Raw genomic sequence first — 230,686 nt, forward strand, 5'->3', positions numbered from 1 at the left:
CCAGTTCAAAAGCCATATCCCTGCGCCACAGACAGTGAATCTCACGAAAAAACTCTGCATTAAAGTAATCTGCACGCGCATAAGCCAGCCCTTCGTCCCTGAGTACGGTAGCTTGAGTTGCATAATCCCCGGCAATAGGCAGAAGCCTGACATCTTTTTCAGCAATCCCCTGTTCTTTTGCCTTTTTTATCAATGCTTTTGCCAGATGATACCCGGCCCAGCGGTTATCCGGAACCAGCCCCCCGATCCAATTTTTAAATTTTTCACGGGGAGTACCCAGTTCTTCGGCCTGCTTACCATAAAAATTCAACAGGAGGTTGAATACCTTAACCCCTTTTTCGTCAGCTTTGGCAATAATTTTCCGAGCCGCAAGCTTTTCATTAACCACAATCAGGTAATCTGGAAGGTCTTTACGGGCGAGAACCTCATCAGCCTCTTTAACCATCACCAAATGATTGCGCTCGGCGTAAATAATTTCGAGATCAATACCAAGATCTTCTGCTGCGGCCTGCATGAAAGAGCTCACTTCCAGCCAAAAGCCTCCTGTAGGACTAGTAGGATCAGAGTTACCGGGATTGATAAAGACGACGTCCATTCTATCTGTAGATTCTGTCCCATCCGCGCAATAGGCTACCGCTGGTAAATTAACAAAAGAACCGCAAACCGTAATAAAAAGAAATAAAGTAAAAAAATAACGCACACGCACCACCTGCCGTTTACATTAGAAAAAATCGTCAAAATTTTTTGATGACGAGATGCGCTTATTATATACTAAAGAATGAGAATAAAGAATGATAAGTACAAAAAGAAATCAAACCGCGTGTAAAACTACAGATAAAGCCTTGAAACCAAATTCAACCTCAGCTCCCTCAAACAAGCTTTCTTCCTCAATAGACCATGCCGTAACCAGAGCGCACATCTGCGTTCCTCCGGCGGATTCCCCTGAAACTTCAGCCAGCACTTCGGTCTGCTTAATAGATGTTACTATGGCCGGAACCCGGTTACGTGCACTCATGTAATTGCCCTTCCGGGGACGCACAGCCACCAAAGGAGCTTTTACTGTGGCCGAAACGGAAACCCCCGGCTCAAGCCCTAGTTTATAGAGACTTTCAAGGGTAATAACCGAACTGATAATAAAACCTTCGGCTGTTTTGAATTCCACGTCAGCCAAAACCCCATCCCTGTTAATTGACCGGATATGTCCGATAAAAGTATTTCGTGCACTGGATTTAAGCGCATTTTCCTCAAGAGCCATACGCCGGACAATATTCTTCACATCTCCAGATGACCATTTCTGATAGACCGCCGAAAGATCTGTGGAAGCTTGGCCTAAAACCCTACGCACGACGCCAAGGGGAACCCCGTTGCGCAACATTTCCACGGCCCTTGAACGGCGCAGGACAGAGGGAGCCCCTTTTTTACGGTCCAGTCCGCACTCTTCGGCCCGTTCGTAAAAGATTCTACGCACATATCCTGGGTCAAGATGAAAAAGCGTGCCTTCAAGACCAACCCCCATGGGACCGTCAATCAATCCTTTAAGCTCCCGGCAGACAGATTGCGGTAAAGGAACTTCCCGCTGCTGTCCTTCGCGCCCCAGCAGGATAACTGCCTTTGTGAGATCGATATGCCTGCGTTCATCAAGCCCGAGGACCTCTCCCAGTTTGGCCCCGGCATGTCTAAGCACCAAAAAAAGACAGAAGACCCTTGAGCGTGAGCGGACGTAATCAGCACGCACAGCCCTCCCTTTCCAACTACGAAAACCCAACTCAAGCAGAGTCATCTCCCGTGCATCAAGATGGAGTACATTATCAGGAACATCAAAGACTTCCGAAGGTGCGAGCTTTGTTTCGCCCCCCTTAGAACCATGACTTATATTATCTTTACTCATCACTTAAAAAACCCTTCGAACAGTCACGTTTTTAAAAAAATACGTGACCGGTTTGAAAATTTATCCACTCCCTGCATAAGCATAAGACTCTGATAAAGCCAATTCAGGAATACCTCAATTTGAAAATGGAGAATCAAACATGAAACGGATAAACGTACTCGTCCTGCCCGCACTGCTCAGTCTGCTGCTGGCTCTGCCCCTTTCTGCAAGCGCCGCCGACCTTATGGTCGCACAGGCGGCTAATTTCATGCCCGCCATGAAAGAAATCATCCCCGCATTTAAAAAAGCCAGCGGGCTTGAAGTTGAGGCAACATACACCTCAACCGGTAAATTATACGCTCAGATAGTCAACGGCGCTCCCTTTGATGTATTTCTTGCTGCGGATGAACGCCGTCCCAAAAAATTATTTAATGACGGTCTTGCAGAAACACCTTTTGTCTACGCTAAAGGTAAAGTCGTTCTCTGGTCCAAAGACAAGAATAAAATCGAAAAAAGCTGGCAAAAAAGCATCATGGACGGCAAGTTCAAAAAGATCGCCATTGCCAATACTGAAACCGCCCCTTACGGCACAGCAGCCATGCTGGCGCTGCAGCAGGCAAAACTCTGGGATTTCGTCAAACCGGAACTTGTTTATGCCCAGTCAATAGCTCAAACCTTCCAGTTTGCCTCCACAGGTGCAGCTGATGCCGGATTCTGTGCATATTCATCCATGTTTACCGCTACTGGTAAAAAAGGCAGTTTCGTAGTTGTCAAGGAAGCTCCTGCGGTAATTCAGGCTGCCTGTATCCTTAAATCTTCGGAACATAAAGAAAACGCAATGAAATTTGTAAAATTCCTATCCGGACCTGAAGCTACCGCCATCAAGAAAAAATACGGATACGACTAATGGATTTCTACCCGCTTTATATCTCGGCAAAACTGGCTGTAGCGACCACCCTGTTCATTCCGGTGGTCGCTGCACCCATTGCCTATATTCTTGCCTTCCTTAATTTCAGGGGCAAGAGCATGGTTGATGCTGTTGTTTCTCTCCCCATGGTGCTTCCTCCCACGGTTCTTGGGTTCGGGCTGCTTATAGTCATGGGACCTCAAGGACCGCTGGGAGGGCTATGGAGGGACATGACAGGGGAACGCATGGTTTTCAGTTTTTCCGGCATACTACTGGCATCACTGATTTACAACCTTCCTTTTGCAGTACAACCCATGCGTGCGGCTTTCGAGAAACTGGATATCCGACTGCTGGAAAACGCGGCTGTGCTGGGTCTTTCCTCCTCAGCCACTTTTTTCCGGGTGGTTCTGCCCAACAGTCTACCCGGACTGGCGGCCTCTGCCATGCTGGTTTTTGCTCACAGTCTTGGCGAATTCGGAGTTATCCTCATGGTCGGCGGTTCAATTCCCGGTTCCACCAAAGTCGCCTCCATAGCCATTTATGAAGCAGTGGAAGCTATGCGGTACAGCGACGCCCTGTACATGTCTCTGGCAATTATTCCGGTCAGCTTTCTGGCCCTCTTAGCCATCAACCGCCTAAATAAAATCAGCCGGAGGAGAGCATGACCCTCAAAATAAATATCCGCAAACAGTTGCCCAACTTCGCGCTGGATGTGGCCCTGCATTGTGACCCCGGCACCCTGACAGCAATAGTAGGCCCGTCCGGGGCCGGAAAAAGCACGCTCGTGCGCATCATTGCGGGATTGGAAAAACCAGACTCCGGAGCCATATCCCTTGATGGTAAAATCTGGGTGGATACTGCGACAAAGAACTTCGCAACACCGCAAAAACGAGGTTTGGGCCTTGTTTTTCAGGAATACACCCTCTTCCCGCATTTGAACGTACGTAAAAATGTCGCCTTTGCCGCAGTGGACAAGGAATGTGTTCCGGGACTGCTGAAAAAATTCGGCATATCCCACATTGCGGAAAGCAGACCGTCCAGCATTTCCGGCGGGGAGCGTCAACGTGCGGCATTCTGCCAGGCCCTTGCCCGCGAACCCGTACTGCTCCTGCTTGATGAGCCATTCTCAGCACTTGATATTGCCACCCGCGAAGGGTTGCGCAAAGAACTGCGTGAACTGAAAAGGGAATTGAATATCCCCATTATTCACGTAACCCATGATTTGGAGGAAGCCTACTATCTGGCAGACTCGATCTTTGTGCTGGAAAACGGTCATGAATCACCGCAGTGGCTGGAAAGGCAACGCAAACGATTCTGTCATGAACCCAAAGCATACCCTCACCTTGAACTCGTAGGAAACATGTAATGAAAAAAATACTCACCCTGATCTTGCTGGCCATGCTCTGTATTCCGGTCGCAGCAGAGGCCAAAATTGTCATTGCCTCCGGGGCCGGATACCGTTCGCTGGTTGATAAAATGACCACAGCATATAAAGCCCAAACCGGAAATGAAGTGGAACTGGTCTACGGCAACATGGCCCGAGTTACTGCTCAGGCCAAAAACAGCGGTTCCGTTGACCTTGTCCTCGGTGACAAATCCTTTCTGGACAAAGCCGGACTGGACAGTTGCGCAACTCAGAAGGTTGGCCGTGGACGGCTGGTTATAGCCTACCCCAAAGGCAAAAGCTTCACCGGAATCAAAGACCTCCTTTCTGCGGACGTATCCCGCATTGCCCTACCGGATACCAAACGGGCTATTTACGGCAAAGCGGCCATGCAATTCCTGCATAACAAAAAGATTTTTGATAAGGTTGAATCCAAACTGCTTATGGTCGCTACTGTTCCGCAGTCCGCCTCATATGTGGTTGCAGGAGAAGTGGATTATGCGTTCATCAACCTTACCCATGCCCGTAAAATTAAAAACTCAATCGGCGGCTTTGAAATCGTGGACGAGTCGGCATACTCGCCTATAACCATCGTTGTAGAACAGATGAACAGTTCCAGCCATGCTGATGAATGCAAACAATTTATGGAATTTATCAAATCAGACACAGCCCGTAAGATTGTTGCAGCACATGGCATGCAGGACTGATCATGGACATTGCGGCAATCCTATCCGACAGCTCAACACTCACCCCGCTGGCCTTGTCCGCCAAGGTCATGGCAGTAGCGGGAGTGTTGCAGCTTACCGCTGGAGTACCGCTGGCTTTCTGGCTTTCCCGCTCCAAGGGAATGTTCCATAATTTCGTGGATACTGCTGTAACTCTGCCGCTGGTTTTTCCGCCGGTAGCCACCGGATTTGTACTTCTTTTCCTGCTCGGCAGACGCGGCCCGGCGGCAGACCTCTTCGGGGACAGCATAATCTTCTGTTTTCCAGGTCTGGTGGTAGCCGCCTTCATTGCCGGACTGCCGCTGCTGGTCAAGCCGGTTCAAGCGGCCCTCAAATCCGCCGAAGCCGCTAAACTGCATGAGGTGGCTGCCGTTCTTGGTAAATCTGAAACAACAATTTTCCTCAAAGTCCTGCTACCATGCGCGCGACGCGCTATTATAGCGGGGACACTACTTGCTCTGGCCCGATCCATCGGTGAAGTTGGCATGACACTCATGCTGGGTGGAAATGTCATCGGCCGCACCAACACCCTTTCCCTTGAAATCTACAACGCCGTTTTTAACGGCGAATTCGAGCGGGCAGCGGTCCTCTCATCCATCATCGGCATCGCATCAATAACCATGTTTACCGCCCTGAAAAAATTCTCGGACGCAGAATAGAAGGAATAACAATGAACACATCCGTATTAAAAGAAGTACAGTCACGGGCTTATGAGGCTTGGAAAGCCGCAGGCATTCTTGATGAAAACATTGAAGTCAAAGCCCGTACCCTGACTACAGAGGAAGCCATCGGCAATCCTGAGGGTGACGATTTTCCCTTACTGAGGGGCAAAGAAAAACTCATGGAAGCACAATTCCGTGGATGCAAAGGACAGGCTTTCACTGACCGTTACGGCAATTTCAGCAATACCTTGCGCGAAATAGCGGAAATGGACCTCAGTAATAATTTCCGGAGAGCGATTTTCGTTTCCGCACTGAATGCAGTTCAATGCAGCCTCGGCAAGGCTGAACGGACCATTCACTGTAAAGACGAAGGGCCGGCCCTGTGCGCACCTCAGCTTGGGGATTATATTGAAGAAAAATACGGCAAGCCCAAACTGGGACTTATCGGTTATCAACCGGCCATGATCAAAGCCCTTTCCACACGCTTTGAAATGCGCATTGTTGACCTTGACCCTGACAATATCGGCAGCGAAAAATGCGGTATTACCGTGGAAGGACCGGACAGCACATCCGAAGTGCTTGATGATGTCAACCTGCTGGTTGTCACCGGCTCAACCATAGTTAACGATACGCTGGGCAATTTTCTGCGCGAGGATAAACCGACCATCTTTTTCGGCACCACTGTCTCCGCCGCCGCAGAAATGATGGGCTGGCAACGATTCTGCTGCCAAAGTTCATAGCCCCGAAGAAGGAACTCTGCCGGAGTCAGGCCCACCTCTGATTATACTCAGGCTCCGGCAGGTTCCGATTTGTACACATAGCTTGTAATCCTTAAAAACAATGTTCTACCGCTCACACCCCGCCCCATTCCGCACCGTCAGCTTCTGACACATTATTATGTGACAGCTGTTTCAAAATGACACACAGTCCATGCAATCAGCTTTTTATGCGTACTTACACACATTAAATTCAAAATTATAGCAGACAAACAAAACTCTGTAAAAATATATTAAAAAATATTGATCCAGTCTTAAAAATCATCATTTCTTCAAATACTTGATTTTATTGATTATGTCATTTTGGACCTAATTTTGCTGTAGATTTGTGTCAACTGATAGCTTGTTCTGTCGCAACCGTATACATAAAGGGCTGCTGGAGCTTGTCCAAAACAGAACTATTTCAAATTACCAATATTTTGGTGTTCCTTGACTTATTGTTCCCACTTGGACATATAAAACACAAACTCATCAGTTGCTCTCATATTGTTTCTCAACTAACCCAGTATCTAAAATTATGTCTTTTTTGATATACCAGAAAAGCTTTAAGGACACTGAATCATTAAAAACCTATTTCACCCCGGAGCCTTAACTCATGATGAAAACTGTTCCTGTTCAGGACTCCATCGGCAATGTCCTCTGTCACGACATGACCCGTATCGTTCCCGGCGAGTACAAAGGGCCAGCCTTTAAAAAAGGGCACATTATTACCCCGGAAGATATTCCGGTACTCTTGGAAATCGGCAAGGAACACGTTTACATCCTGACCCTTGAAGAGGGCCAGCTGCATGAAAACGACGCCGCAAGACGGATTGCCAGGGCTGCTGCAGGTCCGGGAATAACCCTGACCGACATCTCCGAAGGCCGCATCAACATGGTTGCCTCGCCGGGCTTGCTCTGCATCAATGTGGAAGCCCTGAACCGCATCAACTGTATTGATGAGGTTGTGCTGGCTACCCTGCATAACGGCATTCAGATCACTGAAGAGCGTGAAGTCGCAGGAACCAGAGTTGTGCCGCTGGTAATAGATGAAAGCAAAATCGAGCAGGTTGAAGAAATCTGCCGGGAATGCGGTCCCATCGTCAGCGTAAAGCCCTTCCGCAATCTAAAAGTGGGCCTGATCACCACCGGAAGCGAAGTTTATCACGGACGGATTAAGGATAAATTCGGTCCGGTTATCCGTAAAAAATTTTCCAGACTCAACTCGGAAGTCATCGGCCAGACTTTTGTCAGCGATGACCCCGATATGACCAGCACCGCGATTCTGAAAGCAATCGATGACGGAGCACAAATGGTGGTGCTCACCGGAGGCATGAGCGTCGACCCTGACGACCAGACCCCGGCTTCCATCCGGGCCACAGGTGCCGAAATTGTCACCTACGGCTCTCCGACCTTTCCCGGCGTAATGTTCATGCTCGGTTACCTGAACGGTGTCCCCATCGTGGGTCTTCCGGGATGTGTGATGTACTACCGGGCCAGTATTTTTGACCTTATAGTTCCGCGGATTGTGGCCGGTGAACGCCCCACCCGCAAGGAAATCGCCGAATTGGGCCACGGTGGTTTCTGCGCCGGTTGCGACACTTGCCGCTACCCGCTGTGTTCTTTCGGTAAATAGAGGATAGTTCGACGTCCTTTCCGGACGCCTGCTAATAAACAGCAGTAATTCAAGGAGGTTCTCCCCATGCTCAAACGGACTTTAAAAGTTAACGGTATTGAGAAGTTCATCATCTGCGAAAATGATGATACCCTCGCCAGTGTTCTGCGTGAAAAACTCGGTCTGCTCAGTGTTAAGATCGGTTGCGGAACCGCACAATGCGGTAGCTGCTCCGTCATCATCGACGGCAAGCTCAAACGTACCTGCAAGCTTTCCATGAAGCGCGTTGAAGATTTCACAGAAATCATTACCACCGAAGGTATCGGTACTCCCAATAACCTGCACCCCATTCAGCTCGCATGGATTGCCCACGGCGGCGCACAGTGCGGATTCTGTACCCCTGGTTTTGTTGTTTCCACCTACGCCCTGCTCCTTGCCAATCCTAAACCGAGCCGCGAAGACATCCGCGATTGGTTTCAGAAGAATCGCAACGCCTGCCGCTGCACCGGTTACAAACCGCTGGTTGACGCAGTTCAGGACGCAGCCGCAGTTATGCGTGGCGACATGAGTGAAGAAGATCTGATCTTTAAGATGCCCGAAGACCAGCGCATCTGGGGTACCAAATACCCCCGTCCCACCGCAGTTGCCAAAGTTACCGGTACTCTCGAATACGGTGCAGACCTCGGCCTGAAAATGCCCGAAGGTTCTCTCAAATGCGCACTGGTACAGGCAGAAGTATCACACGCCAACGTTATTTCCATTGACACTTCCGAAGCCGAAGCAATGGAAGGCGTTGAAAAAGTCGTTACCTACAAAGACATCAAAGGTAAAAACCGCATCACCGGTCTGATTACCTTCCCCACCAACAAAGGTGACGGCTGGGACCGCCCCATCCTCGCTGATGAAAAGATCTTCCAGTACGGTGACGCTATTGCCATTGTCTGCGCTACTACCGAAAAAATCGCGAAAGCCGCAGCAGCCAAGGTTAAAGTTGAGCTGGAACAGCTGCCCGAATACATGGACGCTCCTTCCGCCATGGCAGAAGATGCCATTGAAATCCATCCCGGCACCCCCAACGTATACTTTGAACAGAAGATCGTTAAAGGCGAAGAAACCGCTCCGATCATGGAAAAGGCAGACGTTGTTCTCGAAGGTTCCTACTATGTACAGCGCCAGCCGCATATGCCCATCGAGCCGGATGTAGGTTTCGCTTTCATCGATGATGACGGCAAGCTCAACATCCACTCCAAATCCATCGGCCTGCACCTGCACGCTGCAATGATCGCTCCCGGTCTCGGCATTGAGCTGGAAAACCTGATCATGGTTCAGAACTACACCGGTGGTACCTTCGGTTACAAATTCTCTCCCACCATGGAAGCACTGGTCGGCGCAGCCTGCCTAGCAACCGGAAAACCTGTATTCCTGAACTACACATGGGAACAGCAGCAGCAGTACACCGGTAAACGTTCTCCCTTCTTTACCGACATCCGCCTTGCAGCAACCAAAGACGGCGAACTGCTTGGTATGGAAACCGACTGGATCTGCGACCACGGTCCCTACTCCGAATTCGGTGACCTGCTGACCCTGCGCGGTGCCCAGTTCATCGGTGCCGGTTACAAACTGCCCAATATTCGCGGCCTCGGTAAAACCGTCTGCACCAACCACGCTTGGGGTTCTGCTTTCCGCGGATACGGTGCTCCTGAAACAGAATTCGGCTTTGAAGTCATCATGGACGAACTGGCTGAAAAAATCGGTATGGACCCCTTTGATCTGCGCGAAAAGAACGTCTACCGCGAAAGCCTTGGCGACACTACCCCCACCGGTTGTAAGCCTGAAGTATACTGCATGGAAGAACTTTTCGCTACCGGTCGTCCCAAGTACGAAGAGATGAAAAAATGGGCTGCAGAAGACGCTGCTGAAGGTTTCAAACGCGGCGTAGGTATTGCTGTAGGTATCTACGGTTCAGGCCTTGACGGACCGGACACCGCAGAAGCCGAAATTGATCTGAACAAAGACGGTTCCGTAACCATGTATGCATGCTGGCATGATCATGGTCAGGGTGCTGACATGGGTGTTCTTGGTACTGCCCACGAAGCCCTGCGTCCCCTTGGTCTCTCTCCCGACCAAATCCATCTGGTCATGAACGATACCCGCACCTGCCCCAACGGCGGTCCCGCCGGCGGTAGCCGCTCACAGGTTGTTGTCGGTAACGCCATCATCGCAACCTGCCGCAACCTGCTTGACGCCATGCGCAAAGCAGACAACTCCTACATGACCTACGATGAAATGATCGCAGCAGGTAAAGATGTACATTACAGCGGCAAATGGACCGCACCTGCTACCGATTGTGATGAAAACGGTCAGGGTTCCCCCTTCGCATGTTACATGTACGGTCTGTTCATGGCCGGTGTAGAAGTTGAAATCGCCACCGGTAAAGTAAATGTTGAAAAAATGAAACTTATCGGCGACATCGGTAAGATCAACAACAAACTCGTTGTTGACGGCCAGATGTACGGCGGTCTGGCTCAGGGTGTCGGTCTGGCCCTCACCGAGGACTACGAAGACATCAAGAAGCACTCCACCATGGTCGGTGCAGGCTTCCCCTACATCAAGCAGATCCCCGACGATATGGAACTGGTCTATGTTGAGACCGAACGTCCCGAAGGCGCACACGGCGCATCCGGTGTTGGTGAGCTTCCGCTGACCACCCCGCACTCCGCCATTATCAACGCTATCTACAATGCCTGCGGCGCACGCGTAACCCATCTCCCGGCTCGTCCCGAGAAGGTTCTCGCTGCCATGAAAGGCTAATTGATAAAAATATATCCGAAGTCAGGTGCGTGCACCTGGCTTCGGATTTCTTTTGCCTCCGGCGGCCCTCCGGAGGTGAATAAGACTTTAATCAGGAATAAGACATGTTGCATGGACAAACTGTCTTGATTTGTTTTACTTAAATTACAAATTTTAATAGCTGCCCCATCTGAATTTCCAAGAGCGCTAAGCAAAACTAAAACATCTTTGGACGCCGGAGGCATCAAAATATGGATCAAAAAAATCTTCGTGATTGGGAAGCGCGGTGTACTCAGGAAGAGCCGCCAAAGTGTAAAGCCCGCTGTCCGCTTCATGTGGATGGGCGGGAATTTTGCCGTCTGCTGGCAGCAGGTCAGATTGATAAAGCTTGGGCAATACTATGCAAAACCATGCCGTTTCCTGCAATAACTGCCCGCATCTGCGACGGAGACTGTCAAAACGACTGTCTGCGCGCCCAGAAGGGTGGCGGGATAGAGCTTGCTGCCCTGGAGCGGTTTGCCGCTGAAAACGCCAAACGCTCTCCTATTATTCGGGCTTTGCCGCCACGCGGTAAAACCATAGCTGTTTTTGGAGCCCACCTTTCCGGACTTACCGCAGCATGGGACCTCGGCAAAAAAGGATTCGCGGTAAAACTTTTCTGTAAAAGTAAATTTGAAGGATATTCAGAGCTTCCTGCAGAACGCATCAACGAAAAAATTTTTGAAAAAGAACTGGACCAGCTTGGGAAAATGAACGTTTCCTTTGTTGAAGAAAGTCCTCTTGACGCGGAGACAGTGCTTGCAGCACTTGATAATTTTGATGCTGTTTTTGCTGATCCATGGGTCTGCGATTCTGATGCGCTGGGATTGAAACAGCTGGACAAAGCCACGCTGGAATCGGAAAAAGAATTTCTATTTGCAGCCTCTAAAACCAATGCTAAATCCACAGTCCAAATCATTGCTCTTGGACGTAAAGGGGCGCTTTCCATTGAACGCAAACTCCAGAACGCATCACTCACAGCCGGACGGGACCGCGACGCCCCGTTTGAGACAAGACTGTTCACCAACATAAGCAAAGTAGAAGAACTCAGTCCGGTGACCGTTCCTGCCGAAGGTTACTCCGAGGAACTGGCCCGAGAAGAGGCTTCCCGCTGTCTGCTCTGCGAATGTATGGAATGCGTGAATAATTGTGCATTTCTAAAAGAATTCAAAAGCTATCCCAAGGCATACGCAAGGCAGATTTACAATAACGCCTCCATCGTCATGGGCACCCGCATGGCCAACACCATGATCAATTCCTGTATGCTTTGCGGGCTGTGCGAAAAATTATGCCCTGAAGATTTTCCCATGCAGGATCTCTGTCTCGAAGCCCGGCAGGGTTTGGTGGAGAAGGGGCACATGCCTCCTTCGGCCCATGAATTCGCATTCAGGGATATGGACTTTGCTGACTCCTCATCCTGTGCGTTGGTCAAACACCAACCGGGCACAGAGAAAAGCAAACAGGCATTTTTCCCCGGCTGCCAATTGAGCGCATCCGATCCCGGAGCAATTGAACGGACATACGCCCATCTCTGTTCCGAACTTGATGGCGGAACCGGGCTTATGCTGCGCTGTTGTGGAGCCCCGGCTGACTGGGCAGGCCGAAAAGAAATGTTCGAACAAAAAATGATGTCCTTACGAAATGACTGGGAATTACTTGGCCGACCGCAAATCATTGCCGCATGCCCGTCATGTATAGAAAGCCTGCACAAAGGATTGCCGGAAGCGGATGTCGTTTCCCTGTGGACAATTTTAAACACCTCAGTGAAACAGCTTGATCAGCATCCTGAGACTAAGCTGCTTTCCTTGCAGGATCCGTGTTCCGCTCGCAACAATCAGGAATTGATGAGCGACGTGCGCATGCTCCTCAACGGTCTGGATGTAACTTTTGACGAGCCTGAACTTTCCGGGACTCTCACTGAATGCTGTGGATTCGGCGGCCTGCTGGCAAATGCCAACGAACCTCTTTCCCGCAAGGCTGCTGAACGAAGAGCCGGAAATCTTGATCATGACGGCGTTACCTACTGCGCCATGTGCCGGGATATGCTCGCCAAAGCCGGGAAACGCTGTCGACATATTCTTGATATCATCTTCCCGGATGATAACGATGACCCGGCCGGACGCATTGCACCGGGCTATTCCGCCAGACGGGAAAACAGGGTTCGCTTAAAAGAATCACTGCTCCGGAAAGTATGGGACGAACAGCCGGAACCGCGCAACGACTATGAATCCGTAGCCGTAGAATTCACTGAAGAAGCTCTATCCATGATGGAAGAACGGCGTATCCTTTTATCTGATGTGCAGAAAACCCTGCACGCAAAGCGGGATTCAACACAAGTTCTGGTAAACTCTGAGACCGGGCACAATTTGGTACAGTTCCGCCCGGTAACAGTCACTTACTGGGTGGAATATGAAATGGACGGCGGAACTTATCTGGTCCACCGGGTCTGGTCCCACCGCATGAGGGTGCTGGGATAATGTTTTTGGAAAACGCAACACTTGGAGAGATATCATGAGCGGTTCCCTGAAAGTTCTGGATGAGGATTTTTCTTCGTGGCTCTGCGCAAGCTGCGGTAAAGCCCTGAAACCCTCTCCGGTTGAACTGGAGTATCTTGACAGCAGGTTCAATGTGGAGCTCCCAACCTGCCCGGATTGCGGTTTTGTTCTCATTCCCGAAGAACTGGCACTGGGCAAAATGGCTGAAGTGGAACGGATGCTGGAGGATAAATAATGACCGGAACCCCGCTCTGGGAAAAGCCCATACTGCGCGATGCAGCAGGAGAAACACTGCGTCCCGGAGGTTTCACCCTAACGGACCGGGCTGTATCCCTGACCGGACTGAGCGCAGAAGCACGGGTTCTGGACGTAGGCTGCGGACTGGGGGCAACTGTCTCCTACCTTCGTACCCGGCACGGTTTTAAAGCCTGCGGCATGGATTATTCGCCTCGCCAGCTTTCAGAAGCCCCGGCGGGGCTGCCGCTCACCCGTGCTGACGGGGCTTGCCTGCCCTTCGCAGACTCCAGCTTTGAGGCCGTATTTTGTGAATGTGTACTTTCGCTCATACCTGATCAGGAGCGGACCATTTCAGAGTTCAAACGGGTGCTTACCAAAAACGGCAAACTGATTATCAGCGACTTATACCGGCGTGGTAGCGGACAGATTCAATGCCTCGACAATTCCTGCGCCAGTTCTCCACTCTATCTAGGAAGAATTGAACAACTTTTAAAACAGTACGGCATGCATATAACTGCAATTGAAGATTATTCCCGGCTGCTGGTGGAACTGGCTGCCAAACTGGTATTTGCAGGTGAAAAGAATCCTGCAGCCGGGCAGAGTTGCTGTGAACGACCGGGCTATATGCTAATGATTGCTGAATTTTGATGCGCTTTGCGCTTCTATAAAAAGAACCTGCCTCCGGCGGCCAAAGAACCCTTTTGGAAAAGGGTTCTCTGGACTCTCCTAAAACTTTCATTAGGGCTTTGCCGCAGGTGTTCATGCATAAGCTGAAACAGATACATCAAAACATTCCCCATAAACGGACAGACATAATTTTTAACTCAATATTTTTAAGCAACCACATGGCGAAGCCCTATTAAAAGTTTTTGGGATTCTTAAACCCTTTTTACACAAATCCGCAGGAAAACGGATTTGACCGGTGCCTAAAAGAAAAAGGCGCAATAAAAAGGATTTAAGGCCCCCGGCTGGGCCGCCGGAGGCACACATGACAGAGACAGACCTTAGAATAATGCAATTAAACGGCGCGGGTTATTGCTGCGCCCAGATCATAATCATTCTTTGCCTTGACAACCTGCAACAGGAAAACCCAGCTCTTGTGCGTGCAGCACAGGGATTGTGCATGGGCATGGGTGACTGTGCCGGAACCTGCGGAATTTTAAGCGGCGGCCTTTGCGCACTGGGCCTTTACGCAGGTAAAGGTACCGACACTGAATCCGCAGCAGACAACTATCCTTTATTAGTGGAAGACTTCCGGGAATGGTTCAAAGAAAGAACCGTTTCTGAATTCGGCGGCATAAGCTGCAGCGATATTCTGGATGATGAATGTGGTTCTCCAAGAGCCGACCGCTGTGGGGTTTTGCTTGTTGAGGCGTACACGCAACTGTTAAATATTTTAATGGAAAACGGCTTTGATCCGGCAGAGGGAAGGGACGGAGCAGATGGATATTAGCTTTGATGTTGTTGAGACCGAATCCCTTTGCCCAGTCTGTCTGCAAAAAATACCGGCCCGCAGGGTCACTGAAAACGGAGAAAGCCGCATTGTAAAAGAATGCCCTGAACATGGTAGGTTCAGCACTCCCTTCTGGCGCGGTGAACCTGCTCTTTCCGGTTGGTCAAGACCCAAAATACCTTCTACTCCCCCGGTAATGGATACTGCCGGGAGCAAAGGTTGCCCCTTTGATTGCGGACTTTGCCCGGAACACAACCAGCACACCTGCACCACACTGGTAGAGATAACCTGGCGCTGTGATTTGAACTGTAAGGTCTGCTTTGCCTCGGCAGGGAAGAAAGTCCCGGCGGACCCCAGCATTCCTGAGCTGGAAAAACTACTTGAGAAAATCCGCAACACCGCCGGACCGTGCAATCTGCAGATTTCAGGAGGAGAACCTGCGATTCGCGATGACCTACCGCGCATTGCCGAATTGGCTAAGGCGATAGGTTTTCCTTTCGTACAGGTCAATACCAACGGGGTACGTGTGGCCCGCGAACACGGCCTTGCCAAACGCTGGGCAGCGGGAGGAGTGGATTCCGCATTCCTCCAATTTGACGGCACCCGTGACGATATTTACAGGACCATTCGCGGTCGAAAACTTCTTGAAGAAAAAATCAAAGCAATTGAAAACCTCACTGCGGCAGGGATCGGGGTAGTGCTGGTGCCTACAGTTGTTCCCGGTGTGAACGATGACGACATCGGGGAAATTTTAAAACTGGCTGTTTCATACGCTCCCGGAGTACGCGGGGTACATTTTCAGCCGGTCAGTTACTTTGGGCGCTACCCCTCCCCGCCTTCAGATGACATGCGCATCACCCTTCCGGAAATCATGACTGCACTGGAGGAACAAAGTGAGCAACTGGTTCACCGGGAAGACTTCATGCCTCCTGGGTGTGAGCATTCATTGTGCTCGTTTCATGCTAATTACCTGATCATGGAAGACGGCAGCCTGAAAAAACTTTCTGCTAAAACAGAAAGCTGCTGCACGCCAAAACCTGCTTCCGAAGGAGCAGACAAATCCAAATCTTTTGTCCGCCGTCAATGGGCCGCCCCAAAGGGAAAATGTGCTTGTGACAAACCTATGGACGACCTTGACCGTTTCCTGCACCGGGCCAAGACCCACATACTAGCCCTTTCGGGCATGGCTTTTCAGGACGCATGGACCCTTGACCTTGACCGCTTAAAAGGCTGTTGTATCCATGTAGCTGCCCCTGACGGCAGGCTGATTCCTTTTTGTGCCTATAATTTAACAGCCATGGACGGCTCCACCTTATACAGGAGGATGATTGATGACTGACCGCCCACTGGGTAAATGGCTCAATTTGCGTATGGGCCGTGCTCCCGATCTGCATCCTGTCTCTGTGCGCGAACTTCAGAAATGGCAGTTTGAGCGCTTGCGGCAGACATTATTTCAAGCTGTCAGAAACTGTCCATTCTACCATGAAAGGCTGGCCGGAGTACAAACCGGAGCAGTGCACAGCCCCACGGACCTTGAACACATTCCCTTCACTACTGCTGAAGACCTGCGCAACGGTCCCGAAAACTTCCTCTGCGTTTCACAGGATGAAATTGCACGGGCCGTAACCCTTGCCAGCTCCGGATCAAGCGGTCCGCCCAAACGCCTTTTCTTCACCGCTGGAGACCTTGAAAGAACCATTGAATTTTTCCACTACGGGATGGCCCCTATGTTAAGAGAAGGGGAAACAATTCTGGCTATCCTGCCCGACTCACGCCCCGGCGGAGTAGGCTCTCTTTTCGCGGAATCCATTTCACGGTTAGGGGGAGAAACCGTACTTCCGGTCAATCCTTCCTATATCAGCACCCTGCTTAATCTACTGCTCGACACCCATGCCCGCTGCATTCTAGGTCCGGCCATCCAGATTCACGCTTTGGCCCGGATGCTGGAGAGCAAAGGAATCGTCATCAACCACGTGCGCTCGGTGCTGCTCTGCTGGGACGTGCTGCCCCATGCCTGCATGCAGACAATTTCACGGGTTTTCGGCTGCGAAGTATTTACCCACTGGGGCATGACAGAAACCTGTCTCGGAGGCGGTGTGGACTGCCGGTCCGGATCGGGTATGCACCTGCGAGAACCGGATTTTTATATAGAAATAATCAATCCGGCCACAGGCAGACAAGTCCCTGACGGGCACAAAGGCGAAATAGTGATCAGCACCCTTTCACGCCGGGCCATGCCCCTGATCCGATATCGCACCGGGGATGTAGGCTGCATCATGCACGGCGAATGCTCCTGCGGCCTGCCCCTGCGCAGGCTGGGTGCGGTTGAAGGAAGACTCGGCGACGGAGTTCTTTTACCCGGAGGCAGCCGTCTTGATCTGGGCGAACTGAATAATTCCATTCTTTCCCATAAAGACGTTTTAGACTTTACGGTGGAGTACATCCCTGAAGAACTGGCCCTGTTTTTCAAACTGGACGTACTGCCCGGAGCCAAACCCGGACCGGAAGTCAAAAAACATCTGCAGGACTATCCGAAAATCAGACAAGCCTGCGACAATCATAATTTGAAATTATCAGTCAGACTTGCTAATCAGGACGGAACCATTCATTCCGGTTTCGGAAAACGTTCCATAACAATCAAATCACGGCAGGCCGGTATTATATGAAAAAACTTATTTCCAATCTCTGTTCACAGCTTGAGTCCGGCAACGACCTCATTCTGGCCTCAATCATAAAAAGCTCCGGTTCAACCCCCCGTTCTTCCGGCAGCAAAATGATCATCAAACGCGACGGCTCCATTGACGGAACCATCGGCGGCGGACTGGTTGAAGCTCTGGTCCAGAAAGAAGCAGCCCAAATATTCGATGAACCCGCAAACACTGTAGTATTCCGTGAATTCGACCTTTCCAATGAACTGGCCGCCAATGCGGATATGATCTGCGGCGGACACGTGGAAGTAATGCTTGAACACCTGCCTGCCGATGAACGGACCAGCGCAGCTTTTAATGCTGTCAATGAAGCGTTGCGCACTGGTAAGCACGCTGTTCTGTTCACTGTTTCCGAAGAAGGTTTCATTAGAGAAAGACAGGCCGTGCGTCCCTGTTGCCAGTTGCCTGCACTTCAGTTTGCAGAAGAAAAAGAAGCAACCGCACTTCTCGAAACTGCACTTAAATCAGGTTCTCCGGTAATAAAGAAAATTGATGAAATCCTGCTGACGACTGAAGCCTTTATCCCCCAGCCGGACTTATACATTTTCGGAGCCGGACATGTTTCCCGGCCCACAGCAGCTCTGGCTTCATCAGTTAATTTCCGCACCGTAATTATTGATGACCGAGCCGACTTCGCCAACGAGACAAGATTCCCGCAGGCTGCTGAAATCCATGTGCTGCCGGATTTCAGCGATTGCTTTGCAGGGCTGGAATTGAACGATAATTCATACATTATCATTGTCACCAGGGGACACCTGCACGACAAGACAGTGCTGGGACAGGCTCTTGCCACCCCGGCCCGTTACGTGGGCATGATAGGCAGTTCCAAAAAGCGGAACGCCATATATGATGCCCTGCGCGAAGAGGGAGTCGCGCAGCAGGAAATTGACCGTTGTCATTGTCCCATAGGGCTTTCCATAGGAGCCCAGACGCCTGAAGAAATAGCCGTATCAATTGTAGGAGAGCTGATTCAGAAACGCTCGGGGGGTTGAACATGAAAATTTATGGACTGATTTTGGCGGCTGGATTTTCGTCGCGCATGGGAAAACTGAAAGCCCTGCTGCCGCTGAACGGCTGTACCGTGCTTTCCCGCTGCATCCGTTCACTGGTCAATGGGGGGGCTGCTGATATATATGTGGTCACCGGACATAAGGCTGATAAGGTAGGTGCGGAAGCAAAGGTCCTCGGCATGCACGAAATTTTCAATCCTGATTATGAACAGGGAATGTTCTCCTCTGTTAAAAAAGGGGTTCAAGAACTGCCTGATGACGCAGAAGCTTTCCTCATCCTACCGGTGGATATTCCTCTGGTCCGTTCTTCAACCATTCGGGCTTTGACCTTTGATTATTCCTCTGCGCCTACTGACATTATCTACCCCTGTTTTCGCGGGGAAAGGGGACACCCGCCGCTGATCAACACAAAATTGATCCCTGAAATCATCGCTCATGACGGCAAAGGAGGTCTGCGAACAGTCCTTGAACGGCATGACAGTAACGCACGGGATTTGAACATGCCGGACATTGGCATCCTGCACGATCTGGACACGCCTGAAGATTACGAAAAGGCCCGACAGATTTCCCGCCGACGGGTGCCGCTGCCTGAAGAGTGCGAAGCCCTATGGGAACTTGCCGACACTCCGCTGCAGACCCGAGAACATTGTAAAACAGTGGCTGAAGCAGCATGTCTGATGGCCGAAGCCCTGAACAAGGCCCGGAACCATAATAAACCGCTGGACCTGAACATAGTAAAATGCGCTGCCCTGATGCATGACGTAGCCAAGCTCAAGCGCAACCATGAAGCTGCAGGCGCGGCTATTCTCGCAGGTTACGGATTTTCCGGCATTGCCGACATTGTAGCCGCCCACCGGGATACGGATATTAAACCGGACTCACCGCTCACCGAACGGGAAATTGTTTTTCTGGCGGATAAACTTTTTCAAGGAACAAATCCGGTATCTCTCGACCAGCGCTATGGAAAAACACTGGAACGCTGGAAAGACGATCCAGAAGCCGTAACCGCCATCACCGGCAGACTGGAAAGAGCCAAAGACCTGCTCCTGCGCTATGAACAGGAAGCGGGGATCAACGTCCCGGAACGGTTGGCTCCGCTGGCGGCAAAGGCTATTCTATGATCGTCTTCATCCGTCATGGGGAAATAAAGGACGCCAAAGGACGCGCAGTGGGTCAGATTGACCTGCCTCTTTCCCGAAACGGACTTGAACAGGCCGCGCAACTTGCTGAATCTTTGGACTCCTTCCAACCCCGGCGTATCTATTGCAGTCCCCTGTCCAGAACGATGCAAACTGCATCATTGATTGAACAACAATGTGGGACAGGTTTAATCAGTGCTCCGGAGATTAAAGAAATCAACCTCGGAGAATGGGACGGGCTTGATTTCACCGAGATTAAAAGACTGTACCCGCAGGATTACAAAAGGCGTGGCGAGGATATTGCCGGCTTCCGCTCCCCCGGAGGAGAAAATTTCACAGACCTCAAAGAACGGGTCGGTTCTTTTCTCGAACAACTTAATTATGGTGAGGGGCCGATAATAGCCGTTACTCATGCCGGAGTGATCAGGACAGTGCTGCATATAATACTGGGTTTTCCACTGATAAATATTTTCAGGATTAAACCGGACTATTGCCATGCCACTGTCATTGATAAAAAAGGAGATAAATATTTCCTCAAAGCGTATAACCTACCGCCGAATCAGGGGCTAGGCTCACACCTGACACAATTGATGCCAGATTATGATTGATACCCTTGCCCTTGACTTATTCTCCATACGGACAGACAATAAAAATGTAATAATTATACAAATATAGGCATAATTAAAGCAAGGGAGCTATATGCAGGTAACCAAATTCGCCATTCCGGAAGTAATTTTCGGTAACGGAAGTATCACATATCTGGCATCATGCGCCCAAAGGCTAGGCGCAAAACGTGTCCTGCTGGTCAGTGACAAAGGGCTGGAGTCATCCGGGTGGGTAAAAATTATTATCAACCTTCTTAACGCCGCGAATCTTGATTGCATATATTTCGATGGTCTCACCTCCAATCCGCGGGCAGACCAGATCCAGCAGGGAGCTAAGCTTTACCGGGACAACAAAGCTGATGTCATCATCGGACTCGGCGGAGGAAGTCCCATTGACGCTTCCAAAGGCATCGCCACTATCGTCAGCAACGGCGGGGAAATCCATGACTACGAGGGAGCCAACCGCATCAGCCGCCCGCTGCCGCCAATGATCCTGATTCCCACCACTGCCGGAAGCGGTTCGGATGTCTCCCAGTACGCCATTATTACCGATAAACAACGCAAGATAAAAATGGCCATCATCAGCCGCTCTCTGGTACCCAATATTTCTATCATCGACCCGGACCTGCTGATTACCAAACCTCGAGGACTGATTCTCGCCTCGGCTGTGGATGCATTGGCCCATGCCATTGAGTCATACGTCTCCCGTCTGGCTTCGCCCTTCACAGAATCTCAGGCTTTGACAGCAATCAGGCTAATTGCAGGCAACATTAAGACCGCAGCAAATTCCAAAGATCCTGAAGCCTTGAAAAATCTCTCTATTGCCAGCACTGCAGCGGGCATGTCCTTTAGTAACGCAGGTCTGGGAGTAGGCCACTCACTGGCGCATTCCCTCGGAGGGAGATACGATGTAACCCACGGATTGACCCTGCCCATCCTGCTGCCTGCGGTTGTCAGATTCAATAAATATTGCTCGGAAAGAAAAATGGAAACCATTGCCCGGACTATCAACAACAGCTGTCCGGCTCCGGTGAAACAGAAAAAACGGGACCTGAGTGAAATCCTGCAGGCAATGTTCGAAGAACTGGAAATCCCCATGCGTCTCCGGGACATTGTACCGGACAACGACCAGATGGAAGCAATCTGCCGCCTCGCGACCAGAGATGCCTGCACAGTAACCAATCCGCGAAATGCAGACTGCGATGATCTGCTCAAAATCTGCGGGGAGTCATGGTAATGGGAAACAGAGCAACACTGCACGATCTGATCGGTATTGAGCACCACAAACTGAACTTCTTTCAGGAACTCCAGCAAAATATCAAGGAGCTGACTGAAATCAACCGCGAATCAGAAGACCAGCGCTGTGAAATCGCGGCTATTCTCGACGGCATCACAGATGTAATGATGGTCCTCTCAGAGGATCTTGAAATCATTTCCGTAAACCGGGTTTTTGAACAGCTTTTTCCCGGCATCAATCCCATCGGCAAAAAATGTTATGCCCTGTTCCGGGAAACCAAACATGCCTGCACTGAATGTCCGGCCTTTAAGTCCCTTTCAACCAATACGGTCTGCAAAGATACGGCTATTTTCCATATTGACGGCAAAAACATGCAATTCGACATGGTCGCTTCGCCGTTAAAGACCCCCGGAACCGAAGAAGACCGCATCCTGATCTTCAAAAGGGATGTGACCATGGAAAAGGAATATCAGGCCAAATTCTACCAGGCCGAGAAAATGGCAACAATCGGGGTGCTGGCTGCCGGGGTTGCGCACGAGATAAACAATCCCATGGCCGCAGTGGCCGGATTTGCCGAAGGGATTCAGCGCAGGCTGACCCGGCTCGATGACAAAATTCCCGATGAACTGGCCGAAGACCTTTACGATTACACCAATACCATTCTTAAAGAATGCCTGCGTTGTCAGGACATTGTAAAGACCCTGCTCTCATTCAGCCGCCCGGTTGCTTCGGAATTTATACCCGTGGATATAAATCAGGTAGCTGAGGATACCCTGCGCCTGCTGGACCACCAATTCCGCCGCTACCAGAATGTTGAGCTGGAGGTAAAGCTGACTTCCCCCATGCAACCGGTTCTCGGCAACGAGGCCCAGCTCAAACAGGTCATCCTTAACCTGCTGACCAACGCTGTGGACGCCATTGAACACAACGGTAAAATCAGCATTGAAACCTTTATTGAAAACAACCACATAGGAGTGAGAGTCAGCGACTCCGGGTGCGGTATTCCCGAAGAAAACAAGGGAATGCTCTTTGAACCGTTCTTCACCACCAAGCAGATCGGTAAAGGGATTGGCATCGGTCTTTCGACCTGTTTTAACATTGTAAGAGAACACAGCGGTGAAATCATAGTGGACAGTGAAGTGGGCAAAGGGTCCACATTTACAGTACTTTTCCCCCTGCAGCGAGATTAGGAAATGTCAGAATCATACAAAGTGCTTGTGGTGGATGATGAAGAATCCATCCTGAAACTGCTCAGCAAAGAACTTGCCAGCCCTGAACGCATTGTGCAGACCGCTAACTGCGCCAAGACTGCAAGGGAAATGGTCCGCAAGGAACGTTACGAAGTTATTATCTCCGACATCCGCTTACCGGACGGGGACGGCCTTGAGCTGCTCACCGAATTTAAAGACATGGAACCGGATGTAGAAGTCATCCTGATCACCGGGCACGGAAATATCGATAACGCCGTGGAAGCCATCCGCATCGGGGCCTATGATTACATAACCAAACCTTTCCGCCTCGACCGGGTGGAACTTGTGGTGGACCGCGCATGGCAACGAGTCTGCCTGACCCGTGAGAACCGCAGTTACCGCCATTCCCATCAGAGCGACACGTCCAGTTCACAGCTCATCGGCAGTTCTACGCCAATCAAACAGATCAAGCATTTGATCAATAAAGTTGCCCCCACCAATGTACCGGTGCTGATCACCGGGGAATCCGGGGCTGGTAAAGACGTGGTAGCCCACTCCATCCACTGCGCCAGCCTACGTGCAGGCAAACCTATGATTGTAAAGAACTGCGCCACCCTGCAAAAGGAACTTTCGCGCAGCGAACTTTTCGGACACACCAAAGGCTCCTTTACCGGGGCCACTGAAAACTGCGACGGCTTGATGACCTTCGCCCATACCGGCACCCTCTTCCTTGATGAAATCGGGGAACTGCCCATGGAAGTGCAGGCCTCACTGCTGCGTGTTCTGGAATCGCATACCTTCCGCCGGGTTGGGGAAAAGGATGAACGCACCGTGGATATCCGTTTCCTTTTCGCCACCAACCGTAACCTTGCCAAGGAAGTGGAGGAAGGCAGATTTCACGAAGCACTTTTCCACCGCATCAACGTTTTCAACATCAGCCTTCCGGAACTTAAAGACCGCCGCGAAGATGTCCCGTTGCTCATAGACTTTTTCATCAACAAGCTCGGCTTCCAGATGGGACAGGGCGAATACACCATCAGTGAAAGAGCCATGCAGTGCATGCTTTCCTACCACTGGCCGGGTAACGTCCGCGAACTACGCAACGTACTGGAACGCAGCATCATTCTGGCTGACAACAACACCATCACCTGCTCCTGCCTGCCCAAGGAAATCGCCGACCAGCCGGAACGCGAAGGCGAAGCCGGAATCCTTTCCTTGGAACGCATGGAGCGCGAGCACATAATCAAGGCCCTCGACTTCTTCAACGGCAATCGCCAGAAAGCGGCACAGGCTCTGGGCATCGGCCGCAAGACCCTTTACCGCAAAATTGATAAGTATAATTTGTAGAGATAATTAAACCAGAACACTGAAAGCCGCCCTGTGGGAACATGGGGCGGCTTTTTTAATCCAAATTCCATACTAATCCAGTGCCAAACCAGCCCCAGCTATGCTATGACTGGACTTCCTCCCCGGTTTAGGCAGGATATGCTTTACATAAACTCCCAAAGGAGGATTCAATGCGTAAAATATGTTTATTATTAATAGCAATTTCATTGTTTATAAGTTCAGCCGCTTATGCTGACCCCCTACAATCCGGCACGCGATTCCCGACGATTAAACTTGAGGGTAAATTATCTGCTGCCCAACAGGAATATCTGGGTCTGACCGGCACCGGGCCATGGGATCTTCTGGAGATAGATGCCGACTATATTATTATAGAGGTATACAGCATGTACTGCCCGCACTGCCAGAAAGAGGCACCGGCGGTAAACTCATTCTGCAACATGCTCAACAAAGCCAAAGAATGTGCTGAAATAAAATTCATCGGTATCGGTGCCGGAAACTCAGAGTTTGAGGTTGACTTTTACAGGAAGAAATATTCGGTGGAATTCCCGTTGTTCACGGATTCTGATCTGGATCTGCATTCTAAATTCGGCGAACCCGGCACTCCGCACTTTTTCATGCTCCAAAGAGACGGCAAAGGATTCAAGGTGATTCTCTCCCATGCAGGTCCCTTTGACTCTGCTGAAAAATTCATGAAAGCAATCAAAGACAAGCTTTAGGAAAATAGAGATGAAAAAAACGATTCTCTGCACAGCAGCTCTTCTACTGCTGACCTGCGCTAATGTTCAGGCAAAGGTGGCCAAGGAACAGATATACGAATCAAAACAAATGAAACCGGTCAACAGCGTGCTTAAAGTAAAAGTAGGAGATAAAGCGCCTGATTTTACACTGCCGTCAATTTCCGGCAAAAAAGTCTCCCTCTCTGAATACCGGGGCAAAAAAAACGTTATCATTTCATTTGTACCGGCAGCATTCACCCCCATCTGCTCCGACCAATGGCCGGGCTACAATATTGCCCGTGAACTTTTTGAAAAGTATGATGCGATAATCCTCGGAATTACTACAGATAACATTCCCTCTCTGCATGCATGGACCAGCCAGATGGGTGATGGAGGAGTCTGGTTTCCTGTTCTTTCCGACTTCTACCCTCATGGAGCCACAGCTGCAGCATTCGGAATTCTGAGACCGGAAGGAATCAGTGAGCGGGCAATTCTCGTCATCGATAAAGATGGGGTGCTCCGTTATATTGATATACACAATATTAATAAAAGGCCGGATCTCGGACAAATTATCAGGGCGTTAAAACAAACTGAAAATTGTAATTTCACGCTACAACAAAAAACTGGCTTGCTGACAAATTAAGGATTGGCTGTTTGTCTTGAAGTTGCCTGATTTAATTAAAACAAAAACGACGCGTATGTAGACAGGCGTGAGCTTCAGTATTTTTGCGCATAGAGGCCTCAAATGGTGCTTTATCAGTAGTCTAGCCGTTCCGGATTGCCGGAACGGCTTTTTTTATTTACAATCAATGTAAAAAATAAATTTATTACTATAACACACTACGTACAAAGATACAAAGAAAAGATTTTGATTACACAATCAATATAAAAAAGATCAAAAATATCTGTAAAATTATTCATCCCGGCCTTTTTTTCATGTATATATATGCTCACTGAAACACATGATCCTTCTGACACACTGGAGTGTAGAGCTGGTTCATATTGACACACCCATACTTCAGCCCCTGTCATGTAACACTTTTGTCAATATTGTTACATTTTTCACATTAAAAAAAAGGAGAATAACACAGATCAAGAATTAGAAAAGAATCACTACAGCAAAAGCCCAAAACGTTTAAGTCGCTGTATTTAATAACTTTTCACTTTGGCACATCTCTTGCCTTATAGAAAGCGTTAATAAGTACAAGACTAGGCCCAACCTTCTAAAAACCTATTAAGCTAAAGGATGGTCTCAAATGGCAGTACGTGAACAAGTAAACGGTTTTTTTATCCCCAGTGTAACCCTTATCGGTATTGGCGCACACAAAGAAATCCCCGCACGCATTAAGGCTCTCGGCGGTAAGAAACCCCTGCTCGTAACAGACAAGGGTATCACCGGCGTTGGCATCACCCAGCAGATTGTGGACATTCTGAAAGCAGAAGGTATGGACTGCGTAGTCTATGACGAAACCATTCCCAACCCCACAGACAAAAACGTTGCTGATGGCGTAAAAGCTTATCAGGACAACGGCTGCGACTCCCTGATCACTCTCGGCGGTGGTAGCTCTCATGACTGCGGTAAAGGCGTCGGCCTCGTTGTTTCCAATGGCGGAAGCATTCATGACTTCGAAGGCGTGGACAAATCCACTAAACCCATGCCCCCTTATGTAGCAGTTAACACCACCGCAGGTACTGCTTCTGAAATGACCCGTTTCTGCATCATCACCGATACCTCCCGTAAGGTTAAAATGGCTATCGTTGACTGGCGTGTAACCCCCGGTATCGCACTTGATGATCCCCTGCTCATGATGGGCATGCCGCCGTCCCTGACTGCAGCAACCGGTATGGACGCTCTGACTCACTCCGTTGAAGCATGGGTTTCCACCATTGCTACCCCCATCACTGATGCTTGTGCTGAAAAATCCATCCGCCTGATCAACAAGTACCTGCGCCGCGCAGTTGCTAACGGTCAGGACATCGAAGCTCGCGAAGGCATGTGCTACGCCCAGTATCTCGGCGGTATGGCTTTCAACAACGCTTCCCTGGGTCATGTACACGCTATGGCTCACCAGCTCGGCGGTTTCTATGACCTGCCTCACGGCGAGTGTAACGCCATCCTGCTGCCTTACGTTGAACAGCACAACCTGATCGCCAACGTAGAACGTTTCGCTGAAATGGCTGAATGGCTCGGCGTGAACACCGAAGGTCTGGCTCCGCGCGTTGCTGCTGATGCAGCTCTTGATGCTATCCGCCAGCTCTCCTCTGATGTTGGTATCCCCGCAGGCCTGAAAGCCCTCGGCGAAAGATACGGCAAGAAGGTCGATGAAAAAGACATCCCGACCATGACTGCCAACGCTCAGAAAGACGCATGTGGTCTCACCAACCCCAGAGTCATGACTGACGATGCAGTTGCCGCAATCTACAAGGCTGCCATGTAAATAATAAGTTCCATCCGGCCTGAGGATCTGCAAACCGCAGGCCGGATGTACAAGATACTTTTGTCACGGGCATACGGATCATTTTGCATAACAGAGGTCATGGATTGGCAAAGGTCTGATCCGTTTTGCCTGCAGAGATTCGGTTATAGGCGCGCAGGTGGAGCTGCAAACTAGATAAACCGAATGGACAATGTATTTACGGAGGGGGGAAACATACTCCCCCCTCAGAAATTTACCCCACGCAGGCCCGTTTGCAGTTAACGCCCACAATTTACAGCATACGGACCAATGCATAAAATTGTTTCAATCAAATACGGCCTTCACAGGCTGTTCACCCCGGCACCTTGGAAACATATGCAAACGGGCCTGCACTCCTCCTCTCTTCTAAAATTCTGATATCTCTCCTTTTTTGCTTTCTGTATATATTCATGCCGTTCATGGCTGGCTATTGTGCTTGATAGATAATATCTTTATTACTTCTTTCAAAAATTATCTCTTACAAGGAAAGCACAATGTTCATCCTCGAAAAACCATATGTATCTGCCCTGCTCAAAAAAACTCTTGCCGAACTCGGCAGACCGGTACTTGATAATAAAATCGCCAATGAAGCCTTGCAGAACGAAAATATTATCCTCAGCAAGGAAAAAGAATTCGTTGCCGCCTACAACGATGACCGCGCCCAGCCGGTCTACTCCAACTCGGAAAACGCAATTGACTGGATAGACAATAACCTGAACAGCGGCGACCTGCCCCACAAAATCAGACTTTTCAAAGACAAAGGTGCTTTCAGGGATCTGGTCCGGGACATGTATCCTGATTTTTTCTACCGCACTGTCGACTTCGAAGATTTAGATCATGTTAACGCAGACGAACTGCCCATTCCCTGCGTCATCAAACCTTGTGTCGGTTTTTTCAGTCTTGGCGTGCATATGGTTGAATCTGTTGAAGGCTGGCAGATAGCTGTTGAAGCTATCAAAAATGAAGTGGAACAGATAAAGACTATGTACCCTGCCAAGGTGCTGGAACTGGACAAATTCATTATCGAAGAATGTATTGAAGGTGAAGAATTTGCTGTTGATGCATACTATGACAGAGACGGCAATCCGGTAATCATCAACATATTAGGACACCTTTTCGCTTCGAGCGATGACGTCAGCGACCGCTGCTACATCACTTCCACAAATATCATCAACGAACATCATGATGAATTCCTGAAACTGCTGCGGAAAATAGGCAACCGGGCAGATCTGAAAAACTTCCCCATTCATATCGAAGTACGCACGGATGGGTACGGCAACCTTGGTGTCATTGAGGTCAACCCCATGCGTTTCGCGGGCTGGTGTGTAACAGATCTTGCCCACTACGCTTACGGTATCAACCCCTATAAATATTTTATGGAAGGTTTGAATCCGGATTGGGCTAAGATTTCCGGCTGTTGCGAAGGCAAAATTTTCGCCATGGTTATTGGAGATATTGATTCCACTGTGGACCGTTCCGAAATCACATCAGTGGATTACGAAGGTTTTAGAGCAAACTTTTCCACCCCTCTTGAATTACGAAAAATTGATTATAAAGAGCACCCTGTTTTTGCATTTATCTTTGCCGAGGTGGATGCGGATAATCTCGATGAATTAAAGAAGATGCTGCATGCTGATTTTACGGAATATCTGAATTTCCAGTAGGCCTTTGACAACTTACGCCATTTACGGCAGATTTCGGTATTATATCAACCCTTCAAGGAGATACCATGAGTTCAACAATCGAAGATTTGACTATACATTATGAAGAAGACGGACAGGTTATCGTCAAAGAACTGGACAAAGAGGTACTGACCAAAGGCGCATGGACCACCATCATGTTCCGCTACAAGCAGCTGGACCGCAAAAGCGGCGAATACGGCAAGGACATGTACACCATCCGCCGTTTCCGCAAAATGAAAGGCGAATACCGCCCGCAATCCAAATTCAATATTTCCAGCCCTGATCAGGCGCGCAAGATCATTGATGCCCTTGAAGGCTGGATTAAAGATCTGGAAGATTAAAATCTTTTGAAAACAGCCGGCCTCAGGGCAACAAAAAACTCCGCCCGGATATCCAGGCGGAGTTTTTGATTTATATAAATTCAATAATTAATTTACAGTATAAGCTCCACCTGCTTCGACCTTCTGCACAGTGGAATTGGTAATGGTAAACCAGAGGAACTCACTGAATCTGGTTCCGAGTTCATTCTTCTCACTGTAGGTACAGCCGACCAGCCAGCCGGAATCGGTGTAGTAACAATCCGTGGCTGAATCCATTTCCAATGTTTCAGGATACATGGAATTCTGCTTCAAATATTTCTTAACTTCAGGATAAAACTTCTTGTCGGCAGAAAGCATGGGCTTGGGCCCGAACTTCTCTAATTCTTTCATAAATGCTTCATATTTGTCCCGGTACCGATCATATTTACTTTTATAAAGTTTCTCCCCGGGATTCAGCTGCATCAGTTCTTCATAGATATCCATATTGGCCTTGAAATCACGCACCGGAAGAGCCTGTGCCTGAGCGTACAGCTTGCGCTCCAGCCTTTTGCGTAATTTTTTGTCATACCCTTTCAATTCCTTGCGGTACTTACTGTTCTCAGGATCAAGACCGGCAAGCTCCCCGTAATATTTGGCCAGATCAGCATAATTCCATTTGGAAGTCCGCTCAATACGGTCCAACAGATCCTTTTCCGTGGCCAGATGAATCATGGCCCGTAACTCATTGTTCATGAGTCCCTTGTTCTGCTCGGCAACAGTCAGGGCGGTTTCTGCATTCCCGGTTTCTATAAGACGCTTCATGGACTCAATAACCTTGGCCCTTTGCGCATCCTGCTTTTCCTTGACGATGCGTTCCTGCTCGACCCTGTGCTGTTCGACCACACGGGCCTTTTCCTCGGCAATGGACTGCTGCAAAATTAAAATTCCATACCCTGCGGCAACAAGCAGGATTCCTCCGGCTAAGCATCCAAGTAAAATTTTTCGCGACTGAATGAATTCTTTAATGGTTTCAATATTCATGGCAGCAAAGATACGGGCAGGGCTGCTAACCGTCAACCAAACTTAGCGCTTTATCCCTTTTTTTCATAACCACTCTAAACATATCTTTAGAAACTCCGATATGATCCATATGGAAGGAATACGGTTATGCAAATAAACGCATCAGCATTAAAAAGTAATTACGGAGCTCCGGCTTTACTGGAAAAAGGTTCTCCGCTTTTGGGCGGGAGCCGGACTTCCGGCGTTAGAGCGACGCGCCTGAACACTCCGGCCTCGCCCGTAAATACAGCTGACCAATTTGCGGAACTGATCGCTCAAAAAACCGTATCTCCCGACCAAACAGGCAAAACTCAGAAGGGTTCCGAGGGAGAATCCAATAATCCCAAGGACCCTTCTGATCTGGCCGGAGCACTCGCCGGAGCAGCCGACTTCATTGAAAGCAAATTCGGCCATGAAGCAGCCACAGCATTCAAAGGCATTGTCATTGCAAACTCAGGTGATCAGATCACCGAGGACTCCCTGAGCAACGGGCTGCTGAAATCCATCCAGTTCATAGACCGCAACTTCGGATTTACAGCCGGGGATCAGGTCATGGACCACTTCAATTCCAACCTGAACAACGCCATCAACGATTACTTTGAAAACGGGCTGCAGGAACATTTCTTTGCTGTCAGCCCCGGCGGAGAAGTCGGAAACGGAGCACAACTGACCCTGCAGAACACCTTTGCACAGGTCAGTCAACAATTCGGAGAAGAGACCGCCGAGAACATCAAAAGCCTGATCGAAGAAGTTCTTGAAGACGAAGGCAAGAGCCTTGACTCCCTAAAAAAAGGTTTAAAAAAAGGCCTGACTGAAGCGGAAAAAAACAATCCCGGCATCACAGACTTCGCCGGTCCCCTCGCTGCCGGTGAAATCATGGATAAGCTACAATCCGGAAGCTATGTAGCAGCACCGCCGACCGGTTCAGTGCTCAACCTTTCCGTATAGGCTATGCAGCCCTGACCATAGTTTCTTCTAAATACAACACACCATACTTCCGGACAAAACCTGTTTCATCCTCCCTAATTTACTGTTCAAGATTATTTTTTTTTGTTATCAGCAAGGAATCCAGTTCAATAAGCACTAAATGGAGGAGATGGAAATGAGCTTTTTCTGGTTTTTCTTCGGTCTTGCAATGACTATCACTGCTATTGCTTTCATCAAAGCAGGCAGCAAAGAAGACTAGTCATTCGTTAACGGGGGGTGCCCGTTTTTTTCCAACGCCTGTCCGGAAGCCTGTCAGACAGTTCCGGCTACAAGGCGCAAGAAAAAGACAGGAACAAAGCGTATACAGCATACGTGGGTTTCTGTCTTTTTTGCTTCTCTGCAAGTGATAAAATAACCCTGCCTACAATTCACTTTACTCCACAGAAAGTGACGTATCAGCAGTATTGCTCCGCTCTGCACTGACTTTTTTTACCCTTCTTTTTCAGAAGTCTTTCAGGTAATGTTGCGTATACCCACCCCAATAGAACATCACGGAAGACCAGTGAACAGACAGGACATACTGAATCAGATAAGCAAAGACATTAATGCGTGGAGCATTGTTCCCAGTGTCATTAAAGATGATACAGGTAAACCTGAATTTGAAATGCTGTTGGCAAATGCTGAAATGCGGGACCCCGGCACAGCATCCCTTCATTTCAGGGAGACCCGTTGCGGAGGGTTTGAATACGCTTCACGGGCTTTTCTGCACGCCCACCTGCAACCGGGAGACCTGTTCATTGATGTCGGTGCCCATTTCGGCCTTTACACACTGACCGCTGCCAAAAAATTTCCGGGCCAAATAAACGTGCTCGCCATTGAACCGCATCCGGCTAACCTGAAAAGGCTCCATCTCTGGTGTGAGTTCAATGAGTGCCTTGAAAACGTCAGAATCGCCGCATGCGCTGCATCCTCCAAAAGCGGAAAGAGCGAGTTGATCCAGAATTCCTCCATGGGGCACAGTCTTGTCCCTCAACCGGGCAACCGCAATCAGGGCAAGACACTTACGGTGCGACTGGAGACCGTGGACAATATCGTAATTCAAGCCGGATTCATGGATTCAGGAGAAAGAATTTTTCTTAAAATTGATACTGAAGGCCATGAACTGGCTACCCTTTCAGGCGCACTCGAACTGCTGAAATCCAGCCGGGTGGCTGCCATTATCTGGGAAAAAGGACATTTCCATAATTCCCGGCAGGGCATTCAGGAATTTACCGCCATCATGAGGTTGCTGCGAGATTTGGGTTACGATTCCTACCGCTTCCCCCACGAAGACATGGGCGGACCGCTGATTCCATATTCTCCCAGCCATGAGCTATGCAACATTATCAGCATAGACAGGTCCTTCTCTCCACTTCAGGTATACGAACAACCTTGGTCAGCCCATGCGGTGATGTCCTCAAGTATGCGGCCACCGGTTTCGGAAAATTTCATGATCGGGTTCACAAAAGAGCTGATCAAAGAAAAGAAAACCGACTGCGGACGCTGGTCCAGCTGGAATATGCTCGGCAACGAACCGGATCTGCGGGCTGGAATGGCAGGACAACTGGTCCCCGAAAATAGCAATGTGCTGGATGTGGGAGCCGGAATGATGCTCCTGCGTGATTACATCCCGGCAAGTTGTACCTATACCCCGCTCGACATTGTGGCCCGCAACAGAAATACAATCATTGCAGACCTTAACCAGCAACAATACCCGCAAAGCAAGTATGATGTGGTCTGCGCACTCTTTCTGCTTGAATTCATCCACGAACCGCAGCTCCTCTTTGACTGGGCCTGTAAACACGCAGACAGGCTCATCTTTACCTACCATCCGTTGCAGCCGGGAGCGGACAGGAACAAACGCAGGGCTGCGGGATTCTTTAATGACTACAATGTGGGTGAACTGAAATCCATGGCCCTGCAGGCGGGCTGGAAAACTGTTTCTTTCACTGATATCACTTTCGGGCAGGTCTGCTTTGAATGTCTAAAATAAGGATTGAACATGAAAATTTATTCCTGGAACGTTAACGGATTCCGCGCTGTAATAAAAAAGAATTTTAACGAATGGTTTGCACAGAGCAATGCCGATGTGGTCATGGTTCAGGAAACCAAAGCCCATCCAGACCAGATTCCCGAAGAAAACCGTGATTTTGACGGCTATGAATCCTTCTGGAACTGGTCCAAAGTCAAAAAAGGATACTCCGGCACAGCCTGCTTCACCCGTCAGCCTGTGCTGTCTCATTCATATGGACTTGCCGACGGAAAATTTCAGGGAGAAGGACGGGTTGTGCTCATGGAGTACGAACATTTTTACCTGTTCAACATCTACTATCCTAACGGACAGATGAGCGAAGAGCGCCTTGAGTATAAAATGGGATTCTACGACAGCTTCCTTGAATATGCTGAAGAACTGCGCAAAAAAAAGCCCATTGTGGTCGGCGGCGACTTCAATACCGCACACAAGGAAATAGATCTCAAAAACCCCAAGGCCAACTCCGAAAGGTCCGGCTTTCTGCCGGTTGAACGGGCATGGATCGATAAATTCATAGAACACGGCTACGTGGATACCTTCCGCATGTTTGATGACAGTCCGGGCAAGTATTCGTGGTGGAGCTACCGCTTCAATGCCCGCAAAAACAACGCCGGGTGGCGCATTGACTATTTCTTTGTTTCCGAAGAACTGAAGAAAAATGTAAAAGATGCGTGGATAGAATCCGACATTATGGGCTCGGACCACTGCCCCATCGGGATCGAACTGGATTTTTCCTGAAAATCCATTCCGGCAACTGTGCCCCGCTCCGCCCATGAAGAGAGAAACGGCAGTCCTGTAACAGGATTGCCGTTTTTTTTGCAAGATATTTACATACCACCAGCATGCACACGATTTGATAGATTCCTTAAAAAAGTTATGGTATTATTAAAAACAATACTAAGTAATCATTAATTAAGACGATATTATAATCAGTACAAAAATGCACGCCAGTCATAACAATACGAGGGAGGACACATGTTCAAAAACATGCGCATAGGCACTAAAATCGCTCTCAGCATCAGTGTGCTGATGATTATCATTTTTATCACCTTTACCGGGATAACTGTGAGTAAAACCCGAGAATCATCCATTATGCAGGCTAAAGGACTGGCCGGCGAGATGGCCGGGAGATACGTCAACGAGGTGAAAGGGATTATTGAAAAAGCCCTTGATGCCTCTTGGGTGGGAGCGGCCACAATTCTCAGCATGACCGAGTACAAGGAGACTATCCACCGGGATATGGTTGATGAATTCATCAAAAAGATTACCGAAGTGGATCCCATGTTCTTCGGAACCCAGATTGTTATTGAAGCAAATGAGCTTGACGGCCGTGACGCAGAGTTCATGGGCAATGATAAATACGGCCCCAAAGGGGAATACGGACAGTACGGCTGGTATGAAGGCGGTGCCTGGAAAATTACTGAAATGCACAGGAACGACCCCAACAATACCCGCTCATGGTACATGATACCGCGCGACACCCAAAAAGCGGTTCTGACCGAGCCCTATACCACCACGATAGTTCCCGATGTAATGGCTACAGTCAGTGTGCCTATTCTCAAAAACGGGAAATTCATCGGTGTTGTCGGAATCGACTTTGTCCTCGGGGCCTTTGAAAAAATGATCGCGGACATCCATCCCATGGAAACTGGTTACGCATTTATTACTTCCAATAAAGGATACTGCGTTGCCCACCCCAATAAAGATCTTGTAACCCAAAATATAGGGGAAGCCTTCCCTGAAAAAGACCGTTCGGCGATTATGGATGCCATTGAGAACGGCAAGCCCTACCACGCAACAATCACCTCCCCCAAAAACGGCAAAGAATACTTTTATGTATTTGAACCGATTATGATTTCCGGCACATCCACGCCATGGTCCTTCGGACTGGCCATCCCGACTGACAAAATCTACGCTGAAGCCAACAGTTTCCTGAAACTAATCCTGACAATTTCCGTGCTGGCTATCATACTGGTTGTCTGTGCTGTACTGTTTATTGCCCGCAGCATATCCAAACCAATCGGCCTGCTGGTTAGCGATGCGCAGGAAATTGCTCAAGGTAATTTTGATAACAAACTCGATTCCAACCTTTTCGGCGGAGAACTGAAGACTTTGCATGAGGCCCTGAACTCCATGGTGGAAAGTCTGGTCAAATTCATCTCCACTGCTGAAGAGAAATCCAAGGAAGCCGAGAAGCAGACCGAGGCCGCCAATACGGCCCTCGAAGAAGCAAGGCAGGCCAAAGAAGAAGCCGAACGGGCCAAAGCAGAAGGCATGCTGCAGGCTGCAAGGCAACTGGAAGGCATTGTGGAGCAGGTCACTTCCGCTTCCGAGGAGCTTTCCTCCCAGATTGAGGAATCCGCTCGCGGATCTGAAATCCAGCGTGAACGCACTTCCGAATCTGCAACAGCCATGGAAGAAATGAATGCCTCGGTTCTTGAAGTGGCGCAGAATGCATCTCAGGCTGCGGAAAGCGCCATGGACGCCAAAAGAAACGCTGAAAACGGCGGTAGAATCGTTGCAGATGTAGTATCTTCCATCGACTCAGTAAGCAAAGCCTCCTCTAAAATGGTCAGCGGCCTGAACGAACTGGGTACACAGGCGGAAGGCATTTCACAAGTCATCACAGTAATCACCGATATTGCCGACCAGACCAACCTGCTGGCACTTAACGCCGCCATTGAAGCGGCCCGCGCAGGTGAAGCTGGACGCGGCTTTGCTGTTGTAGCAGATGAAGTACGCAAGCTGGCTGAAAAAACCATGCAGGCCACTCATGAAGTTGAACAGGCTGTTCATGCTATTCAAGCAGAGACCAAAAGAAATATTGACGAGATGAACAATGCTGCCAACATGGTTGCCAAGAGCACCGAATATGCCGGCCAAGCCGGTGAAAGCCTTGAAACCATTGTTGAAAACGTGGACTCCACTGCAGATCAGGTCCGGGCAATTGCCACAGCCAGTGAGGAGCAGTCCGCTGCCAGTGAACAGATCAACCGCGGAACCGAAGAGGTTAACCGCATAGCCATGGAAACTGCCGAAGCTATGCAGCAGTCCATGACCGCTGTTGCCGACCTTGCAAGACTCTCCGGTGAACTTCAGAATCTCATTGAGGAACTCAAGGCGTTTAGCAACTGATTGCAGTAAAATTAAAAACTTGCTGGTAAAATCAAAACCAGCATACAAAGCAATAAGAAAAGGCTGGAACAACGTGTGGAGATAACTGCGCGGGTTTCAGCCTTTTTTTCTTGCCACTGTAGGAAGAACTCTCTGCAATGTCAGAGCTGCCGGAAAATCATTCTGCCATCTTTTTTTTGGAAATGAATACTTTTTACTTGAAAACGATTCTCATATTCATTATGACTGTTTTCAGGCAAACAAATCAAAACAGGAGATTTACCATGACCCAGACAGCCAGTATTTCTTCGTTAAACAAAAAACAATTTCTGAGAAAAGCATTCAAAGGTTTCAGCGGATCAAGCGAAAGAAAAGAAATCGAAGCCGAGAATCCGCCTTTCCCTGCCCCTGAAAAGGCTTGCCGGAACTCTCGACCTGAACTGGACTGCTGATTTCAGACACCACAATTTTTTAAAGAACAAACTCAAGCGGAGTATAAAATGTCAGATGTAGTCAGAGAAGCAGCCCGCATGCGGCGACAATACGGGTGGAAGACTTATCTTATAAAATTCAAGGATTACTACTCATACACCTTTGACCCCAGCCTTTTCCCGGAATTTGAATTGCTTGGTGAAGTTGGCGCCGACGGAGCGATCATCCCCTCCTCCAAGGCGAAATAAACACCCGCCATTATCCCGAAGGTTGGCCATGCTTAGCCAACTAGACTTCACCCTCCCGGTTTCACTACTATCCCCGTAGGCGAAGCCGGGAGTCTCTTTTATGGAAATGCCACTATTCTTCTAAACATTGGCGGGAGACATCATCTCCCAGCCGGTCCAAAACCTCCTGCAACGCATCAGGAATATCCCCGTTACCGCTTAAAAATGCCTGCACCTCTTCTTCATTGAGTCCGGCAGACTCGGCAATGGCCTTTATTTTTTCCGAAATTTCAGTCTGGTTCATATTATTCATCTACCCTTCCCATGCTGCATTTGCAAAAAAAGATTTCCCGGTAAACCTGGAACTGGACATCACGTAAAGATGGCTCTATGAAATCAATTCGTCTGTTCCGCGTGAGAAATTACCCGCTGCGACAGGCGAAATAACTTTTCCGGAGCTAACATGCTGGACAATCTGAGCATAGTACTTTTCGGTACAAAATACCCTGAAAACGTCGGGTCATCGGCTCGCGCCATGACTAATATGGGCTGCAACAACCTGACACTTGTGCGCCCCGCATCATGGAACATGGACAAGGCCATGCCGCTGGCTACAGTCAAAGCCCGCGATATCGTGCAAAAAGCCGCTATTTCCGAAGACCTCTCCGAAGCCCTGAAAGGGCAGACAAGGGTCTACGGGACCACCGCCCGCACTGGAGGGTGGCGCAAGGGAGTGATGACTCCTTCCACAGCAGCTCCGCACATCGTGGAGCAACTCCGGGCCGGGGAAAAAGTGGCTGTGGTTTTCGGTCCTGAAGACCGGGGCCTGACCAACGACGAGACACAACTTTGCTCCAGATTGATCAACATCCCCACCAGCCATGAAAACAGCTCACTGAATCTCTCTCAAGCGGTACTTATCATCTTGTATGAATGCTTTAAAAACGCGCTGGACAAACCTTTTACCCCTGCAGGTCCTCCTGAAGAGCGCTCCACCTCATTTGAAGAACAGGAAATTCTGGCCTCAAACCTTCAGGAAACCCTGCTCGCAATAGACTTCCTTAAAGCGGACAATCCCGATTACTGGATGATGCCGGTCCGGAGATTCATGTCCAGAATCGACATCAAACGCAACGAATTCAACCTGCTGATGGGAATCTGCCGCCAGATCAAATGGATAGCCGGTCAGGCTGGCAAAAAATAACAAGATCATAACCGCAGCCCCTTCTCAATTCCATGAAAGCACGCTACAGTAAAGACTAATTCAAGACCTGCGGAGCCTGTATATGACTGAAAACAATACCATTCAAGATCTAAGCGGAGTTTTCTCGCGCCAAAGAGTCGCCAAGGTCGGAACCGGAACCACCACCCGCCGCGTAGCCCAGATCGGCTACTATTTTGTAGAACAGATGGCTGAAGACCTTTTTCAAGTCCGTCCCCTGAACAGCAATTTTGTTCCTACCGGGGACCCGGAAGGTATCACCCGCGATGAACTTCTGGAGTCATACACCCCTGAGCCGGAGATGTATCACCAGCAGGTCCTGCCCAATATGAAGGAACTGCAGAAAACCCTCGCCCGCGCAGACCGCCTTCGTCAGCAGGGGAATTCCTTCAGTGCCGAGATGGAATACAACAACTCCCTTAAAATCGATGAAATGAACGTACGCGGCAACTTCGGCGTAGGGCTCTGCCTCATGCAGCGGGGTGAAACCGAGCGGGCCAATGATATTTTTGCCCGCCTTGTTTCCATGGATGCACCCTTTGCTCCTGAGCACAAACACATGTTCAATGATTTCGGCATCAGCCTGCGCAAATCAAAAATGATTCCGCAGGCGGTTGAATACTACTCCAAAGCTATTGCCCTCAGCCCCGAAGACGAACACCTGCGCTACAACCTTGCTCGGGCTTATTTTGAAGATAAACAATACGATAAAGCACGTGAACATCTTGCCAAGTGTTTGGAAATAAACCCTGATTTCGCTGAAGCTAAAAAATTTGTCGCTTATCTGGATAAAAATAAGCTGGGCTGATCAGAAAAAAAGCATTATAGAGTTCCAATGAACTCCATCAAAGGCTTCATTGTAGCAGGAACGCACAGCGGCTGCGGTAAGACCTCGGTTACACTGGGACTTATGGCTGCGCTCTCCAGTCGCGGCATAAGGGTTCAGCCTTTCAAGACTGGTCCGGATTTCATTGATCCGGGGCATCACACCCGCGCTGCGGGTAGGGCATGCCACAACCTTGACGGCTGGATGCTCTCCGGCAAGACCCTGCGTGACATTTTTTCCCGCTATGCCCAAGATGCCGACGCATGCATCGTGGAAGGAGTCATGGGTCTTTATGACGGCTATTCCGCCCTTGATGAGACAGGCTCCACAGCCCATCTTTCCAAAGAGCTGAACCTGCCTGTAATTCTGGTTGTTGATGCCGGGTCCATGGCCCGTTCAGCTGCCGCTTTGGTACAGGGATTTTGTAATTTCGATCCCGAGACCCCTGTAGCCGGAGTTATTTTCAACCGAGTTGGCAGCAGCAACCATGCCCTGATTCTGGAAGAAGCAATTTCATTGACTGATGTTCCGCTTCTCGGTTGCCTGCCCCGGCGGCAGGAAATAGCCACTCCCTCACGCCATCTGGGGCTTGTAACCCCGGAGCACCTTGAAGATCTCGACTCAAAATATAAAAACCTTGCCGACTGGGTAGAAGAAAACCTTGATCTGGAACAAATCATTGAGGCTCTGCCGGATATCCCGGTACAGCCCCGTTTTGACGAAGTTCCAATGATTCCACGCACAAGAATCGGAGTGGCTCAAGACGACGCTTTCTCCTTTTACTACGAAGAAAATCTGCGTCTGCTGCGCGAAGCCGGAGCGGAGCTGGTCCCCTTTTCACCAATTGAAGACAAAGATCTGCCTGAAAATATTTCCGGTCTCTACTTCGGCGGCGGATACCCAGAACTGGCGGCCTTTGATCTGGCTCAGAATACTAAGCTCCGCCGGGCGATAGCTGACTTCTCCGCAGCCGGGCATCCGGTATACGCTGAGTGTGGAGGTTTTATGTACCTCATGGAATCAATCAGCAAAGATGACCGGGTTTTCCCCATGTGCGGAATTTTTCCCGTACGCTGCTCCATGCAATCCCGCTTTCAGTCCCTCGGATACCGTGAAGTGGAACTTTCCCAATCAACAATCCTCGGCCCGGAAGGGACAATCATCCGGGGACATGAATTCCACTACTCCGCCCTGGAAGAAATGGAAAAGATTCAGCAAAAATCATATCGGGTAACCTGCAAAAACAATATCTCCGCCAGTGAAGGTTTCATAGCCAATGAGAATACACTGGGCAGCTACATCCATCTGCACTTTGCCAGCAATCCGCAAGTTGCTAAAAATTTTGTGAATGCCTGTGCAGAATCTTCCCGTACGGAAGAAATTTAAACTGACTGCCGACTGCTTTTGAAGGTTACCCATGCAGAAGTATATTATGCATATAGATATGGACGCTTTTTTCGCGTCCGTTGAGCAGCTGGATAATCCGGAACTACGCGGCAAGCCTGTCGGAGTAGGCTCCCTTCATGAACGTTCCGTGCTGAGTGCGGCCTCTTACGAAGCCCGTAAATTCGGTGTCCGTTCAGCCATGCCAGTGAGGCAGGCACTGAAGCTCTGTCCTGAATTGCAGGTGGTTTCCGGCAGCAGACACAGATACAAAGAAATTTCACACAAGGTTATGGAAGTGCTGGGCAATTACACCCCGGTGGTTGAACAGGCTTCAATTGATGAAGCATACATCGACATAACCGGAACGGAAAAACTTTTCGGCCCCCCGCTGCAGATTGCCAGATCCATCAAATCCGACATCCGAAAAGCTACCGGGCTTACCGCATCGGTGGGCATTGCTCCGGTAAAATTTCTAGCCAAAATTGCCTCGGACCTGAACAAGCCGGATGGAATATCCATCATCAAGGCCAATCAAGTGCAGGACTTCCTGAAAAAACTTCCTGTGGAAAAGATACCCGGCGTCGGCAAGAAAGCCCTGCCCCGCTTACGCTCCTTCGGCATCACCTATGCTGCTGATTTGCGGCGCTATCCACCTGAATTCTGGAAAGAAAGATTCGGCGAACGTGGGCTGGTCCTCTACGACAAGGGTGCGGGAATTGATCCCACGCCTGTTACAGGACGGGCACCCATGAAATCATCCAGCGCGGAAAATACTTTCGGCGCAGATGTTTCAGATATTCATACCCTGAAAACACTGCTGCTAAAGCAGTCTGAACGCATAGCCGCAGACATAAGAAGCCATGAAGTCAAAGGCAGGACAGTCACCCTGAAAATCAAATTTCCTGACTTCCGCCAGATAACCCGCAGCCGGACCCTTGATTCACGAACTTCTCATGCCGGAACAATTTATAAGACCGTATGTGCGCTGCTTGATGCAGAGCGCCCTCTGGGACCGGTCCGCCTGATAGGTGTCGGCATTTCCAATTTCGAAGGGCGCAACAGGCAGCTTTCCCTGCTTGAAGACCCTGAAAAACCCAACAAAAATAAAAAATTGGACCAATTGGACAAAGCTGTGGATCAGGTCCGTTCAAAGTTCGGTAAAAACATCCTGACCCGGGGAAGGCTGCTGGAAGATGAGTAAGCGACTCCGTGAAGGCTATACCACCGGCTCCTCCGCCACAGCTGCTGCTATGGCCGCCATCAGGATTTTACTGGGCGGAGAACCACCGGAGCAGATCGAAATACCTCTTCCGGTCAAAGGGACTTTGAAGATTCCTGTAGCGCATGTGGAAAAGATCGGTCCAGGCAGAGCATGCGGCGCGGTCATCAAAGACGGCGGTGACGACCCGGACGCCACCCACGGCCATGAAATCCAAGCGCTTGTAGAAATCAGTGCAGCAGATTCTCTGCGGATTGAAATCTCAGGCGGCAAGGGTGTAGGCCGGGTAACCCTGCCGGGCCTGCCCGTCCCTGTAGGTGAAGCGGCAATCAATCCTGTTCCCCGCAAACAGATAATCTCAGGAGCTCTTGCAGAAATAAGCAGAACCGCACCGGAATTCTGCGGGTTGATCAAAATCACCATTGAAGTTCCGCAGGGTGAAATAATAGCCAAAGAAACCATGAACTCCCGGCTGGGTATCCTTGGCGGTATTTCCATACTGGGCACGCAGGGAATCGTGCGTCCTTTCAGCCATGCTTCGTGGAAGGCTTCAATAGCCCAAGCCTTGAATGTAGCCCGCGCAAGCGGGATAGAAAAAATAACATTCACCACCGGACGACGCAGCGAGCGTTTTTTTCAGGAACAATTTCCCGATACCGTTCAGATCAGCCTGATACAGGTTGCTGACTTTTTTAAATTTTCCATGCAGCAGGCCGGCATGAAAAAAATACGCAAAGTACGCTGGTCCATTTTCATCGGCAAACTGGTAAAACACGCCATGGGTTTTCCATATACACACGCCAAGGATTGGGCCATTGATTTTGACCTGCTGGCAGACTGGTCTGCGGAGTTGGGTATGGCTGAAGAAACGGCAAAAAAAATCCGGGCCGCGATAACGGCCCGGCATGTATATGAAATGGTCCCCGAAGAATTTCATCAGGCTTTTATCCGCATGCTGGTCCGTAAAGCATGCGCCAATGCCTGCGCATTCAGCGGGAACTCGGAGGTAGCTGTAGAATACTTCCTCTTTGATTTTGACGGTAATATGATCTACAACCCCGGCAATCAGAAAAAATCCTCTTCATCGTGATCCTCGAGAGTGTAGAGAACATAAATTCCTACGGCCCCGGCCAGCAGGGCTACCACATAAAACGGTGTACAACGATTATCCGTACCGGCAGTGTAATTGTTTACCTCGTACTCAATATGCACAGTACCCATAATGTCATTTACATCGGACATGGTTTTTCCTGCCAACATGGGAGCGGAGAGGGAAAAGCCATAGAAAGCAGTAAGCAATGAACCTATCAAAAGAGCAATTGCTATCAGCTTTTTCATATTTCATCACCTCCGCTAAAAGCATGGATGGAGCCAATTTCATAATAGCAGATTCTTATTTTTTTGGTAACTAATATTAAAAAAAAACACAGATTAAAAATCTTCCTTTAATATCCAGTCAATACATTGTATGAAACAGGACATGATACATCCCCTGCATATAACCGGACTGCATCCTGGCACACTGGAACCTTCGCGCGAGGCTGCTAAACATATTGCCAAAGCGGATGTTTTAAGCGGCGGGAAACGATTGCTGAAATCTTTTTCCAATTTCAAAGGTAAAATAATCCCCTTTACTTCTCCAATGGAGAAATATGCCAGTACTCTTGAAAAAGAGCTGGCGGAAGGCAGAAAAGTAGTTTTGCTGGCAGATGGAGACCCTCTCCTGTTCGGCATCGCCGCATCCCTGACTCCCCTGCTGGGGAAAAAAAATGTAGTTGTCATCCCGGCAGTTTCAAGCATTCAGGTAGGTGCAGCGCGGCTGGGCCGCAGCTGGGTGGATTTTAAAATGGTCTCTCTTCACGGAAGAAATGACTATACGCCCCTTTTCGGGGCCATGCAGCGCAAAATGGACTGTGCCGTCTACACGGACGCAACAAACACCCCGCAAGTCATCGCCAGACAACTGGTAAACAAGGGTGTGGACAACTATTCCATGGCAATACTCTCCCAACTGGAAACCCCGGAAGAAGTTGTTGCCCAAGGCAGGCCGGAATCTTTTCTCAATTTCACCTGTCCCGATCTGAATATCGTCATCCTGACTGCAGACAACAAAGAATGCAGTACCCCGCTATTCGGACGCAGCGATGACGAATTTATCAGGGAAAAGGGACTCATCACCAAACTACCGGTACGTTCAGCAGGAATCGCACTGCTCGACCTCAGAGGGCAACAGGTGGTCTGGGATCTCGGCGCGGGCTGCGGTTCGGTTGCCATCGAGGGCTCGTTCATCAGTCCCGATTCTCATTTCTACGCTGTGGAAAAAAAGCCGCAACGGGTCGAAATGATCAAAGAGAACATCCGCAATCTGAGGGCATGGTCCGTTGAACCGCTCTGCGGTGAAATGCCTCAGGCTCTGGCTAAACTTCCCGACCCGGAACGCATCTTCATGGGAGGAGGCATCGGGCGTGATGACAGCGTTATCCGGGAGGCCGCAAAACGGCTTAAACCGGGAGGCAGGATAGTAGTGCACGCCATACTCATGGGTAGCATTCAGCGCACCCGTGATCTATTTGACGAACTGAACTGGAGCTGGCAATCCATGCAGATTCAGGCCGCAACTTCAGATCAACTGGCCGGGGACATCCGCTACAAGGCTCACAACCCGGTAACCATACTCTGGGCAGACAAGCCCGAAGGACATTAAATGGGCAAAGTATATTTCATCGGCGCCGGACCGGGCGACCCGGAACTGATCACCGTCAAAGGCCAGCGCATAATCCGTGAGGCCGGGCTGGTGCTCTATGCCGGATCACTGGTTCCTGAAGCCGTAATCGCCGAAGCGCGTAAAGATGCCCGCATAGAAAACTCAGCTTCCATGTCCCTTGAAGAAACAGACCGCATCATGCAGGAGCATGCAGCCAAAGGAGAAATTGTGGCCCGCGTGCATACCGGTGATCCGGCACTTTACGGGGCGGTACAGGAGCAGGCCCGCTTACTGAGAGCAGCCGGGATTGAATATGAAGTGATCCCCGGCGTAACCTCGGCCTGTGCGGCAGCGGCAGCTTCAGGGGCTTCCTTCACCGTACCCGGAGGAACCCAGACCCTGATCCTGACCCGCATGGCCGGCCGGACCCCGGTGCCGGAATCAGAATCCCTGCAAAAGCTGGCCGCCCACAACTCAGCCATGGCTATATATCTTTCGGCAGGCAATCCCATGGGCATTCAGGAACAACTCCTTGCCGGAGGCATGGAGCCTTCCACCCCGGTCATCCTCGGCTACCGTATCGGCTGGCCGGAAGAAAAATCCGTGCCGACCACCCTTGAGAATCTGGCGGAAACCGCAGAACAGAACAATTTTACACGACAGACCATTTTCCTGATCCTGCCCGGTAGGGACAAAGACAGTGAATCCCTGCTTTACGATGCCGGGTTCAGCCACATGTTCAGAGAAAATAATTAAATTCAGGAGAAATTCACCATGGAGACTCTTCAGGTCAGGACCGATAGCCGGGAAGAAATGATAGACATTACCGGATCAGTCAGTCAGATGATCAAGGACAACGGCTGGCAGTCCGGAGCACTGCTGATCTACTGCCCACACACTACCGGTGCAATCACCGTAAATGAAGGGGCTGATCCTGACGTGGTTCGCGACATCACCGTGAACATGCGTAAGCTGGTCCCCCTCCGGGGTGACTACCGGCACATGGAAGGCAACTCCGATGCCCATATCAAGACCAGCATGTTCGGTCCGGACCAGATGCTTATCGTTGAAGACGGCGAGATAATGCTCGGTACATGGCAACGAATTTTTTTCTGTGAATTTGACGGTCCCAGAAGTAGAAAGCTCTGGATTCAATTTATGACCTGCTAAGAATCACTTTAAATCCATATGGAGGTTACACATGATCACCTGTTATCTCGTTTACACCATTGATCCATACAAGGTAAAAGAATTTGAAACCTATGGAAAGATGTGGATTCCTCTGGTCAATAAATTCGGTGGAACCCATCACGGCTATTTCCTGCCCCATGAAGGAGCCAACAACAAGGGAGTAGCCCTTTTCAGCTTTCCCAGCCTTGCAGAATATGAAGAATACCGGGAAAAAATTAAAACTGATCCCGAATGCCAAGAGGCCTTTGACTATGCCCACAGGACCCGCTGCATTATCAGCTTTGAACGGAGCTTCATGAAACCCGTATTCTCGTAGGTGGTAAATTCAATTGCTATTTTTTACATCATACGCAACATTTGATTCGAACCGGACAAACTAAAATTCACCGACAACATTTAGTGCAGGTTTTCCATGGCATCTGAAAAAAAGTCACCCGAAAGCAGGCTTAAATTCAAAAATAGTTTCACACGGAGACTTTTTTATTTTGCAGCCCTGGCAGGTATCGCCGTCCTGCTGCTCGTTCTTTCCGTTATTTACACGCAAAATCTATCCAGAGAACTCACCGATAAAAGCACTCAGCTTTCAGAAAAACTGGCTGCGGAAAAACAAAAATTCCTGCGCGAAACGGTTGAATTGAATGATGCCCACAACAAGATAGTAGCCACTACGATCCACTTTGACCGTGTGGATAAGATAATAAAAGACGAAGACCTGCTAATAACGGATACCTACCGTTCGCAATTAAAAACAACCGCCTCCATTTCACTTTTAGGTATTATCCTGTCCGCATTGGTCGTCATCTTTATTGATCGGAAGACATCAAAAGTTATCTCCGGCTACGAGAGCCGTATCAATGAACTGGAAGGTCTTTCCACCACGGACAAACTTACCGGATTAGCAAACAGGCTCAAACTTGACGAGGTTTTCAACTACGAAATCAACAAGGCACTGCGCCACGGCAATTCTTTTTCCATTCTGCTGCTTGATCTGGACAGGTTTAAAAGTATTAATGACAACTTTGGAAATGAAATTGGAGACATGGTTCTTCAGGAGACCGCACAGCTGTTGAAAAACAACCTTCGAAAGACAGATACCATAGGCCGGTGGAGCGGAGAGGAATTCCTTATAATTGCACCTGAAATTGAAAACGAAAATGCAATGATGCTGGCCGAGAAGATACGCAAACTAATTGCCGGTCACTACTTTACACAGGTAGGGACTGTGACCTGTTCGATAGGAATCGGCTCTTTTAGCGATGAAGACAGCCGGGAAAGTATGACTGAACGGGCTGACCGGGCATTACACGCTGCAAAAGACAGAGGACGGAACAGAGCTGTATACGGTGATGCCAAAGCTCCTGCAGATCTTGCGCAATAATCAAGGCAGAACAAGACGGAAAACGCCTTAGATATTACTCATGCTCCTGTGAAAGATTCACATACGTCAGATGTGTTGCGATCTCCTTTTCACGGAAAGCCCTGATCAGCCTCATGGAAACATCGCTTTTAAGATTCCATGCCTCCGCAGGAGAATCCGCCCAGGCGGCGATCCAACATACAACTCTCTCTTTATCCATACTGCGTATCCAGAATTGCGGAACTTCCTGTTCATTATGGTGTTCGCTTTGAGCTGCCACTTCCATGGCTATTTCCCTGACCATATCTATATCTGTTTCATATGATACCGAAAACTCGATGTATGCCCATTGCAGGCTGTCATTAAGGGTCAGATTGACAAACTCTTTATTCAACATGCGGCTGTTGGGGATGACATACCTCTTCCAGTCCCATGTCTTGATCTTTGTATGGGTGATGGAAATATCCTCGACAGTGCCGTACTGCCCGTCAACCACAAGGGTATCTCCAACCCGCAACTGCTTGGAAAAAGAAATCACAATGCCTGAGATCATGTTTTCCACCACTGGGCGGGCGGCTATACCGACCACGGCTGTAGACACTGCCACGATGATGGAAATCATGGTACTGGGGAGCCTGCCCATAAAAGGCAGGATCATTGCCAGAGCCCAGACCAGCACAATGAAAAGAATAAGTGTACGGCGGATGACAGTAAAGCGGGTCTTGACGCCCTTGACCATCTCACGCCGTTCCTGACGCTCTTCCTTGGCGGTAAGGACATCAGTAGGAATAGCCGCAGTGGTCTCAGGATCCTTCTTGATCAACTTTTCAATGCGATCAACCCGGCTTTTCCTGAAACTGGTTACGCGGTAACTTATCCAGATATAGATGATTGTGGCTAGTGCGGTAATGGTGGCGACATAGATATAGGGATCAATTTCAGAAAACATGCCCCATTCCATAACCATTATATCAGGTGCCGTAAACATACCGATTATGGTTTACCCTATCACACTTAAAAAATTATACATCGGCTAGTCATATATCTTTTGTCCCCCTCCGAAACAGGGCAGGAACAAATTTCCGGACTGACCCGCCTCTTGGCACCGTTTAGAACCATACGCAGGCAAAAACGCGATCCATGTCCGCCACTGACAGACATGCAATTAAATATCTCATCCCCGGCGCGGTTTAAGGCTTCGTCTACAGTCAGCCCCTGCCGCTGCAGCCGCAGAGCCTTCTTCCTGAGCAATTCTTCCAGCAACGCAGTATTCATATGCCACCCCCGAGAGACTCTCGAACCATGTTCATAAATGCCGGATTTCCGGCACATCCACTCTTCTGCAAGTTCTGTTGCAATTTCCAATCCTTCATTGCCGTCCGGCAATAAAGCAGCTACAATAAAAAGCAAAACAAGCGGTAATAATTGCGGAAGTCGCTTACAGTATACCATAACATATCAGACCAAGCGACATATTTTCCTTTTTTAATTATTGGTCCGTAAACATGAACTACTCCTAACCCGACATGAGCATGCGCATAAAACTATTTCTTCTGTTGCTGACATTCAGCCTAATTCCCCTGCTGGTGGTTTCAGTCATCAGCCGTCAGGGAATTCAGGATCTGGGACAGGTCCAATCCCGCAACCTGCGTGCGGATATGATAAAAATACTGACAGACGAGATGCACCAGTCAGCAAAGGATTCAGCCAAGCTGGTACAACAGCAGGCTGTTTCGCTGGAATTCGCCCTTAAAGCCATCGGAGCTGAAGCCGAGGATGTACTCAATGATCCGGCAGAGGGTTCTTCCGAAGCCTATTTTGATGAAGATTTCAACACCAAAGGCAGACAACCCGCAGATTTCGGTCCTTCTCCGCAGTATTTCGTGCTTAATGAAAAAGGGCAGCAAAAACCATCTTCAATCAGTCTGGAAGAACCGGTTTTCTTTTGCCCCAAAGGGAAAGAATACCTGAAAAAAAATCCCGATCTGGCCCGGCTGTCACTGCTCAAACCTGATTTCAAATCCTTTTTCAATGAAGCCGGAACCGCGCTGCATCGCATATACATAACCCTTAATTCCGGGTTGCACATGGCCTACCCTGGACACGGAAACTATCCGGCCAACTATGATCCCCGCAAAAGATCATGGTTTACCGAAGCGATCAGGAAAGGTTCCATAGTTTGGGATAAGTTCGTTGACGCCAGCACCGGGCAACAGGTCTATACAATATCCAAACCCATCCGTGACCGGGCGGGAAATACTCTCGGTGTAGTTGCCATTGACATTCAGCTGATTGAATTGCTTCGCAAGGAGGACCTCTCATCACAATGGTCCAGTGCCATACAGGCCTTTGTGGTCGGCCCGGTCAATACCGACGACGGAGTGGCGTTGAGTATCTGGGCTGAGGCAGGGCACAAGGAAACGAACATTTCATGGAGGACCGACCTGCCTAACTCCGCCCGCTATTTGCAGTCTGCAGATAAAGAATCCATGGACAAAATGATTGATTCCATCAGCAGAGGTAAATCCGGGGTAATGCGGATGCCTTACAACGGGGTCAATTCCGTATGGTCATTTGCACCCTTTCGCGGTGACGGCAGCTATGTGCTGATAACCCCGGAAAGGGTCATCACCCGCGTGCCGGACAGGGCAGCGCAACAGGCTCTAAGCTTAAGCACAAATCTCTACATTGCAGTCGGTACGGCCTCTTTTTTCACTCTGATTACTGTTGCGCTGGTGGCTTTTTTCGGCAGCCGCAAGATCATCAAGCCATTGCTGGTTATGACTGATGCCGCCGAAAAGATCTCCGAGGGAGACTTGTCCATACATGTTGATGTAAAAACCGGGGATGAACGCGAAACCCTTGCCAACGCATTCAATCATATGATTCCCAAGCTGCAGGACCATCTGCGGCTCAGCAAATCCCTTGAACTGGCACAGGAAGTCCATACCAGCCTGCTGCCCATGGAATCCCCTCATATCAACGGACTGGATATATCCGGAATCAGTATTTCCTGCGACGAAACCGGAGGCGACTACTTTGATTATTACACCCCGCCCCAGACCGGGGGAACCGGAATACTGCTCGGCGATGTAACCGGGCACGGGGTTTCAGCCGCTCTGCTCATGACCACCGGACGTGCACACCTGAAACATGCCTCAGGGCACGTGGAGCCACTATACATACGTATCGAAGAGGTTAATAAACTGCTCTGCTCCGATATCGGAGAGACCGGACGATTCATGACCCTGTTCTGCATTGAAATATCCCCGGACAACTCCACAGCCACCTACGTCCGTGCCGGACATGACCCGGCCACAATCTACGCTCCGTCAAGTGGAGAAAAACGGGACCTCATGGGCTCCCCCATGCTGGCGCTGGGAATTTTTGATGAAAGCCAGTACGAAGAATTCAATATTGAATTGCATGAAGGTGAGATCATTTTCATCGGCACAGACGGAATATGGGAAGCCCGCAACACCGAGGATGAAATGTTCGGCCGAGAACGTCTGGATCAGCTCATTTTTGCCAACGCCCACAGGTCCGCCGCTGAGATACAGCAGGAGATAATTGCCGCTGTCTATAAATTTCAGAACGGTATGGAGCAGGAGGACGACATCACACTGGTCATCATCAAAGTTAACGAATTCAATAAATAAATGATGCGCTTCGCACTTATTGATTAAAAGATTTTGCTTCCGGCGGCTAAAACCTTTTAATAATGGTTTTAGAATCCCAAACTTTTTTAGTAAGGCTTCGCCGCTTCGTTTTAAAAATTGCAGACCCAACAAAGGATACAAATGGAAAACAGCCATCGTTTTTTCAAAAATATCGAGTGCCGCTATTTTCCCTGCCATGAGACAAGCAATGAAGCAGACTTCAACTGCCTGTTCTGCTTCTGCCCCCTCTACCTGATGGAGAACTGCGGAGGGCGCTACAAAAAGACTGCAAAAGGCGTGAAAGACTGCACGGACTGCAAAATCCCGCATCGGCCCGAAGGTTACGATTATATTATAAAAAAACTTAAAGAAGCCAACGAGCGCTAAGCCCGGAGTAGAACATGTCAGAAAATTTCAGCTTCTCTCTTTCTCAGGAAGAAAAAGACTACCTCAAAAATCTGGTCCGCAAGAGCATTCTCTGCAGGCTTAACAGGCAGGAGGAACCCACTCCCGACCCTGTAACCGAGCATATGCGCGAAGAATACGGAGCTTTTGTAACCCTGACTAAAAACGGACACCTGCGTGGTTGTATCGGCAACGTTCAGGGCAGCGGCCCTCTCTACAAAACCATCTGGAAAATGGCCCGTGCCGCAGCCTTTGATGATCCACGCTTCCCACCGCTCAAGGAAGCTGAATTCGAAGATATCGAAATAGAAATTTCCATCCTCAGTCCCATTGACGTCTGCAAGGACGTTGAACAAATTGTCATCGGACGGCATGGCTTGATTATGCAACGCGGCATGCAGTCCGGCTTGCTGCTTCCTCAGGTCGCAGTTGATTGGAAATGGGACCGCAAGCAATTCCTCGCCCAGACCTGCAACAAAGCGGGTATGGAGCCTGATGCATGGAAAGACCCGGCAACCAATATTTTCTGGTTCGAAGCTGAAGTATTTTAAGGGCCTTCCCCAGACCCCGTCCCTTTCAAAACCTTTTATTACGCTTCGCGGAGTTGCTTAACAATTAATACCGCTAATGGTGTAATCAGCCACAACCCACAACAATTAAAAGTTTTGAAGAGTCCAGAGAAACTTTGCTCAAGAAGTTTATTTGGCCCTCGGAGAGCCGCCGGAGGCACACACATGATTGATGCTTTATCCCCTTGGGGTCTTACAACCCTCGAACGTCATAACGACAAGAATATTCCCGGCAGCCCGGAACGGGCTGTTTCACGTTCGGTGATTGAAGATACTGAGAACAGACTCTGGCTCATGGAACGCATCGCCGGTTCACAGATAGAAACACGGACCAATATTGCCGAGAACCTGCTGACATTGCAGGAGTCGGGCATGGACTGGCTGCTGCCTTACCAGAAGGACACGGACGGCAATTTCATTTCTGATGTGATGGGCTTCCCGTGGCAGCTATCGCCATTTTACGAATCCGACGAACTTCCTAGACCGGAATTTGTATTTGATGCTGAGCGGGGAACTGAGCTGGCAATATTTATTGCCCAATTGCGTGAGCACAGCAAAGGCAAAGAGATGCAAGGGCAGGATCAATCCTTTGCACTGATAAATTATGCTCAAGAACTTGCCGAGACCATTAAGGAGCGTGAACCGCAGGTCTATGAACGGCTGGAACCGATCTGCGCTCGACTTTTCCCCAAGATGGGAAAATTCCCGCAACTGCCCAAAGCGTTCTGCCATGGGGATTTCCATCCATTAAATGTACTCTGGAAAGGCAAGAAAATCGGCGCAATAATAGACTGGGAATTTTCCGGAATGCGCCCGGAAATCTATGATGTAGCCAACATGATAGGCTGCGTGGCCTTTGAAAACCCCGGAGCTCTGGGCGAAGGACTTATCCCGGCCTTCATGGACGGTCTCTACGACAACACCGACATAAGCGACGACAGCTACGAATCACTGCCCGCCTACATCCCCTCATTACGTTTTGCGTGGCTCTCCGAATGGCTGCGTAAGAAGGATCATGAGATGCTGGAGATGGAATTGGAATTTATGGAACTGCTGCTGGCGGTGATGGGTTAAAAACTGCAGACTCTGACAAGCTGCACAAAAAGACTAAATAACATTTTCATAAAAGTTCAAAGAGCCCTTTTTTTAAAAAGGGTTCTTATTTCTCCCAGTTAGACACGATCTTTTTTGCTTATGCCTTAAGAAAATAGACTCAGAGCAGGCCCGCCAGAGACGTCCTAAAATCCCTTCTCCAAAGGCGGATTGACCAGACTCAGCCCGTCCCGCTCAGCAAGTTCTACGTCAGCTTCGGCAAGCTTCACAAAACGGCCCTCAACAGACAGCCGCCCTTTTGCCAGCCATTGGGTAGCTTGGGGCAGAACACGATGCTCCTGCTTGAGAATACGCTCACGCAATTCATCTTTATCTTCGCCGGGATAAGCAGGAACTGCAGCCTGAATGATAACTGCCCCATGATCCATTTTCTCATCCACAAAATGAACGGTACATCCGGCTAAACGTACACCGTACTTAGCGGCATCTCCCTGCCCGTCCACGCCGGGAAAACTGGGCAGGAGAGCGGGATGTATGTTGATTATCCTGCCGGGGAATGCATTCAGAAATACGGGAGTAATAATACGCATGAATCCGGCCATAACCACAGCCTCGACTCCGGCATCCTTGAGTATACGCACCATCTCAGTATCAAATTCTTCGCGGGAACCGAAATCCTTGTGGTTCAAAACCGCAGTGGTGATGCCGTAAGCTGCAGCACGTTTCAAACCGTAAGCATCTGCTTTATTGGAAAGAACAACTTTGATGGCTACATCAAGGATGTTGTCTTCCATTTTTTCAATAATGGATTGTAAATTTGATCCGCCGCCAGAAATAAGAACAGCAATAGGAAGACTCAAGATTCCCTCCGGGGGCCGGAGAACCTTTTTTTGGGAAAAAAAGGTTCTCTGGACTCTCCAAAAAACTTTTTAATAAGCTGTCACTACGTTAGCAAAGAACGTCATAATATTCGGTTATAACTCTAAACTTCTCGGCGAAGCCCTAATAAAAAGTTTTGGGATTCTTAAACCCTTTTCCCAAAAGGGTTTGAGGCTCCCGGCAGGGCCGCCGGAGGCATACAAAAAAGGAGGGCCGCGTAGGTCCTCCTTTCAAGTCGCTATTCAGAAACTTCCTGCACCAGAATGTCGACCAGTGCGGGGATGGTGTAATCATCGGGCTGAATATCCGGCTCATAACCGAACCCTTCAAGGGTCTTGGCGGTAATGGGCCCGATACAGGCGATTTTCACACTGTCTTTATATTTGTGAAAAACTTCCGGCTCAATCAGGTTGAAGAAATTTTCAACAGTGCTGGAGCTGGTGAAAGTCAGATAATCGATCTTTCCAGCTTCGAGGGCCTCGGCAATGGGACCGGGATCGTTCTCGGAAAGTCCGGTCTCATAGACAGGCAGGATCTTGACCTCGGCTCCGGCCTTACGCAACTCTTCGGGCAGCACTTCGCGGGCAACCTTGGCACGCGGAATAAGCACATTCTTACCCTTGATGCCTTTTTCAAGCAGCCCGGCAACCACGCCTTCTGCTACGTATTTCTCAGGTACGAAATCAGGACGGATGCCTCTTTCTATCAGCGCGTCAGCAGTTGCGGGGCCGATGGCAGCGATTTCGAGTCCAGCAAAGGCTCGGGCATCGAGACCGGCTTCGTCCATCTGATTGAAGAAATGTTTTACACCGTTTACAGAAGTGAAGATCAGCCAATCCCAGTTGAAAAGCCCTTTGATATCGGCCTGCACGTCAGTATAATCGGCTACCGGCTCGATGTTGATGGTCGGGAATTCGAACACACAGGCACCGAGCTTGCCGAGGGTGGAAACAAGGCCGCTGGACTGTTCACGGGCACGGGTAACTACAACACCCTTGCCGAGCAGAGGTTTTTTCTCAAACCAAGCCAGCTTGTCATGCAGGGAGCAGACGCCGCCTACAACGATGATGGAGGGAGCCTTGAACTTGCGCTCTTTTGCTTCCTCGGCAACGTTTTCAAGGGTGGAGACAAAAGACTGCTGGTTGCAGCGGGTTCCCCAGCGCACGAGGGCTACCGGTGTTTCAGGATCGCGACCATTCTTGATCAGGTTTTCCGCGATCATGGGCAGGTTTTTAACGCCCATGTAAAAAACGAGAGTGCTAGTGGATTTAGCGTAAACTTCCCAGTTATGACCGGTCTTTTCCTTGGTAGGATCTTCGTGTCCGGTGATAAAACATACGGAAGTGGTAAAATCGCGATGGGTTACCGGGATACCTGCGTAAGCAGGAGCGGCAACGCCTGCGGTGATGCCGGGGATAACTTCAAAGTCGATTCCGGCTTCAACCAGTTCTTCGGCTTCTTCGCCGCCGCGACCGAAAACGTAAGGATCGCCGCCTTTGAGACGGGCAATGACTTTTCCTTCCTGCGCTTTCTCAATGATGAGTTCATTGATCTTATCCTGCGGCAGGGTATGGTCGCCGCCTTTTTTACCTACGTAAAGGATTTCGCAATCAGCTTTGCAGTAGTTCAGAAATTCGATGTTTGCCAGATAGTCGTAGATGAGCACATCTGCGGTTTCCAGCACTTCTTTAGCTTTAACAGTCAGCAGACCGGGATCACCGGGCCCCGCACCAATCAGATAAACCAAACCCATATATCCACCCTCTCTAGTTAAAAGCATTTTTGATGCGTTTCACGCTTTTGACAAATTGATTTCGCCTCCGGCGGCCAGAGAAACTTTTTGAAAAAAGTTTCTCTGGACTCTTCAAAAACTCTTAATAGGCTGTCGCTACGTTAGCTAGACACGTTCATATTATCCATGTCGAATAACAAAACTATTCGGCGAAGCCCTAATAAAAAGTTTTGGGATTCTTAAACCCTTTTACAAAAGGGTTTAAGGCCCCCGGCAGGACTCGTAGCCGTTAACGAGAAGCATCTGCTTCGAGTTTTACGGATACGTGATAACAGAGGTGTCGCCGAAGGCCTCCCCTGAATAATCTATTCCATTACACTGACTAATCTGTCTTTCAGCTCGGTCAGCTTTGCTTTCTTGTCGTTGATCTCTTCCAGCTTGGCTTTTTCCTTTTCAACAACTTCTGCGGGAGCGTTGCTGACAAAACCTTTGTTGGAGAGTTTCTTTTCTATCACTACGAGATCTTTGTCCAGCTTGGCGAATTCCTTATCCAGACGGGCAAGCTCGGACTCGAAGTCGACTGCGCCTGCCAGCGGTACGAAAAGCTCATTACCCTGAACAACTGCCGTGCCGGATGCGCTGGGGCCCTTTGCATCGGGACCTGCGGTTACGCTCTCCAGGCGGGCAAGGGCCTTGATAAGATCGGCGTTGTCGTTGATCAGTGCTGTTGTTTCATCGTTGGCAGTGCGCACGATGAGTTCCAACTTCTTGGAGGGAGCAATGAGCAACTCGGTACGGATGTTACGCACAGCGGAAACGATGCCCTGAAAAAGCTCCATCTGCTCGACGGCTGCTGCATTGCGGCAGTTGTCGCGCTTTTCGGGGAAGGCTTCGGTGGCAATATCGTTGTTTTCAATGCCGGGCAGCACGGACCAGACTTCCTGGGTAACGAAAGGCATTACCGGATGCAGCAGGACCATGGTTTCTGAGAGAACGGTCCAGAGCACCTTCAATGTTGCACCCTTACGGGACTCGTCATCACTGTAAAGATCCGGCTTGATCATTTCAAGATACCAGTCACAGAACTCGTTCCAGATGAACTTGTACATGGTCTGGGCCACTTCGTTGAAGCGGTAGGCTTCCACAGCTTCACTCATGGTGTCCTTCACCTCTTCGAGGCGATGCAGAATCCACTCGTTAGCGAGGCCGGATGCATCTTCGAGAGCTGCTTCAGGCTTCTTGCCGTCGAGGTTCATCAGCGCGAAACGTGCGGAGTTCCAGATTTTGTTGACAAAGTGGCGGTAGCCTTCAATACGCTGCTCGGAAAGCTTGATATCGCGGCCCATGGCGGCAAAAGAAGTCAGGGTAAAACGCAGGGCGTCAGTACCGTACTTGTCGGACATTTCCAGCGGATCAATGACGTTTCCGGTGGATTTGGACATTTTCTTGCCGTGCTCATCACGCACAAGGGCATGGATGTAAACATGGTGAAAAGGAATCTGATTCTGAAAATGAATGCCCATCATCATCATGCGTGCGACCCAGAAAAAGAGAATGTCGAATCCGGTAATCAGCACGGATGTGGGATAATACTTGGCCAGTTCCGGGGTCTCGTCAGGCCATCCCAGTGTGGAGAAAGGCCAGAGAGCGGAAGAGAACCAGGTATCAAGTACGTCTTCTTCCTGAGTGAGTTTGGAAGAACCGCACTTGGTGCATTTGGTGGGGTCTTCATTGGCAACAATAAGCTCACCGCACTCTTCACAGGTCCATGCCGGAATGCGGTGTCCCCACCAGATCTGACGGGAGATACACCAGTCACGGATGTTGTCCAGCCACTCGTAATAGACCTTTTCCCAGTTGGAAGGGAAAATCTGAGTCTCGGAAGGGACAGCGGCGCGGGCCTTTTCAGCCAGCGGCTTCATTGCCACGAACCACTGTTCGGAAACATGAGGTTCAATGATGGACTTGCAGCGGTAGCATTCACCCACGGAATGCTCGTGGTCGTCGATGGCAATAAGGCAGCCTTCGGCCTTGAGGTCCTCAACGATTACCTTACGCAGGTCATCTTTGAACATGCCCTGATATTTTTCAGGTGCGTTCTCATTGATGTTGCCGTCTTCATCGAACACGGAAATAACTTCAAGGTTGTGCTTACGGCCCAGTTCCCAGTCGTTCATGTCATGAGCGGGGGTAACTTTCAGAGCACCGGTACCGAATTCCATGTCAACGTAGGAATCACCTATGATGGGCAGTTCGCGGCCCACGATGGGCAGGATAGCGGTCTTGCCGATGAGGTGCTTGAAGCGGTCATCTTCGGGGTTCACGCAGATGGCGGTATCGCCGAGCATGGTTTCGGGACGGGTGGTGGCGATGATAAGTTCGCCGGAACCGTCGGAAAGTTTATACTTGATGTTGTAGAAATGCCCCGGCTTGGGGGAATGTTCTACCTCGTCATCAGCAAGAGCAGTGTGACAGCGGTTACACCAGTTGATGATGTAATTGCCTTTGTAGATAAGACCTTCTTCGTAGAGCTGGACAAAAACCTTGCGTACGGCCTTGGCGCGCTGCTCGTCAAAGGTGAAGCATTCGCGGTCCCAGTCAACGGATGCACCCATACGGCGGATCTGCTTGAGGATGTGGCCGCCTTTTTCTTCTTTCCATTCCCAGACGCGCTCGATGAATTTTTCACGTCCGAGATCGTCACGGGTCTTGCCTTCGGTCTTGAGCTGACGCTCAACAACGTTCTGGGTGGCGATACCTGCATGGTCAGTTCCGGGAACCCAGAGAACGTTTTTGCCCTGCTGGCGCTGGTAACGGCAGAGAATGTCCTGCAGGGTAATGTTCAGGGCATGACCCATGTGCAGCACACCGGTGACGTTTGGCGGCGGAATCACGATGGAGTAAGGATCGCCGTCTGCTTCGGGATCGGGGGTGAAAGTTTTGTTTTCTTCCCAGTGGTCAAGCCACTTTTTTTCTACATCCCAAGGTTCATAACCTTTGGGGAGGTTTGATTCCGCCATGTAAGGACTCCTGTTCAAATATAAATTCTTAAACAAAAAAATACGTAGCGGGTCGCCTTTTTCCGGCTTCCCGTTGCGTAGAGAATTGCTAAGTTGGTTTCATTATAATATTTTTTAAAAAAGATGTGCTTTGCCTGCCCTGATTTTACGTGTATTTACAGGATCAGCGGTCAAAACAAAACACTCGCCTCGTCAACTTGCGCTACACACACTTATAAAGAGACACGAACATGTCAAGTATCTATATATTATGGGACGACTCCCATATCTGGGGGCTGCTGGTCAAAAGGGCCCTTGAAGCATGGAATATCGACCACGAATTGGTGCGTGGGCATCAAATAGCGCAAGGCATGCTTTCAGGCAAGCCTCCGGCGGCACTTATCGTTCCCGGAGGCTGGGCCAAAGGCAAGGCAATGAAGCTGGGCGGACCGGGAATTCTTGAAATCCAGAAATATGTTGGAGAAGGCGGCAAATATCTCGGTTTCTGCGGTGGAGCCGGACTGGGGCTTTCCGGCGCAGGAGGACTCAACCTAAGCTGCTGGCATCGCAAGGGATTTGAAAACAGACTGCATCATTTCTTAAGTGGGCATATAAAAGTTCAACTTGATCAATCTAGCCCGCTGGTTCCTGAAAGCCTTGGGAAAAATGCCCTGATTCCGGTCTGGTGGCCGGGCCAGTTCTCACCAAACAAATGTGATTCCACCTCTGTGCTGGGCCGCTACCGTGAACCGGGTAATGACTTCTGGGTGGCCGACCTGTGTGTTTCTTCTCTGCCTGAGGGAACTCTTAATGACTGGCGCAACATGTACGGAATCTCACTGTTTCCTGAATTCCTGCATGACCGCCCGGCAGTTATCAGCGGTCAAAGCGGAAAAGGGACCTTCATACTCAGTTATCCGCATCTGGAAACCCCGGCATCAGCACAGGCCAATCTATGGTTGTCACACCTCCTTGACCGCATGCTGAAACAGGATACGCAAAACCGCCCGACCCTTCCGGCTTGGGAACTGGCCGACACCCCACTGGAATGGGAAGACCCTGATCTTATTTCCGTACGCAGGTCTCTTGAAAAAATAATCGCCACAGGACAGGGACACTTCCTTCTTTTCTGGCGCAACCCATGGCTGCTGGGCTGGAGACGGGGAATTCCCGGAGCCGCTTTAAACAGCCTCTATGCACTTATCTGCAAAGTAACGGCCCACAAACCAAATGCAGCTTCTATTGAAGCATGGAACGCATGCAAAGATGAATTCATGAAATACATGACTGTATTTGAGGAAGGAGTTACCGGGTATCTGCTTGCTGAGCGTTTTGCCATGACTATGCGCACTCTTGATCCGGACACAATATTCCCTAAAGCATTGCAGGAACAGCGAAACGGTCTTTTCGGACCGCCTCCCGGAGCCGGAGGAATTTACGCAAAATTGCTTTATATACTGGAAGAGCTTGTCTGGGTAATGCATAAAGTTGATTAACAAAACAAACGAGTTACTATTTGCAAGCTTTGTTTGAACAAATTTAAAAGATACTATAAGGTAAAAAGCAACCCAAAAGTCTAGACTTTCTGTAAACACAACCTGCAACTCAAGACATCTTCGGGCAGTGTGATCAATGACGGAACAAGACAATTCATCACAGAAGACAAAGCTCCGGAACATGGAGAAAAGGACTGCTCCTGAAGATCGTAACGCCACGCTTGAATTCAAACTGACCCATGATAAAATGGCCGCTTTCATATCCGCCTACACCCCGGCGGAAGGAAACGGTTCCACCCTCTCTCTTGAACTTATGAAGGCAGAACTGGAGCGGTCCGGTATCAGGGGAGAGCTTGACCATGACGGTGCCATGTTCGCCCTGAAAAGATCCGCGGAAGGCAAAAGCATTATCAATGTTGCTCTTGTAAGGGCTCTTTACCCTCAAAATGCTGTAGACGGCCAGATCATCACCGACGCAGACCTGAACTTTCCTGTTCTGCCGGGCATGGAATTCGGGAGGCTCAGCGAAGCTGTTCCGGCATCACCCGGCAAAAATCTGTATGGGGAAGAAATCCCGGCTGAAGATACCCATACCCCAACACCGCTGGACCTTGCTCCCGACAGCAACTGCTCTCTTGACGCGGAAACCGGAAAACTGACTGCTAAAACCTACGGGCTGGTAAGAATCACCGACCATCAGGTCTCAATAGAACCGCTAATAATAATTTCCTCAGACATGATGTCGGTAAAAACCAGACTCTACCCATACGACTGCTTCAGCATGCGCTACGATCTGGGTGCTATGGAAAAGGTTCTGGAAGGGATGGGCATCACACGGCCTTTACAACATGTAGTAGGCCAGACAGCTATAAAAAAAGCCCGTGAAACCGGAGAAGTGCAGGAAGCTGTCATTGTAACCGGAACGGAACCGATACCAGGGCAGGACGGATATTTCGAGTATGCACGCGAAGATAAAGCAGCCACCTCAATCGGGACAACCGGCGAAGATGACCGTGTAGACTTCAAGGACCGCGGAGTTCACCCTATGGTCGGCCCCGGGGATGTCATCGGAAAAATTCATCCTCCGGTGGAAGGCAAATCAGGTGAAGACGTATACGGCAGGCTTACCCCTCCTCCCGGAGGTAATCCCCTTGAAATTAAAACCGGAGCTCATGTGGCTCCCATGCCGGACGGCATAACCTACAAGGCCACATCCACCGGAATAGTCCATTTTCAGGACAACACTCTTGCGGTCAAGGATGTTCTGGAGACAAAGGGCGACGTTGACTACTCCACCGGCAATATCAAACTTGAAAAAGGCTCGGTTCATGTCAACGGTTCCATCAGGGAAGGTTTCACAGTGGAAGCCCCCGCACACGTTGTAGTTGCCGATTCAATTGAAGGCTCCAAGGTTACAGCCGGGGGAGATGTGGAAGTTAAAGGCGGACTGGTCATGGCCGGAAAGGGGGTCGTAAAAGCCGCCGGAATCATAACCGCCCAATTCGCCTCCAATGCCCATATTGAATGCGGCGATGAAATCATTATAAAACATGAAATAAGCAACTGCCTCATCCGCTGCAAAGGCCCGGTCAGTGCTCTTGGCGGCAAGGGAATCATTCAAGGCGGGGTCGTAACTTCTGAAGTAAGTATAGAAGCCAACGAAATCGGATCAGAAATTGGGGTTAAGACCGTAGTGGGAATCACGGCAAAACAAAAGCCGAATACTAAGCTGAGCCAAGAAAGGGATGCCCTGAGAGCAAGACTGCTGAAAATAAATTCCGCTATCGGACAGGGGGATGATGAATCGATCATAAAAGGCACTCCGCCTGCCAAACTGGAGCAGATGAAACAAATTCTCATGCTCCGCGGCCGCATCAAAATCAAACTCAAGGAAATCCGCAAACAGCTTTCAAAAGAGCTTAACGACTATTACAAATCCCTTGAGCGACTCTCCATCCGGGTCCACCGCAAAATCCATCCCGGTGTGGAAATTAAGATCGGTGGGAAAACAGTACAGATAAGCAAACCCACAGCGCGCATGAAATTCCGCTTTGATGCAGATGAACGTACCATCATTGCGACCAAATTATAATCAACCCTTTGTGGAAACCAGCCGCCCGTTATCATCCGCAGGGTCATCAAAATCGAAATCAAAACTGTCTTCAAAAGTATCCACAAGTTCCCGCTTCACCTCCAGCTCAAGTTCGGTACGCGGGGAGGGTTCAGGCAACCACGGTCCGGGTAAAGATGTTTCCGGGATCAGATAAGAACTGACCGTGTTTTCAATTACCTTATCATTAACGTCCTGCCAGCGGGTAAAAAGGCCGTCATCCTCATCTTCCAGCAGCTCACGTACTTTCGCCGGATCAGCCAGCAAAGCATCATAAAACGCATCGGAGTCAAACCAGAGCAGCTTATCCTCCTCCGCTTCCTTGAGGCCCATCCATTCCAGATCAGTCTCATTATCACTGACAGGATCACGCCAAAGGTCTGCAAAGCCCTCACGAAAAAGATCTGCAGCAGGCAGAATGGCTTTTCGGAGGTCATTATATCCGTCAGTAACCAGCCCGACGTTTTTCTCCATTTCAGTAACCGCATCCACCACCCGCAGGGGAAGGCTCTCACCGAAATTACCATCCAACTCCACCGTAACCCGGCCATGATCAAGAGCAAATTCACCGGGTGCGCGAACCTCTCTATAGCCGTTAATAGTCATCTGCGCGTCCGCACCGGGATGGGCGGTAGCATTCAATCCCAGCACTTCAAGCCCGGAACCGGGTTCCAGCTCCAGCCGTTCCCCGATCTTGGGATTGACCGCAGTGATACTTACAGCCTTGCCGTCAATGAGATAATAATCATCACCGGTGTAGACAGGAGAAACCAGTCTGGCATCGACAACCTCGGCATTGATCTTATCCGAAGTTGAAGCGGCGGAATTGGCAATGCGGGTCAGCACAGTATCCCAGTCATCACCTGCTTCCACATAGAAATCAATAGATCCGGACTCCGCCCCGATATTGTAGTCAATGGAATAATCTCCGGCGGCAATGGAGGTTGTAGCATTGGCATCAAAGGACTTACTCAAAAATTGGGACGGGCCTCCGGCGAAAGCACCGGAAAGGTTGTAGAGCCCCTCTTCTGCCGGACCGATGGGCTTCCCGGTTGCGTATAGCTTCAGGTTGGAGATGAGATGGCCGCTGCTGTCAGAAAATGAAAGCTTATTGGCTGATTCAAGATCCTGCGTGCTGTCACCGCGATTTTCTTCCGTGACCACGTAGGCCGTGTTTACGGAAAATGCTAGGGCCGAGCCTATGCCCAGCAAGTCATCAGGATTGGAACCCACCGCATTCTGTTTGAAAATGCGGGCCTGCACAGGAAATGAGCTGTCGTTGACCGCATCTCGCACGGCTTCCAGCAATTCGTCATTGGTCATACCTTCGCTGACATCAACCTCAAGATGTCTGGAGGAAGATCCCAGTGTCATGTCGAATTTGTAAGTTCCGGCATCAAGAGAAGTCTCAGCTTCACCGCTGAAACCGCGCGAATAGTAACGGTAATAACGTTGAAAATTATCCTTGTTGGTCAGGGAGGCGGAAATTTTATTATCAAGAAAAGGATCGTTGACGACCAACCGGGAACTGCTCAGGCCGAAGCCCTGATCCGGCCAGCGGAAGGAGGCAAGGGTTTCGCTTAAGGATTTGACCTTGGACTGCACCTCCATGGCCGCAGAAGGTGCTGTGAGTTCATATTTATTCTTTAAGGCGGCGCGGCTGAACCGTTCTTCCCAATAAGATCCGGGAAAAACTCTTTGCAGGGAATCAGGCTTCTCCGTCGATTCCGCTACCTTGAGGTTGGTTCCGTCCAATGTCAGTTCCGCCACAACCTGATTCTCCATAGTAAACTCCGGCCATACACAACCCTTGTGCAGGAGCCGTGGCCGGAGCCGCAGTTCTGTCCTTCATCTGTAATAATGATCGGACAGTTTCGGGTTCGGCTTTACCCCGCCCGATATTCACAAGACAGCCGACCATATTGCGGACCATCTGCTTCAGGAAACCAGAACCACAGACCTCCAGAATCATTTCCTGCCCGATCTGACCGGGATAACGTCTGAATTCATGGATTGTGCGCACAGTAGAGCTCACCGGAGTACCGGTATTCTGGAAGGAGGCAAAATCATGTTCACCCAAAAAAAATTGCATGCCGCGATCAAGAGCGGAAAGATCAAGAGGACCGCATTTCCAGACATAATGCCTGCGCCAAGGCAGAAAAAAACTGTTATCCAGCCACAGGGTGTACGTATAGGTCTTGCGGACAGCATTAAAACGGGAATGAAAATCAGACGGGACAAGTTCGGCGTTGAGTACTGTCACATCGTCCGGAAGCAGAGAATTAAGTGCTCTTTGCCATGGGACAGCAGCCCTGTCCTCCTCCACATCAAAATGGACCACCTGCCCGAAAGCATGTACTCCGCTATCCGTACGCCCGGAGCCGTGAACCCGCACCGGAGTCCCGGTAATTCTGATTATGGCCTGTTCTAAGACACCCTGCACTGTGCGCAGCTCAGGCTGCAGCTGCCAGCCGCAAAAATCAGTGCCGTCATAGGCAAGGACAAGTTTGATTCTTTGCATTATAAGAATTAGGTGATGGCCGACGGAAAAAGACTTTTCTTATTGTTCCAGAGGAGTCTGAAGCTTGGTGAGTTCTTCGGAAAGCTTGGCTGCTTTCTTAGGCGTCACGAAACCGAGGATGGCACCGGCGTTGCGGCCGCGCATTCCTGACAAAATCTTGACGGCGAGGTCGGTGTCAAGAGATTCAATGACCTGTGCGGCCTGCTTGGCTTTCATGGCGGTGTAAACACCCACAAGATGCTTGATCTTCTTATCTTTGAGCACATCAGCATCGGCGAGCATCTTCTTTAACCGTTTTTCAAGATCATTCAGATCGGCCAGCTTCTTATCCAGATTCTGCTCAAGGGTACGCAGAGAGCGTTCTTTACGGGCCAGCTCATCTTCCTTGGCCTTAAGAGCTTTCCAGTCCGCTTCAGGCATGGTGGAGGGTTTGGATGCTTTGGGGGCTGGTTTGGCTTTGTCCTTGGCTTCGGCCTCAGCGGCAACAGCATCAGGCGGAGTGACAGCATTGCGGACAACATTGCTGCTTTTCACCACGGCCTCCACAACCTCTTTCACTTCATCATGATGCTCAGTAAGATCAAAGCCCAATGAACCGATCAGGGAAAGCTTGAAAAGAGCCAGAAAAATCAGGCAAAAAAGTATCTTAGAAATTTTCAGGTTTGAAGCGAATAGTTGCCATTTCGTCGAACTCTTTTTGTTCTTTGAGACTTTCTTCTTCATGATATTTCTTCGCCTGATTCTCTTTTAGCTTTTCGAGCAGTTTACGGTCTTTTGACTTATTTACAGCTTCTGCACGACATTTTTGCAAATTAAGGGCCAACTGCTTCAAACGGTTTTGGGCAGCTTGCAAATCCTCTTTTAGAGCGACATCATACTGCTGCCATAACCACATATCGTTAGCTGATAGATTTTCGTATCTTTTCTTCCGGTGGGCAACGATCAATTCTTCCACGGCCCAGAGCTTTTTCTTCGCCTCCTGATGCAGACGCAGGGCTTCAGCTAGAGCAAGTCTGGCCTGCTCTTCCGCTTGTTCCCTGAACTCCAGAACCTTTTCAAGCTTGAATACAAAAGGCTTGGGCATATTTTGAAATGATTACAGTAAAAAACTATTTCTTTTCTTCGGGTTTTCCGGCCAGTCCGCAATAACCTTTTTCAGCGTCAGCAAAACGCCACATCATACACATTGTCCCCTGGCAGAATTTCATTTTGTCATCACTGGTCATCAGATAAGGACAATATTTGAATTTGGCCTCGCTTTCAGAATGGAGCATGAATACCTCGCTGCTAATTGGATACAACTTTCTCGTAAATCAGACACTGCTTGCCCATGGCCTGCTTTACATATTCTTTAACCAGAACACCGATGCGTTCCTCACGGGTAAATTTATCGGCATATTTGCCGTTTTCATATACCTCGGGGAATTTGTCGGACAGGACAGGATGTTCTGCAGCAATGTGTTCGACCTGTTTTGAGTACTCGGTAATATAGTGGTCAATATCCTGATCGGACAGCGCTTCGATTTCACGGACCTTCTTGGCAAACGCATCGGGTGAGGGCAGGTCGCTGGATTCCATCAGGGCAGAAAAAGCACGCCCGAAACGCTGGCTGCCTTCAAAAATATGTTTCGGGCGGACCACATTCAGCCCGGCCCATCCGGCCCGCAGCCACTTGAACAGGTAGCTCACGGTCTGTCCGGGTTTATTTTTGTCCTGAATGTAAAGGTTCACAGACATGGAATCATACATAAAAGTATCCATCCAGCCCATGCCACCGGAAGTCAGGCCGGGGATGCCACTGTAAAAATAATTCCACTGGTTGTCGTCCACCACCAACCCTTTCATGCCCACGCTGGATTTATCCATCTGCTTGGATACGGAAAGAAAAACATCACGGCCCTCAAACTTGAGCAACACCAGCAGTCGGTTCAAGTCATACCGATAATAACCGCCGCCGAAGGAATCCGGGGTATTGACTTCAAACTCCTCACCACGCCAGACTCTGGGGGTGTCACAGTCATCAAGATATTTCCACGGCTGGACCTTTTCAGCATAAAACGGACTGTCTGCATGCCAGCCGCTAACCCTGATTACAGAGGGATAAATAGCATAGTTAGGAATATCAGGATTATAAGTATACTCAAGAATCCTTTTCAAACCGGCATCAACCTGCATACGCATGGCCGCACCATTGGCGGATTCTCGCTTGGGCAGATTTATAATTTCGTTTGTTGCCGGGGAATCATCCACATACTTGATCAAGCCTTTGATTTTTGAAGCATCAAGCGTGGCCTCCTTACCGGCCAAAAAAGCAAATAAGTAGTCTAGCCCAGCACTTACCTGCTTGGGGAGTGTTATTTTCTTGTCTTTCTGCTTTTCACCAAAAGTAGCGCACTCACCCTCCCCTGCCATAAGCGTTAGGGAAAGCATGGAAACCATAATCAGGGCAATTGCACAGAATAACGTCCGAAAAGAATTCGAACTCATAAACATTTTCATATATTCGGTTCACCTTCCCGCCTGAGAGCGGCGGGTTTTATCCTTTTTTGTACTTAATATTTATGCACTATTCCGCGTCTTGGCAAGCCCGATATAATAGCACTAACCAAAACGACTGCAGCGTTAGGCGTGTAATTCACCTATTATTCACAGCAAGCAAAATAAATACCTATCATGAGTTCATTCATCATTCAGGAAGACTACGTATAACGAATTCAGTTACGCATAAGCAAATCAAAGTCGAACTGTCCACTGACCGTCAAAATTAAGAATGACCGGGATGAACATGTCACCCCGGTCATTATATACGGTTTATTTTTTGTTATGAATTCTTCAAATCATCAATCAAATTATTAAGCATATTGGAAAGCTCCGCAAGATTCGCCATCGCTTCTGCCGATTGTTCCATGGCATTAAAGTTTTCATCTGCAATACGGTTGATTTCTGAAGTGGACATATTGATTTCCTCTGAAGCAGCACTCTGCTCTTCTGCCGCAGTAGCAATAGAACGGACCTGCTCAGCAACCAGCTCAATAATTTCAAGGATAGATGTCAGAGCTTCCCCGGCATCATTGACGAGAGAGGTGGTTGAGTCAACCATCTCCGTAGTATCGTTCATGGTATTGATTGAATTCCTTGAAGACTGCTGAATGGAACTTATTGCTTCACCGACCTCAGAAGTTGCGCTCACTGTCTTCTCCGCCAGTTTGCGAACCTCGTCTGCAACCACAGCAAAACCGCGCCCTGCTTCTCCTGCACGAGCCGCTTCAATTGCCGCGTTAAGGGCCAGCAGATTGGTCTGATCTGCGATATCGGTAATTACGCTAATAACGCTGCTGATAGACTCAGCCTTTTCTCCCAGCTGTCCCATTTCACTACCGAGCTTTTCAGATTCACTCTTAAGATTACCGACAGCAATCACAACCTTATCCACGATCTCGGAACCGCGTTCAGCTTCGAGTCTGGCCCGCTCAGCTTCTTCCGAACTTTTTGAGGCATTGGAGGCTACTTCAAGTACTGTGGCATTCATTTCCTCCATGGCCGTGGCATTTTCGGCTGCCCTTTCCCGCTGCATTTCCGAGCCGCGCCTTGATTCTTCAACATTGGCGGAGAGCTGGGTGGAAGAAGATGAAATACGTTCCACTATCTCTTCCAGCTGTCCGGCCGCCTGCATCATTCCTTCACGCTTTGCGGACTCAGCTCTACGGGTTGCCTCTTCAGCCTTGCCGAGTGCCTCTTCAGCCTGCTCTGTTTTTTCTTCAGCTTCACGAGTCTTGTCTTCCGCCAATGAGATAGTCTTAACCAACTCGCTGGTCATAGAGCGCAAGTTATCGAGAAGTTCTCGCAACTCTGCCCGGTAAGAGGCTTCTTCCGGCTCAGCCTCATAATGCCCTGCAGCAATCTGTCTTGCGAATTCACCCATTGCATAAATAGGCCGGACAAGACTTGAATTAACCATAATTGTTCCGAGAGCACCGAAGACCAGAGCCGCAACCGCACCAATGCCCAGCATAGTCACATTTGCTTCCTTTGAAGCGGCATATATCTCAGCGTGTGGAATGAAGGCGATCAGTGTCCAGCCTGTTTCCTTGGAACGATAAATTTCAGCAGAAAATTTCTCGCCGGCAAATTCAGTCGAATCGATCCATGTTTCCTTGGAATAATAAGCTTCACTAAGAGCGGCATTGTCCAGTTCATCAATTTTCTTAAAATTATTTGCAGGGGTTTTGGGATCGGCCAGGACAGTTCCGTCTCCCTGCACAAGAACAACAAAACCAGTCTCACCTATCTTGAGTTCATTAATTATCTCTGTAAGGTCCCCCAAAGAAATATCCACAGCTGAGACACCTATAAAGTTTCCACTCATATCCTTGATTTTGGTCACCATACCAATGTTGGGAAACCCCTCAGTAGTGATATACGCGGAAAGAATAGTAGATTCTTTATCTGAATTTTTACCTTCTTTATACCAAGGACGCTTACGAGGATCATACGTATTATTTATGGTCTCCGAACCGTCCTGAGTATAGCCGCCGTCTTCAAAACCAAGATACACATAAGCAAAGGACGGATTTGTCTTCATCAGGTCATTAGCAAGGCGATTTACAGCTATTTCAGATGAGTCTGTGGCGTGCATGGCAGGCTTACTGGGACCAGCAAGCTCGAAATATTTTGTCCACTTGCCCATTGCTTTTTTTGTTTCATCCAAACCAGCTATGAACCTACTTACATTTTTAGCTTTGTTCAGTATCTCGCCGATATAATTATTAACCAGCCTCAATTCTTGTCTGGCTGTTTTGCGGTATGAATCCTCCGCTGTTGAATCGAACTGCATGGAAACAGTCAACATGACTACGCCCACAGATATGATCATTGGAAAGACTATGGCCAGTATCATTCTTGTCCTGATCTTCACGAAAGAACTCCCTGCAAAAGTCAATAAAATTTAAGCCTAAAACACCACCTAATAGATAATACACATATTTAATATTTTATGTCCACGATTTCCTTTTCTATGTAGGTCATTTCCATTTAAGTATTAGGCAAAGAAAAAGGCACCCGAAGGTGCCTTTAATGAAAACAAATACATCAAATCCCATTTACTCAATTGTGATACACTCCACCGGGCAGGAATCAATTGCCTCTTCCACACAATCAAGATCGACTGCATCTTCTTTGATCACTTCCGCCTTTTCCCCTTCCGAATCAAGGGCAAAAACTTCAGGGCAAAGTTCTACACAAGTTTCACAGCCAATACACTCGTCCTGATCAATTACTACTTTTCCAGCCATAATCTGCCTCCAGGAATTTGGAAATAACTACTGCCTTTATTTTGCATACAACTCAATCACAAAGAGTATATTCTAGGCAAGCTTTTCCTATCAAAATATACTACGGCACAACCTTCTTGAGATGGTTTTCAGTCATACATGAGCAATATACCCTGATCAGGAGATGCACACTTTTTTGGGAAGACATTCTCAACTCAAAGAAAAGTCCCCTGAAATAAAATTTCAAGGGACCATGATGACAGTTTATGTTCTCTATTTATTCGCCCAGATAGGCCTTTTGAATATCCGGATTGTCCAGAAGCTTTTTAGCATCATCTTCCATGACCACATTCCCGGTTTCAAGAACATATCCACGATGGGCCATACTCAATGCTACTTTGGCGTTCTGCTCAACCAAAATAATCGTCGTGCCAAGCCTATTGATCTCATTGATAATATCAAATATCTGCTTAACGATAAGCGGCGCAAGTCCAAGTGAAGGCTCATCCAAAAGCAGTACTTTCGGGCGACTCATAAGCGCACGGCCTATAGCCAGCATCTGCTGCTCCCCACCGGAAAGAGTTCCTCCGGCCTGCCTGCGTCTTTCTCGCAGGATTGGGAACATGGAAAATACCCGCTCCATATCATCACCGATTTCATTATCATTGCGAAAAAAAGCTCCCATATCGAGATTTTCCTCAATGGTTAACCGGGGAAAAATACGACGCCCTTCCGGAACCTGACACAATCCCATCGATGGCAGATTATCGGATGCAACTTTATTGATACACTGCCCCTTGTAATAAATTTCTCCGGCAGTTGCCTTTACGATATTGCAGATGGTCATCAGGGTTGTTGATTTACCGGCACCGTTAGCGCCGATAATCGAAACAATTTCCCCTTCCATCGCTTTGATGCTTATCCCTTTAAGGGCCTTAATGCTGCCATATCCGGCATGGACATCACGAAGTTCTAAAATAGGTTCTGTCATGGCTTAATCCTTATCCGCCTTCATTCTACGTTTAGGAGGCAGCAATCCCTGCGGCCTGAAAAGCATCATCAGGGTCATGACGCCACCGAAAACCAGCATGCGGTAAAGCTCGAAATCCCTGAAAATCTCAGGCAGGGCGATCAGGGCCAAGGCGCCGAGAATCACTCCGGGGATAGACCCCATACCACCGAGAACAACCATGGAAAGAACCATTGCCGATTCAAGAAAGGTAAAAGATTCCGGGCTGACAAAACGCATACGCGCAGCGTAGAAGGCTCCGGCCAGTCCTCCGAAACAGGCACCGGAGCAATAAGCCAGCAGCTTCATATAAAAAGTCGGAATTCCCATAACCTCTGCAGCGGTCTCATCCTCGCGAATGGCTTCCCAGGCCCGCCCTATGCGGGAGTGATTCAAACGATAAACCGCAATAATAGTGAAGACGACCAGCGCAAGGATAACGTAGTAGGTCAGGGAAAGTTTCTTGAGCCAAATGTGTTCAAGCGTGAATCCATTAGAAAAGTCAGGCCAGTAAATTCCCGGAGCCTTGATTCCGGTAATCCCGTTGGGACCGTTGGTCAGGCTCATCCAGTTATTTAAAACCATGCGCACGATCTCTGCAAAACCGAGGGTGACAATGGCGAGGTAATCGCCACGCATACGCATGGAACAGTAACCGATAAGACAAGCGCCCAGTCCGGCAACAGCCGCACTCAAAGGCAGACAAATCCAGAAGGCCAGTTTGTAGGTGATGGAAAGCAAGGCATAAGTGTATGCACCCAACCCGTAAAAAGCGATATAGCCAAGGTCGAGCATTCCTGCGAGGCCGACAACAATATTTAAACCGAGCCCAAGGCAGATATAAATCATGCAGTTGATGGCCACGTCCTGTGCATAACGCCCGAAAAGATGCGGATAAGCCACTGCGAATGCAAGCAGAACAAAGGCCCAGACCGCAAAAGGCAGGGTCGAAGTCGCTTTTTTAACTCCCCCCACTGCAGCGCCGGCAGGCTTAGTGAGAAAATTAAAAGCCCCTATGCTGTTTAACTGATAAATAACCAGAACAAATGAACAGCCGACAGCAATCTTCCACCATACCGAAAATGTTGTCGCCACTTCCAATCCTTCAGGCTTTACTCCGAGCAGAGGCCAGAGCAGGACGAACAGCCAGATCATCCCAACGCCTAAAGAAGTCCAGTGTTTTTTAAACTCTGGTATCGTCAACGTTCTCTCCCATGATTCCTGAAGGTCTGAAATAAAGCACTCCGATAAGGATTAGGAATGCGAACACATCCTTGTATTCACCTGAAATATAACCTGCAGCGAAAATTTCGACCATGCCGATTATGAAGCCGCCGATCATTGCTCCGGTGATGTTCCCGATTCCGCCCAGAACAGCAGCAGCAAAAGCCTTGATCCCCGGCACAAACCCCATGTCATAACGCACAGAGCCGTAATAGAGACCGACCATGATCCCGGCTGCGGCTGCAAGCCCGGCACCAATTGCAAAGGTCAGGCTGATGATACGGTTGGAATTGATGCCTACAAGCGCGGACATGATCTTGTCCTGTGCAGTGGAACGCATGGCCTTGCCTATACGGGTCTTGAAGACCAGAAAATTGAGAGCCACCAGCAAAAACGCGGTTAAACTTACGATAAACAGCTGCATGTAGGAAAGCATGACTGTTCCGAACTCGAATCCGCCCTGTGTCAATTCGGTGGGATAAGCTCGGTCATACACACCCTGCGTAAGCATCAGTCCATTCTGAAGAAAAATGGACATGCCCAGCGCGGAAAGGAGCACCGAAAGCCGTGAAGAGCTACGCAAAGGCTTGTAGGCAACCTTTTCGACCGCCATGGCCAGCATGGCGCAGTATGCCATCGCGAGAAGAAGCGAACCGGACAGGCAGACCCAGGCCGGAGCACCCTGCGAAAGCAGATAGCTCATAAAAATTACACCGACATAACCGCCAGCAGCAAAAAACTCACCATGGGCGAAGTTAATAAGCTGAATGATGCCGTACACCATAGTATACCCCAACGCGATCAATGCATAGACACTGCCGAGGGTTATACCGTTGATGAGTTGCTGAAAAAAATATTCCATGGAGATCCAGGGGCTGTACGTAATGGCCCCCGCCCGCAAGGGGCAGGGGCCGACATTTGATAAACTTCTAGTAAAGCTTGCCGGTAACGGGATTCCAGTAGTTGATGAACTTACCGTTATCAACCTTACGGATAATGTAGTTGGAGCCGGAATCTCCATTAGGCTTGAACTTGATGTGCTTGGTTGCGCCATCGTAATCAAGCTTCATGAGTTCGGCTTTGACTTTCTCAGGATCTGTGGATCCTGCATCCTTGAGGGCCTTGAAATAAGCCATGGCAGAGTCGTATGCATAACCGGAGTATGCACCTGGCTCACCGTACTTGGGCTGATACTGTGCGTAAAATTCCTTATATGCGGGGGCATTGTCATCAATAAAACCGAAAGTAAGATAAACACCATTAGCTGCGTCTTTAGCAATTTCAATCAGCTGCGGATGATAAACTGCATCCTGAGCCAGACGGGCAGCCTTGATTCCCATGCGCTTGGCCTGAATCAGCATCAATGCGCCGGTGGCAGAGTTCTGCATGGACATGTAGTAAACATCAGGGTTGCTGTTCTTGACCTTGGTCAGGATAGCAGAAAAGTCTTTGTCGCCCTGATTGACGTGCTCGTGGCCGAGAACCTTGATGCCGGCAGCCTTACACATCTTTTCAACACCGTCAGCAAGACCCTGGGAATATGCGGTCTTATCATCTACAATGTATACGGACTTGGCTCCGAGCTGCTCCTGCATGAATTTCAGAGCTATGGAACCCTGATCATCATCACGACCGCACATGCGGAACATGTAAGGCAGGCCACGGGAGGTTACTTTTTCGTTTGTGGAGGCCGGGGTAATCATGATGATTGATTCTTCATCAAGTACTTCGGAAGCAGGAAGAGTTGCACTGGAGCAGTAAGAGCCTACCACCGCGTTAGCTTCTTCGTTAATGAGCTTGTTTGCGGTAGCAACAGCCTGACGGGGTTCACATGCGGTATCCTGCGGCAGGACCACGATTTCATCAAAGCCGGGGATTCCTCCGTTTGCCTTAACAACTTCTACCGCGGTAAGAACACCATTCTTGATGTCATTACCGTCAGCAGCATATGGACCTGTCAGCGGTCCCATAGTTCCGACTTTGAGTGTTTTTGCGAACACCATGCCTGCACTCAGCATAAGAATTGCTGAGACAAGCAGAGCTGTCATGATAGAACGTTTCATAGAACGAGCCTCCCTAAAGTGAATAAGGTTAGTTACCCAGATATGCCTCAATTACAGCAGGATTTTTCTGAATTTCTTCAGGGTTACCCTTTGCAATCATTACTCCGTGATCAAGAACAACCAAGCGCTGGCAGATACCCATGACAACTTTCATGTCATGCTCCACCATAAGCACATTGATACCCCTTTCAGAGATTTTGCGGATCGTATCCATCAACTCCCCGCTCTCAGCCGGATTCAGACCTGCGGCTGGCTCGTCAAGCAGAATTGTGCTCGGTTCGGAAGCCAAAGCCCTTGCTATTTCAAGCCGCCGCTGATGACCGTAAGGAAGACTGGACGCAACCTCGTCAGCATATTCGTCTAGCTCTGCGAACCGAAGCTCCTCCATTGCCTTTTTCTTGATACGCGCCTCCTCCTTTTTCTGGGCCGGAGTGCGAAAAATAGCGCCGAAGACTCCGCATGATGAGCGGGAGTGTTGAGCAACCATTACATTTTCAAGTGCGGTCATATTCTGAAAGAGACGAATATTCTGAAAAGTTCTGGCAATACCTTTATGGAGCACCTGATACGGCTTTAAGCCGGTAAGGTTTTCACCGTCGTATTCAACGTGACCACCGGATGCTGAATAGACTCCGGTTATCACGTTAAAGACTGTGGTTTTGCCAGCGCCGTTAGGTCCGATAAGTCCCACAATCTCTCCCGGCATGAGAGAGAAGTTAACCTCTGCCAGAGCCTGCAGTCCACCGAAGCGGACGCTCACATCGTGTAAATGAAGTTCTGCCATATTGGACATACCTATACACATTATTCTTCTTGAGATCAAGACAGAAGACGTTTTTTATTTCTTACTATCCTAATCTAAAGAATTATTATTCGTAGCAGCAACGCTTTACCGCGAACTAACTACTAAACCTGATTGCATGATCAACTTTTCTGCACAAACAACAGCAATACAGCTGACAGTTTGATCATAGAACAGTAGAAACGATGTTTTACTATATTCTGCTTTCTAGTCATTTTATCTAACATTAGTATCTATAGTTGTTGATTCACATTTGATCATACAGACAATAGCACGTAATAAAAGTCTTTTTTTACTTACAAAATTGTCCATATATCTAGCAGCATTTTTCATATTTGGCTAATTTCTAATATTAGAACTGACCATTCTTTTTTAAGCGCAGTTATTTCTCACTATTTGCAAATATAATGAATTAAATTCTTAGTTTAATTATTTTTGCATTATAAACGATTTTTTACAAAAGCAACTCACTTCTCACTTATGTAAATTTTAAGTAAAAAATTTTATTCTCCATTATGTCGCCCAAAAAAAAGAGACCCTGTCCGCAATGCGGACAGGGTCTCACTAACTTCAATAAAATGAAGCGGGATGGCTAGATCGGCCTACCAGCTATCATCACCGAAAGGATCGGAACCGAAGCCGAAGTCTTCAGCAGGTGCACCACCGGTTTCGGGAGCACCAGCGGAATCACCAGCAGGAGCTGCACCTTCAGCTACAGCACCGGCAGCTACGGTTACAACACCGTGCTTTTTAACGTCTTCGATCATTTTGAGGAGTTCATCAACTTTACCGATGTACTCTTCAACTTTTTCCTGAGAAGTAACGAGGACTTTATCGCCTTCGTCCTTACCAGCAGCTTCAAAAGCTTCACACTTGCCTTTGTATTCAGCCATGGCTTTTTCGGTTTCACCGAGTTTGCCTTCAGCAGCAGCAAGTTTGGTTTCCAGATCCTGAACTTTAGCAGCCTGCTCAGAGATAGTGGAACGGTATTCAGCGAGCTTTCCGAAGATAGCATCAACCTGAGTCATAACGTCGCCGGGAAGTGCGCCAACGGAAACGTTGTCGCCAAGGCCGGTAACCTGACCGGTTTTCATTTTAGCCAGTTCAGGATGCTGTTCGTAGATCCATGCTTTTGCAAGAGCTGCTGCAAAAGGTTCGAATTCAGCATCGATGTCTTTCTGGGTCATGTATCCCAGAAGTTCCTGTACAGAGTTGTTGCTTTCGCCACCCTTGATGTAGGACACAAAAGTGCTCATGGGGAAAGTTTTGCGTGCTTCAGACATGGTTTAGTTCCTCCTTGCTCTATTACAGAGTAAAAGTCTTTTCTTCACGGACCGGCATGGGCAGACGGCCAATGTATCTTGCATAAGTTAAAGCTGCAGTCCTGTAGACCAGGTGTCCAAGTTTGGACCACGGCAGATAGACAAACATCATGAATACGGCGATCAGGTGCACGTAGTACATGGGGTATGCGAGAACTGCTACACCGAGGAGACGCAGAAGTTCACACATGACGCCGGTTACGGCGATAGTCCAGATCAGGCCGAGCAGATACCAGTCATAGTAGCTGGAACCATGTACGCTCTGGTCCTGATTCAGACGACGCTTAGTGAGCATCACCAGTGAATAAACCAGCAGTACAGCGCCAACGTTGGCCAGAATCTTGATCGGGTGCCACAGCGGCATGGGAGTATGGCCTATATGACCGAGGAAAGGAATAATCTTTCCACCCCAGTGGGTTACAGCAACCACACCGGTTACGACCATCAGGCAGACGAATGCGAGCATGATGAAACGGTGACCGTTGAACTTCTGTTCGTCAGCTTCATCGGTTTCACCGCATTCTTTCCATTTGGAGTGAGTCAGCAGTTCGTTTTTACAAACGTCAATGAAGCACTCCAGCATGCTGGGCTTTTCAGATTTGTCACCTACAGCAAAGACCTTCGGTTGATCTTTGAATGATTCGATCAGGTTCTTTACTCCTTTATAGAAGGTCCAAACCATAAAACCGAAGGCAATCATGAAGATCGGGTCAATAGTAAAGTCGCCGGGAAACAGGTATCCATAGACGATTTCACCATCTTTAAGAGGGAAGAAGGAACCGCGGACTCCCGCCATGATAAACCAAATGATCATGTAGATCGCTGCCGGAATAGCCATAAGCTTGGGCAGGTGCTTGGGGGAAGCCATCCATTTACCGATAATGGAAGGGGTTACCATCTTCTGATAGGCCATGTTACGAAGCCCTGCGAGCAGATCTGCAGGACGTGCGCCACGGGGACACAGGTCAGAACAGGTACCGCAGTTGTGACACAGCCAGATATCGATGTCGTTAACGAGTTTATCTTTAAGGCCCCACTGAGCCCAGACCATTTCCTTACGAGGGTAAGGATTATCGGCAGGCGACAGGGGACAGGCTACAGAGCAGGTTGCGCACTGGTAGCACTTCTTCAGGCTTTCGCCACCGACTTCCTGCAGTTCCTTGATGAACTCCAGATCCGGTTTAATGCGAATATCTTTTTCCATATCGCGTCTACCTCCTAGTAGCCCTTGAACGGGTTAGGACCGATCTTGATCATCTCATTAACAAAGTTATCGATCATGTCGGGAACTTTGTCGTATTCATCGATGGCAAGTTCAGCCTGTACAACACGCTCGGGTTCAACGCCAAGTCTTTTCAGAGAATCAGCGACGTTTTCCATACGGCGGTTACAAAGCTCAGAGCCCTTCACAAAGTGGCACTGGTAGTCTTCGCCGTACTTACAACCAAGCAACAGAACTCCATCAATACCCTTGGACATTGCATCTGCAATCCAGATGGTGTTTACAGAGCCGAGACAGCGGACGGGAACGACACGAACATAGGGGGACCAGCCTTTACCGCGCATAGCTGCCATATCGAGTGCCGGGTAGGCATCGTTTTCACAAGCAAGTACGATAAAACGGGGACCGCCGACTTCCATATCATCAGGTACGTTAACCTGCTTGATCATGGAACCGATCATGTCAATATTGTAGTTGTCGAATCCGATTACGCGCTCAGGGCAGGCACCCATACAGGTACCGCAACGGCGGCAACGGGACGGATTCGGCATTGGTGTTCCTTTTTCATCATCATCGAGTGCGCCGAAGGGACATTCCTCGGTACAACGTTTACACTGGGTACAACGCATGAAGTTGAAAACAGGATAGGTGGTGTCACCGGAGCGGGGATGTACAGCTACGCCGTGGTTGGAGGAGTTAATACACTGGATCGCTTTCAGGACAGCACCTGCTGCATCCTCACGGGCAAGTCCCATGGACATGGGCTGACGCACACAACCTGCGGCGTAAATACCGGTACGGCGTGTTTCGTAAGGGAAGCAGATGTAGTTGGAGTCTGCATATCCGTCGAACTGCTTAAGATCGGGGAATGCGGGACCCTGTCTGTATACGAGGTTGATGGTCGGATCGTGCGCGGTGGTGGGAACCATACCGGTGGGAACAACGACCAGCTCAGCTTCGATTTCAATATTTTCGCCCAGCAGGGTATTGCTGGCGCAAACGACCATACCGGCACCCTCTTCCTTGATGGAAGTAACGGTACCCTTGGTCAGCATTACGCCGGGGTTATCCTGTGCTGCACGATAGTAACGCTCGTTAACACCGGGCACCATCATGTGATTGTAGATGATGTAGGCTATAGCGTCTTCATTCTTTTCACGTACGTAGTTGGCCTGCTTGAGAGCTACAAGACTGTTAAGCTCAGAGCTGTAGGGAAGATGCTTGTAAGATTCCATGTCTTCATAGACAAATTTATCTTCCTCTTCTCCCTCAGCAGCTTCTGCTGCTGCAGCATCGTCAGCTGCAATCTGCTCTTCAGAGCGATTCGCGTAAGCATCTTCTTCAGCGGCAAACTTTTCTTCACTGAGGCGAGTATCAAGTACGAAAGCAACAGACTTAGCAGTCATTTTGCCTTGCTTGACCAGAGCTTCAAATTCAGCAGCAGTTACAACCTTGGAAGAACCGTAGCCCATAGGCTCTACGTATTTTGTATCCTGGGGAACCCAACCGGTGGCCAGAACACAAGCACCGACAGCCATCTCTTCAACGTTGCCGCCGACCTGCACTTTAGCAGTGTATTTGCCGGGTGCACCTTCGAGAGCCTTAAGCTGTGCGGAGGTCAGCACTTTGATTCTGGAGTTGGACTGAACTTCAGCTATCAGAGAATCAATTCCGGTTTCATGTGCTTCGGTATAAGGATAGGAAAGGGGGAATGTTTTGTACATTCCGGCAGCCTTACCACCAAGGTTGGCTTCCTTTTCTACCAGAATTACGTCGTGGTTGGTCTTGGCAGCATAAAGAGCTGCGGTGAGACCGGTGAAACCACCACCCATGACCATGACAACCTTGTTGGCGTCGAAAGCCTGAGATTCCTGCTCTTTGGTTTTGAGCAGCTTGGTAACACCCATTTTGACGTATTCGTTTGCCATTATTTTGAGGAGCTCAGGAACTTCGCCGTTCGGATCGGGCATGGTACCGTCGGGATTCCTGAAAACCTTGATGCACTGTTCACGCAGGTTGACTCGTTCGACAGCGACATTGTCAAAGTCGAAAATATCCCAGTCAACACGAGGGCTAGTGCCGCAGATACATACTGCGTCAACGTTGCCAGCGTCGATATCATCCTGAATGAGCTTTCTTCCTTCCTCGCTGTTAAGACGCGGGTGCACCTTTACGACCGGACATTCGTTCGCGTAAACGCGACCGACGAGTTCAGCCATATCTTCAGCGTTCAGGTAAGGAGATACGCTCGCTTGGTCGAAATAAACTCCGATTTTTTCGGGCATGTCGACTTACCTCCCTATCACCGTTTGGATCGCTTTGAGAGCGGCAGCAGTACCGGACTGGGCTGTCTTCATGACATCCAGAGGCTGCTTTGCACACCCGGCAGCGAAAATGCCTTGTTCCTCACCGCCGACAATAAAGCCCTGATCATCAACCTGTACGCCGGAAGGAACCGGAGTACCTGCCAGGCTGGGCTGCATACCGGTAGCCAGAACTAAAAGATCATGCTCGTTCTGAGACTTGATACCGGTTTCTGCATCCTCAACTGTGACAAGAACGTTGCCGGAACCGGATTCTTCAATAACTTCTGCAACTTTACCTTTAACGGCGTTGATTTTGTCATCGGAAAGAATACGTTTTGCAAACTTGTCGTAACGTCCCGGGGTACGCAGGTCGATGTAATAAATGGTGACCTTTGCATCGGGATACTGTTCGCGAACATATGCAGCCTGCTTCAGAGAAGCCATGCAGCAGATGTAGGAACAAAAGTTGAGGTGGTTTTCATCGCGGGAACCCGCACACTGTACGAATGCGATATTTTTAGGCTGCGCGCCGTCGGAGGGGCGCACAATCTTACCACAGGTAGGTCCGCTGGGAGCTGCAAGTCTTTCCATAGCCATGTTGGAAATACAGTTCTTAACGGTACCTGCACCGAGGTTGGAAAGTTTGGTAACATCATAAGGCTTCCAGCCGGTAGCGTAAACGATGGAACCTACATTAAGTGTGATGACCTTTTCCTCTTCTTTAAGGTCGATAACATCGACACCTGCGAGGAGTTTGAGGTCTTCATCAGTGCAATTTTCTTTTTCAAGAACGTACCTAGCGGGGAATGCAAAAGGTACATCCATGTAAAGAGCTTTGCGGTCACAGAGCTTGAACTCAAATTCGTCAGTAATGTCATTGGAGAGTTTCTCGATGACATCTGAGAGTTCTACACTGCCAGGACCCACATATCTGGGTTTGATGCGAACCTTGACTTCGTAGTTGCCTTTGGAACCGCTAATGGATTCCACTTCAGCCAAGGTAAAGAACTTAACGTTCTTATTGTTTTTGATTCTCTGAAACTGAATCTCCAGTCCGCAGGAAGGAGGACACAGCTTCGGAAAATATTTATTCAGCTGCATCACCCGGCCACCCAGATACGGCGCCTTCTCCACGATGAAGACTTCATGGCCTACTTCAGCGGCTTCGAGTGCAGCAGTGATACCACTGAACCCGCCGCCTACGACAAGTATGCTATTTGACATTCTCTATCCTCCTGAACTCTTTGAGGCCCTTAGCCATAAAATGGCCCAAACCCGGACACCGACCTTAGGTCGCAATACGGATTCAGACCATTTCAGTGCAAGCCGTAAAAGAACGGCTGCGGGCCGTAAGGCCCGCAGCCGCGAATATCATTCCCGGCTTAGAGGGGGATGATCTGGTGGTATGCTTTTTTGAAAATGGTAGTTTCACCTTTTTCAACATCGTACTTGGAGTTAACGAAGCATTTCCACTTGGAATCATCGAGACCCATGAAGTCACCACGGTAGTAGAAACCGGGGTAACGGGACTCTTCACGGAATTCAATGTGCTGCATGTGCAGGCGTACAGTCCACAGTCTGTGGAACTGTTCCCAACAACGCATGAGTTCGTGGAGGTCACGAGCAGCCAGTTTCTTGGAGTCTTCTTCGAGCATTTCGAGAAGATGGAAACCGGTGTGCAGCAGGGATTTGGAGGTAACGTACATGGTACCAACACCACCACCGTATTCATCAGTTGCCTTAACAAGGCGCATCATGAAGTTTTTGGGAGTGATGTAGTTGGGGTTAACTACGGGGTCGGTAGAGATGCCTTTACCGGCTTCGTAGGTGTACCAAGGCTGGTAGATTTCTTTAGCGAGATCAGCAGCTTTTTCGTTCAGAGTGGGTTTGAAGTCCTTGTGGTCAACAACCCAGCGTACCATCTGCTTACCAACGATACGACCTTCAGCGTGAGAACCGGAAGAGAACTTGTGACCGGAAGCACCAACACCATCAGCGCAGGTGAACAGACCGTTAACGGTGGTCATACGGTTGTAGACTTTACCGTTGTCAGCTTTAACTTTGTAATCTTCGGGAACCCAGTCTTCATCAGGACCGGAAGTCCAGATACCGCAGCAACCGGAGTGGGAGCCGAGGAGGTAAGGTTCGGTGGGCATGATTTCGGAACCGGAGTTTTCAGGTTCGATGTTCTGACAAGCCCAGAGGTTAGCCTGACCAACACACATATCAAGAAAGTCTTCCCAAGCTTCAGACTCGAGGTGTTTCTGTTCTGCGGGGGTCAGTTCTGCGAAAGTGTTCTGCAGTGCGGTAGCGGTGTCCATGTAGATGGGGCCGCGGCCTTCACGCATTTCACGGAGCATCATGTGGTTACGCAGACAGGTCGGGATTACGTGACCTTTAGCGTAGCCGCGATCTTCGTAAGGCTTGAGCATAGCGCGGTTGGTTTCGCAGTAGTCTTCGCCTTTGTAGTTGGTTGCTTTAGCTTTGAAGAGCAGGAACCATGCACCAACCGGACCGTAACCGTCTTTAAAACGAGCGGGTACGAAGCGGTTTTCCATCATGGTCATTTCAGCGCCAACCTGAGCACACATGGTGTAGGTGGAACCTGCGTTCCATACGGGGTACCATGCACGACCCATACCTTCACCAGTGGAGCGAGGACGGTAAACGTTTACTGCACCACCACATGCAACAACAGCAGCGTTGCATTTGAAAACGTATACTTTGTTTTCACGAGTGGAGAAACCTACAGCACCAGCGATGCGGTTAGGCTCATTAGCGTCGAGGAGCATTTTAACGATGAAAACGCGTTCCATGTAGTTATCTTCGCCGAGAGCCATTTTGGCTGCTTCAGCAACGATGCACTTGTAGGACTCACCGTTGATCATCATCTGCCAGCGACCGGAACGAACGCAAGCGTCGCCGTTACGCAGGGAGAGACCAGCTGCTTTAGCAGCTGCACCGTCGAGGTTCTTACCGTCTTTTTTGATCCAGCAGGGAAGGCCCCACTCTTCAAAAAGGTGAACGGAGTCATCAACGTGACGGCCGAGGTCAAAAATAAGGTCTTCGCGAACGAGGCCCATGAGGTCAGTACGAACCATGCGTACGTAGTCATCAGCGTCGTTTTCGCCAAGGTAGGTGTTGATAGCGGAAAGACCCTGTGCAACAGCACCGGAACGTTCCATAGCAGCTTTATCGAGGAGCATGATGGAGATGTCGCCACCGGCTTTTTCGATCCAGCGCATTGCTTCATAAGCAACACCGCAGTTACCCATACCACCACCGACGAGAAGAATATCAACGTCTTTTTCTATAAGCTCAGGTTCTGCGAGAGCAACACCTTTAGAAGCTTCTTTACTAGGGAGAAGAGGCATGTTTCCTCCTTAATTAGGTTTTAAGATTACGTGAATTAATACACCTAAGACATAAAGCTTAGCAGTGATTAATCCAGATCCTTCCAAGCTGTGGTCTTGTCAGCTTCAGCAACGTCAAACTTCTGTCCGAGAACTTCTTTGGGCTTAGCCAGTTCGGTTTCAGTGAAGAGAAGTTCGGTGTCAAGATCACCAGCTTCGGGTTTACCTTCATAAGGCTTGATAGAACCTTCAGGGGTAGTGCGGATGGGGAACTTGAAGCGTTTTACGTTACCGTTACGGAATTTAACGGTCCACATGATGTCTTCAGCAGAACGCATGGGGATGGAAGTACCACCCATGGGTGCGAAGTCACCATAGGGACGAGCTTCGATAGCGCCCTGGGGACAAATTTTAACGCAGGAGTAGCACTCCCAGCATCCTTCGGGTTCCTGGTTGTAAGCCCGCATTTCTTCGGGATCCAGGATCATAAGATCGTTAGGGCAGATGTACATGCAGGCGGTCTTTTCTCCACCTTTACAGCCATCACACTTTTCCGGATTGACAAAGGTCGGCATACCTAGTCCTCCTAAAAGGGTTTAATGTTATCAATCACCGACATCCTATAACCATTTATAAATCTTGCCTAATGTTCAAGGCTCGTGAAAATAGTAACTATCAAGCCCCTCATTAGGTGTCAAGACGAAAGTGAAATTTAGAACAAGCTATTTTCAAATCCGTTGCATAAATGGCTCTGAAACACTGCCGCCAATGACACCGAACACTTAAAATGAGGTTCGAAATTTTGCGGCAAAACAATAATGTGTTCCATCATGGGTTGGTATTTAGTTCAATCTAGCCTTTAATTGCAAGCCTTTTTTTCAGATTGTGGGATTTTCTTCACAACTGATCTAACAAACCGATTTTACAAGGCAAGAACATAGACTTTCACCTGATTTTTTCTAGACAAACTTCATATCATATCTACATATAATATGACATTATCTGATCATACCTTATCTTTTTCAACTAAATGCTAAGATCTACCTCAAAAATCTAAAACCATAGGCTACTACATATCAGTATACGCCAACAAACAGACCTCTTATTATTCAGAAGCCTAACATAAGATACTGAAATAACAGTATAATATTAAGATTTATTCCAACAACTTCTCCTGTCAGCAGGATCTTCAAGTGAAAATTTTCACTTCTTTTCAATTTTGCCCTTGACATTTCTTTCACAAACCATTCATAACGCCTTTTAAGCTTTATGGAGAAATTGACTTTTTGGACTATCCTGAAAGAACACTCCATGATATTGGTTTTTACGAATTTTCGTTCCGCAGACCCGCTTCACCTTAGAAGTGCAGCCTCCACAGAATACCCGGAGGCCGAAGATTTTTATCCGGAGGTCTTGCGGAAGGGCCAAGGTGTTGAAAAAATAATTACTACAAGGAGACGTAAACATGTCTAAGCTCGTAGCCCCTCACGGCGGTAAAGGTCTTGTATGCTGCCTGCTCGAAGGAGCAGAACTCGCTGCTGAACAGAAAAAAGCAGAAGGTCTGAAACAGATCGAAATTTCCGCCCGCGCAAAGGGTGACCTCATCATGATGGGATGTGGTGGTTTCTCTCCCCTGAACGGCTTCATGGGTAAAGAAGACTGGAAAGGCGTTTGTGAAAAATTCCTGATGACCGACGGCACCTTCTGGCCCGTACCGGTTACCCTCGACACCGATAACGAAGACGTTAAAGTCGGTGACGAAATCGCTCTCGTAAACAACGGTGAAGTATATGCTACCATGCAGATCACCGAAAAATACGAAATGACCGAAGAAGACAAAAAATGGGAATGCTACCAGGTCTTCAAAGGTGAAGGCGAAGAATCTGCTGACGATATCTTCTGGAAAACTGCTCTTGAAGATCACCCCGGCGTACAGATGGTTATGGCTCAGAAAAAATACAACCTCGCCGGCCCCGTTAAAGTTCTCTCCGAAGGTGAATACCCCGAACAGTACAAAGGCGTTTACCTGCGTCCCGCAGAAACCCGTGCAATGTTCGACGAAAAAGGCTGGTCCACTGTTTCCGCTCTCCAGCTCCGTAACCCCATGCACCGCTCCCACGAGTTCCTGGCAAAAATTTCCATCGAAGTCTGTGACGGTTGTCTGATCCACTCCCTGATCGGTAACCTCAAGCCCGGTGACATTCCTGCTGAAGTTCGTGTTAAAGCTATCGACACTCTCGTTGAGCACTACTTCGTTAAAGAAAACGTTATCCAGGCTGGTTACCCCCTCGATATGCGTTACGCAGGTCCCCGTGAAGGCCTCCTCCACGCTACCTTCCGTCAGAACTACGGTGTTAACCGCATGCTGATCGGTCGTGACCACGCTGGTGTTGGTGATTTCTACGGTCTGTTCGAAGCTCAGGAAATCTTCGACAAAATTCCTTACGCAACCGAAGCTTGCCCCGAACCCGGCAAAGCACTTCTTTGCGAACCCATGAAGATTGACTGGACCTTCTACTGCTACAAATGTGACGGCATGGCTTCCCTGAGAACCTGCCCCCACAACAAAGAAGAGCGCGTAATCCTTTCCGGTACCAAACTGCGTAAAGCTCTCTCCGAAGGCGCTGAAATCGTAGATCACTTCGGTCGTGACGAAGTTCTCGTACAGCTCCGTGAATACTACGAAGGCCTCACCGAAAAGGTTGAAGTCAAAATGCAGGGCGCAGCTTCCGGCGACGCAATGTAATTTAAGTAGTATCACTACTTGGTTATTCAGGGGGGAGGCGGTTTTCGCCTCTCCCTTTTTTGTTGTTTCCGGGGTCTTTTTCCAAAAAGATTTTTGGATGCTTAAAACAAAATATTTTAATCAAAAACGCAAAAGAGCATCACATAAAAGTATTTAAAATAACGGGCATTTTTCAAGCAATGCCACAGGGCTTGCTCATTAAACCAAATCGCGCTATTAAGGTGGACTTCCCTATATCACATTTCAGGAAATAAAATAATGCCCGAATATAAAAAATTTGATCGTTCCGGCGGTGCTGCACCGCGTAGACAGTCTCTTTTAGATGAAATCAAAGAGCTGGACGTAAGACTTCTTTCACTCGTATCCCGCAGAAATTACCTTATGGGTAAAGCTGCTTCCAAGCGTAAGCAAAAAGGTCTACCGCTTGGTGATCCGGATATGGAAAGGCGCATCTTCGAAACATGGACAGCAGAAGCCGGTAATAAAAAATTCGATGTAAAAACCGCTCGTCGAGTTTTTGAGCAACTCAATAACCTTGCTTATGCGGCTGTTGCGAAACCTGAGCATCGTAAGCTTTCCACATATATCCTTTCCCCGCCCCATAAGCCGGTCGACGTCACCTTTGACGGTCCCGGTTCTCTGCTGCAATCCAAGCTTTGGATCGCACTCAGCGCTGCTGCCGGAGCGGAATCTAAAATGGCTCCCCTTTGCGTCAACGACGAAATCACAGAACTGATCAAGGCTCTTAATCAGGCCGGCGCACACATTTCGTGGGACGGTGAAATGGTCGAATCCCGTTCAGGGGACGGCATTGAATTTGAGGAAAAACTCATTTTTGCCGGAGACAATGCGATGACCATGTTTCTGTCCATCGCCTTCGGTCTCAAGACTGTCGGTAAATTCAAAATTGCCGGCGGACCTATCTTGAAACAATTTGATTCCAGACCTCTGGCTGAAATTCTTTCTCCTCTTGGAGCAAGGCTGAACACATTGGACCTGCAAAGCCATGGACTGCCTGCTCGCCTTGAATGCGGTGGCCGGATGGCCTCTTCCATCGAGATCTCCGAGGATATTCCTGCTGAATTTGTGGCCGCGCTTGCTTTGGCTGCGTGGACCTATCCACAGGGATTGACCTTTAAGTTCAACGAAGAATGGCATGGACTCGACCTGCTGCAGGAAGTTGTTGCTGTGCTTAATAAATGCGGAGTAAAAGCCAAACTCACTGAAACAGAATGCGTTGTTCCGGCAACAAAGGATATTTCTGTCCCTGAAGAGCCGGCTATCGCATTAGAGCCGGAACTCTGCTCCGCCCTGCTGGCCATCCCCGCTTTCAGCGGCGGTCAGGTCACAATCAACGGCTTCTGGCCTAAATCTGCTGTTGCCGAAGACGCACTTCAAACTCTCAAAGCCGGCGGCCTTGAAATAAATATTTCCAAAGGAAGCATTACTGCGACTAAGGGTGAAACCGCAGATGCTCCTTCCTTTGATTTCGGAAAAGCTGCCGACCTCTTCCCCATCGGTCTGGCCCTTGCGGTCAACTCTCGCTCCGAATGTACTGTCAGCAATATCTCTGATGCGGTGATGTTCGAACAGGGTATTGAACTCCTCGAACGCCTTGGTATCAAATACGAACGCGGTGATGAAGAGTTGACAGTTCTCCCCGGACGACTCAAATGGGACGAAGCATGGTCTGCCCCAACTCCCTTCTTCGGTATTGCACTCGGTCTTCTGGCCTGGATGCGCCCCGGTATTTCCATCGAAAACCCCGGCGACCTGACAGATCTCTGGCCTCGTTACTGGACCCTCTACAACAGCCTGCCGGAAATCAACGGACTTAAAGACCCTGAGGTAAAGAAAAAAGATGAATCAAAAACCCGAAGAAGAATTAAAATCAATTAGCATCCCTGAGATCGAAGTTGAAATCGAGAACTTCAAGAAGGAATTGGAAACCTGCCGGCAGCTCACCAAAAAGCTGCTGGCAAGTGAAAACCCTTCTGAAGGAATCTATTTTGCCAAAGAAATCTTCGAATCCCAGCAGAATAAACTTCGTCTGGAAGCAGAGATTGACATTCGTCAACGAAAAATCAACCGAATGCGCCTCGGAATGGAAGGATAACAGCCCCCGCCTTCATAATAGCTTTTGCGGGCACTTTATGATGTACGCGGGGAGCGCCGTACAACAGGACACTTAGTTTCAAATCAGCTTACACAGCGTAATCACATCGGAGGTATCATGGGTTTAAATATTACTGAAAAGATCATATCCGCTCATCTTTTAAATGGAGAGATGGAACCGGGTACTGAAGTCGGGCTTCGCATAGATCAAACTCTTACTCAGGATGCCACCGGTACGATGGCTTATCTGCAATTTGAAGCCATGGGAATTGACAAAGTTCAAACCGAACTTTCCGTTAGTTACGTGGATCACAACACTCTGCAAATGGGCTTCCGCAACCCTGACGACCATCAGTATCTGCGCACAGTCGCAGCTAAGCACGGTGTTGTTTTTTCCCCTGCTGGAACCGGTATCTGTCACCAGCTGCATCTGGAAAACTTTGCCAAACCGGGCAAAACCCTGATCGGTTCTGACAGCCACACTCCCACTGCAGGCGGTCTCGGCATGCTGGCAATGGGTGCGGGCGGACTTTCTGTTGCTTTGGCCATGGCCGGGCAGCCTTACTCTATCCCCATGCCTCAGGTGGTCAAGGTTGAATTAACCGGTAAACTTACCGGTTGGGCTTCCGCCAAGGACATCATCCTTAAGCTGCTTGAACTCAAGACAGTCAAAGGCGGAGTGGGCAAAGTTTTTGAATTTGCCGGTGAAGGAGTTAAGTCTCTGACAGTTCCCGAACGCGCGGTTATCACTAACATGGGTGCCGAACTGGGCGCGACCACATCCATCTTTCCCAGCGATGAGAACACCAAGGCTTTCCTTAAAGTTATGGGTCGCGAGGAAGACTGGTCCGAACTCATTGCCGATGCAGATGCAACTTACGCCGAAGTGGTTGAGATTAATCTTTCCGAACTGGAACCGCTTGTGGCTCAGCCGCATATGCCGGACCGGGTAGTGACTGTAAAATCCCTTGCCGGCCTTAAAGTCAACCAGTCCGCAATAGGCTCCTGTACCAACTCTTCCTATTCCGACCTGAAAACAACCGCACTGATTCTTCAGGATCAGCAGTTGCCTGAAGGCGTGGACCTTATGATCTCCCCCGGCTCCAAACAGGTTCTCAAGATGCTCGCTTCCGACGGACTGATCGCGAACTTCCTTGATTCCGGAGCAAGACTTCTGGAATGTACCTGCGGTCCCTGCATCGGCATGGGCGGCTCTCCGACTTCCGCCGGGGTAAGCGTGCGAACCTTCAACCGTAACTTTGAAGGCCGCAGCGGAACTCAGGATGCGCAGGTATACCTTGCGAGCCCTCAGACTGCCGCCAAACTGGCTCTTGCCGGTGAATTCACAGATCCTGCCACATGGGGCACCCCACCGGAAAAAATTGAATTCCCGGAGAACGTTCCATCCATCCGCCATCTTTTCATCTTTCCTCCGGAAAACGGTGCTGAAGTTGAAATCGTGCGCGGACCTAATATTGTTCCCCTTGAAACTTTCTCCGCCCTGCCGGATGAAATTTCATCTGAAGTCAGACTCAAAGTCGGAGACGACATCACCACCGACCACATCCTTCCTGCAGGTGCACAAATCACCGCTCTGCGTTCCAACATCCCGGCCATCAGTGAGTATATCTTCAGCCGGGTAGATGAAGGATTCGTGGGACGTATGAAAGCCTCAGAAAACGGAATTATCCTCGGCGGAGAAAACTATGGACAAGGATCCAGCCGCGAACATGCTGCTCTCGGCCCCCGCCATCTGGGTGTTGTTGCCGTAATTACCAAGTCACTTGCCCGCATTCACAGGGCAAATCTTATCAATTTTGGCATTCTCCCCCTTGTACTCTCTGAAAAGAGTGATTACGACAAACTGTCTGAGGGAAGTAAATTGACCATCGATACCACCAGCATCACTGCCGGCGGAGAAACCGTTGCCAAGGCGGACGGCGCTGATATCAAGGTTAAAAACGACCTCTCAGAAAAAGAATTAGAAATTATCAAAGCCGGCGGCCTGCTGAATTACGTCGGTAAACAATTGTAAATGAGTTTGGCAGGGCATCCGCTTCAGCGGATGCCCTGCCGAAATAATAGAAAAACACTTGAACGCAGCAACTGCTGCAAACGGAGACTGAAGAAGCCATGATGGACATTCTGCGCCAAAATGCCCAGAGCTGGGGCATCAAAATCGCGTTCGGTATCATTATCGCAGTTTTTATTTTTGCCTTCGGCGCCGGCGGATTCAACGGCAACACCGATCCGGTAATCGCTTATGTTAACGACCAGCCGATTCCCACTCAAGAATTCATGCAGGCATACCGTGATAACGCTGAAGCTTTACGAGCCCAGAATCCAGATCTTGATTCCGATCAGCTCCAGTCACCTGAATTCAAAAAATATGTACTTGAGCAGATGGTCAGCCAGAAGCTTCTTGAAGCAGAAGCCCAAAAACTCGGTCTCTCTGTTTCTAACAACGAACTTTCATACAGCATCAGCCTGATTCCCGCATTCAGCGATAAAGACGGCAAGTTTGATATGAATCTCTATCAGTCTTTTCTGAAAAGCAGGTCCATGTCTGCTGCCACTTTTGAAGACAATATGCGCAATAGTGCCCTGATCAGCAAACTTCAGGAATATGTGACCATGCCGGTCAAACCCACTGAAGCTGACGCACGCAATCTTTTTGACACCGCATCTGAAAAAGTACAAATCGACTACTACAATATTCCCAGCATTGATTTTGCCAAAGATATAAAGATCAGTGACAAGGAAATTGAAGATTTCTACAAAGCAAACCCGGATAAATTTACAATCCCAGCCCGCTCCGTAGTAAAATACATTGCTTTCACTCCTGAGGAACTTTCCATAAACGAGAGCGTTACTCCCGAAGAAATCAAAGCATATTACGAAGCTCATAAAGACTCTTTCCAGCAGGAAGACCAGATCAAAGCCAGACACATCCTGATTGCAGTTGATGAACACGGCTCAGATAAAGATGTCGCCGCAGCTGAAAAGAAAATCAAGAAAATCCTCGCCAAAGCCAAATCCGGTCAGGATTTCGGCAAACTGGCTGAAAAATACTCTGAAGGCCCCAGCAACTCCAAAGGAGGGGAACTGGGCTGGTTCGGACGCGGTGCCATGGTTAAGCCTTTTGAAGAAGCCGCTTTTGCACTCAAAAAAGGTGATGTGAGCAACCCGGTCCGCACCCGTTTCGGATGGCACCTCATCAAGGTGGAAGACATCCGCAAGGCAGGCCAGAAAGAGCTTGATCAGGTAAAAGACGAAATTACTACCATTATTGCTCAGGAAAAAGCAGCTGATTCTATCACTGATAAACTTGACCACGCTATTGACCTGCTGGCCTCCGGCATGAAGCTGGACAAAGTTTCCGAGGAATTGGAGATTGCTTTCAAGAAAAGCGAAAAGGCGACTGTGCAGAATCTCTCCAGAGCTTTCGGTATGACTGAAAGTGCAGCGCAGACCATCATCGGCCTGCCTAAAGGCAGCTCCACAGATATGCCGATTGCCATTGACGGTGGTTATATCCTTGTTGAAAAAGAAGAAGATATTCCTCCGACTCTGAGTCCTCTCAAGGACCAGAAACAGGACATCGAAAGCTTCCTTATCCAGCAGCGGGCTATACAGTTTGCTAAAGTTAAGGCCATGTCCGTTCTGGGACAGCTGACTAACGAGAAATCTGCCGCCGAGGAACTGAAAGCGATCAAAAAGGATCTTAAAACATCCGAACCTTTCGGACGTGACGGCTTTGTTCCCGGACTGGGAATGAATCCTAAACTTGCTCAGGCTGCGTTTGCCGCCCAGAAAGATCAGTGGCTCTCTGAACCTTTTGAACTCCCCGGCGGATTCATCGTGGCCCGCCTTGACGAACGTATTCCGCCCAAAGAAGAAACCTGGAAAACACAAAAAGATGCGTTCATGAACGCAATCTTCCAGCAGCGTGCGAATGAAGTGTTCAGCGCATTCTTGACTGACCTGCGATCCAAGGCCCAGGTGGAGTACGTCCGCAAAGACCTCCTGAACTAGCCGACTCTCAATAAATTATATCAAAGGGTCTGCTCTTAAAGGAGCAGGCCCTTTTTTTATCCTCATCCAGATAACTTTTGTTTTAAACGCCTATTTTATCTTGCAGAGTTTTTACCTACAGAGTAACAGAATAACATTCCTGTCCATGCCATAGAAGGCAGGAAATACAAGAGGAGAAATACAATGCTTACTACTCCCAAAGGATATAAATTCGCAGCTCTTGAAGCTGGCTTCAAATATAAAGGCCGTAATGATCTGGCCTTGATCATAAGTGACGTCCCGGCAATTGCAGCTGCAGTTTTTACCAAAAACAAATTTCAGGCTGCCCCGGTTACTGTGGGCAAAGAAATTCTGGCTGAATCACAGGTTGTACGCGGAGCAATCATTAATGCCGGGCTAGCCAACGCCTGTACCGGCGCCGAAGGAATAGACGATTGCCGTGAAAGTCTGGTGCTTGCAGGCAAATACCTTGGGATAAGTGACCGGGATCTGCTTCCTGCCTCAACCGGAGTTATCGGTCCGCGCTTCAACATGGACAAATGGCGCGAAGCTGCACCTAAACTAAAAAAAGCACTTACCGATAATGACCCTGTCAGGGCGGCTAAAGCCATCATGACCACAGACAAATTCCCCAAACTGGCCTGGGGAGAAATAGAATGCGACGGCAAACCAGTGCGCATGCTCGGTATGTGCAAAGGAGCAGGAATGATCTCCCCGGACATGGCTACCATGCTCGGCTTTATAACCTGCGATGCTGAAGTTGACCCCCTGTGGTGGAAGGACGCTCTGCGCAGATGTATCGACAGGAGCTTTAACTGCATTACTGTAGACGGAGACACAAGCACCAATGACACAGTCATGGCGTTTGCCAACGGTGCTGCGGAAGTAAAAGCCGATACCGATGCTAAAAGATCGGCCATCGAAGCCTTGCTTCTGGACATCTGCCAACAGCTTTCCTACATGATTGTGCAGGATGCCGAAGGCGGTACCAAAGTTATGCATATCAGCGTGACTGGGGCCGCATCCGATGCTGACGCGGAATTGATTGTCCGTGCTGTGGGTAATTCGCCGCTGGTCAAGACCGCGCTTTTTGGTGAAGATCCCAACTGGGGCCGTATTGTTGCTGCCGCAGGCCGGAGCGGTGCCGAGTTCAATCCTGAAATGCTGACTTTGAGCTTTGGTAAAATTGTGGTCTTTGAAAACGGCAAACCGGTAGAGGGAGATATGGACGCTTTACTTGAACCGATCATGCGCAAGCAGGATATAAAAGTGAACATATCCCTGGCAGACGGAGATGGGTCGTCCATGCTTCAGGCTTCCGACCTGACCCGTGAATATATCAATATCAATGCGGACTACAGGTCTTAAAACTTATACGCTCACTAAATAATCAGATATTTATATGATGAAAAACATGAAAAACCGGGACAAGATGACCAGACTTGCCGACTTCTTATTTGAAGTCGGCATGCTGCGTAAAACTCCGCGTACGGGCTACCAGTTTCTCGGAACCGGTTCAGAATCCGTGGCGGACCACTCCTACCGGGTAGCGGTACTGGGTTACGTGCTGGCAGATATGGCCGGAGCGGATATGGCACGCACAGTATTCATGTGCCTGTTCCATGACCTGCACGAAGCCCGGACAGGTGACTTCAACTACGTAAACCGTATCTACAACCGTAGCTACCGGGATCGATCCCTGCGCCACACTCTGGCAGGGACCGGACTCGAAGATAAGATTTTCCCTCACTGGGAAGAGCTTGAAGAATGTGAAACCATTGAATCAAAACTGGCACAGGATGCTGACCAGCTCGACTTCATTCTTAACCTTAAAGAAGAGCTGGACATGGGCAACCGTTACGCAGGCCAATGGCTTGAATCAGCCTTAAAAAGGCTGCGCACGGAAGAAGGACAGCAACTTGCAGATAAAATCGCCGAAACTGACCATAAAGACTGGTGGTATCTCGGCCCTCCCCCAAGTTGGTGGGAGAATAAAAACGGTCTTGATGATGAAGACTGATCATACTTCATGGTAAGATTACCTGGAAAGCTGAAAATACACCTTTCACTGCCTTTTCGCCCTTTTATTTAGCAGATCATTATGCTAAGGGGACGGTTTAGGCTGAACGTCAATCAACATTAATCAAACTTTATATCCACATAATCATGTCCCAAGCTGAAACTGAAAAGAAAATACTCCTGCCCTTCCACCTTCTGGGCAAGTGCAGCATGAACATCCTTGCAGAAGCCGGAGCCATGTTCATTTTCCTGTTGGACGGACTGCTGCATATTTTCAGTTCACTGGGAATCCTAAAAAAAACGGTCAAGGAACTATATTTCATCGGTGTTAAGTCACTTACCGTAATATTCCTGATAGGCCTTTTTACCGGAATGGTTGTCGGCCTCCAAACCCAATATGCCCTTGCCAAATTCGGTTCTGACGGTTTTCTCGGTGCAGCGGTAGCTCTTTCGCTGGTCCGTGAACTCGGGCCGGTGCTTACAGCCATCATGCTCACCGGGCGGGCCGGATCATCCATGACAGCTGAAATCGGGGTAATGCGTATTTCGGAGCAAATTGATGCCCTTGAGCTCATGGATATCAATCCAGTCAACTATCTGGTCAGCCCCAAGATAGTCGCTTCACTGATTTCTTTCCCGATACTTACAGCGCTGTTCGACCTGATCGGTATAGCAGGCGGTTACCTTACCGGGGTAGCCCTGCTTGGCGGGAACTCCGGAGTGTATTTCCATCGGGTTTACACTTCCCTTTCATGGGAAGACATTTCAGCCGGTTTCAGTAAGTCCCTTGTCTTTGCCGTGCTAGTCTGCACCGTATGCTGCTTTCAGGGATACTTCACCCACCACCGCAAGGACGGCAAAGGTCCGGAAGGCGTAAGTCAGGCAACAACAACTGCAGTAGTAATGTCCTGCGTGCTGGTTCTTGTGGCCGACTACGTAATGACTTCCTTACTTTTTTAGAGGGACGAGATGAATTCCAAAGCACCGGACATTAAAATTGAAAACCTGACAATCGGTTACGATGGCTCCCCTGTTGTTTCCGACATTAACGCGGTCCTGCCCGGCGGTGGGATTTCCGTTATTCTCGGTCGCTCCGGTTGCGGAAAGTCTACCCTGCTCAAGAATATTCTCAAACTGAACACCCCGATGGGCGGTGCTGTTTATCTGGGAAGACACAATATTTACGAACTCAAGCGCAAAGCCTTTCGATGCCTGAAACAACGTATCGGCGTCCTATTTCAGGACGGTGCTCTGCTCGGTGCTTTGAACCTATTCGACAACGTTGCCCTGCCCCTGCGCGAACACACCAGGCTCAAGCAGCCGGAGATCTACGAGGTAGTTAAAGCCAAGCTCAGTCTTGTCGGACTGGAAAAATTCATGGACTACTACCCCAATGAACTTTCAGGAGGCATGCGCAAAAGGGCCGGACTGGCCCGGGCTATGGTCATGGACCCGGATATCCTTTTCTGCGATGAACCTACTTCCGGACTCGACCCCATCAACTCAGCCGAGCTTGACGGACTGCTGATGGAACTGAAGGACAGATTTGACATGACTATCGTAGTAGTCAGCCATGATCTGGCCAGCATGAAAACCATTGCCGACTACGTGGTCGTTCTTGGTGAAGGGAAAACTCTCTTCAAGGGGCTGAAAGAAGAGCTTCTGACAACTGAAGACAGCTATTTGCGTCAATTTCTGGATCGTGAAGGTGAAAAACGGGAAACCCCTCGCCTTACAATGGCCCCGCTTGATCCTACAGTTATGAAAATGAATTGCGCCAAATACATTGGCGATATGAACAGCAATTAAAGGCATATGGACTTCGGCATGAAAAAATATCCCAAAGAAACAGCGGTCGGCATTTTTGTTTTTCTCGGTCTGCTCTGTATTGTCTACATGAGCGTAAAGCTTGGTGATGTACATATGTTTGCCGACGATCATTACCATGTTCAAGCCAGCTTCAATGATATTACGGGATTACGGGTCAACTCTCCGGTAGAGATGATGGGAGTTCCCATCGGATACGTAAATAATATTGATCTGGACCTTGAAAAGCAAAAGGCTGTATTGACTTTAAGCATTGAAAAACGCATTGAACTTACCGACGATGCCATTGCCTCGGTCAAGACCAGCGGACTTATCGGGGATAAATATATTAAAATTACCCCCGGTGGCGTCGGCGACCCGATTGAGCCGGGCGGAACCATAATTGAAACCGAATCAGCAATTGATATTGAAGACTTGATCAGTAAGTATGTTTTTGGCAAAGTCTAACAATCAACCCAATAAATAATCGATTCAAAAAATATGAAAAGAACAATATCCATAATTACCACAATCTTGCTCCTGTGCAGTTTTGCCGGAGTCTGTGCTGCAGCAGAAAACTCCCCTATGGTCCGCCTCAGAGCCGGTATTCAGGGAGTCATCGAAATTCTCAACGATCCTCAGTATAAAGGCAATCCTGAGTTTAACGATGAGAAAAAAGCTAAAATCCGTGAAACTATAAAGGATTTTTTTAATTTTGAAGAGCTTTCCAAACGCTCTGTAGGCCGACCATGGCTGGAATTCACCCCTGAAGAACGGGAAAGATTCATCGCTCTTTTTACCGACCTGCTGGAGCAGACCTACCTCGCTCGCATTGAGGAATATTCCGGAGAAAAAGTCGCATTTGACAACGAGACAATAATTAAGGGAAAATACGCCCAAGTAGATACCCGCTTGCTGACCGGCAAACAGGATATTCCTGTTTATTACCGTATGCGACTCACAGATGGAGAATGGGATGTTTACGATGTAAAGATTGAGGGCGTCAGTCTGGTCAAGAACTACCGCACCCAGTTTGCCGGTATTCTTGACACCACAAATGACAAAACTTTTGCCGCAAGCAAAAAAGAGCTTTTTGAACGTTTGGAAAAGAAATGCGCGGACCTGAAAAACAACCCTAAAGCTGCTTTAGAAAGCGGCAGTAACTAACGGAATAAAACATGACAAGGAACTACTCCACAACCGTCCTTGCCTTTCTGGTTTTTGCAGTTCTCCTGCTGACCTTTCCTTCAAAGGTAAGATCGGAAGAAAACACAAAACCGGCAATGGTCGCTCAGGTAGGCTCCGCTGTGATCGGTGCTGTCAATAATAATCCCGAGAGTTTTGCTGACGACGAATTCAGCGATGATATGTGGGGAGATTCCGAAGACCACAAAGCAGCCTATGCTTCTGATCCGTGGCAGGGTTACAACCGTGCGATGTTTAAGTTCAATGATTACCTGTACTTTAACATAATGAAACCCGTTACTCAGGGCTACATGTGGCTGGTTCCCCTCAGACCGAGGACATGGACCAACAACTTTTTCCAGAACATGCTCTACCCGGTGCGACTCACCAGTTGCCTGCTGCAGGGTAAATTCTATACAGCCGGGGCTGAGACTTCCAAATTCGTGGCTAACTCCATTTTTGGGATGGGCGGCCTCGGAAACGTTGTTGGTGATGCCCAGTCCACCATGCCCCTTTATATGGGTGAAGAAGACATGGGCCAGACTTTCGGTGTCTGGGGAATACCCAACGGCCCATACTTTGTGCTGCCTTTCCTCGGCCCATCTACGATACGCGATGCTGCAGGTGTAGGTATCGATACCTTCGTGCTCAACCCATTCTGGTGGTTCGGCATTCCCTGGTACTACTCCGTTTCCGCCGGAACATACAACCAGATCAACAAACTTTCTTTCCACATCGGAGAATATGAATCCCTTAAAGAAGGCTCCATTGATCCATACCTCGCCCTCAGAGACGCTTATCTGAGTTACCGCGCAAAGCAGGTTCGGGACTCCAAAATAAGCCCTGAAGGACCTGAGCCCCAAATGACCACCGACCCTGATGCGGTGCCGCAGAAGTAAATATCGTGAAGAAAATCGCTGTTATCTCTGATACACACCTCCGTGAGCCGAATAACCGGCTTACGGAGGTTTTTAATACCTACCTCGCCGAGGCAGATCTGCTCCTGCATTGCGGTGATATGACCACCTTTTCCATGTGGCAATTTTTCTGCCAGCACCACAATTTCCATGCTGCATTAGGAAATTGTGACGAATGGGTTCTTTCCGATTATCTGAGACCTCAGGACTCGATAAATTTTCACGGCTTGCGTATCGGCTTTGCCCACGGCTGGGGATCACGTTCGCAGGTTTCCCGCAATGTTGCCGATTCCTTCGGGCCGGACTTTGATCTGGTCTGCTACGGACACACTCACATTCAGGACTGGTCAATTGTCAACGGAGTACAGATGCTTAATCCCGGCAGCCTGACTTCACCGCGTGATGAACGCCCGCCCTGCGTGGCTATCGTGGAAATTGACGATGAGCAGAACATGGAGTGTTCGTTCGTGCCTGTGGATTAATTTCCCCCTGCAGGCTTGAACTCTTTTTTCAGCCTCATACCTATCATTACTACAACGAAAAGGCCGTAATATCCTGCAGGATATTACGGCCTTTTCGTAAAAAATAATACCGAATAAGTTAAGAATAAGGATCGGCAACTAACTTATATTCGCCATCCTTCTCTTCAAGAATTCCTTTACCCAACATATCGTCAAGCAAGCCCGAAAGCTTATCACTTTCGCCGGGAGCGAGAACCTTACCGCCTTCTGCTTTCAGATAAGAAGGTGGGAGATATTCGGCTTTTCCGCGCTTGAAAAGTGCAATGAGAAATCTATCTGTCAATGTTTTCGTTCCAGCCATCGGTGAATCCTCCTTTCAGTAACAACTAATTGAGCATGAAATTCCGCACCCCGGTAAAAAATATCTGGGCAGCAATCGACGCGACAAAAAGCCCGGTCAAACGGCTCATTATGTTCAGGCCACGCCTTCCCAAAAGACGTTTCAGGCTTGAGGATATGAATAACAGAATTCCTACTGTTAATACAGCGGCAACAAGGGCGGCACAGGCCAGGGCCATATCCTTATAGCCTTGAACAGAGGAGCCCATAACCAGCAATGCGCCGATAGTTCCCGGACCGACAACAATCGGTATGGCCAACGGGACGACAGCAATATCATCATCTTCATTACCGGCATCAAACTTCTTCCCTCCGCCGTTGACCATATTCAGGGCCGAGAGGAAAAGTACCGCACCGGCTCCGATTCTGAAAGCATCCAGGGTAATACCGAATAGATCGAAGATATACCTGCCGTACAGATAAAGGATCACAGAGCTGATTATCACCGCCACAGTGACCTTAACAGCCGTTTTTTTACGCTCTATGGGCGTCATGTCCTGAGTCAGTGAAATAAACGCTGAAATAGCGAAAAAAGGGGTCAGGACAAAAAACAGTTTCAAATAGGTTTGAAAGAATAATGCGAGCATGACTTCCACTCACTTTTAAAATTTTATTAATTTGGGTAAGGCGTTAATGCCGTGTATTTAAAATTGAAGCAGCTCTCTACACCTCATCGATTATTCAATCAATACAAAAGTTCTCCTTTTTCTAAATTAACAATACAGTCTCAATTCGAACAAGCAATTAATCTTTTTTTATTTTTCGCTTTTGTTCTCTTTTTGAATCATGTTATAAAATTATAATATTTTTTTTATTCGGCACATAACAATGACATGTACTTTTAGGAGAAACTGATGTTTAAGAACATGAAACTGGCAATGAAGCTGGGGCTGAGTTTCGCTCTTATGATTTTCCTGAGTGCCGCCATGGCCTATGTCGGATACAACGGCATGAGTGTAATCGAGAACCGGGTGGATAAAGCCGATGACGTAAACCGGATGGTCCGAACTATCCTTGAGACACGCATGAGTGAAAAAAACTACATGCTGCGGGCAGAAAGTGACTACCTAAAAAAACACGCTGAGCTGATCAATACTCTCAAGGCACAGATAACTGCCACGGATGCCAAATTCTCACAAAAAATCAACCATGATCAGATGGCCGGACTCAGCGCCGCTATAGACAAATACAACATGGCCTTTGCCGACTATATTGATCTGGTCAAAAAAAGAGATAAAACCATGGAGCTGATGCGTACAGATGCGCGCTCAGCTCTTGCAGAGCTGGAAAAAGTCCGCTCTGAACAAAAAAAGCAGCTGGAATCCATATTAAACAATACCAATACAAATATAATGAACGGAATCAGCAGGGCGGAATTCCAGTCATTAGGCACAGTTTACAAGAACGGCCAGAAAAACATTGAAGACAAATTGACCAAAGCGGATGATGCCAACCGGGCCATCAAATGGTTCATCAGCATTCGCATGAACGAAAAAGAATACATAATCTCATCTGATCCCAAATATATGGAAATGGTCAAAACAGACATCAGCCGTATTGATGAACTCGTTCAAGACCTGAAACAAAGATTCAGCAACCCGGCCAATGTCAATCAGGTTGAAGGTGTTCGTAAAAGTATTGCCAACTACTACGAAAATTTTCAAAACTATACCGGACTCATGGCCCGGCAGGTGGAAGCAGAAAAAACCATGGTCGAATCTGCACGGGGTGCTGACGCTCAGTGTCGTGCCGCCCGAGCAGACCAGAAAGGTAAAATGCTAACCCAGATTGAAACTTCCACCACCCTGCTTTTCGGCGGTGCAATCATAGCCCTCGTAATAGGTCTGCTGACTGCTTTCATACTGACCAAGGCGATTACCGGACCTATCCAGCTGGGTGTTCGCTTTGCCCAGCGTATGGCTCAGGGCGATTTTACCCGCACACTGGATATTGATCAAAAAGACGAAGTTGGTGTCCTCGCTGCTGCCTTGAACAACATGGTAAACCGTCTTTCCGTAGTTGTTGCCGAAGTAGGCAGCGCAACAGAGAACGTTGCCTCAGGCAGTGAAGAACTTTCTGCCACAGCAGAATCCCTCTCTCAGTCATCCACAGAGCAGGCCGCCAATGTAGAAGAAGTTTCTTCCTCAATTGAACAAATGACCGCCAACATCCGGCAGAATGCGGAAAATGCCCAGCAGACCGAGAGTATTGCGGTCCAGTCTGCACAACAAGCCGAAGAAAGCGGAAAAGCTGTAACTCAGGCTGTGGATGCCATGAAGAATATTGCGGAAAAGATTTCCATCATTGAGGAAATTGCCCGCCAGACCAACTTGCTGGCCCTAAACGCCGCCATCGAAGCTGCAAGGGCTGGGGAACACGGCAAAGGTTTTGCTGTTGTTGCCGCAGAAGTCAGAAAGCTTGCCGAACGCAGCGGTGAAGCGGCCCGTGAAATCGGGGACCTTTCGTCCGGAACTGTTGATGTGGCTGAAAAAGCCGGCGAAATGCTGGTTCAGCTTGTCCCTGACATCAAACGTACCGCAGAACTGGTTCAGGAAATTACCGCCGGCAGCAGTGAACAGCTGACCGGGGCTGAGCAGATCAATAAAGCGGTACAGCAACTTGATCAGGTTACCCAGCAGAACGCATCTGCTTCCGAGGAGATGGCTTCCACATCTGAAGAGTTGTCCAGTCAGGCCGAAGAACTGCAACAGACCATGGGATTCTTCCGGGTCAATCAGTCCGGTCATGGACACTCACCCCGTGCTCTTCCTGCCACACCGCCAGCTCCCAGACAGGAGCATCCGTCTCCGCAAGCTGCCCCCGAATCCTCGTCCGGTCTTGCTCTGGATATGGGTAGTGATTTCTCAGATGGTGATTTTGAAAAGTTTTAACCGAAGTTTTTACAGTCCACAGCAGTCTTGAAAGCCAATACGGCGATGACTAAAAACAAAAGCCTCCCGATACATCTTGTACCGGGAGGCTTTATTTATTGCAGAAAACTGTCAGTTTTACTTACCACAGCACTTCTTATACTTCTTGCCGCTTCCGCAGGGACAGGGGTCGTTTCGGCCCACTTTAGGTTCATTGCGGCGCTTGGGCTTTTTCTTGGTTTCGGTATTTTCGGAATCTGAATACTCAAGATCGGATTTGCTTTCCTTGTGCTGAAATTCATCCTCACGGACCTCGGTTTCAATGCGCAGGTGGCAGAGGGCACGGATAGTATTTTCCTTGATGCGGCCCAGCATATCACGGAAAAGCTCGAAACCTTCACGCTTGTATTCGTGCTTGGGGTCTTTTTGACCGTAACCGCGCAACCCAATACCTTCACGCAGGTGGTCCATATTGAGCAGATGCTCTTTCCAGTTGCGGTCAAGTGCTTCCAGCAGGAAGTAACGCTGAATCTCATGGTAATGTTCACCGGCACTTTCCTCAAGCACACCTAGAGTATCAGAAACCCATTTTTCAGCCTGTTCGCGGGTAGGCAGCTTTTCCTTGAATTCCTCGTTACGGCTTAAACCGCAGAGTTCATCAAGACGGACGCGAACCATTTCCTCGGTTTCTTCATCAAGGGGTTTGCCCTTGGCTTCTTCAACCGGGTAAAAAGCATCTTCAAAAAGCTCTTCAACAAACTCGGCTGTCATCTCAGACATGTCTTCGGAATTCATGACTTCACGGCGCAGGGTGTAGATAACCTCGCGCTGCTGGTTCATGACGTTGTCATATTCCAGAAGCTGTTTACGAATTTCAAAGTTATGCCCTTCAACCTTTTTCTGGGAATTCTCAATGGCCTTGGTAACCATGCCGTTTTCAATGGGCTCCCCTTCTTCCATACCCAGCTTGTCCATGATTCCGGCTATGCGGTCAGAACCGAACAGACGCATGAGGTCATCATCAAGGGCAAGGTAGAAACGGGTGGAACCGGGGTCTCCCTGACGACCGGAACGACCACGCAACTGGTTATCGATACGGCGTGATTCATGACGCTCGGTGCCGATAATATGCAGACCGCCAATCTCAAGAACGCCTTCCCCAAGCTTGATGTCGGTACCACGACCGGCCATGTTGGTAGCGATGGTTACGTGACCCTTATGCCCGGCTTCGGCAACGATTTCAGCTTCCTGTTCATGATGCTTTGCGTTGAGCACGTTATGGGGAATCTTGCGTTTCTTAAGCAGGCTTGAAACCAGTTCCGATTTTTCAATGGAAACAGTACCTACCAGTACGGGCTGGCCCTTCTTGTACTTGGCGGCGATATCATCAGCAATGGCGTTGTATTTCTCACGCTGAGTCTTGTAGATGGAGTCAGGGTAATCTTTACGGATCATTGCAGTGTTGGTGGGGATGACGATTACTTCCAGATCATAAATCTGTGCGAATTCAACAGACTCGGTGTCCGCAGTACCGGTCATACCGGCAAGTTTGTTGTACATGCGGAAATAGTTCTGAAAAGTAATGGAGGCCAGAGTCTGGTTCTCCGATTCAACTTTAACGCCCTCTTTAGCTTCAAGAGCCTGATGCAGGCCGTCCGAAAAGCGTCTGCCGGGCATGAGGCGTCCGGTAAATTCGTCAACAATAACCACCTGCCCGTCTTTGACAATGTAGTCTACATCACGGGAGAACAAATGATGGGCCTTGATGCCCTGCATGATGTGGTGCTGAAAAGAAATATGCTGGGAGTCGTAAAGGTTATCGATACCCAGAATCTGTTCACATTTCATAACCCCGTCATCAGTCATGGTGATGGACCGGCCCTTTTCGTCAACCTCGAAATCTTCATCCCGCTTCAGCAGGGGAATCATGGAATCGACCCGGCCATACATGGAAGTGGCATCATCGGAAGCACCGGAAATAATCAGCGGGGTACGGGCTTCATCAATGAGGATGGAGTCAACTTCATCGACAATACAGAAGTTCAGTTCGCGCTGGACCAACTGCTCCTTGTAAAACTTCATGTTGTCGCGCAGGTAGTCAAAACCGAACTCGTTGTTGGTACCGTAGGTGATATCGCAACCGTAAGCCTGCTGGCGTTCTTCATCAGTCAGCCCGTGAACGATAACACCTACGGACAGACCGAGAAAGTTATAGAGTTTACCCATCCACTCAGCATCACGTTTAGCAAGATAATCGTTTACGGTGATCAGGTGTACGCCTTTACCGGATATCGCGTTAAGGACCGCCGGAAGGGTTGCCACAAGAGTTTTACCTTCACCGGTCTTCATTTCAGCAATACGACCGCTATGCAAAACCATTCCGCCGACCATCTGCACATCGTAGTGACGCATTTCAAGGGACCGTTTACCGGCCTCGCGCACGAGGGCGAAAACTTCGATCAGAAGATCATCAAGAGAAGTTCCTGCGGCTACCTGCTCTTTATATTCAGCAATCTTTTGCGGAAACTGCTCATCTGTAAGCTTCTCCATTTCCGGTTCAAGGGCTGCTATCTGATCAATCTGCGGCTTCAGCTTTTTAATAAATCTATCATTTCGTGAACCGAACAGCTTGGAAAAAATCAAATTAAACATCTAAATTCCTTTCTCCTGCGCGGAATTTCCCGCGAATTATCATCAATAAAAATAAACGGATGTTATCTAATAAGGCTTTATTTCAAAATATCAAGCCAATGGGAGGCAAAATAATCATCTTTTACAAGAGTGACAAGTTGAATCACGCAGGCAGAGCAACCGCTCACAATCTGTCCGCCCGGTTTCATACCCTTTGTAAGATGCTCGAGACTATGCAGGCCAACCTCTTTTGAAAGCTCCGGTGCTCCCAACTGCATAATCCCGCCAAATCCGCAACAGAGGTCATTCTGAACCTGACGCAGCCGCTCTCCGGCTATCAAGGCAAGCAATTTAAGGTCTGTATCATTCCGGGGAGCATGGCAGGGCTGATGGTAAGCAACCTGCACAGGGGCATTATCTAGAATCTTTGGTTCAGCATCCAACAACAGGGAGGAGAGAGGCGTCAGAGCCTCATTCCATTTGGCAAGCAACTCCTCGTCACCGGCAAAATCATCAAGAGTGTATTCTTTCAACCCTTTTAAACAGGTAGCGCAAAAAGTGACCAGCAAGGGGTATCCTGAATCTTTCCAAACCTTAATATTTTTTGCTCTGGCTTCAATTTGCCTGCCCAGCAATCCGGCGCTGCCGTGTGAAGAACCGCAACAGCCGAACTCCCCGCCTTCTGCCCTAATCAGCCCCATTCCATCCATGATCCGTTCAGCTTTTGCAGTCCAGTCGGTACGGGCAAAACGGCCCACGCAACCTTTGAAAAGCATGACCCTACGCTTTTCAAATTTGGCTTGCAGACTAAGCTCCACCCATGGTTCAGGACTTTTGGCAAAAAGAGCCTGCATGCGTTTACGGGCCGACCCGAAAGGTTCCGGTAAAACCTCAGGGGAAAGTTTGGAAGCCGCTGCAGCCATAGGCCAGAGCAGACCGGGACTAATCAGCCACAAATCCCAGCAAGTCTGGATAAAACCCTTTGACTTGGCCCGTAAATCAGAAACCATATCCGGACCGGACATGCTTTGAGGGCAATTTTTAGCGCAACGCCCGCAGGAAAGGCAGAGCGAAGCCAACGATTTGAAATCCTTCTCACTCAATCCCTCACCCGGATCTTCACCAGAACGGAGGGATTCAAGAAAAAATTTTGCCCTCGGGGTCAGCTCTTCCCGCCCTGTCACCTTGAATAAAGGGCAAACTTCCAGACATTTTCCGCACTGCACACAACTTTTCGGAGCAGCCATCAGACCACCTTCCCGGGATTCATAATATTCAGGGGATCAAAGGTTCTTTTTATACCGGCCATGAGTCTCTGCTGGGTTTTATTAAGCTGCATGCCTATATATTTGGCCTTGGTTAAACCTATGCCATGCTCTCCGGAAAGTGTGCCGCCCAGTTCAAGAGTCAGGCTGAAAATCTGCTGCTTGGCCTTGAGTGCATTCTGCTGCATACCGGGTTCTGATTTATCATACATGGTGCTGACATGAATATTACCGTCTCCCAGATGACCGAAACAAAGCACAACAACCCCAAGCTGCTCTCCAATTGCGTGGTAACCTTTGATGGCCTCGGCCACTCGTCCGCGCGGCACAGCCACATCTTCTCCCTGTTTGTCGGGACCCAGATTGAATGCCGCAGGGCTGATAACCCTGCGCAACTCCCAGAGCCGTTCCTGATCTTCACCGCTGCCCTTTTCCACAAAGGTAACCGCAACAGTCCGCAACGCTTCCTCAATACGCCCAAGGTCGGTATTGACGGACTCCGCCGAGCCGTCGATTTTAAGCAGCAGCAGACCACCTGTCCCGTCAGGCCAAGGCACTTCGAAATGCATTTCCAGAGCTTTAATTGTATTGTGATCCATCAGCTCCATTGCCGTAGGCAGAATTCCGCAGCCGAACACAGCCTCAGCTCCGCTTAAACATCCGGAAAGATCCGTAAACCCCACCAGCACAGAAGCCGAAGTTTCCGGCAACGGCAACAGCTTCAGTGTCGCTTCGGTTATTAACCCCAATGTTCCGGCAGATCCGACCATAAGCCGGGTCAGGTCCAGTCCGACAACATTTTTCTGGGTTCTCCCCCCGGTGCGGATGATTTCTCCTCCGGGAAGTACTACTTCCAGCCCCAATACATAATCGCGGGTCACCCCGTATTTCACGGCCCGCATACCACCGGCACAAGTAGCGATATTGCCGCCGATGGTGGAAATTTTCATGCTCGCCGGGTCGGGCGGATAAAACAGCCCCTGTCCTTCCACAGCCTTCTGCAGGTCAGAAGTAATCACTCCGGGCTGGGTCACTGCGACGAAATCTCGCCCGTCAATATCAAAAATGCTGTCCATCTCAAGCATGGAAACCACAACCCCGTGACGTACCGGAACACAGTTGCCAACCTTATTTGTAGCCCGTGCACGGGGATAAACGGGGACGCGCTCACTCTGCGCCCACTTCAACAACTCTGCAACCTGTGCTGTCTCCTGCGGACGCACCAGAGCCAACGGCTTTGCATGCTTCTGGCTGGCGTCCACGCCGCAGGCCAGCAAGGTGCCGGCGTCAAAGCTCGATTCCCTGCCGGGGAAAAGATTTCTCAGGAATTTCTTATGGGCGCGGGATAATTGTTCTGGATAATTTTGCATATGTACGGCTTCTGGAGGCCTCGCAGGACGTTAAAGGCATTTGGTGCGCTATCGCGCTTTGATGAATTAAATGATTTCCCCGCCGGGGGCCAAAGAAACTTTTTGGAAAAAATTTCTCTGGACTCTTCAAAAACTTTTAGTAGGGCTTCGTCGTCTTTATACCTAAAGAGAACTTAGATAGTTTACACGCGAAGCATAACTAAAACGTATTTGAATGAGAGGGGGTGAGGCATAAACCTATGCCTTTTCCCAAACCTTTTCAACGCAATCAAGTAAAGCCCGAACCACGGGATCATTTTCCTTTTTGCGCGGAAATCCAAAATAAAGACCGACTTCGATATGCCCGCCGGGCCAGATATAAAATTCACCTTTTTCAACACCTTCAGCGGCCTCATCCCCGCGCATGACGGTAATACCGTTGCCGGATTTAACCAACGCGTTATGGGTATCCTCGCTGTCTGCGATCATGGCCTTGGAGACTTTGAGATCACGGGCGGAAAAGGTTTCTTCGAGCTTGACGTTGAAAGAGCACTCCTCGGGGGTCCAGATCCAATCCAGTCTGGCAAGATCCTCCCAGTTGGCACTCGCCATGCGCTCCTCCCATGAGGCCGGACCGACCACATGCAGGATGGTCTTTTCAAGCAGAATACCGTCGACATCTTCAGGAGGGGAATTAGAATAAAAAAAACCGCCGTCAAGCTTCCGTGCAGCAATATCACTGCGGATTGTCCACGTAGGCATCTGCACCAGATGCAGGGAAAGAGCCGGAAATTTTTCTTTTATCAGCTTAATTAGCTGCGGGGTGCGCAGATAGACAGGCGAAGTCTGCAAGCCCACACGGGCCACCCCGGAGAGTTCTCCCTTCATGGTTCGGGCCTCGTACTCAAACTTTTCCACGGAATCAAGGATGTCACGGGCTTTTTCAAGTAACTGCTTGCCTTCAGGAGTCGGCTGCATACCCTTGGGAGTACGCAAAAACAAACGCACATCAAATTCTTCCTCAAGTGATTTGATATGCAGGCTTATGGTGGACTGGCTGGCATGCAGATGTTTGGCTGCACGGGTAATATTGCCTTCCTCGGCTACCACCACGAATGTCTTTATCTGGTATAATTCCATTATTTTAAACCGTTGGCAGGTGACGGACCTATATTTTGCGGGGTATCAGAAATATTAAAGGCACCCTTCGATTATTCCCATTGGATTAAAAGCATGAAAACAGGCAATAAGAGCTCATCGGCTACGTGATTTTTTTAATCCTAATCACGCATACAGGAGGACCTCCATGAGCAGCATCAGCGCATTCGTCACAGAGATTTTCACCCCTGAAGACAGCGAAACTGGTCACGAAAGAAGAATCGACCCCGTAACCGGAACGGTTAAAACAATTTTCTGGGTCGGTGCAGCAATGGTTTTCACCATGCTTGTTTCCGGTCTCCAGTAAACAAGCCTTGATTCATTAAGGTTACTATACCCTTATCATGCTTTCTCCACCCACCGGCAAGGGGTGGATGAGAAATTTACGGCTCGCCGCAGGCTAATAATCAGCCAGCTGGCGGGCCGTATCTCTTTCAATATCCCTGCGCTTGAGTTCTTCCTTGCGGTTATGGACATTGCGGCCTTTGGCAAGGGCAATCTCAAGCTTGATCTTACCTCTTGAGAAGTACAATCTGACCGGAACAACGGTCAACCCTTTCTGCTCCACCCTTGTCTGCAGCTTTTCAATTTCACCGGCATGCAGCAGCAGCTTACGCGGACGGTCCGGCTCATGCTGGGTATAACCCGCATGGTCATAGGGAGCAATGTGGATCCCAACCAGCCATGCCTCGCCTTCTTTAAAATTAATGTAGCCGTCCATGAAACTGACCAACCCCTGACGCAGGGATTTGACCTCGGTTCCCTTGAGCACCAATCCGGCTTCAAAGGTTTCCACGAATTCGTAATTACGGCGGGCCTGTTTATTGAGCGCAATGGAGGAAGGGCTCTTCTTCTTTTTCTTTTTAGCCATGATTCTGGATTAACCTGCGATATCTTCGTTATCCAGAAGAGACGCAAAAAAGGTCAATTCTTCCGGATATTTCTTATAAATACTTTCCGTAACAAGACGGTTGATTCTAGAGACGGTGCGGCAACCGAGCACATCCTTCAACAATTGTTTACATTCCTGCATATTCAGCTGCCTGATAATACGCTTTATCCCGGGGATAGCCTGCGGAGTAAGGCTCAGGCTGTCAATCTGCATTCCCATGAGAATTGGCACGCAATAGGGATCGGACGCAACCTCCCCGCAGAGACTGACCCCGATACCGGCCCTGTGTCCGGCATCGACCACGTATTTGATGGACCGCACAACCGCAGGATGCAACGGCTGGTAAAGATAGGACACATGCGGGTTGGTACGGTCAATACCGAGACTGTACTGGATCAGGTCATTGGTTCCGATGCTGAAAAAATCTACTTCCTGAGCCAGAATTTCGGCAATCATGACTGCAGCGGGCAGCTCGATCATAACCCCGATGGGCATATCTTCATCAAAAGGGATACCCTCTTCACGCAGCTCCTGTTGTGCGCGGGCAAGAGCGCTCTTGGCCTGCAAAACCTCTTTCAGTCCGCAGATCATGGGAAACATCATGGAAACATTGCCGTGAACACTGGCCCGGAGCATGGCCCGGAGCTGGGTCTTGAACAGCTCTTGATGCTTGAGACAAAATCGCATGGCCCGCAGACCGAGAGCCGGGTTGGCTTCGTCGAGGGCTCCGAACTGGGACATAAACTTATCCGAACCGAGATCAAGGGTCCGTAAGGTAACCTTGCGCGGAGACATGATAGCAGCCAGTTCTGAATATTTTTCAGCCAGTTCATCCTCGGTAGGCAGATCGGTACGGCTCAGGTAGGCATACTCGGTTCTGAAAAGACCTATGGCCTCGCCCCCGTTATCAATAACCGCCGCGACCTCTTCGAAAAGCTCAATGTTGGCATGGACTTCCACGCGGTAGCCATCCTCGGTCTCAGCCGGAAGCTGACAGCCGCGGATGATGGTCCGCTGATAGTCATCGAATTGGGTTTCAAGGGTATAGTAATGCTCCAGTTCTTCATCAGAAGGATCAACCAGCACTTTACCGGCCAACCCGTCGATGATGACCAGATCGCCGTCCACAACTGAATTCTCCAGCTCTGCCGCCCCTACGAGAGCGGGGATATTCAACGTCCGGGCCAGAATACCTGTATGGGAAGTCTTACCGCCGAGGGTGGTTACAAAAGCCATGAGCTTGTTCACTTCCAGCTCAATGGTATCCGCAGGGGTAAGGTCATGGGCCATAAGCACCACGCGCCCTTCTACCGGGCGTAAATTGGCTTCCCCGCCGATAAGCTTGGCCTGCACCCGCAGAGCAACCTGACGCACGTCCTGCATGCGCTCACGAATATAGATATCCTCAAGAGCGCCAAAGGCCTTTTCAAGATCATTGACAGCTTTATCAAGCGCCCATTCGGCATTTATTTTCAGTTCATCAATGTATTTCAGGGCCGAGGACTGCAGCTTGGGGTCTTTGAGCATCATCAGGTGGGAATCGATGATCAGCTGGTGCTCTTTCAGCTCCGCAGGAACTTTTGTCCGCACAGCAGAAAGCTCTTCCACAGCATCGGTGAATCCCTTTTTCATTCGCTCTTTCTCTCCATCCACCATGTGCATGGGTACAGTCTGCCGCGGCAGCCGTGAAGAAATACTGCGATTAAGAAAAAAGGCCTTGCCTATGGCTATACCAGTTGAGACGGAAATTCCGTTGACGACCGCTCTGGCCACTTATTTTTCCTCGCCGAATCTGTTTTTAAAATGTTCTTCCAGACAATCAAGGGCTGCAACGGCATCTGGTCCGTCAGCCCGCAGCTCAAGGACGCTGCCCTGCGCTGCCGCCAGCGTAAGCACATCAAGAATGCTCTTGGCGTCGACTTCCTGCGATTCGCAGACAACCATAATGTCCGCTGTAAAATTCTGGGCTTCCTGTGCGAGTTTTGCGGCCGGGCGGGCATGCAGACCAAGCTGGTTGGATACAACCACTGTCCGGACCACAGCCTCCCCGCCAACCGGGGGTTCTTCGCGCAGCACACTCTCTTCAGTCATTTGTTATTAATCCTTATATCTTATTTCTTCAAAAGAAAAAATCACAGCATGTATATTGTCAACACTCCGATGACCACAACAAAAACAGCCACAATCTCACGGGCAATTTTTCCAGTAGCCACCATCCATCCGAGCACTCCGAGCGCACCTGTTCCGCAGTACCACTCAAGACCGTTCAACGGACGGGGCCAGAGCTGGAACCAGATCAACAACACAAGGAAAGCATTGGCAAACTTAAGCCGTTCTCCCCAGTTGATCAGATCCCACCTTTTCAATTCATCCAAAAATCCAAGTCCCTTATTAATCCCTGACCAGAATGTGAATCCTTTAAAAATTTGCAACACGCTGAACAATACTACACCGAGTAGCATAGCCTGCGTATGATGACCAGCCAGCAATAGATTCACGGTAGCCAGCGCCCAAAAGATCAGCCCGCTTCCCGCAAAGACGGAATCGCCGATGGCCGAAAGGGTATAGCTGGTGGTATTCTTCAATTTATCCAGCAACTGCACCGGAAAACGGCCGTCCCTTATCTGTACTTCCACAGACAGGAAAACTGCCACCAGCAACGGAGCCCAGAAAGGATGCGAATTGTAATGCTTCACATAACGCTTGCGGGCCTTCACAAGCTCCGCATGATCCGAATAAATGGCTTCCAGACCGGGCTGCATGGCAAATGAAAAACCGATATTCTGCAAGCCGCGGGTATTGAACCCCGCCCCTACAAAATACGAACGCAGAAAGCATCTGACAAATGCCAGACCTAATTTCTTTTTTTCTGCTGACTTTTCCATTATATTCGATGCGCTCCGCGCATTTATTTAAATGATTTCGCCGCCGGAGGCCTAAGCTCTTTTTCTTTCGGTTACCTTTTCATAGACTGCTTTGGCTGTCCAGCCTTCCACCTTTTCCGCGATACGTCTGGCTATAATTTTAGGTTTATCACCGGATTCCATTTCCACATCAATCATTTCAAAGATCTCTTCTTCGGAAGCCGGGCCTTCATTTACCGGGGGACCGATGACCACAGTTATCTCGCCGCGCAGTTCTTCAGAAATATCTGACCATTCCTCAAGATTACCGTTGATAAATTCTTCGTAATCCTTGGTCAATTCACGGCAAATAGAAAATTCACGGTTTCCGAGTGATTCATAGGCCAGATGCATGGTTTCCCGCAACCGGGATTTACGCTCGAAAAATACGATTGTCGCCCCTGTTTCCCCGTGAACTTCAAACAGCCTGCGCATCTGCCCTTCTTTACGCGGCAGAAAGCCGAGAAAGGTAAACGGATACGGCGGCAGTCCGCAGCCCGAAAGAGCCGTAACCGGAGCACTGGGACCGGGAACAGGTACCACACGCACACCATGTTCGCGGCAGGCCCTGACCACCCGGTAACCGGGATCACTCATAAGCGGAGTTCCGGCATCGGAAACGAGTGCCGCGTCATTACCTTCATCAAAATGGGCCAGAACTTTCCTGATCCGCTTTTCCTCATTGTGCTCATGCAGGCTGACCATGCTCTTTCCGCTGATGTCCAATGCCTGCAGAAGCTTGCCTGTACGGCGGGTATCCTCCGCAAAAATGAGGTCGGCAGAGGCCAGAACATGTTTAGCACGTTCAGTAATATCACCAAGGTTGCCAAGCGGTGTTGCCACCACCCATAAAGTCGAGGTCGAATGCATTTTCTATGTGTTCCGCCCTAAAGCCGGTTCCGTCATCATTCACAATAACCAGATCAAATCGACAAGGACTCTCCCAGAGATCAAATGCCGAAAGGTAGCGGGTCGCGGCCTTGACCAGCTTCTTGCGCTTGGCCGGAGTCACCGCCTCTATGCCGGACTGCGTACTGCATCCGGTTCTGGTCTTTACTTCTACAAAAACTAATTCATTGCCCTTTTCGCAAATAATATCCAGTTCCCACTGCTTCCAACGCCAATTGCGCTGCCGCAAAGTGTAACCTCGATTTTCCAGAAAACGGGCCGCGTAATCTTCCCCAGCCATGCCAAAATCTAAATGCCGGGCAGACACATGCGCTCCTGCTTGGCTTTTTTCTTTTCAGGCAGGACACCCTTGAAAGTCATGCGATGAACCATGCAGGGACCATGCTCTTTCAGAGCTTCCAGGTGGATCTTGGTTCCATATCCCTTATGGATTTCAAAACCATAATCCGGATAACGCCCGGACAACTGCACCATGAGCTTATCCCTGAAAGTCTTGGCCAGAATGGAGGCGGCAGAAATAGCCGGGATCTTTAAATCACCTTTGACCACAGCTTCCTGCCTGCATCCGGGTATACCATCCAGATACTGCACAGGAATTGTCTTGTTGCCGTCTACCATAAGAAACTGGGGTCTTACCTTCAAATGAAGCACAGAACGGCCCATAGCCCGAAAAGTAGCCTGCAGAATATTGATCTGATCCACAACCTGCGCCCTGCTGATACCCAAAGACCAACAGACTGCCTGCTCTTTAATCTCCACCGCCAGCCTGTCCCGCGCAGCTTCATCAAGCTTTTTCGAGTCAGTCAGGCCCGGAAGGTCATATTCTTCGGGCAGAATCACCGCCCCGGCAACAACAGGACCGGCCAAACAGCCACGCCCTGCTTCATCAATACCGGCAGTAATAAGATTCTCAGTTCCCATTCCGGGCAATAAATTCTCAGACATGTATAGCCTCCGGCGGCTGGGGAAGGGAAACTTTTGCAAAAGTTTCCCTTCCCCAGACCCCATCCTTTCAAAACCTTTTTGCCTGCTTCGCATATAGCGCGAAAAGGCTATCTTCGGCTTACAACTTGGCGGAGCCTTAATAAAGTTTTTTGGGATTCTTAACCCCTTTTTTCAAAAAGGGTTTAAGGCCCCCGGCAGGGTCGCCGAAGGCATCAAAAAGTAAAAAACCGCCATACCCGAACTGGTTCAGTCCGGGAATGACGGTTTTCAACACAATATTGCGCACCCGTTGCGGACTGTTCGTCCTTACGGGCATAACCGCGAAGCATGAAGCTCCGTGGCCTACCAAGCCTGTTTGGACTTGATGCGTGCAGCCTTACCTTTAAGGCCACGCAGGTAGTAGATACGGCTACGGCGTACTTTACCTTCAGCAACTACCTCTACACGCTCGATGTAGGGGGAGTGTACGGGGAAAACACGCTCAACGCCGATACCGTCAGAAATTTTGCGGACGGTGAAGGTGGAATTGGTGGTACCTTTACGGTAACGCAGAACAGCACCCTGGAAAACCTGGATACGTTCCTTTTCACCTTCGATAATACGCAGGTGAACCTTTACAGTGTCGCCTGCTTTGAAAGCGGGCATATCAATACGCATGTGTTCGCGTTCGATGTTTGCAATTACGTTGCTCATTTCGCTACTCCTTATATAAATTTCTTTGCGGCACCCGAAGGCGGATCTACCAGGCATCTTTAAGCAGCCTGTCGACCGTGATCGCCACCGCACTTCTTACTGATAGATGGTTGTATCCGTCCATGAATCTTATGGGCCGTAAGCTGCCCTCAGCCATGTCCAGAATTTCGGGAGCCAACCCGTGCCCGGTACCGAAGACAAGCAGGACGGGATTATCCTGCAGCATTTCACGAACCCTGTTCATGGTTATGCTACCCGCTCCCCGTGCGCTGGTGGTCACCAGTATCGGTTTTTTACCCGTTCCCGACTCGATATGCTCCACCACATCTTGAAGGGAATCCTTAACTCCTACTTTGGAAAAAGCTGCGGCTCGATCCGGGTTGAACTTGCTGCCCGGTCCCGAGGTCCAGTGAGAAATTATCCTCTCGGCCAGTTTCTTCTGATCCTCGATTGGAGTCACCGCAAAAAATCCGCTAATTGAGTAAGAGCGGGAAACGCGGGACATATCGTGAATATCGAGGTTTGTCAAAGAAACAGCGGCTTTTTCTCCAAATTTATTTAGCACCGGATAGTGCACAAGAGCCATATAAAGATTTTTTCCCAAACGTTTCCGGGGAATTGTGCGCAAATAACGCACATCATCTTTTTTTAAGCCTTCTGCTTCAGACAAAAGCTCCGGACGCGCTTCCAAGGTTACATCCAGAGACTCTTTTCTTCTCCATTCTTCAATCAAAGCATGGTTGCCTGAGGATAGTACTTCCGGCACTTTCAATCCGCCGAATTCCGGAGGACGGGTGTAGTGCGGATACTCCAGCAGACCTGAAGAAAAGCTTTCTTCCGTACCTGATTCGGAATGCCCCATAAAATCCGGCAGCAGACGGGCTACAGCTTCTATAAGGCACATGGCCCCGGCTTCACCTCCGTTGAGTACAAAATCCCCTACGGAGACCGTTTCAACGGGAAAAATATCTTCAAAACGGGCGTCGATACCCTCATACCTTCCGCAGACGAGGGTCAACTCCTCTTCTTTGGAAAGCTCCACCGCCAGCTTCTGTGTCAGCGGCCGTCCCTTGGGCGAAAGCATAAGCAGCCTTTTACCCTTGGGGAGAACTTGTTCTCTGACCGGCTTTATGCCTACGGAGTCAAGAGCCCTGGCAATCGGGTCAATAAACATGACCATACCCGGCCCGCCGCCGTAGGGACGGTCATCAACTGATTTATGGCGGTCTGTCGCAAACTCGCGGGGATCGACCTTATTAAAAGAGACAATGCCCTTTTCAACGCCCTTACCCATGAGTCCGTGCGACAGCGGGGAATCAAAAAATTCAGGAAAGAGTGTAACCAGATTAAATTTCACTATGTCCAGCCTTGGAATTTAAAAAGGCACTCTGACCTATTTCTTTCCGCTATCTTTCTTTTCACTGAGATAGATATCAAGCAACCCTTCTGGAGGATCAACAACCACTTTCTCAGTGTCCAGATCAACAGACAACACAAATTCTTCAACAGCAGGAAAAAGAATTTCTTTTCCTTCTGAAGAAGTAATCACCCATGTTTCCTGCCCGGGGGCAAGGATAAAGCTCGAAATGGTTCCAACCACAGTCCCGTCTTCAAGTTCGACGCTCATCCCTTCAAGTTCGTACATGTAGACTTCATCTTCCCCGGATTCGGGGAGATCAGCCTCACGAACAAGGACTTCCATACCGCGCAGGGTTTCCGCCTGATCACGGCCATCGATACCTTTGAAGGTCAGCAGCATGCGCCCTTTATGCTTTCGCGAAGAGCGCACAACAAAACGACGGGGTTTCTGCCCTTTCTTAGCCAGATAGAGGCAAGGGACCTCGTCGAAGAGAAAAGGGGAGTCCGCATGGGATTCAATGCAGACTTCCCCTCTGAGACCATGTGGTTTGACCACCTCGGCAACTACAAGCATTTCCATAGCAGCCTGCTGGTAATGGTCAGGTTCGTCGGCTTCTATTCCAGAATTTCCAGAACAGAGCGCTTTCTCACCTTGGTTGATGCTGCACCGAGCAAGGTTCTCATGGCACGCGCGGTGCGTCCCTGCTTACCGATAACCTTACCCAGGTCTTCTTTAGCGACCTTGAGTTCGATTACGGAAGTCTGCTCCCCTTCGATCTCGGTGACAACTACTTCTTCCGGATTGTCAACAAGCGATTTCGCGATGTACTCTACTAAATCCTTCAACATGCCAACAACCTCCGCTTCTGATTTCGAGTGTGTACCGTGAGTAGTGAAGAAGAATTCGAACCTGGTGAGTTACGAACCCTAAGAATTTGCTTTGAGAAGAGATTTAACTGTATCGCTAGGTTCAGCGCCCCTCTCAAGCCACTTCTCTACTTTTTCCTTGTCAATTTTCACTTCAACAGGCTCAACCATCGGGTTGTAATAACCGCAGAAGTCCAGAGGACGACCGTCACGTCTGGTTTCGCTGTTGATTGCTACAATACGGTAAAAAGGGCGTTTTTTGGAGCCCATACGGGTCAGTCTAAGTTTAATAGCCATTGTCTACTTTCCCCCATATAATCTTAAATTAAGTGGTTCGTTAATAAATTGCAAGCAAATGCCCACAAAAAACTATTTCTTCTTTTTCTTGCGGGCCTGCTTATTAAGCTTTTTCTTCTTGCGGGCCTGAAGGGTCTTTTTGCTCTTGGTTTTGGAAGGCTGAGGCATACCGCCCATTCCTTCCATACCTTCCAACCCTTCCATACCGGGCATTCCAGGCACTCCGGCTCCGCCGCCAAGTCCGGGCATTCCGGGCAGGTTCGGCATCTTGGGCATTTTGCCCTTTCCGCCTTTGCCGCCCATCATTTTCTTCATCATCTTGCTCATCTGCTCAAAATTTTTGAGCATCTGGTTGACCTCTTCGAGCTTAACACCGGAACCTTTCGCAATCCTCTGCCTACGGCTGGGATTTATAAGCTTGGGCCGCCTGCGTTCCTCCATGGTCATGGACGAGATGATGGCTTCTATCCTGTTCAGTTCCTTGTCCGGGATCTCCATATCGCCGAGCTGTTTGGTCAGCCCGCCGAGTCCGGGGATCATTTTCATGATCGACCCCATGGAACCGATCTTCTTCATTCTGCGCATCTGGGTGCGGAAGTCCTCAAGGTCGAATTCGGCCTTGCGGAATTTCTCGGTCAGCTTTTCAGCTTCTCCTTCATCCATCACAGACTGGGCTTTCTCGATCAGGGAAAGAACATCCCCCATGCCGAGAATTCTTGAAGCGGCCCTGTCCGGATAAAAGAGTTCAAGCTCGGAAAGCTTTTCACCCACACCGACAAACTTAACTGACTTACCGGTAACTGATTTGATGGAGAGCGCCGCACCGCCTCGGGCATCACCATCCATTTTGGTAAGGACTACACCGGTAACATCAAGTTTGTCATCAAATGTGGAAGCCACATTGACAGCGTCCTGCCCTGTCATTGCGTCGGCCACGAAAAGGATTTCGTCCGGGGTACATTTTTCCTTGATGGAGGCGAGCTCATCCATCAGGGGTTCATCGATATGCAAGCGTCCGGCTGTATCGAAAAGCAGGACATCGCATCCGGCCTCTTCCGCCTTGACCATAGCGTCACGGCAGATATCCACGGGGTTCATATCCGTAGTAGACGGATAGGCCGGCATATCCAGCTGTTTGGCCAGCACATGAAGCTGGTCAATCGCAGCAGGACGGTAGACGTCGGCAGGAACAAGGTAAGGCTTGAACTTCTTGCGCCGCAGATACAAGGCAATCTTGGCGGAAGAAGTGGTCTTACCGGACCCCTGAAGGCCGACCATCATTATCTTGGAAAGCTTGCCCTTGGAGAGCTGAAGTCCTTCCTGTTCGCCGCCGAGCAGCTCGGTAAGCTCGTCGTTAACGACTTTGATTACCTGCTGTCCGGGAGAAAGCGATTTCTGGACCTCCTGCCCGAGAGCACGCTCCTTTACCTTTTCCACAAAATCTTTAACGACCTTGTAGTTTACGTCCGCTTCGAGAAGGGCAAGGCGCACTTCGCGCAGTCCGGCCTGGATGTTTTTCTCATCCAAGCGTCCCTGCCCTTTGAAATTCTTAAAGGCTTCGGATAGTCTGTCTGATAGGCTGTCGAACAATTCTCTTACTCCGCCGGCTAAGCATTTTTACGCGCATTAATCTCAAAAGCTCCACCTTTTCGTGATTGATGCTGATTGCGTAAAGAAAGGGGTTGTCTGTTAAAGCTTTTATCCACCCAAGTCAAGTGAAGACTCTTATCAACTTTTTGGAAAATCACAAACACTTATCGTACACCAGCGAAAAATTACTGACAATATTTCTTGCTTTTTCAAGCAATGAACCGTTTAATCATTTATTGTTACATAACTTCATTCACGCTGTTCAAGGAGGAGACGGATGCCCAACATCGTCAAGGCAGAAGAATTTCATCTTGTGGACCCTATGGGAAGAGTCAGGTCTAAAATCTATATTTCAAATGATGGAAAAGTAATTGCCGACATATACGATTCAGCAGGAAGTCTGAACAACCGGGTCGACCTGCAGAAAACTGTCAAACTCGGCCCCACGGCCCACCAGAACGTGCCTCCGCACCAGAAAGAAACTCTGGGAGCATGGCATGCTCGCATTGGGAATGAAGTAAAACTGACCCAATCCAAACTGCATGTGGGATCGTACAAACTCTATATTGATTTTGTTGAGAACAACACCGTGGCCAGCGGGAAATATCTCAATGAAGTAATTGAAGTTTCCGGCGAAATAGTAGATGTTTATACTAAAGGCTTCGGTGATCTTCATGTGGGACTCAAAGGGATTTCCAACTTTACCGCCGAAGTGATCTGTCATTTTACCGAAGACCAGATTCCGGTTGTCAGCAACCTCAAGCCGGGCGTAAAGGTTCGCATTAAGGGGAAATGCACCGAATACGTCAATAAACGGGTAAAAATTTGGGGCTGCCAGTTGCTGTAGCACTGACTGATTTGCAACGACATCAGGCCGGGACGGCAACAATTGCGCCTATGCCTGTATCAAAATCACTGCGGGACGAACTGCAGAACACAGCTGACGAATGCATCGACTGCGGTAAATGCATGTCTTTGTGCCGCTTTCTGGCTGAAAGCGGATCCCCGGTATCCATCGCCTTGAAAGGACTGTCATCGGATAAGGAAATTGACTCCCTGTCAGTCCGCTCCTACGAATGCTCAACATGTGGGCTCTGTTCGGCAGTCTGTCCGGTGGAAGTCGAACCGGAACGCATGTTCAAGGAATTGCGCAATCACGCGCAGGCCAACGGACTCTTCAAGCTTAAACAGCACACTCCTTTACTTAAGTACGAAAAGCTGGGCCGGCGCTTCCCGTTCAAAGGAGAGTTCATACCGGAGAGCTGCAATGCTGTTTTCTTTCCGGGATGCACCCTTCCGGCCATGTTCCCGGATGCAACTCGAACCACCTACAAAATACTGAAACATCAGGACCCAAGGACAGGGCTGATGCTCAACTGCTGCTCCAAGCCTTCAAAGATGCTCGGCTTGAAAAGCCGACATGAGGAAAACCTTTCCTCGCTGCTGCATCGCATGGAACGCATGGGCATAAAAAAAATTATTACAGCCTGCCCCAACTGTCATATGACATTCAAAGAATTCAATACCAAATTGGAAATTGTTTCCATTTACCAAAAACTGAAAACTGCCCGTTTTGCCCCGGTAAGGCCGAAAATCACAGAAGTAACAATTCACGACCCCTGTGTTACCCGCTATGAAACAGAAATGCACGAGGACGTACGTGTCCTGCTTAAAGCTGTCGGGGTACAGGTAGTGGAAATGAAACACAACCGCACCAAAACCCTCTGCTGCGGAGAAGGCGGGGCCACCCAGTTTTACAACAAAATTTACGCCAAAAACTGGTCCCGTAAACGAATCACCGAAGCCAAAAGAGTCGGGGTTCCAATGGTCAGCTATTGTGCCGGATGTGTTAATTTTCTGGGCCACGAGCACCCGACCGCCCATGTTCTTGACCTGCTGCTGGTCAAAAGAAAGAGAATCCCGAAGCCGGTGGCCTTTCCTTTTAATTATTTAAATCGGCTGATATTGAGATTTTCCGTCCGCTAGAAACTTTTTTTTACCCGGGTCTTCTAATCCTGCACATATCCATGTAACACATTTGCCAATGAGTTCAGCCAACAATGCCTTCACAGCCTCGGAATTTCCGCTTGCCCTGTTCAGTCTGGGACTGCCCCTTACCCTCGCAGCCTTCAGCCTGAGCGGATACAATGCACCTGCCAATCTGGCGGAAATTATTGCAACCGGAATGGCTGTACTTGGCCTGCTAATGGAAATGCTGCGCGGAAAAAAGCACAACAATGCGCCGCTATGGCTTAAAGCAGGAATCCCGGCACTGCTTATCACCTGGATTTCATTTAACAATTTTGCACCGCTGGCCAGCCCTTTGCTGGAGCACCTGCCGCTGCTCATGGAATCCAGACCACTGCTGTTCCTGCTGATCAGTGCGCTCTGGTTGAGCATATTCCCTCCCCCGACCCCAAAACAAATTTCATTTTGGGCAAGCTGGCTGGCCGGACTGATCTGCATTGAATTCTGCTGCCTTTTTTTCCTGCTTCACCAACCAGGTGCGCCGAATCTTTTCGGCATGCAGGCTATCAACGGCCCCATATTACTGGCCGGACTATGCGCAACTCTGCACAACCCTGAGGAGAACAGAATCAACTGCCTGATCATTCTGGCCGGCATTTTCTGTTCTTTGGGCCGTGATGCTATTTTAGGAGCCGTTCTTATCCTGCTCATCTTCGACTCCAAGGGAATAGTTAAAAAGTTCCTGCTGGTGCTCTGTCTGTTCTTCTTTAATTACCTCTCACTGCAAATGCAGGACATGACCTTCATAAACAGACAGAATCTCCCTGCGTACTGGCTGTGGTTGAATATCCTTGAGCTTTTCGCCCATAAACCCGAACTTCTATTCAGCGGTTTTTCCTTGACGATTCCCCTGCCGCTTAACGTTCCAGCCTATTTATGGACCATCTGGCACGGACAACAGCATGTCTGGACCGGTTCAGGAATCTACCTTTTCCATATTCTGCCCTTCTGGCTTCACCTGCTGACTGCATGGGGACTGGCGGGTCCCTGTTTTGTTGCCGCTGCCTGCATAAGCTTATACAGACGCTATCCATCAAACATGATGTCCGGGCTCATGATCGCCATCATTATCTGCGGTCTTTTCTGCCCCTTGCTTTATTCTCCCGCCAGCGCTCTTTTCCTTTTCCCAACATTTATCGCAGCAACCAAACCCGAAATTCAATCCTTCAGGTTCGAATAAAATACCCGTCTTGATCACGACTATCTAATCTTGATTACAATATATATACTTTTTTACATCACTTTGTAATACATTTGTATTCTTAATTGATTCTTTATTAATTACTTTTGATATATATAAAAACTTCATACTTAGTCATTTTTTGTAATAACTAAGTAATAAATAAAGTTTCATTTCGTATTACAAATGTATTGACATTTGTCTCATATAGGGAGAAGAATAATCCAAACGAAGCAGGTTAAGCAGACACAATGAGCAGAAAAGTAAAATCCGTGAGGGTTCCGCTAGAGTTGGAAACCCTTAATCTTTCCAAACTGATCCGTGAATTTGAGAATTATCTCAGAGATCTGGAATCTGCCACATTGTTGAAGCAGGAAGGCAACCGTGACGCGGCGGAAGCCCTGATCAAGACGAGGCAACTGGATTTGGGAAAGAGAATCGCCAAAATGATATGGGAAGCCAGAGTCGAATATGGTAAACTCAAATAGAGCTTACTAAGTAATACATAAGATATACAAAACGTATTACAAAACGACATCAAAGCACAAACTCAGGATCAGGGTTGTACTATGAAACCAAAAAAGATCAGCGACAGCAGGACCTTGATGACTTACCGGGTTCTACCGCAGGATACGAACCCAGCCGGGAACCTTCACGGCGGAGTCCTGCTGAAACAACTGGATCTGGTCGCTGCCACCTGCGCCATGCGCCATGCGCGAAAGCCGGTAGTAACAGCATCCATTGACCGTATGAATTTTCTGAGACCTGCTTATGTGGGGGAACTGATCAACCTGCACGCCAACGTAAACATGGTCGGCAGAACATCCATGGAAATCGGGGTCCGGGTTGAAGCTGAAAATCTTTTAACCGGTGAGATAAGGCACACAAACTCGGCATATCTCACATTTGTGGCCATGGGCGAAAATGGAAAACCTTCTCCGGTACCGCCGCTGATTCTTGAAACAGGAGTCGACCACAGGCGCAACCGGGAAGCAATAGAGCGCAGGTCTGTGCGCAAAGAAGAGAGGATTCGGGAAACCGCATCCGCAGCACAGAATAAAAGCAGGGAATAAATCTCATCATACACAGCTCGAACAGTGCGAATTACGTCCGAAGTCAGCCGAATTTGCACTGGATTGCATCTACCAGCAGATTGCAAGCTACTCCGAGTCTGGTTTCTGGCCGGGAGCTCCACCCTCCCGGCTAAAAATTTCGGCATCCTGCTCCTAAGGCGCCCGGCAAGGATAAACCCGATCCGGGCCGGGCGCCGCGCTTTTCAACACCGTCAAGGCCGGAAAGGCCCTTCATGCGAATGTTCGCATGAAGGGCCTTTCCACTTTTGCCGGGATGCCATGAGCTTCTTACCAAAGCCTGAACTCATTTTGAAACAAGGGGTAAGAAAAAAGAAAAATTAATTTAAGCTCACCCCTCAAGCCTGTGTTACACACAGAACTTATCGACAAGCTGCAAGCGGCAACTTTCTTCCGATACCAATCCCAATCTCACTCAGCACCGCCTCGTAAGCCCAGCATTCGACACCTGCATCAAGAGCTTTGTAAAACAACTCCGCATACTCAGGGTCAATAAAATCTGCAGGACCGAAACAATTTCCATCATTACGCTGAACAAAAAAGAACAGAGCCACCCTGTCTCCTTTGGCTGCAAGATCCATCAATTCCGTAAGGTGCTTACGCCCGCGTTCAGTCTGGGCATCGGGAAAACAAGCCACATCATCCTCTACAAGAGTTACATTCTTGCACTCCACCCAAAGCATGGGAAGCTCACCTGAATCGTCACTGAACAAACCATCCAGACGGCTGTTACCTACCTTGGCTTCGCGTTTGAGAGTTGTATACCCGGTTGCTTCCGGCAGCATTCCGGCTTCAAATGCAAATTGCAGCATTTTGTTGGGCACAGCGGTGTTGACCCCTATCATTTGTCCGAAAGGCAAAACCGCCTCAAGAGTCCATTTGAGTTTACGCTCGGGATTCAGGGCCGGGGAAATAAAAATTTCCTGTCCCTCACGCAACAGCCCAATCATGGATCCGGTATTATTGGTATGAACACCGACTATTTCACCATCAAGCATGGCTTCCACAGTAAAACGTTTATACCGACGGATAAAAATTGCCCGACGGCAACCCTCAGGGTAAAAAATTAACGGTTCTGACATTTTACATTCCTTAATGAGTGTGATCTAAACAATGCAGAAACTGGATTTAGATCTTTCCAATTTACAATAAGATCAAGGATCAAGACGAGTTGCCTGCCATGCAATGAAACCGGATGACAACAACACTGCCCGGAAGCGAGTTCCAGTATGCTTGCCTGAAACCCGGTTTGACAATGATTTTCACGCTATCTGATAGCTGAACTAAGAGCAAAACCCCTTGACGAATCACTAGGTATCTGGAATATCGTCCTGTTAGTCACAGTGTGACAGAATTCACATTTCAGGCTTTTTTATAAAAGCCTATCTCAATTTCCGGACCCTGCAAAAAATTGATGCAGTGGCCTGAAATCTTTTATTGTTTACAATACAGGTAATACAAAAATGAGTCTTGTACAAAAATTGTCGGAAAGAAAAGAAGACCTGACAGAAAAATGGTACGACCTGATTCTTTCTTCATATCCTAAAGAGACCCAGGATGTATGGAGATCAAACAAGGATCGGTTTACCAACCCTGTCGGAGTTACCATCAAGAAGGTCGCGGGCGAACTTATTGACCTGATCCTTGAATGGAAAAGTGCCGACGATCTTGCCAAGTCCCTTGATGAACTGATTAAAATCAGGACTGTTCAGGACTTTGCACCATCCAAAGCTTTAAGTTTTGTCTTTCTTTTCAAGAAACTCCTGAGAGACGAGTTCATGGAGGAACTGAAAAGTGAAGGTAAACTTGATGAGTTGCTCGCGTTTGAGGCCCGGATTGATAATCTGGGACTTATCGCGTTCGACATCTATACCAAGAATAGGGATTTGATTGCGCAAATGAGAATTGATGAAATCAAGAGATCACATCACATGCTCCTTCGGCGGGTCAACAAAATCGAGGACGCTTCGGCCAGAGGGGCCGGACAGGTGTAGTGGCCGGCTTCCCCCGGAAGCCAAACGTTATAAGCGAGGTGAAGGTAGATGAACGCTTTGTACTCACTCGTTTTAGTTTTTGCCCTGGTGCTTATCGCACTCTTCGGAGTGGGGTCCGCGCACATGGCAGGACTGTTCGGCACGCTGTTACCGTATGTAGCGGTTGCCGTATTTCTGGTAGGCTTTGCCCGCCGGATCATTGGCTGGGCCAAAAGCCCGGTTCCTTTCCGTATCCCGACCACGGGCGGACAGCAAAAGTCTCTGGATTTTATCCAGCATGACCGCTTTGACAACCCCGTGACTCCGGGTCAAACTTTTATCCGCATGATCCTTGAGGTCTGTTGCTTTCGTTCCCTCTTCAGGAACACCAAAGTTGAACTCAGGGACGGAAGAGTAAGTTACGCCTCATCCAAATGGCTGTGGCTTTTCTCCCTGCTCTTCCACTACTCATTCCTGCTCATCGTGATCAGGCACATGAGACTCTTCTTCGAACCCGTGCCTGCTTGCATCGGTTTCGTGGAATTTGTTGACGGTATCTTGCAGATCGGTGTTCCCAGACTGTACATGTCTGACCTCCTGATTCTTGTCGGCCTCGGCTTCCTGCTCGGCCGCAGACTCAAGGACCCCAAACTTCGTTACATTTCTCTGGTAACCGATTACTTCCCGCTGCTTCTCATCATCGGCATTGCCCTTTCCGGCATCTACATGCGCTACTTTGCGCACGTGGACATTCTTGCCATCAAGAAGCTGACCATGGGTCTTGTAACCTTCAGCCCCGTCATTCCCGCAGGAATCAGCGTGGTATTTTTTATCCACCTCTTCCTCGTGTGTGCGCTGCTGGTCTACTTCCCGTTCAGTAAACTGATGCACGCGGGCGGCGTATTCCTGTCTCCCACAAGGAACATGCCCAACGATACCCGTATCAACCATCACGAGAACCCCTGGAACGATCCCAACATCAAGCCCCACAGTTATGAGGCTTATGAAGATGAGTTCAGGGAAGCAATGATTGAAGCGGGTCTCCCGGTGGAAAAAAAGGCATAGAGCGTCTTATAAGACCTATGCCGGACAGACCTTAAATATCTTTTGATGAGGAGTTGACATGGCTGACCTCCCAAAAGCTGATGAGCTTTTTAAAAGCATTAATTACACACCGCCGTCCACTGGGTGGATGGACACCCCGGTAGATACTTCTCCGGGCAACTGGTGTTATCCCGCAAAAGCGGAAAAACTCGAGTACCTCGGCTTCCCCAACCCCCGTGCGTGGTCTCCGGAAGACGTGGACTGGAAGCTCCCTGAAAACTGGCAGGACATCGTCCACGAAGGTTTCAAGGAAAGACTCGGTAAATATCGTTCACTCAAAGTATTCATGGACATCTGTGTTCGCTGTGGCGCTTGTGCAGACAAGTGTCACTTCTTCATCGGTTCCGGTGATCCCAAGAACATGCCCGTCCTGCGTGCGGAACTCATGCGTTCCATCTACCGCAAGGACTTCACCATGGCCGGTAAGATTCTCTCTACCCTGACCGGGTCCAGAGTCATGACCGAAGATGTTCTTAAAGAATGGTTCATTTACTTCTACCAGTGCACAGAGTGCCGCCGTTGTTCCCTGTTCTGCCCCTACGGCATCGACACAGCGGAAATCACCATGATGGCACGTGAACTGCTGCACCTCTGCGGTGTGAACATCAACTGGATTCTCGAGCCGGTTTCCAACTGTAACCGTACCGGTAACCATCTCGGTATCCAGCCTCACGCATTCAAAGACATCGTTGACTTCATGGTTGACGATATTGAAGAAATCACCGGAAAACGTCTGAACGTTCCCCTGAACGAAAAGGGACATGAAGTTATCTTCATCACTCCTTCCGGTGACGTATTCGCTGATCCCGGCATCTACACCTTCATGGGTTACCTGATGCTGTTCGATCACATCGGTCTTGACTACACCCTGTCCACCTACGCATCTGAAGGTGGTAACTTCGGTCTCTTCACCTCTGCTGATATGATGAAGAAACTGAACGCCAAGATGTACGCCGAAGCCGACCGCCTCGGTTGCAAATGGATTCTCGGCGGTGAGTGCGGACACATGTGGCGTGTTATCAACCAGTACATGGATACCATGAACGGTCCGGCGAACAACCTTGAAGTTCCCGTGAACCCCATCACCGGTACCGTGTTTGAAAACTCACGCCAGACCAAGATGGTCCACATCACCGAGTTTACTGCTGACCTGATGAAGCACAACAAACTGAAGCTTGATCCCAGCAGAAACGACCATATCCGAGCGACCTTCCACGATTCCTGTAACCCCGCCCGTGCCATGGGCCTCATGGACGAGCCCCGTTACGTCATCAAGAACGTTGTTAAAAACTTCTTTGAAATGCCCGAACAGACCATCCGCGAGCAAACTTTCTGCTGCGCCGGCGGTTCCGGGCTTAACACTGACGAAATCATGGAAATCCGTATGCGCGGCGGTCTGCCTCGCGGTAACGCACTGAAAGCCGTTCAGGAACAGTATGATGTAAACATGCTCTCCTGCATCTGCGCTATCGACCGTGCGACCCTTCCCCCTCTGGCCAACTACTGGGCACCAGGCGTAGACGTCTGCGGTGTTCACGAACTCGTTGGTAACGCCCTCATCCTTGACGGTGAAAAAGAAAGGGAAACAGACCTTCGCTTCAATCCTCTGCCCGGGAAGGAGGGTTAGATCATGCACTACGGTGGAAAAATTATAACCGGACTGGTCATTTTCCTTGGTCTGGTGTCCATGCCCTTCTGGTTCAACATCGGCGGAAGCTATGAAGAACCCAAGGTAGAGCTGCCTAAGGATGCTAAAATCTGTGTCGCTCCCACTCAGAATATGCGTGAGAACCACATGAAGCTTCTTAACGAATGGAGAGATATGGCTCTTCGCGAAGGCAAAAGGACCTACATCAGTGCCAAAGGCGATAAATACACCATCAGCCTTCAGAACACCTGTATGCAGTGCCATACCAGCAAGGAACAGTTCTGCGACAAGTGTCACGTTGATGCTAGTGTAACTCCCTACTGCTGGGATTGCCACGTTCCTCCCAAGGAGGCTAAGTAATGAAACAGAGTAGAAGAAACTTCCTTAAGTTTGCAGGACTTTCCGCTGCCGGACTCTGCATCGCTCCCACCGCTGCCCTGGCATCCGGTGGCCCCGGCGGTGGAGCCCATGCGGAAGTGAACTCCAATGCCCTCCATGCCAAGCGCTGGGCCATGGTCATTGACACCCGCAAACTGAATACCGAAGAAGCAATTGAAGCTCTGGCTGAAACCTGCCACCACATCCATAACGTGCCCACCATCGATTCCGATCAGGACGTCAAATGGATGTGGACCGGTTCTTACGGTGAAGTTTTTCCTGAACAGGAGAACAACTTCCCCTCCGAAGCTCAGGAAAAGCGCAGGTTCCCCCTGCTCTGCAACCACTGTGAAAGCCCTTCCTGTGTACGCGTCTGCCCCACCAAGGCTACTTTTGTACGCCCTGACGGAATTGTAGCGATGGACTACCACCGCTGCATCGGCTGCCGCTACTGCATGGCAGCTTGTCCTTACGGTTCCAGAAGCTTCAACTTCATGGACCCCAGAACCCATCTGGATATGGACAAGATCAACATGAAGTTCCCCACCCGCATGCGCGGTGTTGTTGAAAAATGCAACTTCTGTGTTGAACGTCTCGCTGTAGGCGAACTGCCTGCCTGTGTGGAAAAATCCGAAGGCGCGATCATCTTCGGCGATCTGCAGGATCCTGATTCCAATGTCAGAAAGGCCCTGCGTGAGAACTTCACCATCCGTAGAAAACCAACCGCAGGCACTGAGCCCGGCGTTTACTACATCATCTAGGGGGGAAGCCTGATATGCTCGAAAAAGCTTTTAGAGGCGGACCGAAATACTGGGCCTGGATTGGTTTCCTGCTGCTCATTATCGTTGCCGGTTTCTGCACCTACGTTGGACAGCTTCAGGAAGGGATGACCATCACCGGCCTTAACCGTGATGTTTCCTGGGGTTTCTATATTGCTCAGTTCACCTATCTTGTCGGTCTCGCCGCATCCGGTGTCATGATCGTACTGCCTTACTACTTCCATCACTACAAGAAGTTCAAAGGCATGGTTATCATGGGTGAATTCATGGCCATCGCTGCCGTTGTCATGTGTCTCGGTTTCATCATCGTCGACATTGGACAGCCCCAGCGCATGCTTAACATCATCTTCCATCCGACTCCGAACTCCATTCTCTTCTGGGATATGATTGTTCTGAACGGATACCTGATCCTGAACGTTGTAATCGGCTGGACCTGCCTTGAGTGTGACCGCCAGCGCGTTTCCCATCCTAAATGGGTTAAACCTCTGGTCTACACCTCCATTATCTGGGCATTCTCCATCCACACTGTTACCGCGTTCCTGTATGCCGGTCTGCCCGGCCGCCACTACTGGCTTACCGCCATTCTGGCTGCCCGCTTCCTGGCATCTGCGTTCTGCTCCGGACCTGCTATTCTGCTGCTCGTCGTTTTCGTTGTTCGCAAGATCACCAAATACGAGCCGGGTAAAGGCGCAATCGGGACTCTCACAACTATTATCACTTATGCAATGTGCGTGAACGTTTTCTTCTTCCTGCTTGAAATCTTCACCGCATTCTACTCAAATATGCCCGGACACATCCACTCCATCGCATACCTTTTCGCAGGCAGCCACGGCCACCACGAACTGGTACCCTGGATGTGGACTGCAGCAGCATTCGCTATTATCAGCCTTGCGCTGCTCATTCCGCCCAAACTGCGTTACAACCAGAAGCTGCTGCCCTGGTCCCTCGCTATCCTCGTTATCGCAACCTGGATTGATAAGGGTCTCGGCCTGCTGATCGGTGGTTTCACACCGAACCCCTTCAACGAAATCACTGTTTACTGGCCCACCGGTAAAGAGCTTATGGTTTCCATGATGGTTTACGCACTCGGCGCACTGACTCTGACTTTCCTTTACAAGATTGCCACAGACGTCAAGCGCGAACTCGGACAGCTGACCACCGAAGATTAATCGGAATCAGTTCGAAGACTGCAAAGCCCCCTGCTTCTTATAGGAGCAGGGGGCTTCTTATTTATACTTCCGGCATATGCAGGAAGGGTAAGAAAACAAAAAAAAGCCGCACATTTTTACATATGTGCGGCTTTCTCGCGTAAGAAATAATCTTACGCGGGAAGACTAAGTATGAGCGACTATACGTAGTCTCCCCGGTTAAATTTGATCTGTTCAGTCACAGCCACGGTTTCAAGTTCGGATACGATGGAACCGAGATCCGGATTCTCGTTTTTTACACCGGGCCAATCCTTCTTGAGGGACTCAACTCCACCTTGAATGCCTTCAAGAGTCGAATAGGCCTGCTTCAGTCCGTCCTCATCAGAGGAGCCGAGCTGCTGGGCATAATTTTCAAGCTTTCCGAAAAGGTCTTCCACCTTGCCGACAAACTCATCTTCGCTGACCTGCGCGGTCTGCTGAACCTGAGTAGCCTGTTGCACCTGCAACAGGGGATTCATGGCCTGAAGACCCGGCATCGGCGGAGCGGAAACCGCGCTGCTCTGCTGCGCTGCACCCTGCTTCACTTCCTGGTTAAGGAATTCGCCGAAAGCTGCCCCGTCAACCTTCTTTGCCTTGTTTTCCTGCTGCTGTTGCAGCTTTAAGGCTTCAATCTGTTCAGGACTTATCTTCATAGTATTACTCCTCAGCCTTTGGTTTCACTCCAGACTATGCAACGACCTTGCCAAAGTCTAGACATTCACCTAGTAGACTGATTTAACTTACTTTATAAATCTTAAGTACTCGGAAAATAATGCCCCATACGTTCATTTTTAAAATGGAAAGAGACATTTTTTCCTCCTTAAGGATAAAGTATAAGAAAAAGCTTGTCCATGTCGGCCTTAATCGGATAATATTTAAGTAAGATATTTTTGAATGCACTTTCTTTTCCATGCACAACACATGAATTATGGAGGTTTGGAAATGGCTGAAATCAAGAAGATACTCTGTGCAGTGGATTTTTCGGATCACAGCCCCGTAGTAGCTGAATATGCCAGCACCCTTGCAAAGACACTGGGAGCTGAAATCATGTGCCTCTACGTGGCCCCTTCGTTGGACCAGTATGTTGGCTTTCATGTACCGCCCAGTTCCATTGAAAACTTTGTCGGGGAAATCGTTACCGGCGCGGACAGCACCATGGAGACTTTCATTGCTGAAAACTTCACGGATGTAACCGCAAACGGCAAGGTTGTTACCGGATATGCGGCTGAAGAAATTCTCGCTATTGCCGAAAGCGAAAACGCGGACATGATCATAATGGGAACTCATGGACGTGCCGGCATTGACCGCATCCTGTTCGGCTCGGTTGCAGAAAAGGTGGTTAAGTCCGCCAAGAGCCCGGTTTTGACTATAAGACCCTCCTAGGAATTAACCTCATAACTGATCGGAAGACCTGCACCCCGGTCTGATGATCAAGACTCACTAACCTCAAGAGCCCCCCGTCCAGTAATGGATGGGGGGCTGACTTTTATATTAACGTTATCATTTTGTTTGGGTTTCGCCATATACCGAGCGGATTTTCCCATTCAAGATAGTTATTCTGTTTATGCAAAGTAATGGGTAATGAATTTATTTAGATCCGTACAACTCAAATTTTGACAAATCTTTCTTTCCCAACTAATAAATCCGTACTTTCCCGGTTGAATTTAATTGATTCTCCAGCCTGCCGGAATAGGCGATTTTCATGGCCTACCTACACTTTTCAATCAATCGGGATTCCAAAGGTTCGTTGATCCTTTGGTCGCCGGAGGCGAAATCAGATCATCAAAAGCGCACAGCGCACCAACACCCATAAGGATTCCAGCATGTCCGCCATCAAAGTCCGCTCTGATATGATGGATTCACAGCCCTACGCACCGGGCCTGACCATCGAGGAAATCAAAGAAAAATACGGTCTCGATACTGTAATTAAACTCGCCAGCAACGAAAACCCTCTCGGGGCATCGCCAATGGCCCTGAAAGCTATCAACCGCCACGCGCCTTCCGTTTTCCGCTACCCGCATAACGGCAATCCGCGCTTGAATGCAGCCATTGCCCGGCGCACAGGGGTTCCTGTGGAGCAGATCATCAGCGGTAACGGATCGGATGAAATTCTTGACCTGCTGGTACGCATAAAAGCCAATCCCGGGCAGGATGAAGTAATGACCTACGAATCCTGCTTCAGCATGTACCGGCTCATGTCTCACCTCTGTGCCGTTAACTTCCGCCAGATTCCCCGCGCAGATGGTCATAAACAGCCCTTGAAAGCTCTGGCTGATGCTGTGACAGAAAAAACTGCTCTGGTTTTCCTGACCTCTCCTGACAACCCGACCGGACTGGCGGTTACTGTTGATGAGGTACGTGAAATGGCAGCGTCCATTCCGGAGCAGACTTTACTCGTGATTGACGAGGCCTATATTGAATTTGCCCACCCTGCGGAAAAATACGATATGCGCGGCCTGCTGAATGAATTTCCCAATATAGTACTGACCCGGACCTTCTCCAAAGCCTACGGACTGGCCGGACTGCGCATAGGCTACGGCATCATGAGCCCTCAACTGGCCGAATACATTAAAAGCGCCCGTGCGCCTTTTACCGTAAACCTGCTGGCAGAAGAAGCGGCTATTGCTGTTCTTGAAGATGAAGCCTTTTTCAACACCACCATAGACGTGGTACTGCGCGGACGTGAACTTTTTACTGATGAAATCCGTAATATGGGCTGCGAAGTACTTGATTCCCAAGCCAACTTCATTATGTTCAAGCCAACCCGCGATGCCCTGCAGGTATTTGAAGAACTGCTGAAGCGGGGCATTATTGTCCGCCCCCTGAAGAGCTTCGGACTCGGTGAATACATCCGGGTCAACGTGGGCACTGACCACGAAAATAAAATATTTTTAAAAACCCTGAAGGAGGTCCTTTAATGGACACACCTTTCATCATAACTTTAGACGGTCCGGCAGGGGTGGGTAAATCCACTCTTGCCAAACGTCTGGCAGACCATTTCAAGATTGCCTATCTCGATACCGGGGCCATGTTCCGGGGCACGGCATGGCAGCTTGGTGAAGGCTCTTGGGACTGGGACGAAGACAAGCTTGATGAAGCTCTCAAGGGACTGGAGTTCAGCCTTTCCGGTAGCGGCAGCAACTCTATCCTCAGCCTGAACAACTCTCCGCTGACTGACGAAATCCGCACTGAAACCGTCGGCATGTGGGCTTCCAATGTTGCTAAAATACCTGCGGTTCGCGAATATCAAAAAATAGCTCAGCGCAGCATCGGTGAAACAACATCACTTATTGCCGAAGGCCGGGACATGGGTACGGTTATATTTCCACAGGCCCCCTGCAAATTTTTCCTTGATGCCGATCTTGAAGAACGGGCCCAAAGACGTTTCATGCAGCTTCAGGAAATGGGCAAGCCAGCAGATATGGAAGAGTTGGTAGAACAGATCCGCGCAAGGGATGATCAGGACCGCAACCGCAAGGTTGCACCACTGAAACCCGCAGAAGATTCCATTCTTGTAGACACTACAAATCTTGATATTGACGGAGTGTTTGAAAAACTAGTGTTCGAAACCGAAAAAAAAATTAATTAGTTTCGAAAACTCAATCTCGAATATTTCAGGCCGCTTGGGAGTAATCCCGAGCGGCCTGCTTTTTCTGGGGGCCCAAATGCCGCTTGACTTTACAGCCTCAAGAATTACGAATTAAGAAGCCTTCGGCGACCATGCCGGGGGCCTTAAACCCTTTTGCAAAAGGGTTTAAGAATCCCAAAATCTTTTATTTATATTAATTTTATTAATCCGCGCCAGCAACGGCGAAGCCCTAACAAAAAGTTTTGAAGAGTCCAGAGGGCCGCCGGGAGCAAATGGAGCTTTCCGTGAACATATCTTCTATTCTGAAAAAAATATTTCCTGAACCGCTCGGTCCGGTTTCGAACAAACTAACCGATGAACTGGCGGCTTCCTTCTTCCCGGCAGACTCAACCAGACTGGCCCACATGCGGCAGGCCTGCAAAACCGCCCGCAGACTGGCCGACCAAATGGACTACGATGCCAGGACAGCGGAAAAAATAATTACTGCAGCCCTGTTTCATGACGTCGGTTACTCCGAGAAACTGAAAAACACCGGTTTTCATCCCCTTGACGGTGCCGCATACCTTGCCCACTGCAATGCTCCGGAAGATTTGATACGAGCAGTTCTCTGGCATTCCAGCACCCCGGTGGAAATCGAAAGCTTACCGGAAATAAAGGCAATATACGATAATTTCCCCGGTCCAGATTACGACAGCCCCATTCACAAAGCTGTGGCCTATTGTGATTTCAGGACCTCCCCCGTTGGAGAATCCTATTCCTTCGGCCAGCGCATTGCTGAACTTGAAAATAGATTCGGCATGGATTCCGTACCTCCTTCCATAGCGCGTAAAACTCTGCCCTACGCCCGTCAGAACCAGCAGGACTACACCAGAACAATCTCCTGCGCGCAGGGTAAAAGTCTGCCCTGGATTTTCTGCGATATCGACAACACCCTGATCAAACCCGGCGAACGCATTGACCGCAGATCCTTAAATGCCATTAACCGCTACACCACAGCAGGCGGACATTTTTCGCTCATCACCGGAAAACATATGATCAGCGTACCACACCTGATCAGCAGTGTCGGAGAACATACCGCCCATGCCGGAGTCAACGGTTCGGTGATTGTCCGCAACGGCAGGCTGGAGGTTTTCGGGGATACAGTAGAACCTTTCAAAGCAATCGAAGACGCTCTTATCAGTGCAGGTGTCAACTATGCCACTTACGTGAGCGACGGAATATGGACCCGTTCCGATTTGACTCCCAAAGAAATTAATGACTTTGCCATGGTCGGTGAAATCCTGCCGAAATCAGGACCTACCCCGGAAGACAAAAGCGCCATTAAAATCCTGACCTTTTCACACCGTGACCAGATTGAACAATGTGAACTTGTACGCAATCTGGCCCATGAATACGGCATGAGCTGCGTGCGTACAGCCGAAGACTTTCTGGAAATAGGCCCTGCGGGACACGGCAAGCATTCCGCCATGATGCAGATAATGAAGGAAGCAGGCTGGTCAGACCTCAACTCCATTGCCATCGGAGACAGCGAGAATGACTTGACCATGTTCGGGCATGTGGGCTTGAGTGCTGTAGTCGCAAATGCCGCTCCCGAAGCTTTGCCTGCAGCAGACTTGCACATCCCCGCCTGCGATGAATACGGAGTAGCCCGTCTTCTAGATGCACTGGTTGATTCGGCTCAATCCGGGTGCTGGTCTATCCCCAGTAACTGGCTTGCAGACTATTAAATACGAGTTCTATTTTCAGACCGGTTGCGGCTTCCAGCCGTTGTGCTATAAGAATTATACAAAAAATATAATTTTAATACGCACGATTAAGGAAGGCACTCCGGTATGAATAGATATTCTCCTGCAAAAAACGCGGCAATTATTCTGACTTTTGTCTCTCTGCTAATAGCTTCGGGATGTTCAAAAAACAGCACTGAAACCATCAATAAGTGGGGAGATGACCTTACCAGGGCCCTTACTACTGAAAATCCTTTTCAAGAAATCGAGCTATTCTACGGAACCGACCGCCGGCCTGGAGGCAGCACGGTTCCGGATAAGTTTTTCAGCAATGAGAACGGCGACCTGAGTTGGGGAGCCTGCACCGTAGCAGTTCCTTACGATAAAAAAATTAAAAACCTGAAAAAATCACGGTTCACCATGACTTCTTATGGGTTGAGCCCTGCAGGAAGCTACACGCTGAAAGACGTACGCCCGCTGCCCTCTCGTTCGTTTGAGACCATCCTCTCCAAGCGGATTGCAAATAATCCTGACAACTCCGCGCTGGTATTCGTACACGGTTTTAACGTTTCGTTTGGAGAAGCTGCCCAAAGCACTGCCCGCATGAGCTACCAAATGCAATATCAGGGCGCACCTCTATTTTTCAGCTGGCCGGCGCAAAGCGACTACAGACAGGACGAACAGAATGCGATGTCCTCTGTCCCGAAACTGACCGAATTCATCAAAACCGTCACGGAAAAACTGGATGCGGAAAACATCTATCTCATAGGGCACAGCATGGGCTGCCTGCCGCTCTGCAAGGCATTGACGGAAGTGCAACTCGCCCCGGAAGACATGGCGCGCATAAGGGAACTGATCCTCATCGCCCCGGACATCAACCGCAGCACGTTTGCAGAAACCATACTGCCCCGGCTGCACAATACCGGTGCGCTGATCACAGTCTATATATCTGATGATGATGAACAACTGACCCTCGCCCACAAAAAACGGGCCGGAGTCAGGCTCGGGGATGTTGTCAACAACTCGGATATGCCGGGCATAGACTTTGTGGACGCATCCAAAGTGGATACCAGCATGTCTGCCAAACCACGCTTTGTTAAAAAGACAACTATCTACAACGATATATCAAGTGTGATTAAATAATTTAAAAGGGGGTGGAAGTAAAAACTTCCACCCCCTTTTAAATTACTAAGCTCCCTCGTCTTCAATCAGATCACCGGATGATGCAGCGGTGCGGGCCAGATCGTCACAACGCTCATTTTCCGGGTCCCCGGCATGGCCTTTAACCCAGCGAAAGGTCACGTCATGGGTTTCCAAAAGAGGAATGAACTGCAACCAGAGGTCCTTGTTCTTGACCGGCTTCTTGGCTGCGGTCTTCCAGCCGTTTTTCTGCCAGTTATCAATCCACTTCTTGGTGAAGGCATTCTTCACATACTGTGAATCTGTATAGAGGGTGACTTCGCAAGGTTCCTTTAGTTCAGTCAAAGCCGCGATAACCGCCCTCATCTCCATACGGTTGTTGGTGGTCTTTTTGTAGCCCTGTGAAAGTTCCTTGCGATGTTCGTTAAAAAGGAGCACAGCTCCGTAGCCACCCTTACCGGGATTACCGAGGCAGGAACCATCGGTATAAATTGTAAGTTTCTTTTTAGACATTAAATGCGTTATTCCTTGTGAACTGAAGATTCAGGGTCGGGCAAACCGTCATTTCCATCTGTGCTTACTTTCGGAACGGACTGATTGGAATCAACATTCACCAGCCGTTCCCAGATCATGGATAGACAGGTCATGAGTGAAGCAGGCCACTCATCATCAGAAAAATGGTTGGTAAAATGTTTGTTTTCAAGCTCGGAAATAAATTTTTTACCCAGGGCATGACGAACAAGGCCGGGAAAATACATGCCCACAGTCTGAGTGGGCGGAGAAATCACAATCAAGAGTTCCTTGGGATCAACTTCCTGCTCTGTGATCGGATCGAGAATAATCTGGATACGCACCTTGACCCCGAACTCATTACGCATGCTCCGGATAAAACCCTGAGTAAAATCCCGCTCGGATTTGCTCAAAACTTTGGTCTGATCCCATAGAGCGTTCCGGGCCTGAATTTTTTCCAGCGTGGACTGGTTGTTAATCCAGAAGGCGTACACAACCAAACCCAGGATTATGGCCATCCCGATTATTCTCAAAAATTTTTCCGTGCCGGTCTTACCGTGAGGTTTAATAAACAATGCCATGGGTCATACCTTGTTCAGCTAAATATATTAAAACAGTATAAAAGCATTACCTTCAAGTACTGGTGGTATCAAGTATTTACTCTTGTATAAAAAAGACAGCTAAGCCCCAAGCTCCTTTGCCAGCCTCTGCAGCAGGGATTCCACGGCCTCTTTGATTTCCGAAAGCTGTTCCTCTGAAGAGGCTTCAAAGCGCAGAGTCAATGCAGCCTGTGTGTTTGAAGCCCGCACAAGCGCCCAGCCGCCTTCAAAAACAACGCGCACCCCATCTGTGTCTATAACCTCATAATCTCTGGCAAGCTCCTCTGCTGCCCTTTCAACCAGCTTGAACTTGATTTCCTCGGGATATTCAACACGCAGTTCCGGAGTAAAATAAGTTTGCGGCCATTCATCCCACATTCCTGAAAGCGGAATATCTGCGTTGGAAAGAATCTCCAGCAAGCGCAAAGCGGAATAAAGGCCGTCATCAAAACCGTAAAACCGGTCGGCAAAGAAAATATGCCCGCTCATCTCACCGCCCAGTCCGGCCCCGGTCTCAATCATCTTGGCTTTCATTACCGAGTGTCCCGTACGGGCCATGAGCGGCTTGCCGCCGTGTTCGGCAACATCATTGAAGAAAAGATGGCTGCATTTAACATCGGCCACAACTGTCTCACCGGGTTTGCGTTCCAGCATTTCACGGGCATAGACTGCCAGAAGCCTGTCTCCGGGTACAAGATTGCCCTTCTCATCCACTGCACCGATACGGTCGGCATCACCGTCAAGGCCGATCCCCACTTCCGCACCGTGCTCGACAACCGCCTTGAAAAGATCACCCATGTATTCCGCAACCACCGGGTCCGGATGATGGTTGGGGAAATCTCCGTCCGGTTCGCAGTACTGGGGAATAACGTCAGCACCGGCGCGGCGCAGCAGCTCGAGAGCAATATGGCCCCCGGCTCCGTTTCCTCCATCAAGCACAACTTTCACCGGGCGCTTGAGCTTAATGCCGGAAAGCAGATCTTCAAGATAAAACGGGACAATATCATGATAAGAGACCATGCCGTTTCCATCAACAAAACTGCCCGACTCCATGATCTTGTATATTTCCTGAATGTCATCGGTATGTATTGTTGTCTCATTCCCCCAGACCTTGAAGCCGTTGAATTCTGGAGGATTATGGCTTGCAGTGATCATAACCCCCGCCTTGTAATCCAATTTCTTCGCTGCAAAATAAAAAACAGGGGAAGGTACCAGATTCAAAAATAGGACATCAACGCCGGAGGCATTGAGCCCACGTCCCATGGCCTGCTGGTAGGCCGGGGAACTGTGCCGGCAGTCATGACCGACCACGGCCCGGTCCCATCCCCGGGAGCGGAACCATGTACCGCAGGCCCGTCCCAAACGCTCCACCCATTCTTCATCAAAGTCCTGATTCACAATTCCACGGATATCATAAGCCCTGAATATCTCTTTCCTGATTTCCTTCATCTTATTCTCCGGCAAGGTTAATTAGATCAAAACTGCAGATAAAAGGTAATTTAACATGTGTCAAAACCAAGGGCCAAAAAGTATTCTTTTTTTAAGCAACTGCTTTTAAGGTTTTATCTTTAGGAAAAATTGATATAATCTGTGCATATTTGTTAATGCGTCACAGGAAACCGATAACTCCCCCTGATTGCTGAACACACGCACGGAAGTTATTATTTCATTAACATGCAGGCCAGCGTATCCGATTTTCCTTGATATGTCGGTCCATCTCACCTATCAAATTTACATGAACTGGGACTGGGACAAATTATCTGAACAACGGCAGAGGAATAAAGGCGGAGGAGGAACTCCTAAACCGCCTAATGTGGATGATATCAACTCCACGATCAAAAAACTCCGCGGAACCGGCGTGCCGGGCGGGAAATTTATCATCATCGGCATCATCCTGCTCTGGTTTCTTTCCGGGGTGTATATTGTTGAACCGGATGAAGTCGGTGTGGTAACAAGGTTCGGTAAATACGTGGATACCACCTCACCCGGACCGCATTACCACCTGCCGATTCCCATTGAATCGGTCATGAAGCCTAAAGTCACACAAATCAGACGTGTGGAAGTGGGTTTCCGTTCCTATGGTTCTTCGCGCTCCTTCACCCAAGGACAGTCGCGCAATGTACCCGAGGAATCCCTCATGCTGACCGGTGACGAGAACATTGTCGATGTTCAGTTCATCGTACAATACCAGATCAAAGATCCGGTGAACTATCTTTTCGAAGTCAGCAACCAACCGAAAACCATTCAGGATGCTGCCGAAGCAGCCATGCGTGAAATTATCGGTAAAACCAAGATCGAACTGGCCCTGACTACCGGTAAGCTCCAAATTCAGACTGAAACACGTGGCCTGCTGCAAAGCATTGTGGACCGCTACCAACTCGGAGTGAATGTACTGGCAGTACAGTTGCAGAACGTGCATCCGCCGAACGAAGTTGTGGACGCCTTTAAGGACGTTGCATCGGCCCGTGAGGACAAAAGCCGTTACATCAACGAAGCGGAAGCATACCGCAACGACATCCTGCCCAAGGCAAGAGGTCAAGCAGCGGTTATGGTTAACAAAGCGGAAGCCTACAAGGAATCTAAAATCCGCCTTGCGGAAGGTCAGGCCAAGCGTTTCATGGCTGTGTACAAGGAATACAAAAAGGCCAAAGACATCACGGTTAAACGTATGTACCTTGAAACCATGCAAAACATCCTTTCCTATCCGAGCATAGAAAAAGTGATTCTTTCCAACGATGCGGCCCAAAAAACACTTCCTTTCCTTTCTCTGGACGGAAAGGGACTTCCCATCAACACCGGCAAAAAATAGGGGATAAGAATATGAGTTTACTCAAAAAAGGTTCCGCTCCCCTGGCAATACTAATTATTGTTGCCGTACTGGGGATTGCACAGAGTGCATATATTGTTAAGCAGACCGAGAAAGCCATTGTGCTCCAGCTTGGTAAGCCCAAATCTGGACCCATGGGACCGGGGCTGCATTTCAAGCTGCCCTTTGTCCAGAACGTGATCTACTTTGATTCACGCCTTCTGGAATATGATGCCCGTCCGGCTGAAATCCTGACCAAAGATAAAAAGAACATGGTTGTGGACAACTACTCCAAGTGGCGCATAAGCGATCCCTTGCAGTTCTACCGCACCGTGCGCTCCATCCCCCGTGCCCAGGCCCGGCTGGATGATATTATCTACGCGGAACTCCGTGTTGCCCTCGGTCGCTATACTTTGATCGAAATCATCTCCAGTGACCGTACTTCCATAATGGAAGAAGTCACCCAGACCTCCAATGCCCTACTTAAGCCTTACGGTATTGAAGTCCTTGATGTTCGCATCAAGCGTACGGATCTGCCGCCTGAAAACGCCCGTGCTATTTACGGACGCATGCGCGCAGAACGTGAACGTATGGCCAAACAATATCGCTCACAGGGTAGCGAAGCAGCGGCCCGCATCACTGCACAGGCCGACAAGGAAAGAACCATCCTGTTTGCTGATGCGAACCTCAAGTCCGACATCCTACGAGGTGAAGGTGATGCAATCGCGACCAAAACCTATGCCGAAAGCTTTGGTAAAGACCCGCGTTTCTATGAATTCCAGAAATCTCTCGAAGCCTACGAGAAAGGATTCAGAGCTGGAAAAACGAAGCTGATCCTCTCGCAGGACAACCCGTTCTTGAAGTATATGAAATAAATCCTCACTGCGCTTCGCGTGTTTGGATGAAAAGATTTTGCCTCCGGCGGCTTAAACCCTTTGAAAGGGTTTAAAAATCCCAAACTTTTTTAGTAGGGCTTCGCCGTTCAGCTTGGCAAACTCGACATGATTAGAATAAGCCCGTAGTATCTCAAGATATTACGGGCTTTATTTTTTTCGGATTTAGAAAACCACACTGTGAAGCTTATTGATAAGTTCCCCAGCAGCCGGAGACATCATGGAGTATAAACATATCATAGTAGGTGCCGGAATTACCGGTTGTACTGTTGCCAGACACATTGCTGATAACATGGGCGAGAAAGTCCTTGTCATCGACAAACGCAACCACATCGGGGGCAACTGTCACAGCCAGATTGATGAAGAGACAGGAATAGAAATCCACAGCTACGGCACCCATATTTTCCATACCAAAGAGCGGCGCGTCTGGGATTTCCTGAACCGCTTCACAGAATTCAACAGCTATCGCCACAAGGTAGTGACCACCTATAAAGGCCGGACCTTCCATATGCCGGTCAATTTGCAGACCATCAATTCCTTTTTCGGGATCAGCCTGAAGCCACACGAGGTGGGCGACTTCATCGCCAGCAAGAGCGCACAGGAAAACATTATCAATCCTCAAAACCTTGAAGAAAAAGCCATCAGCCTCATCGGGCGTGAATTGTATGAAGCATTCGTAAAAGGCTACACCCTAAAACAGTGGGAATGTGATCCCAAAGAGCTGGATGCATCCATCATCACAAGGCTGCCCTTCCGGCATACCTATGAATGCGACTACTTCACCGACCGCTATCAGGGGCTGCCGTGGAACGGATATACCAAAATGTTCGAACGCATGCTGGACCATGAACTCATAGAAACACGGCTGAACTCTGATTTCTTTGAATTGAAAAACGAACTGCCGCAGGACTGCAGAATCTACTACAGCGGACCGATAGACAAATACTTCAACTACTGCCACGGGGAACTCACATGGCGTTCCCTGCGCTTTGAATACCGGGTGGAAGACGTTCCCGACTATCAAGGGACCTCTGTCATGAATTACGCCGATATAGACGTTCCCTACACCCGCATTCATGAATATAGGCACCTGCACCCGGAACACGAAAACAAAAGCAAGCGAACGGTCACAGCCCGCGAATTTTCCATGAAATGGAAGCAGGGAGATGAACCGTACTACCCGGTAAACACGGACGCAGACCGCAACCGTCTGGAGTTATATTTAGAGGAAGCGTCAGGACTTGATAAAGTGCATTTTCTCGGCAGGCTGGGCCGCTACAAGTACTACGACATGGATAAAGCCGTGCTGGCGGCACTGGAATTTTGCGACGGGAATCTTAAATAACTGACGATTTATCAACCAACGCGGAAAAACCTTATTAAAAAGTTTTGAAGAGTCCAGAGACTCTTTTCTCAAAAGTTTCTTTGGACTCCGGAGGGGTGCCGGAGGCATTCTTAATCAAAAGCGCGATAGCGCATCAAATCTGCTTCCCTAACTGAACGCAAGGGACTCCAAAATAGAATTTGAAACCAGCATGCCGTTCTTGGTCAGGCGCAGATAGCCTGCACTCATACGGATAAGTCCGTTCTGATGCAGGGCCTTGATGATTGACCCTTTTTCCTTGGTCAGGTCGCGTCCGGTAAGTTCCGTATAATCGGATAGCTTTAGGCCTTTTGTTGTCCTCAGGCAGAGCATGATAAGTTCCTGAGCCTTGATTTCATCGGTGAGTTCCTCAAAATCATCCCCGACAAAGCCACCCCTGACAGCAGCATCATATTCATCCATGTAGCGAGGATTGGTAAATCTGCGGTTGCCGATTGTGGAGACTGCTGACGGGCCCAGTCCAAGATAATCCATGCGGTCCCAATATCCCTGATTGTGACGGGACATAAAACCCATACGCGCAAAGTTCGAAATCTCATACTGGATGTAACCCATGGATTCCAGATATTCAGCCCCGTAAATAAACATACGGGCCTGTTCCCCTTCAGGGGGCAGTTCCATATCAAGATCTTCAGCCCGTTGCCCGAAAACAGTCCCCGGCTCAATAGACAGCCCGTAACAGGACATATGCTCCGGTTTAAGATGGACCACAGCTTTTAATTCATTGTTCCAATCCTTGACTTTCTGGCGCGGCAGCCCCCAGATCAGGTCAATGCTGATATTGCCGAACCCGGCTTTACGGGCCAGATAATAGGCTTCCGTTGCCTGCCTTGCGGAATGCGGACGTCCAAGAATTTCAAGGTTACGGTCATCAAGAGACTGAAAACCGAGGCTGAGCCTATTGATACCCATATCGTAGAGGGCTTTGAAATATGAAATATCATTTGCGGAATCGGGGTTGGCCTCAAGGGTTATTTCCATCCCCTTGGTAAAAGTAAAGTGTTTGCGCAGCGCGTCCATGATCAGCTCAAGCTGAAAAGGAGAAATCAGGCTGGGGGTTCCCCCACCGAAATATACCGTGCCGATACGCGGACTCTTTAATCTCTTGCCCCAGAGTTCAATCTCGGCCAACAGGGTCTTCATGTACCATGCAAAACTGACCTGCTCAAAAGGCTGGGAGTGAAAAGCGCAATAGTTGCATTTGCGTTTACAGAAAGGCACATGAATGTAGACCAGAAGGTTTCTGGACTCACTGCCGTCTCCACGCAGCAGCGGAGCATTAAAAAAAGCCGGGGGCATTCCCATATATAAAAACCTTAACAGATCTAAACAAGTTTACTGACTAACCCACAAAGCAGCCCCTTCCAGTTGCTGCAGCAACTTCACGCTAATCGAGCGGGGAAAAAGCTTTTCAATTGCGGTCTTGTCATGAATGCCCCGTCCGGCGGCAACAGCGGCATAAGGCTTACTGGCTACCTGCTCTAATACGGCCTTGACCACATCATCCCCGTCAACAACCAGTTCATTAATGCGTTCTGAAGCGACGCCGTTTCCTTCAAGGTGTCCGCGGGTGATCTCAAAAATATCTTCCGAAGTTGTCGCACCCTTCTCTTTGGAGTTATGCACATGGAGCATTGTGATGTCATGGTTGGGGTTATCCCCGAGCATAAACCCCACATGATCCGCAATTCTCTGCGAAGGGGCATCCTCGTCAACACAAAGCAGCACATCCTTACGGGGACTCTCCACCGGGCATTTACAGAACCAGAGGGGAAAATCAATTTCCTCCCAGAGAACCTTGGAACCGACGCTGTAATCGAAGAACTCCTCAACCACGGACTGGGCCTGCCGACCTAGAATGACTGCATCATACATGCCCTTGTGCCCTTCCTGCACTATCTCTCGGGCCGTGTTCCCACGGGAATGCATACTCTTTATGTCAATCTTGCTTTCTTCGCAAAAGCTGTGGTTGATGAACCATTGCCGGGTCTCTTCCAACAATTGCCGTCCCTTTGTCAGTGCTCCTTTGCTCCAGGAGTTCTTAGGAGGCGCTACATTAAAGAGAGTGATATGCACATCACATGGTGAGTGAAAAAAATCTTTTATAAACCTGACCGCATATGAAGCTGTGTAATCCGTACGAACACAAACCAGAAGATGCTTTTCCATGTCAACCTCATCCTGTTGCTATCAAAATATATAAAAAAGCAGCCACACTGCTTTCGATTCTGACACCTTAGAACAGAATAACCACAGAGAGACATTAAAACAAGCTAAGAGTTGATCAGCTCCTTTTCATAACGCTCATTTTCGCTGAACAGGCAACCGCAATACTGCTGGCGGTAGATGCCCATTTCCTTGGACCGTTCAATCCCTTCTTTCCAACCTTCGCGAAAATCGTAGTAGTAAAATTCACACTTGCTTTTCCCGGCCATATCTTTTCCAAGCTCGGCAATGCGTTCATGCTGCTGGAATTTGCTGTAAAGCAACGTAGTGGTATAAAAGTCGAAACCGCCACGTTTGGCAAGGGAAAGGGTCCGCTCCAAACGATCAGCGTAGCAATGAAAGCAGCGGTTGGCTTCACGGAAAGCCGCATTGCGGAACCATTTTTTGGAATCGTATTCATCAAGCCTGCCGATGACCTTTACATTCATCTTTTCGCAGACTTCAAGAAAACCGTCCCGGCGGCGCAGGTATTCCTGCAGGGGATGAATGTTAGGATTGTAAAAAAATGCGGCAACTTCAAAGCCCTGATCACGCAATGCATCGATAGTGGTGATGGAACAAGGACCGCAACAGGCGTGGAGGAGTATTCTTTTAGAAGACATATTCTTAGTTATCAGAGAGGGAGCGTTGAACACTCCCCCTCTGATTTATTAATTATTCATTCCACTGGATTTCGATATTAATCTTGGTATCGAACATCTTTTCGTACTCGATGATTGCATCGCGCTTGTGATTAAGCAGGTAAAGAGACAGTTCCTCTTCCGCCTCGTAAACCAGTGGAGACTCTGCGGTGGGCTTACGCAGCATGCGGTAAATATCTTTAAGGGCCTGCATAGCCTGCCATTCCATATTGCGGCGGATGCCTGTGCCGTCACAGCAGGGGCATGCCTCGGTGGAAACGGCAATCGCAGATGATCCCAGACGCTGACGGACCAGCTCCATGAGCCCGAAACGGGAGATTCGGCCCACATCGGTACGAGCACGGTCACCCTTAAGCGCGGCCCGCATGGTCTTTTCCACTTCGCGGCAATGCTTGGGATCTTTCATCTCAATGAAATCGATAACCACCTGACCGCCGAGGTCGCGCAGCTTGAGTTGGCGGGCAATCATTTCAGCACTTTCTTTGTTGGTCTTCAACGCCATTTCCTTGAAATTGCGTTCGCCGCCGATCTTACCGGAGTTAATGTCGATTGCGGTCAGGGCCTCGGTCTGATCGAAGACAAGGCGTCCGCCGGAGGGCAGATTTACCTCGCGTCCATAAATCTGCTCAATCTGCCTGACCAGATTAAACCGCTCCCAAAGGGATTTGTCGGTATCGGAATGCAGCTTGACCAGATTTGAACGGCGGGGAAAAGACAGAGTTGCCAGTTTCTTGACCTGCTCCAGAGTTTCCTGATCATCAACCCAGATTTCAACAACATCGGAAGACAAATAATCACGCACGGCACGAGCAGCCAGACCCATTTCCTCATAAACGAGAGACGGAGGCTTTGCGTCCTGCCCCTTTTCGCGAATGTCATTCCAAAGACGGGTCAGGAATTTAAAATCGCGACGAAGGGCGGATTTGCTCTGGCCCTTGCTGGCGGTACGCACGATAACGCCCACCCCGACTCCGGGATTGACCTCTTCGATGAGTTCCTTAAGTCTTTCGCGTTCCTTTTCGTCTTCAATCTTACGGGAAATACCGATCTGCTCCCGTCCGGGAGTGAGCACGAAATAACGGCCCGGAATAGAAAGATACGAAGAAAGGAACGCGCCCTTCTTGCCGGTGGGTTCCTTTACCACCTGCGTAAAAATCTCCTGTCCCGGCTTAAGCACCTTCTGGAGCAGAGGATAGCGGTGTCCTTTCTTGAGCTTGTAGACGCCCTGATAGTATTCAGGATGCACCTCATCAACCTGCAAGAAACCGTTACGTTCAGCCCCGTAGTTGATGAAAGCAGCCTGCAACGCGGCATCTATGTTGTGAATGTAACCTTTGTAAATGTTACCTTTGGTCTTGGCCTGATGGAGCATTTCAACGTAATACTCAATAACCTGACCTTCCTGAGTCAGCGCTACTTCCACCTGTTCGCCGGGGAGCACGCTGATAAACATTTTCTCTTTTTTCTTCTGTTTTTTACCTGTCATTTTCAATCCAAAGAAAAGTTATTAAATTTTCCCCGGACCCAGAAGCTTATGTCATGATTCTCCGTCAAGCCTGCAATCGTAATAGATGTCATTTCCTGTCTGCCTGACGTGCAGTCTGCCGCTTTTTTCCAGTTCCACGAGCACCTGATTCACCTTATCCAAGGGAATCTCAAGGGCTCCGGAAAGCTGTTGCGCTGTTTGCGGCCTGCGCATGATAGAAGCCTGAATCCGGTCAAATGCGTGGGAGTCTTCGCCCTGCACATGGGCCAGAGTCTCCACACCGCTCCTTTTCTTTGCGCCGGTCTCAGGTCCGCAATCCCTGTCTTTGCAGGGCGCGGCATCAAGAACCTTTTTCCAGCGGCCTAGGGTCTCGGAATTAACCGGACCGGCCTTATCCAGAGTACCGGGACGCGAAAGTGTGACCACATCAATGCGGTCCGGGGCAAGCTCGGCACAAAAATCTTTCATAAGAGAAAGGTTCTCATCCGAATCGTTGTATCCCCGTGAAAGGAGCACTTCCAGAAAAATCTTACCGTTGAACTCCTTGCGGAATTCGATCAGGGCTTTGGCAATTGCCGTGGGGTCAGTCCCTTTGCACGGCCTGTTTATGGCCCTGAATTCCGAAGCAACAAGGGAATCCATGGATGGAAGCACCACATCAGCTTCCAGCAGTTCCTTTCTCACTTCGGGGTCCGTCATGGTGGTCGCGTTTGTCAGCACGGCCACTGGCATGGACGGGAAAAGTTTTTTTATGCCGCGAATTATTTCCGGCATCTCTGCATTGAGGGTCGGCTCTCCCAGCCCACCCAGCGTTATAACCTCGGGCGGCTGATGCCCCTCCTGCTTCCATTTCTCCAATTCCTCAAGAATGTCAGCCGCTGGTACATAAACATCACGCTCACTGGAAAGCAGGTCGGTTTTGCCTACTTCGCAGTACACACAATCCATGGAGCAAATCCTGCGACCAAGAAGGTCCAGCCCCAGTGAACGCCCTATCCTACCGGAAAAAACCGGTCCGAAGACATATCTATAACCCATAACGGCCTCATCAAGAAGCAAAAAAAATAATTAAATTTGATGCGCTTCGCGCTATTGATAATCTGATTTCGCCTCCGGCGGCCAAAGGAGCTAAGCCCCCTTTGGAATCCCTATTGGCGAGATATGGGGCAAACAAAAGAATGGCCCTTTCGTGATTCCAACTGTGATTTTTGCAGGAGATGTGTAAAAATAGCTGCGCGAAGATAAATTTCATTCAATGCGATAGTTAAACACTTATTCTTAAATGTCAAAAAACTCAAGAGCTATATGTATCATACAGATGATACATTATCTGTAACCTTGACTTTATACGGTTTCATCCGTAATCGGGCCGTAGATCAATTCAGGAGGAAGTCTCATGCTTGACGCAGGACAACTAATTTTGCTCGTAAACCCCAAAGGCAAGCGCTATCTGCGCACCCTCAACGCCGGGGAAGAAATACATACACATGACGGCATGATGTATACCGACAACATCCTCGCCGCCGGGTACGGAAAGGTTGTGGAAACCCATCTGGGCCACAAATACCAAATCCTTAAACCCACTATCTACGATATCATCAAAGGCCTCAAACGCCAGACCCAGATCATGTACCCCAAAGAGATCAGCTACCTGCTGCTCAAGCTGGGTATCGGTCCCGGAACTCGCGTAGTGGAATCCGGCTCCGGCTCAGGAGGCCTGACCACCGCCCTCGCCTACTACGTAGGTGATACCGGTAAGGTCTACACCCACGAAAAACGCCCCGAATTTTATAAGCTGGTCCGCAAAAATCTCGAATGGGCCGGACTTGAACACCGCGTTGAACAGTTCAACCTGAACATTGAAGACGGCTTCCTCGCCAGCGATTGTGACGCCCTCTTCCTCGACGTACCGAACCCATGGGATTACCTGCACCACATTCCCAAAGCAGTAATCCCCGGTGCAATGTGCGGCTTCCTGCTGCCGACTACCAATCAGGTCAGCGACCTGCTCAAGGCTATGGAAGATATGCCCTTCGAAGAACAGGAAGTCTGCGAAATCCTGATCCGCCACTACAAACCCGTGGCCGAACGCCTGCGCCCCGAAGACCGCATGGTAGCCCACACCGGATACCTCGTCTTTGCCCGCAACATGGCCGGCTGCGAAATGAGCGTGGAACCGCCCAAGAAAAAGCGTGAGAATCGCGGCAAACCAGCTGCTGATAAGTATCATGTAGACCGCAAGGACATGATTCACGCCAAAAAGGATGTTGAAGAAGCTGGAACCGAAGAAGCTAAACCAGCTGAATCTTCTGACGAGGAAAAGGCTGAATAAGTTCTGTTGTGGATAGTTGAAGATATTAAGTGAAAAGCCGGGTCTCCGTAGGAGGCCCGGCTTTTTTAGGTATGCTTAAATGCGATTTTTCCAGTGCATAGGATTTCTGCTCATGTGCATAATTGCTACAACCAGCAGACAATCCTGCCGAACTTGATAAATTACAGCGTAGGGGAATCGTGAAATACGTATCCGCCGTGTTCTTCTCTAGATCAAAGACCAAGCTTCAGGGTGTTCTTCCATGCGGGAAAGTGCGCGTTTTACTTCAGCCGCAAAATCAAAACCTAACCCGGGACTCTGTTCATTATACCAAGAGACTGCTTCGTTTAATTCCTGCTGCGCACAGGAAAGAAACCTGATCATTATTCCTGCCGCCCAATGCAGTCAAAAACATCATCTGCAGAAACTGAATCAATTTTACCCTGCTCAAAAGCGTCTATCCGGCTTTCGGCTTCATTGGCCCATTTGCTGTCAATGGACTTACGTCTTGAATCAAAGCTTGCCAGCAAAGACTCAATCAGTTCGGCTCTCTGCACCGGTGCCAGCTGTAGGGCCTGATCAGTTATGGTGGTAAGATCAATCATATATGGCTCCTTCTTACTGATTAAATATAGCTAAAAGCATGGGGAGTTTCAATCTTATTCCGGGTGAGCGGCCCATAAGCGTGAGAATCGCGGCAAACCCGCTGCTGATAAGTATCATGTAGACCGCAAGGACATGATTCATGCCAAGAAGGATGTTGAAGAAGCTGGAACCGAAGAAGTTAAGCCTGTTGAATCTTCTGACGAGGAAAAGGCTGAATAAGTTCTGTTGTGGACAGTTAAGGTTTTGAAGATGAAAGCCGGGTCTCGTGAGGAGGCCCGGCTTTTTTGTTTTGACACTGCAACTTATTTTTTATCGGCATAAAGGCTTGCTACACATTTGCCACAAATTTTCTTACCGTCATTTTGCATCTTAGCCAGCTTAGTGCGTAATTTATTTTCACCGACAACATCATCATAATAGAATATAGAGAGGCAATCATCTCGTTTTTCACCACACAAAGACTTTTTCTTTGGCGTTTCACACTCTTCACCCTTCTTTATGCATTCCACTACATGATAGTTTTCAAAATTATCACCATCAAAACCATCAGGTTCCACGACAAAATACTTCTGATTCTCCACTTTAGACATATATATGCCTCCATGCTTAAATTGTTTTAGAAAAAAGACTCATACCATTTAAAACTACTAACTAAACTCTCACGCATATCACAAAAATAAGCGAGGGTATTATTTTGATGTTTCAACCTACGCTAAACAAAAAACCCCGCACTCAACCGAGCACGGGGCTTTTCCAATATCCAATGAAAAATCTAATAAATATTTATTTCACCCGCTCCAAAACCCCACACAAACTCTTCAAAACATACCCGGCGATCAACTCAATAAATTCAATCTTCTCGTCCTCAAGATTGCACTTCTCCAATGCTCCATAATAAGCCAGACGACTATCTGTATCCCCTGCGATGTTAACCACCAAGTAACCACGCTGTATCAGAATCAAGTTCATGACCAAGCGTGCAGTTCGCCCGTTGCCGTCTATGAAAGGATGGATGGTAGCGATACGCTCATGTACTTCCGCAGCAAGCACTACGGGATGCAGGACAGGCTCGTTTTCCTCATACCATGCAACAAGCTGTTCCATGAGCACGGGAACCTGCCACGGTTGCGGGGGAATATGACGACTGCCGGAAATAGCCACCGGGACACTGCGGTACTTGCCTGCATTTTCACGGTCTATGCCTTGTAAAATTATAGCATGGATGTCCTTGATTACCTTCTCGGAAAAATTTGCGGCATCCGCGGATAGTTCGCGGATATATTGAATGGCTTCGTAATGGTTAACCGCTTCAAGATGCTCCTGCATGGATTTGCCGCCGATGGTCAGCCCCTTATTGATAACCAGATCGGTCTCGCGCAGGGTCAGGGTATTCCCTTCAATACGGTTGCTGTCATAGGTGTATTCTATATTCAGGGCGTCTACGATCTGAGAACTGACTGAATCACGGCATGCATCAAGCTGTGCTTTGCGCTCATCAATTTCGCGCAGCAATGCGCTCAGGGGGTCGGGCTTAAGATAATCAGTAGGCATAGAAACTCCTTTAACACAAAGTATTTGCTTAGCCTATGAAGGTCAATCCGCTATCAAACAACAAAAGCCCCGCACTCAAACGAGCACGGGGCTTTCAAATATCCAACAAAATTTCAACAACTAGCGGATATGCTTATCAATAGCATCCTCATCCTTGCGCCGCTGCACTTCATTCGCAACAACTGCGGGTACGCAGACCATGCCTACGGGATTGAAGATGGTCCGCAGGGACTTTGCCAGCACCAAAGCTACCGGGATACCCACAATTGATATTGCCAAACCTACTATCTGACAGATGGTAATCAGCGCGAAAATGACCCCGAAAGGAATCCAGAGGATCATGATGATTATGGAATAAGCTTCCCAAGCGGGATTGGATTCCACATTGAGGTCCTCTTTGGAGACCATAGACCAACTGAAGGGCGCGAACAGGAACTTACTGTACTGAATCAGCCCCAGACCGAGCGGAGAGGCGACTACGGTCAGAACCAGCAATGAGCCTAGCAGAAAGAACATGATCGCGTTTACGAATCCGAAGAAAGGGAAATACCACAGGATGTTTCCGAGTGTTCTCATTTTTTAACTCCGAAGTTTTAAGCTCCACCCCGCAACTACAAACCGTATTGCGTACAATTGCATATTCTTTTTTCCTCTTATCCAGAGAAAACATCAAGCCTTATTCCAACCTAACATAATGCCCCGCACTCACACGAGTACGGGGCTTAATTACACTCATGTAATAGCCGAACTATCTCGACCATTCCCTGATCTTTTTAATTTCCTGCTTATCCACCTGAATGTGCTCCAGAAAGGCCTGATGCTTTTCCGGGTACAGCTTTTCAAAAGCCTTATGCCAGTTATGCATGTCTTCGTCATTGAATCCGGCCTCGCGGAATATTTCTGTCCATTTCTCCTTGTTCATTTTGAACTCCTGCTCTTGATTTGCAACCATGTGGCCTGCATGGTTACGATTTTATATTAATCTGCAGATATATACCGATGACTTATTTTTTACGCGCCACGTAAAAGACATACCCAACCGCATGTCCATACTTGCGCATAATTTCCATCTCGCGCTTAATGTTTTCAGCCAGAGCATTCATCTCGGAATTGTCCTTATTGGCATCGGTATATCCGGGCAGGTTGCGCTGTACTTCTGCGTAATACGTATCCCACCAGTCGGATTCAGGCTCTATGAAATATCCGGTTACTTCATAACCATGCCTTTCCATGATCTCGATATTGCCACGTACGGACTTCATCTCAGAATAGATATTCTGGAAAAACTGCACCGCTTCCTCGGGACGTTCATCACTGAGCCATGCCAGTTCACTCAAACAGATGTAACCATTCGGCTTGAGAAACTTCTGCCACTTGGAAACGCCGTTCTCGAATCCTGTGATGAAGATGGCCCCTTCGCACCAGATCATGTCAAATGATTCGGCATCATAATCCATCTCGTTCATATCACCGAGAACGATTGAGATGCGATCTGTAAAGCCTGCCTTGCCTGCCTCGGTCTTTAACACATCCAACACAGCCGGGCGGTTGTCGAGGGCGGTTAATTCCATGTCGGTCCCTTCACACAAGGCGAGTGTCTCAATACCGGTTCCACAACCGACGTTAAGAACCTTGGACTTTTCCGGTAAACCACGAACCATGCTCAGGGCTTTCTTTGTTGTCTCCGGGCTTCCGGGCCCCAGCTTTGCCAATGTGTCGAAAAAATTTAAGAATAATTCCATATATTTCTCACTTATTTGCTTCACTTTGATGATCCGTTGCGGTCCTGCAGACCATTTGCGGATCAGACGTATTTCATCGTCAGGAATGTGCAGATACTCCAGAAACTGCTGATGCTGATCCGGATGAGTACGTTCAAAGGCCTTGTGCCAGTCCTGCATGTCTTTCTCGCTGAACCCGGAAGACCGTAGCACCTCAGTCCATGCGGCCTTATCCATTTTTGAGGATTGCACATGCGGAGAACTTTTCAGGATACCGGAAATGAACTCCCGCTGCGCATGCAACGAAGAAATCTCCTCGTTAAGCTCCTTTAACCGCGCTTCCAGTACCCCGGAGATCCCGCTTGCCGGGGAATCAAGTATCACCTTGATCTCCTTGAGCGGTATGCCGGCCTTACGATAATGGCAGATCTGGGCCAGACGCTTTTCATCTTCCACTCCATACGAACGGTACTCACCCTTCATATGAGCCGATGGGGAAAGAAGCCCGATTGAATCATAATAAAGCAACGTGCTGCGCGAAAGGCCGTACTTCTTAGCCAGTCGCCCCACAGTAATTCCTGATGATGTTTTAACCATGTTAGACTCCATGCATAGCTATGCGATGAACCTAACATGAACTATGAAGCTGTAGACAGGTCAAATAAAAAAGACCGCAATATCTCGAAAGATATTGCGGTCCCTAAGCCAGACATATCTATAATCTACGCGGCGAAACCCTACTAAAAAGTTATGGGAATCTTAAACCCTTTTCCCAAAAGAGTTTAAGCCGCCGGAGGCATGCCTTTATGCCTTTGCGTCAGCCTCATCCTTGGCGCGGATCTCTGCACGTTTGATCTTGCCGCTGATGGTCTTGGGCAGCTCACTTACGTAATCGATAACACGCGGATACTTATAGGGCGCGGTGACTTTCTTGACGTGGTTCTGCAGCTCCTTGGTCAACTCATCGCTGGCTTCGTAGCCGGAAGCAAGAACAACAGTGGCTTTTACAGCCTGACCGCGAACATCGCAGGGAACACCGGTCACAGCGGCTTCAACGATGGCATCATGGGTGATCAGTGCGGATTCGACTTCGAAGGGTCCGATGCGGTACCCGGAACTCTTGATCAGGTCATCGGTACGGCCAAGAAACCAATAGTAACCGTCTTCGTCCATCCATGCCTTGTCACCGGTCTGATAATAACCGTCAACCATGACATTTGCAGTCTTCTGCGGTTCGTCAAGGTATCCGGTGAACAAGCCTACAGGACGGGGATCGAGTTTAACGCAGATCTGCCCTTCCTCACCGGGAGCGCAGACATTGCCTTCAGTATCAATGAGGGTGATATCCCAACCCGGACAAGGCTTGCCGATGGAGCCCGGCTTAGGAGTCATGTTCGGGAAGGTTGCAATCTGGAGCACTGATTCGGTCTGCCCATAACCTTCATATAAAGGCAGCCCAGTGGCTTCCTTCCATGCCTCAAACACTGAAGCGTTAAGCAGCTCACCTGCGGTAGTGCAGTGAGTAAGTGCGGAAAGGTCATATTTGGTAAGGTCTTCGCGGATCATGAAACGGTAAACCGTAGGCGGTGCGCAGAAGCTGGTAACCTTGTTTTCAGCAAGGACACGAAGCAACTCCGAAGGTTCGAACTTGCCGCGGAAATCCCAGACAAAAACTACTGCCCCGGCCATCCACTGGCCGTAATACTTGCCCCAGACAGCCTTTCCCCAACCGGTATCGGCGAGGGTAAGGTGAATATTTCCGGGTTCAAGATCATGCCAGTGGGCACCTGTCACATAGTGGCCCAATGGGTAATTATGGGTATGCTCGACCATCTTCGGCTGTCCGGTGGTACCGGAAGAGAAAAAGATGAGCAGGGGATCATCACCGCCTGCGCAATCTGCCGGGCGGGGAAAAGAATCTGAAGCTTCATCACAGACGGTTTCGAAATCAAGCCAGCCGTCATGCAGATCGCCATCACCGGCCTGAACCATAACCTTTAGAGAGGGGCATTTCTTCTGTGCTTCATCAGCACGGTCAGCCACGGAATCTTCGGCGATGATACCTTTGATCTTGGCAAAATTCACCCGGAATTCAATGTCCTTCACGGTAAGCAGGTTCGGGGAAGGAACGGGTACGGCACCGATTTTGTGGCAAGCCAGCATGGACACCCACCAGTCAATACGGCGGTAGAGGATAATCATTATCCGGTCGCCCTTTTCCACTCCTGCCTTACTCAGTGCATTGGCAAGACGTGCTGACTTCCTGGAAAAAAAGTCAAAATCTTTTTCAGTACGAGTGCCGTCGGGACCGATATGAATCATTGCCGGACGACTGGGATCGTCTGCAGCTATTGCGTCCACACAATCAAAAGCAAAGTTGTAATTATCAGGAACCTCAACCTTGTATTCGGCACAGAACTCTTCGTAAGAGCCGTATTTCTGCTTTTCCATTTTTTTATTTCTCCACGATAGGATGGCTTGCATCCTCTTGCTGGTGTTTGATGTAAAATCCTTGTGAGTAAAAAACTTGTTTTTTACCGCAGGCCGCTGGAGCACATATGTGCGTCATTTGGCGACCTGCTATAGAATTACATCCAGCATGCGTGCAGATTTGCCGTCAAGCCCTCTCAGGGCGTGAGGAGTATTCGAATCAAAATACAGGGAATCGCCTTCTCCAAGCTCCAGTACGGAATCGTCGAGCCTGAGTTCAAGACGACCTTCCAGCACGTAAATGAACTCCTGCCCGCGGTGGGTGGTAAAATTCATGTCCGCAACCTCTTTAGCCGGAACTTCGACCATGAAAGGCTCCATACGGCGGCCTACGAAAGTAGAAGCAAGGTTCTTGTAGTCGTAGTCCTTTCGACGATCTACATTCAGCCCTTTGCCGTTGCGTACCAGCGCGTAGTTAGTCAGATGGGCTTCGCTGCCGGAAATCAGCACAGTAAGGCTGACTCCGCAAAGGTGAGCCACATCCATCAGATAGCTGACCGGGATTTCCACGGTACCGGATTCGTACTGCTTGGCACGCTCCGGGGTAACCCCGACTTTCTCAGCCAGATCCTCAACGCTCATGTCCATTGCATCACGCAGGCCCGCCAGCCTAGGAGCAATATCCTTATAAGCCTGTTCGTTACTCATTTTGCCTCCATTTGCCTCCGGCGGCTTAAACCATTTTGCAAAACGGTTTAAGAATCCCAAAACATTTTATTTCGGCTTTGCCGCTTTTGGCGATAAATTTACCTATTAAAAAAGGGACCTTGCCGGAGCAAAGCCCCTTTGCTTTTTATGCATCAGGGTAAAGCTCTGCAGCCATGTCCCTGAGTTTGTATTTCTGAATCTTGCCGCTTGCGGTCATGGGATAAGCGTCAATGAAGGTAATGTACTTGGGGATCTTATAGCGGGAAATTTGACCGCGGCAGTAGTCAATGACATCCTGCTGATCCATTTCCACATCATCCTTGAGAATGATAAAGGCCCCGACCTGCTCCCCGTACTTCTTACTGGGCACCCCGGCCACCTGTACATCAAGAATCCCATCCATGGTATAGAGGAACTCCTCAATTTCACGGGGATATATATTTTCCCCGCCACGGATGATCATGTCCTTAAGGCGTCCGGTTACGTCAACGTACCCTTCATCATCCATAGTTCCGAGATCTCCTGAATGGAGCCAGCCGTCCATATCGATGGCAGAGCTGGTAGCCTCGGGATTGTTGTAATATCCCTTCATGACGTTATAACCGCGGCAACAGATTTCACCGGTTTCACCGTTAGCGCACATCTTGCCTGTTTCCGGATTGATAATGGCGACCTCAATTTCAGGCATGGCCCGGCCCACTGTTTCAGTACGGCGCTGGACGCTGTCTTCGATGCGGGTTTGGGTCATAACCGGTGAAGCCTCGGTCAATCCGTAACAAATGGTTATGTCAGTCATGTTCATCTTGTCCATAACCTTTTTCATGACCTCGATAGGACAGGGAGACCCGGCCATGATACCGGTACGCAAAGAAGAATAGTTAAATTTCGCAAATAACTTGTGTTCAAGAATAGCGATAAACATAGTCGGCACGCCGTAAAGGGCGGTGCACTTCTCCTGATCCACGGAAGCCATGACCAGCAGCGGGTCGAATCCCTCAAGGATGACCATGGTGGTACCGTGATTAACAGCTGCCAGCACGCCGAGTACGCAACCGAAACAGTGAAACAGGGGTACAGGCAGACAGAGGCGGTCACCGGGCTTGAACCCTTGGTTCTCACCAATCCAGAACCCGTTGTTGCCTATGTTGTAATGGGTCAGTTGTACGCCTTTGGGGAACCCGGTGGTTCCTGAGGTGTACTGCATGTTGACCACATCATGAGGATCAAGGGAATCCTGACGCTCCGCGTAATCTTCCTCTGTAGTCACTGCGGAAAGGTTGATAACCTCAGCCATGGAATACATGCCGCGGTGTTTTTCCTGACCAAGAAAGAACACCCTCTTGAGATCAGGAAATTTATCACTTTTGAGGTAACCGCGCTCCTGAGTCTTTAGTTCCGGAATCAGGTCGTACACGGTCTGGAGGTAGTCAATCTCCCTGAAACCGTCTATGATAACAAGGTTTTCACACTCGGACTGTTTGAGCAGGTATTCCAGTTCGGTGTTCCGGTAAAAAGTGTTAACCGTCAGCAGTATGGCCCCGATCTTGGCTGTTGCGAACTGCAGCGCCACCCAGTAAGGTACGTTAGTGGCCCAGACCGCAACCTTCTCGCCCTTTTTAATTCCGAGAGCCATAAGCCCCATGGCCAGATCGTCCACCAACTCACCGAATTCACGGTAGGTCAGGCGGAAATCGCGATCAACATAGACAACAGCTTCCTGATCCGGACATTTCTCAATAGTTTCGTCCAGCAGTGCTCCAAGTGTTATTTCCCTGAGATGTGATTTTTCCATAAACCCCTCTCTTATTCCGGAAAATAAAGGACTGCGTAAATGTCGCACTTTTCGCTGCCGTCGGCTGCCACGTAGTGCGGGACCACGGAATTGAAATATACGCTGTCACCGGCTTCCAGCACGCTCTCTTCCCTGCCGTAAACAACTTTGAGCTTACCGGAAACCACGATGATAAACTCTTCACCCTCGTGAGAGGTAAGCTTGGGTTCGTCTTCCTCAGGCTGGATTTCAATAAAAAACGGTTCCATGTGACGGTCACTCTTACCCTTGGCAAGAGAAAAATATTTCATGGACGCTGTTTTTTCCACATCAGAATGCATGGAGAATTCCTCTTTACGTTCTCCAAGCTTAACTATCAGAGGATCCTTGCTGACCTGATCGTCCAGAAAAGTACCGAGTCTTACGCCAAGAGCTCTGGCAATCTTAAGTAGAGGTCCAAGGGAAGGATAATTCTCTTTTTCTTCCACAGCTTCAAGAAAATCGACTCCCAGGCCTGTACGGTCGGAAAAATCCTCAAGGCTGAGCCCCTGTTTTTCCCTGAATGTCTTAATACGGTACCCTACTTTTGCTTTGCTCATAATTCCCTCTACTTTTCTGAACCCGCTCACACGGCATTTTGATAAAACCATAAAAAAAAGTTAAAAATGAGTACTTACATTAATGTCCAACTTTTGTCATCTCAATCAACCCCAATGCACTCATTTTTAACAATGATTAAAACGGAGGCCAGACTAAATCGTCCTTTAAAAAAAATGAAGAACAAAATTAAGCATTAATGGTTTTTATTCACAATTAATTCCTTTAATTGTATTGAGCGCAGATGCAATATCTTGCTAGTGGAATTTTTTGTAAATATTATCTATAGTGCGCATAAATTTCAGGAAATCAAAAGGAAGGTCTAATGGCCACGGCAGATCAAAATACAGGCAGACAGACAATTAAGGGTGTCTTCTCCAGTCAAAATGTGCAAAAAATCGGGACTGGCACTACTGTGCGCCGGACTATCAGCAAAATGTACTGGATGGCTGAAGAGCTCAACCCGGAAAATGTAGAGGTTCAAGCCCTCAATACCAGCTATGTGCCAGCCGGCCCCAAAACAGTCGTTCCTATGGAAGAGTTCCTATCCAAGTATTCACCTGAGCCTGAATTCTACGTCTCCACGGTCTATCCGAAAATGCAGGAACTGAACTCCACTATTGCGCGTGGAGAAAAAGCAAGGCAAGCCGGGGCCACCTACAGTGCAGAATTTGAATTCCAGAATGCGCTGGGTGTGGATGAAGACAACGTAAAAGCCAACTTCGGCCTTGGGCTGACCTACATGGAACGCGGGGAATCCAACAAGGCCAACGACATCTTCAACAGGCTGGTCAAACTTGATGCCGCCTTTCAAACCGAGCACAAACATCTGTTCAATGAATTCGGTATCAACCTGCGCAAGACAGGCATGCAGGATCAGGCAATAGATTACTATGACCGGGCGCTGGAAATTACTTCCAATGATGAGAACCTGCACTACAATATCGCCCGGGCATATTTCGAAAAAGGTGTGCTCGACAAATGCTCCACCCACCTGAAGAAGGCCCTTGAATTAAACTCAAGCCATACAGAAGCTTTGAAATTCCTTGAATTTATAAAGAAGAATCATCCCGATCAGGCTTAGGCTATCCTGCACATAAACAATAAAAATCCCCTTCCGACATTAGGTCGAAAGGGGCTTTTATCTCTACTTTTTCTCAATCAAAGCCGAATAGAAAAATTCGTGTAGTTCCGAATCCGGCGGTGTAGTCCATTCTTTCAAAGAAACAGCGTCGTTGTGCCGCTTGAGGAAGGATTTAATCTGGAGCTCATTCTCTTCTGGATTGAGTGTGCAGGTGATGTAAGCCAGCCGCCCTCCCCTGCGCACGGTTTCCCAACTGTTGTCCAGAATACGCGACTGTAGGCGGACCAATGAATCCACATCTTCCGGGGTACGCTTGAACTTGGTATCCGGCCTGCGTGAAAGGACTCCCAGCCCGGAACAGGGAACATCAAGCAGCGCCGTACCGATAGATTCCTTAGCCAGCGGCGGATTAATCGCCGAAGCACGAAAAGCGGATACAGAAGGTACTTCACGTTTCAAAGCGGCCAATCTTCTGGCATGGGGATCGCTGGCTATAATCGGTGAAACGTCCTTTGAATGCAAAAATCTTGACTTGCCGCCACGCCCGGAACATCCGTCCCAGACCGGGGTAGGCCATTCGGAAGGTTCCAACACAGCAAGGGCCTCGCGGGCAGCATAACTCTGGCGGGTCACAGACTCTTTCAAACCGTTGAAAGCTTCAGGCCAGTAGCCTGAATAAAAAGCAAAAGCCTGCCCGTCAGAGGCAATGTAATCTTCCTCTTCCAGAAGTTGGATAGCTGCAGCCTTAGCTTTTTTGTCAGCTGTATTAAGAACAAATCCGGCAGCAGGAGGGCATATCTGCGCTTCAAGATATTGCTCAGCCCGATCACGCCCATAGCTTTTCATCCAGAGCTCAACAATCCACTCCGGGCATGAATAGTAAGCGGAAAGAAATTCGATATCGGAATCAGTATTGCGGCGGAAAAATTCATCATCAGCCCCATCTTCAGCCAGCCGGGCCACTTTACGCAGCACAGCATTTGCCAGACCGCCGAGCTTGCCATGGGAAAGACGCTTAGCAGAATCCACCCCCCAATCCACGGAAGCATAAGCTGGAACATCCATATGAAGAAGTTCATAAGCGGCCAGACCCAATACCCTTATTATGGGCTGAGGCAAACCGTCGGGCCGGGAAAGAAAGCAATTCAGCACAGCCTGCAGCCTCAAACGCATGCGCAGGTAGCCATAAAGGATTTCCGTAACAAACCCTCGGTCACGTCCGTCAAGATTTGCCGATGTCAGAGCATTATCAAGAACGGCCTGTGCATCCGCCCCGCCGTCCAGAGCACGAGTCACACACTCGAAGGCAACACCCCTTGGGCCGGGCAAGGCATTCGTTTTCTTCATTTACGGATTCCCGGCTTAAAGCCCGGTAAGAGGGGTAAGTGCCACATTCTTGTCCGCATCGGCAGGAAGCTTGTCTTCCTTTAAAAAGCGACGCAAAGCATTCTCCACATCGATGAGCGCGACCTGTGTATCAAGGCATGGTCCGTTAGGGCGCTCGTTGAGCACACCGTAGACCGGAAGCGGATAGGTATCCTGAATACCACTGGCAAGATCGCGTTCGCAAGCAATTGCTATGATCATGCGCGGACGGTTCTGCACCACCAGCCTACGGGCAATTGTCCCGCCGGTGGCGACATAAAAATGCACCCCGTATTTATCACGCAGATCAAGCAGCCCCTTAATGGAGCACAAGCCGCAGCGCTTGCAGTTATCAATGTCATAGGTCAGGCGCATATCACAACGGCTGGCCTGTAAACAGTGCGGGGTCAGGATCATAATCTTTTCAGGATCAAACCGCCCCACCTCGGAAAGGACCAATTCGTTATTAACCTTGATGAAAGACCCACGGATCTTACTCTTGGAAAGCCCGAAAATACGGCCCAGAATAGTCATCAGAGGGAGAAAAAGCTTAACACTTAATCCACGCGCTTTCTGGGAAAAAGGAAATGTACGATGAAACACCACATTGGTGAGCAGCCCAACATAGCCCCAACCGACCAGCACGATGAGCGCGAAAATGAACAGTCCCCAACCCCAGGAAGCCCAAGAGCCGAATGAATCCAGTCCGGCATAAGGCACATACCAGAGCAGGCCCAGAAACAGGCAGAGCAGCATACAGGTTCCGGTGATCAGGCCGATAAAAAGCCGCTTTTTGTTATCTTTTTCTACACTCATTTATTAAAACTCATAGTTGAAGCGCTTCGCGATTTTGACGAATAAATTTCGCCTCCGGCAGGGTCGCCGCAGGCTTTCCTAGCACTTATTCATATAGCCGCACATGAAGGCCTTGCCGTCCATTTCTTTTTTGCCGGCCGGCTTGACCTTGGATGCGAGGTAAATCTTATCCTGACAGGCAATGCCGAGCATGCCGTCAAATTCTCCGACAATGGTTCCGGGTGCATGATCACCAACTTCATCATCACCGGGCTTGCCGGGTGAAAGCACGAGGCGGATAGGTTCCTTGCCTTCGGGAGTCCAGAAGTAATAAGCTCCGGGCCATGGATACATGCCCCTTATCTTATTATGCACTTCCTTGACCGGAAGATTCCAATCAATCAGCCCTTCTTCCTTGCTGAGTTTCTCGGCATAGGTGGCGATGGAATCATCCTGCTCCATGACGGTCAGCCGACCATCCCTGTAGCGCAGCAGGGTTTCCATAACCAGCGGGCCGCCCATGTCGGCGAGTTCGTCATGCACTTTTCCGGTAAAATCATCCCATGCAATCCCAAGGGCCTGCTGTACCAGAATAGGACCGGTATCAAGGCCCGCCTCCATCTTCATGATAGTAATTCCGGTGGCGTGATCTCCGTTGGTAACCGATCTGTGAATAGGAGCGGCACCGCGATACTTGGGCAATAGGGAAGCGTGCACGTTGATGGGCATGACCGCCGGGATATCCAGAACGGACTGGGGCAGAATCAGCCCGTAGGCTGCAACCACCAGAAAATCAGGTTCCAGAGCACGCAGTGCTTCAACGTCCTTTTCGTCCTTGAAATTCAAGGGCTGGTAGACTGGAATATCATGCTTAACGGCAACATTTTTAACAGCGGAACAACGCACCTTGTGACCGCGACCGCAGGGGCGGTCAGGCTGAGTATAAGCTGCGATGACTTCACATCCGTCCCATTCCACGAGATATTCGAGAATGGTGGACGCAAAGTCCGGTGTTCCCATGAAAACTATTCGCCAGCGCTTTTCAGCCATTTTTTTACCTTCTTGTCGTACATTGCACGTTTCAGGCGGCCTACACGGTCGACAATGAGAGTTCCATCAAGATGATCAATTTCATGCTGCAGAACAATGGCCAGAAAATCATCCGCTTCAATGCGGAGGTCATTGCCGTCAAGGTCGGTACCGGTGACCGTCACAGTCTCGTGGCGTTTGATCACGCATTTAAAGCCGGGACAGGAAAGGCAGGCTTCCTCGGAATCCACCTTCTGGCTGCTCTTTTCAACGATTTCAGGGTTGATGATAACCTGCAGGTCAGTGCGCTCTTTGGGACCGGAAGGATCAATAACGATCAGACGTTTCTGGAGTCCGACCTGCGGGGCGGCAAGGCCTACGCCGTCGTCCTCGTACATGGTCTCGATCATGTTATCGATCTGTTCCTTCAACTCAGGAGTTACTTCTTCAACTCTTGTGCAGACTTCTGCCAAAGAAGCTTCAGGATAAGCTAAAATATCTAATTTCATATTAATAGCCTCCGGCGGCCCTTCCGGGGGTCCCTTCGGGGACCAGAGAACCTTTTCTTGGGAAGAAAAGGTTCTCTGGACTCTCCAAAAAAACTTTTTATTAGGGCTTCGCCATCGTTAGCGTAAAATAGTTCTTTGTATATCAAACAAGCAGGAATCCCCAAGGCAGCCCTAGACCAAAACTATTAAAAGGTTTTGGGAGAGTCCAGAGAACCCTTTTGCAAAAGGGTTCTTTGGCCCCCGGAGGGCCGCCGGAGGCATTCTTATGCTTCTTTCTTTTCTCTAAGGCGGATACCGAGCTCACGGAGCTGGGTAGCGGATACGCCTGCGGGTGCTTCGGTCATCAGGCAGGTGGCCTTCTGAGTTTTGGGGAAGGCGATAACATCCCTGATGGATTTTGCACCGCACAGAATCATTATAAGTCTGTCCAGACCAAAAGCAATACCACCGTGCGGCGGTGCACCGAACTGGAGCGCATCCATAAGGAAGCCGAACTTGGCACGGGCTTCTTCTTCGTTAATACCCAGAGCGGCGAACATTTTCTGCTGCATTTCCGGAGTGTGGATACGGATGGAACCGCCACCAACTTCGTAGCCGTTCATGACGAGGTCGTATGCACGGGCAAGGGCCTCGGCAGGCTTCTCGCCAAGCTCGTCAATCTGCCCTTCCTGCGGAGAGGTAAAGGGATGGTGACGGGCAACGTAGCGTTTTTCGTCAGGGTTGTACTCAAGAAGCGGAAAATCGGTAACCCAGAGGGGAGCGAATGCGGACTCATCGATGAGTTCGAAGCGTTCACCCATCTTGATACGCAGAGCGGCGAGAGCGGCGTTAACAATGTCCGCTGCTCCGGCCTGGAAGAAAAGGATATCACCGGGCTGGCAGTTGGTGAGTTCACGCAGCTTGGTGCATTCTTCTTCGGAGAAGAATTTTACAATGGGAGACTGCCATTCGCCGTCTTCCTTAACCTTGATCCATGCAAGGCCCTTGGAACCGTAGATTTCAACGAACTTGGTGTATTCGTCGATTTCCTTACGGGAAAGCTCGGCACCGCCCGGTACGCGCAGAATCTTAATCAGCTCGGAGCTGGCGAAGACCTTGAAGTCGGAACCTTTGAAGATATCGGTGGCTTCCTGAAGCTTGAGCTCGAAACGAACGTCCGGCTTATCGCAACCGTAATCGCGCATGGCATCAGCGTAGGTCATGCGGGGAAAAGCTGCGGGCAGTTCGGTTTCGATAGTCTCTTTGAAGACAGTGCGAACCATTTCTTCAGCCATGCCCATGACCTGCTCTTCGTTGACGAAGCTCATTTCGATATCGATCTGAGTAAACTCGGGCTGACGGTCGGCACGGAGGTCTTCGTCACGGAAACATTTTACGATCTGGAAGTAACGGTCCATGCCGGAAACCATAAGCATCTGCTTGAAGAGCTGCGGAGACTGCGGCAGGGCGTAGAAATCGCCGTTATTCATACGGCTGGGTACGAGAAAGTCACGCGCTCCTTCCGGGGTGGACTTGGTCAGCACCGGGGTTTCGATTTCAAGGAAACCGAGGTTGTCGAGATAACGGCGTACGGACTGGGCTGCCTTGTTGCGCAGGATGAAGTTCTTGGCAAGCACGGGGCGGCGCAGATCCAGAAAACGGTATTTCAAACGCAGCATTTCGGAAGCATCGCTGCGGTCTTCAATGGCAAACGGGGGAGTTTCGGAAGTGTTGAGCAGCTTCCACTCGTCAACAACGATTTCGATATCACCGGTGGTCAGGTTGGGGTTGCGCATACCGTCAGGACGTTCACGAACTTCACCTTTAATTGCTACCACATATTCAGAGCGGATGGCATGAGCGCGTTCATGGGCCTCGAAATTGTGTTCCGGGCTGAAAACAACCTGTGTAAGACCTTCACGGTCACGCAGGTCGATAAAGATCAGACCGCCGTGGTCGCGGCGGAACTGGACCCAGCCCATAATCAGAACCTTTTCACCCATGTTGGCTGCGGTAATCTGGTTGCAGCTGTGGGTACGTTTCCAATCGCCAAGGGGTTCAATCACCCGGTATTCGTCGTAATCGCGTTCTTCAATCTGTTCAGACATTTTAGTCTCTCCCGATATTATTTGAAATTTTCTACTTAAAATATTCGTCACGGACCACAGTTGCCTGTTCCCCGCCATCGGTCATTTCTTTAATGGTGACCGTTCCGTTTTCATATTCATCCGCACCGAAGATAAAACACTTCTGCGCGTTAATTTTGTTAGCATACCTGAGTTGGGCTTTCATGCTTTTGGCTGTGAAGCCGACCTCGCCTTTAAGACCGGAGCGGCGCAGCTTTTCACCGAAGATGAGAGCCTCTCTGGCAGCTCTTTCGTCCACAAGGGCTACATAAAAATCAGTGGCAGGCTCGAACTCACCTTGCAGCAACATGGCCAGACGTTCCATACCGCAGGCAAAACCGATTGCCGGAACCTTCTTGGGTCCGCCGAGGGATTCCACCAGTCCATCATAACGTCCCCCTCCGGCGACAGCTGTCTGGGCCCCGATATCCCCTGAGGTGACTTCAAAGGCTGTCCTCTGGTAGTAGTCCAATCCGCGTACAAGACGGGGATTGAGGGTGTACTTGAGTCCGGCCTCGTCAATCAGGGCAATTACGGTATCGAAGTGCTCCCGGCATTCACCGCAAAGATGATCCGGCAGTGTTGGAGCTTTCTCGGTAAGGGCTTTGCAATTCCTGCTTTTGCAGTCAAGTACCCGCAGGGGGTTGGTATCCATGCGACGCTGGCAGTCTTCACAGAGCTGTTCCCGGTCAAGAGAACTCAAGAAATCCTTCAAGGCCTGATTATACTTGGGACGGCATTCAGGGCAACCAAGAGAATTCAACTCGAAAGAAAGTTTTTCCAAACCGATCTTACTTAAAAAAGAAGAAAGCATAAGCAGAACTTCGGCATCAGCCTGAGGTTCAGCTGCTCCGAAAATTTCCGAATCGATCTGATGAAACTGGCGCATGCGTCCTGCTTGCGGCCTTTCATACCGAAACATAGGACCGAAAGTGAAATATTTGCTAACCTTGCCGGGCTGAAAAATCTTGTTTTCAACATAAGCACGGACAATGCCGGCGGTAGCCTCTGGACGCATGGTCAGGGAACGGCCCTTGCGATCGGGGAAGGTATACATTTCTTTCTGCACCACATCGGTTTCCTCACCGATGGAACGACAGAAAAGTTCCGTTTTTTCCAGAATGGGGACTCTCAATTCCCCATATCCATATGAAGAAAAAACATCTCTTGCGGTCTTCTCCATGAACGCATACCTTGCGCTATCTTCTGGAAAGAGGTCTGCAACACCTTTTATTTTCTGTATTTTTGCCATATTTCTTCTCTTTGCGAATTTCCGGGAAGTGCTGATATTTTTAGTCCGCCCCCGGTAGGGAGCGTGGAACCAAATTTCGTTAGTCCATTATTATATAAATGTCAAAAAGAGCGACAGTAACACAAGCATTCATGCTGACCTTATTGCCAATTCAACAAAGCTGCGGCATTAAGGACCCAGGAGATTAAACATTATGGAAATGATCACTTCACAAGATTACGAAGAATACATAGGCCCCAATGCAGGCAAATACCTTTTCAACTTTGCCAAATTCCAGCAGCTGCATGACGGTTTTACCGTAACCTGGCATTGGCCCGCCTTCCTGTTCGGGTTCTGGTGGTTCCTGTACCGCAAAATGTACTTCTGGGCCGCAGTCACCTTTTTGATAGGCTTTCTGCCCTTCGGAAACTTTATCGCCCAGATCGGATACGGCATGAGCGCATATTTTTTCTACTACCGCGACAGCACCGCCAAAATCGGAGCCATCAAATCCACTGCTCCGGTGGGAGGAGCATCCGTAATCATGCGCGATACCGGAGGAGTCCACGGCTGGGTTAAAATTGTAGGTCTGATCTGCTTCTTCCTGCAACCCATCTGGATATTCTTCATGTCACTTTTCTTCGGAGGTGCCTTCTTCTTTTCTTTCCATCAAGTTATGGTATAACAGTTGTAGCAACTTTATATTTTTCCTGATTCTATGAAGGGGGTTCATAATGAATATGACGTTCTCGCTCAGGCTGTTCTGCTCTTTTCTGCTTACAGCTATGGCAATCATGACCCTTGGCGCAAACGACTGTCTGGCCCAGAAACGACTGGCACTGCTAATCGGCAACTCAGCCTATAAAAACGGCCCCCTGAAGAATCCGGTCAACGATGTGACGGCCATGGATAAGGCCCTCAGTAAAGTAGGCTTTGACGTTATGGTTGTTAAAGATGCCGACCGGTCCACCATTGGCCGGGCAATCGATAAATTCGGCAGCAGACTCAAGAATTATGATGTAGGACTGTTTTATTTCTCAGGACACGGCCTGCAGGTGGACGGCATCAACTATCTCTGTCCGCTGGGCATGAATGTTCAGGGCCAGTCCGATGTTCCTTACGAGGCGATTGATGCCGGGAAAGTGCTGGCCAAGATGGAAGATGCCGGAAACCGCATGAACGTGGTGATCCTTGACGCCTGCCGCAATAACCCCTTCAAACGCAGCTTCCGGTCCGGGCGCAACGGTCTGGCACAGATGGATGCACCCACCGGTTCTTTCATAGCCTTTGCAACTTCACCGGGGCGCGTGGCCTATGACGGAAAAGGACGCAACAGTCCTTACGTGACCCACATGATAAATAATATGAACAACAAAGGCATGACCATTGAAAAATTCTTCAAACAGGTCCGCCGCGGAGTGATGAAAGACACCGAAAAAAAACAGGTCCCATGGGAATCCTCTTCAATGGTGGGTGATTTCTACTTTGCCGGCAAGGGATCTTCCTCATCACAAAGCTCAATCCAGTCTTCCGCAAGCCAGCAGCAACAGACACCTCCTCCTGCTCCGGCCCCCAGGCCGAAGCCCAAGAAAAACAAAGATGAACAAGTTATGGATATGTTGTTGAATTAAGAAACACATATCAAAAAAAGGGAGAATCGAATGAACGATTCTCCCTTTTATATTTGTAAATCACACAAGCCTACCGCTGCAACAACCGCTCTCCGGCATCAACAGAACGGGTCACCCAGACGTTGCCGCCGATGACCGAACCCTTACCGATGGTTACCCGCCCGAGGATGGTGGCCCCGGAGTAAACAATTACATCATCTTCCACGATGGGATGACGGGCTATACCCTTGATCAGATTACCTGAATCGTCCTGCGGAAAACTCTTGGCCCCGAGGGTCACGCCCTGATAGAGGCGCACGTTACGACCGATGATGCAGGTTTCGCCTATGACAGTACCGGTACCGTGGTCGATAAAAAAGTGCTCGCCCACCTGCGCACCGGGATGGATATCAATTCCTGTCTTGGAATGGGCCATCTCGCCGATGATGCGCGGGATGAGATCCACGTTCAGCTTGTAAAGTTCGTGGGCAATCCGGTGATGGGTCATGGCTATGATGCTGGGATAGCAGAAAATGGTTTCGCCCGGGCTTTTGGAAGCAGGATCACCCACGTAGGCGGCCTGCACATCCGTTGCCAGCAGACGGCGAATTTCCGGCAGCTTTTCCATGAACTGCGAGGCAATGCGCCGGGCATCGGACTCGCAGTCCATACAATTGAATTCATCGGCCTTGCAGAAAAAACAGTGTCCGCGCAGAATCTGCTCTTCCAGAATCCTGTAAGCCGCATCAAGGTTTCCCCCGATGTGGTAGCGCATGGTCTCGGGCCGGATTTCGGAATCACCGAAATAACCGGGAAAAAGAACAGCCCGCAGCCTTTCCACAAATTCGCCCAGCGCATCTACTGAAGGCATGGGACGATCATGTTCAGGCATGTGATACACAGTCTGATATGAATCTTCATCGCACAGGGCGTCCACAACCTTCGTCAGCACAGAGCCGCCGATCTTACTAACCATTTTCTAAACCTCAGTCCTTGAACAAAGCGGTGCTCAGATAACGCTCCCCGGTATCGGGAACAATAAACACCACAAGCTTGTCCTTGTTTTCTTCTTTCTTTGCGATCTCCACAGCCGCATGGGCCGCTGCCCCGGCTGATATACCGCACAAAATACCTTCTTCCTGTATAAGCCTGCGCGACATGGCAATGGCATCTTCATCCGCAACTTTGACAATCTCGTCGATAAGCCCGGTCTGTAGGACCTCAGGCACAAATCCGGCCCCGATGCCCTGAATGCCATGCGGACCGCCGGAACCTCCAGAGAGAACCGGGGATTTTTCAGGCTCAACCGCAACAATCCTGACCGCCGGGTTGCGTTTCTTCAGTTCGGCACCGACTCCGGTAAGGGTTCCCCCGGTACCGACTCCGGCCACGAAAATATCCACTTGTCCGTCAGTATCATCCCATATTTCATTGACGGTTGTATTGCGATGGGCCAGAGGATTGTCCGGGTTGTCGAATTGCAAAGGCAGAAAGGCATCCGGATCACTCTCCGCAATCTCTTTGGCCTTGTTCACCGCCCCGGTCATGCCCTGAGCTGCCGGGGTAAGCACCAGCTCCGCACCGAACCCCTTGAGCAGGTCCTTGCGCTCCTGACTCATTGATTCCGGCATGGTCAGGACCAGCTTATAACCTTTCACAGCGCAGACAAAAGCCAACCCGATTCCGGTATTGCCGCTGGTCGGTTCAACAACAGTGGCTCCCGGCTTTAGCTCCCCTCGCTTCTCCGCTTCCTCGATCATGGAAACGCCTATGCGGTCTTTAACCGATGAGCACGGGTTAAAAAATTCCAGTTTGGCTACTACCTGCCCGACACAACCTTCAGTCACTTTATTCAACTTCACCAGCGGAGTATTTCCAACCAGTGTGATCATGGATTCATGGATCTTCATGTTCAACTCACTTGTTTTCTAAATCCCTGCCTGATTTCAACGCAAAAAGCAAAATTTGGACGAAATTTTACTGCAAATAAAATTTCGCCCTTTAAATTTAATGGTCGTGATCTTCTACCCAATCCAAGCCTTCGTCGCCGCGCCTGAAGGGAGACATCTCACGCAGCCTGCTGATAATGGGCGGCAGCTCCTTGAGCACCAGATCAATATCCTCGTCGGTGTTGTAGGTGGACAAGGAAAAACGAAGCGAACCGTGGGCAAATGTGAACGGCACGCCCATGGCACGAAGCACATGAGACGGCTCCAGCGAACCGGAAGTACAGGCCGAACCGGAACTGGCGGCAATCCCGAACTGGTCAAGCATGAGCAGCATGGCCTCGCCTTCGATATACTTGAAAGCGATGGACAGTGTATTGGGCAGCCTCATTTCCTGATCGCCGTTAATGATGGCCTCGGGGATAGCATCCATAAGTCCCTTTTCGAGACGGTCACGCATGGCCTTCACACGGGTATTTTCATCCTCGATATTTTTTGCGGCCAGTTCCATGGCAACACCTAGTCCGACAATACCGGGCAGGTTTTCTGTTCCGCCGCGCCTGCCATGTTCCTGATGCCCGCCGAGCATGAAAGGTCGGAAGGGAGCGTTCTTGCGCACGAACAGGGCGCCGATTCCCTTGGGGGCATGAATCTTGTGCCCGGAGAGAACAAGATAATCAACAGGCAGTTTCTGAAGATCGATAGCGACTTTACCCACGGCCTGCACGGCATCTGTATGAAAGAGCACACCGCGCTCCTTGGCTATTTCGGCCATTTCCTGAACAGGAGAAATCACCCCGGATTCGTTGTTGGCATACATGACCGATACAAGAGCGGTATCAGGACGAAAAGCAGTCCGGTACTGGTCCATGTCGAACCTGCCCTTGGAATCCACGCTCAAAAAAGTAACATCATAGCCCTTGCGTTCATAATGTTTAGCGACATTGAGAACCGCAGGATGCTCCACACGAGTGGTTATGAGATGCTTCTTATCCGGCTGTGCTTCAAGGGCGGAGAATATTGCGGTGTTGTCGCCCTCGGTTCCACAGGAGGTAAAAATGATCTCAGCAGGATCACAATTCAATCCGGCAGCAACTTTCTGACGGGCCTGCTCCATAAGCATGCCGGACTGACCACCGAGACGGTGCATGGATGAGGGGTTTCCATATTCCTCTGCAAGCAGGGGCAGAATTGCTTCACGCACTTCAGGAGCGACCATGGTCGTGGCGTTGTTATCGAGATATGCTGTCATGACTAGCCCTCCTGCACGTTTATTTCAGGTTCCACGGTTTCCCTTAAACGGCGCTCTACAAAGTCCTTGAGGGTCCGTCCGCTGGAAGGACAGCCGACACAGGCTCCGCGCAGGGAGACGATAACTTCATGTCCATCGATGTCGATGAGCTCAATATCTCCGCCATCCTTGTTCAGAGCCGGACGGATTTCCTCGTCAATAACCTTGGTTACCAGCTGGAACCGCTTGATATTAGTCAGCTTGGCAGGCTTTTCCGGTTCCGGAACAGGCTTTGAGGACTCACCGGTAAGAACTTCATTGAGGATTTCCTCGATGCGTCCGTGACATTCCTCGCAACCGCCACCGGCCTTGGTGAAGTTGGTCACCTCTTCAAGGGTGGTAAGCTTGTTTTCCTTTACAGCACGTATGATCTGGACGTCAGTAACGCCAAAGCACTTACAGACAATTTCACCTTCAGGTGCCGGAGCAGCTTCAAGCCCCCGGTACTTACGGATAGCATCTTCAAGAGCTTCCTGCCCCATTACGGAACAGTGCATCTTCTCCTTGGGCAATCCCCCAAGAGCCTCGGCAATCTCCTTGTTGGTCACTTTTGAAGCTTCATCAAGGGTCATCCCCTTGATCAACTCAGTAAGTACGGAACTGGAGGCGATGGCACTGGCACAGCCGAAAGTTTGAAACTTGGCATCTACAATACGTTCCTGATCATCAATTTTTAGAAACAGCCTAAGTGCATCACCACAGGAGAGTGAACCTACTTCACCGATGGCATCTGCGTCTTCAATCACCCCGACATTCTTGGGGTTGAGAAAATGCTCTTGAACCTTACTTGTATATTCCCACATATTTTCCTCCGCATATCATCCGTTTTCGGATAGCTTGATTCATGTTTATTAGATTATTCTGATTATATCCTCTTCCGCTAAACTTCGGAAGGGAAACGATCAGTCTCGTATTAAGTTCTAATTCTATACCATTTTGGTATGAATTATTTTACGCTCAAGACCTTTGCTTAGCAAGTATTTTATACCTTTACAGTAGATATTAGGTTGCAATCCTTAAATGGCAAGTGGGGAGAACTGAGTTCTCCCCACTTGTTATCAACAAAAACAACAAAATTATATTAAAAGTCTGCGGAACTTAAACCCAGTTGCATAAATCTGCAGAACAAAAAAATTCAGCTCGCCGAGAGCAACCAATCCAGCACCTACGCCAACGTCTTAACTATGGTATTGCTGCGGTTGCATCTCTCCGCGCAATACAGCCAATCCACCCCGGCCCATCACTTCCATTTCTTCGAGGCCGGTGACTACTTTTACCGGGGCAATAAATCCGAGCACATCCTCCACCGCCTTAACCAGCAATTCACTGCGCGCAACACCGCCGGTAAGGATAATGGCATCTACAGGACGCTTCTCTGGATCATCCTTCATCAATGCCGGGATAAAGGAGCAAATATGCTTACAGGAATTGTAAACCAGCGCCTCCAGTACAAGACGGGCATCCTCATCCCCTTCTTCCATGCGGGCCTGGGCTTCACGCATATCGTTGGTTCCAAGCAATCCCAGAACCCCGGACCGGGAAGTGATCACCTTACGCATTTCATCAAAAGTATACTGACCGGACTCCACAAGATTGAGAACCGGCAGGATAGGCAATGAACCGGACCGCTCGGGGCTGAACGGCCCCTCCCCGTCAAGGGCATTGATGACATCAACAACCTTGCCGTACCTGTGGGCTCCAATGGAAACACCGCCACCCATATGGCTGACAATGAATTTTGCCCGTTCGTACTCCAGCCCCATTTCAGCGGCAACACTGCGGGCAACTCCCCGCTGGCTCAAGGCATGGAAAACACTGCGCCTCTTAATCTCCGGCAACCCGGTAACCTTGGCCACAGGATCCATTTCATCTGTAACTACCGGGTCCATGATCATGGACGGCACACTCCAGTATTCCGCAAATTCACGGGCGAGTATGGCTCCGAGATTACAGGGGTGGGCACCGTAACGTGCGTTCTCAAGATCTGAAATCATTTCATCGTTGATTGAATACGGACCGCCGGAGATGGGCTTAAGCAAACCTCCGCGGCCAACTACCATATCAGGTGTTCCTTCCTCAATCTTATCTTTAATAAGCTCCATAACAGCTGCACTGCGAAACTCTTTCTGCTCCATTACAGAGGAAAATCTATCTATTCTTTCACGGGGATGGCTTACTTCAGCATCAAAGCACAGCTTCTCTTCGTTGAATATCGCCACTTTGGTTGATGTTGATCCGGGATTAATTACAAGAATTCTCGAACCCATTCATTCTCTCCGTAAGTTTGTTACAAGTTTGAGTTTCAGCATTATGTGCTAAAATAGGAAAAAACAAAAGCAACACTCTACGATCCCGGACTCCTTGACTAAAATCAGCAGAGAGTTACAGTCTAAAATATGGTATAATTATAAATACAAACAAAATCTTTCAACAAAAGGCCGCCAATATGACTTTAAAAGTAGTGCCCATCAATACCCTGACTGCAACACGCAGAAAAATCCTGCATGCTGCCTACAGATGTGCAGCCAAAAAAGGATTCAATAATCTTGATGTGGATGAAATTACACTCAAGGCCGGGGTAACCCGCAAGACCCTTTACAGCTACTTTAACGGTCTGGAAAAACTGATGAGTGAATTGGCTGTATCCGGAATCTACTGGCCGACCACCGAAGAACTGCTGTCCAATGCCCCTGAAGAATTCCCTGAAATAGAGCCGGAAAAACAGGTCGCGGCTTTTTTCACCGCCCTGCGCAGAACCCTTGAAACCAGACCGGACACCTTACGTCTGCTGGCTTGGGAAATGCTGGAACGCACACCGCTCTCTGACCTACTGGAAGATGTAAGGGTGCGAACCGCACTGGAATTCTTCGAACACATGACCCCGGATGTACCCGATGACGTGGATCTGGCCGCAGCTGTTGCAATTCTCGGCGGGGCAATTTCATACCTATCCATTCGCTCGCTGAATACCAAACATTACGGAGGAGTCAGCCTGCAGGACGAGATCGGCTGGGACCGCATGGAAGCGAGCATGCAGAATATGTTGAGAGGGCTGCTCTGTTTAAAGCAGGAGCCCGTGGATTAAATCCGTTACTTACGCATTCTGAAAAACATAACCAGCGGCGAAAAAACAACCATGACCAGCATGGCGAGCTGTGCGGACAAGACCTGCTGCGCTCCGAGACTGACCCCGAGCACAATCAGGAACCAGGGAATCCAGCCCGCTACATAGACCTGTCCAGCTGGCCCGAAAATAAAACAAAGCAGCAATCCGATCCAGAGAACGCCCGGCTTTGAACGACGCAGCCTGGTCCCCAGCACGAAGGGCAGCACTGTTGCGCCGAGAATAATGATCACGGTCAGAATAATATTCAGAGTAGATGGGTCCATACTGGCTCCTTTTTAGTGGTGAATGGAGATTATCAGGAGTGTTTTTTGTGGGCAAGTAAAGGAGTTCACAAAAACAGAATAGTTCCGGCAAGGCTTAATGTGTCCTGTTAATGCAATTTAACGTCATTATACCCTGATTCATCATGCAGGTTATCCCAAAAAAGCACTACCCTATTTGACCGCACAATCAATCCGGCCTATAAAAGCGCAAGCGAGCAAACATATAACGGCAGACTTTTTCCGGTCCATTCCGAGAGTGAGCCTGATCGTAAACCTTTAACGTGCCAGCGAGGGGCCATGAAAGGTAAAAACAAAAAAGACGCAATTCTGTATGCGGCTCAAGAAATTTTCGGGCGTTACGGCTATGCCGGAACCACTGTGAAAATGATCTCTGAACGGGCGGGCGTGGCATTCGGACTTGTCTCTCATTATTTCGGGTCAAAAGAGGAGCTGTTCATCACTGCCGGGGTGGCAATTGTTGAGGACCTCACAGAATATCTGAGCGCGGAAACCCGCAAGGCGGAGAGTGGACTGGAAGGTATTCAGACCTTCATGCGCAGCTATCTGAGCTATACCCTGCAACACCGCAATACCTTTCCGGTGCTGCTGCGCTGCTCCCCGTTTTCCGACGTTCAGATTGAGTTGGACCGGACCCGCATTGCTGTGAAATTCCAGCAGCTTTTAAATGTCATCCGCGAATCGGTCGAACGCGGCATTGAGGACGGTTCCATCCGCGGTCTTTCTGTCGACGATACCACCACAATTGTCTACTCCAACATAGTAGGTACAGTCAGGACCAGATTTCTCTCCCCTTACGACCTGCCCAACCTCTACGAAGAGACCACCGACTTCGTGGTCCGCAGCATACGGTCCCGAGACTAAACATTCCGCTTTTAAAAAATTGTTGCCGCACATCCTCTGGCTGTGCGGCTTTTTTGTTCCCTGCTTGACAGTTTTTATATCATCCTCCATCTTGCCTGCATGCAAATTCTTTTCGACAATAATTCAGGAAAACGCACGGCTGTTTTCTATTCTTTTATTCTAGCGTGCGCCCTGCTCTCATGCCTGTTTGCCCCCGTAAAAGCGTCCGCCCATCCGCACGTATTTGTGGACTGTTCCCTGACCTTTGAATTCAACGACAAAGGCCTTGCCGGTGTACGTCAAAAGTGGTGGTTCGACGAAATGTTCGCGACTATGATCCTCGGAGACTTCGACAAGAACCACGATAACAAACTCACCCCGGACGAGGCTTCCGCCCTTGAGCAGGGGGCTTTTGTCAACCTCAAGAACTTTAACTACTTCACACGCATCCTTGTGGATGGCAAAGAGCAAAGCCCTATTGAAGCCGTTGAATTCAAGCCCACTGTTGAAGACGGCACTCTTGTTTATGATTTTTTCGTACCCCTGAATATTACCGACAGCGACAAGCACGTGGTTATGGTCGCCATTTTTGATGAGAGCTTCTACACATCAGTACAGATGGACCCCCAAAACAAACTGCTGGGAACTAACGGACAATTTCAGACCAGCCTCACTTTGAAGCCGGTTGCGGAAATGGCTTATTTCTTCGACCAGATAGTTCCTGAAGCCGCCGTACTGACCTTCCAGCCCAAGTAATGATAATTATGAAAAATACATACATCCTGACTATCTTGATATTGACTCTTACTTTCGCATTCGCCGCATCCACGGCAAAAGCGCAGCAGAACAATCCCTTTCTGGCTCCGCAAAAGCAGGAAACCAATCAACATAAAATCAGTCAAGGCTCAGCCTCCTCCCCTTTCGGAACTAAAGCTCCGGCGTCAAAAGTGGCACCAAAAGACTGGACCGGCGGGGCCTACGCCAAGGTCATGTTCAAAATTACCATGATGCAGAAAGAAATACGGACCAGACTGACCGGTTTTGCCCGAGACATAAAAAACGATCCCTACGGAAAGTCGCTCTGGATGTTCCTCATTTTTGCATTCATGTACGGAATCGTCCATGCAGTGGGGCCGGGACACGGCAAATCTGTAGTCTGCGCCTATTTCATATCAAGGGGGGGCTCCATGTTCGCCGCAGCTTTCATGTCGTGGGTTATAACCATTGTACATGTCGGTTCAGCAACTCTGGCTGTCTGCCTTGCCTATTTATTCCTGAAAAACGGCATGGCCGGTTTTGAAACCTTCAACCGCCACCTCCAGACAGCAAGCTACGGGCTGGTGGCACTGATCGGTCTCTGGCTACTGCTTGAGGCTTTACGCTCTTTCAATAAAAATGAACGGGACAAATGCGAAGCCGAAGGTCAGGGGTCCCTCAAAGAAATAGCCACAGTCGCCTTTGTAACCGGGATTATCCCCTGCCCGGGAGCGGCCATCATACTGGTTTACACTCTTTCCACCGGAATACTCCCGGCCGGACTCATAGCCATGTTTTTTATGGCGACGGGCATGGCCGTAACAACCTCCGGTTTTGCCCTTATTGCCGCAAAAGCACGTAATGTTATGGACCGCAGCAGCTTCGCCCGAAGCGTCAGAATAGTTTACTCTGTAATCTCTCTGCTTGGAGCAGTTGTGGTGACCGGATTCGGCCTGATCATGCTCTCGGCTCATCTCTCCCTGATCTAACAGGAACATCCTGCCCATACCTTTTAAATCCGGCGATGACAGAACCTATCAATAGTGCTATAAAAGAAATCAGCCTCCTTTTTTTCATGGAGCTGAAACAGGATATCCAGACGATCCCCAGAGACTGACGTAAAAACAGCTGCAACCGCGACATTCTTAAATCGCACAGGCCGAGACGGGAGAGATTCGAATAATGATCAACCTTGCCGGATATGAAAATGTTTCCCCCCTCTACAAAGGGAATGACATGACATTATGCAGGGCTGTCAGGGATTATGACGATTTTCCTGTTCTTATAAAATACCCAAACACAAAACTTCCTTCTCCCCGCCTGCTGAACGGACTGAAAAACGAATATGCCACTGCTCAGGAAATCGGCAGCAATGGGATAATACAGGCCGTTACCCTGCACCGTACCGACAATTCTCTGGCCCTGATCATGGAGGACAAAGGCTATAATCTGCTTAACTCCATGATTCCCGCTTCCACTGCAAATCTCAGCCAGAAAATTCAGATAGCGCTGAAGATTGTCAGCTCCATCAATCATATCCACACAAAAGGATTCCTGCACCGCAATATCCGGCCGGACAGCATAGCCATTACCCCGGACTACAAGGAAGCCCTGCTGACCAATCTGCAGAACAGCTCCAGAATTTCAGAATCATTTACACTTTCCTCGTCTGAACTTATTTCCAGCGACAATATCGCTTATATCTCACCGGAACAAAGCGGCAGAGTCAGCACCGAACTGGACAGACGCTCAGATTTCTACTCGCTGGGAGTGACCCTGTTTGAATTTTTCACCGGACGCAAGCCTTTCACCGCAGAGTATGACCTGGAGTTAATTCACTGCCATCTGGCCAAAGAACCGCCCGATCCGCAAAGTATCAACCCGGAAATTCCACCATCTCTTTCTGCAGTGATTATGAAACTGCTCTCCAAAAATCCCGGCGACCGCTACCAGTCCGCCCACGGTATCAAGCAGGATCTGAAATCATGTCTACGGATTATCAGTTCTGAGAGCATGGCAGACAACTTCACGCCCGGCCATCAGGATATCTCAGATATATTCACTCTCTCGCAAAAGCAGTTCGGACGCCAAAAGGAACTGGTGGAACTCAAGGATGCTTTCAGCAAAGTAATACTGGGCAGTTGTGAAATTGTCTTTATCCGTGGGGAAACAGGAAACGGCAAAACATCGCTGGTACAATCATTCAGAAAAAATGTTTTCAGGGAAAACGGGGAATTTATATCCGGAAAATTCGACCAGTTCAGACGGAACCGTCCCTACAGTGCACTGATCCAAGCCTTTAAAGAACTGCTGCACAAAAGACTTGCCAGCCCGACACCGGTAATCAATGCCTGGAAAACACGGATTACCAGCGTTCTGGAGCAAAACGCCAGCCTGATAAGCGAAGTTCTCCCGGAACTGGAGCTGCTCATCGGGCAGCAACAGCCCCCTGCAGAGCTGGGTTCCACCGAATCCCGCAACAGATTCAATCTTGCTTTCAAAAATTTTATCAAAGTCTTCCCCAGCATCGACAAGCCTCTGGTCCTGTTTCTGGATGACCTGCAATGGGCGGATATATCGACTCTGCAACTCCTGAAACGTCTTCTTGAAGATCAGGAGACTTCCCACCTGATGCTCATATGTGCCTACAGGACCAACCAGCCAATGGAAGACGGCATTCAGGAACGCATAAACGATATTGTGGAACTCAGCCCCAAGGTGCGAACAATAACCTTGAACAGGCTTAGGCTTAGCCATGTTCACGGCCTGATCAGCAGCACCCTGCGAACCGACCGAAAGCGAACGGAAGAACTGGCCCGGATGGTTTACAGCCGGACAGGCGGCAATCCTCTGTTCGTCCGCGAATACCTGCTCAACATGTACCGGGCCGGTCTTATAAACTTCAACAACAATAAAACCCGCTGGGAATGGGATATCAATGCCATCCGCAACCTCTCCATGGACGGCAATCTGGTTGAGCTCATGGCGGATAAAATTCTGACCCAACCTCCTGAAGGGCAGGAGATTCTCAAGGCTGCGTCAGGGATCGGGTGCAAATTCGATCTGCGCATCCTCATGGAGATTGTTGAACTCCCTGACCAGATTATCATGGACTATCTGGGGCTGGCGCAACAGGAAGGGCTGGTTGTCGCTGATGCCGGGGCTTCAGCCTTGAACTCTGAATTCAACCCTCTCGCAGGTCCGCAAACATTCTCTTTCATGCATGACCGGGTACAAAAAGCTGCTTACTCGATGCTTAACGCTTCTGAAAAAAACAATCTGCATATCGATATCGGGCAAGCCATGCGCAAAGTCTTTTCTAAAACGGAATTGGAAGATGCGACCTTTGAGCTTGCCACCCAATACAGCCTATGCATCAGCGCTCTCAACGAGTCGCAGGATAAGCATGGGATAGCCACAATATTCATAAATGCAGGACGCAAGGCAAAAAGAAGTTCCGCTTTTGAACTGGCTGCCGGATACCTGTCAAAGGCGGCACGCCTGCTGGGCGAGGAAGGATGGACCTCCGACTACAGGATAAATTTCGACCTGTACCTTAATTGGTATGAATGTGAGTTCCTGAACGGGACAATCAAACAATCTGAAAAAGTGTTCGATAAAATTATTGAACACTCGCAGGACCGCCGGGACATCACCAAAGCACAGCTCTCCAGAATACAGCTTTATTCCGACCAGAGCAGGTACCACGAAGCGGTAAAAATCGGTCTGGAAACCCTGCGGGCGTACAATGTTATGATTCCCGAAAGCCCGGGCAAACTGGCTCTGGGTGCCGAACTGTTGAAAACACGGATGTCCATCGGCACCAAAAGCACTGCCCAGTTATACAATCTGCCGGACATGGATTCCGAATATCATCTGGAAACCATGAAGCTTTTAATGAGCACCATTACTCCGGCTTACATGTACAATAAAAGTCTTGTTTTTTATATTATCCTCCTGATGATCCGCCTTTCGATCAGACACGGCAATGCCCCTTTTTCGCCGTTCAGCTATATGTTTTATGCCATGTTTCTGGCTTCCAGGGAGTTTTCATTCAAAAAATCAAAGGAATTTACGAAACTGGCTGTGGATCTGAATAAAAAATTCGGCACCACCGGACTGGAAACCAAAATCAACATGCTCCGCGGGGGCATGCACGACCACTGGCATATTCCTCTGCAGGAGAACATCAAAACTCTGGACAAAGCCTTCCACAGTGGACTCATGCATGGAGACAACACCTTTGCCCGCTATGCCGGATACTTCGCGGTACACCTGACATTCATGCAGGGCCAAGCCCTTTCCGAAGTATACAGCCTTGCTGACCGGTATTTAAATTTCATCCGTAAAAACAAGAACTCCCTGAGTTCCGGGACAATCAACCTCCCCTTGCAGATGTGTAAAAGCATGCAAGGCAAGACATACACACCGGGTTACCTTGATGATGACAATTTTCAGGAAAGCAAACTCATCAGTGCCGCCAAAAGCAGCGGATCGGAAGTGCTGGAGAACTGGACCGCCATATCGAAAATGATTTCACTCTCGTTCTTCGGCTATCACGCCAAAGCTTTGGAACAGATAAATCCCCTTTACGAGAAAGTGGAAGAAGCCCTTTTCGGCATGTATTCAGTTGCTGTTTTCCATTTCTTCTGCATCGTAAACATGGCTGCCCTCTACGAATCAGCCGACACCAAAACGCAGAAGATTTATCTCAATCGCATCAACCACTCTCTCGCGCGTCTTAAGAAATGGGAAAAGAGCTGTCCTGAAAACTTCCGCCACCTCTACCTGATTGCCACTGCTGAATACGCAAGACTGAACAAAGACAACAGCAACGCGATGGCCCTGTATGAAGAAGCCATCAAAACATGCTCCAAATCTGGATACAATAACTTCGGCGGACTGGCCTGTGAACTGGCCGGAAAATTCCATTCCGCCATAGGTGGAACCTATTCGGCCACGGCACTTTTTTCAGAAGCATGCCGCTATTACCGGGAATGGGGTGCTTCTGCAAAAGTTCAACGAATGCTCAACGAATATCCACAACTGAGCGAAGACTCCCAAAATCCCTTCAACTCTTACTTCCATACCGGGGACAAGGCAGCCAGCTCCCTTGATATTTCCGCAGTTGTCAGAGCTTCACAGGCTATCTCAGGGGAAATCGTTCTTGACCGGCTGCTGGACAAGCTCATGCGCATAGTCATTGAAAATGCCGGAGCGCAAAAGGCCACCCTGCTCCTGAACAACAAGAACGCCCTTGAACTCACCGCCCATGCCTTTGTTTCCGAGCACGGCGTAACCACCCAGCCCAATCCGGACCCGAATCAGGAGCTTTACTGCCGGAGCATCGTCAACTACGTGCTACGTTCCAAAGATAACATTGTTCTGCGAGATGCCGGAACCCAAGGGGCATTCTCAATTGACAGCTACATCATCAGGACCAAACCGAAATCCATACTGGCCATGCCGGTTATCAACCAGCAGATCATGCGCGGGGTTCTCTACCTTGAGAATAACCTCAGTCCGGGAGTCTTTACCGACGACCGCCTTGAAGTGCTGAACCTGCTCTGCTCACAGGCGGCAATTTCCATCCAGAACGCCCGGCTCTATTCCGACCTGCGAGATTCGGAAACCCAGTACCGCACCCTCCTTGAAAGCATCAATGTCGGTGTTTTCAGATCAGAGGTAAATACTGACGGCATACTGCTGAAAGCCAACCGGGCTCTGGCAGAAATGTTCGGCTACAAGGGCTGGAATGAAATCAGGAAAACTCAGCTCAGAAGCCTTTACGTAAAGCCGGAAGAGCATAAAGCCATGATCAAAGAACTGCTGGAAGGTGGTATTGTTCGTGACCGGGAAATGAATATGAGACGTCAAGACGGAACCCCCATCTGGGTGAACATGACTGTTTCCCTTGAGAAAGACGGAAACAAGCAGGACTGCCTCGAAGGGGTGCTTGAAGACATTACCGAAAAAAGAAAAGCTCAGGAGTTTGAAAAAGCCAAGGTGGCTGCGGATGCGGCCAACAAGGCCAAAAGCGACTTTCTGGCCAGCATGTCCCACGAAATCAGAACACCCATGAATGCCATTCTGGGAATGGCTGATCTGCTCTGGGAATCCCGGTTGAGCAAGATTCAGCGCAGCTACGTAAAAATTTTCAAAAACGCAGGAGAAAACCTGCTCCTGCTCATCAATGATATTCTCGATCTTTCAAAAATCGAGGCCGGGCAGATTGATCTTGAAGAAATAGACTTCAACCTTGAAGAATTATTTGAAGAAATCGGTTCCATCTTCGCTCTCAGAGCCCAGGTCAGGGGAATCAATCTCTGCTGGCACATCGCACCGGTTGTCCCCCGGATCATAACCGGAGACCCGACCAGATTGCGACAGGTGATTGTCAATCTGATCGGAAACTCACTTAAATTCACGGACAAAGGGACGATTACTTATGAAGCCGACCTGACTGAAGCCGGCTACCTTCGCTTCATCGTCATTGATACGGGGGTGGGTATTCCAGTTGAAAAAATGAATTCTATTTTCGAGACCTTTTCTCAAGCGGATTCATCCACTACCCGCAACTATGGCGGAACCGGCCTTGGCCTCTCCATATGCAGCCGCATGGTGGAAAGCATGCAGGGCGGAATTTTCGTCTCAAGTATTGAAGGGGAAGGAGCTTCATTCGCTTTCACAATCAGTGCGGAATTTCCCATCCAGCCGGAGATAGCTCCTCCTCTGGAAGACTGTGCAATACTCCTTGTGGATAAAGAGAGCATATGCCGGGATTATCTGGGTCACAGCCTGACCGATCTTGGTGCAAAAGTATATGCTGCCGACAATCTAGGGGAATCGTCCGCATATGCAGCTGAGATTGCACTCTCATCCTATAAGAACAGCATTCTTCTTGTTGGACAGCCATGCGGAGAAGAGGATCGTTTTGACATACTGAAAAAATTAAAGCACGGCCCCTGCACGGACTGGAAACTGATTATGATCATGGAAGCAAAGCCCCAGCCTCGGGCAACGGCACGGGCCAAACAGCTGGGCGCCTCCTATGTGCATCGCCCGGTCCACCCGCAGGCAATTGTCGAGGACATCCGCTATACCTTTACCAGAACTTCAGGCCCTGCATTGAATGAGGAAAACGATCAAACGCTGGACGTAGAGCTGTCTGAAATGCAGGAATCAACCAATGTTCAACACCATGATTCAGGCGAAGAGATGAATATCCTTCTGGTTGAGGACTCCGAGGACAACCGTATGGTTATAGATCTTTTCCTCAAAGAAACACCATACCGGATAACATATGCCGAGAACGGGCAGGAAGGTTTTGAAAAGTTCAGGGAAAAAAAATTCGGCATAGTTCTCATGGATATTCAGATGCCGATAATGGATGGTTACGAAGCAACAAAAGCCATCAGGGAATATGAAAAAGAAAATGATCTGTCCCCGACCCCGATCTTGGCCCTGACCGCCAATGCCTTCCAGGACGATGAACAAAAGGCACTGGAATCAGGCTGTACCGCCCACATGTCCAAACCGGTCAAAAAGAAAAAACTCCTTCAAACTCTGGAGGAGTATCTGGGACGGGTCAACTAGACTTCTATCTACCAGCGCCGGGTCAGAACGTTCCTCCAACTGGCAGGAATGTAATCCTCATACTCCTTACCGACTTCTTCAAGTCCGGTCATTTCACCGGAAAGGCTGATGGCAAAAGGTTTCATAAGCCGCAGGGGATATTTTTCGTTTTCGAGCTGAAAACCTGAAGATCTGTCCAGCACGGTCAGCATCTCCTCGGAATTTCTCCCCACCAGCACAGCCTCGGGAAAGAAAACAGCTTCAGCGGTATGTTTTCCCAGACCGTCGAAAAGGGTCTTACTGATAAAAATAAAATCTTCCTTCCACAGGCTGCGGCCTGAACTCGGGAGGGTTTCATTGCAGATGTAATGCAGCTTGCGCCCTTCCAGAAAACCATAGCTTTCAATCTTTTTGGCGTCGGCCACAATTACATTACCCAACCCCATGTTTCCCAGCACATCATTCGTCCGCTCGGCAACAATCTGATTGCGTTCAATGCCCACCAGAGAAGAGCTTTCAAAGCCGTTACGTCTGGCCTGAACTTCCATGGCCAGCATCAGAATCCCGGTTCCTGAGCCTATGTCCAGACCGGTAAAAGGATCTCCGCCCAATTGCGGTTCAGCATCGGCAATGGCCTTGAAAATATGCACACTTTTAGGAAGATCGGCCAGCATGCATAATGCGAACCCGTAAGACAAAAGCTGCTTGCGCAATTCAAGGCAGTTCTCCAGCACATCACTTCCCAGCCTGCGATGCACAAAACGGTCGAAAAGCAGGGAAATATCTTTAAGTTCCAAAACCTGCTCATGGGATCCGGGATAAACGTAGGCATGGAAAAACTTGACCATAATATTCAGCAGCAAAGGCCCATCCAGCTCCACCGCCGGATCTCCGGCCAGAGCAAGGTCTTCACTGAGAGAAGTCCTGCGGTATATTTTTTCCGCTAAAACAGTCTCTTCCATTGCCGGGCGCTGCAACAAACGCAAACTGGCTTTTTTGATCATTGTCCATACCTGCCTTGTTTTATACTGCTGGGGAAATTCAAATATAACGTTTTTTTAAGTTCATTACCACTTAATTGGAATCGGAACCATGAATGTATTACTTGACCTTTGTGCTAATCCTGATACGGACAATCCAGCACTTGCATGAACGCATCTATAACTAATGGACAAAAATCCTTTAGCAGAGTTCAGCACCACTATCAAAATAAGCCATACGCAGGAAATATATCATGTCCCAGAATGTAGACCCCAAAATCAAGAAAGAAGTCGAACGCCGCAGGACCTTCGGCATTATCAGCCACCCGGATGCAGGTAAGACCACCCTGACCGAAAAGCTCCTCCTCTATGGTGGAGCAATCCAGATGGCCGGGACCGTAAAATCAAGAAAAGCCGCCCGCCATGCTACATCCGACTGGATGGCCATGGAACAGGAGCGCGGAATTTCCGTTACCACCTCAGTCATGAAATTCAACTACAAAGACTATGAGGTAAACCTGCTGGACACCCCCGGTCACCAGGATTTTTCCGAAGACACCTATCGCGTGCTTACCGCCGTGGACTCCGCGCTCATGGTCATCGACTGCGCCAAGGGGGTAGAAGTCCAGACCAAAAAACTGATGGAAGTCTGCCGCATGCGCGACACTCCGATCATCACTTTCATCAACAAGATGGACCGCGAGGGAATAGACCCCTTCGACCTGCTGCAGGACATTGAAGACACTCTGCAGATTGAATGCGCCCCCCTGAGCTGGCCTATCGGAATGGGTTCAGACTTCAAAGGCACATACAACATCCATAAAGGCGAACTACACCTTTTCTCCGCCATCCACGGCGGGGGCATCCAGAAGGGAGAAGTGATCAAAGACCTTTCCGACCCCCGTCTCGATGAACTTCTCGGTGATCAGGCCGAACAGTTGCGCGAAGAACTGGAACTGCTCGATGGCGCAGGATATCCATTTGACAAGGAACGCTATCTGGCGGGCAAGCAGACCCCTGTTTTCTTTGGCAGTGCCATTAACAACTTCGGGGTGCAGGAAATGCTGGATTCCTTCGTTGAACTTGCCCCGCACCCCAAAGGACGGGCGACCACAACCCGCGAAGTCTCGCCCTTTGAATCCGACTTTTCCGCTGTGGCCTTTAAAATTCAGGCCAACATGGACCCGGCACACCGGGACCGCATTGCTTTCATGCGTATCTGTTCCGGTAAATTCAAACGCGGCATGAAGGTCCACCACCACCGTATCGGAAAAGAAGTACAGATAGCCAACGCCACCATCTTCATGGCTCAGGACCGCACCGGGGTCGAAGAAGCCTATCCCGGTGACATCATCGGGGTCCACAACCACGGGACCATCAAGATCGGCGACACCTTCACCTCATCCAAGGAAGAGTTGAAATTCACCGGAATCCCCAACTTTGCCCCTGAACATTTCCGCCGGGTAATCCTGAAAGATCCTCTTAAAAGCAAACAGCTCGACAAAGGTCTGCACCAACTGGCCGAAGAAGGTGCCGTACAGCTATTCAAACCTCTTGGCAACAATGATAAAATTCTCGGAGCCGTAGGTCTGCTTCAGTTTGATGTAATCATGTCCCGCCTAAAGGACGAATACAGTGTTTCCGCCCTCTACGAACCAGTTGAATACCACACCGCCCGCTGGATCTGTAGCGATGATCAGAAAGAAATTGACGGGATCAAGAAACGCTATCCCCGTTTTGTGGCTCTCGACGGAGACGACAACCTGACCTTCCTCGCCCCCAGCCAGTGGCGTTTGCAGCAGGCGGAAGAGGAATGGCCTAAAATTACTTTTAACAAAACCCGCGAACATCAATAATTTGATGTATTTCGTGCTGCTGGAACATGAGAATCCTTCGGCGATCCTGCCGGAGGCTTCTCATAGAGCAGGCAATTCATCTTACACAGCAGATGGAGCTTATAAACGGTCTGGGGGTTGACGAAGGGCTGTTTGGCTAATATCCAAAAGGGATACCATTCGTCCTGCCCGCCCGTGATTTTTCAGGGAGCTGACCACCTGAAGCATCACGGGCCGGTAGGAATTCTTTGTTTCCCCTAGCAGGGGAGTTAATTACTACCGGGCTTATTATTTTATGCAAATACCTGAACAATATAAGAAAAAGTTTACAAAAGACGAAATCAACGAGCTGCCCCTTCGCCAATATGAAGGACCGATCAAGCTCATTGACCGGGAAGATGACGTTCCGTTTGCCATCGAGGAATTAAGCCGTTGCCGACTGCTCGGCTTCGATACTGAAACCCGCCCTGTCTTCCGTAAAGGGGTATCCTACCCCCCTTCACTGATCCAGTTGGCGACCGACGATTGTGTCTACCTTCTGCATCTCAATCATATTTCCCTTTCAGACCATATTAAGGAACTTCTGTCCTCTGCCGATATAATCAAAACCGGGGTGGCGGTTATCAATGATGTCAAAGAGCTACGCGATGTTTCTCCCTTTGACGGCAAAGGATTCGTAGACCTTGGGGATCTTGCTAGATCACTTGAAATGCAGACCAACGGACTGCGCAATCTGGCCGCCAACCTGCTCGGATTCCGAATCTCCAAGGGCGTGCAGTGCTCAAACTGGGGGCGCAAGGAACTGACTCCGCAACAGATCACCTACGCTGCCACCGACGCCTGGGTAAGCCGTGAAATTTATCTCAAATTTCAGGAACTCGGAGTACTCTAACTGTTTTATCGCAGGTAAACATCTGCTACCGGAAAGGATCAGGACCGCCATGAAAGCCAGATTTATTCTCACCTCACTGCTCATTTTCATATTTTCAACACTTCCCGCTTTTGCACAGGGGAACTGCTCTGATATCTTTAAAGCCGAACTCGAAAATATTTCCGGTGTAGATACCGTAATCGCAAGCGATAACGGCTTTCTTGCCATCCTCAAAGAGGGGAGTAAAAAACAAACCGTCAGTGCGGTTTCGCAGATCAACAAGCTGCGGATAAACAACTCAGGCGGATGTAATTTCTCAGACACTGCCGTAGCAATCATGAACAGTGACTTTGAACAGGTAAAAAGCGCTTCTTCAGCATCCATGCCCATTAAGGATGTGGCCAGGCTGCTTTATGATTACGTTTACAAACTCAGTCCGGTTCAGGTTGAAGAGAACCTGAAAGGATATGAAAAGCTTTCCGAACTGGACCCGAAAAACAACTACTACAAAGCCCGTGTAGAACATTATACCCAAAGGGCTGAGCTGGTTAAAACCAGATCTGAATTCATTTCCCGTTGCCTTAAACAGTTTCCCGGCGATAAGACAATCAGTGATTTAAAAATAAAAAGAGATTTCTATCTCTTTGTGGTTGATAAAGACAGCCCGCTCAAAACGGCTGAGGCCTTCATAGATAAAGTAGCCCAGGAAAGCCCGCGCCCGGACAAAAAAATGTGCGTCATCGCTTATTCTGCAGATCTGGACAACAGGCAGACAAGTTGTCCGGCTGAATATCAGAAAATCCTGAACTCCAATGAAGAAGAGCTGCTCATGCGCCATGTTCAATCCCTGCCCGGATACCAATTACAGCTGAACATCAACGGCTACAAGGCACTGAATAAACTGGCTCCCCACTCCGCTCTGTACACTAATAAACTGGCCGCCTACGAAGCCAAAGAACAGGGCCTGCAGCGCTTGCTCAACTTGAGAACTGTTTCTGGAGAAAAATTAATCAGCAAGAGCAGCAACCGGGGCAACACCCTTTACGCAACAATCACCAATGAAGCCCTAGACGGTAAATCTGTTTCCGCAAACCGCAAGCTCTTCAGGTTGCTCACCGACTACTACGCTGCAAGCGGATATGCATACAAAAAATGCGTTCTCAAAAATTCTGCCGGAAAAACCCTCGGAACCATTTCCTGCAGCAATTCAGAATGTACTTTCAAGCAGTAAATTCAAGTAAAATGACCCAATAGATAACGGTGAAGCGGCTTTCCTGCTGCTTCACCGTTTTTTTATACTGACAATCTGTAAACACTTATTGCTTATTTTCTTTGACTAAACAGCACTTACATATACAATCAATCAGCACTCTTGCTATCGAGACTCCCTATGACTGCACGCAAAACAGTTATTTTTATTCTGATATTAATATTTTCCATTGCCGCACCAAGTTCAGTTTTCGCGGATACGCCCCTGAACCTTATCGGCAATGACAAGTCTTACCCTCTGGAAAATCATTTTTCATATTTAATTGATAATTCCGGACAAATGTCTTTGGAACAAATTCTCTCAGCAGAAACAGACTCAGAGTACAAGCCTTCTGCAGGCAGGACTTTGAATGTCGGGGTAACCGACAGTGCATGTTGGGTAAAATTCACCCTCCACAATCCTGAAAACTCTGTAAGGGATCTTGTACTCGAACTTGGCACCTCGACCATTAATTCTGCAACATTATTCATCCCGAACAGTACAGGAGGATACTCCCGTAAAACAACCGGAGACATGTACCCTATTGAGGAAAGGGATTTTTTTCATAGAAAACCCTGCTTTAGTTTTCAACTGGGGCCGCAGGGCACCGAAACCTTATACCTGCGCCTCAAAACCAATGCCATCCTTGAAACATCATTGACGATCCTTGACCGGGATCATTTTCTGGCCGGACTGCCTGTGGAATACCTGCTTCTGGGCATGTTTTACGCGGCATTCATTGTGGCTATCGCCTACAACATTTTTCTTTTCAGCTCGCTAAAGGATTTCAGTCGCCTGCTATACGTTCTTTACGCACTCATTTTCTGTTCCCTATGGATATTTATTGACGGATTATGGCATATGTCCGGTTTGTCGCTGCAAACCTTTGACCAGTTGACCGGTGCTCGAGTTGCCAATGCAGGGACATGGCTGACCATGGTCCTTTTTACCAGCTGGTTTTTCAACTGCCGGCGGAATGCTCCGAGGCTTCACCTGTGGTTTATGTTCATAGCCGCATGGAGCCTTATCAACATCATAATGATCTGCATTCTTCCTCTTGCCGAATACAAAACACCGGTACGACTGGTCTGGGTTGTTTCAATTCCATCTGTATTATTCTGTGCAGCTTTATTTTTAAAACGAGGTTTCATGCGCGCCAGATACTTTCTTGCTGCATGGCTGCTTGTTCTGCTCGGAGCAGCCGTCATCTTTATGGATATGTACCTGAACATCATCCCCAGTACATTTATAAGCCGTTATGCATGGCGAATTGCATCGGTATTTGAAATCATCCTGCTGAGTCTGGCCCTTGCCGACCGCATTAATGAACTTAACCGGGACAAGGAATTAGCCCAGAACCGTGCTCTTGAAGCAGAACAAAAACTCAAAGAAGGACTGGAGGAAATCGTAACTGAAAGGACTAAAGAACTTAAGAACGCAAACCGCAAACTGAAACTATTATCCCAGATGGATGAACTCACTGGATTATACAACAGAAGATACTTTGATCTGTCCCTTGAGCGGGAATGGAAAAGAATGCAGCGCAGCAAGGAGCAGATCTGCCTGATGATGATTGATGTAGACCATTTCAAATCTTACAACGATACCTACGGACACCAAAGCGGCGATACCTGTCTGCAGAGTATCGCCCAAAGCATCCGCACCGGAGCAGGACGCAGTTCCGACATCTGCGCCCGATACGGAGGAGAAGAATTCGCACTCATCCTGCCCTCTACTGATTTACCCGGAGGAATTGCCATTGCCGAAAACATCCGCATGCACATAGAAAAAAAACATGTCCCCCACACAACAGACAAAGGCATTGTCACTGCCAGCATAGGGGTGGCGGCAATCACACCGGATGCAGATACTTCTCCGCAACAATTGGTCCAGCTTGCGGATAAAGCCCTCTACAAAAGTAAGCAACAGGGACGTAACCGGACTTCATACTATGCAGAAGCGCAGGATGAATAGCAGATTACATGGTCAGCACAAAATAAACCGCCCCCACCAACACAAGGCTGGCCGCACGCAAGCACTGATTGTAGACGATAAGTTTCAGAGCCATCCTGCCCCTGAAAATTCCGGCATAGTATGGGAGCTGATGGCGCAGGGCGCGCACCGGAGTTGACAGCAGATTGCCGATAACCAGTGCCAGCACGATTCCCCGGGGATCGATGGCTCCGGAACCGAGCAGCGAACCTGCGGCTGCGAGTCCGGCGGTAAATTCAGCGGCAAGGCTGAAAGCTATGATCCCGAAGACATGCGGATCCAACCACGCAAGAAAGCCCAGATGTTCGCTGAGATATGCTTCAAAAGATGTGAACACGCCGTAATGCCGGAGAAAGAAAAAAGCCGTGTATATAGGAATAGTCAGGTAAATAACCTTTGGGAGCCTGCGCTTGAGACGCTTCAGGGCTTTATCCAAAACATCACGGAAAGACTTAGCTTCATGACCCTTTAACCGCTCAGCAACATCTCCGCAGCCGGCATCGGCAGGAAGGGAAAAACGCCCCCAGAGCACAATGGCTCCGGTACGTATAATCGCTGCAATCAAAGTCAATCCCACATAAATAAAAGCCACATTGCCGATGAACGGAGCGGCAATAAAAAAGACCGTGGGCATATGCAGAAAATAGGTAGGCAGACTGTTGAAAAGGTTGGAAATAACCAGTTCCCGGTCATTAATTTCACCCTTTTCGTAAGCCTCGGAAAGCATGGAGTTGGCAGCAACCCCCGAAAAAAAGGCCAGAGCAAAACTGGCCCCGCTTATATCCTTGAGCCGGCCGGCCCTGATCATGGGGGTGGCAATCCGTCCCATAGCGCGTGTCCAGCGCAATCCTTCAACAACGTTACCTACCAGCAGCCCAAGACTGATGAACAGCAAAAGCCGGATCAGGGGCCAGCCCAATCCACTCCAGAGAAGATCTAAAGACAATTTAACCTACTTTTTCTTCCAATTATCAACAGCTAGAATTCTGAATACGGAATCTTCCTCGGCAAGGACTCCGGCATCTATGAGTTCCTTCATGGCGACCAGAAAATCATTTTCCTCGCCGCTCCATTTTGCCAGACAGGCCGCGTAGGTGATATCGGTAGCAGCAGCCTTACAATTTTTTTCAGGATCAATCTTGCTACCCTGCATACCTTCGATCAGCAGAAAGAGAGAATTCGCTTCAACGGATAGTCCGAGATCAAAAATAGAAACAGCCATCGCTTCCTCCAGAATTGGTTGGTTATGCAATAAAAGTATACTTGAATAGCTTTATGGGCCAGAAAAAACCACGCCCGTGACTACACTTTTCCCTGCAGCAAGGATTTAAACTGCTTAAGCTCTTCCGCATCCATACGGCTGAAATTATCTTCAGCCGGGAAAGACCCGTTATCGACTTCAGTTATGTATCGTTTGACCGCTTCAATGCTCTCACCACGCAACTGAGCGAATTTTTTTACAAACTTAGGTACAAAACGGTCAAAAAGTCCGAGAATGTCGTGGTATACCAGCACCTGCCCATCCGTATCAGGACCGGCTCCGATACCTATGGTGGGAACCGAAACCCGGCGGGTAACTTCCTGAGCGACCTCATGTGGAACCGCTTCCAGAACAATGGAAAAACACCCTGCAGCCTCAAGAGCCAACGCTTCATCCACAAGGGCAGCTGCAGAACGGGCATTCTTGCCCTGTGCCTTGAATCCACCAAAGCGGGCTACGTGTTGCGGAGTCAACCCTATATGACCCTGTACCGGGACACCGGAATCTACAATAGCCCGTACATGCTCCAGAAAAGGAAAGCCACCTTCAAGCTTAACCGCCCGCGCACCGGTCCGGCTTAAAAATTTACCTGCATTCTCCACTGCCGCCTGCACAGAAGGCTGGTAGGACATGAACGGAAGGTCGCCGACAATGAGCGCTCTTTTTGCCCCGCGCGAAACAGCAGCCGCATGATGCAGCATATCGTCCATGGTAACGGAAAGGGTATCTTCATAACCAAGCACGACCATGCCCAATGAATCCCCTACCAAGATCATATCCACTTCCGCAGCATCCACAATCTGCCCGGAAGGATAATCGTAAGCGGTTACCATGGAAATTTTACGCTGTCCCTTAAGGGCGGTGATGTCCGGGGCTGTTATTTTCTTCATTTTTTCCTCACAGATTATATGTAGACTGATTTAGGAAGAATTTTGGGTACAGCATATTGATATGGGCAGTAGAAAACTAAATCAAGTCTAGTGAAAAATGTATCATTGTTTAACAAATGTCGTTCTCCAACCTCACCCTTCTGCCATGCTGCTGATAAAGCGCCAGATACAAGTCGCAAAAAAAAACAGAAACAAAGCGTGTATAGATGCGCAAGTTTCTGTCTTTTTTGCAGCTACGCCGCAGAAGATGATTTTTAAACCGTCTGACTACAATTCCTGCATGACCCAGACAACCCGTCCGACCACGTGTTTCTCATGGTTTTCGACCGGGATATACTGTTCAGGATGCTGTGAATCATCGGGACGGAGAATGAATCTGGAGTTCTCGGGATCAAAGAAAACCCTGCGGATAACAACCCCCTGATGCGGGACATGGATAGCGTAAATATCGCCAGCCATAAGCCTTTTCTGGGAGTCATCAACACCTACGAACGCATCCCGGCGCACCGAGGGCTCCATAGAAGAACCTTCAGCCCTGAGGACTACCAAGGATGAGCGGTAGTAGGTTTCAGGGATATTAAGTTCTGAAACCTGCTGAGGCTTCCAGATATCGGCCCCTGCGTCCTCGCCAGCCATGGATGAAACCGGCACGATTCTGCCCCGGGACTGCACTTGTCCATACTGGGCGGTTGTCTCGCTCAAGATCTGGTCAGCGGCTATTTTTCCCTTGCCCGGCTTAAGATAAACGGGTTCGATTCCGTCGGAAAGCCATTCCGGGTTCAGGCCATGAGTCCTGTATAATTTTATAAACCATTCCGCTGGTATAGAGCTTCTGCGCTTCGCGTCAGAAATACTTGACTGTCGAATATTCAAAATTTCGGCAAGCTGAACCTGAGTTCTTGTTCCGGTAGCCTTCTTGATTCTCTCCAAGCTTTCATCAAACCACTTTGACACGCCTACCTCCTATGCAAACAAAATAAAAACATCTAATAATCATACGAAGTAAAATAACCCTTATAAAACAGATCGTTTTTTTTGCACTCAATCGGCTATTCTAATACCAATTTTACACTCTGCTATCACGAAATTTATAAACTAGCAAAACTTTAAAATAACGCCTGCTACTACAGGCTACAGAGAATGTAAAACCATAAAGATAAATCAATCATACCTGCAGAAGAGATAGTACAATTGCAATTTATATTAACTCACACATTTTATAGCAAACAAAATATAGCAAAGCAGTATACGTAAGACCTATTATGTTGCGGAGAACACCTTTAAAGACACAGTCGCAATTATAAATAGACAACACAGATATCAGCCCTCGCCCAGAGGGAGGATAAAATAAAAATTGTTCCCACCGTCCTGCGGTTCGTAACCCACTTCTCCCCCGTGCAGCTCCACAACCTGCCGGACAAAAAACAACCCATGCCCGGAACCGTATTCATTACCCACATTGTCACTGCGGAAGCCGGGCTGAAAAAGTTTATCCCGATCCTCTTCGGATAGATGAGGGCCGGTGGTAAAAACATTCAGCTTAAGCCCGTTCCAGCCATTTCTGAAATAATTCTCCACAACCTCCCAGCCGTAAGCTGCAAACTTATCCCGACGTCCGTCGCACATGCTTTCTTCACGGGTATATTTCACTGCGTTGGAAAAAAGATTGGCATAAACCTGCGAAATCAAGCCTACATCGGCAACAATGCGCACCTCACGGTCCGGCACTCCCCCCATACTTATATCCAGCCGGATACCTCGGTCTTCGAACCTTGAGCGGTAGCGTTCCAGTTGCGGTTCAATAATTTTCTTAAGCAGATTGCAGGGCCGCTTTTCAACTATATAACGCCCTTCTTCAAAATGCTGCCTGCGCAACAAGGTTTCAAGAAACAGGCTGGTCTGCTCATAATGCCTGTGAATTTCATTAAACTGGAGAACCAGACCGTTATACAAAAGGTCAAGGTCGTGACTGACTTCGTCTACTGACTTCCTGTAAACCTCACTACGCAGTTGCCGGATATTTTCAATCCGGTCACGCAGCCGATTATAAAACAATTTGAAATACATATTGGGGACAATGACGTTATGCCCGACATCCTTTACCAGATTGCGGACAAAATCCAGATGTTCCTGGCCCTTGCGGCGCAGGAGTTTGCTGTGCAGCTGAAAACCGACCCGGTTGACGAATTTCTCAAAAAACAGCGACTGGTGATCGGAAAGCTTCTCAAGCTTGTAAAATTCAAAACAGCCGATGACATCTCCGGCAGGCTTAAAAGGAAGCTGGTCAACCAGTTCAATATTTCCCCGGATAGGAATAAAGAGATGCCCGGCATTAAGCACCTTTTCAAGGGGTACTGAGCTGCATACCGGAGCACGGTTTTCCGTACGTCCTACAGTGATAAAATCATCCGGACCCATCGCAAGATAAAGCCTGCAGTCCAAATCAAAAAGCGATCTGGGTACGGCTGTACAGACTGCAAAAAAATCTTCAAGAGAATCAAACTCCTGTGCAAGATCAAAGAAAATCATCAGCGCCCGCTTTTCCGTTGCGGAAAAACTGTAATCTTTATAATCTTCCATTTTTTCATGGATACGCCGCTGGATATTAAGCATTTTTTCAGGCCCTGGTGCGGCAGAAAGGTGGAAACCTTCTCCCAGCGGGCCTTCCGGCTCGTACGAAGACACATCTGCGCTTTTCTTTTCACTACTCATGGCATCTATCCGGTGTTCAATATAGAAAGGGACTTTCACCTATCATACGGCCCCCAGTGAAAAGGAGCAAGCATGAAGATATTTTTTTGCCCTTTTAGTCATGTTTACTGCGGGTTCATTTTATGCGACAGTCCGCCATCAAAACTACTTCAGGGAAATTACCATGCCCGAAATAATACTCATTCAAATATCCGGCGAGGACAAACCCGGCCTTACATCCTCCCTTACCGGGGTTCTGGCGGGTTACGGAATTGATATTCTGGACATCGGCCAGTCTGTAATCCACAATCAGCTTGTGCTGGGGATACTGATCAGAATCCCGCGCGAAGCTGAGTCCGCTCCTGTGCTCAAGGACATCATGTTCAAAGGGTACGAGCTGGGTGTCACCGTCAAGTTCAAACCCATTGAGGCAGACCAATATATGGACTGGGTCAACGCTCAAGGTAAACCCAGACACATTGTCACTCTGGTGGGTGATAAAATTACCGGATCACATATTTCACGCATTACGCAGATCATTGCAGACAATGGATTGAATATAGATATGATCCACCGTCTTTCCGGTCGCATCCCCATGAACGGAGAACCTGCACCGCGACATGCCTGTGTAGAATTCTCCATTCGCGGAGTACCCGAAGATCTGGACCGCATGCGCTCCAATTTTCTGGAAATGGCCGCGCAGGACCAAGTGGATATTGCCCTGCAGGAAGACAACGTTTTCCGCAGAAACAGAAGGCTGGTGGCCTTTGACATGGACTCCACCCTCATTCAGACCGAAGTCATTGACGAACTGGCCAAAGCTGCCGGTTCAGGTGATACAGTAAGCAGAATTACCGAGTCTGCCATGCGTGGGGAGATCGATTTCAAGGAAAGCCTGCGCCAGCGGCTGGCGACCCTTAAAGGGCTCGACGAATCAGTGATGGAAGGAATCGCCCGGAAATTACCCATTACCGAAGGTGCCGAGCGACTCATAACCAACCTGAAGAAGTTCGGCTACAAGACAGCCATTATTTCCGGTGGATTCACCTACTTCGGCGAAAAACTGCAGGAGAAACTTGGTGTGGATTACGTCTACGCCAACCGCCTTGAAATAAAAGACGGCAAACTGACCGGCGGGGTTATCGGTGATATTGTGGACGGTGCCAAAAAAGCGGAGCTGCTGCGCAAAATAGCGGAGAAAGAACAGATCAGCCTGCAGCAATCCATTGCGGTCGGCGACGGCGCCAACGACCTGCCCATGCTCTCCATCGCCGGTCTGGGAATAGCCTTCCACGCCAAGCCCAAAGTCAAACAGGATGCCCGCCAGTCCATTTCCCATTTCGGGCTGGATTCAATTCTCTATCTTATAGGTCTGCGGGACCGGGATACAGATTAGATATAGCCTCAAACGGCTCTTAGAGGACAAAATCTTCTTATCAAGAGCGCGTTGCCAGTTAAAAAGCAGGCCCCGCAGAATCGCTTCTGCGGGGCCTTTTCCATACTCTATCCAAAAATCCGGACTACATGTCCACGGCTTTGATCCAGATTACAGCATCCTGAGAGAGTTCTTTACCTTTGTACTCTTTGTCAGGGCCGGAACCCAGTGCGCAGAAACCCCACCATCCGGCTTTGGGAACAGCGAATGTGATATAACCCTGATCATCGGTTTTAACACCCATGGTTACGAAGGCATCATGGGGAGCGTGGGCCTTTTCTTCTTTTTTGAACGAATTGTTTTTCATGTCCGGCTCATGATTCATGTATTCCACTTCAACATCAGCATTGGGAATGGGCTTGCCGTTGGCAAGGAGTTGAGCCTTGAAGGTCATGCCGGTCCACATGGCATAGGGCTTCACAAGGGGAACCCATTCGGTTTTCAAGCCTGCGGGAGCAGCCCAGTTGCCGGGCAGACCACCGACATTCATGTAAGTCTTGGTAATCTGCTGAATATAAATGTCTTCTTCACCCTCATAGTAAGGAGCGGGAACAAGCACCAGAGTGTAGTCGCCCATGGAACGTACAATTTTCTTAGGCAAGGTTGCTTCATAAGCTTCGCCGGAATTGGTCAGGCTGGTCCAGGTAATGGGCTTAAGCAGCTTTTTGAGGTCATATTTTTTGGTTTTGCCCTCTTCACCTTTCTGGTGCAGCATGTAAAATTCTTCCGGCATGCCCATTTTCATGGTGTGACCTGCTTCAAATGGATGGGTAAAAACCAGTTTAAACTGGGTTTCTGCCCCTTTACTCTTTGCAATTTCCGGGGTGTAAACCATCTGGAAATGGGCTGAAGCAGGAACTGCCATGGCTACCACTAACAACAAGTTAAGAAAAATAATTTTCATCTTCATATCACTTCTCCTGATTATGATTTTGACTCTTCTTTTCAATTAAAGAAAAGGTTTATACTACTGCTGATTATTCAACTATATCAGAGCCATCGATTTCGATGGAATGACCTTCACCACCATCAAAAGTCACAGAGTAATGGCCTGCGGGCTTTTTGAACTCAAATTCGCTATTCTCATTCATTGCTCCCTTAAGGACAACGGTACCGGAATCATCACGGACGTACATCTTTACACCAGAAGCAGAAGAACCGTCAGAGAATCCTCCCTCGCAGAGCACGGTACCATCACCGTTATCAAAACAACTGCAAAGAGGGGAATGGGCCAGAGCGGAAGTAGCGGATAGAGCAATCAGCCCACCAGCCACGACTAGTTTTGCAAATTTGCTTTTCATATCTTTCTCCTTAAATATTAATTAGTTATTCAGGTTGATATATGTATGACGCTGCAACCTTATCCGAAGAAAATTTATGGACAAGAGCTATGAACAAGGCAACGCCAAAAGCCACTAAATAAAATCCTTTCATCATGGTTATGCCGCTTGCACCAATGGCATTCCCCAGGGTGAATACCGTGGAGGCCACACCGAAACCAACTGCTGTGGGAAAAAAGATGGCAAAAAGCATCCATTTCCATGATCCGGTCTGCACTTTGACCATAATGGTAGCCGCAAGACATGGAGGATAAAGGGCAAAGAACAGAATTACCGCAAGGGCATGGAGTGAATTCATTCCATTATGTTTGCTTTCATTATCCATTCTTTGTTCAAGGGTCTGGTTGTCATCTGCCCCCTGCTGATAGAGCACACCCATGGTTGCCACGGATGATTCACGGGCGGCAAAAGAACTGATCAGGGCGATATTAACTTTCCAGTCAAAACCTGCGTACCGGGTTACCGGCTCAAGTGTACGCCCGATCATACCGAAGAAGGATGTTTTGATCTTTTCTTCCTTGATTTTGCGACGCAGGGATTTCCTTTTGGACGAGAGTTTGCGCAGAGCACTATTTACCGATTTGGCTTCTTTATCACCACGGGGCTTAAGCAGCACAAACATATCCGGGTTAGCTTCCTTGAAGGAACTGTCCACCCGTGCTGCCCCCTCTTTTCCTGAAGAATTCATGCGGGCGCGCTTGTAGTCATCGTACATATTGAGCAGGGGAAGCATATTCTCTCCGGAAGCAATTCCGGCATAGGGATTAGCGGCAATCTTTGCATCATATACTGCCACGGCTTTGGTCATCTCATCTTTATAATAATCCATACGCTCATTGCTCAGTCCGGGAAACTGGAGCAGGGAGAAAACGCATAATGAAACCGCGACAACAATCGATCCGACCTTTTTGATGTATTCCCAGGTTCTTTCAAGGGAACGCTGGACCACACCAAAAAAAGTAGGCGCGTGGTAGTTGGGCATTTCCATGATAAACGGTGCTGTTTCACGCCCCTTGAGAACGGTGGAGGTTAACAGCTTGGCAATAATCAGGGCCATAATGATGGTAATGGTCGAGATAAAGAACATCGCCCAGGACTTGTGCTCCGCAAAATAAATATTCACCAGCAGGGTGTAGAGCGGAATCTTGGCCAGGCAATTCATAAACGGCACGGTCAGGATTGTTGCCAGCCTTGACCTTTCATCGGGGATACCTTTGGTCGACATGATTCCCGGCACAGCGCAGCCCCCGGCAAAAACTCCACCCAGAATAAACGGCAGAGTCGATTGCCCGTGCAAGCCGAAGCTGTGGAATATGCGATCCAGAATAAAGGCTATTCTGGCCATGTATCCTGAATCCTCAAGAATGGCTATTAAGGCAAAAAGAATGAAGAAAATAGGAACATAGTTCAGCAAAGTGTTTGCACTGTCCACCATCCATAAAGCCATGGAGCGAAGCAGTGAATCCTCTATCAACCCTGCAGAAGGTAGAAAATTGGCCACAATATCCCTGAACTTGGCAAGGATGGGCCACGTATATTTGGTCAGTTCATAACCCTGAACTATGGAAAGTTCATATATGATATAAACTGTTGCCAGCAGAAAGAAAGGAGCCAATGCCCGGTTGAGAACCCAGCGATCAATCCTTTCCGATACAGGTTGCCTGCTGTCATCTTCTTTGCTGACGCAGGCTTCCACAATTTCACCGGCCAACCGGTCTCGGCAGGTCACGATATAATCGCCGGTGTCCACACCGGATTCGTTTTCAAAATCAAGCCTGCGGCTCAGAGCATCTTCAACAATCAACTTACCTTCAGCATGTTTGGATTCAACAATCCGTCTGGCTTCAGTGTCATTTTCCAGCAACTTAATTGCCAGCCAGCGCAAGGGATAAAGAACTCCAAGGCTTGCATCCCCTGCCAACATATCTTCAAGAGCCTGGATATGAACTTCCAGATCATTATAATCGATGGCCACCGGACGGGAATAAGAATCCTGTTTTACAGACTTGCGGATAGCTGCCTTTAGAGCCTGCTTACCTTTGCCTTTGCGCCCTACGGTAGCAACAACATCCACTCCGAGCCGGGAAGTCAATTCTTTCAAATCAACAGATATGCCCTGACTTTCAGCAACATCCATCATGTTCAAGGCTACGGTAACCGGAAAATTCATCTCCAGAACCTGAAAGGTAAAATACAGGCTGCGACGCAGACATGTCGCGTCCATAACATTGACCACTACATCCGGCTTTTCTTCAAGCAGGAATTCACGGGAAACCCTCTCCTCAAGGGAAAAGGATGTCAGACTGTAAGTTCCGGGCAGGTCCACAACTTCATAACGGACTTTGCCCTCACGGTAACTGCCGACCTTTTTATCAACTGTTACTCCGGGGTAGTTAGCGACATGCTGGTTGGCCCCGGTAAGCATGTTGTATGTTGTAGATTTACCGGCATTCTGTTGCCCCGCAAGTGCGATGAGAAAATTATCTTTCATCATACGTTTATCATCAGCGCTCATCTTCCACCTCAATCTGGTAAGCCTCGGTCCGCCGCAGGGTCACGCAGTAACCGGCTACCCTTAATTCAATAGGGCAGCCAAGTGTGGCGACCCGAATCACTTCAATTTTTCTACCGGGAACGAATCCCAGATCAAGCAGTCTCTGCCTGACAGCTCCTTCCGAAAAGTGTCTGCGAATTACGCCTACCCCACCCACGGGAATATCGAGCAGACTCTTTCCCCGCATGGGGCAGGCCCTGCCTTGCTTTCTTCCGCCAGAACCACGTCCCTTTCTCCTTCCGGAAAAAACCTCGCGGTTAAAGAAATCAAATTTGTTGAACATTGCTAGCTGCCTCTTTTTTTTCTAAACGATTATGAAAATGAGATTCGGAATCAATTACTATATAGCTAACATTTTGTTGTCAACAAGAAATAATAATTCCTTTCAACTACAATAAATAGATGACCTTAGAAGACGTGCCGTCTTTAATTTATTTTCAATAATCTATACCTTTCCAGTACACGAGCGAAATAGAAATTCATGCTGTGTTAGTATTCTCAAAGAACTTTTTACTTGATATTGACTTTCGTTTTCATTAAGCGAAAGAAGTCTGAGGTAAAAAGAATACTGCCCTTTTCCATGAGCCGGCAGAAACAGTTTCAGCAGACAGCAGAAGATACGATATCAATCCATACCGGGGAGGCTACATTGATCAACTATATGAAAAGTGGTTTTAAAATATTACCCTTAATCATTAACAGACAACTAGGAACAAGCAGACTTGCCACGCGCTCAGTAGCTACAATTCTGCTGCTTTTAGTTTTACCCGCCGGAACCATACTGATCGCTGCCGAATTTACAGATCAATCCGATCTGGCCATGCTTCTCTGCCTGCACTTCAGTCTGTGTATTGCCTTATGCATGCCCATGGCCAGATGGCTTGAAAATTTTCTGGTCAACCGGGAACTGCGCAAAATGAATAGTTTTTGCGTCAGACTAAAACAAGGTAAACTTGACCAGCGCCTAGAGCTTTTACCCCACAAGAGCGCAGTAGCAACAGACGAACTGACCCGCTTGCAGCATAATTTAAACTGGCTTGCCCATTCGGTTTCCAAACGGGAACAAAAATTAACCCAGTCACTGGTCAAGACCCGCAGGGATAAGGAAAGGCTCAACCTGCTCTCCTACACCGACCATCTTACCGGGCTGTTCAATAAACGTTTTTTTGAACTAAAACTTGTGGAAACATGCTCCCGCTGTATTTCCTGCAAAACACAACTCCACCTGATGCTCATTGACTGCGATCATTTCAAAGAAGTGAATGACCGTTTCGGTCATCAGGAAGGAGACAGGCTGCTGGCTAATCTAGGCCAGATTATAACCTCCTCCGTGCGTAACGGCACAGACTTTCCATTCCGCTTCGGCGGTGACGAATTCGGGGCGATACTTGTCGGCGTGGACTCAACCCGCTGCGAACAGATTGCTGAGCGAATCCGGGCCAAATTCGCGGAAATGAAGATCGGCAGAGCAAGTCTTAGTATCGGAATTTCCAAACTCTGCCGTCAGGCGGATGACCCTGAAGCAGAAGCCGATGCTTTAATCGCTACTGCAGACAGAGCTTTATATTTCGCAAAAAATACCGGACGGAACAAAGTTATCAGCCCCGCCCGGCACAGAGAAATTTCCCGGCAACTATAGCCCCTTAACCTGCCATATCGGCCTTTGCCTCATCAACAAGGCGTCCGACTTCGTCTTTTGCAGCGGAGTACTGCTTTGTTGCCCAGCTTCCGGCTTTTACCCCGCCTTTAACCACTTTGGTCACGGCAGGCCTTACCCCGCCAGCTTTATACACCGCGTATACAGCCGCCCCTGCGACTGTTGCTGCTGCGGAAACCAGCAACACTCTTCCCAGATTCAAACTCATGCTCAATTCCTCCTACTGCTCTTTCACGCAGCCGTTTTAGACACAAAATACATCTATGACAACACAGAACCAAACCCTGCAATTGAAAACGAATTGCTTATGCAAACTATTGTTTGCGGCAATCCGGGCAAATACCATAAAGCACCATTTTATGCCTCTTGACTGAAAATCCGTATTTGCTGGCCAGCTTTTCCTGCAGATATTCAATACGATCTTCCATGACCTCAATCCTGCGATTGCAGCGAATGCAGACAAGATGATCATGGTGATCTCTGTTGTGGCGGCATTCAAAACGCGTCACTCCATCACCGAAATCAAGCGACTCTGCGATCCCGCTCTCTGCCAAAAGCTTGATGGTCCGGTAGACTGTAGCCGGGCTGATTGAAGGATCTCGCTTGCTGACATGAACATACAGTTCTTCACAAGAGTGATGCCCCTTGGTTCCGAGAAAAACTTCAAGGACAATGCGGCGCTGTTCAGTGGCGGCCATATTGTTCTTATTCAGAAATTCAAGAAATGTTGTTTGCGGACTTGACATCCTTTCCTCCGTTGTGGATTTTGTGATAATGAAACTGACGACTATTCTCAAGTGATAATGATTGTCAAGCACTAAGTGCTCACTTACACCAAAAATAATCTGCAATTGAAACTCAATCGTATTGCTTTCAAAAAATTAAAATCCCCGGCAATTATCTTAACAATAAAACACAAACTAAAAGACGGATCCCGTTTAAACTCAGGAGGAACACATGACCACACCTACAACAACCCGAATTCTTCCGGTTGTGACCGCTTCAGCAGCTGCTACCGGAGCGCTGGTAGGCGGAACTGTTGCGGCAGTCCGATCAACCATAGCCGTAAATGAAGGCCGGATAACCAGTTACGAGGCCGTAAAAACCGTAGCCAAAGAATCTGCAGGCACCGGACTTGCCACCGCAGCGGGCATCGCAGCAACAGGAGTCCTTGGACTTGGCGGGTTGGCTGGACTGCTCGGCTTCACTGTAGTTGCCACCGGGGCAAAAATACTCTGGGACAAGGCGGTTCCCACTCCGCTTGACAACAAAAGCAGCAACAAGCTCAAAATAGCCTCATAGCCGCAATTATTTGTAGATGGAGCTCACCGGGCCTGTATTTCTGGACAAATGCAGGCCCTGTGAGCAACAGAAGATATCGGGACAAATTGAAATTTACGTTGACAAACAGATTGCACATTTGTATTTCCACTTTCTGTGGATTGAAATTCAGTTTCAATTTCACCGGATGTCCAGATTATAGAAATAAGTAAAAACAGGACCTTCACGTGAAAACAGAAAAAAAATACGCAAGTATCAAACACTCCATACCGGGTAGGCTGCGGGTCCGTGTACCGAAGCTAAAACGAGACAAACTCCTTTGCAGCACTATTGAACGCAGCATGCAGCGGGTTAACGGAGTCAGCCGGACACGGACAAACCACAAGTGCGCAACATTGGTTATCCGCTACAATCCGCATGATATTACACCTGAAATGATCTTCGAGACAGTCAGGGAACTGGTAGCCATAAATACGGCTGAAATATGTCCTATCAAACAAAAAAATGAATGCGGATGTCCGCAGGTGAAGTCGGCCCTGCGATACTTTTCATTTGTGTCGGCAGTGGGCGGGGCTGTGTTGATCAGCGAATCCCTGCTGGGAATCACAGTTGCCCAGACCCTGTTCAGCCCGTTGGGTTTCTTGACAGTGCTTGCGGCAGCCCCACTGGTCAAAGAGGCCGTAAGCAAGCTGCGTGAAAAAAAATTCGGACTTGAGGGCATCCTCGCCGGAGGTATTGTAGCTGCTGTAATTGCCGGGGAAGCCATGACCGCCTTTGAAATCCTATGGATTAATGCGGGAGCGGAACTGCTGACAGCATGGATCACCGAACGCTCCCGCCGTGCGATTTCCAGCATTCTCGATAATACAACTCACCACACCTTTGTACTTAAGGACGGGGTTGAGGTGGAAACCGAAATAAGTGACCTGCAGAAAGGTGACGTGGTAGTCCTGCACACCGGTGAAAAAATCTGCGTAGACGGCTCCATTGTGGATGGACAGGGGCTGATCAACGAAGCACCAATCACCGGGCGAGCGGACTTTATTCACAAGCAGCAGGATGATCAGGTATTTGCCGGAACATTCGTCCGCGAAGGAGTTATATACGTCAAGGCCGAGGAAGTGGGGGATAAAACCTATCTGGCCCGTATCCTTCACAAAGTAGAGGACTCTCTTGAAAATAAGACCGACATTGAAACCACAGCTGACAAACTTTCTGTCAGACTGGTCAAAATAGGCTTTGTCTGCACCGTAGGAACATTAGCCCTGACTCTTGACCCGTGGCGGGCATTCACCGTGCTTCTGGTCATGGCCTGCCCTTGCGCTACGGTCCTTTCCGCTTCCACGCCTATCAGTGCGGCCATAAGCACCGCAGCAAAAAACAATATCCTGATCAAAGGAGGCAGATATCTTGAAGAAGTAGGCCGCTGTGATGTCGCCTGCTTTGACAAAACCGGAACCCTGACCGGTAGTGAACCCAGCCTTGAGCATTTACACGTTGCCGGTGAGATAACGGAAGAAGAGCTGTTGACTTATGCCCTTTCCGTTGAAACCCACAACCATCACCCGCTGGCGCAAGCCATCAAGCATGAAGCAGAAACCCGAAAACTGGCTCCCCTGCCCCACAATGTCTGTGAATATTTCTTAGGCAAAGGCATGCGCGCCGAACTCACTGAAAATGAGAACCATTCCACTGAAATTCTGGTCGGAAACAAAAAGCTTACCGAGCAATTCGATGTGCGCATCGGCAACTTGAGCAGGCAGGTTTCTAGCCTTAAACGCAAGGGGCTTACCGTACTGTACGTGGTCAAAGACAAAGAGCCAATAGGCTTGCTGGCTTTTGCCAATACCATCCGCCAGGAATCTGCAATCACCCTTGCTTCCCTTGAAGCAGGCGGAGTGACTCGCACCGTCCTCGTTACCGGTGATGAACCCGCAACAGCCAACAACCTTGCGCAGACCCTCGGTATCCCGGAAATTCACGCATCGGCCATGCCCGAAGAAAAAGCCACACTTGTCCGTAACCTTCAGTCAGAAGGGGGCAAAGTCATGATGATTGGTGATGGCATTAACGATGCTCTGGCTCTTGCTCAGGCCGATGTCGGCGTAGCCATGGGAACCGGCGGCGCTGAAGTTGCAGTGGAGGCTGCGGACATTGCTCTTGTGGATGATGACCTCAAAGGGCTGATGTATGTACAGCAACTTAGTCAGGACACTACAAGAATCGCCTATCAGAACTTCTGGCTGGCGACAGGATCAAATATAGCGGGAGTAATTATGGGTGCCACCGGGTACCTTTCCCCGGTAATGGCCGGACTCCTGCACATTCTTCATACTATGGGAGTAATAGCCAACTCTTCAAGGCTGCTCCTGCATTCCCCCGAATCAATCAAAATCGAAAAAGGCAAAATCCATGAACTTCCACAAAATTGTTGAGCTGGAAAAGTACCTTGACGTGGCCCACCACATACCGGGCCGGATCAGGGTAAAATTCAGCCCGCTCATTTTAACCAGACCGGCAGCACTTGCGGCCATGAAGGAACACTCCGAAATGCCCGACGCTATCAAGGATGCCAGAGTAAACATGTCCGCCAGGTCAGTGGTAATTGAGTACGACCCCGATGATATCCGCCCTGAATTAATAGAAGAACTAATTCAGGGGACGGACAAAGAAAAAAAAGCACAGATCATCAGCGACCTCTACGGAAGACTGATGAAAAACGCTTCATAACCAACCCCCTGAAACACAATTACAGGAGCCAGACATGAGCACTGAAACAAGTCATTCCGAAGCAGAACACACTGCACCGCAGCAGCCCAATACTTCCCAGCCGGTGATGGGGCCGGATCAGGGGCAGCCTCATTTTTCATACACCACCCCCGGTGACCCTTATCAGGGAGCTCCGGTTTCCGGGTACGTGCAAGCTGCTGACGTTGGCGGACAGCAACCCATACAGCAGATGCCACAACAACCGGTACAGCAGCCGGTTTACCAGCAACCTATGCAGCAGGTTCCGCAACAGCCAATGCAACAACCGGCATATCAGCAACCTATGCAGCAGGTCCCGCAACAGCCAATGCAACAACCGGCATACCAGCAGCCTATGCAGCAGGTTCCGCAACAGCAGGTATACGGGCAACCAGTCTATTACGGACAGCCTGTGTATGGACAAACCGTATACGGACAAACCTACCAGCAGCCGTTGCAACAAGTACCTCAACAGCCGGCACAACAACCTGTGCAGCAGGCCCCGGCAGTGGCACCCAACACATCCGAAGAACAAATTAAACATTTTGTAGACCTTGTTAAAGACACTGCGGAAGGCAAAGCAGATCCTGCAAGTTTTCTCAGTTTTTTCAACGGCATTGACGACGGGTTCTGGAAAGGCCTGCTTGTGGGGGCGGGCATAACTTTTGCCTGCACCAGCAAGACCGTAAGGTCCATCTTCACTTCCGGCGGCAAGGAAGAAATGTCCGCAGAAGAAAAGGAACGTATGGAAGATCTCAAGGCCGAACAAGAATACATGGCCGCACAGACAGCTAAAGAATCAGCAGAAAAGGAGTAAAGAATGAGTCAGGATTACAACAACGACTACGTATACAATTATCAGGACCCGCAGCTTACCGAGCAACAGCGGGTTGATTCCTTGCAGCAGGTGGAACCTGCACAGAAGGAAACATCAGTAAAAAGCTGGGTCAATTTTACTGATTCCCGCTACCTGAAAGGATTTCTTGTCGGCGCAGGTGTGGCACTGGTCGCTTCCAATCCCAAAGTCCAGAAAGCTGTTGTTTCCGGGGTAGTCAAATCATGGTCCGCTGTTCAGGGCGGCATCGAAGAAGCAAAAGAAAAAATTCAGGACATCAAAGCCGAAGCGCAGTCTTCATAGGTTTGCCTCCGGCATTTGGGGAAGGGAAATTTTTGAAAAAGTTCCCCTTCCCCAGCCCCCAACCCTTCAAAATATTTAATATGCTTCGCAACTAGCGCCTTTAAGCGGCCTTAGAAATATTGATCAAAAAACGCGAAGCACATCAAATTGCATTTAATTCCCTGAGGGTTATTACGATGAACGCTTTACCTGAAAAAAATGCTTTGATTAAAAGCAAAGACCAAAAGCCATTCCGTCAGTGCAAGGACTGTCCCCTCACTCCCAGTAAAACCAAGACAGCTGCCAAGGTGGGAATGGTTGCCACGCTTGGAGCCTCAGTTGCTTCCGGTGTGCTTAAGTTCAAAGGGGCGAAACCGCTGCACCTCTGGGCCTCTTTTGCTTTTGTCGGATTCACAGCTTTGCATTGGGCGGTTTCCAAAAGACCGCAGAGGATCGCCAGATGATCGGAACTCCGAACAGAAAAAAACGTTTTGAAATTGTCCATGAACTGCCTAAACGGATCAGGCTTAAGTCGCTGATTCTGCTTGCTCCGGATCTGGACCTCAACTATCTGCAGGCCGGTGTGGAATCCCTGCCGGGAGTAAAATCGGTCCGTATCAACGGCCCGGCCTTTTCCGTTGCCGTGGAGTATGATGGAACCCGCGAAGTTCGTTCTTCCATTCTGGCCGCACTGGACTTTATTCCCAAGGAAGCTTTCCTTAAAGGCGCTGAAAAAGAACACGGAGTAGACCTGCTTGAAGTGGGAGCGCGTACGGCTGCGGCTGCTGCAACCCCTTTCCTGCCCCTGCCTGTGCAAGCGGCAACAAGCTGGATACTGGGAATTCCCGGTATAGTGAACGGGCTTGAAACCCTTTTCTCCCGCGGGGTCAAAATCGAAGTGCTGGATGGAACAGTCAAAGCACTCTCCCTCTTACGCGGAGATTACTTCACCTCCAACTCCGTGGGCGCCCTGCTCAGCCTCGGCGAATACCTTGAGGATCAATCTGAACAGAAATCAACCGGCTTGCTCAAGACCCTGCTCAAACCTCAGGTAGGAAAAATATGGATAGAAAAAGACGGCCGTGAAATAGAAATAGACTTCAACGATCTGCAAGTAGGTGACATTGTTGTCTGCGGTGCCGGGGAACTCATTCCCATTGAAGGGACCATTGTTGAAGGCGACGGTTCAGTCAACCAGAGCTCCATTACCGGTGAATCCTTTCCCGTCCACCTCCAAACAGGAGATTCCACTCTATCCGGCGCAGTGGTTGAAGAAGGTACCCTGAAAATCAGGGCTGATAAGGTCGGAGCTGAAACAGGCATGGCCCGCATCAACCGCTATCTGGAAAACTCCCTGCGTTCACAGTCAAAAAGCCAGATCAAATCAGCCGAGCTGGCCGACAAACTGGTCCCCCTGACTTTCGGGGCCGGACTAGGTGTATACGCATTGACCGGGGATGCCGCCCGCGCTGCATCGGTCCTGACTGTAGACTACTCCTGCGCCATAAAACTCTCCACCCCGGTTGCCACCCGTACTTCCATGTACACTGCCAGCCAGTGCGGTGTTCTGCTGAAGGGCGGACAGGCCCTTGACAACCTCGCGGCAATAGACACCATTGTCTTTGACAAAACCGGAACCCTGACCAAGGGAAAACTCATTGTCACCGACATTGTCCCCATGCCCCTTTATGAAGAGAAGGAATTGCTTTCCATTGCCGCCGGAGCTGAAGAACATTACGGACACCCGGTTGCAAAAGCGGTGGTAAACGAAGCAAAGAACCGAGGAATAGCCCTGCCGGCCGTAAGCGGAGTCGACTTCATCGTAGCCCACGGTGTTTCCGCTTATGTGGATGGTAAACGTGTTCTTGTAGGCAGCCAGCATTTTGTTGAAGAAGACGAACATGTTGACTGCTCCTATATAGAAAAAAAAGCCCGCCAGTTGCGCAATGCTGGAAAGAATCTTCTCTTTGTAGCCATGGGTGAAGAACTGATCGGCGTTATTGCCATGCGCGATGAACTGCGTCCCGAAGCCCTTGAGGCCCTCGAAGCATTCAAAGCCTCCGGGATCAAACGAATTGAGATACTGACCGGGGACCACCGCTCCACGGCATTGGCCCTTGCTGCCCAACTGCCTCCTGTGGACGCAGTACACTGGGAACTCAAGCCCGAAGACAAAGCGAATATCGTCAAAGAGCTCAAGGAAGGCGGGTCCAGAGTGGCCTTTGCCGGAGACGGGGTCAACGACACCCCGGCCCTTGTCTGCGCAGATGTGGGCATCTGCATGCCCTCAGGAGCAGACCTTGCCCGCGAATCAGCTCAGGTGGTCATGCTTAATGAAGACATGAGAACCCTTGTGGAAGCCCACCGCATCGCGATTACCAACCGCGAGACCTTGAGCAACTGCCTATGGTCCGCAGTGGTCATCAACTCTGCCACCCTGCTGTTGGCCGGGATGGGCAAAATATCGACCCTCGCCGCCGCCATGACTCATAACCTCAGCACCGTAGGCATACTCGGCTATGCGGCCATGAAAACCTCTTCCGCAGGGCCAAAAGATCCAGAGTCAGCAAAGGAGATCAACTAATGTCCCTGACACTTGATAAAGCACCACAAGAAAAACCCCTGATACTAAGGGGAATCAGCAGCGATTCGCTCAAAACAAGATTTGAACGCATGGGACTGCACATAGGTTCAGAACTGGAAATTATGTCCGAGGACTCGGTCCAGCACCCGGTCCGCATCAAAGGACCGCAAGGCGAAGTCCTACTGGCCGCGGGGATGGCTTCGAAAATAATCGTCCATCACGATGACGGTCACAAAACCCCGGTTTTTGAAATGAATCCCGGCGAAAAAGGACACATTGAAGGACTGACCGCGGGGTCATACCTTGAAAAAAGCCTCAAAATTCTCGGAATATCCGAAGGCGATGACATTGAACTGATCCGCTGCCTGCCCCCCATGGAATACAAGACCGTGGTCGACGGCAAAAGGACCAGCCTGACCGAAGGAATGGCCGCAAAACTCTGGGGGGAGTGCGATAAAACCCCCTGCCAACTGGCGACTTGCGGTAAAGGCCGTCCCTTTGAGGTAAAAAACATCCTCGGCGGCCCGAGGGCTGCCCAATCAATAGCTTCCATCGGCATCAGGCCCGGCGCCACAGTTACACTTGAAACAGTGGAGCCGGCACGGTCCATCGGCATGACCACCGAAGCCAGAATAATCATTATGACCAAAGAAGGCTTGCGCCTGCACCTGCGACAGGATCAGGCTGAGATTATGTTTGTATCTGAACTTTAATGCTCTCCCCGGATCTCATCCCCTTAACAAATCTGCAGGCAAGCAATTTTAAAAAGTGCACCTGTAAAAAGACCGTAAAATCTCATGAGATATTACGGTCTTTTTTTTGCACATTGGTGAACTCAAAGAGGCGAAGCCAAACTAAAAAAGTTTGGGATGCTTAAACCCTTTTCAAAGGGTTTAAACCGCCGGGGCAAAATCTTTAATAAGAGCGCTTAGCACATCAATTATTTTATCTGATCTGCCTTTAACTGCCCGCAGGCGGCCTTGATATCCTGTCCCATGGATCTGCGGATGGTTGCAGTTATCTTTTTATCCCAGAGGTATTTTTCAAAGGCGAGCACTTTTTCCCTTGTAGGAGCCTTGTAGAGCGGCTCGTCACCTGGGTTGTAGGCAATAAGGTTGACCTTGCAGCGGCGATGCCCGAGCAGTTTGACCAACTGCTTGGCATGCTCGATGGAATCATTGACTCCGCCAAGAAGAAGATATTCGTAGGTAACCTTTTCACGCGGCTTGAGCGGGAAACGGTCCATGGCGGCCAAAAGGTCTTCGATATGGGTTTTGGCTGCCTTGGGCATTATCTTTTCGCGCAGCTCCTGAGTGGGAGCATGCAGGGAAATGGCCGGAAGGGTCAGCCCTGTCCTGCCCAGTTCTTCAAGCTGTTTGACGAAACCAACCGAAGAAACCGTTATGCGCCGGGGAACAAAGGAAAGTCCGTCCGGGTTGTTGAGATTACGCAGAGTACGGATAAGGTTTTCAAGGTTGAGCAGAGGCTCTCCCATCCCCATAAAGACTAAATTTTTGAGCGGATCAAGATTGTTCTCACGCAAATATTTGCGCCCGGCCAGAACCTGTCCAAGCATTTCGGACATGGACATATTGCGTTCAAATCCCATCAACCCGGTGTTGCAGAAGGTGCAAGCCATGGCACACCCAACCTGTGTGGAAAGACACTGGGTGTAGCGCCCTTCCATAGGGATAAGCACCGTCTCCACAAGGGCTCCGTCACTTAAACGCAGAAGCAGCTTGATGGTGCCGTCCTTGCTGGTCTGAACCACATCCACCTGAGGGTGGTTTATGACCGCTTTACTTTTCAGGTCTTCACGCAGCTTTTTGGCAAGGTTGGTCATGGAATCAAAATCCTCAACCCCTTTCTGCCAGAGCCACTGCCAGATCTGGGCAGCTCGAAAACGGGGAGCCTTCAACTCCTTTGCGACGAATTGTTCCAACTCGCCGTATTCCAAATCAAGTATGTCTATCATTGTATCTTTGTGTGGCATTATTTCATTTTATCCGGGTTAAAACGGACAACATAAATATTGGTATTAACCCACTTAACTGTCAGCAATTCCATTTCAGCAACCTCCAACGAATCCCTGACCTTGGGGGGCAGAGAATCCATGAAAGGCTTCAGTTTATAAAAATCTATAGTAGAAAGCAGCAACACCGCATTTTTGAATTCCGTATTCTTCAAATACCGGTAAAGCGGATATTTTTCCGTATCCTCCGGATGTTCCTTTTTGAAAAGTTCAGCGGCGATCTGCGGGGTAGCCAAAGCCTGCAACAGGTCCCCAGGACGTGCTGTGGAGCCGAGCGAGTACATGCTGTTGCCTTCCTTAGCAAGTTTTTTCAGATAAAAAACCACATCCGGAAAAGTCTTAATAAAAAACGGACGGTGCAGTACAAGGGTTTCCCCGTCTGAAAATTCAGCTAAACGGTCAGTCAAAGCCTGCCCCAGTATGGGTTGGGGACGGTTTTCAGTCAGTGAAGTGTAAGAAGGCAGTGCGTTGTAGTAAAAAGGCATTACCGCCGTAATTGCCAATGAACCAACCACAATATGCAGGGCCGGACGCTCTGACTGCTTAACGCTCACAATGAGCATGACCAGAAAAAAAGCACCGAAGGCAATGAAAAACGGAAACATGAATTCCATATACTGGCCCACGGGAACACAATCCGCAAGGTTGACCGAAACACTCATGGATTTGAACGAACGGTAACCAAGCATAGCCGCCATGGACAAAATCCAGACAAAACCCATTTCAAAGAGGGTGCGGTATATCTTGTCCCGCTTGGCATTGACAAGCCAGTCACAAACTATAATGGCAAGCAGCGGCAGGACAGGGAGCATATAACGGTTGGATTTGAGCTTGAAAAGCAAGGTGAAAACCAGCAGGTAGACAAGAAAAACACAGGCCATGAACACATATTTTTCATTGAACTTTTCCCGTACGGAACGGTAGATGCCATAAATGGCACCGAACACATATCCGCCCCAGGGGAAAAATATGACGGTCAGGGTGTCCAGATAGGGATCAAGCCTGCCCAGCTTTGCCGCCACCTTGGTACTTGTGGAGGCGGTATTAAGGAAGAACTGTCCCAGCAATCCCTGAGTGTAATCAAAACCGGAAGTAAGCCATGCTCCGTAAAGCCATAGAAAAAAAGGAGCACACCCCGCAACAAACCAAAGCAGCAGGATATTACGGTCAGCCCACTTGGCTGCCACCAGCCCGCCGGCATTAAACGCGGACAAAAAAGAGACTGGTTGACCAGCTTCTTGTTTCCTTTTGACATTATGGCGTATGCCTACGGCCAAGGCATAGCCGGCCATGGGCAGAAAAGCGAAAGGCCCTTTTGCCAGTACTCCCAGCGCGGTCAAGACTGCCCCTCCCACAGCTACACGTGGGCTCTTGCTCCCAAGGTAACGCAGGAGATAAAAATAAGTTGCCCAGGTTACGCAGCAGGCAAAGACCACATCCACCTTCATCATTACTGCCATAAACTTGAAGAGCACGGAACTCTGCAGAATCATACCGGCCAGCAATCCGGTTGCAGGACCGAAAAGCTTGCGCCCGGTCAGAGCTGTGCCCAGTACCATAAGCATAGAACAGATTACGGTGGGCAGCCGGAACAGGGTAAGGACATTACCGCTGAAATCGCCGAGGGAAGCCAGCCATGCGAAAGGATACATGATCCAGTAAACCAACGGCGGTTTTTCCATACGGGGCATTCCGTCGAACATGGGTGCCAGCAGGTTGCCGCTATGAATCATTTCATAAACAGCACGGGCATACTTTGGTTCATCAATATCATAAAAATAATTCAGCCATATCCCATAAAAAGAGACGACAGCTGAAAACAAAAGCAGCAGACCGAGCAACAAAGCCCAATTCTTACGGCAAAATCCATCCAGATATGATTCGTTTTTACTATCCATCGCTTGATCCAAAATCCTGAGCATATATTTACAATAGGTTTGTATTCACTAAGTGAGGTACCAGTACCAGAGTTCTTGCGGCAAGTCGAAACATACGGGACTGGATTAAATGACCACAATAGGATACTTATTAAGCCATAACCTATCCTGTTTACAAAGAGGCTTCGATGCGTTCTCCAATACTCATAAAACTTCTTTTTCTCGCAATTGCCGTTTTTCTGCTGCCGCCAGCAGCCAACGCATCTCCCACCCTCATATCAATCGGTAATTTTTTAACCCCTTCGGGACAGCCAGCACCGGAATTCAGGTCCTTTGTACTCCGTAAAATAACCGAATCCGGAATGAACTGCACCAACGGAACAGCCGAATCACCTAAATCAAGATACGCCCTTTCCGGTTTAATGCTGACAGATGAGCACGGGACCTCCTTTTCTGCTCTGCTGACTGATAATTTTCATCTGGAGCCGGATGTCTTCATCAAAGGGAAGCAGGTAGGCGGAAGCACTTCCGAACCGGCTGCAGCCAGACTGGCCGATTCTGTGATAAAACTCATTTCAAACCAGTCTGTTGCATCCATTGAGGTAAACGGAGACTCCCGGCTGACACCCAATGCAGTAATGGCACTGGCCCAGATTCTGCCCGGAGAAAAAGCCACCCCGCAGAAAATAATTGCCGGACGGATCATACTTGAAAACTGCGGACTATTTGAAAAGTCCCGTATTTATCTCACCCCCGGCCCGCAAGGACGCAAGGTTAAAATATCAGTCACCGAAAGAAGCAGCATTATTCCGGGCTCCATTCCCGGTCCGGGCAAAGCCCTGCTGGACAATATTCTGGGACCGCCGGAAACAACTCTGCCCGAATTTCCAATTTCCGCCGATGCTGATTTTTCCAACATGGGCAACGGAACCTGCTCCGGGTATCTGGCCTACCGGGCCGAAAGTATTCTCACCCGTCTGGGACACAGCGCCCAGGACTTCGGCGCAGAAGATATTGAAGATCTGGTCGCAATTGCCGCTGCAATCAGGAACAATATATCAACCTATGACTCCTCATGCCGGGATATGTGCATCATCCTGATGAAAATGTGCTCCATGCTGGATTCCAAAACAATTCGGGACATCACTGAAAAACTGCAACAGGACATAAGCCGACATAAAACCGACCCGAAAATTCTTAAAAAAGACCTTCAGCGTATTGAATTTTTTACTCAGGCATACAGTGCAGCACAAGAAGCACAGCAGATTCTATCATCCAGAATTTTTCATGACCGCATCCACTCCCCGGTTGTCCCGTGGGTTCTGTTTTCTCTTGGAGAACAGGCTCTGAAAAACGAAAATATTGCCCGCGCAGCCCCCCTGCTGAGTGGAGCCCTTTCCGTTTCATCCCTGCCGGTATCGCCTGAAATGCTACTGACCGCAGCAAAAGCGCAATACAGCAACCTTGACCGGGAAGCCGGAGGAGCAGCTACGTCGCAGCTTAAACCGCTGCTGGCAGACCCTGATCTGAATGACGAATTGCGTGAACAGATCAAGTCCCTGCCAAGGCTGGCCGCACTATGCGAGAAAGCCCTGTCGATTACCGAGAATGACAATTTCGAACTGCAGCTTGAAAAAGGAAACGCGCTTATCCTTCTGGACAGACCTGATCTGGCAGAACCCCTTTTCCACAGACTGCACGGCGTAGAGCCTGACGACGCAAGACCATTCACCGGCTTCGCTCGCCTTGCATTCCAAAGGACAGGTAACCTGCTCTCGGTGAGACCATATCTGGAGCGGGCAGCACGGCTGCATCACAAAGACCGTTTTTTTTATGAACTGGCCCTCGCTTACAGACTTGAACGGATCATTGCCGAAGCCCTGCCCACCATTAAAATAGACGGACGAAATTCCGAAGAAGCTTCTGCAACAAGGTTCCTTCTGCCAAAAGCCGCGGAATATGCAGAAGGATATGAAAAATACAACCGTCCGCAGGCTAAACTTATCAAAGCCGGGATTAATGTTCTCGGAGAATGGCTGTCCTACCCGGCCATGACCACCGACGAAGCTTTTGAAAACATGTTCAGGCAAACTCAAGAACTGGAAAAGGAGATGGGAGAACAACCGGAAATACTGTCCGCCAGCCTCTATTTCTCCACCAGTGCCAGCGACAAGAATGAAGCCGAAAAGCTGCTCAACCGCCCCCTTTCAGTGAAGGCCGGGTCTGAGCCCAGATTTCTCCAACTCAACCTGCTTATCCGCGAAATGGCCATTGCGCCGTCTCCGAAAATTGCTGAAGTGTTGGAACAAGCCGGAAGGTCAAGTTTCTCAGGTGCCGTCAACAAGGAAAAAGCTGTGATGCTGAAGGCAGATGCACTGGCTGTTGCCGGGATATACACAAATTCAACGGAAACCCTTGAACGGGCACGCTCCCTGTATTCCCTTGCTCTTGACTCTAATGAGACCGGAAACGGAAGACTGTTTAACAATCTGGCCTGCGTAACTCTGGCTCTCGGTCTGACCGGTGAAGCAGATGACCTTTACGATGAAGCTTTGGACAGATCCCCGGAAATACCTGAGGCTGTATATTTGGGAAAGGCGATATCTTCCCATTCCGGCGATGAACTGAACCCGGCTTTGGACGAACTTTCAAAAACTGGTGTTCTTGCAAAATTCACCATACCCGACGTGCAAAACGGAACAGACTCCGCAACAAATGAGCCCAGGAAAAGAATAAAAACTTTTTTTCTGGATGAGGAGAAAGGTATTTCAAGCGGTTATGACAACTACAGAGGGCTGTGGATTGAATTCAATTTAAACAGTAATATCTGGTTGTTACCGTCACTGCGCAACGAAACCGTTAAACAGCCCTAATCAATGGATTCGATTGTAAAATCCAATTCTTCAGCCATCAACTTCAAAGGTTCAACCCCGCCTGTGATACGCATGATCTCAACAAGGGTTTCCGCGCCAAGCTTGGCCTTCTTGTCCTCTGGATTAACCTCTCGAACCAGTGTTTTTGGTGACTTACCCAACATTTCAGCCAGTTCTTCCAATGACACCGGACCGTTCAGGACCAGCTCCTGAATCGCTTTTTCTATTTTTTCAGACATTGTTATTCAGCCTTTGTTCAGTAATCAGTTCGATTTTCCTGAGGGGACTAATAAACTAAAACCGAACGCCATTCAACATCCCGACAGGCTTAAAATTAACCGGGGCAATAATTCTTTCCATCACACGTTTCCATAGCGATTAGAGCAGATTGTCACAGTATCGTAACAATAATATTTCCCACACGAAAGAAATCAAAAACAATATTATCTTTATTTTCAATAGCCTAAACGACAAATCACTTTTGTAACAAAACTTGACCTATCCATGTTAACATGCTTGTTACTCCCCTGTGACATTCAGAAAGATTCTGCTTCTGTTCAGGACAATCCTCAGGGAGGAATTTTTTTTGCCAAAAACATCATTACATATGAAGATTCTGCTATGGGGCTGGGCTATTCTGCTCTGCACCCTGCTGCTGACCTTCTGGTTTTACTATGGAACGGTGTCGGAAGAACTTACAGCTTCCGGCAGGCAAAACACTTCCCGACTCTTGAATTATGTCCGCTGGGAAATAAGCCACAGTCCGGTCAGACCCGGCACACCCCAATTCCAGAATGAAATCAAAGAGCTAGGCTCTCATCTCGATATCCGCATAACATATATCAAGAACGGCAAGGTTCTCGCTGATTCAGGAGTAGCTGCCGAAAGACTTTCTCAACTGGATGATCACTCCAACCGTCCTGAAGTAATCGCTGCAGAAGCCGCCGGAACGGGTAAAAATATCCGCTACAGTAAGACCCTGCAGACCCGCATGATCTACGTCGCGCAGGTCATGGATACACAGGGGGAATTCCTGCGTCTGGCTATGCCCTACTCGGTCATAGGCGAAAGGCTGGACAAAATCATGCTGCATTTCACAGTTATGCTTGCCCTTCTGGCTATAGGATCGGCAATTCTGCTCATTTTTGTTGGCAAAAGAACGACCTCTGCTGTCAAGGAAGTATCTGCCACCGCACAAGCCATCGGGGAGGGAGATTACGGCAAACGCATCCGGGTAATCCCCGGCGGCGAATACAAATTAATGGCCGAATCCATCAACTCCATGGCTAAGAAAATACAAGGCCATATACGTATAATCGAAGACCAGCGCAACCAGCTTGATGCCATGTTTGAGAACATGACCGAAGGAATCATGGTCCTCGACCCGCAGGGAAAAATCGAGTCGGTCAATAAATCCATGACCGAGCTGATTCCCGACACGCAAAATTTTATCGGCAGGGTTCCCCTTGAAGTTCTGACCAGACATGAAATTCAGGACTCGGTGGACAAAATTATCAAACACGACAGCGAAAAAGATTCGGGCTCACTGATTGTTGATCTTGCGGACGGACGTTCCATGAACATAACCATTTGTTCATACAAGGATTACAAAGCCCGCCGTAAGCTGATCCTTGTTTTTCACGATATCAGTGAAGTAAGGCGGGTGGAAAAGGTTCTCCGCGACTTTGTATCCAATGCTTCCCACCAACTGCGTACCCCGCTGACCAGCATCAAAGGCTACTCTGAAACCCTGATCGACAACCCTCCGCAGGACCGGAAAGTTCTGGTCGGATTCCTCGGGACCATTCTCGATAATGCCAATCACATGTCCAAGGTCATCACCGGAATGTTTGCTCTGGCCCGCAGCGAGTACTCAGGAAAAAAACTGCGCACCAGACCGACTGACCTTCAAAAATGCATCGGGCTGAGTATGACCAACCTGCGTTCCCTTGCTGAAAACAAAAACATAACCATAAGCCACGGCCAGATACCGCAGGTCAATGTGACCGGAACAAATGAAGGTCTGGTCCAGATTTTCGACAACCTGATCGAGAATGCAATCAAGTACGCTCCCGGTGATACCAAGGTAAATATTCAGGCTGAAATAGATGCCGGTTATGCGGTTATCAAAGTTGTGGATCAGGGTCCGGGCATTGCCGCTGCGGACAAAGAACGTATTTTCGAAAGATTTTTCAAACTGGATGAAAATGCTGTGGGGCACGGTAGTTCCGGACTGGGACTGGCACTGTGCCGCAGTCTTGCACGAAACTTTAACGGCGACATCTGGGTGGAAAGCCCGGTTGACGCAGCAACAGGTACCGGATCTTCATTTTGTGTGAAACTTCCGGTAACAGCTGAACAAGCTTCTGAATCCGAACAGGATTCACAACAAGGGGATTATATCTAATGGATATTTACGATCTGTTTTTTTACATGTCCCTGTTTGCAGGGTTCATGATGGCTTTCAACCTAGGCGCAAACGACGTGGCCAACTCCATGGCCTCGGCTGTAGGAGCCAAAGCCATCACCATCCGGCAGGCAGTACTGATTGCAGGGACTCTTAACTTTGCCGGAGCTGTTTTCCTCGGCTCCCAGGTAACCGCAACAGTCAGTAAAGGGATTATCAACCCGGCGGCAATTTCCGATCCGAAAATTATTATGATCGGTATGTTCTCGGCCCTGCTGGCAGCAGGATTATGGGTACTCGTATCAACATTCACGGCTTTGCCTGTATCATCAACCCACTCCATTGTAGGCGCAATCCTCGGATTCGGACTCGTTGCAGGCGGACCGGACGTGGTCAACTGGTTTAAGATGGTCGGGATTGTCATGTCCTGGATCATTTCACCATTCTTCGCCGCAACCATTGCCTATGCCATCTTCACTCACATCAGGAAAACAATCCTTTTCAAAAAAGACTTCATCCAGCAGGCAAAGAAGTGGGCTCCCATCTGGATGGGGTTGACAGTCCTGCTGATTTCCCTTTCCTTTTTATACAAAACTCCGGTAGGTAAAAGTTTGAAGCTCCCCTTTTTGGGATCTCTGGCCCTCGGGTTCGGTATTGCCGCTCTGGTCTGGTTTGCCGGACGCCTAGCTGTAAACAAGCTTGTCGGAGACCCGGAAGAAGGAGCGGAAGCAGTGGAGAACACATTCCGCAAACTTCAGGTCGGAACTTCCTGTTATGTGGCCCTTTCACAGGGAGCCAACGACGTAGCCAATGCCATCGGCCCGGTTGCAGCCATCTACCTTATCTCCAAGGAACACGTACTGCTGGCAAAAGCCGATGTACCTATAGGGCTGCTGATCATGGGCGGTCTGGGCATTGCCGTAGGTATTGCTCTTATGGGCCATAAAGTGATGGGCACTGTGGGTGAAAAAATCACCGTATTGACCAACACCCGCGGATTTGCAGTTGACTTTGGTGCCGCATCGACCGTACTCACTGCGTCCAACCTCGGTCTGCCTGTTTCCTCCACCCACGCCGCAGTAGGCGCGGTTGTCGGTGTAGGTCTCGCAAGGGGGTTTTCAGCAGTCAACTTTAAAATTCTCGGAAGGATCGTGCTTTACTGGGTACTTACCGTCCCAATTGCAGCGATCACAAGTATAACAATCTTCAGCCTGCTCAAATGGGCTTTCATTTAGATAAAACAAGGAGAACATTATGCACTTTCGTCTTCCTTTCTTAGGTCTTATCGTTAACAAGAACCCCATGGACGGGCTGGTCAAGCACTACGACAAAATCGCCGAGTGCATTCATATCATCAATGATTCCGTTGAATGCTATGTTGCCGGAAACGACACCTGCCGGGAATTCAGCGAACTTATTGAACAGATTGATACTGTTGAAGGCCAGGCAGACAAAATCAAACGCTCCATCCGCAACCACCTGCCTCATTCCATGTTCATGGCTGTGGATAAAGTACTTTTCTTCAACTACACCCGTAGTCAGGACAACATTCTGGACAATGCCCAGGAAGCCCTGCACTGGCTGGCCATGCGCAAGGTATCAATCCCTTCTGAATACCAGAAAGACCTGATCCTGCTGCTTTCCGAGGTAAATGACACCACGACCAGCCTCGGCCCCGCACTCAAGGCAACAATTGCCCTCAACGAGGGTAAATCCATTGACCGTGAAGGCACCAAGAACAAGTTCCGTAAAGTACGCAAGCACTACGCACGTTCAATGGAAATGCGCAGGGAACTGGCCAAAAAAATCTACAATTCCGACATGGACTTCAAAGACATCTACCAGCTCATGCACTTCGTAGACTGCCTCAACGAAATGGCGCATCAGGCTGAAACCTGCGCTGACATGCTGCGGGCAATGATCGCCAGATAGCCCAGATTAAGCCGCAATACATACAATTAAAAATGCCCTGCAATATAATATTGCAGGGCATTTTTAATTGTAAATTTTAAAAATCAGCTACCCCAACTCACTCCGCTTAATCTTACCACTGGACGTTTTGGGCAGTTCATCCCGGAACTCAATACTGCGCACTATTACAATCGGCCCGAGTTCACGACGGATGTGCTCCTTCAATTCGTGATGCAGGTCATCGGATTCCACCACACCATGATTCAAGGTCACGTAACCTTTGGCGACCTGCCCTTTAATCTTATCCGCAACCCCGACCACAACCGCTTCTGCTACCTGCGGGTGACGGGTCAGTGCACACTCAACTTCGGCAGTGCCGATGCGGTGCCCAGAAATGATAAGAACATCATCAGCGCGACCCTGAATCCAGAAATAGCCGTCCTCATCCTTGCGAGCCACATCCCCGGCATAAAACATCCCCGGTATGCGTTTCCAATAATTGTCCATGACCTCTTCACGGTCCCCGAGCACATCACTGAACATGGCTGGCCACGGCTTTCTTATGACAAGATATCCGCCCTTGCCTTCAGGGACTGGATTGCCATCGGCGTCCACCACCTCGGCATCAATGCCGGGCAGGGGCCGGGTCACCGAACCGGGCTTAAGCACAGACACGGGCATGGGGCTGATCATGATCATTCCGGTTTCAGTCTGCCACCATGTATCCAGCACCGGACACTGGCCCTTGCCGATGTTTTCGTACATCCAGAGCCATGCTTCAGGGTTGAACGGTTCACCCACAGCACCGAGGATACGCAGGGACGACAAGTCGTGCTGTTCCGGGTAACGGTGCCCGAAACGCATGAGGGTCCTTATCTGAGTTGGTGAAGTATAAAAAATTGTGACCCCGTACTTGGAAATAATATTCCAGAGACGGTCAGCCTGAGGATAAAGAGAATGCCCTTCATACATGACCGTGGTGGTCCCGGCCAGCAACGGGCCGTAGACAAGATAGCTGTGCCCGGTAATCCAGCCCGGATCAGCTGAACACCAGAAAATGTCAGTAGGTCTTAGATCAAACACCCATTTGAAGGTTCTATGAACCCCGACCATATACCCACCATGGGAATGGACAAGTCCCTTGGGCTGCCCAGTAGTCCCGGAGGTATGCAGGATAAACAGGGGATCATCCGCAGCCATGATCTCAGCAGGAGCATGGGAACGTTCATGCCGGACAATATCCGCGTACCAATAGTCCCGAGCGGAATCCATATTAACTTCCACGTTGGCCCGGTGCACAACCACAACGGCCTCCAACGCTTCTGCAGGTTCATCCAGCAAGGCACGGTCAACCTCTTCCTTAAGACGTATTACCTGCCCGTTGCGGTAAAAGCCGTCCGCGGTGACCACCACACGGGGATTGATTTCGCGGACCCGATCACGCAACAGACGGGCGGAAAAACCCGAAAAAACAAGTGAATGCACTGCCCCGATACGGGCACAAGCCAGCATGGCAATAACTGTCTCCGGCAGTTGGGGCATATAAAGAACAACCCGGTCCCCTTTTCCGACCCCCAGTCCTTTCAGACCGTTGGCAAACCGATTAACCGCCCTGTACAGTTCATAATATGTATACTGGCGGGAATCGCCCGGCTCCCCCTCCCATATCAGGGCAAGACGGTTCTTGTTGACGGTCTCAATGTGGCGGTCAAGGGCGTTGTAGACGATGTTGCAACGCGCACCGCTGAACCAGTGGTAATCAGGGGCGTCGGAAATATCGCAAACTTTTTCCCATTTTTTAAACCAGTCCAGTTCTTCGGCGGCTTCTTCCCAATAGGAACAGAGATCAACGTCCGCCAGTTCCCGCGCAGCACGCAGATCCTGCGGATTAACACCCGCCTCAATGAGCATCTGGGGCAGGGGACGGAAGACCCTCTCTTCATGCAACAGGCTGTCCAGTGTATCTTTATTATCCATGTACGCCTCCGGCGGCCCTGCCGGGGCGCCCTGCCGGGGGCCTTAAACCCTTTAAAAAAGGCTTAAGAATCCCAAAACTTTTTAATAGTTTTAGTTTGTTAATCAGTTCGACAAAATATCTTTCACTTTTCAGCATCGCCCGAGACCTTACCCCCTTAAGGATTCCAAAGGGAATTATACCCTTTGACCTCCGGAGGCGAAATAAAATCGACAAAAGCGCGAAGCGCATCAAATCCAAAGCCTCGCGGAACCGCCGGATACTTTCATTATATAGATTAGGCCTCTGCACAGTCTTGCGCAGCCCATATTCGACAAACGGCAGATGTATATCGGTAAACGGTACAGCCATGATCACATCCCCAGAATCTGCTTGAGTTTGCTGATCCGCCTACGGCTGATAGGCAGTTCAATCCTTGTCCGTCCGGCAGTACGAAGCATAAAGTTACTGCCCGGCAAAGATGCTATCTCCGTGACCATTTCCAGATTTACCAAATATTTGCGATGCACCCGAAAAAAACGGTGCGGTCCCAGACGTTCTTCAAGATTTTTCAGGCGATGAGAGGTAAGAAATTTCTGATTGGCGGTATGCACATAGGAATAATCCTCATACGCTTCCACAAAAATGATTTGGGTATAGGGTATCAGCATCATGCGCCCGTCCTGGTTAACCGGAAGTTTTTCTATCTCCGGCTGGCGGGTCTGGGAAAAATCCCATGCATTCTTTAATGCGGATAAAAATTTGTCCTGCTCATCCTCTCCGAGGGAAAGCTGCAGGGTTTCCTCGCCGGTCTCAACCCCGGAGCCTGAATCCTTCCAATCCGAGGGTTCGGGAATTTCGCGAAAATGACTTTTGAAACGGGCAATGCGTTCAAGAGTCTTCTGCATACGCTCAGCATCAGGCGGCCAGATAAGATAATCAACCGCACCCAGCTCAAAGGCTTGATAAGCCTGAGTCTCGTCGCCGGCAACGAATATCAGTCCCGGCTTATGCTTGCTGGCACCAAGGGCCTGTGCAAGCTCAACCCCGCTGAGGCCTTCATCAAAATCAAAACCCAAAAAAATAATCCCGTACCCCACAGCCTTATGCAACTCCAATGCTTCATCAGCACTGACCGTCTCCCCCAAGACGCGCACCAGTTTTACCCCGCGAAGAGATTCGCGGATGGCGGCACGGACCTCGGCGTCCGGATGGAGAATTAATGTCTTAAGGCTGGGCACGGAAACTCCGGGAACTAGAATTAATCCAATTATTAAAGCGATAGCTTGAATTCTGCCCGACCGCAAGTCTTCCGGCACAACATTCCTGCTTTATCATACTCGTCAAGTGTGATATTTCCGTAAATAAAATTACTTTGCTTCAAGTAAAACTATTGACACAAACAAGAACTATTACTATTTTATGCTCACGAGGTGCATATGAAAATAGGACAAAGAAGATCGAAGCAAAGAGAACTTATACTTGAGGAACTCAAAGGATTGACCTGTCATCCCACAGCGGACGAACTGTACGAAAGAGTGCGCAAGAGACTCCCTAACATCAGCCTGGGTACTGTTTACCGCAATCTGGAGTTAATGGCAGACCACGGAGTCATCCTCAAGATTGAAACAAGCGGCAAAAACAGATTTGATGGTAATGCCGAACCGCACCCGCATATAAGATGTTTACAATGCGGTAGGGTGGATGACGTGATGAACGAAGTAATCGTCCCTGAAATCGACGAAATTGCGGCAAGGGGATACGATGTTAAGGGATGTTCCATCGAATTTTTTGGCTTATGCCCGGAGTGTAGGAACAAAATACAATAATTTTTTTTAAATAACATCTTCATTTAATATCTGTACTTATTTGTGAAGATGTTATTTTTTTGTCTAAAAAACCTGACAGCGACGCCATTTACTGATAAATAATGCAATAACAATTAAGATTACACCATTTGCTGAACAAGACAGCGTGATAAGGAGAGACGATGTCCCAACTCAAAGGTTCCAAAACTGAAACAAATATTCTGACAGCATTTGCAGGAGAATCTCAGGCCCGTAACCGTTACACCTACTTTGCCTCCAAGGCCAAAAAAGAAGGTTACGTGCAGATTTCCAAAGTCTTCGAAGAAACCGCAAATCAGGAAAAAGAACACGCCAAGCGCCTGTTCAAACTCCTTGAAGGTGGCGAAGTGGAAGTAACTGCAGCCTTCCCCGCAGGGGTAATCGGTTCCACCGTTGAAAACCTCAAAGAAGCAGCAGGCGGCGAAAGGCATGAATGGGAAGAGATGTATCCCGACTTCGCCAAGGTTGCTGAAGAAGAAGGCTTTACTGCTATTGCCGCTATTTTCCGTGCAATCGCTGTAGCCGAAGAATTTCACGAAAAAAGATACCTCGCCCTGGCCAAGAATATCGAAGACGGCAAGGTCTTCAAAAAAGACAACGCGATCATCTGGCAATGCCAGAACTGTGGATACATCCACGAGGGTGATTCCGCACCACATAAATGTCCTGCATGTGACCACCCTCAGGCACATTTTCAGGTCGTCTGTGAGAATTGGTAATCGATAACCTTAACCCAGTGGAGAATTAGAATGGCTGAACTATACGAAGTTTATAAGTGTGAAAGCTGCGGTAATATCACTATGGTTCTCCATGCCGGTCCAGGCAACCTTGCTTGCTGTGGATCAGACATGGTCCTCATGACTGAAAATACCGTTGATGCTGCCAAAGAAAAGCACGTTCCCGTTATTGAAAAAGTTGAAGACGGATTTATTGTTAAGGTTGGTGAGGTTGCTCACCCCATGGAAGAAAAACACTGGATCGAATGGATTGAACTTTCCTGCGGCAATGCACGCATGATCAAGCAGCTCAAGCCCGGCGAAGCACCGGAAGCAAAGTTCTGTTGCTGCAAAGACAGCAATGAACCCGTTGTTGCCCGCGCATACTGTAACCTGCACGGCCTCTGGAAAGCATAATATCAGGACAAAACAATGGCTGAACCGAAAGATATGTACCAATGTCAGATGAGTAACTGTGGATACATTTACAACCCCGACAAAGGGGATCGTAAAGGCAAAATATCCAAAGGAACTGCCTTTACCGATCTGCCTGAAGACTGGAAATGCCCGGTCTGCGGCGCAAGCAAAAAAGCGTTCAAGCCCCTTGGATAATCAATTTACTACGGAGAACAAAAATGAAATACGTATGCACTATTTGTGGTTGGGTTTATGATCCCGCTGAAGGTGATCCGGATGGCGGCATCGCCCCCGGAACCAAGTTTGAAGACATCCCCGATGATTGGGAATGTCCGGTCTGCGGCGCAGGCAAAGACGATTTCGAACCTGAAGATTAAAGAATAATCCGGAACTCCCCGGATGTAGAAAATGAACACAGAAAGCCGGGCCGATTGGTCCCGGCTTTCTGCTCCTTAACCACAACTGAATATTTATTAGGAATATACAAGTGAGACCTGTTGAAATTAAAGAAGGTGTACATTGGATCGGAGTAGTAGACTGGAACTGCCGTAACTTCCACGGCTATGCCCGCTCCGCCAACGGCACCACCTACAATGCTTTTTATATTGAAGACGAGAAGAAAGTTCTGGTGGATACTGTTTCCAAAAGCTGCGAAAGCCAGTTCCTCTGCTCCCTTTCCCATCTGACCAAGCCTGAAGAAATTGATTATATCGTGGTCAACCACCTTGAACCTGACCACGCAGGCTGCCTTGAGAAGATGGTTGAACTCTGCAAACCCGAAAAGATTTTTGTTTCTGTCATGGGCGGCAAAAACATCGCCACATTTTTTGAGAGCAAAGACTGGCCTATACACGTAGTAAAGCCCGGTGAAGAAGTCTCCATCGGTAAACGCACCCTGCGTTTCTACGAAACACGCATGCTGCACTGGCCCGACAACATGTTTACTTATGTGCCTGAAGAAAAAATGCTCTTCACCAGTGATGGTTTCGGCCAGAACATCGCCGCAAGTGAGCGCTGGGTTGATGAAATGAGTAAAGAAATGGTCGATGACTATATGCAGCAGTATTACGCCAACATCATCACCCCGTACTCCTCCAAGGTTATCAAGACCCTCGAAACACTCGCAGGCCTGAACCTTGATGTGGACATGATCTGCCCGGACCACGGCCTCATGTTCCGTGGTGATGACTGTGCATTCGCCCTTGAAAAATACATGGAATACGCAAAACAGGAACCCAAAAACAAGGCAACCCTGTTTTACGACACCATGTGGAGTTCCACTGAACGCATGATCAACGCTGTTGCTTCCGGCCTTGTTTCCGAAGGCATTTCCGTCAAGGTTATGTCCGTCAAAGCCAACCACCACAGCGACATCATGAGCGAAGTTTTCGACTCCGCCGCTATTGTCATCGGTTCGCCTACCCATAACAACGGTATTCTGCCCGGCATGGCCGACGCACTGACCTACGTTAAAGGGCTTCGTCCCCAGAACAAAATCGGTGCCGCAGTAGGATCCTTCGGCTGGTCAGGTGAATGTGTCAATATCCTCACCGAATGGCTTGAAAAAATGGGTTGTGATATCATTGAGCCCAAAATCAAAGCTAAAAACCGTCCTGATCACGACACTCTTAAAGAGTGCTTCCAGCTTGGCGTCTCCATCGCAGCTGCCATCAAGGAAAAAACCGGTAAATAATTTACTGCTCCCCGGCCCTGTTCCGGGCTGGGGAGCAGCTTTTAAAAATTAGTTCACAACGCCAGCTTTTTTGTGCTACTTAAAGCTGAAAGCACAAAAATAGAAGGCTGTTACAAAAATATCAATAATAGTTTTTTTTAGCATGTATTATTTGGTGCGGAGGTAGCATATGGCACTCGGACGCAGATTAAAAAAAGAAGTCATGAATATTCTTGCTGACGAAGGCTGGGAAAATAAATTCGAAGAATTGATGGAGCAATACACCATGCAAAACCTTATTGCCCCGCTATTCGCATCCCTTTGTGCTACCACGGTAATTGTCCGCTGGCACGGGGTCACCTGCTTCGGCAAGGTCATTTCCCGTCTTGTGGAAGAGGATGCAGCAAAAGCCCGCATCGTCATGCGCAGAATCATGTGGATGCTCAATGAAGAATCCGGAAGCTGTGCATGGGGTGTCCCTGAATCTATGGGCGAAATCGTTGCAGTGAACGATCTCATGGCTGCCGAATACGGAAAAATCCTGATCAGCTACAGCCATGAAGACGAATCCGGACCTGAAAATTACCTTGAATTCCCCACCCTGCTCAGGGGAGCGGTCTGGGGAGTTGCCCGCATGGCGCAGGCCCGTCCGCAAATAGCGGCACAGGCTAAGGATGATATGATCCGTTTTCTATCCTACCCCGACCCGGTGATACAAGGCACTGCCTGCTGGGCACTTGGAGGCTTGAAGGCGCTGGAATCAGTTAAAAAGCTTGAAGCTTTGACAGATAATGATACTGTTATAGATATTTACAAAGACTCTTCATTGCAGTCTGTAACGGTTGGGAAGCTGGCTCAGGAAGCTCTGGATAAAATTTCAGGGCATTAAATCAACAACTTGAACAAGGAGAGGGATGATGGATGTTCTAATGCTGTCAAGGCTGCAATTTGCCATGGCAACAATGTTCCACTTCATTTTCGTACCGCTCACACTGGGGCTTTCCATACTGGTTGCCGTTATGGAAACCATGTACGTGCGCACCCGAAAAGATATTTACCTGCGCATGACCAAATTCTGGGGAAAGCTTTTCGTCATTAACTTTGTTCTCGGGGTCGTAACCGGAATCACCCTTGAATTCCAATTCGGCACCAACTGGTCCCGCTATTCCGAATACGTAGGGGACATCTTCGGTTCACTGCTGGCTGTTGAAGCCACTGTGGCCTTCTTTATGGAATCTACTTTTCTGGCCGCATGGATTTTCGGTTGGAAAAAACTTTCACCCGCAATGCATGCACTGTCCATCTGGATTGTTGCTATCGCATCCAACATTTCCGCAGTATGGATCATCCTCGCCAACGGCTGGATGCAGAATCCTGTGGGTTACGTTATGCGAAACGGCCGTGCGGAACTTGAAAACTTCAGCGAAGTAATCAGCAACCCCTTTGCATGGGGACAATTCTTCCACAACGGATTCGGCGCTTTTGTGGTAGCCGGATTCTTCATCATGGGCATCAGTGCCTATCATCTACTCAAGAAAAACGAGGTTGAATTTTTTACCAAGTCTTTCAAGATGGGCATGATCACCGCTTTCATTTTCTCTGTACTGGTTGCAGCGCAGGGACATAACCATGCTCAGGAAGTAGCTGTACACCAGCCCGAAAAGCTTGCTGCCATGGAAGCTCTCTGGGATACCGCTCCTCATGGTGCGCCCATGTATCTGCTCTCTATGCCGGATGAAAAAAATGAAACCAACACTGTTGAATTACTAGGTATTCCCGGCGGCCTGAGTTTCCTTGCCTTCAACAGCTTTGACGCCCCGGTTAAGGGTCTCAAGGAATGGCCCAAGGAAGACCGCCCACCAGTAACAGTCACCTTTATGGCCTTCAGAATCATGGTCGGCCTGGGTACCCTTCTCCCGATCCTCTGCATCTGGGGCTGGAGAAACCGCAAAAAGCTGACTGAAAACAAGCTCTACCTGCGGATCATGCTCTGCGCGATCCCCCTGCCCTACATTGCCATGTGGGCCGGATGGGCCGTTGCCGAGGTCGGGCGCCAGCCATGGATTGTATACGGCATGATGAAGACCTCCGACGCTGTGTCGCCTATTGCCACAGGGCAGGTTGCGTTCTCCCTCATTGCTCTGACTACTCTGTACACCCTGCTGGGTGCCGCTGAAATATTCCTGCTGGCCAAGTTCGCCCGCAGGGGTCCTCAACCTGAAAAGGCCTAATAGAGCCTGTAAGACAAGGAGATTATCATGCTTGAATCAATCTGGTTCTTACTCTGGGGAGTGCTCTGGGCCGTATACTTCATGCTCGACGGGTATGATCTTGGCCTCGGGGCAATGATGCCCTTTGTAGCGAAAACCGAAAAAGACCGTAAAATTATTTATAACTCCATGGGTCCTTTCTGGGACGGCAACGAAGTC

General features: G+C 49.1%; 216 protein-coding genes (2 of these 216 only partly in view). 117 read left to right on the top strand and 99 right to left on the bottom strand.

Features of this window, described 5'->3' with window-relative positions; all coding sequences use genetic code 11:
* Nucleotides 1-526: the 5' portion of an ABC transporter substrate-binding protein gene (locus ACKU41_RS10450; RefSeq protein ID WP_321400610.1), read on the bottom strand. It extends 449 nt beyond the left edge of the window; the window shows 526 of its 975 coding nt (coding positions 1-526); its start codon is at nucleotides 524-526; the stop codon falls past the left edge of the window.
* Nucleotides 527-811: 285 nt separating this feature from the next.
* Entirely contained in the window at nucleotides 812-1,888 is a 1,077-nt protein-coding gene (locus ACKU41_RS10455) for a TOBE domain-containing protein (protein ID WP_319777261.1), read from the bottom strand.
* A gap of 139 nt (nucleotides 1,889-2,027) precedes the next feature.
* On the opposite strand from ACKU41_RS10455, the gene modA (ACKU41_RS10460) reads away from it, so the two are divergent.
* The 25 genes from modA (ACKU41_RS10460) (at nucleotide 2,028) to ACKU41_RS10580 (ending at nucleotide 29,360) form a co-directional block, all read left to right on the top strand.
* Nucleotides 2,028-2,774 (top strand): molybdate ABC transporter substrate-binding protein, encoded by a 747-nt coding sequence (gene modA / locus ACKU41_RS10460; protein WP_319777262.1) that lies wholly within the window; start codon nucleotides 2,028-2,030, stop codon nucleotides 2,772-2,774.
* Nucleotides 2,774-3,439: a molybdate ABC transporter permease subunit gene (modB, locus tag ACKU41_RS10465; protein ID WP_319777263.1), complete on the top strand. Its 666-nt coding sequence runs from the start codon at nucleotides 2,774-2,776 to the stop codon at nucleotides 3,437-3,439. The genes modA (ACKU41_RS10460) and modB overlap by 1 nt, the downstream gene beginning before the upstream one ends.
* Nucleotides 3,436-4,140 (top strand): ATP-binding cassette domain-containing protein, encoded by a 705-nt coding sequence (locus ACKU41_RS10470; protein ID WP_319777264.1) that lies wholly within the window; start codon nucleotides 3,436-3,438, stop codon nucleotides 4,138-4,140. The genes modB and ACKU41_RS10470 overlap by 4 nt, the downstream gene beginning before the upstream one ends.
* Nucleotides 4,140-4,865 (top strand): molybdate ABC transporter substrate-binding protein, encoded by a 726-nt coding sequence (gene modA / locus ACKU41_RS10475; RefSeq protein WP_319777265.1) that lies wholly within the window; start codon nucleotides 4,140-4,142, stop codon nucleotides 4,863-4,865. Before ACKU41_RS10470 ends, modA (ACKU41_RS10475) begins: the two co-directional genes overlap by 1 nt.
* 2 nt (nucleotides 4,866-4,867) lie before the next feature.
* A complete protein-coding gene (locus ACKU41_RS10480) occupies nucleotides 4,868-5,542 on the top strand; it encodes an ABC transporter permease subunit (RefSeq protein WP_321400616.1) in 675 nt (224 codons plus the stop codon).
* 11 nt (nucleotides 5,543-5,553) lie between these two features.
* Entirely contained in the window at nucleotides 5,554-6,285 is a 732-nt protein-coding gene (locus ACKU41_RS10485; protein ID WP_321400618.1) for a Rossmann-like domain-containing protein, read from the top strand.
* 631 nt (nucleotides 6,286-6,916) lie between these two features.
* Entirely contained in the window at nucleotides 6,917-7,936 is a 1,020-nt protein-coding gene (locus ACKU41_RS10490; RefSeq protein ID WP_319777269.1) for a molybdopterin-binding protein, read from the top strand.
* Between the two features lie 66 nt (nucleotides 7,937-8,002).
* On the top strand, nucleotides 8,003-10,726 hold the full coding sequence (locus tag ACKU41_RS10495) for a molybdopterin-dependent aldehyde oxidoreductase (protein WP_321400621.1): 2,724 nt from the start codon (nucleotides 8,003-8,005) through the stop codon (nucleotides 10,724-10,726).
* A gap of 230 nt (nucleotides 10,727-10,956) precedes the next feature.
* Nucleotides 10,957-13,221, top strand: coding sequence for a pyridine nucleotide-disulfide oxidoreductase/dicluster-binding protein (locus ACKU41_RS10500; RefSeq protein WP_321400623.1), 2,265 nt, complete (start codon nucleotides 10,957-10,959; stop codon nucleotides 13,219-13,221).
* A gap of 34 nt (nucleotides 13,222-13,255) precedes the next feature.
* Nucleotides 13,256-13,474, top strand: a complete 219-nt coding sequence (locus ACKU41_RS10505) for a DVU_1557 family redox protein (RefSeq protein WP_319777272.1) — start codon at nucleotides 13,256-13,258, stop codon at nucleotides 13,472-13,474.
* On the top strand, nucleotides 13,474-14,124 hold the full coding sequence (gene trsM, locus ACKU41_RS10510) for a DVU_1556 family methyltransferase (protein ID WP_321400625.1): 651 nt from the start codon (nucleotides 13,474-13,476) through the stop codon (nucleotides 14,122-14,124). The genes ACKU41_RS10505 and trsM overlap by 1 nt, the downstream gene beginning before the upstream one ends.
* 340 nt (nucleotides 14,125-14,464) lie before the next feature.
* Entirely contained in the window at nucleotides 14,465-14,929 is a 465-nt protein-coding gene (locus tag ACKU41_RS10515; protein WP_319777275.1) for a DVU_1555 family C-GCAxxG-C-C protein, read from the top strand.
* Nucleotides 14,919-16,268, top strand: coding sequence for a radical SAM (seleno)protein TrsS (gene trsS, locus ACKU41_RS10520; protein WP_319777276.1), 1,350 nt, complete (start codon nucleotides 14,919-14,921; stop codon nucleotides 16,266-16,268). Before ACKU41_RS10515 ends, trsS begins: the two co-directional genes overlap by 11 nt.
* Nucleotides 16,261-17,595, top strand: a complete 1,335-nt coding sequence (locus ACKU41_RS10525) for a DVU_1553 family AMP-dependent CoA ligase (RefSeq protein ID WP_319777277.1) — start codon at nucleotides 16,261-16,263, stop codon at nucleotides 17,593-17,595. The genes trsS and ACKU41_RS10525 overlap by 8 nt, the downstream gene beginning before the upstream one ends.
* Nucleotides 17,592-18,629, top strand: a complete 1,038-nt coding sequence (locus ACKU41_RS10530; RefSeq protein ID WP_319777278.1) for an XdhC family aldehyde oxidoreductase maturation factor — start codon at nucleotides 17,592-17,594, stop codon at nucleotides 18,627-18,629. The genes ACKU41_RS10525 and ACKU41_RS10530 overlap by 4 nt, the downstream gene beginning before the upstream one ends.
* Before the next feature lie 2 nt (nucleotides 18,630-18,631).
* Complete coding sequence (locus tag ACKU41_RS10535; RefSeq protein WP_319777279.1) at nucleotides 18,632-19,768, top strand: DVU_1551 family NTP transferase; 1,137 nt, start codon at nucleotides 18,632-18,634, stop codon at nucleotides 19,766-19,768.
* Nucleotides 19,765-20,394, top strand: a complete 630-nt coding sequence (locus ACKU41_RS10540) for a histidine phosphatase family protein (protein ID WP_321400630.1) — start codon at nucleotides 19,765-19,767, stop codon at nucleotides 20,392-20,394. The genes ACKU41_RS10535 and ACKU41_RS10540 overlap by 4 nt, the downstream gene beginning before the upstream one ends.
* Nucleotides 20,395-20,485: 91 nt before the next feature.
* Nucleotides 20,486-21,628 carry an iron-containing alcohol dehydrogenase gene (locus ACKU41_RS10545; RefSeq protein WP_319777281.1) on the top strand — a complete coding sequence of 381 codons (1,143 nt, stop codon included), beginning with the start codon at nucleotides 20,486-20,488 and terminating at the stop codon, nucleotides 21,626-21,628.
* Nucleotides 21,628-22,818 carry an ATP-binding protein gene (locus ACKU41_RS10550; protein ID WP_319777282.1) on the top strand — a complete coding sequence of 397 codons (1,191 nt, stop codon included), beginning with the start codon at nucleotides 21,628-21,630 and terminating at the stop codon, nucleotides 22,816-22,818. Before ACKU41_RS10545 ends, ACKU41_RS10550 begins: the two co-directional genes overlap by 1 nt.
* Nucleotides 22,819-22,821: 3 nt before the next feature.
* Entirely contained in the window at nucleotides 22,822-24,165 is a 1,344-nt protein-coding gene (locus ACKU41_RS10555) for a sigma-54 dependent transcriptional regulator (protein ID WP_319777284.1), read from the top strand.
* Nucleotides 24,166-24,335: 170 nt separating this feature from the next.
* Complete coding sequence (locus tag ACKU41_RS10560) at nucleotides 24,336-24,881, top strand: TlpA disulfide reductase family protein (RefSeq protein ID WP_321400634.1); 546 nt, start codon at nucleotides 24,336-24,338, stop codon at nucleotides 24,879-24,881.
* Nucleotides 24,882-24,891: 10 nt separating this feature from the next.
* Entirely contained in the window at nucleotides 24,892-25,524 is a 633-nt protein-coding gene (locus ACKU41_RS10565) for a peroxiredoxin (protein WP_321400637.1), read from the top strand.
* 613 nt (nucleotides 25,525-26,137) lie between these two features.
* Nucleotides 26,138-27,319, top strand: a complete 1,182-nt coding sequence (locus ACKU41_RS10570) for an iron-containing alcohol dehydrogenase (protein ID WP_319777288.1) — start codon at nucleotides 26,138-26,140, stop codon at nucleotides 27,317-27,319.
* Nucleotides 27,320-27,831: 512 nt separating this feature from the next.
* Nucleotides 27,832-29,001, top strand: coding sequence for an ATP-grasp domain-containing protein (locus ACKU41_RS10575; RefSeq protein ID WP_319777290.1), 1,170 nt, complete (start codon nucleotides 27,832-27,834; stop codon nucleotides 28,999-29,001).
* 65 nt (nucleotides 29,002-29,066) lie between these two features.
* Nucleotides 29,067-29,360, top strand: coding sequence for a hypothetical protein (locus tag ACKU41_RS10580; protein WP_319777291.1), 294 nt, complete (start codon nucleotides 29,067-29,069; stop codon nucleotides 29,358-29,360).
* An 87-nt stretch (nucleotides 29,361-29,447) separates the two neighbouring features.
* On the opposite strand, the gene ACKU41_RS10585 is transcribed toward ACKU41_RS10580, so the two are convergent.
* A complete protein-coding gene (locus ACKU41_RS10585) occupies nucleotides 29,448-30,395 on the bottom strand; it encodes a hypothetical protein (protein WP_321400640.1) in 948 nt (315 codons plus the stop codon).
* A 90-nt stretch (nucleotides 30,396-30,485) separates the two neighbouring features.
* Here ACKU41_RS10585 and ACKU41_RS10590 point away from each other — a divergent pair, with 90 nt between their 5' ends.
* The 6 genes from ACKU41_RS10590 to ACKU41_RS10615 all read left to right on the top strand — a co-directional run bounded on the left by ACKU41_RS10590 (nucleotide 30,486) and on the right by ACKU41_RS10615 (nucleotide 37,169).
* On the top strand, nucleotides 30,486-31,325 hold the full coding sequence (locus ACKU41_RS10590; RefSeq protein ID WP_321400642.1) for a hypothetical protein: 840 nt from the start codon (nucleotides 30,486-30,488) through the stop codon (nucleotides 31,323-31,325).
* 541 nt (nucleotides 31,326-31,866) lie between these two features.
* Nucleotides 31,867-33,336: an FkbM family methyltransferase gene (locus ACKU41_RS10595; protein WP_321400644.1), complete on the top strand. Its 1,470-nt coding sequence runs from the start codon at nucleotides 31,867-31,869 to the stop codon at nucleotides 33,334-33,336.
* Nucleotides 33,337-33,345: 9 nt separating this feature from the next.
* Nucleotides 33,346-34,113, top strand: coding sequence for an exodeoxyribonuclease III (locus ACKU41_RS10600; RefSeq protein ID WP_321400646.1), 768 nt, complete (start codon nucleotides 33,346-33,348; stop codon nucleotides 34,111-34,113).
* Nucleotides 34,114-34,350: 237 nt separating this feature from the next.
* Entirely contained in the window at nucleotides 34,351-36,510 is a 2,160-nt protein-coding gene (locus ACKU41_RS10605) for a methyl-accepting chemotaxis protein (protein WP_321400648.1), read from the top strand.
* Between the two features lie 263 nt (nucleotides 36,511-36,773).
* Complete coding sequence (locus ACKU41_RS10610; protein ID WP_319777298.1) at nucleotides 36,774-36,941, top strand: hypothetical protein; 168 nt, start codon at nucleotides 36,774-36,776, stop codon at nucleotides 36,939-36,941.
* Between the two features lie 48 nt (nucleotides 36,942-36,989).
* Entirely contained in the window at nucleotides 36,990-37,169 is a 180-nt protein-coding gene (locus tag ACKU41_RS10615) for a hypothetical protein (RefSeq protein WP_319777299.1), read from the top strand.
* A 112-nt stretch (nucleotides 37,170-37,281) separates the two neighbouring features.
* Here the strand turns inward: ACKU41_RS10615 and ACKU41_RS10620 are convergent, their stop codons facing one another.
* Complete coding sequence (locus ACKU41_RS10620) at nucleotides 37,282-37,461, bottom strand: hypothetical protein (protein ID WP_321400652.1); 180 nt, start codon at nucleotides 37,459-37,461, stop codon at nucleotides 37,282-37,284.
* Nucleotides 37,462-37,611: 150 nt separating this feature from the next.
* Here ACKU41_RS10620 and ACKU41_RS10625 point away from each other — a divergent pair, with 150 nt between their 5' ends.
* From ACKU41_RS10625 to cbiD, 5 genes are all read left to right on the top strand, one after another.
* Nucleotides 37,612-38,352 carry an RNA methyltransferase gene (locus ACKU41_RS10625; protein WP_321400654.1) on the top strand — a complete coding sequence of 247 codons (741 nt, stop codon included), beginning with the start codon at nucleotides 37,612-37,614 and terminating at the stop codon, nucleotides 38,350-38,352.
* Between the two features lie 82 nt (nucleotides 38,353-38,434).
* Nucleotides 38,435-39,178, top strand: coding sequence for a tetratricopeptide repeat protein (locus tag ACKU41_RS10630; RefSeq protein WP_319777304.1), 744 nt, complete (start codon nucleotides 38,435-38,437; stop codon nucleotides 39,176-39,178).
* Between the two features lie 27 nt (nucleotides 39,179-39,205).
* On the top strand, nucleotides 39,206-40,582 hold the full coding sequence (locus ACKU41_RS10635) for a cobyrinate a,c-diamide synthase (RefSeq protein WP_321400658.1): 1,377 nt from the start codon (nucleotides 39,206-39,208) through the stop codon (nucleotides 40,580-40,582).
* A 31-nt stretch (nucleotides 40,583-40,613) separates the two neighbouring features.
* The gene (gene dinB, locus ACKU41_RS10640) at nucleotides 40,614-41,783 is read left to right on the top strand and encodes a DNA polymerase IV (protein WP_321400660.1); all 1,170 of its coding nucleotides are present in this window, start codon (nucleotides 40,614-40,616) and stop codon (nucleotides 41,781-41,783) included.
* Complete coding sequence (cbiD, locus tag ACKU41_RS10645; RefSeq protein ID WP_321400663.1) at nucleotides 41,776-42,891, top strand: cobalt-precorrin-5B (C(1))-methyltransferase CbiD; 1,116 nt, start codon at nucleotides 41,776-41,778, stop codon at nucleotides 42,889-42,891. The genes dinB and cbiD overlap by 8 nt, the downstream gene beginning before the upstream one ends.
* Here the strand turns inward: cbiD and ACKU41_RS10650 are convergent.
* Nucleotides 42,867-43,139: a hypothetical protein gene (locus ACKU41_RS10650; RefSeq protein ID WP_319777312.1), complete on the bottom strand. Its 273-nt coding sequence runs from the start codon at nucleotides 43,137-43,139 to the stop codon at nucleotides 42,867-42,869. The genes cbiD and ACKU41_RS10650 overlap by 25 nt on opposite strands.
* A 142-nt stretch (nucleotides 43,140-43,281) precedes the next feature.
* Here ACKU41_RS10650 and cbiE point away from each other — a divergent pair, with 142 nt between their 5' ends.
* The 5 genes from cbiE (at nucleotide 43,282) to ACKU41_RS10675 (ending at nucleotide 47,074) form a co-directional block, all read left to right on the top strand.
* Nucleotides 43,282-44,505: a precorrin-6y C5,15-methyltransferase (decarboxylating) subunit CbiE gene (gene cbiE, locus ACKU41_RS10655; protein WP_321400665.1), complete on the top strand. Its 1,224-nt coding sequence runs from the start codon at nucleotides 43,282-43,284 to the stop codon at nucleotides 44,503-44,505.
* Nucleotides 44,506-45,261 (top strand): precorrin-4 C(11)-methyltransferase, encoded by a 756-nt coding sequence (cobM, locus tag ACKU41_RS10660; protein WP_321400667.1) that lies wholly within the window; start codon nucleotides 44,506-44,508, stop codon nucleotides 45,259-45,261.
* A gap of 18 nt (nucleotides 45,262-45,279) precedes the next feature.
* Nucleotides 45,280-45,675, top strand: a complete 396-nt coding sequence (locus tag ACKU41_RS10665) for a secondary thiamine-phosphate synthase enzyme YjbQ (RefSeq protein ID WP_321400669.1) — start codon at nucleotides 45,280-45,282, stop codon at nucleotides 45,673-45,675.
* Between the two features lie 31 nt (nucleotides 45,676-45,706).
* Nucleotides 45,707-46,012, top strand: a complete 306-nt coding sequence (locus ACKU41_RS10670; RefSeq protein WP_321400671.1) for an NIPSNAP family protein — start codon at nucleotides 45,707-45,709, stop codon at nucleotides 46,010-46,012.
* Nucleotides 46,013-46,108: 96 nt separating this feature from the next.
* Entirely contained in the window at nucleotides 46,109-47,074 is a 966-nt protein-coding gene (locus ACKU41_RS10675; RefSeq protein WP_321400673.1) for a GGDEF domain-containing protein, read from the top strand.
* A 34-nt stretch (nucleotides 47,075-47,108) separates the two neighbouring features.
* Here ACKU41_RS10675 and ACKU41_RS10680 read toward each other — a convergent pair whose 3' ends face one another.
* Both ACKU41_RS10680 and ACKU41_RS10685 read right to left on the bottom strand, forming a co-directional pair.
* Nucleotides 47,109-48,002: a mechanosensitive ion channel domain-containing protein gene (locus ACKU41_RS10680; protein WP_321400675.1), complete on the bottom strand. Its 894-nt coding sequence runs from the start codon at nucleotides 48,000-48,002 to the stop codon at nucleotides 47,109-47,111.
* A gap of 65 nt (nucleotides 48,003-48,067) precedes the next feature.
* The gene (locus tag ACKU41_RS10685; protein ID WP_321400677.1) at nucleotides 48,068-48,328 is read right to left on the bottom strand and encodes a hypothetical protein; all 261 of its coding nucleotides are present in this window, start codon (nucleotides 48,326-48,328) and stop codon (nucleotides 48,068-48,070) included.
* 257 nt (nucleotides 48,329-48,585) lie between these two features.
* Here ACKU41_RS10685 and ACKU41_RS10690 point away from each other — a divergent pair, with 257 nt between their 5' ends.
* The 4 genes from ACKU41_RS10690 (at nucleotide 48,586) to ACKU41_RS10705 (ending at nucleotide 52,760) form a co-directional block, all read left to right on the top strand.
* On the top strand, nucleotides 48,586-50,712 hold the full coding sequence (locus ACKU41_RS10690) for a SpoIIE family protein phosphatase (RefSeq protein WP_321400679.1): 2,127 nt from the start codon (nucleotides 48,586-48,588) through the stop codon (nucleotides 50,710-50,712).
* Between the two features lie 141 nt (nucleotides 50,713-50,853).
* Complete coding sequence (locus ACKU41_RS10695; protein WP_319777325.1) at nucleotides 50,854-51,099, top strand: cysteine-rich small domain-containing protein; 246 nt, start codon at nucleotides 50,854-50,856, stop codon at nucleotides 51,097-51,099.
* 14 nt (nucleotides 51,100-51,113) lie between these two features.
* Nucleotides 51,114-51,668, top strand: coding sequence for an AmmeMemoRadiSam system protein A (amrA, locus tag ACKU41_RS10700; protein ID WP_321400681.1), 555 nt, complete (start codon nucleotides 51,114-51,116; stop codon nucleotides 51,666-51,668).
* Nucleotides 51,669-51,851: 183 nt separating this feature from the next.
* Entirely contained in the window at nucleotides 51,852-52,760 is a 909-nt protein-coding gene (locus ACKU41_RS10705) for a phosphotransferase (RefSeq protein ID WP_321400683.1), read from the top strand.
* Between the two features lie 164 nt (nucleotides 52,761-52,924).
* On the opposite strand, the gene purN is transcribed toward ACKU41_RS10705, so the two are convergent.
* From purN to ACKU41_RS10720, 3 genes are all read right to left on the bottom strand, one after another.
* Nucleotides 52,925-53,599, bottom strand: coding sequence for a phosphoribosylglycinamide formyltransferase (gene purN / locus ACKU41_RS10710; RefSeq protein ID WP_321400685.1), 675 nt, complete (start codon nucleotides 53,597-53,599; stop codon nucleotides 52,925-52,927).
* A 257-nt stretch (nucleotides 53,600-53,856) separates the two neighbouring features.
* On the bottom strand, nucleotides 53,857-55,371 hold the full coding sequence (gene cobA, locus ACKU41_RS10715) for a uroporphyrinogen-III C-methyltransferase (protein WP_321400687.1): 1,515 nt from the start codon (nucleotides 55,369-55,371) through the stop codon (nucleotides 53,857-53,859).
* Between the two features lie 344 nt (nucleotides 55,372-55,715).
* Complete coding sequence (locus tag ACKU41_RS10720; RefSeq protein ID WP_321400689.1) at nucleotides 55,716-58,370, bottom strand: valine--tRNA ligase; 2,655 nt, start codon at nucleotides 58,368-58,370, stop codon at nucleotides 55,716-55,718.
* A gap of 230 nt (nucleotides 58,371-58,600) precedes the next feature.
* Here ACKU41_RS10720 and ACKU41_RS10725 point away from each other — a divergent pair, with 230 nt between their 5' ends.
* The gene (locus tag ACKU41_RS10725; protein ID WP_321400691.1) at nucleotides 58,601-59,845 is read left to right on the top strand and encodes a BPL-N domain-containing protein; all 1,245 of its coding nucleotides are present in this window, start codon (nucleotides 58,601-58,603) and stop codon (nucleotides 59,843-59,845) included.
* Between the two features lie 136 nt (nucleotides 59,846-59,981).
* Nucleotides 59,982-61,937 (top strand): FapA family protein, encoded by a 1,956-nt coding sequence (locus tag ACKU41_RS10730; protein WP_321400693.1) that lies wholly within the window; start codon nucleotides 59,982-59,984, stop codon nucleotides 61,935-61,937.
* Here ACKU41_RS10730 and ACKU41_RS10735 read toward each other — a convergent pair whose 3' ends face one another.
* The 19 genes from ACKU41_RS10735 to aprB all read right to left on the bottom strand — a co-directional run bounded on the left by ACKU41_RS10735 (nucleotide 61,938) and on the right by aprB (nucleotide 83,622).
* The gene (locus ACKU41_RS10735) at nucleotides 61,938-63,740 is read right to left on the bottom strand and encodes a hypothetical protein (protein WP_321400695.1); all 1,803 of its coding nucleotides are present in this window, start codon (nucleotides 63,738-63,740) and stop codon (nucleotides 61,938-61,940) included.
* The gene (gene truA / locus ACKU41_RS10740; RefSeq protein ID WP_319777339.1) at nucleotides 63,664-64,476 is read right to left on the bottom strand and encodes a tRNA pseudouridine(38-40) synthase TruA; all 813 of its coding nucleotides are present in this window, start codon (nucleotides 64,474-64,476) and stop codon (nucleotides 63,664-63,666) included. Before truA ends, ACKU41_RS10735 begins: the two co-directional genes overlap by 77 nt.
* Before the next feature lie 39 nt (nucleotides 64,477-64,515).
* The gene (locus tag ACKU41_RS10745) at nucleotides 64,516-65,199 is read right to left on the bottom strand and encodes a hypothetical protein (RefSeq protein WP_319777340.1); all 684 of its coding nucleotides are present in this window, start codon (nucleotides 65,197-65,199) and stop codon (nucleotides 64,516-64,518) included.
* Nucleotides 65,123-65,560: a flagellar export protein FliJ gene (gene fliJ, locus ACKU41_RS10750; protein ID WP_319777341.1), complete on the bottom strand. Its 438-nt coding sequence runs from the start codon at nucleotides 65,558-65,560 to the stop codon at nucleotides 65,123-65,125. Before fliJ ends, ACKU41_RS10745 begins: the two co-directional genes overlap by 77 nt.
* Before the next feature lie 25 nt (nucleotides 65,561-65,585).
* Entirely contained in the window at nucleotides 65,586-65,750 is a 165-nt protein-coding gene (locus tag ACKU41_RS10755) for a hypothetical protein (RefSeq protein WP_319777342.1), read from the bottom strand.
* A 13-nt stretch (nucleotides 65,751-65,763) separates the two neighbouring features.
* Nucleotides 65,764-66,963 (bottom strand): hypothetical protein, encoded by a 1,200-nt coding sequence (locus ACKU41_RS10760; protein ID WP_321400700.1) that lies wholly within the window; start codon nucleotides 66,961-66,963, stop codon nucleotides 65,764-65,766.
* A 334-nt stretch (nucleotides 66,964-67,297) separates the two neighbouring features.
* Nucleotides 67,298-69,391: a methyl-accepting chemotaxis protein gene (locus ACKU41_RS10765; RefSeq protein WP_319777345.1), complete on the bottom strand. Its 2,094-nt coding sequence runs from the start codon at nucleotides 69,389-69,391 to the stop codon at nucleotides 67,298-67,300.
* Between the two features lie 184 nt (nucleotides 69,392-69,575).
* Nucleotides 69,576-69,767, bottom strand: coding sequence for a ferredoxin (locus ACKU41_RS10770; protein ID WP_319777346.1), 192 nt, complete (start codon nucleotides 69,765-69,767; stop codon nucleotides 69,576-69,578).
* Nucleotides 69,768-70,023: 256 nt separating this feature from the next.
* Nucleotides 70,024-70,737, bottom strand: a complete 714-nt coding sequence (locus ACKU41_RS10775; RefSeq protein WP_319777347.1) for an ABC transporter ATP-binding protein — start codon at nucleotides 70,735-70,737, stop codon at nucleotides 70,024-70,026.
* Between the two features lie 3 nt (nucleotides 70,738-70,740).
* Nucleotides 70,741-71,910 (bottom strand): ABC transporter permease subunit, encoded by a 1,170-nt coding sequence (locus ACKU41_RS10780; protein WP_321400704.1) that lies wholly within the window; start codon nucleotides 71,908-71,910, stop codon nucleotides 70,741-70,743.
* A 28-nt stretch (nucleotides 71,911-71,938) separates the two neighbouring features.
* Nucleotides 71,939-72,841: a branched-chain amino acid ABC transporter permease gene (locus tag ACKU41_RS10785; protein ID WP_319777349.1), complete on the bottom strand. Its 903-nt coding sequence runs from the start codon at nucleotides 72,839-72,841 to the stop codon at nucleotides 71,939-71,941.
* A 67-nt stretch (nucleotides 72,842-72,908) separates the two neighbouring features.
* On the bottom strand, nucleotides 72,909-74,042 hold the full coding sequence (locus tag ACKU41_RS10790; protein ID WP_321400707.1) for a branched-chain amino acid ABC transporter substrate-binding protein: 1,134 nt from the start codon (nucleotides 74,040-74,042) through the stop codon (nucleotides 72,909-72,911).
* A 28-nt stretch (nucleotides 74,043-74,070) separates the two neighbouring features.
* Entirely contained in the window at nucleotides 74,071-74,826 is a 756-nt protein-coding gene (locus ACKU41_RS10795) for an ABC transporter ATP-binding protein (RefSeq protein ID WP_319777353.1), read from the bottom strand.
* A 620-nt stretch (nucleotides 74,827-75,446) separates the two neighbouring features.
* Entirely contained in the window at nucleotides 75,447-76,127 is a 681-nt protein-coding gene (locus ACKU41_RS10800; protein ID WP_321400710.1) for a hypothetical protein, read from the bottom strand.
* 22 nt (nucleotides 76,128-76,149) lie between these two features.
* The gene (qmoC, locus tag ACKU41_RS10805; RefSeq protein ID WP_319777356.1) at nucleotides 76,150-77,370 is read right to left on the bottom strand and encodes a quinone-interacting membrane-bound oxidoreductase complex subunit QmoC; all 1,221 of its coding nucleotides are present in this window, start codon (nucleotides 77,368-77,370) and stop codon (nucleotides 76,150-76,152) included.
* Between the two features lie 14 nt (nucleotides 77,371-77,384).
* Complete coding sequence (locus ACKU41_RS10810) at nucleotides 77,385-79,673, bottom strand: hydrogenase iron-sulfur subunit (protein WP_319777357.1); 2,289 nt, start codon at nucleotides 79,671-79,673, stop codon at nucleotides 77,385-77,387.
* A 6-nt stretch (nucleotides 79,674-79,679) separates the two neighbouring features.
* Nucleotides 79,680-80,918 (bottom strand): FAD-dependent oxidoreductase, encoded by a 1,239-nt coding sequence (locus ACKU41_RS10815; protein WP_319777359.1) that lies wholly within the window; start codon nucleotides 80,916-80,918, stop codon nucleotides 79,680-79,682.
* Between the two features lie 158 nt (nucleotides 80,919-81,076).
* Nucleotides 81,077-83,068 carry an adenylyl-sulfate reductase subunit alpha gene (gene aprA, locus ACKU41_RS10820; RefSeq protein WP_319777361.1) on the bottom strand — a complete coding sequence of 664 codons (1,992 nt, stop codon included), beginning with the start codon at nucleotides 83,066-83,068 and terminating at the stop codon, nucleotides 81,077-81,079.
* 68 nt (nucleotides 83,069-83,136) lie between these two features.
* Complete coding sequence (gene aprB, locus ACKU41_RS10825; protein WP_319777362.1) at nucleotides 83,137-83,622, bottom strand: adenylyl-sulfate reductase subunit beta; 486 nt, start codon at nucleotides 83,620-83,622, stop codon at nucleotides 83,137-83,139.
* Between the two features lie 890 nt (nucleotides 83,623-84,512).
* Here aprB and sat point away from each other — a divergent pair.
* From sat to ACKU41_RS10890, 13 genes are all read left to right on the top strand, one after another.
* Nucleotides 84,513-85,793, top strand: a complete 1,281-nt coding sequence (gene sat, locus ACKU41_RS10830) for a sulfate adenylyltransferase (protein ID WP_319777363.1) — start codon at nucleotides 84,513-84,515, stop codon at nucleotides 85,791-85,793.
* Between the two features lie 258 nt (nucleotides 85,794-86,051).
* The gene (locus ACKU41_RS10835) at nucleotides 86,052-87,692 is read left to right on the top strand and encodes a chorismate mutase (protein WP_321400715.1); all 1,641 of its coding nucleotides are present in this window, start codon (nucleotides 86,052-86,054) and stop codon (nucleotides 87,690-87,692) included.
* Nucleotides 87,655-87,909, top strand: a complete 255-nt coding sequence (locus tag ACKU41_RS10840; protein ID WP_319777366.1) for a hypothetical protein — start codon at nucleotides 87,655-87,657, stop codon at nucleotides 87,907-87,909. The genes ACKU41_RS10835 and ACKU41_RS10840 overlap by 38 nt, the downstream gene beginning before the upstream one ends.
* 117 nt (nucleotides 87,910-88,026) lie before the next feature.
* Entirely contained in the window at nucleotides 88,027-89,943 is a 1,917-nt protein-coding gene (locus ACKU41_RS10845) for an aconitate hydratase (RefSeq protein WP_321400716.1), read from the top strand.
* 98 nt (nucleotides 89,944-90,041) lie between these two features.
* Nucleotides 90,042-91,943, top strand: a complete 1,902-nt coding sequence (locus ACKU41_RS10850) for a SurA N-terminal domain-containing protein (RefSeq protein ID WP_321400718.1) — start codon at nucleotides 90,042-90,044, stop codon at nucleotides 91,941-91,943.
* A gap of 183 nt (nucleotides 91,944-92,126) precedes the next feature.
* Nucleotides 92,127-93,311 carry a bifunctional glutamate N-acetyltransferase/amino-acid acetyltransferase ArgJ gene (argJ, locus tag ACKU41_RS10855; protein WP_321400720.1) on the top strand — a complete coding sequence of 395 codons (1,185 nt, stop codon included), beginning with the start codon at nucleotides 92,127-92,129 and terminating at the stop codon, nucleotides 93,309-93,311.
* A gap of 34 nt (nucleotides 93,312-93,345) precedes the next feature.
* A complete protein-coding gene (locus ACKU41_RS10860; RefSeq protein ID WP_319777372.1) occupies nucleotides 93,346-93,963 on the top strand; it encodes an HD domain-containing protein in 618 nt (205 codons plus the stop codon).
* Between the two features lie 146 nt (nucleotides 93,964-94,109).
* Nucleotides 94,110-94,922 carry an ABC transporter permease gene (locus ACKU41_RS10865; protein WP_321400722.1) on the top strand — a complete coding sequence of 271 codons (813 nt, stop codon included), beginning with the start codon at nucleotides 94,110-94,112 and terminating at the stop codon, nucleotides 94,920-94,922.
* 9 nt (nucleotides 94,923-94,931) lie between these two features.
* Nucleotides 94,932-95,771: an ATP-binding cassette domain-containing protein gene (locus ACKU41_RS10870; protein ID WP_319777374.1), complete on the top strand. Its 840-nt coding sequence runs from the start codon at nucleotides 94,932-94,934 to the stop codon at nucleotides 95,769-95,771.
* Between the two features lie 18 nt (nucleotides 95,772-95,789).
* Nucleotides 95,790-96,236, top strand: coding sequence for an outer membrane lipid asymmetry maintenance protein MlaD (gene mlaD / locus ACKU41_RS10875; protein WP_321400724.1), 447 nt, complete (start codon nucleotides 95,790-95,792; stop codon nucleotides 96,234-96,236).
* A 33-nt stretch (nucleotides 96,237-96,269) separates the two neighbouring features.
* Nucleotides 96,270-96,935, top strand: a complete 666-nt coding sequence (locus tag ACKU41_RS10880) for an ABC transporter substrate-binding protein (RefSeq protein WP_319777376.1) — start codon at nucleotides 96,270-96,272, stop codon at nucleotides 96,933-96,935.
* Nucleotides 96,936-96,946: 11 nt separating this feature from the next.
* Nucleotides 96,947-97,852 carry a VacJ family lipoprotein gene (locus tag ACKU41_RS10885; protein ID WP_319777377.1) on the top strand — a complete coding sequence of 302 codons (906 nt, stop codon included), beginning with the start codon at nucleotides 96,947-96,949 and terminating at the stop codon, nucleotides 97,850-97,852.
* 5 nt (nucleotides 97,853-97,857) lie between these two features.
* On the top strand, nucleotides 97,858-98,352 hold the full coding sequence (locus ACKU41_RS10890) for a YfcE family phosphodiesterase (RefSeq protein ID WP_319777379.1): 495 nt from the start codon (nucleotides 97,858-97,860) through the stop codon (nucleotides 98,350-98,352).
* Between the two features lie 118 nt (nucleotides 98,353-98,470).
* Here the strand turns inward: ACKU41_RS10890 and ACKU41_RS10895 are convergent, their stop codons facing one another.
* A complete protein-coding gene (locus ACKU41_RS10895; RefSeq protein WP_319777380.1) occupies nucleotides 98,471-98,692 on the bottom strand; it encodes a hypothetical protein in 222 nt (73 codons plus the stop codon).
* A 25-nt stretch (nucleotides 98,693-98,717) separates the two neighbouring features.
* Nucleotides 98,718-99,317 carry a MarC family protein gene (locus ACKU41_RS10900; RefSeq protein ID WP_319777381.1) on the bottom strand — a complete coding sequence of 200 codons (600 nt, stop codon included), beginning with the start codon at nucleotides 99,315-99,317 and terminating at the stop codon, nucleotides 98,718-98,720.
* Between the two features lie 267 nt (nucleotides 99,318-99,584).
* Here ACKU41_RS10900 and ACKU41_RS10905 point away from each other — a divergent pair, with 267 nt between their 5' ends.
* Nucleotides 99,585-101,621 carry a methyl-accepting chemotaxis protein gene (locus ACKU41_RS10905; protein ID WP_321400730.1) on the top strand — a complete coding sequence of 679 codons (2,037 nt, stop codon included), beginning with the start codon at nucleotides 99,585-99,587 and terminating at the stop codon, nucleotides 101,619-101,621.
* A 117-nt stretch (nucleotides 101,622-101,738) separates the two neighbouring features.
* Here ACKU41_RS10905 and secA read toward each other — a convergent pair whose 3' ends face one another.
* From secA to ACKU41_RS10925, 4 genes are all read right to left on the bottom strand, one after another.
* The gene (gene secA, locus ACKU41_RS10910) at nucleotides 101,739-104,252 is read right to left on the bottom strand and encodes a preprotein translocase subunit SecA (protein WP_319777384.1); all 2,514 of its coding nucleotides are present in this window, start codon (nucleotides 104,250-104,252) and stop codon (nucleotides 101,739-101,741) included.
* Nucleotides 104,253-104,329: 77 nt separating this feature from the next.
* The gene (locus tag ACKU41_RS10915) at nucleotides 104,330-105,478 is read right to left on the bottom strand and encodes a (Fe-S)-binding protein (protein ID WP_321400733.1); all 1,149 of its coding nucleotides are present in this window, start codon (nucleotides 105,476-105,478) and stop codon (nucleotides 104,330-104,332) included.
* On the bottom strand, nucleotides 105,478-106,866 hold the full coding sequence (locus ACKU41_RS10920) for an FAD-linked oxidase C-terminal domain-containing protein (protein ID WP_321400735.1): 1,389 nt from the start codon (nucleotides 106,864-106,866) through the stop codon (nucleotides 105,478-105,480). Before ACKU41_RS10920 ends, ACKU41_RS10915 begins: the two co-directional genes overlap by 1 nt.
* A 237-nt stretch (nucleotides 106,867-107,103) precedes the next feature.
* Nucleotides 107,104-107,985, bottom strand: coding sequence for a LysR family transcriptional regulator (locus ACKU41_RS10925; protein ID WP_319777389.1), 882 nt, complete (start codon nucleotides 107,983-107,985; stop codon nucleotides 107,104-107,106).
* Nucleotides 107,986-108,151: 166 nt separating this feature from the next.
* Between ACKU41_RS10925 and ACKU41_RS10930 the strand changes: the two genes are divergently transcribed.
* Entirely contained in the window at nucleotides 108,152-108,310 is a 159-nt protein-coding gene (locus ACKU41_RS10930; protein ID WP_319777390.1) for a hypothetical protein, read from the top strand.
* Nucleotides 108,311-108,403: 93 nt separating this feature from the next.
* Here ACKU41_RS10930 and smpB read toward each other — a convergent pair whose 3' ends face one another.
* The 13 genes from smpB to ffh all read right to left on the bottom strand — a co-directional run bounded on the left by smpB (nucleotide 108,404) and on the right by ffh (nucleotide 118,458).
* The gene (gene smpB / locus ACKU41_RS10935; protein WP_321400738.1) at nucleotides 108,404-108,874 is read right to left on the bottom strand and encodes an SsrA-binding protein SmpB; all 471 of its coding nucleotides are present in this window, start codon (nucleotides 108,872-108,874) and stop codon (nucleotides 108,404-108,406) included.
* Nucleotides 108,875-108,883: 9 nt separating this feature from the next.
* Complete coding sequence (gene ptsP, locus ACKU41_RS10940; RefSeq protein WP_319777393.1) at nucleotides 108,884-110,668, bottom strand: phosphoenolpyruvate--protein phosphotransferase; 1,785 nt, start codon at nucleotides 110,666-110,668, stop codon at nucleotides 108,884-108,886.
* Nucleotides 110,669-110,986, bottom strand: a complete 318-nt coding sequence (locus ACKU41_RS10945) for an HPr family phosphocarrier protein (RefSeq protein WP_319777394.1) — start codon at nucleotides 110,984-110,986, stop codon at nucleotides 110,669-110,671.
* A gap of 41 nt (nucleotides 110,987-111,027) precedes the next feature.
* On the bottom strand, nucleotides 111,028-111,780 hold the full coding sequence (locus tag ACKU41_RS10950) for a PTS system mannose/fructose/sorbose family transporter subunit IID (protein WP_319777396.1): 753 nt from the start codon (nucleotides 111,778-111,780) through the stop codon (nucleotides 111,028-111,030).
* A gap of 51 nt (nucleotides 111,781-111,831) precedes the next feature.
* Nucleotides 111,832-112,668 carry a 16S rRNA (cytidine(1402)-2'-O)-methyltransferase gene (gene rsmI, locus ACKU41_RS10955; RefSeq protein WP_319777397.1) on the bottom strand — a complete coding sequence of 279 codons (837 nt, stop codon included), beginning with the start codon at nucleotides 112,666-112,668 and terminating at the stop codon, nucleotides 111,832-111,834.
* Nucleotides 112,613-112,987 (bottom strand): YraN family protein, encoded by a 375-nt coding sequence (locus ACKU41_RS10960; protein ID WP_321400741.1) that lies wholly within the window; start codon nucleotides 112,985-112,987, stop codon nucleotides 112,613-112,615. The genes rsmI and ACKU41_RS10960 overlap by 56 nt, the downstream gene beginning before the upstream one ends.
* Before the next feature lie 8 nt (nucleotides 112,988-112,995).
* Nucleotides 112,996-113,652, bottom strand: coding sequence for a ribonuclease HII (locus ACKU41_RS10965; RefSeq protein WP_321400743.1), 657 nt, complete (start codon nucleotides 113,650-113,652; stop codon nucleotides 112,996-112,998).
* Between the two features lie 342 nt (nucleotides 113,653-113,994).
* Entirely contained in the window at nucleotides 113,995-114,345 is a 351-nt protein-coding gene (rplS, locus tag ACKU41_RS10970) for a 50S ribosomal protein L19 (RefSeq protein WP_319777403.1), read from the bottom strand.
* Between the two features lie 46 nt (nucleotides 114,346-114,391).
* Nucleotides 114,392-115,702, bottom strand: coding sequence for a tRNA (guanosine(37)-N1)-methyltransferase TrmD (gene trmD, locus ACKU41_RS10975; protein ID WP_321400746.1), 1,311 nt, complete (start codon nucleotides 115,700-115,702; stop codon nucleotides 114,392-114,394).
* Between the two features lie 36 nt (nucleotides 115,703-115,738).
* Nucleotides 115,739-116,284 (bottom strand): ribosome maturation factor RimM, encoded by a 546-nt coding sequence (gene rimM, locus ACKU41_RS10980; RefSeq protein ID WP_319777407.1) that lies wholly within the window; start codon nucleotides 116,282-116,284, stop codon nucleotides 115,739-115,741.
* 35 nt (nucleotides 116,285-116,319) lie between these two features.
* Nucleotides 116,320-116,553, bottom strand: a complete 234-nt coding sequence (locus ACKU41_RS10985; RefSeq protein WP_319777408.1) for a KH domain-containing protein — start codon at nucleotides 116,551-116,553, stop codon at nucleotides 116,320-116,322.
* A 78-nt stretch (nucleotides 116,554-116,631) separates the two neighbouring features.
* Complete coding sequence (gene rpsP, locus ACKU41_RS10990; protein ID WP_012765791.1) at nucleotides 116,632-116,868, bottom strand: 30S ribosomal protein S16; 237 nt, start codon at nucleotides 116,866-116,868, stop codon at nucleotides 116,632-116,634.
* 72 nt (nucleotides 116,869-116,940) lie between these two features.
* Nucleotides 116,941-118,458: a signal recognition particle protein gene (gene ffh / locus ACKU41_RS10995; RefSeq protein ID WP_321400752.1), complete on the bottom strand. Its 1,518-nt coding sequence runs from the start codon at nucleotides 118,456-118,458 to the stop codon at nucleotides 116,941-116,943.
* Nucleotides 118,459-118,735: 277 nt separating this feature from the next.
* Here ffh and ACKU41_RS11000 point away from each other — a divergent pair, with 277 nt between their 5' ends.
* The 5 genes from ACKU41_RS11000 (at nucleotide 118,736) to ACKU41_RS11020 (ending at nucleotide 122,739) form a co-directional block, all read left to right on the top strand.
* A complete protein-coding gene (locus ACKU41_RS11000; protein ID WP_319777410.1) occupies nucleotides 118,736-119,305 on the top strand; it encodes an OB-fold protein in 570 nt (189 codons plus the stop codon).
* Nucleotides 119,284-120,444 carry a (Fe-S)-binding protein gene (locus ACKU41_RS11005; protein ID WP_321400754.1) on the top strand — a complete coding sequence of 387 codons (1,161 nt, stop codon included), beginning with the start codon at nucleotides 119,284-119,286 and terminating at the stop codon, nucleotides 120,442-120,444. The genes ACKU41_RS11000 and ACKU41_RS11005 overlap by 22 nt, the downstream gene beginning before the upstream one ends.
* A 58-nt stretch (nucleotides 120,445-120,502) precedes the next feature.
* The gene (locus ACKU41_RS11010; RefSeq protein ID WP_321400756.1) at nucleotides 120,503-121,666 is read left to right on the top strand and encodes a hypothetical protein; all 1,164 of its coding nucleotides are present in this window, start codon (nucleotides 120,503-120,505) and stop codon (nucleotides 121,664-121,666) included.
* Nucleotides 121,667-121,917: 251 nt separating this feature from the next.
* Nucleotides 121,918-122,154: a hypothetical protein gene (locus ACKU41_RS11015; RefSeq protein WP_319777413.1), complete on the top strand. Its 237-nt coding sequence runs from the start codon at nucleotides 121,918-121,920 to the stop codon at nucleotides 122,152-122,154.
* Between the two features lie 81 nt (nucleotides 122,155-122,235).
* The gene (locus tag ACKU41_RS11020; protein WP_319777414.1) at nucleotides 122,236-122,739 is read left to right on the top strand and encodes an acyl-CoA thioesterase; all 504 of its coding nucleotides are present in this window, start codon (nucleotides 122,236-122,238) and stop codon (nucleotides 122,737-122,739) included.
* Between the two features lie 380 nt (nucleotides 122,740-123,119).
* Here the strand turns inward: ACKU41_RS11020 and sfsA are convergent, their stop codons facing one another.
* The gene (gene sfsA, locus ACKU41_RS11025; RefSeq protein WP_319777415.1) at nucleotides 123,120-123,839 is read right to left on the bottom strand and encodes a DNA/RNA nuclease SfsA; all 720 of its coding nucleotides are present in this window, start codon (nucleotides 123,837-123,839) and stop codon (nucleotides 123,120-123,122) included.
* Between the two features lie 381 nt (nucleotides 123,840-124,220).
* On the opposite strand from sfsA, the gene ACKU41_RS11030 reads away from it, so the two are divergent.
* From ACKU41_RS11030 to dsrP, 6 genes are read left to right on the top strand one after another with little or no spacing between them, the layout of a single operon-like run.
* Nucleotides 124,221-124,751 (top strand): RsbRD N-terminal domain-containing protein, encoded by a 531-nt coding sequence (locus ACKU41_RS11030; protein WP_319777416.1) that lies wholly within the window; start codon nucleotides 124,221-124,223, stop codon nucleotides 124,749-124,751.
* 48 nt (nucleotides 124,752-124,799) lie between these two features.
* Nucleotides 124,800-125,795, top strand: a complete 996-nt coding sequence (gene dsrM / locus ACKU41_RS11035) for a sulfate reduction electron transfer complex DsrMKJOP subunit DsrM (RefSeq protein ID WP_319777419.1) — start codon at nucleotides 124,800-124,802, stop codon at nucleotides 125,793-125,795.
* A gap of 58 nt (nucleotides 125,796-125,853) precedes the next feature.
* On the top strand, nucleotides 125,854-127,461 hold the full coding sequence (gene dsrK / locus ACKU41_RS11040) for a sulfate reduction electron transfer complex DsrMKJOP subunit DsrK (RefSeq protein ID WP_319777421.1): 1,608 nt from the start codon (nucleotides 125,854-125,856) through the stop codon (nucleotides 127,459-127,461).
* A 3-nt stretch (nucleotides 127,462-127,464) separates the two neighbouring features.
* Nucleotides 127,465-127,842 carry a sulfate reduction electron transfer complex DsrMKJOP subunit DsrJ gene (gene dsrJ, locus ACKU41_RS11045; protein WP_319777423.1) on the top strand — a complete coding sequence of 126 codons (378 nt, stop codon included), beginning with the start codon at nucleotides 127,465-127,467 and terminating at the stop codon, nucleotides 127,840-127,842.
* Nucleotides 127,842-128,621, top strand: a complete 780-nt coding sequence (gene dsrO / locus ACKU41_RS11050) for a sulfate reduction electron transfer complex DsrMKJOP subunit DsrO (RefSeq protein WP_319777424.1) — start codon at nucleotides 127,842-127,844, stop codon at nucleotides 128,619-128,621. The genes dsrJ and dsrO overlap by 1 nt, the downstream gene beginning before the upstream one ends.
* Nucleotides 128,622-128,635: 14 nt before the next feature.
* On the top strand, nucleotides 128,636-129,808 hold the full coding sequence (gene dsrP, locus ACKU41_RS11055) for a sulfate reduction electron transfer complex DsrMKJOP subunit DsrP (RefSeq protein ID WP_319777425.1): 1,173 nt from the start codon (nucleotides 128,636-128,638) through the stop codon (nucleotides 129,806-129,808).
* 179 nt (nucleotides 129,809-129,987) lie between these two features.
* Here the strand turns inward: dsrP and ACKU41_RS11060 are convergent, their stop codons facing one another.
* The gene (locus ACKU41_RS11060) at nucleotides 129,988-130,479 is read right to left on the bottom strand and encodes a hypothetical protein (protein ID WP_319777427.1); all 492 of its coding nucleotides are present in this window, start codon (nucleotides 130,477-130,479) and stop codon (nucleotides 129,988-129,990) included.
* A gap of 289 nt (nucleotides 130,480-130,768) precedes the next feature.
* On the opposite strand from ACKU41_RS11060, the gene ACKU41_RS11065 reads away from it, so the two are divergent.
* From ACKU41_RS11065 to ACKU41_RS11085, 5 genes are all read left to right on the top strand, one after another.
* Nucleotides 130,769-131,209: a universal stress protein gene (locus ACKU41_RS11065; protein WP_319777428.1), complete on the top strand. Its 441-nt coding sequence runs from the start codon at nucleotides 130,769-130,771 to the stop codon at nucleotides 131,207-131,209.
* A gap of 440 nt (nucleotides 131,210-131,649) precedes the next feature.
* Nucleotides 131,650-132,744, top strand: coding sequence for a histidinol-phosphate transaminase (gene hisC, locus ACKU41_RS11070; RefSeq protein ID WP_321400773.1), 1,095 nt, complete (start codon nucleotides 131,650-131,652; stop codon nucleotides 132,742-132,744).
* On the top strand, nucleotides 132,744-133,415 hold the full coding sequence (gene cmk, locus ACKU41_RS11075) for a (d)CMP kinase (protein WP_319777432.1): 672 nt from the start codon (nucleotides 132,744-132,746) through the stop codon (nucleotides 133,413-133,415). The genes hisC and cmk overlap by 1 nt, the downstream gene beginning before the upstream one ends.
* A 284-nt stretch (nucleotides 133,416-133,699) precedes the next feature.
* The gene (locus ACKU41_RS11080; protein ID WP_321400777.1) at nucleotides 133,700-135,142 is read left to right on the top strand and encodes an HAD-IIB family hydrolase; all 1,443 of its coding nucleotides are present in this window, start codon (nucleotides 133,700-133,702) and stop codon (nucleotides 135,140-135,142) included.
* 105 nt (nucleotides 135,143-135,247) lie between these two features.
* Nucleotides 135,248-136,282, top strand: a complete 1,035-nt coding sequence (locus tag ACKU41_RS11085) for an alpha/beta hydrolase (protein ID WP_321400779.1) — start codon at nucleotides 135,248-135,250, stop codon at nucleotides 136,280-136,282.
* A 45-nt stretch (nucleotides 136,283-136,327) separates the two neighbouring features.
* On the opposite strand, the gene rnhA is transcribed toward ACKU41_RS11085, so the two are convergent.
* The 3 genes from rnhA to ACKU41_RS11100 all read right to left on the bottom strand — a co-directional run bounded on the left by rnhA (nucleotide 136,328) and on the right by ACKU41_RS11100 (nucleotide 138,837).
* A complete protein-coding gene (gene rnhA / locus ACKU41_RS11090) occupies nucleotides 136,328-136,792 on the bottom strand; it encodes a ribonuclease HI (protein WP_319777436.1) in 465 nt (154 codons plus the stop codon).
* A gap of 8 nt (nucleotides 136,793-136,800) precedes the next feature.
* The gene (locus ACKU41_RS11095; RefSeq protein ID WP_321400782.1) at nucleotides 136,801-137,370 is read right to left on the bottom strand and encodes a TPM domain-containing protein; all 570 of its coding nucleotides are present in this window, start codon (nucleotides 137,368-137,370) and stop codon (nucleotides 136,801-136,803) included.
* Nucleotides 137,371-137,469: 99 nt separating this feature from the next.
* A complete protein-coding gene (locus ACKU41_RS11100; RefSeq protein WP_321400784.1) occupies nucleotides 137,470-138,837 on the bottom strand; it encodes a phosphomannomutase/phosphoglucomutase in 1,368 nt (455 codons plus the stop codon).
* A gap of 286 nt (nucleotides 138,838-139,123) precedes the next feature.
* Here ACKU41_RS11100 and hflK point away from each other — a divergent pair, with 286 nt between their 5' ends.
* The 3 genes from hflK (at nucleotide 139,124) to glf (ending at nucleotide 142,432) form a co-directional block, all read left to right on the top strand.
* The gene (hflK, locus tag ACKU41_RS11105) at nucleotides 139,124-140,197 is read left to right on the top strand and encodes an FtsH protease activity modulator HflK (protein WP_319777439.1); all 1,074 of its coding nucleotides are present in this window, start codon (nucleotides 139,124-139,126) and stop codon (nucleotides 140,195-140,197) included.
* A gap of 11 nt (nucleotides 140,198-140,208) precedes the next feature.
* Nucleotides 140,209-141,069: a protease modulator HflC gene (gene hflC, locus ACKU41_RS11110; protein WP_321400786.1), complete on the top strand. Its 861-nt coding sequence runs from the start codon at nucleotides 140,209-140,211 to the stop codon at nucleotides 141,067-141,069.
* 238 nt (nucleotides 141,070-141,307) lie between these two features.
* The gene (gene glf, locus ACKU41_RS11115) at nucleotides 141,308-142,432 is read left to right on the top strand and encodes a UDP-galactopyranose mutase (protein WP_321400787.1); all 1,125 of its coding nucleotides are present in this window, start codon (nucleotides 141,308-141,310) and stop codon (nucleotides 142,430-142,432) included.
* Nucleotides 142,433-142,579: 147 nt separating this feature from the next.
* On the opposite strand, the gene hemW is transcribed toward glf, so the two are convergent.
* From hemW to ACKU41_RS11140, 5 genes are all read right to left on the bottom strand, one after another.
* Nucleotides 142,580-143,776 (bottom strand): radical SAM family heme chaperone HemW, encoded by a 1,197-nt coding sequence (gene hemW / locus ACKU41_RS11120; protein WP_321400789.1) that lies wholly within the window; start codon nucleotides 143,774-143,776, stop codon nucleotides 142,580-142,582.
* 30 nt (nucleotides 143,777-143,806) lie between these two features.
* On the bottom strand, nucleotides 143,807-144,640 hold the full coding sequence (locus ACKU41_RS11125; RefSeq protein ID WP_319777443.1) for a universal stress protein: 834 nt from the start codon (nucleotides 144,638-144,640) through the stop codon (nucleotides 143,807-143,809).
* A gap of 104 nt (nucleotides 144,641-144,744) precedes the next feature.
* Nucleotides 144,745-145,299, bottom strand: a complete 555-nt coding sequence (locus ACKU41_RS11130; protein ID WP_319777444.1) for an epoxyqueuosine reductase QueH — start codon at nucleotides 145,297-145,299, stop codon at nucleotides 144,745-144,747.
* Between the two features lie 52 nt (nucleotides 145,300-145,351).
* Nucleotides 145,352-146,824, bottom strand: coding sequence for an Rne/Rng family ribonuclease (locus ACKU41_RS11135; protein WP_319777445.1), 1,473 nt, complete (start codon nucleotides 146,822-146,824; stop codon nucleotides 145,352-145,354).
* 51 nt (nucleotides 146,825-146,875) lie between these two features.
* A complete protein-coding gene (locus tag ACKU41_RS11140) occupies nucleotides 146,876-147,862 on the bottom strand; it encodes a radical SAM protein (RefSeq protein ID WP_319777446.1) in 987 nt (328 codons plus the stop codon).
* 358 nt (nucleotides 147,863-148,220) lie between these two features.
* On the opposite strand from ACKU41_RS11140, the gene ACKU41_RS11145 reads away from it, so the two are divergent.
* Nucleotides 148,221-149,156, top strand: coding sequence for a tRNA (adenine-N1)-methyltransferase (locus ACKU41_RS11145; RefSeq protein ID WP_321400792.1), 936 nt, complete (start codon nucleotides 148,221-148,223; stop codon nucleotides 149,154-149,156).
* 75 nt (nucleotides 149,157-149,231) lie between these two features.
* Here ACKU41_RS11145 and ACKU41_RS11150 read toward each other — a convergent pair whose 3' ends face one another.
* The 12 genes from ACKU41_RS11150 to ACKU41_RS11205 form a co-directional block, all read right to left on the bottom strand.
* Nucleotides 149,232-149,348, bottom strand: a complete 117-nt coding sequence (locus tag ACKU41_RS11150) for a hypothetical protein (RefSeq protein WP_407944430.1) — start codon at nucleotides 149,346-149,348, stop codon at nucleotides 149,232-149,234.
* Between the two features lie 15 nt (nucleotides 149,349-149,363).
* Nucleotides 149,364-149,519: a hypothetical protein gene (locus ACKU41_RS11155; RefSeq protein WP_321400794.1), complete on the bottom strand. Its 156-nt coding sequence runs from the start codon at nucleotides 149,517-149,519 to the stop codon at nucleotides 149,364-149,366.
* Nucleotides 149,519-149,740 carry an addiction module protein gene (locus tag ACKU41_RS11160; RefSeq protein WP_321400796.1) on the bottom strand — a complete coding sequence of 74 codons (222 nt, stop codon included), beginning with the start codon at nucleotides 149,738-149,740 and terminating at the stop codon, nucleotides 149,519-149,521. Before ACKU41_RS11160 ends, ACKU41_RS11155 begins: the two co-directional genes overlap by 1 nt.
* Nucleotides 149,741-150,043: 303 nt before the next feature.
* Nucleotides 150,044-150,331 carry a hypothetical protein gene (locus tag ACKU41_RS11165; protein WP_321400798.1) on the bottom strand — a complete coding sequence of 96 codons (288 nt, stop codon included), beginning with the start codon at nucleotides 150,329-150,331 and terminating at the stop codon, nucleotides 150,044-150,046.
* A gap of 193 nt (nucleotides 150,332-150,524) precedes the next feature.
* Complete coding sequence (locus ACKU41_RS11170) at nucleotides 150,525-151,292, bottom strand: Fic family protein (protein ID WP_321400800.1); 768 nt, start codon at nucleotides 151,290-151,292, stop codon at nucleotides 150,525-150,527.
* 120 nt (nucleotides 151,293-151,412) lie between these two features.
* Complete coding sequence (locus ACKU41_RS11175) at nucleotides 151,413-151,868, bottom strand: YccF domain-containing protein (protein ID WP_321400801.1); 456 nt, start codon at nucleotides 151,866-151,868, stop codon at nucleotides 151,413-151,415.
* Nucleotides 151,869-152,040: 172 nt separating this feature from the next.
* A complete protein-coding gene (locus ACKU41_RS11180) occupies nucleotides 152,041-152,214 on the bottom strand; it encodes a hypothetical protein (protein WP_319777450.1) in 174 nt (57 codons plus the stop codon).
* A gap of 82 nt (nucleotides 152,215-152,296) precedes the next feature.
* Nucleotides 152,297-153,610, bottom strand: coding sequence for a MerR family transcriptional regulator (locus ACKU41_RS11185; RefSeq protein WP_321400804.1), 1,314 nt, complete (start codon nucleotides 153,608-153,610; stop codon nucleotides 152,297-152,299).
* 207 nt (nucleotides 153,611-153,817) lie between these two features.
* The gene (locus ACKU41_RS11190; RefSeq protein WP_319777452.1) at nucleotides 153,818-155,464 is read right to left on the bottom strand and encodes an AMP-binding protein; all 1,647 of its coding nucleotides are present in this window, start codon (nucleotides 155,462-155,464) and stop codon (nucleotides 153,818-153,820) included.
* A gap of 129 nt (nucleotides 155,465-155,593) precedes the next feature.
* Complete coding sequence (locus tag ACKU41_RS11195) at nucleotides 155,594-156,151, bottom strand: XRE family transcriptional regulator (RefSeq protein ID WP_319777453.1); 558 nt, start codon at nucleotides 156,149-156,151, stop codon at nucleotides 155,594-155,596.
* Between the two features lie 145 nt (nucleotides 156,152-156,296).
* A complete protein-coding gene (locus tag ACKU41_RS11200; protein ID WP_321400807.1) occupies nucleotides 156,297-157,943 on the bottom strand; it encodes an AMP-binding protein in 1,647 nt (548 codons plus the stop codon).
* 11 nt (nucleotides 157,944-157,954) lie between these two features.
* Entirely contained in the window at nucleotides 157,955-158,521 is a 567-nt protein-coding gene (locus ACKU41_RS11205; protein ID WP_319777455.1) for an XRE family transcriptional regulator, read from the bottom strand.
* Between the two features lie 323 nt (nucleotides 158,522-158,844).
* On the opposite strand from ACKU41_RS11205, the gene ACKU41_RS11210 reads away from it, so the two are divergent.
* On the top strand, nucleotides 158,845-159,603 hold the full coding sequence (locus ACKU41_RS11210) for a tetratricopeptide repeat protein (protein ID WP_321400809.1): 759 nt from the start codon (nucleotides 158,845-158,847) through the stop codon (nucleotides 159,601-159,603).
* A gap of 63 nt (nucleotides 159,604-159,666) precedes the next feature.
* Here ACKU41_RS11210 and ACKU41_RS11215 read toward each other — a convergent pair whose 3' ends face one another.
* From ACKU41_RS11215 to hisS, 6 genes are all read right to left on the bottom strand, one after another.
* A complete protein-coding gene (locus ACKU41_RS11215) occupies nucleotides 159,667-160,950 on the bottom strand; it encodes a transcription antitermination factor NusB (protein ID WP_321400811.1) in 1,284 nt (427 codons plus the stop codon).
* 15 nt (nucleotides 160,951-160,965) lie between these two features.
* Nucleotides 160,966-161,784: a DUF116 domain-containing protein gene (locus ACKU41_RS11220; RefSeq protein WP_319777458.1), complete on the bottom strand. Its 819-nt coding sequence runs from the start codon at nucleotides 161,782-161,784 to the stop codon at nucleotides 160,966-160,968.
* A 78-nt stretch (nucleotides 161,785-161,862) separates the two neighbouring features.
* Nucleotides 161,863-162,813 (bottom strand): methionyl-tRNA formyltransferase, encoded by a 951-nt coding sequence (gene fmt / locus ACKU41_RS11225; RefSeq protein WP_321400813.1) that lies wholly within the window; start codon nucleotides 162,811-162,813, stop codon nucleotides 161,863-161,865.
* Nucleotides 162,789-163,301, bottom strand: a complete 513-nt coding sequence (gene def / locus ACKU41_RS11230) for a peptide deformylase (RefSeq protein WP_321400817.1) — start codon at nucleotides 163,299-163,301, stop codon at nucleotides 162,789-162,791. Before def ends, fmt begins: the two co-directional genes overlap by 25 nt.
* A 263-nt stretch (nucleotides 163,302-163,564) precedes the next feature.
* A complete protein-coding gene (gene aspS / locus ACKU41_RS11235; protein ID WP_321400819.1) occupies nucleotides 163,565-165,388 on the bottom strand; it encodes an aspartate--tRNA ligase in 1,824 nt (607 codons plus the stop codon).
* A gap of 31 nt (nucleotides 165,389-165,419) precedes the next feature.
* Nucleotides 165,420-166,658: a histidine--tRNA ligase gene (gene hisS / locus ACKU41_RS11240; RefSeq protein WP_321400821.1), complete on the bottom strand. Its 1,239-nt coding sequence runs from the start codon at nucleotides 166,656-166,658 to the stop codon at nucleotides 165,420-165,422.
* A gap of 193 nt (nucleotides 166,659-166,851) precedes the next feature.
* Between hisS and ACKU41_RS11245 the strand changes: the two genes are divergently transcribed.
* Together ACKU41_RS11245 and ACKU41_RS11250 are read left to right on the top strand one after the other, a co-directional pair.
* The gene (locus ACKU41_RS11245) at nucleotides 166,852-167,322 is read left to right on the top strand and encodes a DUF2628 domain-containing protein (RefSeq protein WP_319777463.1); all 471 of its coding nucleotides are present in this window, start codon (nucleotides 166,852-166,854) and stop codon (nucleotides 167,320-167,322) included.
* A 49-nt stretch (nucleotides 167,323-167,371) separates the two neighbouring features.
* Nucleotides 167,372-168,268, top strand: a complete 897-nt coding sequence (locus ACKU41_RS11250; protein WP_321400823.1) for a caspase family protein — start codon at nucleotides 167,372-167,374, stop codon at nucleotides 168,266-168,268.
* A gap of 70 nt (nucleotides 168,269-168,338) precedes the next feature.
* On the opposite strand, the gene ACKU41_RS11255 is transcribed toward ACKU41_RS11250, so the two are convergent.
* The 5 genes from ACKU41_RS11255 to buk form a co-directional block, all read right to left on the bottom strand.
* The gene (locus ACKU41_RS11255) at nucleotides 168,339-169,223 is read right to left on the bottom strand and encodes a serine acetyltransferase (RefSeq protein WP_319777465.1); all 885 of its coding nucleotides are present in this window, start codon (nucleotides 169,221-169,223) and stop codon (nucleotides 168,339-168,341) included.
* Nucleotides 169,224-169,233: 10 nt separating this feature from the next.
* Nucleotides 169,234-170,157 carry a cysteine synthase A gene (gene cysK / locus ACKU41_RS11260; RefSeq protein ID WP_321400826.1) on the bottom strand — a complete coding sequence of 308 codons (924 nt, stop codon included), beginning with the start codon at nucleotides 170,155-170,157 and terminating at the stop codon, nucleotides 169,234-169,236.
* A gap of 97 nt (nucleotides 170,158-170,254) precedes the next feature.
* Nucleotides 170,255-171,445, bottom strand: coding sequence for a cysteine desulfurase NifS (gene nifS, locus ACKU41_RS11265; protein ID WP_321400828.1), 1,191 nt, complete (start codon nucleotides 171,443-171,445; stop codon nucleotides 170,255-170,257).
* A 2-nt stretch (nucleotides 171,446-171,447) separates the two neighbouring features.
* Nucleotides 171,448-172,287: a Fe-S cluster assembly protein NifU gene (gene nifU / locus ACKU41_RS11270; protein WP_321400830.1), complete on the bottom strand. Its 840-nt coding sequence runs from the start codon at nucleotides 172,285-172,287 to the stop codon at nucleotides 171,448-171,450.
* A 375-nt stretch (nucleotides 172,288-172,662) separates the two neighbouring features.
* Nucleotides 172,663-173,751: a butyrate kinase gene (gene buk, locus ACKU41_RS11275; RefSeq protein ID WP_319777469.1), complete on the bottom strand. Its 1,089-nt coding sequence runs from the start codon at nucleotides 173,749-173,751 to the stop codon at nucleotides 172,663-172,665.
* A gap of 179 nt (nucleotides 173,752-173,930) precedes the next feature.
* Here buk and ACKU41_RS11280 point away from each other — a divergent pair, with 179 nt between their 5' ends.
* Nucleotides 173,931-174,569 carry a TetR/AcrR family transcriptional regulator gene (locus ACKU41_RS11280; RefSeq protein ID WP_319777470.1) on the top strand — a complete coding sequence of 213 codons (639 nt, stop codon included), beginning with the start codon at nucleotides 173,931-173,933 and terminating at the stop codon, nucleotides 174,567-174,569.
* A 5-nt stretch (nucleotides 174,570-174,574) separates the two neighbouring features.
* On the opposite strand, the gene ACKU41_RS11285 is transcribed toward ACKU41_RS11280, so the two are convergent.
* Nucleotides 174,575-174,874, bottom strand: coding sequence for a hypothetical protein (locus ACKU41_RS11285; protein ID WP_321400832.1), 300 nt, complete (start codon nucleotides 174,872-174,874; stop codon nucleotides 174,575-174,577).
* A 297-nt stretch (nucleotides 174,875-175,171) separates the two neighbouring features.
* On the opposite strand from ACKU41_RS11285, the gene ACKU41_RS11290 reads away from it, so the two are divergent.
* The 4 genes from ACKU41_RS11290 (at nucleotide 175,172) to ACKU41_RS11305 (ending at nucleotide 184,087) form a co-directional block, all read left to right on the top strand.
* Nucleotides 175,172-175,756, top strand: a complete 585-nt coding sequence (locus tag ACKU41_RS11290) for a TetR/AcrR family transcriptional regulator (protein WP_319777472.1) — start codon at nucleotides 175,172-175,174, stop codon at nucleotides 175,754-175,756.
* 99 nt (nucleotides 175,757-175,855) lie between these two features.
* Nucleotides 175,856-176,491 carry a DUF1007 family protein gene (locus ACKU41_RS11295; protein ID WP_321400834.1) on the top strand — a complete coding sequence of 212 codons (636 nt, stop codon included), beginning with the start codon at nucleotides 175,856-175,858 and terminating at the stop codon, nucleotides 176,489-176,491.
* 8 nt (nucleotides 176,492-176,499) lie between these two features.
* A complete protein-coding gene (locus ACKU41_RS11300; RefSeq protein ID WP_321400836.1) occupies nucleotides 176,500-177,480 on the top strand; it encodes a nickel ABC transporter permease in 981 nt (326 codons plus the stop codon).
* Nucleotides 177,481-177,673: 193 nt separating this feature from the next.
* Nucleotides 177,674-184,087 (top strand): AAA family ATPase, encoded by a 6,414-nt coding sequence (locus ACKU41_RS11305; RefSeq protein ID WP_321400838.1) that lies wholly within the window; start codon nucleotides 177,674-177,676, stop codon nucleotides 184,085-184,087.
* Between the two features lie 8 nt (nucleotides 184,088-184,095).
* On the opposite strand, the gene ACKU41_RS11310 is transcribed toward ACKU41_RS11305, so the two are convergent.
* Nucleotides 184,096-185,070, bottom strand: coding sequence for a hypothetical protein (locus ACKU41_RS11310; RefSeq protein WP_321400840.1), 975 nt, complete (start codon nucleotides 185,068-185,070; stop codon nucleotides 184,096-184,098).
* A 230-nt stretch (nucleotides 185,071-185,300) separates the two neighbouring features.
* On the opposite strand from ACKU41_RS11310, the gene ACKU41_RS11315 reads away from it, so the two are divergent.
* The 4 genes from ACKU41_RS11315 (at nucleotide 185,301) to ACKU41_RS11330 (ending at nucleotide 190,975) form a co-directional block, all read left to right on the top strand.
* A complete protein-coding gene (locus ACKU41_RS11315; protein WP_321400842.1) occupies nucleotides 185,301-186,902 on the top strand; it encodes a peptide chain release factor 3 in 1,602 nt (533 codons plus the stop codon).
* 274 nt (nucleotides 186,903-187,176) lie between these two features.
* Nucleotides 187,177-187,773, top strand: a complete 597-nt coding sequence (locus ACKU41_RS11320) for a 3'-5' exonuclease (RefSeq protein WP_319777478.1) — start codon at nucleotides 187,177-187,179, stop codon at nucleotides 187,771-187,773.
* 49 nt (nucleotides 187,774-187,822) lie between these two features.
* Nucleotides 187,823-188,983 carry a hypothetical protein gene (locus ACKU41_RS11325; protein ID WP_321400845.1) on the top strand — a complete coding sequence of 387 codons (1,161 nt, stop codon included), beginning with the start codon at nucleotides 187,823-187,825 and terminating at the stop codon, nucleotides 188,981-188,983.
* A gap of 159 nt (nucleotides 188,984-189,142) precedes the next feature.
* On the top strand, nucleotides 189,143-190,975 hold the full coding sequence (locus ACKU41_RS11330; RefSeq protein ID WP_321400847.1) for a diguanylate cyclase: 1,833 nt from the start codon (nucleotides 189,143-189,145) through the stop codon (nucleotides 190,973-190,975).
* Nucleotides 190,976-190,979: 4 nt separating this feature from the next.
* On the opposite strand, the gene ACKU41_RS11335 is transcribed toward ACKU41_RS11330, so the two are convergent.
* The 5 genes from ACKU41_RS11335 to ACKU41_RS11355 all read right to left on the bottom strand — a co-directional run bounded on the left by ACKU41_RS11335 (nucleotide 190,980) and on the right by ACKU41_RS11355 (nucleotide 195,856).
* Entirely contained in the window at nucleotides 190,980-191,939 is a 960-nt protein-coding gene (locus ACKU41_RS11335; protein WP_319777481.1) for a hypothetical protein, read from the bottom strand.
* 6 nt (nucleotides 191,940-191,945) lie between these two features.
* Complete coding sequence (locus ACKU41_RS11340; RefSeq protein WP_319777482.1) at nucleotides 191,946-192,215, bottom strand: hypothetical protein; 270 nt, start codon at nucleotides 192,213-192,215, stop codon at nucleotides 191,946-191,948.
* A gap of 80 nt (nucleotides 192,216-192,295) precedes the next feature.
* Nucleotides 192,296-193,144: a 3-methyl-2-oxobutanoate hydroxymethyltransferase gene (panB, locus tag ACKU41_RS11345; RefSeq protein ID WP_319777483.1), complete on the bottom strand. Its 849-nt coding sequence runs from the start codon at nucleotides 193,142-193,144 to the stop codon at nucleotides 192,296-192,298.
* 267 nt (nucleotides 193,145-193,411) lie between these two features.
* Nucleotides 193,412-194,098 carry a S24 family peptidase gene (locus tag ACKU41_RS11350; RefSeq protein ID WP_319777484.1) on the bottom strand — a complete coding sequence of 229 codons (687 nt, stop codon included), beginning with the start codon at nucleotides 194,096-194,098 and terminating at the stop codon, nucleotides 193,412-193,414.
* Nucleotides 194,099-194,464: 366 nt separating this feature from the next.
* Nucleotides 194,465-195,856 (bottom strand): HAMP domain-containing sensor histidine kinase, encoded by a 1,392-nt coding sequence (locus tag ACKU41_RS11355; protein WP_319777485.1) that lies wholly within the window; start codon nucleotides 195,854-195,856, stop codon nucleotides 194,465-194,467.
* 163 nt (nucleotides 195,857-196,019) lie between these two features.
* On the opposite strand from ACKU41_RS11355, the gene serB reads away from it, so the two are divergent.
* Nucleotides 196,020-197,231 (top strand): phosphoserine phosphatase SerB, encoded by a 1,212-nt coding sequence (gene serB / locus ACKU41_RS11360; protein WP_321400852.1) that lies wholly within the window; start codon nucleotides 196,020-196,022, stop codon nucleotides 197,229-197,231.
* 124 nt (nucleotides 197,232-197,355) lie between these two features.
* Here serB and ACKU41_RS11365 read toward each other — a convergent pair whose 3' ends face one another.
* The 4 genes from ACKU41_RS11365 to ACKU41_RS11380 all read right to left on the bottom strand — a co-directional run bounded on the left by ACKU41_RS11365 (nucleotide 197,356) and on the right by ACKU41_RS11380 (nucleotide 201,447).
* Nucleotides 197,356-198,180 (bottom strand): DUF4198 domain-containing protein, encoded by an 825-nt coding sequence (locus ACKU41_RS11365; protein WP_321400854.1) that lies wholly within the window; start codon nucleotides 198,178-198,180, stop codon nucleotides 197,356-197,358.
* A gap of 67 nt (nucleotides 198,181-198,247) precedes the next feature.
* On the bottom strand, nucleotides 198,248-198,571 hold the full coding sequence (locus ACKU41_RS11370; RefSeq protein ID WP_321400856.1) for a hypothetical protein: 324 nt from the start codon (nucleotides 198,569-198,571) through the stop codon (nucleotides 198,248-198,250).
* 25 nt (nucleotides 198,572-198,596) lie between these two features.
* A complete protein-coding gene (gene feoB / locus ACKU41_RS11375) occupies nucleotides 198,597-201,125 on the bottom strand; it encodes a ferrous iron transport protein B (RefSeq protein WP_321400858.1) in 2,529 nt (842 codons plus the stop codon).
* A complete protein-coding gene (locus ACKU41_RS11380) occupies nucleotides 201,115-201,447 on the bottom strand; it encodes a FeoA family protein (RefSeq protein ID WP_319777490.1) in 333 nt (110 codons plus the stop codon). Before ACKU41_RS11380 ends, feoB begins: the two co-directional genes overlap by 11 nt.
* A 297-nt stretch (nucleotides 201,448-201,744) precedes the next feature.
* Here ACKU41_RS11380 and ACKU41_RS11385 point away from each other — a divergent pair, with 297 nt between their 5' ends.
* Nucleotides 201,745-202,803, top strand: coding sequence for a GGDEF domain-containing protein (locus ACKU41_RS11385; RefSeq protein ID WP_319777491.1), 1,059 nt, complete (start codon nucleotides 201,745-201,747; stop codon nucleotides 202,801-202,803).
* Between the two features lie 4 nt (nucleotides 202,804-202,807).
* Here the strand turns inward: ACKU41_RS11385 and ACKU41_RS11390 are convergent, their stop codons facing one another.
* A complete protein-coding gene (locus ACKU41_RS11390; protein ID WP_319777492.1) occupies nucleotides 202,808-203,029 on the bottom strand; it encodes a hypothetical protein in 222 nt (73 codons plus the stop codon).
* Between the two features lie 106 nt (nucleotides 203,030-203,135).
* Nucleotides 203,136-203,567, bottom strand: a complete 432-nt coding sequence (locus ACKU41_RS11395; RefSeq protein ID WP_319777493.1) for a transcriptional repressor — start codon at nucleotides 203,565-203,567, stop codon at nucleotides 203,136-203,138.
* Between the two features lie 211 nt (nucleotides 203,568-203,778).
* On the opposite strand from ACKU41_RS11395, the gene ACKU41_RS11400 reads away from it, so the two are divergent.
* The 8 genes from ACKU41_RS11400 to ACKU41_RS11435 all read left to right on the top strand — a co-directional run bounded on the left by ACKU41_RS11400 (nucleotide 203,779) and on the right by ACKU41_RS11435 (nucleotide 211,264).
* The gene (locus ACKU41_RS11400; protein ID WP_319777494.1) at nucleotides 203,779-204,123 is read left to right on the top strand and encodes a hypothetical protein; all 345 of its coding nucleotides are present in this window, start codon (nucleotides 203,779-203,781) and stop codon (nucleotides 204,121-204,123) included.
* 206 nt (nucleotides 204,124-204,329) lie between these two features.
* Nucleotides 204,330-206,537: a cation-translocating P-type ATPase gene (locus ACKU41_RS11405; RefSeq protein WP_321400863.1), complete on the top strand. Its 2,208-nt coding sequence runs from the start codon at nucleotides 204,330-204,332 to the stop codon at nucleotides 206,535-206,537.
* On the top strand, nucleotides 206,515-206,832 hold the full coding sequence (locus ACKU41_RS11410) for an HMA2 domain-containing protein (RefSeq protein WP_321400865.1): 318 nt from the start codon (nucleotides 206,515-206,517) through the stop codon (nucleotides 206,830-206,832). Before ACKU41_RS11405 ends, ACKU41_RS11410 begins: the two co-directional genes overlap by 23 nt.
* A gap of 34 nt (nucleotides 206,833-206,866) precedes the next feature.
* Nucleotides 206,867-207,667: a hypothetical protein gene (locus ACKU41_RS11415; RefSeq protein ID WP_321400868.1), complete on the top strand. Its 801-nt coding sequence runs from the start codon at nucleotides 206,867-206,869 to the stop codon at nucleotides 207,665-207,667.
* Between the two features lie 3 nt (nucleotides 207,668-207,670).
* Nucleotides 207,671-207,988, top strand: a complete 318-nt coding sequence (locus ACKU41_RS11420; RefSeq protein ID WP_319777498.1) for a YtxH domain-containing protein — start codon at nucleotides 207,671-207,673, stop codon at nucleotides 207,986-207,988.
* Nucleotides 207,989-208,164: 176 nt separating this feature from the next.
* Nucleotides 208,165-208,431 carry a hypothetical protein gene (locus ACKU41_RS11425; protein WP_321400870.1) on the top strand — a complete coding sequence of 89 codons (267 nt, stop codon included), beginning with the start codon at nucleotides 208,165-208,167 and terminating at the stop codon, nucleotides 208,429-208,431.
* Nucleotides 208,428-210,551, top strand: a complete 2,124-nt coding sequence (locus tag ACKU41_RS11430; RefSeq protein WP_321400872.1) for a heavy metal translocating P-type ATPase — start codon at nucleotides 208,428-208,430, stop codon at nucleotides 210,549-210,551. The genes ACKU41_RS11425 and ACKU41_RS11430 overlap by 4 nt, the downstream gene beginning before the upstream one ends.
* A complete protein-coding gene (locus ACKU41_RS11435) occupies nucleotides 210,551-211,264 on the top strand; it encodes a FeoA family protein (RefSeq protein WP_321400874.1) in 714 nt (237 codons plus the stop codon). Before ACKU41_RS11430 ends, ACKU41_RS11435 begins: the two co-directional genes overlap by 1 nt.
* A gap of 227 nt (nucleotides 211,265-211,491) precedes the next feature.
* Here ACKU41_RS11435 and rlmN read toward each other — a convergent pair whose 3' ends face one another.
* Nucleotides 211,492-212,526, bottom strand: a complete 1,035-nt coding sequence (rlmN, locus tag ACKU41_RS11440) for a 23S rRNA (adenine(2503)-C(2))-methyltransferase RlmN (RefSeq protein ID WP_321405258.1) — start codon at nucleotides 212,524-212,526, stop codon at nucleotides 211,492-211,494.
* 17 nt (nucleotides 212,527-212,543) lie between these two features.
* Nucleotides 212,544-214,481 (bottom strand): glycosyltransferase family 39 protein, encoded by a 1,938-nt coding sequence (locus tag ACKU41_RS11445; protein WP_321400877.1) that lies wholly within the window; start codon nucleotides 214,479-214,481, stop codon nucleotides 212,544-212,546.
* A 167-nt stretch (nucleotides 214,482-214,648) separates the two neighbouring features.
* Between ACKU41_RS11445 and ACKU41_RS11450 the strand changes: the two genes are divergently transcribed.
* Entirely contained in the window at nucleotides 214,649-217,333 is a 2,685-nt protein-coding gene (locus ACKU41_RS11450; RefSeq protein WP_321400879.1) for a cyclic nucleotide-binding protein, read from the top strand.
* On the opposite strand, the gene ACKU41_RS11455 is transcribed toward ACKU41_RS11450, so the two are convergent.
* Nucleotides 217,330-217,572: a phage regulatory CII family protein gene (locus ACKU41_RS11455; RefSeq protein WP_321400881.1), complete on the bottom strand. Its 243-nt coding sequence runs from the start codon at nucleotides 217,570-217,572 to the stop codon at nucleotides 217,330-217,332. The two genes, ACKU41_RS11450 and ACKU41_RS11455, sit on opposite strands and share 4 nt — an antisense overlap.
* 347 nt (nucleotides 217,573-217,919) lie before the next feature.
* On the opposite strand from ACKU41_RS11455, the gene ACKU41_RS11460 reads away from it, so the two are divergent.
* Genes ACKU41_RS11460 through ACKU41_RS11470 form a run of 3 tightly spaced genes read left to right on the top strand, consistent with a single transcriptional unit; the run spans nucleotide 217,920 to nucleotide 221,672 of the window.
* Nucleotides 217,920-219,740, top strand: a complete 1,821-nt coding sequence (locus ACKU41_RS11460) for an ATP-binding protein (RefSeq protein WP_321400883.1) — start codon at nucleotides 217,920-217,922, stop codon at nucleotides 219,738-219,740.
* On the top strand, nucleotides 219,740-220,975 hold the full coding sequence (locus tag ACKU41_RS11465) for an inorganic phosphate transporter (protein WP_319777506.1): 1,236 nt from the start codon (nucleotides 219,740-219,742) through the stop codon (nucleotides 220,973-220,975). Before ACKU41_RS11460 ends, ACKU41_RS11465 begins: the two co-directional genes overlap by 1 nt.
* A 19-nt stretch (nucleotides 220,976-220,994) precedes the next feature.
* Nucleotides 220,995-221,672, top strand: coding sequence for a DUF47 family protein (locus ACKU41_RS11470; protein ID WP_321400886.1), 678 nt, complete (start codon nucleotides 220,995-220,997; stop codon nucleotides 221,670-221,672).
* Between the two features lie 87 nt (nucleotides 221,673-221,759).
* Here the strand turns inward: ACKU41_RS11470 and acs are convergent, their stop codons facing one another.
* Together acs and ACKU41_RS11480 are read right to left on the bottom strand one after the other, a co-directional pair.
* A complete protein-coding gene (gene acs / locus ACKU41_RS11475; RefSeq protein WP_321400888.1) occupies nucleotides 221,760-223,628 on the bottom strand; it encodes an acetate--CoA ligase in 1,869 nt (622 codons plus the stop codon).
* A gap of 351 nt (nucleotides 223,629-223,979) precedes the next feature.
* The gene (locus ACKU41_RS11480; protein ID WP_319777509.1) at nucleotides 223,980-224,846 is read right to left on the bottom strand and encodes a LytTR family DNA-binding domain-containing protein; all 867 of its coding nucleotides are present in this window, start codon (nucleotides 224,844-224,846) and stop codon (nucleotides 223,980-223,982) included.
* Nucleotides 224,847-225,044: 198 nt separating this feature from the next.
* On the opposite strand from ACKU41_RS11480, the gene ACKU41_RS11485 reads away from it, so the two are divergent.
* The 9 genes from ACKU41_RS11485 to cydB form a co-directional block, all read left to right on the top strand.
* Complete coding sequence (locus ACKU41_RS11485; protein ID WP_319777510.1) at nucleotides 225,045-225,434, top strand: transcriptional repressor; 390 nt, start codon at nucleotides 225,045-225,047, stop codon at nucleotides 225,432-225,434.
* 161 nt (nucleotides 225,435-225,595) lie between these two features.
* A complete protein-coding gene (gene rbr / locus ACKU41_RS11490; RefSeq protein ID WP_319777511.1) occupies nucleotides 225,596-226,171 on the top strand; it encodes a rubrerythrin in 576 nt (191 codons plus the stop codon).
* Nucleotides 226,172-226,201: 30 nt separating this feature from the next.
* Complete coding sequence (locus tag ACKU41_RS11495; RefSeq protein ID WP_319777512.1) at nucleotides 226,202-226,585, top strand: desulfoferrodoxin; 384 nt, start codon at nucleotides 226,202-226,204, stop codon at nucleotides 226,583-226,585.
* 15 nt (nucleotides 226,586-226,600) lie between these two features.
* On the top strand, nucleotides 226,601-226,780 hold the full coding sequence (locus tag ACKU41_RS11500) for a rubredoxin (protein WP_319777513.1): 180 nt from the start codon (nucleotides 226,601-226,603) through the stop codon (nucleotides 226,778-226,780).
* Between the two features lie 23 nt (nucleotides 226,781-226,803).
* Nucleotides 226,804-226,962 (top strand): rubredoxin, encoded by a 159-nt coding sequence (rd, locus tag ACKU41_RS11505; protein ID WP_319777514.1) that lies wholly within the window; start codon nucleotides 226,804-226,806, stop codon nucleotides 226,960-226,962.
* A 110-nt stretch (nucleotides 226,963-227,072) separates the two neighbouring features.
* Nucleotides 227,073-228,278, top strand: a complete 1,206-nt coding sequence (locus ACKU41_RS11510) for an FprA family A-type flavoprotein (protein WP_319777515.1) — start codon at nucleotides 227,073-227,075, stop codon at nucleotides 228,276-228,278.
* A gap of 169 nt (nucleotides 228,279-228,447) precedes the next feature.
* The gene (locus ACKU41_RS11515) at nucleotides 228,448-229,146 is read left to right on the top strand and encodes a DVU0298 family protein (RefSeq protein ID WP_319777516.1); all 699 of its coding nucleotides are present in this window, start codon (nucleotides 228,448-228,450) and stop codon (nucleotides 229,144-229,146) included.
* Between the two features lie 28 nt (nucleotides 229,147-229,174).
* Complete coding sequence (locus ACKU41_RS11520; protein ID WP_319777517.1) at nucleotides 229,175-230,488, top strand: cytochrome ubiquinol oxidase subunit I; 1,314 nt, start codon at nucleotides 229,175-229,177, stop codon at nucleotides 230,486-230,488.
* Nucleotides 230,489-230,515: 27 nt separating this feature from the next.
* Nucleotides 230,516-230,686: the start of a cytochrome d ubiquinol oxidase subunit II gene (gene cydB / locus ACKU41_RS11525; protein ID WP_319777518.1), read on the top strand. It continues 846 nt past the right edge of the window; 171 of the gene's 1,017 nt are visible here — the first part of the coding sequence; its start codon is at nucleotides 230,516-230,518; its stop codon lies beyond the right edge, outside the window.

The sequence above is a fragment of the Maridesulfovibrio sp. genome, assembly GCF_963678865.1.
Taxonomy (GTDB): Bacteria; Desulfobacterota; Desulfovibrionia; order Desulfovibrionales; family Desulfovibrionaceae; genus Maridesulfovibrio.

Bases quoted from the DNA above. Each gene is read 5' to 3' on its own strand.
- ACKU41_RS10730 (WP_321400693.1), top strand. From the start codon at position 59,982: ATGACGGAACAAGACAATTCATCACAGAAGACAAAGCTCCGGAACATG.
- rnhA (WP_319777436.1), bottom strand. From the start codon at position 136,792: ATGTCTAAAAAGAAACTTACAATTTATACCGATGGTTCCTGCCTCGGT.
- ACKU41_RS11215 (WP_321400811.1), bottom strand. From the start codon at position 160,950: ATGAAGAAAACGAATGCCTTGCCCGGCCCAAGGGGTGTTGCCTTCGAG.
- ACKU41_RS11465 (WP_319777506.1), top strand. From the start codon at position 219,740: ATGGATATTTACGATCTGTTTTTTTACATGTCCCTGTTTGCAGGGTTC.
- ACKU41_RS11170 (WP_321400800.1), bottom strand. From the start codon at position 151,292: ATGCCTACTGATTATCTTAAGCCCGACCCCCTGAGCGCATTGCTGCGC.
- ACKU41_RS10925 (WP_319777389.1), bottom strand. From the start codon at position 107,985: ATGGAATTATACCAGATAAAGACATTCGTGGTGGTAGCCGAGGAAGGC.
- ACKU41_RS11020 (WP_319777414.1), top strand. From the start codon at position 122,236: ATGAAACCAAAAAAGATCAGCGACAGCAGGACCTTGATGACTTACCGG.
- ACKU41_RS11250 (WP_321400823.1), top strand. From the start codon at position 167,372: ATGAATATGACGTTCTCGCTCAGGCTGTTCTGCTCTTTTCTGCTTACA.
- ACKU41_RS11255 (WP_319777465.1), bottom strand. From the start codon at position 169,223: ATGGTTAGTAAGATCGGCGGCTCTGTGCTGACGAAGGTTGTGGACGCC.
- ACKU41_RS10905 (WP_321400730.1), top strand. From the start codon at position 99,585: ATGTTTAAGAACATGAAACTGGCAATGAAGCTGGGGCTGAGTTTCGCT.
- ACKU41_RS11160 (WP_321400796.1), bottom strand. From the start codon at position 149,740: ATGATTGATCTTACCACCATAACTGATCAGGCCCTACAGCTGGCACCG.
- mlaD (WP_321400724.1), top strand. From the start codon at position 95,790: ATGAAAAAATATCCCAAAGAAACAGCGGTCGGCATTTTTGTTTTTCTC.
- ACKU41_RS10840 (WP_319777366.1), top strand. From the start codon at position 87,655: ATGAATCAAAAACCCGAAGAAGAATTAAAATCAATTAGCATCCCTGAG.
- ACKU41_RS10965 (WP_321400743.1), bottom strand. From the start codon at position 113,652: ATGTCTGAGAATTTATTGCCCGGAATGGGAACTGAGAATCTTATTACT.
- ACKU41_RS10600 (WP_321400646.1), top strand. From the start codon at position 33,346: ATGAAAATTTATTCCTGGAACGTTAACGGATTCCGCGCTGTAATAAAA.
- ACKU41_RS10470 (WP_319777264.1), top strand. From the start codon at position 3,436: ATGACCCTCAAAATAAATATCCGCAAACAGTTGCCCAACTTCGCGCTG.
- rplS (WP_319777403.1), bottom strand. From the start codon at position 114,345: ATGAGCAACGTAATTGCAAACATCGAACGCGAACACATGCGTATTGAT.
- ACKU41_RS10725 (WP_321400691.1), top strand. From the start codon at position 58,601: ATGTCAAGTATCTATATATTATGGGACGACTCCCATATCTGGGGGCTG.
- dsrK (WP_319777421.1), top strand. From the start codon at position 125,854: ATGGCTGACCTCCCAAAAGCTGATGAGCTTTTTAAAAGCATTAATTAC.
- ACKU41_RS11030 (WP_319777416.1), top strand. From the start codon at position 124,221: ATGAGTCTTGTACAAAAATTGTCGGAAAGAAAAGAAGACCTGACAGAA.
- ACKU41_RS10930 (WP_319777390.1), top strand. From the start codon at position 108,152: ATGAGCAGCATCAGCGCATTCGTCACAGAGATTTTCACCCCTGAAGAC.
- ACKU41_RS10695 (WP_319777325.1), top strand. From the start codon at position 50,854: ATGGAAAACAGCCATCGTTTTTTCAAAAATATCGAGTGCCGCTATTTT.
- ACKU41_RS11500 (WP_319777513.1), top strand. From the start codon at position 226,601: ATGGCTGAACCGAAAGATATGTACCAATGTCAGATGAGTAACTGTGGA.
- ACKU41_RS11015 (WP_319777413.1), top strand. From the start codon at position 121,918: ATGAGCAGAAAAGTAAAATCCGTGAGGGTTCCGCTAGAGTTGGAAACC.
- ACKU41_RS11305 (WP_321400838.1), top strand. From the start codon at position 177,674: ATGATCAACCTTGCCGGATATGAAAATGTTTCCCCCCTCTACAAAGGG.
- cobM (WP_321400667.1), top strand. From the start codon at position 44,506: ATGGGCAAAGTATATTTCATCGGCGCCGGACCGGGCGACCCGGAACTG.
- ACKU41_RS10900 (WP_319777381.1), bottom strand. From the start codon at position 99,317: ATGCTCGCATTATTCTTTCAAACCTATTTGAAACTGTTTTTTGTCCTG.
- ACKU41_RS11220 (WP_319777458.1), bottom strand. From the start codon at position 161,784: ATGAGTGTAGAAAAAGATAACAAAAAGCGGCTTTTTATCGGCCTGATC.
- ACKU41_RS10860 (WP_319777372.1), top strand. From the start codon at position 93,346: ATGATGAAAAACATGAAAAACCGGGACAAGATGACCAGACTTGCCGAC.
- ACKU41_RS10505 (WP_319777272.1), top strand. From the start codon at position 13,256: ATGAGCGGTTCCCTGAAAGTTCTGGATGAGGATTTTTCTTCGTGGCTC.
- ACKU41_RS10680 (WP_321400675.1), bottom strand. From the start codon at position 48,002: ATGTTTTCTGAAATTGATCCCTATATCTATGTCGCCACCATTACCGCA.
- ACKU41_RS10895 (WP_319777380.1), bottom strand. From the start codon at position 98,692: ATGGCTGGAACGAAAACATTGACAGATAGATTTCTCATTGCACTTTTC.
- rd (WP_319777514.1), top strand. From the start codon at position 226,804: ATGAAATACGTATGCACTATTTGTGGTTGGGTTTATGATCCCGCTGAA.
- acs (WP_321400888.1), bottom strand. From the start codon at position 223,628: ATGGATAATAAAGATACACTGGACAGCCTGTTGCATGAAGAGAGGGTC.
- ACKU41_RS10920 (WP_321400735.1), bottom strand. From the start codon at position 106,866: ATGCAAAATTATCCAGAACAATTATCCCGCGCCCATAAGAAATTCCTG.
- ACKU41_RS11470 (WP_321400886.1), top strand. From the start codon at position 220,995: ATGCACTTTCGTCTTCCTTTCTTAGGTCTTATCGTTAACAAGAACCCC.
- ACKU41_RS10755 (WP_319777342.1), bottom strand. From the start codon at position 65,750: ATGCTCCATTCTGAAAGCGAGGCCAAATTCAAATATTGTCCTTATCTG.
- ACKU41_RS10945 (WP_319777394.1), bottom strand. From the start codon at position 110,986: ATGACTGAAGAGAGTGTGCTGCGCGAAGAACCCCCGGTTGGCGGGGAG.
- cobA (WP_321400687.1), bottom strand. From the start codon at position 55,371: ATGGGTTTGGTTTATCTGATTGGTGCGGGGCCCGGTGATCCCGGTCTG.
- ACKU41_RS11400 (WP_319777494.1), top strand. From the start codon at position 203,779: ATGACCACACCTACAACAACCCGAATTCTTCCGGTTGTGACCGCTTCA.
- ACKU41_RS11485 (WP_319777510.1), top strand. From the start codon at position 225,045: ATGAAAATAGGACAAAGAAGATCGAAGCAAAGAGAACTTATACTTGAG.
- ACKU41_RS10565 (WP_321400637.1), top strand. From the start codon at position 24,892: ATGAAAAAAACGATTCTCTGCACAGCAGCTCTTCTACTGCTGACCTGC.
- ACKU41_RS10605 (WP_321400648.1), top strand. From the start codon at position 34,351: ATGTTCAAAAACATGCGCATAGGCACTAAAATCGCTCTCAGCATCAGT.
- ACKU41_RS10455 (WP_319777261.1), bottom strand. From the start codon at position 1,888: ATGAGTAAAGATAATATAAGTCATGGTTCTAAGGGGGGCGAAACAAAG.
- secA (WP_319777384.1), bottom strand. From the start codon at position 104,252: ATGTTTAATTTGATTTTTTCCAAGCTGTTCGGTTCACGAAATGATAGA.
- ACKU41_RS11125 (WP_319777443.1), bottom strand. From the start codon at position 144,640: ATGGAAAAGCATCTTCTGGTTTGTGTTCGTACGGATTACACAGCTTCA.
- ACKU41_RS11420 (WP_319777498.1), top strand. From the start codon at position 207,671: ATGAGTCAGGATTACAACAACGACTACGTATACAATTATCAGGACCCG.
- ACKU41_RS11095 (WP_321400782.1), bottom strand. From the start codon at position 137,370: ATGGCATTGTTTATTAAACCTCACGGTAAGACCGGCACGGAAAAATTT.
- nifS (WP_321400828.1), bottom strand. From the start codon at position 171,445: ATGACAGCATATCTCGATAACAACGCCACGACCATGGTCGCTCCTGAA.
- hflC (WP_321400786.1), top strand. From the start codon at position 140,209: ATGAGTTTACTCAAAAAAGGTTCCGCTCCCCTGGCAATACTAATTATT.
- ACKU41_RS10670 (WP_321400671.1), top strand. From the start codon at position 45,707: ATGATCACCTGTTATCTCGTTTACACCATTGATCCATACAAGGTAAAA.
- modA (WP_319777262.1), top strand. From the start codon at position 2,028: ATGAAACGGATAAACGTACTCGTCCTGCCCGCACTGCTCAGTCTGCTG.
- ACKU41_RS10865 (WP_321400722.1), top strand. From the start codon at position 94,110: ATGTCCCAAGCTGAAACTGAAAAGAAAATACTCCTGCCCTTCCACCTT.
- ACKU41_RS10485 (WP_321400618.1), top strand. From the start codon at position 5,554: ATGAACACATCCGTATTAAAAGAAGTACAGTCACGGGCTTATGAGGCT.
- dsrM (WP_319777419.1), top strand. From the start codon at position 124,800: ATGAACGCTTTGTACTCACTCGTTTTAGTTTTTGCCCTGGTGCTTATC.
- ACKU41_RS11185 (WP_321400804.1), bottom strand. From the start codon at position 153,610: ATGGTTAAAACATCATCAGGAATTACTGTGGGGCGACTGGCTAAGAAG.
- sat (WP_319777363.1), top strand. From the start codon at position 84,513: ATGTCTAAGCTCGTAGCCCCTCACGGCGGTAAAGGTCTTGTATGCTGC.
- ACKU41_RS11320 (WP_319777478.1), top strand. From the start codon at position 187,177: ATGCAAATACCTGAACAATATAAGAAAAAGTTTACAAAAGACGAAATC.
- ACKU41_RS10790 (WP_321400707.1), bottom strand. From the start codon at position 74,042: ATGAAACGTTCTATCATGACAGCTCTGCTTGTCTCAGCAATTCTTATG.
- ACKU41_RS10675 (WP_321400673.1), top strand. From the start codon at position 46,109: ATGGCATCTGAAAAAAAGTCACCCGAAAGCAGGCTTAAATTCAAAAAT.
- ACKU41_RS10815 (WP_319777359.1), bottom strand. From the start codon at position 80,918: ATGTCAAATAGCATACTTGTCGTAGGCGGCGGGTTCAGTGGTATCACT.
- ACKU41_RS10685 (WP_321400677.1), bottom strand. From the start codon at position 48,328: ATGAATACTGCGTTGCTGGAAGAATTGCTCAGGAAGAAGGCTCTGCGG.
- ACKU41_RS10960 (WP_321400741.1), bottom strand. From the start codon at position 112,987: ATGGCTGGGGAAGATTACGCGGCCCGTTTTCTGGAAAATCGAGGTTAC.
- ACKU41_RS10530 (WP_319777278.1), top strand. From the start codon at position 17,592: ATGAAAAAACTTATTTCCAATCTCTGTTCACAGCTTGAGTCCGGCAAC.
- ACKU41_RS10625 (WP_321400654.1), top strand. From the start codon at position 37,612: ATGCTGGACAATCTGAGCATAGTACTTTTCGGTACAAAATACCCTGAA.
- ACKU41_RS11430 (WP_321400872.1), top strand. From the start codon at position 208,428: ATGATCGGAACTCCGAACAGAAAAAAACGTTTTGAAATTGTCCATGAA.
- hisC (WP_321400773.1), top strand. From the start codon at position 131,650: ATGTCCGCCATCAAAGTCCGCTCTGATATGATGGATTCACAGCCCTAC.
- ACKU41_RS11495 (WP_319777512.1), top strand. From the start codon at position 226,202: ATGGCTGAACTATACGAAGTTTATAAGTGTGAAAGCTGCGGTAATATC.
- ACKU41_RS10720 (WP_321400689.1), bottom strand. From the start codon at position 58,370: ATGGCGGAATCAAACCTCCCCAAAGGTTATGAACCTTGGGATGTAGAA.
- rimM (WP_319777407.1), bottom strand. From the start codon at position 116,284: ATGGAAATGCTTGTAGTTGCCGAGGTGGTCAAACCACATGGTCTCAGA.
- ACKU41_RS11060 (WP_319777427.1), bottom strand. From the start codon at position 130,479: ATGAAGATAAGTCCTGAACAGATTGAAGCCTTAAAGCTGCAACAGCAG.
- ACKU41_RS10635 (WP_321400658.1), top strand. From the start codon at position 39,206: ATGAACTCCATCAAAGGCTTCATTGTAGCAGGAACGCACAGCGGCTGC.
- ACKU41_RS11315 (WP_321400842.1), top strand. From the start codon at position 185,301: ATGTCCCAGAATGTAGACCCCAAAATCAAGAAAGAAGTCGAACGCCGC.
- cbiD (WP_321400663.1), top strand. From the start codon at position 41,776: ATGAGTAAGCGACTCCGTGAAGGCTATACCACCGGCTCCTCCGCCACA.
- hflK (WP_319777439.1), top strand. From the start codon at position 139,124: ATGAACTGGGACTGGGACAAATTATCTGAACAACGGCAGAGGAATAAA.
- ACKU41_RS10880 (WP_319777376.1), top strand. From the start codon at position 96,270: ATGAAAAGAACAATATCCATAATTACCACAATCTTGCTCCTGTGCAGT.
- nifU (WP_321400830.1), bottom strand. From the start codon at position 172,287: ATGTGGGAATATACAAGTAAGGTTCAAGAGCATTTTCTCAACCCCAAG.
- ACKU41_RS11310 (WP_321400840.1), bottom strand. From the start codon at position 185,070: ATGATCAAAAAAGCCAGTTTGCGTTTGTTGCAGCGCCCGGCAATGGAA.
- ACKU41_RS11330 (WP_321400847.1), top strand. From the start codon at position 189,143: ATGACTGCACGCAAAACAGTTATTTTTATTCTGATATTAATATTTTCC.
- aprB (WP_319777362.1), bottom strand. From the start codon at position 83,622: ATGCCGACCTTTGTCAATCCGGAAAAGTGTGATGGCTGTAAAGGTGGA.
- dinB (WP_321400660.1), top strand. From the start codon at position 40,614: ATGCAGAAGTATATTATGCATATAGATATGGACGCTTTTTTCGCGTCC.
- ACKU41_RS10775 (WP_319777347.1), bottom strand. From the start codon at position 70,737: ATGACAGAACCTATTTTAGAACTTCGTGATGTCCATGCCGGATATGGC.
- ACKU41_RS10580 (WP_319777291.1), top strand. From the start codon at position 29,067: ATGAGTTCAACAATCGAAGATTTGACTATACATTATGAAGAAGACGGA.
- ACKU41_RS11395 (WP_319777493.1), bottom strand. From the start codon at position 203,567: ATGTCAAGTCCGCAAACAACATTTCTTGAATTTCTGAATAAGAACAAT.
- fmt (WP_321400813.1), bottom strand. From the start codon at position 162,813: ATGGCTGAAAAGCGCTGGCGAATAGTTTTCATGGGAACACCGGACTTT.
- rpsP (WP_012765791.1), bottom strand. From the start codon at position 116,868: ATGGCTATTAAACTTAGACTGACCCGTATGGGCTCCAAAAAACGCCCT.
- ACKU41_RS10570 (WP_319777288.1), top strand. From the start codon at position 26,138: ATGGCAGTACGTGAACAAGTAAACGGTTTTTTTATCCCCAGTGTAACC.
- ACKU41_RS11355 (WP_319777485.1), bottom strand. From the start codon at position 195,856: ATGAGTAGTGAAAAGAAAAGCGCAGATGTGTCTTCGTACGAGCCGGAA.
- ACKU41_RS10525 (WP_319777277.1), top strand. From the start codon at position 16,261: ATGACTGACCGCCCACTGGGTAAATGGCTCAATTTGCGTATGGGCCGT.
- ACKU41_RS10950 (WP_319777396.1), bottom strand. From the start codon at position 111,780: ATGGAAAAGTCAGCAGAAAAAAAGAAATTAGGTCTGGCATTTGTCAGA.
- ACKU41_RS10560 (WP_321400634.1), top strand. From the start codon at position 24,336: ATGCGTAAAATATGTTTATTATTAATAGCAATTTCATTGTTTATAAGT.
- dsrO (WP_319777424.1), top strand. From the start codon at position 127,842: ATGAAACAGAGTAGAAGAAACTTCCTTAAGTTTGCAGGACTTTCCGCT.
- ACKU41_RS10800 (WP_321400710.1), bottom strand. From the start codon at position 76,127: ATGTCTGAAGCACGCAAAACTTTCCCCATGAGCACTTTTGTGTCCTAC.
- ACKU41_RS10650 (WP_319777312.1), bottom strand. From the start codon at position 43,139: ATGAAAAAGCTGATAGCAATTGCTCTTTTGATAGGTTCATTGCTTACT.
- ACKU41_RS10745 (WP_319777340.1), bottom strand. From the start codon at position 65,199: ATGAAGAAGAAAGTCTCAAAGAACAAAAAGAGTTCGACGAAATGGCAA.
- serB (WP_321400852.1), top strand. From the start codon at position 196,020: ATGCCCGAAATAATACTCATTCAAATATCCGGCGAGGACAAACCCGGC.
- ACKU41_RS11450 (WP_321400879.1), top strand. From the start codon at position 214,649: ATGCGTTCTCCAATACTCATAAAACTTCTTTTTCTCGCAATTGCCGTT.
- ACKU41_RS10780 (WP_321400704.1), bottom strand. From the start codon at position 71,910: ATGATCTGGCTGTTCGTCCTGCTCTGGCCTCTGCTCGGAGTAAAGCCT.
- panB (WP_319777483.1), bottom strand. From the start codon at position 193,144: ATGAAGAAAATAACAGCCCCGGACATCACCGCCCTTAAGGGACAGCGT.
- dsrJ (WP_319777423.1), top strand. From the start codon at position 127,465: ATGCACTACGGTGGAAAAATTATAACCGGACTGGTCATTTTCCTTGGT.
- ACKU41_RS11295 (WP_321400834.1), top strand. From the start codon at position 175,856: ATGCAAATTCTTTTCGACAATAATTCAGGAAAACGCACGGCTGTTTTC.
- ACKU41_RS11520 (WP_319777517.1), top strand. From the start codon at position 229,175: ATGGATGTTCTAATGCTGTCAAGGCTGCAATTTGCCATGGCAACAATG.
- ACKU41_RS10620 (WP_321400652.1), bottom strand. From the start codon at position 37,461: ATGAATAATATGAACCAGACTGAAATTTCGGAAAAAATAAAGGCCATT.
- glf (WP_321400787.1), top strand. From the start codon at position 141,308: ATGGAGTATAAACATATCATAGTAGGTGCCGGAATTACCGGTTGTACT.
- ACKU41_RS11285 (WP_321400832.1), bottom strand. From the start codon at position 174,874: ATGGACCCATCTACTCTGAATATTATTCTGACCGTGATCATTATTCTC.
- truA (WP_319777339.1), bottom strand. From the start codon at position 64,476: ATGCAAAGAATCAAACTTGTCCTTGCCTATGACGGCACTGATTTTTGC.
- ACKU41_RS10705 (WP_321400683.1), top strand. From the start codon at position 51,852: ATGATTGATGCTTTATCCCCTTGGGGTCTTACAACCCTCGAACGTCAT.
- rbr (WP_319777511.1), top strand. From the start codon at position 225,596: ATGTCCCAACTCAAAGGTTCCAAAACTGAAACAAATATTCTGACAGCA.
- ACKU41_RS10760 (WP_321400700.1), bottom strand. From the start codon at position 66,963: ATGAGTTCGAATTCTTTTCGGACGTTATTCTGTGCAATTGCCCTGATT.
- ACKU41_RS11445 (WP_321400877.1), bottom strand. From the start codon at position 214,481: ATGGATAGTAAAAACGAATCATATCTGGATGGATTTTGCCGTAAGAAT.
- argJ (WP_321400720.1), top strand. From the start codon at position 92,127: ATGCTTACTACTCCCAAAGGATATAAATTCGCAGCTCTTGAAGCTGGC.
- ACKU41_RS11245 (WP_319777463.1), top strand. From the start codon at position 166,852: ATGGAAATGATCACTTCACAAGATTACGAAGAATACATAGGCCCCAAT.
- ACKU41_RS10545 (WP_319777281.1), top strand. From the start codon at position 20,486: ATGCAGGTAACCAAATTCGCCATTCCGGAAGTAATTTTCGGTAACGGA.
- ACKU41_RS11390 (WP_319777492.1), bottom strand. From the start codon at position 203,029: ATGAGTTTGAATCTGGGAAGAGTGTTGCTGGTTTCCGCAGCAGCAACA.
- ACKU41_RS10615 (WP_319777299.1), top strand. From the start codon at position 36,990: ATGTCAGATGTAGTCAGAGAAGCAGCCCGCATGCGGCGACAATACGGG.
- ACKU41_RS10835 (WP_321400715.1), top strand. From the start codon at position 86,052: ATGCCCGAATATAAAAAATTTGATCGTTCCGGCGGTGCTGCACCGCGT.
- ACKU41_RS10795 (WP_319777353.1), bottom strand. From the start codon at position 74,826: ATGGCAGAACTTCATTTACACGATGTGAGCGTCCGCTTCGGTGGACTG.
- ACKU41_RS10540 (WP_321400630.1), top strand. From the start codon at position 19,765: ATGATCGTCTTCATCCGTCATGGGGAAATAAAGGACGCCAAAGGACGC.
- ACKU41_RS10845 (WP_321400716.1), top strand. From the start codon at position 88,027: ATGGGTTTAAATATTACTGAAAAGATCATATCCGCTCATCTTTTAAAT.
- dsrP (WP_319777425.1), top strand. From the start codon at position 128,636: ATGCTCGAAAAAGCTTTTAGAGGCGGACCGAAATACTGGGCCTGGATT.
- ACKU41_RS10515 (WP_319777275.1), top strand. From the start codon at position 14,465: ATGACAGAGACAGACCTTAGAATAATGCAATTAAACGGCGCGGGTTAT.
- modA (WP_319777265.1), top strand. From the start codon at position 4,140: ATGAAAAAAATACTCACCCTGATCTTGCTGGCCATGCTCTGTATTCCG.
- ACKU41_RS11130 (WP_319777444.1), bottom strand. From the start codon at position 145,299: ATGTCTTCTAAAAGAATACTCCTCCACGCCTGTTGCGGTCCTTGTTCC.
- ACKU41_RS11135 (WP_319777445.1), bottom strand. From the start codon at position 146,824: ATGACAGGTAAAAAACAGAAGAAAAAAGAGAAAATGTTTATCAGCGTG.
- ACKU41_RS11515 (WP_319777516.1), top strand. From the start codon at position 228,448: ATGGCACTCGGACGCAGATTAAAAAAAGAAGTCATGAATATTCTTGCT.
- qmoC (WP_319777356.1), bottom strand. From the start codon at position 77,370: ATGGAAAAAGATATTCGCATTAAACCGGATCTGGAGTTCATCAAGGAA.
- ACKU41_RS10885 (WP_319777377.1), top strand. From the start codon at position 96,947: ATGACAAGGAACTACTCCACAACCGTCCTTGCCTTTCTGGTTTTTGCA.
- rlmN (WP_321405258.1), bottom strand. From the start codon at position 212,526: ATGATAGACATACTTGATTTGGAATACGGCGAGTTGGAACAATTCGTC.
- ACKU41_RS11435 (WP_321400874.1), top strand. From the start codon at position 210,551: ATGTCCCTGACACTTGATAAAGCACCACAAGAAAAACCCCTGATACTA.
- ACKU41_RS11425 (WP_321400870.1), top strand. From the start codon at position 208,165: ATGAACGCTTTACCTGAAAAAAATGCTTTGATTAAAAGCAAAGACCAA.
- buk (WP_319777469.1), bottom strand. From the start codon at position 173,751: ATGGGTTCGAGAATTCTTGTAATTAATCCCGGATCAACATCAACCAAA.
- ACKU41_RS10500 (WP_321400623.1), top strand. From the start codon at position 10,957: ATGGATCAAAAAAATCTTCGTGATTGGGAAGCGCGGTGTACTCAGGAA.
- ACKU41_RS10480 (WP_321400616.1), top strand. From the start codon at position 4,868: ATGGACATTGCGGCAATCCTATCCGACAGCTCAACACTCACCCCGCTG.
- ACKU41_RS10610 (WP_319777298.1), top strand. From the start codon at position 36,774: ATGACCCAGACAGCCAGTATTTCTTCGTTAAACAAAAAACAATTTCTG.
- ACKU41_RS11190 (WP_319777452.1), bottom strand. From the start codon at position 155,464: ATGGAAAAGCAGAAATACGGCTCTTACGAAGAGTTCTGTGCCGAATAC.
- ACKU41_RS10785 (WP_319777349.1), bottom strand. From the start codon at position 72,841: ATGGAATATTTTTTTCAGCAACTCATCAACGGTATAACCCTCGGCAGT.
- feoB (WP_321400858.1), bottom strand. From the start codon at position 201,125: ATGAGCGCTGATGATAAACGTATGATGAAAGATAATTTTCTCATCGCA.
- ACKU41_RS11140 (WP_319777446.1), bottom strand. From the start codon at position 147,862: ATGGGTTATAGATATGTCTTCGGACCGGTTTTTTCCGGTAGGATAGGG.
- aspS (WP_321400819.1), bottom strand. From the start codon at position 165,388: ATGTCTGAACAGATTGAAGAACGCGATTACGACGAATACCGGGTGATT.
- ACKU41_RS11300 (WP_321400836.1), top strand. From the start codon at position 176,500: ATGAAAAATACATACATCCTGACTATCTTGATATTGACTCTTACTTTC.
- ACKU41_RS11175 (WP_321400801.1), bottom strand. From the start codon at position 151,868: ATGAGAACACTCGGAAACATCCTGTGGTATTTCCCTTTCTTCGGATTC.
- ACKU41_RS11325 (WP_321400845.1), top strand. From the start codon at position 187,823: ATGAAAGCCAGATTTATTCTCACCTCACTGCTCATTTTCATATTTTCA.
- ACKU41_RS11180 (WP_319777450.1), bottom strand. From the start codon at position 152,214: ATGAACAAGGAGAAATGGACAGAAATATTCCGCGAGGCCGGATTCAAT.
- modB (WP_319777263.1), top strand. From the start codon at position 2,774: ATGGATTTCTACCCGCTTTATATCTCGGCAAAACTGGCTGTAGCGACC.
- rsmI (WP_319777397.1), bottom strand. From the start codon at position 112,668: ATGCATTCGACCTCGACTTTATGGGTGGTGGCAACACCGCTTGGCAAC.
- trsM (WP_321400625.1), top strand. From the start codon at position 13,474: ATGACCGGAACCCCGCTCTGGGAAAAGCCCATACTGCGCGATGCAGCA.
- ACKU41_RS11145 (WP_321400792.1), top strand. From the start codon at position 148,221: ATGCTTGACGCAGGACAACTAATTTTGCTCGTAAACCCCAAAGGCAAG.
- ACKU41_RS10665 (WP_321400669.1), top strand. From the start codon at position 45,280: ATGGAGACTCTTCAGGTCAGGACCGATAGCCGGGAAGAAATGATAGAC.
- ACKU41_RS11380 (WP_319777490.1), bottom strand. From the start codon at position 201,447: ATGTTCAACAAATTTGATTTCTTTAACCGCGAGGTTTTTTCCGGAAGG.
- fliJ (WP_319777341.1), bottom strand. From the start codon at position 65,560: ATGCCCAAGCCTTTTGTATTCAAGCTTGAAAAGGTTCTGGAGTTCAGG.
- ACKU41_RS11410 (WP_321400865.1), top strand. From the start codon at position 206,515: ATGAACTTCCACAAAATTGTTGAGCTGGAAAAGTACCTTGACGTGGCC.
- trsS (WP_319777276.1), top strand. From the start codon at position 14,919: ATGGATATTAGCTTTGATGTTGTTGAGACCGAATCCCTTTGCCCAGTC.
- ACKU41_RS10850 (WP_321400718.1), top strand. From the start codon at position 90,042: ATGATGGACATTCTGCGCCAAAATGCCCAGAGCTGGGGCATCAAAATC.
- ACKU41_RS11340 (WP_319777482.1), bottom strand. From the start codon at position 192,215: ATGGCTGTTTCTATTTTTGATCTCGGACTATCCGTTGAAGCGAATTCT.
- ACKU41_RS11010 (WP_321400756.1), top strand. From the start codon at position 120,503: ATGAGTTCAGCCAACAATGCCTTCACAGCCTCGGAATTTCCGCTTGCC.
- ACKU41_RS11415 (WP_321400868.1), top strand. From the start codon at position 206,867: ATGAGCACTGAAACAAGTCATTCCGAAGCAGAACACACTGCACCGCAG.
- cbiE (WP_321400665.1), top strand. From the start codon at position 43,282: ATGATACATCCCCTGCATATAACCGGACTGCATCCTGGCACACTGGAA.
- ACKU41_RS10490 (WP_319777269.1), top strand. From the start codon at position 6,917: ATGATGAAAACTGTTCCTGTTCAGGACTCCATCGGCAATGTCCTCTGT.
- ACKU41_RS11455 (WP_321400881.1), bottom strand. From the start codon at position 217,572: ATGTCTGAAAAAATAGAAAAAGCGATTCAGGAGCTGGTCCTGAACGGT.
- ACKU41_RS11210 (WP_321400809.1), top strand. From the start codon at position 158,845: ATGGCCACGGCAGATCAAAATACAGGCAGACAGACAATTAAGGGTGTC.
- ACKU41_RS10985 (WP_319777408.1), bottom strand. From the start codon at position 116,553: ATGTTGAAGGATTTAGTAGAGTACATCGCGAAATCGCTTGTTGACAAT.
- ACKU41_RS11100 (WP_321400784.1), bottom strand. From the start codon at position 138,837: ATGAAGGAAATCAGGAAAGAGATATTCAGGGCTTATGATATCCGTGGA.
- ACKU41_RS10630 (WP_319777304.1), top strand. From the start codon at position 38,435: ATGACTGAAAACAATACCATTCAAGATCTAAGCGGAGTTTTCTCGCGC.
- ACKU41_RS11290 (WP_319777472.1), top strand. From the start codon at position 175,172: ATGAAAGGTAAAAACAAAAAAGACGCAATTCTGTATGCGGCTCAAGAA.
- ACKU41_RS10735 (WP_321400695.1), bottom strand. From the start codon at position 63,740: ATGGAGAATCAGGTTGTGGCGGAACTGACATTGGACGGAACCAACCTC.
- ACKU41_RS11000 (WP_319777410.1), top strand. From the start codon at position 118,736: ATGCCCAACATCGTCAAGGCAGAAGAATTTCATCTTGTGGACCCTATG.
- ACKU41_RS10550 (WP_319777282.1), top strand. From the start codon at position 21,628: ATGGGAAACAGAGCAACACTGCACGATCTGATCGGTATTGAGCACCAC.
- ACKU41_RS10535 (WP_319777279.1), top strand. From the start codon at position 18,632: ATGAAAATTTATGGACTGATTTTGGCGGCTGGATTTTCGTCGCGCATG.
- ACKU41_RS10915 (WP_321400733.1), bottom strand. From the start codon at position 105,478: ATGGCTGCTCCGAAAAGTTGTGTGCAGTGCGGAAAATGTCTGGAAGTT.
- ACKU41_RS11085 (WP_321400779.1), top strand. From the start codon at position 135,248: ATGAATAGATATTCTCCTGCAAAAAACGCGGCAATTATTCTGACTTTT.
- def (WP_321400817.1), bottom strand. From the start codon at position 163,301: ATGAAATTAGATATTTTAGCTTATCCTGAAGCTTCTTTGGCAGAAGTC.
- ACKU41_RS10690 (WP_321400679.1), top strand. From the start codon at position 48,586: ATGCGCATAAAACTATTTCTTCTGTTGCTGACATTCAGCCTAATTCCC.
- ACKU41_RS11365 (WP_321400854.1), bottom strand. From the start codon at position 198,180: ATGAAGATGAAAATTATTTTTCTTAACTTGTTGTTAGTGGTAGCCATG.
- hemW (WP_321400789.1), bottom strand. From the start codon at position 143,776: ATGGGAATGCCCCCGGCTTTTTTTAATGCTCCGCTGCTGCGTGGAGAC.
- ACKU41_RS11370 (WP_321400856.1), bottom strand. From the start codon at position 198,571: ATGAAAAGCAAATTTGCAAAACTAGTCGTGGCTGGTGGGCTGATTGCT.
- ACKU41_RS11165 (WP_321400798.1), bottom strand. From the start codon at position 150,331: ATGTCTAAAGTGGAGAATCAGAAGTATTTTGTCGTGGAACCTGATGGT.
- ACKU41_RS10810 (WP_319777357.1), bottom strand. From the start codon at position 79,673: ATGCCCGAAAAAATCGGAGTTTATTTCGACCAAGCGAGCGTATCTCCT.
- ACKU41_RS11155 (WP_321400794.1), bottom strand. From the start codon at position 149,519: ATGATCAGGTTTCTTTCCTGTGCGCAGCAGGAATTAAACGAAGCAGTC.
- ACKU41_RS10870 (WP_319777374.1), top strand. From the start codon at position 94,932: ATGAATTCCAAAGCACCGGACATTAAAATTGAAAACCTGACAATCGGT.
- smpB (WP_321400738.1), bottom strand. From the start codon at position 108,874: ATGGCTAAAAAGAAAAAGAAGAAGAGCCCTTCCTCCATTGCGCTCAAT.
- cmk (WP_319777432.1), top strand. From the start codon at position 132,744: ATGGACACACCTTTCATCATAACTTTAGACGGTCCGGCAGGGGTGGGT.
- aprA (WP_319777361.1), bottom strand. From the start codon at position 83,068: ATGCCTCTTCTCCCTAGTAAAGAAGCTTCTAAAGGTGTTGCTCTCGCA.
- ACKU41_RS11280 (WP_319777470.1), top strand. From the start codon at position 173,931: ATGACTTTAAAAGTAGTGCCCATCAATACCCTGACTGCAACACGCAGA.
- ACKU41_RS10590 (WP_321400642.1), top strand. From the start codon at position 30,486: ATGCAAATAAACGCATCAGCATTAAAAAGTAATTACGGAGCTCCGGCT.
- ACKU41_RS10770 (WP_319777346.1), bottom strand. From the start codon at position 69,767: ATGGCTGGAAAAGTAGTAATTGATCAGGACGAGTGTATTGGCTGTGAA.
- ACKU41_RS10555 (WP_319777284.1), top strand. From the start codon at position 22,822: ATGTCAGAATCATACAAAGTGCTTGTGGTGGATGATGAAGAATCCATC.
- cysK (WP_321400826.1), bottom strand. From the start codon at position 170,157: ATGAAGATCCATGAATCCATGATCACACTGGTTGGAAATACTCCGCTG.
- ACKU41_RS11065 (WP_319777428.1), top strand. From the start codon at position 130,769: ATGGCTGAAATCAAGAAGATACTCTGTGCAGTGGATTTTTCGGATCAC.
- ACKU41_RS11385 (WP_319777491.1), top strand. From the start codon at position 201,745: ATGAGCCGGCAGAAACAGTTTCAGCAGACAGCAGAAGATACGATATCA.
- sfsA (WP_319777415.1), bottom strand. From the start codon at position 123,839: ATGTCAGAACCGTTAATTTTTTACCCTGAGGGTTGCCGTCGGGCAATT.
- ACKU41_RS11205 (WP_319777455.1), bottom strand. From the start codon at position 158,521: ATGAGCAAAGCAAAAGTAGGGTACCGTATTAAGACATTCAGGGAAAAA.
- ACKU41_RS10575 (WP_319777290.1), top strand. From the start codon at position 27,832: ATGTTCATCCTCGAAAAACCATATGTATCTGCCCTGCTCAAAAAAACT.
- ACKU41_RS11200 (WP_321400807.1), bottom strand. From the start codon at position 157,943: ATGGAAAAATCACATCTCAGGGAAATAACACTTGGAGCACTGCTGGAC.
- ACKU41_RS10495 (WP_321400621.1), top strand. From the start codon at position 8,003: ATGCTCAAACGGACTTTAAAAGTTAACGGTATTGAGAAGTTCATCATC.
- hisS (WP_321400821.1), bottom strand. From the start codon at position 166,658: ATGGCAAAAATACAGAAAATAAAAGGTGTTGCAGACCTCTTTCCAGAA.
- amrA (WP_321400681.1), top strand. From the start codon at position 51,114: ATGTCAGAAAATTTCAGCTTCTCTCTTTCTCAGGAAGAAAAAGACTAC.
- ACKU41_RS11195 (WP_319777453.1), bottom strand. From the start codon at position 156,151: ATGAGTAACGAACAGGCTTATAAGGATATTGCTCCTAGGCTGGCGGGC.